This window comes from Mycobacterium sp. D16Q16 (genome assembly GCF_002013745.1).
GTDB lineage: Bacteria > Actinomycetota > Actinomycetes > Mycobacteriales > Mycobacteriaceae > Mycobacterium.
In genome coordinates this window covers 628,909-821,094 of the sequence record NZ_MAEY01000001.1, presented here as the reverse complement: position 1 = coordinate 821,094, position 192,186 = coordinate 628,909, and the positions used below count along the sequence as shown (strand labels likewise).

General features: G+C 63.7%; 194 protein-coding genes, 3 tRNA genes and 7 pseudogenes (1 of these 204 only partly in view). 109 read left to right on the top strand and 95 right to left on the bottom strand.

All coding sequences use genetic code 11. The features are described from left to right. From B4394_RS04050 to B4394_RS04040, 3 genes are all read left to right on the top strand, one after another. Positions 1–855 (top strand): hypothetical protein (locus tag B4394_RS04050; RefSeq protein ID WP_078314189.1); only part of this gene is annotated, 855 nt, incomplete at its 5' end. Positions 856–944: 89 nt separating this feature from the next. Continuing rightward, complete coding sequence (locus B4394_RS04045; protein ID WP_078310551.1) at positions 945–1,373, top strand: MarR family winged helix-turn-helix transcriptional regulator; 429 nt, start codon at positions 945–947, stop codon at positions 1,371–1,373. Next, the gene (locus B4394_RS04040) at positions 1,370–1,801 is read left to right on the top strand and encodes a hypothetical protein (protein WP_139359900.1); all 432 of its coding nucleotides are present in this window, start codon (positions 1,370–1,372) and stop codon (positions 1,799–1,801) included. The genes B4394_RS04045 and B4394_RS04040 overlap by 4 nt, the downstream gene beginning before the upstream one ends. Here the strand turns inward: B4394_RS04040 and B4394_RS04035 are convergent. Genes B4394_RS04035 through B4394_RS04020 form a run of 4 tightly spaced genes read right to left on the bottom strand, consistent with a single transcriptional unit; the run spans position 1,763 to position 4,645 of the window. Beyond that, positions 1,763–2,428: an enoyl-CoA hydratase/isomerase family protein gene (locus B4394_RS04035; RefSeq protein ID WP_078310548.1), complete on the bottom strand. Its 666-nt coding sequence runs from the start codon at positions 2,426–2,428 to the stop codon at positions 1,763–1,765. The genes B4394_RS04040 and B4394_RS04035 overlap by 39 nt on opposite strands. Positions 2,429–2,434: 6 nt before the next feature. After that, positions 2,435–2,878, bottom strand: a complete 444-nt coding sequence (locus B4394_RS04030) for an acyl-CoA thioesterase (RefSeq protein ID WP_078296816.1) — start codon at positions 2,876–2,878, stop codon at positions 2,435–2,437. Further along, entirely contained in the window at positions 2,875–3,987 is a 1,113-nt protein-coding gene (locus tag B4394_RS04025) for an alcohol dehydrogenase catalytic domain-containing protein (protein WP_078310620.1), read from the bottom strand. The genes B4394_RS04030 and B4394_RS04025 overlap by 4 nt, the downstream gene beginning before the upstream one ends. A 25-nt stretch (positions 3,988–4,012) precedes the next feature. Continuing rightward, a complete protein-coding gene (locus B4394_RS04020; RefSeq protein ID WP_078310617.1) occupies positions 4,013–4,645 on the bottom strand; it encodes a TetR/AcrR family transcriptional regulator in 633 nt (210 codons plus the stop codon). A gap of 74 nt (positions 4,646–4,719) precedes the next feature. Here B4394_RS04020 and B4394_RS04015 point away from each other — a divergent pair, with 74 nt between their 5' ends. Continuing rightward, entirely contained in the window at positions 4,720–6,228 is a 1,509-nt protein-coding gene (locus tag B4394_RS04015; protein ID WP_078314187.1) for a flavin-containing monooxygenase, read from the top strand. Positions 6,229–6,280: 52 nt separating this feature from the next. After that, positions 6,281–7,036, top strand: coding sequence for an ArsR/SmtB family transcription factor (locus tag B4394_RS04010; RefSeq protein ID WP_078314269.1), 756 nt, complete (start codon positions 6,281–6,283; stop codon positions 7,034–7,036). 40 nt (positions 7,037–7,076) lie between these two features. Here the strand turns inward: B4394_RS04010 and B4394_RS04005 are convergent, their stop codons facing one another. Beyond that, positions 7,077–7,445, bottom strand: a complete 369-nt coding sequence (locus B4394_RS04005) for a VOC family protein (RefSeq protein WP_078314185.1) — start codon at positions 7,443–7,445, stop codon at positions 7,077–7,079. A gap of 63 nt (positions 7,446–7,508) precedes the next feature. Here B4394_RS04005 and B4394_RS04000 point away from each other — a divergent pair, with 63 nt between their 5' ends. Beyond that, complete coding sequence (locus B4394_RS04000; RefSeq protein WP_078314184.1) at positions 7,509–7,967, top strand: MarR family winged helix-turn-helix transcriptional regulator; 459 nt, start codon at positions 7,509–7,511, stop codon at positions 7,965–7,967. Positions 7,968–8,014: 47 nt separating this feature from the next. Here B4394_RS04000 and B4394_RS03995 read toward each other — a convergent pair whose 3' ends face one another. Beyond that, a complete protein-coding gene (locus tag B4394_RS03995) occupies positions 8,015–10,885 on the bottom strand; it encodes an MMPL/RND family transporter (protein WP_078314182.1) in 2,871 nt (956 codons plus the stop codon). Beyond that, on the bottom strand, positions 10,882–11,325 hold the full coding sequence (locus B4394_RS03990; protein WP_078314181.1) for an MmpS family transport accessory protein: 444 nt from the start codon (positions 11,323–11,325) through the stop codon (positions 10,882–10,884). Before B4394_RS03990 ends, B4394_RS03995 begins: the two co-directional genes overlap by 4 nt. A 65-nt stretch (positions 11,326–11,390) precedes the next feature. Between B4394_RS03990 and B4394_RS03985 the strand changes: the two genes are divergently transcribed. Further along, on the top strand, positions 11,391–12,005 hold the full coding sequence (locus B4394_RS03985) for a TetR/AcrR family transcriptional regulator (RefSeq protein ID WP_078314179.1): 615 nt from the start codon (positions 11,391–11,393) through the stop codon (positions 12,003–12,005). Between the two features lie 26 nt (positions 12,006–12,031). Here B4394_RS03985 and B4394_RS03980 read toward each other — a convergent pair whose 3' ends face one another. From B4394_RS03980 to B4394_RS03970, 3 genes are all read right to left on the bottom strand, one after another. Continuing rightward, complete coding sequence (locus tag B4394_RS03980; protein WP_078314177.1) at positions 12,032–12,577, bottom strand: DUF5994 family protein; 546 nt, start codon at positions 12,575–12,577, stop codon at positions 12,032–12,034. A gap of 218 nt (positions 12,578–12,795) precedes the next feature. Then, the gene (locus B4394_RS03975) at positions 12,796–13,656 is read right to left on the bottom strand and encodes a universal stress protein (protein ID WP_078314175.1); all 861 of its coding nucleotides are present in this window, start codon (positions 13,654–13,656) and stop codon (positions 12,796–12,798) included. Beyond that, entirely contained in the window at positions 13,656–14,537 is an 882-nt protein-coding gene (locus B4394_RS03970; protein WP_078314173.1) for a slipin family protein, read from the bottom strand. Before B4394_RS03970 ends, B4394_RS03975 begins: the two co-directional genes overlap by 1 nt. 406 nt (positions 14,538–14,943) lie before the next feature. Between B4394_RS03970 and B4394_RS03965 the strand changes: the two genes are divergently transcribed. The 3 genes from B4394_RS03965 to B4394_RS25645 all read left to right on the top strand — a co-directional run bounded on the left by B4394_RS03965 (position 14,944) and on the right by B4394_RS25645 (position 16,811). Next, the gene (locus B4394_RS03965; RefSeq protein ID WP_078314171.1) at positions 14,944–15,747 is read left to right on the top strand and encodes a GAF and ANTAR domain-containing protein; all 804 of its coding nucleotides are present in this window, start codon (positions 14,944–14,946) and stop codon (positions 15,745–15,747) included. 184 nt (positions 15,748–15,931) lie between these two features. Further along, positions 15,932–16,492, top strand: a complete 561-nt coding sequence (locus tag B4394_RS03960) for a hypothetical protein (protein ID WP_078314170.1) — start codon at positions 15,932–15,934, stop codon at positions 16,490–16,492. A gap of 160 nt (positions 16,493–16,652) precedes the next feature. Continuing rightward, complete coding sequence (locus tag B4394_RS25645; RefSeq protein WP_165614030.1) at positions 16,653–16,811, top strand: DUF6307 family protein; 159 nt, start codon at positions 16,653–16,655, stop codon at positions 16,809–16,811. Positions 16,812–16,825: 14 nt separating this feature from the next. Here the strand turns inward: B4394_RS25645 and B4394_RS03955 are convergent, their stop codons facing one another. From B4394_RS03955 to B4394_RS03940, 4 genes are all read right to left on the bottom strand, one after another. Further along, positions 16,826–18,079: a fatty acid desaturase family protein gene (locus tag B4394_RS03955; RefSeq protein ID WP_078314169.1), complete on the bottom strand. Its 1,254-nt coding sequence runs from the start codon at positions 18,077–18,079 to the stop codon at positions 16,826–16,828. A gap of 149 nt (positions 18,080–18,228) precedes the next feature. Further along, a complete protein-coding gene (locus B4394_RS03950) occupies positions 18,229–18,423 on the bottom strand; it encodes a hypothetical protein (RefSeq protein WP_070950160.1) in 195 nt (64 codons plus the stop codon). 54 nt (positions 18,424–18,477) lie between these two features. Further along, a complete protein-coding gene (locus tag B4394_RS03945; RefSeq protein WP_070950159.1) occupies positions 18,478–18,657 on the bottom strand; it encodes a DUF6131 family protein in 180 nt (59 codons plus the stop codon). 86 nt (positions 18,658–18,743) lie between these two features. Continuing rightward, positions 18,744–18,917 (bottom strand): CsbD family protein, encoded by a 174-nt coding sequence (locus B4394_RS03940; RefSeq protein WP_070950158.1) that lies wholly within the window; start codon positions 18,915–18,917, stop codon positions 18,744–18,746. 389 nt (positions 18,918–19,306) lie between these two features. On the opposite strand from B4394_RS03940, the gene arsC reads away from it, so the two are divergent. Next, positions 19,307–19,648 (top strand): arsenate reductase (glutaredoxin), encoded by a 342-nt coding sequence (arsC, locus tag B4394_RS03935; RefSeq protein WP_070950157.1) that lies wholly within the window; start codon positions 19,307–19,309, stop codon positions 19,646–19,648. Positions 19,649–19,717: 69 nt separating this feature from the next. Here arsC and B4394_RS03930 read toward each other — a convergent pair whose 3' ends face one another. After that, positions 19,718–20,746 (bottom strand): FUSC family protein, encoded by a 1,029-nt coding sequence (locus B4394_RS03930; RefSeq protein WP_078314167.1) that lies wholly within the window; start codon positions 20,744–20,746, stop codon positions 19,718–19,720. A gap of 124 nt (positions 20,747–20,870) precedes the next feature. Here B4394_RS03930 and B4394_RS03925 point away from each other — a divergent pair, with 124 nt between their 5' ends. The 5 genes from B4394_RS03925 (at position 20,871) to B4394_RS03905 (ending at position 25,364) form a co-directional block, all read left to right on the top strand. After that, complete coding sequence (locus B4394_RS03925) at positions 20,871–21,761, top strand: LysR family transcriptional regulator (protein ID WP_078310527.1); 891 nt, start codon at positions 20,871–20,873, stop codon at positions 21,759–21,761. A gap of 156 nt (positions 21,762–21,917) precedes the next feature. Beyond that, positions 21,918–23,102 carry an NAD-dependent formate dehydrogenase gene (locus tag B4394_RS03920; RefSeq protein ID WP_078310524.1) on the top strand — a complete coding sequence of 395 codons (1,185 nt, stop codon included), beginning with the start codon at positions 21,918–21,920 and terminating at the stop codon, positions 23,100–23,102. Positions 23,103–23,257: 155 nt separating this feature from the next. Continuing rightward, positions 23,258–23,632 carry a DUF4345 family protein gene (locus tag B4394_RS03915; RefSeq protein WP_078314267.1) on the top strand — a complete coding sequence of 125 codons (375 nt, stop codon included), beginning with the start codon at positions 23,258–23,260 and terminating at the stop codon, positions 23,630–23,632. A 130-nt stretch (positions 23,633–23,762) separates the two neighbouring features. Continuing rightward, positions 23,763–24,005 carry a hypothetical protein gene (locus B4394_RS03910; protein WP_286141886.1) on the top strand — a complete coding sequence of 81 codons (243 nt, stop codon included), beginning with the start codon at positions 23,763–23,765 and terminating at the stop codon, positions 24,003–24,005. Between the two features lie 78 nt (positions 24,006–24,083). Then, complete coding sequence (locus B4394_RS03905; RefSeq protein ID WP_078314164.1) at positions 24,084–25,364, top strand: acetyl-CoA C-acyltransferase; 1,281 nt, start codon at positions 24,084–24,086, stop codon at positions 25,362–25,364. Between the two features lie 68 nt (positions 25,365–25,432). On the opposite strand, the gene B4394_RS03900 is transcribed toward B4394_RS03905, so the two are convergent. The 5 genes and pseudogenes from B4394_RS03900 to B4394_RS25025 form a co-directional block, all read right to left on the bottom strand. Continuing rightward, a complete protein-coding gene (locus B4394_RS03900) occupies positions 25,433–26,230 on the bottom strand; it encodes a mannan-binding family protein (protein ID WP_139359898.1) in 798 nt (265 codons plus the stop codon). An 18-nt stretch (positions 26,231–26,248) separates the two neighbouring features. Further along, the gene (locus B4394_RS03895; protein WP_078314163.1) at positions 26,249–26,926 is read right to left on the bottom strand and encodes an Rv1363c family protein; all 678 of its coding nucleotides are present in this window, start codon (positions 26,924–26,926) and stop codon (positions 26,249–26,251) included. Between the two features lie 37 nt (positions 26,927–26,963). Continuing rightward, positions 26,964–28,214: an MlaD family protein gene (locus tag B4394_RS03890; RefSeq protein WP_078314162.1), complete on the bottom strand. Its 1,251-nt coding sequence runs from the start codon at positions 28,212–28,214 to the stop codon at positions 26,964–26,966. Beyond that, positions 28,211–28,573 (bottom strand): annotated as a pseudogene (locus B4394_RS03885) (mammalian cell entry protein); the annotation flags it as partial. The gene B4394_RS03890 and the pseudogene B4394_RS03885, both read right to left, overlap by 4 nt. Then, positions 28,558–28,704 (bottom strand): annotated as a pseudogene (locus B4394_RS25025) (glycosyltransferase family 4 protein); the annotation flags it as partial. The pseudogenes B4394_RS03885 and B4394_RS25025, both read right to left, overlap by 16 nt. Positions 28,705–29,507: 803 nt before the next feature. Between B4394_RS25025 and B4394_RS03880 the strand changes: the two are divergent. Further along, positions 29,508–30,974 carry a sugar transferase gene (locus tag B4394_RS03880; RefSeq protein WP_078310465.1) on the top strand — a complete coding sequence of 489 codons (1,467 nt, stop codon included), beginning with the start codon at positions 29,508–29,510 and terminating at the stop codon, positions 30,972–30,974. Positions 30,975–31,034: 60 nt separating this feature from the next. On the opposite strand, the gene B4394_RS03875 is transcribed toward B4394_RS03880, so the two are convergent. The 6 genes from B4394_RS03875 to B4394_RS03845 form a co-directional block, all read right to left on the bottom strand. Continuing rightward, a complete protein-coding gene (locus B4394_RS03875; RefSeq protein WP_078314265.1) occupies positions 31,035–31,991 on the bottom strand; it encodes a GGDEF domain-containing protein in 957 nt (318 codons plus the stop codon). Positions 31,992–32,844: 853 nt separating this feature from the next. Further along, a complete protein-coding gene (locus B4394_RS25020; RefSeq protein WP_139359897.1) occupies positions 32,845–33,063 on the bottom strand; it encodes a hypothetical protein in 219 nt (72 codons plus the stop codon). Positions 33,064–33,084: 21 nt separating this feature from the next. Next, the gene (locus B4394_RS03860; protein ID WP_286141897.1) at positions 33,085–36,054 is read right to left on the bottom strand and encodes a YIP1 family protein; all 2,970 of its coding nucleotides are present in this window, start codon (positions 36,052–36,054) and stop codon (positions 33,085–33,087) included. A gap of 373 nt (positions 36,055–36,427) precedes the next feature. Then, on the bottom strand, positions 36,428–37,822 hold the full coding sequence (locus tag B4394_RS03855) for a hypothetical protein (RefSeq protein ID WP_078314159.1): 1,395 nt from the start codon (positions 37,820–37,822) through the stop codon (positions 36,428–36,430). Positions 37,823–38,103: 281 nt separating this feature from the next. Continuing rightward, positions 38,104–38,179, bottom strand: a tRNA-Arg gene (locus B4394_RS03850). A gap of 79 nt (positions 38,180–38,258) precedes the next feature. Beyond that, positions 38,259–39,359 carry an oxygenase MpaB family protein gene (locus tag B4394_RS03845; protein ID WP_078314157.1) on the bottom strand — a complete coding sequence of 367 codons (1,101 nt, stop codon included), beginning with the start codon at positions 39,357–39,359 and terminating at the stop codon, positions 38,259–38,261. Positions 39,360–39,446: 87 nt separating this feature from the next. Between B4394_RS03845 and B4394_RS03840 the strand changes: the two genes are divergently transcribed. Both B4394_RS03840 and B4394_RS03835 read left to right on the top strand, forming a co-directional pair. Next, positions 39,447–40,049, top strand: coding sequence for a TetR/AcrR family transcriptional regulator (locus B4394_RS03840; protein WP_078314156.1), 603 nt, complete (start codon positions 39,447–39,449; stop codon positions 40,047–40,049). A gap of 97 nt (positions 40,050–40,146) precedes the next feature. Then, positions 40,147–41,043, top strand: a complete 897-nt coding sequence (locus B4394_RS03835; RefSeq protein WP_078314154.1) for a hypothetical protein — start codon at positions 40,147–40,149, stop codon at positions 41,041–41,043. Between the two features lie 52 nt (positions 41,044–41,095). Here the strand turns inward: B4394_RS03835 and B4394_RS03830 are convergent, their stop codons facing one another. Further along, complete coding sequence (locus B4394_RS03830; RefSeq protein WP_078314153.1) at positions 41,096–42,022, bottom strand: MPT63 family protein; 927 nt, start codon at positions 42,020–42,022, stop codon at positions 41,096–41,098. Positions 42,023–42,139: 117 nt separating this feature from the next. Between B4394_RS03830 and B4394_RS03825 the strand changes: the two genes are divergently transcribed. Continuing rightward, on the top strand, positions 42,140–43,135 hold the full coding sequence (locus B4394_RS03825) for an immunity 63 family protein (protein WP_078314152.1): 996 nt from the start codon (positions 42,140–42,142) through the stop codon (positions 43,133–43,135). A 4-nt stretch (positions 43,136–43,139) separates the two neighbouring features. Here B4394_RS03825 and cynS read toward each other — a convergent pair whose 3' ends face one another. The 3 genes from cynS to B4394_RS03815 all read right to left on the bottom strand — a co-directional run bounded on the left by cynS (position 43,140) and on the right by B4394_RS03815 (position 44,341). Continuing rightward, positions 43,140–43,580, bottom strand: coding sequence for a cyanase (gene cynS / locus B4394_RS03820; RefSeq protein WP_078314151.1), 441 nt, complete (start codon positions 43,578–43,580; stop codon positions 43,140–43,142). A gap of 36 nt (positions 43,581–43,616) precedes the next feature. After that, positions 43,617–43,745, bottom strand: coding sequence for a hypothetical protein (locus tag B4394_RS25640; RefSeq protein WP_286141885.1), 129 nt, complete (start codon positions 43,743–43,745; stop codon positions 43,617–43,619). 101 nt (positions 43,746–43,846) lie between these two features. Beyond that, positions 43,847–44,341 carry a MarR family winged helix-turn-helix transcriptional regulator gene (locus B4394_RS03815; protein WP_078310429.1) on the bottom strand — a complete coding sequence of 165 codons (495 nt, stop codon included), beginning with the start codon at positions 44,339–44,341 and terminating at the stop codon, positions 43,847–43,849. 54 nt (positions 44,342–44,395) lie between these two features. Between B4394_RS03815 and B4394_RS03810 the strand changes: the two genes are divergently transcribed. Continuing rightward, complete coding sequence (locus tag B4394_RS03810; RefSeq protein ID WP_078310425.1) at positions 44,396–44,806, top strand: DUF5313 domain-containing protein; 411 nt, start codon at positions 44,396–44,398, stop codon at positions 44,804–44,806. Positions 44,807–44,860: 54 nt separating this feature from the next. Here the strand turns inward: B4394_RS03810 and B4394_RS03805 are convergent, their stop codons facing one another. From B4394_RS03805 to ku, 3 genes are all read right to left on the bottom strand, one after another. Beyond that, positions 44,861–45,052, bottom strand: coding sequence for a hypothetical protein (locus B4394_RS03805; protein ID WP_078310421.1), 192 nt, complete (start codon positions 45,050–45,052; stop codon positions 44,861–44,863). A 77-nt stretch (positions 45,053–45,129) separates the two neighbouring features. Continuing rightward, positions 45,130–46,359 carry an Nramp family divalent metal transporter gene (locus tag B4394_RS03800; RefSeq protein WP_078314150.1) on the bottom strand — a complete coding sequence of 410 codons (1,230 nt, stop codon included), beginning with the start codon at positions 46,357–46,359 and terminating at the stop codon, positions 45,130–45,132. A 102-nt stretch (positions 46,360–46,461) separates the two neighbouring features. Beyond that, a complete protein-coding gene (gene ku, locus B4394_RS03795; RefSeq protein WP_078314149.1) occupies positions 46,462–47,271 on the bottom strand; it encodes a non-homologous end joining protein Ku in 810 nt (269 codons plus the stop codon). On the opposite strand from ku, the gene B4394_RS03790 reads away from it, so the two are divergent. Then, a complete protein-coding gene (locus B4394_RS03790; RefSeq protein WP_078314148.1) occupies positions 47,261–49,576 on the top strand; it encodes an ATP-dependent DNA ligase in 2,316 nt (771 codons plus the stop codon). The two genes, ku and B4394_RS03790, sit on opposite strands and share 11 nt — an antisense overlap. On the opposite strand, the gene B4394_RS03785 is transcribed toward B4394_RS03790, so the two are convergent. Both B4394_RS03785 and B4394_RS03780 read right to left on the bottom strand, forming a co-directional pair. Beyond that, positions 49,544–49,852: a DUF4873 domain-containing protein gene (locus B4394_RS03785; protein ID WP_078310407.1), complete on the bottom strand. Its 309-nt coding sequence runs from the start codon at positions 49,850–49,852 to the stop codon at positions 49,544–49,546. The two genes, B4394_RS03790 and B4394_RS03785, sit on opposite strands and share 33 nt — an antisense overlap. After that, positions 49,849–50,751, bottom strand: a complete 903-nt coding sequence (locus tag B4394_RS03780) for an AurF N-oxygenase family protein (protein WP_078310404.1) — start codon at positions 50,749–50,751, stop codon at positions 49,849–49,851. Before B4394_RS03780 ends, B4394_RS03785 begins: the two co-directional genes overlap by 4 nt. A gap of 109 nt (positions 50,752–50,860) precedes the next feature. Between B4394_RS03780 and B4394_RS03775 the strand changes: the two genes are divergently transcribed. The 7 genes and pseudogenes from B4394_RS03775 (at position 50,861) to B4394_RS03750 (ending at position 56,619) form a co-directional block, all read left to right on the top strand. Further along, positions 50,861–51,511, top strand: coding sequence for a TetR/AcrR family transcriptional regulator (locus B4394_RS03775; protein ID WP_078310402.1), 651 nt, complete (start codon positions 50,861–50,863; stop codon positions 51,509–51,511). Positions 51,512–51,517: 6 nt separating this feature from the next. Beyond that, entirely contained in the window at positions 51,518–52,267 is a 750-nt protein-coding gene (gene cobF / locus B4394_RS03770; RefSeq protein WP_078310399.1) for a precorrin-6A synthase (deacetylating), read from the top strand. Positions 52,268–52,282: 15 nt separating this feature from the next. Then, positions 52,283–52,525: pseudogene (locus B4394_RS25635) on the top strand (DNA-formamidopyrimidine glycosylase family protein); the annotation flags it as partial. A gap of 135 nt (positions 52,526–52,660) precedes the next feature. Then, positions 52,661–53,146 carry a zinc finger domain-containing protein gene (locus B4394_RS25630; RefSeq protein WP_502688415.1) on the top strand — a complete coding sequence of 162 codons (486 nt, stop codon included), beginning with the start codon at positions 52,661–52,663 and terminating at the stop codon, positions 53,144–53,146. 9 nt (positions 53,147–53,155) lie between these two features. Further along, positions 53,156–53,905 carry an SDR family oxidoreductase gene (locus tag B4394_RS03760; RefSeq protein ID WP_078310393.1) on the top strand — a complete coding sequence of 250 codons (750 nt, stop codon included), beginning with the start codon at positions 53,156–53,158 and terminating at the stop codon, positions 53,903–53,905. Positions 53,906–53,963: 58 nt separating this feature from the next. Then, positions 53,964–54,872, top strand: a complete 909-nt coding sequence (ppk2, locus tag B4394_RS03755; RefSeq protein WP_078314146.1) for a polyphosphate kinase 2 — start codon at positions 53,964–53,966, stop codon at positions 54,870–54,872. A gap of 175 nt (positions 54,873–55,047) precedes the next feature. Next, on the top strand, positions 55,048–56,619 hold the full coding sequence (locus B4394_RS03750; RefSeq protein WP_078314145.1) for a histidine phosphatase family protein: 1,572 nt from the start codon (positions 55,048–55,050) through the stop codon (positions 56,617–56,619). A gap of 23 nt (positions 56,620–56,642) precedes the next feature. Here B4394_RS03750 and B4394_RS03745 read toward each other — a convergent pair whose 3' ends face one another. Next, positions 56,643–57,695, bottom strand: coding sequence for an NAD(P)H-dependent amine dehydrogenase family protein (locus B4394_RS03745; protein ID WP_078314144.1), 1,053 nt, complete (start codon positions 57,693–57,695; stop codon positions 56,643–56,645). 86 nt (positions 57,696–57,781) lie between these two features. On the opposite strand from B4394_RS03745, the gene B4394_RS03740 reads away from it, so the two are divergent. Both B4394_RS03740 and B4394_RS03735 read left to right on the top strand, forming a co-directional pair. Further along, the gene (locus B4394_RS03740) at positions 57,782–58,630 is read left to right on the top strand and encodes a TIGR03621 family F420-dependent LLM class oxidoreductase (RefSeq protein ID WP_286141884.1); all 849 of its coding nucleotides are present in this window, start codon (positions 57,782–57,784) and stop codon (positions 58,628–58,630) included. Between the two features lie 49 nt (positions 58,631–58,679). Beyond that, complete coding sequence (locus B4394_RS03735; RefSeq protein ID WP_078310604.1) at positions 58,680–59,114, top strand: pyridoxamine 5'-phosphate oxidase family protein; 435 nt, start codon at positions 58,680–58,682, stop codon at positions 59,112–59,114. Here B4394_RS03735 and ctaD read toward each other — a convergent pair. The 3 genes from ctaD to B4394_RS03720 all read right to left on the bottom strand — a co-directional run bounded on the left by ctaD (position 59,111) and on the right by B4394_RS03720 (position 62,226). After that, the gene (gene ctaD, locus B4394_RS03730) at positions 59,111–60,790 is read right to left on the bottom strand and encodes an aa3-type cytochrome oxidase subunit I (protein WP_078314143.1); all 1,680 of its coding nucleotides are present in this window, start codon (positions 60,788–60,790) and stop codon (positions 59,111–59,113) included. The genes B4394_RS03735 and ctaD overlap by 4 nt on opposite strands. Positions 60,791–60,862: 72 nt before the next feature. After that, positions 60,863–61,735, bottom strand: coding sequence for an NAD(P)-dependent oxidoreductase (locus B4394_RS03725; protein WP_078310376.1), 873 nt, complete (start codon positions 61,733–61,735; stop codon positions 60,863–60,865). Continuing rightward, complete coding sequence (locus B4394_RS03720; RefSeq protein ID WP_078314261.1) at positions 61,732–62,226, bottom strand: VOC family protein; 495 nt, start codon at positions 62,224–62,226, stop codon at positions 61,732–61,734. Before B4394_RS03720 ends, B4394_RS03725 begins: the two co-directional genes overlap by 4 nt. Positions 62,227–62,297: 71 nt before the next feature. Between B4394_RS03720 and B4394_RS03715 the strand changes: the two genes are divergently transcribed. Then, on the top strand, positions 62,298–62,879 hold the full coding sequence (locus B4394_RS03715; protein WP_078310371.1) for a CGNR zinc finger domain-containing protein: 582 nt from the start codon (positions 62,298–62,300) through the stop codon (positions 62,877–62,879). Between the two features lie 51 nt (positions 62,880–62,930). Here the strand turns inward: B4394_RS03715 and B4394_RS03710 are convergent, their stop codons facing one another. The 3 genes from B4394_RS03710 to B4394_RS03700 are packed head-to-tail and all read right to left on the bottom strand — an operon-like array spanning position 62,931 to position 65,765. Further along, positions 62,931–64,067: a GTP-binding protein gene (locus B4394_RS03710; protein WP_078314142.1), complete on the bottom strand. Its 1,137-nt coding sequence runs from the start codon at positions 64,065–64,067 to the stop codon at positions 62,931–62,933. A gap of 22 nt (positions 64,068–64,089) precedes the next feature. Next, positions 64,090–64,977: a dihydrodipicolinate synthase family protein gene (locus B4394_RS03705; protein ID WP_078314141.1), complete on the bottom strand. Its 888-nt coding sequence runs from the start codon at positions 64,975–64,977 to the stop codon at positions 64,090–64,092. Continuing rightward, on the bottom strand, positions 64,974–65,765 hold the full coding sequence (locus tag B4394_RS03700; protein ID WP_078310359.1) for an aldolase: 792 nt from the start codon (positions 65,763–65,765) through the stop codon (positions 64,974–64,976). Before B4394_RS03700 ends, B4394_RS03705 begins: the two co-directional genes overlap by 4 nt. Before the next feature lie 129 nt (positions 65,766–65,894). Here B4394_RS03700 and B4394_RS03695 point away from each other — a divergent pair, with 129 nt between their 5' ends. Then, complete coding sequence (locus tag B4394_RS03695) at positions 65,895–66,404, top strand: helix-turn-helix domain-containing protein (protein WP_078314140.1); 510 nt, start codon at positions 65,895–65,897, stop codon at positions 66,402–66,404. On the opposite strand, the gene pgi is transcribed toward B4394_RS03695, so the two are convergent. The 3 genes from pgi to B4394_RS03680 are packed head-to-tail and all read right to left on the bottom strand — an operon-like array spanning position 66,401 to position 69,277. Then, positions 66,401–68,038 carry a glucose-6-phosphate isomerase gene (pgi, locus tag B4394_RS03690; RefSeq protein WP_078314139.1) on the bottom strand — a complete coding sequence of 546 codons (1,638 nt, stop codon included), beginning with the start codon at positions 68,036–68,038 and terminating at the stop codon, positions 66,401–66,403. The genes B4394_RS03695 and pgi overlap by 4 nt on opposite strands. Before the next feature lie 42 nt (positions 68,039–68,080). Beyond that, positions 68,081–68,956: a hypothetical protein gene (locus tag B4394_RS03685; protein ID WP_353647398.1), complete on the bottom strand. Its 876-nt coding sequence runs from the start codon at positions 68,954–68,956 to the stop codon at positions 68,081–68,083. Positions 68,957–68,986: 30 nt separating this feature from the next. Continuing rightward, entirely contained in the window at positions 68,987–69,277 is a 291-nt protein-coding gene (locus B4394_RS03680) for a chorismate mutase (RefSeq protein ID WP_078314138.1), read from the bottom strand. Positions 69,278–69,617: 340 nt separating this feature from the next. On the opposite strand from B4394_RS03680, the gene pcrA reads away from it, so the two are divergent. Next, positions 69,618–71,993, top strand: coding sequence for a DNA helicase PcrA (pcrA, locus tag B4394_RS03675; RefSeq protein WP_078314137.1), 2,376 nt, complete (start codon positions 69,618–69,620; stop codon positions 71,991–71,993). 55 nt (positions 71,994–72,048) lie between these two features. On the opposite strand, the gene B4394_RS03670 is transcribed toward pcrA, so the two are convergent. Next, positions 72,049–73,095: a M23 family metallopeptidase gene (locus B4394_RS03670; protein WP_078314136.1), complete on the bottom strand. Its 1,047-nt coding sequence runs from the start codon at positions 73,093–73,095 to the stop codon at positions 72,049–72,051. 409 nt (positions 73,096–73,504) lie between these two features. Here B4394_RS03670 and sucC point away from each other — a divergent pair, with 409 nt between their 5' ends. From sucC to B4394_RS03655, 3 genes are all read left to right on the top strand, one after another. Continuing rightward, positions 73,505–74,668 carry an ADP-forming succinate--CoA ligase subunit beta gene (gene sucC / locus B4394_RS03665; RefSeq protein ID WP_078314135.1) on the top strand — a complete coding sequence of 388 codons (1,164 nt, stop codon included), beginning with the start codon at positions 73,505–73,507 and terminating at the stop codon, positions 74,666–74,668. Positions 74,669–74,682: 14 nt separating this feature from the next. Then, entirely contained in the window at positions 74,683–75,585 is a 903-nt protein-coding gene (gene sucD, locus B4394_RS03660) for a succinate--CoA ligase subunit alpha (protein WP_078314134.1), read from the top strand. Positions 75,586–75,821: 236 nt separating this feature from the next. Continuing rightward, the gene (locus tag B4394_RS03655; protein WP_078314133.1) at positions 75,822–76,424 is read left to right on the top strand and encodes a hypothetical protein; all 603 of its coding nucleotides are present in this window, start codon (positions 75,822–75,824) and stop codon (positions 76,422–76,424) included. On the opposite strand, the gene B4394_RS03650 is transcribed toward B4394_RS03655, so the two are convergent. Beyond that, complete coding sequence (locus B4394_RS03650; protein WP_078310337.1) at positions 76,421–77,269, bottom strand: LLM class F420-dependent oxidoreductase; 849 nt, start codon at positions 77,267–77,269, stop codon at positions 76,421–76,423. The two genes, B4394_RS03655 and B4394_RS03650, sit on opposite strands and share 4 nt — an antisense overlap. Before the next feature lie 119 nt (positions 77,270–77,388). Here B4394_RS03650 and sfnG point away from each other — a divergent pair, with 119 nt between their 5' ends. The 6 genes from sfnG to B4394_RS03620 all read left to right on the top strand — a co-directional run bounded on the left by sfnG (position 77,389) and on the right by B4394_RS03620 (position 85,099). Next, the gene (gene sfnG / locus B4394_RS03645; RefSeq protein WP_078310334.1) at positions 77,389–78,510 is read left to right on the top strand and encodes a dimethylsulfone monooxygenase SfnG; all 1,122 of its coding nucleotides are present in this window, start codon (positions 77,389–77,391) and stop codon (positions 78,508–78,510) included. Positions 78,511–78,624: 114 nt separating this feature from the next. Continuing rightward, positions 78,625–79,632, top strand: coding sequence for a DUF5336 domain-containing protein (locus B4394_RS03640; protein ID WP_078314132.1), 1,008 nt, complete (start codon positions 78,625–78,627; stop codon positions 79,630–79,632). A 26-nt stretch (positions 79,633–79,658) separates the two neighbouring features. Continuing rightward, a complete protein-coding gene (locus tag B4394_RS03635; RefSeq protein WP_078314131.1) occupies positions 79,659–80,984 on the top strand; it encodes a cell division protein PerM in 1,326 nt (441 codons plus the stop codon). Further along, positions 80,981–81,679, top strand: coding sequence for a phosphoribosylglycinamide formyltransferase (gene purN, locus B4394_RS03630; RefSeq protein WP_078310324.1), 699 nt, complete (start codon positions 80,981–80,983; stop codon positions 81,677–81,679). Before B4394_RS03635 ends, purN begins: the two co-directional genes overlap by 4 nt. Next, positions 81,649–83,229: a bifunctional phosphoribosylaminoimidazolecarboxamide formyltransferase/IMP cyclohydrolase gene (gene purH, locus B4394_RS03625; RefSeq protein WP_139359896.1), complete on the top strand. Its 1,581-nt coding sequence runs from the start codon at positions 81,649–81,651 to the stop codon at positions 83,227–83,229. Before purN ends, purH begins: the two co-directional genes overlap by 31 nt. A 22-nt stretch (positions 83,230–83,251) precedes the next feature. Next, positions 83,252–85,099 carry an ABC transporter ATP-binding protein/permease gene (locus B4394_RS03620; RefSeq protein ID WP_078314129.1) on the top strand — a complete coding sequence of 616 codons (1,848 nt, stop codon included), beginning with the start codon at positions 83,252–83,254 and terminating at the stop codon, positions 85,097–85,099. 44 nt (positions 85,100–85,143) lie between these two features. On the opposite strand, the pseudogene B4394_RS25985 reads toward B4394_RS03620, so the two are convergent. Beyond that, a pseudogene (locus tag B4394_RS25985) lies at positions 85,144–85,333 on the bottom strand (hypothetical protein). 75 nt (positions 85,334–85,408) lie between these two features. Here B4394_RS25985 and B4394_RS03610 point away from each other — a divergent pair. Beyond that, positions 85,409–86,644: a hypothetical protein gene (locus B4394_RS03610; protein ID WP_078314128.1), complete on the top strand. Its 1,236-nt coding sequence runs from the start codon at positions 85,409–85,411 to the stop codon at positions 86,642–86,644. Here B4394_RS03610 and B4394_RS03605 read toward each other — a convergent pair. The 7 genes from B4394_RS03605 to B4394_RS03575 all read right to left on the bottom strand — a co-directional run bounded on the left by B4394_RS03605 (position 86,598) and on the right by B4394_RS03575 (position 95,669). Further along, positions 86,598–87,200: a DUF1707 SHOCT-like domain-containing protein gene (locus tag B4394_RS03605; RefSeq protein WP_078314127.1), complete on the bottom strand. Its 603-nt coding sequence runs from the start codon at positions 87,198–87,200 to the stop codon at positions 86,598–86,600. The two genes, B4394_RS03610 and B4394_RS03605, sit on opposite strands and share 47 nt — an antisense overlap. An 86-nt stretch (positions 87,201–87,286) precedes the next feature. Beyond that, complete coding sequence (locus tag B4394_RS03600) at positions 87,287–88,081, bottom strand: enoyl-CoA hydratase family protein (RefSeq protein ID WP_078310304.1); 795 nt, start codon at positions 88,079–88,081, stop codon at positions 87,287–87,289. A gap of 16 nt (positions 88,082–88,097) precedes the next feature. Next, a complete protein-coding gene (locus B4394_RS03595; RefSeq protein ID WP_078314126.1) occupies positions 88,098–89,267 on the bottom strand; it encodes an acyl-CoA dehydrogenase family protein in 1,170 nt (389 codons plus the stop codon). Next, complete coding sequence (locus B4394_RS03590; protein ID WP_078314125.1) at positions 89,264–91,267, bottom strand: ATP-binding protein; 2,004 nt, start codon at positions 91,265–91,267, stop codon at positions 89,264–89,266. The genes B4394_RS03595 and B4394_RS03590 overlap by 4 nt, the downstream gene beginning before the upstream one ends. A 12-nt stretch (positions 91,268–91,279) precedes the next feature. Beyond that, complete coding sequence (locus tag B4394_RS03585) at positions 91,280–92,875, bottom strand: acyl-CoA carboxylase subunit beta (protein WP_078314124.1); 1,596 nt, start codon at positions 92,873–92,875, stop codon at positions 91,280–91,282. Then, positions 92,872–94,020 carry an acyl-CoA dehydrogenase family protein gene (locus B4394_RS03580; RefSeq protein ID WP_078310597.1) on the bottom strand — a complete coding sequence of 383 codons (1,149 nt, stop codon included), beginning with the start codon at positions 94,018–94,020 and terminating at the stop codon, positions 92,872–92,874. Before B4394_RS03580 ends, B4394_RS03585 begins: the two co-directional genes overlap by 4 nt. A 5-nt stretch (positions 94,021–94,025) precedes the next feature. After that, positions 94,026–95,669 (bottom strand): acyclic terpene utilization AtuA family protein, encoded by a 1,644-nt coding sequence (locus B4394_RS03575; RefSeq protein ID WP_502688414.1) that lies wholly within the window; start codon positions 95,667–95,669, stop codon positions 94,026–94,028. Between the two features lie 375 nt (positions 95,670–96,044). Between B4394_RS03575 and rpmF the strand changes: the two genes are divergently transcribed. From rpmF to mspA (B4394_RS03530), 9 genes and pseudogenes are all read left to right on the top strand, one after another. Next, positions 96,045–96,218: a 50S ribosomal protein L32 gene (rpmF, locus tag B4394_RS03570; RefSeq protein ID WP_078290527.1), complete on the top strand. Its 174-nt coding sequence runs from the start codon at positions 96,045–96,047 to the stop codon at positions 96,216–96,218. A gap of 67 nt (positions 96,219–96,285) precedes the next feature. Beyond that, positions 96,286–96,972: a response regulator transcription factor gene (locus B4394_RS03565; RefSeq protein WP_078290528.1), complete on the top strand. Its 687-nt coding sequence runs from the start codon at positions 96,286–96,288 to the stop codon at positions 96,970–96,972. Positions 96,973–96,992: 20 nt separating this feature from the next. After that, a complete protein-coding gene (locus B4394_RS03560) occupies positions 96,993–98,540 on the top strand; it encodes a sensor histidine kinase (RefSeq protein ID WP_078314123.1) in 1,548 nt (515 codons plus the stop codon). A 41-nt stretch (positions 98,541–98,581) separates the two neighbouring features. Further along, positions 98,582–99,892, top strand: coding sequence for a trypsin-like peptidase domain-containing protein (locus B4394_RS03555; RefSeq protein ID WP_078314122.1), 1,311 nt, complete (start codon positions 98,582–98,584; stop codon positions 99,890–99,892). Between the two features lie 35 nt (positions 99,893–99,927). Beyond that, complete coding sequence (locus B4394_RS03550; RefSeq protein WP_078310278.1) at positions 99,928–100,425, top strand: MogA/MoaB family molybdenum cofactor biosynthesis protein; 498 nt, start codon at positions 99,928–99,930, stop codon at positions 100,423–100,425. A 4-nt stretch (positions 100,426–100,429) separates the two neighbouring features. Then, a complete protein-coding gene (locus B4394_RS25900; RefSeq protein ID WP_078310274.1) occupies positions 100,430–100,633 on the top strand; it encodes a hypothetical protein in 204 nt (67 codons plus the stop codon). Between the two features lie 303 nt (positions 100,634–100,936). Continuing rightward, positions 100,937–101,608: a porin MspA gene (mspA, locus tag B4394_RS03540; RefSeq protein WP_078314121.1), complete on the top strand. Its 672-nt coding sequence runs from the start codon at positions 100,937–100,939 to the stop codon at positions 101,606–101,608. Positions 101,609–101,779: 171 nt separating this feature from the next. Next, positions 101,780–102,371 (top strand): annotated as a pseudogene (locus B4394_RS25625) (MspA family porin). Between the two features lie 285 nt (positions 102,372–102,656). Continuing rightward, a complete protein-coding gene (mspA, locus tag B4394_RS03530) occupies positions 102,657–103,286 on the top strand; it encodes a porin MspA (protein ID WP_078314259.1) in 630 nt (209 codons plus the stop codon). A gap of 26 nt (positions 103,287–103,312) precedes the next feature. Here the strand turns inward: mspA (B4394_RS03530) and mscL are convergent, their stop codons facing one another. The 4 genes from mscL to B4394_RS03510 all read right to left on the bottom strand — a co-directional run bounded on the left by mscL (position 103,313) and on the right by B4394_RS03510 (position 105,430). Next, on the bottom strand, positions 103,313–103,708 hold the full coding sequence (gene mscL / locus B4394_RS03525; protein WP_078310270.1) for a large-conductance mechanosensitive channel protein MscL: 396 nt from the start codon (positions 103,706–103,708) through the stop codon (positions 103,313–103,315). Between the two features lie 9 nt (positions 103,709–103,717). Next, entirely contained in the window at positions 103,718–104,392 is a 675-nt protein-coding gene (locus tag B4394_RS03520) for an SAF domain-containing protein (RefSeq protein WP_078310265.1), read from the bottom strand. Between the two features lie 63 nt (positions 104,393–104,455). Continuing rightward, positions 104,456–104,782 (bottom strand): FmdB family zinc ribbon protein, encoded by a 327-nt coding sequence (locus tag B4394_RS03515; protein ID WP_078314120.1) that lies wholly within the window; start codon positions 104,780–104,782, stop codon positions 104,456–104,458. Between the two features lie 90 nt (positions 104,783–104,872). Next, a complete protein-coding gene (locus tag B4394_RS03510) occupies positions 104,873–105,430 on the bottom strand; it encodes a 5-formyltetrahydrofolate cyclo-ligase (RefSeq protein ID WP_353615248.1) in 558 nt (185 codons plus the stop codon). Between the two features lie 101 nt (positions 105,431–105,531). Here B4394_RS03510 and B4394_RS03505 point away from each other — a divergent pair, with 101 nt between their 5' ends. From B4394_RS03505 to B4394_RS03495, 3 genes are read left to right on the top strand one after another with little or no spacing between them, the layout of a single operon-like run. Continuing rightward, positions 105,532–106,461: a UTP--glucose-1-phosphate uridylyltransferase gene (locus B4394_RS03505; RefSeq protein ID WP_078290537.1), complete on the top strand. Its 930-nt coding sequence runs from the start codon at positions 105,532–105,534 to the stop codon at positions 106,459–106,461. 11 nt (positions 106,462–106,472) lie between these two features. After that, a complete protein-coding gene (gene glp / locus B4394_RS03500; RefSeq protein ID WP_078310254.1) occupies positions 106,473–107,780 on the top strand; it encodes a molybdotransferase-like divisome protein Glp in 1,308 nt (435 codons plus the stop codon). Positions 107,781–107,808: 28 nt separating this feature from the next. Next, positions 107,809–108,462 (top strand): GNAT family N-acetyltransferase, encoded by a 654-nt coding sequence (locus B4394_RS03495; RefSeq protein ID WP_078310250.1) that lies wholly within the window; start codon positions 107,809–107,811, stop codon positions 108,460–108,462. A 24-nt stretch (positions 108,463–108,486) separates the two neighbouring features. Here the strand turns inward: B4394_RS03495 and B4394_RS03490 are convergent, their stop codons facing one another. Beyond that, positions 108,487–109,380, bottom strand: a complete 894-nt coding sequence (locus tag B4394_RS03490; RefSeq protein ID WP_078310595.1) for a PDDEXK-like endonuclease domain-containing protein — start codon at positions 109,378–109,380, stop codon at positions 108,487–108,489. 270 nt (positions 109,381–109,650) lie between these two features. Between B4394_RS03490 and sepX the strand changes: the two genes are divergently transcribed. Both sepX and B4394_RS03480 read left to right on the top strand, forming a co-directional pair. Continuing rightward, positions 109,651–110,649 carry a divisome protein SepX/GlpR gene (gene sepX, locus B4394_RS03485; protein ID WP_078310247.1) on the top strand — a complete coding sequence of 333 codons (999 nt, stop codon included), beginning with the start codon at positions 109,651–109,653 and terminating at the stop codon, positions 110,647–110,649. Between the two features lie 49 nt (positions 110,650–110,698). Continuing rightward, positions 110,699–110,774: transfer RNA gene (locus B4394_RS03480), tRNA-Ala, on the top strand. 13 nt (positions 110,775–110,787) lie between these two features. Here the strand turns inward: B4394_RS03480 and B4394_RS03475 are convergent. After that, positions 110,788–112,029, bottom strand: a complete 1,242-nt coding sequence (locus B4394_RS03475; RefSeq protein WP_070943062.1) for a tyrosine-type recombinase/integrase — start codon at positions 112,027–112,029, stop codon at positions 110,788–110,790. Between the two features lie 92 nt (positions 112,030–112,121). On the opposite strand from B4394_RS03475, the gene B4394_RS03470 reads away from it, so the two are divergent. The 5 genes from B4394_RS03470 to B4394_RS03455 all read left to right on the top strand — a co-directional run bounded on the left by B4394_RS03470 (position 112,122) and on the right by B4394_RS03455 (position 114,672). Beyond that, positions 112,122–113,009: a hypothetical protein gene (locus tag B4394_RS03470; RefSeq protein ID WP_128350547.1), complete on the top strand. Its 888-nt coding sequence runs from the start codon at positions 112,122–112,124 to the stop codon at positions 113,007–113,009. 63 nt (positions 113,010–113,072) lie between these two features. After that, positions 113,073–113,252 (top strand): hypothetical protein, encoded by a 180-nt coding sequence (locus B4394_RS25015; protein ID WP_128350546.1) that lies wholly within the window; start codon positions 113,073–113,075, stop codon positions 113,250–113,252. A gap of 198 nt (positions 113,253–113,450) precedes the next feature. Beyond that, positions 113,451–114,002, top strand: coding sequence for a recombinase family protein (locus B4394_RS03465; RefSeq protein WP_052544285.1), 552 nt, complete (start codon positions 113,451–113,453; stop codon positions 114,000–114,002). Then, positions 113,999–114,316, top strand: coding sequence for a hypothetical protein (locus B4394_RS03460; RefSeq protein WP_052544286.1), 318 nt, complete (start codon positions 113,999–114,001; stop codon positions 114,314–114,316). Before B4394_RS03465 ends, B4394_RS03460 begins: the two co-directional genes overlap by 4 nt. 14 nt (positions 114,317–114,330) lie before the next feature. Then, positions 114,331–114,672, top strand: a complete 342-nt coding sequence (locus B4394_RS03455; RefSeq protein WP_052544287.1) for a hypothetical protein — start codon at positions 114,331–114,333, stop codon at positions 114,670–114,672. Positions 114,673–114,675: 3 nt separating this feature from the next. Here B4394_RS03455 and B4394_RS03450 read toward each other — a convergent pair whose 3' ends face one another. The 3 genes from B4394_RS03450 to B4394_RS03440 are packed head-to-tail and all read right to left on the bottom strand — an operon-like array spanning position 114,676 to position 117,980. After that, positions 114,676–115,323: a GAD-like domain-containing protein gene (locus B4394_RS03450; RefSeq protein ID WP_074243382.1), complete on the bottom strand. Its 648-nt coding sequence runs from the start codon at positions 115,321–115,323 to the stop codon at positions 114,676–114,678. 2 nt (positions 115,324–115,325) lie between these two features. Beyond that, positions 115,326–117,662 (bottom strand): hypothetical protein, encoded by a 2,337-nt coding sequence (locus B4394_RS25325; protein WP_174479475.1) that lies wholly within the window; start codon positions 117,660–117,662, stop codon positions 115,326–115,328. Between the two features lie 15 nt (positions 117,663–117,677). Continuing rightward, on the bottom strand, positions 117,678–117,980 hold the full coding sequence (locus B4394_RS03440; RefSeq protein WP_052544289.1) for a hypothetical protein: 303 nt from the start codon (positions 117,978–117,980) through the stop codon (positions 117,678–117,680). 312 nt (positions 117,981–118,292) lie between these two features. Between B4394_RS03440 and B4394_RS03435 the strand changes: the two genes are divergently transcribed. The 6 genes from B4394_RS03435 (at position 118,293) to B4394_RS03410 (ending at position 122,298) form a co-directional block, all read left to right on the top strand. Beyond that, complete coding sequence (locus tag B4394_RS03435; RefSeq protein WP_286141882.1) at positions 118,293–118,973, top strand: chymotrypsin family serine protease; 681 nt, start codon at positions 118,293–118,295, stop codon at positions 118,971–118,973. A gap of 125 nt (positions 118,974–119,098) precedes the next feature. Beyond that, complete coding sequence (locus tag B4394_RS03430; RefSeq protein WP_052544290.1) at positions 119,099–119,572, top strand: GNAT family N-acetyltransferase; 474 nt, start codon at positions 119,099–119,101, stop codon at positions 119,570–119,572. Positions 119,573–119,581: 9 nt separating this feature from the next. Next, on the top strand, positions 119,582–119,986 hold the full coding sequence (locus B4394_RS03425; protein ID WP_052544291.1) for a hypothetical protein: 405 nt from the start codon (positions 119,582–119,584) through the stop codon (positions 119,984–119,986). A gap of 3 nt (positions 119,987–119,989) precedes the next feature. Next, a complete protein-coding gene (locus B4394_RS03420; protein ID WP_052544292.1) occupies positions 119,990–120,271 on the top strand; it encodes a hypothetical protein in 282 nt (93 codons plus the stop codon). Between the two features lie 98 nt (positions 120,272–120,369). Then, positions 120,370–121,683: a hypothetical protein gene (locus tag B4394_RS03415; RefSeq protein ID WP_139359891.1), complete on the top strand. Its 1,314-nt coding sequence runs from the start codon at positions 120,370–120,372 to the stop codon at positions 121,681–121,683. A 60-nt stretch (positions 121,684–121,743) separates the two neighbouring features. Continuing rightward, entirely contained in the window at positions 121,744–122,298 is a 555-nt protein-coding gene (locus B4394_RS03410) for a hypothetical protein (protein ID WP_052572163.1), read from the top strand. Positions 122,299–122,443: 145 nt separating this feature from the next. Here B4394_RS03410 and B4394_RS03405 read toward each other — a convergent pair whose 3' ends face one another. Together B4394_RS03405 and B4394_RS25620 are read right to left on the bottom strand one after the other, a co-directional pair. Next, positions 122,444–122,869: a hypothetical protein gene (locus tag B4394_RS03405; RefSeq protein WP_052544295.1), complete on the bottom strand. Its 426-nt coding sequence runs from the start codon at positions 122,867–122,869 to the stop codon at positions 122,444–122,446. Between the two features lie 664 nt (positions 122,870–123,533). Next, the gene (locus B4394_RS25620) at positions 123,534–123,656 is read right to left on the bottom strand and encodes a hypothetical protein (RefSeq protein WP_258544467.1); all 123 of its coding nucleotides are present in this window, start codon (positions 123,654–123,656) and stop codon (positions 123,534–123,536) included. Between the two features lie 182 nt (positions 123,657–123,838). On the opposite strand from B4394_RS25620, the gene B4394_RS03400 reads away from it, so the two are divergent. From B4394_RS03400 to B4394_RS25610, 14 genes are all read left to right on the top strand, one after another. Further along, positions 123,839–124,447: a hypothetical protein gene (locus tag B4394_RS03400; protein WP_052544296.1), complete on the top strand. Its 609-nt coding sequence runs from the start codon at positions 123,839–123,841 to the stop codon at positions 124,445–124,447. Beyond that, the gene (locus tag B4394_RS03395) at positions 124,444–126,810 is read left to right on the top strand and encodes a phage/plasmid primase, P4 family (RefSeq protein ID WP_052586099.1); all 2,367 of its coding nucleotides are present in this window, start codon (positions 124,444–124,446) and stop codon (positions 126,808–126,810) included. Before B4394_RS03400 ends, B4394_RS03395 begins: the two co-directional genes overlap by 4 nt. An 8-nt stretch (positions 126,811–126,818) precedes the next feature. Next, on the top strand, positions 126,819–127,094 hold the full coding sequence (locus tag B4394_RS03390) for a hypothetical protein (RefSeq protein ID WP_052544298.1): 276 nt from the start codon (positions 126,819–126,821) through the stop codon (positions 127,092–127,094). Positions 127,095–127,128: 34 nt separating this feature from the next. After that, complete coding sequence (locus B4394_RS03385) at positions 127,129–128,001, top strand: hypothetical protein (protein ID WP_052544299.1); 873 nt, start codon at positions 127,129–127,131, stop codon at positions 127,999–128,001. A 696-nt stretch (positions 128,002–128,697) separates the two neighbouring features. After that, positions 128,698–129,051 carry a hypothetical protein gene (locus tag B4394_RS03380; protein WP_052586096.1) on the top strand — a complete coding sequence of 118 codons (354 nt, stop codon included), beginning with the start codon at positions 128,698–128,700 and terminating at the stop codon, positions 129,049–129,051. Then, complete coding sequence (locus B4394_RS03375; protein ID WP_052544301.1) at positions 129,051–131,249, top strand: FtsK/SpoIIIE domain-containing protein; 2,199 nt, start codon at positions 129,051–129,053, stop codon at positions 131,247–131,249. Before B4394_RS03380 ends, B4394_RS03375 begins: the two co-directional genes overlap by 1 nt. A gap of 5 nt (positions 131,250–131,254) precedes the next feature. After that, entirely contained in the window at positions 131,255–131,863 is a 609-nt protein-coding gene (locus B4394_RS03370; RefSeq protein WP_052544302.1) for a hypothetical protein, read from the top strand. 8 nt (positions 131,864–131,871) lie between these two features. Then, the gene (locus tag B4394_RS03365; RefSeq protein ID WP_052544303.1) at positions 131,872–132,519 is read left to right on the top strand and encodes a hypothetical protein; all 648 of its coding nucleotides are present in this window, start codon (positions 131,872–131,874) and stop codon (positions 132,517–132,519) included. A 40-nt stretch (positions 132,520–132,559) separates the two neighbouring features. Continuing rightward, positions 132,560–133,087, top strand: a complete 528-nt coding sequence (locus B4394_RS03360) for a hypothetical protein (RefSeq protein ID WP_052544304.1) — start codon at positions 132,560–132,562, stop codon at positions 133,085–133,087. A 793-nt stretch (positions 133,088–133,880) separates the two neighbouring features. Beyond that, positions 133,881–134,276 carry a hypothetical protein gene (locus B4394_RS03355; protein ID WP_052544305.1) on the top strand — a complete coding sequence of 132 codons (396 nt, stop codon included), beginning with the start codon at positions 133,881–133,883 and terminating at the stop codon, positions 134,274–134,276. 19 nt (positions 134,277–134,295) lie between these two features. Next, entirely contained in the window at positions 134,296–134,787 is a 492-nt protein-coding gene (locus tag B4394_RS25615) for a hypothetical protein (protein ID WP_234797632.1), read from the top strand. A gap of 275 nt (positions 134,788–135,062) precedes the next feature. Next, positions 135,063–136,760 (top strand): hypothetical protein, encoded by a 1,698-nt coding sequence (locus B4394_RS03345; protein ID WP_234797631.1) that lies wholly within the window; start codon positions 135,063–135,065, stop codon positions 136,758–136,760. An 8-nt stretch (positions 136,761–136,768) separates the two neighbouring features. Continuing rightward, positions 136,769–137,044, top strand: a complete 276-nt coding sequence (locus B4394_RS03340) for a hypothetical protein (protein ID WP_052544310.1) — start codon at positions 136,769–136,771, stop codon at positions 137,042–137,044. After that, positions 137,041–137,676 carry a hypothetical protein gene (locus tag B4394_RS25610; RefSeq protein ID WP_234797630.1) on the top strand — a complete coding sequence of 212 codons (636 nt, stop codon included), beginning with the start codon at positions 137,041–137,043 and terminating at the stop codon, positions 137,674–137,676. The genes B4394_RS03340 and B4394_RS25610 overlap by 4 nt, the downstream gene beginning before the upstream one ends. Positions 137,677–138,075: 399 nt before the next feature. Here B4394_RS25610 and B4394_RS03330 read toward each other — a convergent pair whose 3' ends face one another. From B4394_RS03330 to B4394_RS03320, 3 genes are read right to left on the bottom strand one after another with little or no spacing between them, the layout of a single operon-like run. Beyond that, positions 138,076–138,300, bottom strand: coding sequence for a hypothetical protein (locus B4394_RS03330; RefSeq protein WP_078314119.1), 225 nt, complete (start codon positions 138,298–138,300; stop codon positions 138,076–138,078). Positions 138,301–138,358: 58 nt separating this feature from the next. Continuing rightward, entirely contained in the window at positions 138,359–138,634 is a 276-nt protein-coding gene (locus B4394_RS03325) for a hypothetical protein (RefSeq protein WP_078310240.1), read from the bottom strand. 16 nt (positions 138,635–138,650) lie between these two features. Continuing rightward, positions 138,651–139,406 (bottom strand): AraC family transcriptional regulator, encoded by a 756-nt coding sequence (locus tag B4394_RS03320; RefSeq protein ID WP_078314256.1) that lies wholly within the window; start codon positions 139,404–139,406, stop codon positions 138,651–138,653. 88 nt (positions 139,407–139,494) lie between these two features. Here B4394_RS03320 and B4394_RS03315 point away from each other — a divergent pair, with 88 nt between their 5' ends. The 4 genes from B4394_RS03315 to B4394_RS03300 all read left to right on the top strand — a co-directional run bounded on the left by B4394_RS03315 (position 139,495) and on the right by B4394_RS03300 (position 142,767). Continuing rightward, complete coding sequence (locus tag B4394_RS03315; RefSeq protein WP_078314258.1) at positions 139,495–140,307, top strand: sulfite exporter TauE/SafE family protein; 813 nt, start codon at positions 139,495–139,497, stop codon at positions 140,305–140,307. Positions 140,308–140,358: 51 nt separating this feature from the next. Further along, entirely contained in the window at positions 140,359–140,991 is a 633-nt protein-coding gene (locus tag B4394_RS03310) for a sensor domain-containing protein (RefSeq protein WP_139359890.1), read from the top strand. 29 nt (positions 140,992–141,020) lie between these two features. Next, positions 141,021–141,782, top strand: a complete 762-nt coding sequence (locus B4394_RS03305; RefSeq protein WP_078314118.1) for a DUF1295 domain-containing protein — start codon at positions 141,021–141,023, stop codon at positions 141,780–141,782. A 91-nt stretch (positions 141,783–141,873) separates the two neighbouring features. Then, positions 141,874–142,767: a metal-dependent hydrolase gene (locus B4394_RS03300; RefSeq protein ID WP_078310232.1), complete on the top strand. Its 894-nt coding sequence runs from the start codon at positions 141,874–141,876 to the stop codon at positions 142,765–142,767. A gap of 54 nt (positions 142,768–142,821) precedes the next feature. Here B4394_RS03300 and B4394_RS03295 read toward each other — a convergent pair whose 3' ends face one another. Beyond that, positions 142,822–143,133: a hypothetical protein gene (locus tag B4394_RS03295; RefSeq protein WP_078310227.1), complete on the bottom strand. Its 312-nt coding sequence runs from the start codon at positions 143,131–143,133 to the stop codon at positions 142,822–142,824. 270 nt (positions 143,134–143,403) lie between these two features. After that, positions 143,404–143,727 carry a hypothetical protein gene (locus B4394_RS03290; protein ID WP_078310224.1) on the bottom strand — a complete coding sequence of 108 codons (324 nt, stop codon included), beginning with the start codon at positions 143,725–143,727 and terminating at the stop codon, positions 143,404–143,406. 96 nt (positions 143,728–143,823) lie between these two features. Between B4394_RS03290 and B4394_RS03285 the strand changes: the two genes are divergently transcribed. Continuing rightward, entirely contained in the window at positions 143,824–144,510 is a 687-nt protein-coding gene (locus tag B4394_RS03285; protein WP_078314117.1) for a DUF5642 family protein, read from the top strand. Here the strand turns inward: B4394_RS03285 and B4394_RS03280 are convergent. Then, positions 144,507–145,118 carry an alpha-ketoglutarate-dependent dioxygenase AlkB family protein gene (locus tag B4394_RS03280; protein WP_078290550.1) on the bottom strand — a complete coding sequence of 204 codons (612 nt, stop codon included), beginning with the start codon at positions 145,116–145,118 and terminating at the stop codon, positions 144,507–144,509. The genes B4394_RS03285 and B4394_RS03280 overlap by 4 nt on opposite strands. Positions 145,119–145,171: 53 nt before the next feature. Here B4394_RS03280 and arcA point away from each other — a divergent pair, with 53 nt between their 5' ends. Then, positions 145,172–146,386, top strand: a complete 1,215-nt coding sequence (gene arcA / locus B4394_RS03275) for an arginine deiminase (protein ID WP_078314116.1) — start codon at positions 145,172–145,174, stop codon at positions 146,384–146,386. A 68-nt stretch (positions 146,387–146,454) separates the two neighbouring features. On the opposite strand, the gene B4394_RS03270 is transcribed toward arcA, so the two are convergent. After that, positions 146,455–147,996, bottom strand: coding sequence for a dolichyl-phosphate-mannose--protein mannosyltransferase (locus B4394_RS03270; protein WP_078310216.1), 1,542 nt, complete (start codon positions 147,994–147,996; stop codon positions 146,455–146,457). An 84-nt stretch (positions 147,997–148,080) separates the two neighbouring features. Here B4394_RS03270 and rsmI point away from each other — a divergent pair, with 84 nt between their 5' ends. Next, complete coding sequence (rsmI, locus tag B4394_RS03265) at positions 148,081–148,914, top strand: 16S rRNA (cytidine(1402)-2'-O)-methyltransferase (protein ID WP_078310210.1); 834 nt, start codon at positions 148,081–148,083, stop codon at positions 148,912–148,914. Here the strand turns inward: rsmI and B4394_RS03260 are convergent. The 5 genes from B4394_RS03260 to metG form a co-directional block, all read right to left on the bottom strand. Next, positions 148,898–150,151 (bottom strand): aminodeoxychorismate synthase component I, encoded by a 1,254-nt coding sequence (locus B4394_RS03260; RefSeq protein ID WP_078314115.1) that lies wholly within the window; start codon positions 150,149–150,151, stop codon positions 148,898–148,900. The two genes, rsmI and B4394_RS03260, sit on opposite strands and share 17 nt — an antisense overlap. Positions 150,152–150,155: 4 nt before the next feature. Then, positions 150,156–150,974 (bottom strand): GNAT family N-acetyltransferase, encoded by an 819-nt coding sequence (locus tag B4394_RS03255; protein WP_078314114.1) that lies wholly within the window; start codon positions 150,972–150,974, stop codon positions 150,156–150,158. 42 nt (positions 150,975–151,016) lie between these two features. Continuing rightward, complete coding sequence (locus B4394_RS03250; protein ID WP_078314113.1) at positions 151,017–151,922, bottom strand: RNA polymerase sigma-70 factor; 906 nt, start codon at positions 151,920–151,922, stop codon at positions 151,017–151,019. 2 nt (positions 151,923–151,924) lie between these two features. Next, the gene (locus B4394_RS03245; RefSeq protein ID WP_078314112.1) at positions 151,925–153,082 is read right to left on the bottom strand and encodes an NAD(P)/FAD-dependent oxidoreductase; all 1,158 of its coding nucleotides are present in this window, start codon (positions 153,080–153,082) and stop codon (positions 151,925–151,927) included. 87 nt (positions 153,083–153,169) lie between these two features. Next, positions 153,170–154,759 carry a methionine--tRNA ligase gene (metG, locus tag B4394_RS03240; RefSeq protein WP_078314111.1) on the bottom strand — a complete coding sequence of 530 codons (1,590 nt, stop codon included), beginning with the start codon at positions 154,757–154,759 and terminating at the stop codon, positions 153,170–153,172. Positions 154,760–154,790: 31 nt separating this feature from the next. On the opposite strand from metG, the gene B4394_RS03235 reads away from it, so the two are divergent. From B4394_RS03235 to rsmA, 3 genes are all read left to right on the top strand, one after another. Then, positions 154,791–155,666, top strand: a complete 876-nt coding sequence (locus tag B4394_RS03235; RefSeq protein ID WP_078310190.1) for a TatD family hydrolase — start codon at positions 154,791–154,793, stop codon at positions 155,664–155,666. Positions 155,667–155,739: 73 nt separating this feature from the next. Further along, a complete protein-coding gene (locus B4394_RS03230) occupies positions 155,740–156,867 on the top strand; it encodes a resuscitation-promoting factor (protein ID WP_139359889.1) in 1,128 nt (375 codons plus the stop codon). Continuing rightward, positions 156,831–157,730, top strand: coding sequence for a 16S rRNA (adenine(1518)-N(6)/adenine(1519)-N(6))-dimethyltransferase RsmA (rsmA, locus tag B4394_RS03225; RefSeq protein WP_170915052.1), 900 nt, complete (start codon positions 156,831–156,833; stop codon positions 157,728–157,730). The genes B4394_RS03230 and rsmA overlap by 37 nt, the downstream gene beginning before the upstream one ends. A gap of 3 nt (positions 157,731–157,733) precedes the next feature. Here the strand turns inward: rsmA and B4394_RS03220 are convergent, their stop codons facing one another. From B4394_RS03220 to B4394_RS03205, 4 genes and pseudogenes are all read right to left on the bottom strand, one after another. Continuing rightward, entirely contained in the window at positions 157,734–159,218 is a 1,485-nt protein-coding gene (locus B4394_RS03220; protein WP_078310181.1) for an amino acid permease, read from the bottom strand. 19 nt (positions 159,219–159,237) lie between these two features. Further along, positions 159,238–160,047 (bottom strand): serine/threonine-protein kinase, encoded by an 810-nt coding sequence (locus tag B4394_RS03215; protein ID WP_078310178.1) that lies wholly within the window; start codon positions 160,045–160,047, stop codon positions 159,238–159,240. Between the two features lie 46 nt (positions 160,048–160,093). Then, entirely contained in the window at positions 160,094–163,033 is a 2,940-nt protein-coding gene (locus B4394_RS03210) for an MMPL/RND family transporter (protein ID WP_078314110.1), read from the bottom strand. Continuing rightward, positions 163,030–163,426, bottom strand: a pseudogene (locus B4394_RS03205) (MmpS family transport accessory protein). The gene B4394_RS03210 and the pseudogene B4394_RS03205 overlap by 4 nt, the downstream one beginning before the upstream one ends. A gap of 191 nt (positions 163,427–163,617) precedes the next feature. Between B4394_RS03205 and B4394_RS03200 the strand changes: the two are divergent. Beyond that, positions 163,618–164,280: a TetR/AcrR family transcriptional regulator gene (locus tag B4394_RS03200; protein ID WP_078314109.1), complete on the top strand. Its 663-nt coding sequence runs from the start codon at positions 163,618–163,620 to the stop codon at positions 164,278–164,280. Here the strand turns inward: B4394_RS03200 and B4394_RS03195 are convergent. After that, positions 164,277–165,197 (bottom strand): bifunctional helix-turn-helix transcriptional regulator/GNAT family N-acetyltransferase, encoded by a 921-nt coding sequence (locus B4394_RS03195; RefSeq protein WP_078314108.1) that lies wholly within the window; start codon positions 165,195–165,197, stop codon positions 164,277–164,279. The two genes, B4394_RS03200 and B4394_RS03195, sit on opposite strands and share 4 nt — an antisense overlap. Positions 165,198–165,280: 83 nt before the next feature. Between B4394_RS03195 and B4394_RS03190 the strand changes: the two genes are divergently transcribed. The 3 genes from B4394_RS03190 to B4394_RS25605 all read left to right on the top strand — a co-directional run bounded on the left by B4394_RS03190 (position 165,281) and on the right by B4394_RS25605 (position 168,500). Then, complete coding sequence (locus tag B4394_RS03190; RefSeq protein WP_078314107.1) at positions 165,281–166,231, top strand: 4-(cytidine 5'-diphospho)-2-C-methyl-D-erythritol kinase; 951 nt, start codon at positions 165,281–165,283, stop codon at positions 166,229–166,231. A 231-nt stretch (positions 166,232–166,462) separates the two neighbouring features. Continuing rightward, the gene (locus B4394_RS03185; protein ID WP_078314106.1) at positions 166,463–168,112 is read left to right on the top strand and encodes a fatty acyl-AMP ligase; all 1,650 of its coding nucleotides are present in this window, start codon (positions 166,463–166,465) and stop codon (positions 168,110–168,112) included. 196 nt (positions 168,113–168,308) lie between these two features. After that, positions 168,309–168,500, top strand: a complete 192-nt coding sequence (locus B4394_RS25605) for a hypothetical protein (RefSeq protein ID WP_286141881.1) — start codon at positions 168,309–168,311, stop codon at positions 168,498–168,500. Between the two features lie 18 nt (positions 168,501–168,518). Here the strand turns inward: B4394_RS25605 and B4394_RS03175 are convergent, their stop codons facing one another. The 4 genes from B4394_RS03175 to B4394_RS03160 all read right to left on the bottom strand — a co-directional run bounded on the left by B4394_RS03175 (position 168,519) and on the right by B4394_RS03160 (position 171,882). Next, on the bottom strand, positions 168,519–169,541 hold the full coding sequence (locus B4394_RS03175; protein ID WP_078290570.1) for a beta-ketoacyl-ACP synthase III: 1,023 nt from the start codon (positions 169,539–169,541) through the stop codon (positions 168,519–168,521). Between the two features lie 30 nt (positions 169,542–169,571). Next, complete coding sequence (gene pth / locus B4394_RS03170; protein ID WP_078310581.1) at positions 169,572–170,138, bottom strand: aminoacyl-tRNA hydrolase; 567 nt, start codon at positions 170,136–170,138, stop codon at positions 169,572–169,574. Positions 170,139–170,165: 27 nt separating this feature from the next. Then, positions 170,166–170,819 carry a 50S ribosomal protein L25/general stress protein Ctc gene (locus B4394_RS03165; RefSeq protein ID WP_078310147.1) on the bottom strand — a complete coding sequence of 218 codons (654 nt, stop codon included), beginning with the start codon at positions 170,817–170,819 and terminating at the stop codon, positions 170,166–170,168. A gap of 178 nt (positions 170,820–170,997) precedes the next feature. Then, positions 170,998–171,882 carry an oxidoreductase gene (locus B4394_RS03160; protein ID WP_078310144.1) on the bottom strand — a complete coding sequence of 295 codons (885 nt, stop codon included), beginning with the start codon at positions 171,880–171,882 and terminating at the stop codon, positions 170,998–171,000. A 40-nt stretch (positions 171,883–171,922) separates the two neighbouring features. Between B4394_RS03160 and B4394_RS03155 the strand changes: the two genes are divergently transcribed. Further along, positions 171,923–173,101 carry an erythromycin esterase family protein gene (locus B4394_RS03155; protein ID WP_176138272.1) on the top strand — a complete coding sequence of 393 codons (1,179 nt, stop codon included), beginning with the start codon at positions 171,923–171,925 and terminating at the stop codon, positions 173,099–173,101. Here the strand turns inward: B4394_RS03155 and B4394_RS03150 are convergent. The 4 genes from B4394_RS03150 to B4394_RS03135 form a co-directional block, all read right to left on the bottom strand. Continuing rightward, a complete protein-coding gene (locus B4394_RS03150; protein WP_078314104.1) occupies positions 173,088–173,783 on the bottom strand; it encodes an LpqN/LpqT family lipoprotein in 696 nt (231 codons plus the stop codon). The genes B4394_RS03155 and B4394_RS03150 overlap by 14 nt on opposite strands. Continuing rightward, the gene (locus tag B4394_RS03145) at positions 173,776–174,762 is read right to left on the bottom strand and encodes a ribose-phosphate diphosphokinase (protein ID WP_078310138.1); all 987 of its coding nucleotides are present in this window, start codon (positions 174,760–174,762) and stop codon (positions 173,776–173,778) included. The genes B4394_RS03150 and B4394_RS03145 overlap by 8 nt, the downstream gene beginning before the upstream one ends. Positions 174,763–174,945: 183 nt before the next feature. Continuing rightward, entirely contained in the window at positions 174,946–176,394 is a 1,449-nt protein-coding gene (glmU, locus tag B4394_RS03140; RefSeq protein WP_078310136.1) for a bifunctional UDP-N-acetylglucosamine diphosphorylase/glucosamine-1-phosphate N-acetyltransferase GlmU, read from the bottom strand. 16 nt (positions 176,395–176,410) lie between these two features. Next, a tRNA-Gln gene (locus tag B4394_RS03135) sits at positions 176,411–176,482 on the bottom strand. Between the two features lie 151 nt (positions 176,483–176,633). Between B4394_RS03135 and B4394_RS03130 the strand changes: the two genes are divergently transcribed. The 6 genes from B4394_RS03130 (at position 176,634) to B4394_RS03105 (ending at position 179,056) form a co-directional block, all read left to right on the top strand. Continuing rightward, positions 176,634–177,227, top strand: a complete 594-nt coding sequence (locus B4394_RS03130) for a TetR/AcrR family transcriptional regulator (RefSeq protein ID WP_070936308.1) — start codon at positions 176,634–176,636, stop codon at positions 177,225–177,227. A gap of 128 nt (positions 177,228–177,355) precedes the next feature. Then, entirely contained in the window at positions 177,356–177,535 is a 180-nt protein-coding gene (locus tag B4394_RS03125; protein ID WP_078290626.1) for a hypothetical protein, read from the top strand. A 94-nt stretch (positions 177,536–177,629) separates the two neighbouring features. Continuing rightward, complete coding sequence (locus tag B4394_RS03120) at positions 177,630–177,926, top strand: hypothetical protein (RefSeq protein WP_078310577.1); 297 nt, start codon at positions 177,630–177,632, stop codon at positions 177,924–177,926. A 102-nt stretch (positions 177,927–178,028) separates the two neighbouring features. Then, positions 178,029–178,268, top strand: coding sequence for a hypothetical protein (locus B4394_RS03115; protein ID WP_078310133.1), 240 nt, complete (start codon positions 178,029–178,031; stop codon positions 178,266–178,268). A 129-nt stretch (positions 178,269–178,397) separates the two neighbouring features. Next, a complete protein-coding gene (locus B4394_RS03110) occupies positions 178,398–178,667 on the top strand; it encodes a hypothetical protein (protein WP_078314250.1) in 270 nt (89 codons plus the stop codon). Positions 178,668–178,756: 89 nt separating this feature from the next. Then, a complete protein-coding gene (locus tag B4394_RS03105; RefSeq protein WP_078314103.1) occupies positions 178,757–179,056 on the top strand; it encodes a hypothetical protein in 300 nt (99 codons plus the stop codon). A 28-nt stretch (positions 179,057–179,084) separates the two neighbouring features. Here the strand turns inward: B4394_RS03105 and lysA are convergent, their stop codons facing one another. Beyond that, on the bottom strand, positions 179,085–180,431 hold the full coding sequence (gene lysA, locus B4394_RS03100; protein ID WP_078310125.1) for a diaminopimelate decarboxylase: 1,347 nt from the start codon (positions 180,429–180,431) through the stop codon (positions 179,085–179,087). Positions 180,432–180,538: 107 nt separating this feature from the next. On the opposite strand from lysA, the gene mfd reads away from it, so the two are divergent. From mfd to efeB (B4394_RS03080), 4 genes are all read left to right on the top strand, one after another. Continuing rightward, positions 180,539–184,192 (top strand): transcription-repair coupling factor, encoded by a 3,654-nt coding sequence (gene mfd, locus B4394_RS03095; protein WP_078310122.1) that lies wholly within the window; start codon positions 180,539–180,541, stop codon positions 184,190–184,192. Further along, positions 184,189–185,172 carry a nucleoside triphosphate pyrophosphohydrolase gene (locus tag B4394_RS03090; RefSeq protein ID WP_078310119.1) on the top strand — a complete coding sequence of 328 codons (984 nt, stop codon included), beginning with the start codon at positions 184,189–184,191 and terminating at the stop codon, positions 185,170–185,172. Before mfd ends, B4394_RS03090 begins: the two co-directional genes overlap by 4 nt. Positions 185,173–185,292: 120 nt before the next feature. Beyond that, positions 185,293–187,347, top strand: a complete 2,055-nt coding sequence (gene efeU, locus B4394_RS03085) for an iron uptake transporter permease EfeU (RefSeq protein WP_078314102.1) — start codon at positions 185,293–185,295, stop codon at positions 187,345–187,347. 17 nt (positions 187,348–187,364) lie between these two features. Further along, on the top strand, positions 187,365–188,591 hold the full coding sequence (efeB, locus tag B4394_RS03080) for an iron uptake transporter deferrochelatase/peroxidase subunit (protein WP_078314101.1): 1,227 nt from the start codon (positions 187,365–187,367) through the stop codon (positions 188,589–188,591). On the opposite strand, the gene efeB (B4394_RS03075) is transcribed toward efeB (B4394_RS03080), so the two are convergent. From efeB (B4394_RS03075) to B4394_RS03065, 3 genes and pseudogenes are all read right to left on the bottom strand, one after another. Then, on the bottom strand, positions 188,588–189,859 hold the full coding sequence (gene efeB, locus B4394_RS03075; protein ID WP_078310112.1) for an iron uptake transporter deferrochelatase/peroxidase subunit: 1,272 nt from the start codon (positions 189,857–189,859) through the stop codon (positions 188,588–188,590). The two genes, efeB (B4394_RS03080) and efeB (B4394_RS03075), sit on opposite strands and share 4 nt — an antisense overlap. After that, entirely contained in the window at positions 189,840–190,994 is a 1,155-nt protein-coding gene (gene efeO / locus B4394_RS03070; RefSeq protein ID WP_078314100.1) for an iron uptake system protein EfeO, read from the bottom strand. The genes efeB (B4394_RS03075) and efeO overlap by 20 nt, the downstream gene beginning before the upstream one ends. Further along, positions 190,991–191,796 (bottom strand): annotated as a pseudogene (locus tag B4394_RS03065) (FTR1 family iron permease). Before B4394_RS03065 ends, efeO begins: the two are co-directional and overlap by 4 nt. Before the next feature lie 221 nt (positions 191,797–192,017). Here B4394_RS03065 and B4394_RS03060 point away from each other — a divergent pair. After that, a protein-coding gene (locus B4394_RS03060; protein ID WP_078314248.1) for a lytic transglycosylase domain-containing protein crosses the window boundary here: on the top strand, positions 192,018–192,186 show its 5' portion. The gene runs 551 nt beyond the window's last position; the window shows 169 of its 720 coding nt (coding positions 1–169); it begins with the start codon at positions 192,018–192,020; the stop codon falls past the right edge of the window.

Here is a 192,186-nt window from a genome sequence, read left to right as displayed (position 1 = left end):
TTCGGGTTGTTGGTCGGTCTGCCGGGCGCCTACGTGACGAACACGATCGCGGTGGTGACGGCTCTGACGCAGAATCCGGCATCGCTCCTGCCTTCGGGTCTCCTGCCCTCGGCGGCCGCGAACACCGTGGCCGCCAAGGCGCCGACATCGATTCTTTCGGCGCTGGGCAAGACGACCACGGTCGACTCGAAGACGGTTGATGCGTCGAAGGTGACGGAGTCGAAGACCACAGGTTCGAAGTCTTCTCCCGAAGCGGAGCCGACCAAGGCTGATCCTGCCAAGCCGGCGAACCCGGCCGAAGCGGCCACCCCGGTGGAGCCGGTGAAGGCGGCCACTCCTGCCGAGCCGGTGAAGGTGACGGCTCCGGCTGAGCCGGTCAAGCCCGCCACTCCTGCCGAGCCGGTCAAGGTGACGGCTCCGGCTGAGCCGGTCAAGCCGGTGGAAGCGGCCACCCCTGTCGAGGCCATCAAGCCCGCGGCCCCGGCAGAGCCGGCCAAGCCCGCGACTCCGGCTGATGCCGTCAAGCCTGCGGAGCCGAAGGTCAACGTTCCGAAGGTCAAACTGCCCACCCCGGCCACCAAGGTCGGAGAGGTCAGCGGCGGAGTTGCGCCGAAGACCGAAGACTCGGCCAAGGCAGACAAGAGCGAGAAGGCTGATTCCAAGGACACCAAGTCCGACAAGGGGTCCACGCCGAAGAAGCCTGAAAATGACTCTTCAGCTGCGAAGAAGCCCGAGAGCGCCGCGTCGGCCACCGGTAAGTCGGAGTCCGCTTCGAGCTCCTCATCGAGTGACTCGCACTCGAGCACCTCGAACGGTTCTTCGCACAGCGACTCGCACAAGGCGTCGTCGGATTAGTCCCCGGTAACAAGCTCAAAGGTCCCCGCGCCAGACATGGCGCGGGGACCTGCTTGTAAGCGGCACTGACATAAGTCAACATCATTGACATGGATATCGACGGAACCGCGACCCTGGGGTACTTGCTGACCCGCACCGCGACATCACTGCGCGGTAAGGTGGCGGCCCGGTTGGAGCCCATGGGCCTCAGCCTGCCCGAGTACATCTGCATGCACATTCTGCGGACCTACCCGGGCATGTCCAACTCCGAACTGGCTCGGCAGGCGATGGTTACCCGGCAGGCCATGAATGCGGTGTTGCACCGGCTGGAGCAGGAGGGCCTCATCAGCCGTCCGGAGAACGCGGACCACGGGCGGTCGCTGCCCGCTCGCCTGACCAGGCGCGGCACCACCCAGCTGGAGAAGGCGGCGGAGGCGGTGACCGCCAGCGAGAACGAGGTCATGGAGAAACTGACCGCTGACGAGCGCCGCGCGTTGAAGGCCATGCTGGCCAAATGCGTTCCGAGTCAACTGCCATGAGACGCGCCGGGTGGCTGATCGCGTTCACCGGTGTGGTGATCGGGTTCAGTGTCTGGCTTCCCTGGCTGCGAACCTCGGCCAGCGGCGGCGGCAGAGCCAACGCCATCGGCGGCGCCACCGGATCGGTGGTGCTGCCCCCGGGATTCGGTGCGGGCCAGATGATCTTGCTGGTTTCGGCGCTACTCGTGGTGGCCGGATGCATGGTGGGCCAGCACATTCTGCACCGCATCGCTCCGATCGCCGCGGGTGTACTGGCGCTGGCACTGTTGGGGCTGGAACTGCTGTACTACCGCACCAACGTCAAGGCCCCGATCGTGACGGGCTATGGGTTCTGGGTCGCTATCGGGGCCTCGGCTATCGCGGTCGCGCTGGCCATCGTTGCCCTGCTGTCACGACCCCAGGCCGGCGAGCAGCAGTGGCACGATTGAGCCATACATCCCGTACTTGACGGTGCCGAGCGTGTCCCGGTTCTTTCCTACCAGCGGTGACACGAAACTCGTTGCGGTAGAAAGAACCTGGTCCTCGGAGACGGCCGCGTCGATGATCTGGTAGTTCAGGGATTCGGATCCGCCGAGACGCCGGCCGCTGGGCATGGTGGCCGATGCCGCCTGGGGTGTCATCTTCCCCTGACAGAGCGCCGACATGCCGGGGGTGAACGGCATGCCGAGGTCGACCTCGGGAAGGCAGAAGAAGCCGCGATCGGTACGCATCACCCGGTAATCACATGCCAGCGCGACCATGGCTCCGGCGCCGAAGGCGTGACCGTTGACGGCGGCGACGGTGGGTGTCGGGAACACCAGGAAACGCGCCAAGATCTTCTGAACCTCGGTGATGTACCAGCTGAGCTTGTCGGGGTTGGCGCCCAGAAAGTCGACATCCAATCCGTTGGAGAAGAACTTGCCGCTGCCGGTGACCACCAGCGCGGACGGGGCGTCATCGGCGAGTACCTCGTCGAGCAGTGCGTTGATCTGCTCGATATTCGCGGTGGTGAAACGGTTCTCGTCGGTGCCAAGCTCGAGGGTGTAGATGCCTTCGGAGCGCTGTAGTGCGGGCATGTGTCGCTACCTCAACTGTTCGAGAGCTGTCGCTACTTGCTCGGGGATGGGTACGGGGGTGCGGGCGTCGGAGTCCACATAGACATGGACGAACCGGCCCAGGGCGCGCGGAGTGTCCTCGACGACGCCGTCGACAACCGTGAACACCGCGAGCTTGTAGATGACGCTGCTGCGGCCGCGATGTTCCAGGGCCAGGCCGATGGACAGCTCGTCGGGGAAGGACACCTCGGCCAGGTACTTGCAGGAGGTTTCGGCGACGACGCCGATGGCGGGCAGGTCGCGGATGTCGCATCCGGCCGCGTCCATCAGCCAGCCGTTGACGGCGGTGTCGAACCAGGCGTAGTAGACGACGTTGTTGACGTGTCCGTACACATCGTTATCGGCCCAACGGGTTTGGTGCAGGCGGTGCACCGGGAAGTCTGCCTTGGTGGGCAGCTCTGGCTTGGTCATGCGGTCACCGCGCCCGGGCGCAGGATCTGCCGAACGGCCTGGCCATCGGCGAGGGCGTCGAGTGCGATGTTGATATCGTCCAACGGCAGGTCATCGGACTTGAGCCTCTCTACCGGCAGTCTCCCGGCCCGCCACAGCGCCAGCATCGCCGGGATGTCCTGCTGCGGCTGCGCTGATCCCATGTACGAGCCCAGGATGCTGCGGCCCTCAGCGACAATACTCAACGCGGGCAGGGTAATTCGTGCATCGGGGTGCGGCAGGCCCACTGAAACGGTGCCTCCGCCACGGCCGGTGAGTGCGTAGGCCTGTTCCAGCACGGCGGCCGACCCGACTACCTCGAACACCCAATCATGACCACCGGGGGCGTCCTCCGGGGCGCAGGCCCGCGTGGCTCCGAGTTCAAGGGCCAGTTCGCGTTTTGCGGGTACCGGGTCGATGGCCAGCACCTCGCCGGCGCCCGCGGCGGCCGCCGACATCACCACCGCCAGTCCGACGCCGCCCAGTCCGAGCACCGCGACCGAGTCGCCGGGGCGCACCGAGGCGGTGTGGGTGACGGCTCCGAAGCCGGTCAACATGGCGCAGCCGAAGAGTGCGGCCGTGTCCAAGGGAACGTTCTGATCGATGACGACCACCGAATTCCGGTCCACCACAGCGTGGTCGGCGAAACCCGAGACGCCCAGATGGTGACGCACCTCGGCGCCGTCCAGATCGCGCAGGCGGGTGCCGCCGCGGATGAGGTCACCGCGGCCGTTGGCCGCCGCGGCATCCGGGCATAGCGCCGGGCGGCCCGAGGAGCAGTACCTGCAGGCGCCGCAGCTCGGCACGTACACCAACACCACGTGATCGCCGGGGGAGACGTCGCGAACGCCGGGGCCGACTTCGGCGATGACACCGGCCGCCTCGTGTCCCAGTGCCATGGGCACTGGGCGTATCCGGTTTCCGTCGACCACCGACAGATCCGAATGGCACAGCCCCGCGGCCTCGATGCGGACCAGTACCTCACCGGGCCCGGGTGGGTCGAGCTCCAATTCAACGAGTTTGAGCGGGTGGGTGTCGCGGTACGGCCGCTCGATGGGGGCCGCGTGCAGCACCGCAGCACGAATGCGCATGGACGAGCCGCTCGCGCGAAGACTCTCAGGCACTGACCCCTCCGTAGATCGCATTAAGCCAGACGTGGAGCAGCGTATCGACAACGTCGTCGTCCGCGACGGCGGGTTGCTGACCGGTGAAGGTTGCCCGCATCATCGACTGGTTGATGAGGTTGAGTGCGATGGCGATATCGCGGGCGGGGATTATGTCGGGCGCGGCGCCGCGAGTGCGTTCGGCCTCGATGCCCACCGTGGTGTTGGTGACCCAGTTTTCCGTCACCTCGGACCAGCGTTGATCCAGCTCGGCGCTGGTGCCCTGGACCCCGGACAAGGCGACGGTCAGGGACCGGTGGGAACCGAAGGCGTCGAAGTAGGCCTTGATGACGGCGCGCCAGTAGTGCGCGGGGCTCGTCATGGCGGCCGGGTCGATGCTCGCAACATTGGTGTCGGCTTCCTCGATGATCCGCTCGGTGAGCGTGAGGAGGACGGCTTCCTTGGAGGGGAAGTAGAAATAGAACGTCGGCCGCGAGATCCCTGCCCCGCGAGCCAGATCATCGACGGAGACATCGACGAGCGGGCGCTGGCCGAGTAGTTCCTCGGCCGTCGCCAGGATCGCCTGTATCCGCTCGTCGCCCGAGGGGCGCGTCCTTTTGCGGCCTGTTGTAGCCGGTTTAGCCACGTCTACCTGCACATTCTATAAAGTTCTCGACACACTGTTGACTTTCTCAACACTGCGTCGATAGCCTAGCTCTCATGACTGAACATGTCGACATTGTCATCGTGGGCGCCGGGATCTCGGGTATTGGCATGGCATGCCACATCACCCGCGACGTGCCGGGCAAGAATTTCGTGGTGCTGGAGGCGCGTGAGCGCATCGGTGGCACCTGGGACCTGTTCCGCTACCCGGGTATCCGCTCCGACTCCGACATGTTCACCCTCGGCTACAACTTCCGGCCCTGGACGAGTACCAAGGGCATCGCCGACGGAGCCTCGATCCGTGAGTACGTCACCGCCACCGCGCGTGAATTCGGTGTGGATCGGAAGATCCGTTTCGGTCACAAGGTCGTGAGCGCCGAGTGGTCTTCAGAGCGCGGGCTCTGGACGGTGTGCGCCGAGCATGACGGTGAGATCGTCGAGTTCACCACCGAGTTCTTCCTGGGCTGCACCGGGTACTACAACTACGACGAGGGCTTCACCCCCGATTTCGAGGGCATCGACGACTTCGCCGGTCAGGTAATCCACCCGCAGCATTGGCCGGAAGATCTGGACTACGCGGGCAAGAAGGTCGTTGTCGTCGGCAGTGGGGCCACTGCCATGACCCTGGTTCCCGCGATGGCGGGAACAGCCGGCCACGTGACCATGCTGCAGCGTTCGCCCACCTATGTGGTGTCACTGCCGTCCACGGATGCGCTTGCGGTGGCGCTGCAGGGCAAGGTGCCTGCCTCGATCGCGTACCCGATCGTCAAGTGGAAGAACCAGATGGTCAGCTTCATCAGCTACCAGACGAGCCGCCGCGATCCGGAGCGGATGAAGGGGATCCTGCGCGCACTGTTGAAGCGTCAGCTGCCCGATTTCGATCTGGACAAGCACTTCACCCCGAAGTACAACCCGTGGGACCAGCGGCTGTGCGTGGTGCCGGATTCAGATCTGTTCCGCGCACTACGCAAGGGCACCGCATCGGTGGTCACCGACCGGATCGCACGCTTCACCCCCAAGGGCATTCTGCTGGAGTCGGGTGAGGAGCTTGAGGCTGACATCGTTGTCACCGCAACGGGTCTGAACGTTCAGCTGGCAGCCGGCCTCAAACCGGTTGTCGATGGTGTCGAGGTTGATCCGTCGAAATGCATCACCTACAAGGGCCTGATGCTGACGGGCATCCCGAACTTCATCTTCACCTTCGGATACACCAATGCCTCCTGGACACTGCGTGCCGACCTGGTGTCTCAGTACACCTGCAGGCTTCTCAATTACATGGACAAGACGGGACAGACGGTCGTATGGCCAGTTGAGCCCGAAACATCCGAGCGGCTGCCGTTCGTGGACTTGGACTCCGGTTACATCTCGCGTGCCGCCAATGCTGTGCCGCACCAGGTGCCGACGGCCCCGTGGCGTTCGTACCAGAACTACTTCCGTGAGCTGCCCGTGCTCAAGTACGGGAAGGTTGCCGACAAGGGCGTCCGATTCAGCCGCGGAGCTGCAGGGTCGGCGACATCCGGCCGGGCGAAGGCCTCCCACGAGGCCCCTGTTGCAATAGGCAGGTAAATACCTGCATAATGGCCGGGTGCAGTCAGCACCCGGCCATTTCCATGGGGACGTGGTCTTCAAGGCTCTCGCCGACGCGACTCGGCGGGAGCTGTTGGACCGGCTGCATGAACGCAACGGCCAGACTCTGAGTCAGCTTTGCGACGGCGTTGGAATGGCGCGTCAATCGGTGACTCAGCATCTGGGCGTGCTCGAATCTGCCAACCTGATCAGCGCGGTGAAACAGGGCCGGGAGAAGCTGCACTATCTCAATCCGGTTCCGCTGCATGAGATACAGGAACGGTGGATCGACAAGTTCGAGCGCCCGCGGTTGCGGGCGCTGAGTGCGATCAAGCAGCGAGCTGAGGAGCCAAGCATGTCTCAACCGACTTTTGTGTACACCACCTATATCAACAGCACGCCCGAGAAGGTGTGGCAGGCCATCACCGACCCCGAGCTCAGCGCCCAGTACTGGGGGCACGCGAATGTGTCTGACTGGCAACAGGGTTCGCGTTGGGCGCACCAGCGGCTGGACGGCTCGGGTATCGCCGATGTGGTGGGCACGGTGGTGGAGGCGGATCCGCCACGCAAACTGGTGACCACCTGGGTCGACCCGGCCGCCGGTGCCGACGGTCCCGCATCGACCGTCACCTTCCTGATTCAGCCATATCAAGACATCGTGCGGCTGACCGTCGCGCACGCCGACCTCGCCAACCCAGCGGAGTACGCACAGGCCAGCGGTGGATGGGCGGCTGTGTTGTCAAACCTCAAGTCTTTCTTGGAGACCGGTACCCCGCTGCCTACTGAACCCTGGGCGCAGCCCGAGTAAGCGCTACCCGCCCGCTGCGATCGTCCGGTGGCGTGTGCCGTCAGGCGCGGTCGTGGAGAGTGATTTGGTAGCCGTCGGGGTCGGCGAAGGTGAATGTCCGGCCGAAGGGGCCGTCGATCGGCGCGGTAACGATGGTGTGACCGTCGGCGACGAGAGCATCGTGAGTGTCCTGGACGTCTGTGGCGTGCAGCCAAATCGCGGCACCGATGCCGGGCTGAGTAACGGATGCGAGATCGGTGCCCGGGACGAGGTCGCGGAGTGCGAAGGCGACGGGTTTCGTCTCGAAGACAACGGCGTGTGGGGGTCCGGCCTGCGAGCGGACGAGGCCGAGGTACCGCTCGTAGAACGCTTGCGAGGCGGCGAGGTCGCTTGCTTGGAGTGAGATGAAGTCCGGACCGGTGACGGGCATGAGGATGCTCCTTTCATATGTGTCAGTTTTCTGACACATATGAATCTATGTCAGAATTCTGACATGAGTCAAGACGGTGTTGGCGTCGACCTGGAAACGTCACTGGGCTACCTGCTGAAAGAGGCGTCGAGCGTCCTTCGCGCCGCGATGGAAGAGGTGCTGCGGCCGCTCGGAATGAGCGTGACGCACTACTCCTGTCTCGAGCTGCTGGCTCAACGCCCGGGCTTGTCGAACTCCGAACTCGCGCGGGGCGCGTTCGTGACACGGCAGTCAATGAACGTACTGCTCCAGGCCTTGGAACGGGAGGGTCATGTGACCAGGCCCGCGCAGGCCCCCGTCGGGAAGGTTCTTCCCACGCGCCTCACGCCTCGCGGCCGACGGAACTTGGAGAAGGCGACCGTGGCGGTCCGGTCCGTGGAAGTCAGAATGCTGGCCGGGTTAACCGATGCTGAGCAGTCTGGTGCGTTTCGGATCCTGCAGAGCATGATTCGTTGCCTGCAGGACGGTAACGACGGCGCCTAGCTCGCGCCCCACTATCCGCCGAACCCCTGGCGTAGCCCGAGTGAGCGTTATCCGCCCGCCGGGATCGGTCCGGTGACGTCATCGGCACCAACGGGTTTCGGCCCAAACGGTTTTGGTAATGGGCGGGATCGCACATTGAGGGGCCACCAGAACCAACGGCCCAGCATAGTGGCTATCGCGGGAGTCAAGAACGACCGCACCACCAGGGTGTCGAAGAGCAGCCCGAGGCCGATGGTGGTACCGATCTGGCCAAGAACACGCAGATCGCTGAAGATGAAGGAGGACATCGTCACCGCGAAGACCAGGCCGGCTGCGGTGACAACCCCGCCGGTGCCGGCAATCGCACGGATGATGCCCGTCTTCAAGCCCGCACCGGTTTCTTCTTTGAATCGGGAGATCAACAGCAGGTTGTAGTCCGCCCCGACCGCCAGCAAAATGATGACCGCCAGCGGGAAGATGACCCAGTACAGCGGAATTCCGAAGATGTACTGCCACACCACCACTGACATCCCGAAGGATGCCGCCAACGATAACGCCACCGTTCCCACGATGACCATGGCCGCCACGAGGCTGCGCGTCAGGAACATCATGATCAGCAGGATGAGTCCAAGCGAGGCCAGCGCTGCCATCATCAGATCGTATTTCTGGCCGTCGGCGATGTCCTTGTACGCCGAGGCGGTTCCGGCCACATAGATCTTGGCGTCGGCCAGGGGAGTTGCCTTGACGGCATCGAACGCTGCTTCCTTGATCGCGTCGATGTGTTCGATGCCCTCGGAGGTCTGCGGATCTCCTTGATGGGTGATGATCATGCGCGCGGCCTTGCCATCCGGAGACATGAAGAGCTTCATGCCGCGTTTGAACGCAGGGTTGTCGAACGCCTCCGGTGGCAGGTAGAAGGAGTCATCGTTCTTCGCGTCGTCGAAGGCCTTGCCCAACTCTGTTGCGGTGCGGGTCGATTCCGCATTCTGCGTGTTGGTGCCGTTGTTGATGGCGTAGTTGGACTGGGTCAAGTCGCGGTTCTTCTCCTGAATCGCGATCTGCGGCGGTATGAGATCGACGAGTTTGGGCTGTAGCGCGTCGAGCTTGGTGAGACTCCCGGTGACCGATTGCAACGCGTCGACCAGTTCATCGATGCCGTCGAGGGCATCGAAGATGGATCGCAGTGCCGCGCAGAAGGGGATGTCAAAGCAGTGCGGCTCCCAGTAGAAGTAATTGCGTATAGGCCGGAACTGGTCGTCGAAGTTGGCGATCTTATCCCGCAAGTCCTGGGCGACCGCGACGGTCTGCTGGAATCCCTGGGTTTGTTCGTGCGTGATCGCGGCGCTCTGTTTCTGAAGCGCCAGTTGGTTTTTCAGCACTGCGATGGTTTGCGTCATCTGGTCGGCCTGCTGAGACAGGTACAGGGCCTGGTTCTCCTGTTGAGACAGGTTCATCAGCTGACTGGCGCTCGATGCACTGATCTGAAAGGGAATCGAGGAGTGGGTGATGGGAGTGCCGAGGGGCCGGGTAATGGATTGGACCAGGGCCACGCCGCGGGCATGGAGAACGGACTTGGCGACCCGTTCCAGCAAGACCATGCCTGTGGGGTTGCGCATATCGAAATCGGTTTCGATCATCAGAAGCTCGGGATTGAGCCGTGCGACGGAGAAGTGGCGTTCGGCGGCGGCATACCCCACGTTGGAGGGGGTCGACGCGGGCATATAGATGCGGCCGTCGTAGGTGGTCTTGTATCCGGGCAAGGCGAGCAGTCCGATGAGTGTCACCACGCACGAGACGACGAGAATAGGGCCGGGCCAGCGCACGATGGCCGTGCCGATCCGGCGCCAACCGCGTGTGCGCATCGCGCGTTTGGGGTCCATCAGTCCGAAGCGGGTGGCGATCACCAGCACGGCCGGCGCCATGGTGAGCGCCGCGGCCAGGGTCACCAGCACCCCGAGTGCCGCGGGCACACCCAGGGTCTGGAAGTAGGGCAGTCGCGTAAACGATAGGCAGAGCAACGCGCCCGCGACAGTCAAACCCGATCCGATGATGACGTGAGCGGTGGACTTGAACATCGTCTGGTAAGCGGCCAGACGATCCTCACCGGCCGAGCGTGCTTCCTGATAGCGGCCGACGAAAAAAATCGCGTAGTCGGTACCGGCGGCTATAGCGAGCATGGTCAGAAGGTTCGTGGCGTAGGTCGACAAGCCGATGACGCCCGTATGCCCCAGTGCCGCAACAATTCCGCGTGCTGCCGATAGCTCCACCAGGACTGTCACCAGCACCAGTGCCGTGGTGGTCAGCGAGCGGTAGACGATCAGCAGCATGATGGCGATGACCGCGAAGGTGATGAGGGTGACTTGGGCAGAGCCCGCGTTACCTACTTCGAACTGGTCGGTGATGGTCGGGGCCTCACCGGAAACGTAGGCCTTGACCCCGTCCGGGGCGGGTGTGTCCGCCACAATACGGCGTACGGCGTCGACGGACTCGTTGGAGAGCGCCTCACCCTGATTTCCGGCGACGTAGACCTGCACATACGCAGCCTTGCCGTCCTTGCTTTGTGAGCCGCCCGCCGTGATCGGATCGCCCCAGTAGTCAGCGACATGCTGCACGTGTTCGCGGTCATCATTCAGCCGCTGCACCAGCGTGTTGTAGAACTCATGTGCTTGTGCGCCAAGGGGTTTGTCACCCTCGAGCACGACCATGGCCGAGCTGTCCGAGTCGAACTCGTTGAAGACCTTGCCGATATGTCTCATCGCCATGGTGGACGGTGCGTCGGCGGCATTCAGTGGGGCAGAACGTTCTTCGCCAACCACTTCCAGCTGCGGCACGGTGGCGTTGGTCACGGCCGCGATCGCCACCCAGAACAAAACAATGGGCACCGCAAGCCGGCGGATGATCCTCGCTGCCCGCGACTCTTGGGCCTGACCGGCACTCATGCGGACTTGTCCAGGCAGGTGGTGTAGCCGTTCACAATGGTGACGGTCCTTTCGTCCTTGACGATGCCGTCCACGGTGATGCGGCAGCCGGTTGCGTCACCAGTGCCCTGCGCGCGCAGGTCGGCGAACAGGGTGGGGTCGTTGGTGACGAGCTCGTGCGACCACGGCAGCGGCGCGTTGTCGATGCGGTGCGGTTGCGCCATTTCATCGAGGAAGTTGATGGTCGCAGTGCTCCCGGCCGTGCCGAAGACCTCGAGCAAGACACGCTTGGGGTTGTAGTTGGTGTTCTCCATGGCCTCAGTGCCGGGGCGGGTCAGCTCGATGTTCGAGCCGAAGACGCCGTGTAGCCGAGTAACACCGAAGGCCACCACCGCCACTACTGCGGCCGCAACCAGTACCGTCCACCACCGTTTGAGCAGATTCCAAAACCAGCCCTGCACCAGCGCCCACGCCCTCTCGATAGTCGCTGACCGACCTATGTGGAACGGTACGGTACCGTACTCCCATGGCGAGTGGTGTGTCAACGGGGTTGACTAAGGCAAACGCGAAGCGGCGGGACCCTCAGTGGTCCCCGCGGGAGGTGGAGTTGCTCGCTGTGACCCTGCGATTGCTGCAGCAGCACGGATACGACCGCCTGTCGGTCGATGAAGTCGCCGCGGAGTCGAGGGCGAGCAAGGCGACGATCTACCGGCGTTGGCCGTCGAAGGCGGAGCTGGTGCTGGCGGCCTTCATCGAGGGAATGCGTGCGCAACTGGTCCGGCCAAACACCGGCTCGCTACGCGAGGATCTGTTGCAGATCGGGATGAACGCGCTCGCAGACGTTCGGCGCAATACACCCGTCATGCGTGGTCTGCTGATCGAGATCGAGCGAAACCCCGAGTTGACCAAGGCATTTCGGACGAAGTTTGTCGATCAGCGCAAGTTGCTGCTCCACGATGTGCTGGCCGCGGCCGTCGAACGCGGTGAGATCGAAGCGGCCGCCATCAACGAGGAGCTCTGGGATCTGTTACCGGGATACTTAGTGTTCCGTTCGTTGATGCCAGTGACATCACCGACGGCCAACACTGTCCGCACACTGGTGAACGACGTCATCATGCCCAGCCTGACCCGAAAGTTCTGAAGCGCCGATGTCGAACGGTGGTGGGGTTAGGCGCTGGCAGCCGCAGCGCCGCAGTGATCGCGGTGTTCGACCATCTGTGCGCCGCCTTCAGAATCCCATTGGTTTTGCGCCGCGATCGTATCGATCCACGTGCCGGGCTCCGTTCGGTTGGCCGGTAGCAGGTGGGCGACGGTCGCTGTGTTGCCGGGAGTGGCCGCCGCCATCATGGTGGTGTGGGCGGGCAGGGCCTCCGTGTCAGGCGGGACGATCAAGAGGGTCAGATGCGCCCCATCCGCCCCTTCCGCGCTGATCGTGTTGACCGGCTGGCTAAGTGACCAATTCAGATGTGTCAGGCGATTGCGAAACAGTATCCGCCGCGAGACCGTCGACCACTCCGAGACCTGGTATGTGATCCGGTCGATCGAACCCAAGCGGACACTGAGAATCCTGAGCAGCTGCGGTAATTCGCCCATCAGATCCCTGGAGTAGGGCCACCATGCGCCATCGACGTGGCCGGTCGGTGGTGCCTTTGGCTTCAATCGAAGACGAACGGCTGGTCCGCTTCGGGGTTTGGAAAACACACGATGCGTCATCAGACGCTCCTACCCTGGGCCCCGCAACCGAGACCATTTTTCCGACGACTCAGCACCCTATCGGTGAGCGAGTATCTGGACATCGTCGTACACGCCAGTTTACTCCTATTGATGGAACGAATGAAGAAGGATCAGGTTACCGGTTTTCCCATGCGGGTACGCCAAATCCATTGTACTTCTGCAATTCTGGGCGGGTTCCGCATGATGCAGATGCCGCTTCACAACCCGCACTGAGGGCGTACGACAAGAACTGAGCAGCATTGTTCACGTGATGATCGGCAGAGCCGGACCGCCTGCCTGGCCTCCGATGCACCGATCACCGCGAGCGCAATCGGTTCGTGGCAGCGGGCGATGAAGCGGGCGATTCGGGCGCGGGTTGTCACCGGGTAGATGTGAACGTCACCGTATTGCTCATGCAGGCTGGCGACCCGGTGCTCGAGTTCATGACTCCTCCCCTCGCCGAGTTCAAGCGGCGAGGTGCTTATGGCAAGTACCGGTAGCTGACGTAGCCGCGCCTCGCGTATGGCGTGGTCAACGACATTCCGGTTGTCCTTAGAACCATTGACGCACACAGCGATCCAGTTCTGTCGGCTAGCGTTCCAGCTGCTACCGTCCGCTGCGTTTTCCAGCACCGATAGCTCTGTCGGCTGGTCCGACATCGGTGCGCGAGCGATCAGAACGGGACAATGGGCGCGCTCGGCGAGCCTGGTGGCCGTCGAGCCGAGGGCCGCGTGCGCAAATCGGCCGGCGCCGATACAGACGAGACTGGCACTTCTTGACTCGAAGACAAGCGCTTCAGCGGGCAGTCCGCGGATAAGGATGGTGTCCACTTTGACCGGCTTGCCGATCGCCTCGATCGCAGCTGCGGCTGCGCGTAAAGATGATTCGGCGAACCGTTCATCATGTCGACCTTCGGCTGCGGGTGATTTCGTGGTCACGAGCGGTCGCGTCACGTGGACAAGGCTTAGCGGCACGTCACGACTAATCGCCTCGTCAATCGCCGATTCTGCAGCGAAAAGAGCGGCCTTCGACCCGTCGATTCCGACCACCACTGGCCCGCTATGGTCAGTATTGAACATCAGAGCCTCCAGTTTTCGGGCTCCGCGGAGTCTGCTCGTCGTCCGGCGTTGGCCGCAACGCCGTTGATTTCGGCCGCAACCTGATGGGGCGGAGGCGACGACCTGGCGGCGGCCGCGCCCTCGTGTGAGAGGAACGCACCGAGCTCGGCAATGGTTGACATCAAGGGAGCGGGGAACACAACCGTGGTGTTTTTGTCGACGCCGAGCTCAACCAGGGTTTGCAGGTTGCGTAGCTGTAGTGCCAGCGGATGGGCCATCATGGTGTCCGAGGCTGCGCCGAGCGCGGCTGCTGCTAAGGATTCGCCTTCCGCAGCAATGATCTTCGCGCGCTTCTCCCGCTCCGCTTCGGCCTGGCGCGCCATCGCCCGTTTCATGCTATCGGGCAGCTGAATGTCTTTGAGCTCCACCAAGGTGACCTGGACACCCCACTCAATGGTCGTGACGTCAAGAATCCCGCGAATATCAAGGTTGATCTTCTCGGTTTCGGCCAAGATCTCATCCAGCGTGTGCTGGCCAACCACCTTGCGCAGCGTTGTCTGTGCGATCTGATTGATCGCTGCATGCACATTCTCAATTGCCACAACAGATTTCACTGCATCGATAATCTTGAAGTAGGCCACGGCAGACACATCGACGCTGACATTGTCGCGGGTGATGATGCCCTGAGACTGAATCGGCATCGTCACGATCCGCAATGAAATCCGATGCAACACATCGATAAATGGGAGAATAAACCGCAGGCCAGGTGCTCGTTGGCCGATCACTCGGCCCAGCCGAAACAGCACGCCGTTCTCATATTGCTTGACAATACGAACCGACATTGCCAGTGACAACAGGCCCAGCAGCATCAGGACGGCCGCCACGATGATCAGGGACTTCATGGCCGTGCCCTCGCTGCCTCATCAGGTCGGAAGCTGGGTGGCGCACGCCGTGACAAGCGTGGGGGAAAATTAGTCAAGTTGGGCATGGCGATCCTGACGGACAGACGATCACCGGGTATGTCAGGACTCGGAGCTCGCGCTCCTCGAGTTCTACGGCGGACAGCAGAACCTTTCTCGGACCAGCTGTAAGTCTCAGCTGCCTTCGACGCTACACCCCGGTGATTCAGCGCGCTACGTCTTTCCGTGAGCCCCCAGATACCCTCGGAAATATCCACTTTCAATGTTGGCACCCGATGTTGCTAGTCGTTCACGGCCCTGGCGGGTAGTCTCGGAATGACGAGCTTTCCGGGCGCGGCTGACGCTCAGCGCAGGGCTAGGGCCAAACTATTGAGCATGGGCAAGAGCAGTGGCTGATTTTCGCGAAGACGCACCCGATCCGGTGATTGGGCCGACGAGTTCGGACCACGTCAGTGCCGACGTTGTCGACCTGCAGAAGGCTCTCGGCGATCTGGCGGGTCTCGTGGCCGGCAGTCAAGGGTTGCCTGAGTTACTCGCGGAGGTAGCGACTTTCGCAGTGCACGCCATCCCGGGCGCCGATGGCGCCGGAGTGACGCTGTTGCGGGTAGACCATCCGGACAACATGGTCGAAGCGCTGGCAGCAAGTGCACCGTTTGTCTCTGAAATTGACCGCATTCAGTACACCGTGCTTCAGGAAGGCCCCTGCATCACCGCGGCACTGGAGCGCCGCACGGTACGTTCCGGCTCATTGGGAGGGGAGAGGATGTGGCCACGGTTCGGCCCGCGCGTAGGCAGGCTAGGTGTGCACAGCGCTCTTTCGTTACCGCTGCTGTTGCCGGGCCAGGTGGTCGGCGCGATCAATGTGTACTCCCACGGCAAGGACGTCTTCGACGAGCGGGCGGCGGAGCTAGGCGAGCTGTTCGCCAAACCGGCGGCCGTGGCGGTACATAACGCCCAACTACTTTCTCAAGCAAGAGCTTTAGCGGCGCAGTTGCATACGGCTTTGTCCACACGACCGGTAATTGACCAAGCGATCGGTCTGCTTAGAGGGCGCAGTGGACGCAGTGCCGAGGACGCGTTTACCCAATTACGTGCGATCAGCCAAGCCGAGCACCGTAAGTTGGCGGACGTCGCGCAGCGCATCGTCGATGAGGCCGTTCGCCGGGCGCGCGCCCGGCACTCGGCGCGCTGAATTCACCGCCTGTGGCCGACAGCGGCGCCGGACAGCCCAGACCCGCGTAGGGTTGAGAGTGGAGTACCGCGGCGGATACGGGCCCTGACCCGTATACCCAGGTTCTCCACGGCGCACAGCAATCGCGATGCACGGTATTGCCCGACTCGACAGCGCCCGGGAGCGCTTAGGGAGTATCCACCTCGTGAAGATCACTGCGGCCATGGCCGCTGATCTGGCGATCCTCACCCAGGCGTTGGATGCACCGGGGGTCAACGTCGCAGATAGTTTGCGCCAGTTGGCCGCCGACGCCGCTGCGGCGATACCGGCCTATGCGGGCCTGAGTGTGATTGTCTCCGAAAGTGATCCGCCAATCACCTTCACTCTCATGGCTGATGGGCCAGCGACCGTAGACGTCCGTGCCTCGCTGCGCATGATGCTGTCGGGCGGCCGGAACCGCCCTCCAGTGGCCCTCGTTCTCCATTCTGGAGCGGCGGGAGCGTTCGTCGAACTCGCTGCGGACCTGGCCTTGCTCGCCATGCAGCCACTGACCGACCTCATCTTTGACCAGGATCTCACCGTGGCGGACAGCGCGAGCGCCAACCAACTACAAGCAGCCACCGCCATCAACCAGGCCATCGGAGTTCTGATCGGCCGCGGCTACACGCCCCTACTGGCCCGGCGGCATCTTGACGCCCAGGCCGTCCGCATCAGCACCAGTCGGTACGCCATCGCGCAACTCATCCTCAACGAGGGAGACGGCTGACGCGTGGCCCGCGCGCCGACGTCCGTGACGTTTCTTGAGGTGCCCGCCGTGGCCCAGCGGTAATGGCCTGGGCCGGTCCGTGCGAGGAGTAACGTTGACAGCGTCAGGCGGAGCATCCTCGCGGCGCTCGAAACAAGCCTGACTGAATAGGACAGAGATCATGGATTCTCGGGCGACCTTCACCTCTCCTTATGAGAAACGCGTTGAATTGGTTAAGCAAGCGTTGATGTCTGCGTCATCGCTCGACAGCAGTGTCGCCGGCGAGCTCGCCGTCGAGGTTCTGCGTGCATTGAACTCAATTCCCGAAAAGGTGCGCTAGCGAAGGCATCTCGGTCATCTTCCGGTGCGTGTGCGACGTTCCCTTTGGCGCACCGCACGGATCGCGGTCTTCAACCCCTGCCTGCGGTCCGTACTTACTCGGCCGTCGGCCAAATCTGGCCCTAGCTCGGCGAACATCCGCTCGCTTCGGGTCTCCGGCGCGTCATCGGGGGTGTCACGCAGATATTTGTCGGGCAGCGAGAGCTTGGCGATGGTGCGCCATGTCTTGGCGTACTGCACCAGAAATGATCCTGTGGTGTAAGGCAAGTCGTATTTATCGCATATCTCACTGACCCGGATGGCAATCTCGTGGAGCCGGTTACTCGGCAGATCGGGGTATAGATGGTGTTCGATTTGGTAGCAGAGGTTGCCGCTCATAAGCCGCAGCGCTGGTCCCGCATTGAAGTTCGCGGCGCCAAGCAACTGGCGCAGATACCACTGCCCTCTACGCTCACCGGCCATGTCTGCCTCGGTGAATTTCTCTGCGCCATCGGGAAAGTGGCCGCAGAAGATCACAGCGTTGGCCCACACGTTGCGGATCACATTGGCGATTGCGTTGGCCGAGAAGGTCGAGTGATAGGTCGCAGCGGGCGACAGCGAGGTCAGCGCCGGGAAAGCGACGTAATCCTTGAACACCTGTCGGCCGGCCTTGATCAGGAACTCGCGGATTTGCACAAGGGCGATCTTGCGGTTCGACTGGCCTGTGAAGAACTTTTCAAGTTCCAAGGACTGCAAGCCGATTCCCCACTCGAACCCAACGGCCAGGACGGCGTTGACCAACAGGTTGCCGAGGTGCAGTGGTGACCAGCGCTGGTCGCGGGTAACCCGCAGCACTCCGTAGCCCACGTCGTCGTCAATGCCGAGGATGTTGGTGTACTTGTGATGCATGACGTTATGAGTGATTCGCCAGTGCTTGGACACTGCGCTCATATCCCACTCCCATGTCGAGGAGTGAATCTCGGGATCGTTCATCCAATCCCATTGGCCGTGCATGACGTTATGGCCGATTTCCATGTTCTCGATGATCTTGGCGATGCCGAGTGTCGCAGTGCCAGCCCACCACCCCGACCGATGTGAGCCGCCCGTCAGTAAGACTCGGCCGGCCACCTCGAGTCCGCGTTGTGCGGCAATGGTGCGGCGGATGTAGCGCGCGTCTCGACACCCTCGGGATTCTTCGACGTCCTGGCGGATAGCGTCCAGCTCAACGGCCAGGCGTTCGATGTCGGGATTCGTCAGGTGGGCGAACGCCGGAACGTCGGTAATCGCCATTGTTCCCTTGCTTTCTGCCGGACCATCGCGCTCATGTGCACCAGGCTATCGACCGAGGCGGCGGCTACGGGCTCGGTGCGGGTTGGCGGACCGTCACAGGTTCTGCGCTTCTTCGTGGACGGCGCTCTGAGTTTCACCCTCCTGCAGTGTTACCGCGTCTGGCTTTCTGCTCGGTCTTGCTGCTGGTTGAAGTGATCGTGGGTGGTGGTGGCTTGGCCACGGATGGTCCCGGTCTTGTTGTGATACTGCTGCTTTCGCATCCTTTGGGCCTGCCATGCCAGCGCGATGGAGAGCACGAACAGCCCAACCGAGACGACGGCGATAGCAATGGAGATAGTGCTCATGTGTGTTCCTTGGATAGGTCGTCCATGGTCAGCTGCGTTCGCGCATGCCGCGGGTTAGTAGTAGTGGCGCCGGCCGCCAAGTGCGTGTCCCGTCCGCCCCGCGACCATCAAGACCACGCCGACGATCAAGAGGATGACCCCTAGGACGAGAAGTATGTGGGCGAAGGCGAAGGTGGGGACAAGGCTGGGGAGAAGGAGCCCCAGGGCGATGAGGATGATGCCAAGAACGATCATGATGTTTACCTAGTTTCTCTGCGGATATTCGGCGAGATGGGACGGGATCAGACCTGGTTGCACGCCTGGTCGGTCCGGCCCGCAGCTCAATGTCTGAATGCGTCTTTGACCTTCTCTCCTGCTTGTTTTGCGTTGCCCTTGAACTGATCTACGTGCCCCTCGGCGCGCAGGCGGTTGTTGCCGGTGGTGCGGCCGAGGTATTTCTTGACGGCGCCTGCTGCCACTTGGGCTTTGTAGGTGATCTTCTTGCCGATGCTCATGTGGGGATTTCTCCGGTTCGGTGATCGTGAGCCGCGATGACGGCAGACGTGGGTCGCTAGGTGCGATGCGTAGTCGCAGGAATCGCCATGTTCTTCAACCACTTTGACGGGCGAAGGATGGTCTTGGCAGACCTCGGGCATACGCACGATCATCGGAAGCGTTGGGTTGCGGAGCGAGCGCTCCTGGAACTCCGCGGCGGACGGCGAAATCCTTCCCAGACCAGCTGAAATACCCAGCTATCTCAGATGTTACGCCAACTTGGGCCTTCTGCACAGAGAGGGATTCCGTCGATGAAGTGTTCGGAAGCTGCGGTGGGCGCATTCCGGCCGTTGGCGTCCGGCAGGCGTTTCACGGTCGAATTGTCGGTAGCGCTATGTAAGTTGAAGCTGTGGACGCAACGATTTACCACAATCCCCGGTGCACGAAGTCCCGTCAGGCGTTGGCCCGGCTCGAGGAGGCGGGGGCCACCGTCTCCGTCGTGAAGTACCTCGATGATGTGCCCACCAAGGCGCAGCTGAAGAAGCTGATTCTGGACGCGGGCCTTACCGTGCGTGAGGCAGTGCGTACCGGTGAGGCCGAGTACAAAGACCTCAGCCTGGCGGATGCGTCGGACGACATCTTGCTCGATGCGATGGTCGCGCACCCGCGTCTGATCCAGCGTCCCTTCGTGGTGACCTCGAAGGGGACCCGGATGGCACGACCCACTGAGGCTGTCGACGAGATTCTCTAGTTCTGCAGATGTCCTGATTCCGAGCAGATTTGGCACATTGCTGCAGGTTCCACCCGGCTGGCCAAGGACCTAACGGCTCTTGCCGCCTCGCCTGCCCACCAGCGCAGCGGCAGCCACCCCGGCTGCGACGCCAATCAGGGTATCGAGACCGCGGTACAGCATGAGGGTGAACGGGTCTGCCGGGTCGGCCAATTCGGTCATCAGCATCACCAACGGGGTGAAGAAGCCGACCGCTAGCGCGTAGTGGCGTGCCATGAACAGCTCGGTGGGAAACAGCAGCGCTATCACCAGTGCGCCGAGGGCGACAGGTGCAAGCCCCAGGACCAGAAGCGCTCCGGTGAGCATCAGGCCCACCAGGGTTCCCACGATGCGGTGTGCGGACCGTGCCAGCACTCGCGATACCTCGCGATTCGACGGCCGTCCGGGGTCGATGGCGGCCAGTGGAACGGCGGCGGCTGCCATCGCCCAATTGGCGTGATCGAAGCCCAGTAGCAGTCCTGCGCCTCCGGCCATCGAGACGGCTAGCGCATATCGCAGTGCATGGGTGCCCGTACCAGGCGGCAGGCGACGGTGCTGCACGCACGGAGTCGAGATCTCGCTGGGTAACCCGATGAAGCCGATCAGGACCGACAGCAATGCCGTTGCCACACACAGTCCGACGGCACTGAGCGGGGCCACGAGGTCGGCCGGAACGGTGGCGGTGGCGCCGATCGCGAAAAGGAAGAAGAACGGTCCCGTTGGCCGCAGACGTAACGCGTCGGCCACCACCGACCCTGCCGTCGCGAACGCCACCTCCACCGCGACCAGCGTCCAGGTAGTCGCATGCAGCGACGAAAGCGTCACTCCGAGGGCGACTCCCGCAGAGAGCAGGGCGCCCGCCTGGATCTGGTGGCGTGCGCGGCGCCAGCCAGATTGGGCACGGCCGTAGATCCCGGTGAAGGACCCGAAGGTGGTGTACACCAGCAGCTCGGGCCGGCCGGCGGCCAGCAGCAGCACGCCGGGGAGCGCCAGACCGGCCGCCACTCGCAGTGCGTGCCAGTGATCTCGACGGTCCGGCCGGGTACCCGGCCGGGGGCGCGTCCTCGCGGATGCGTCCACGGATGTTCTCCCAACCTCGGGTGGTGATGGTGCGGACTAGTGTCGGAGCACTGCGGCGTGCCTGTCCAAGAGACATTGCCGCTGAGGCGATAGGCAGCACCGATCACTAGTGGTAGAACGAGTTATGCAGTTCCGTCAGCTTGAGTATTTCGTGGCATTGGCGCGGGAACGACACTTCGCTCGGGCGGCGTCGGCGTGCTACGTGTCCCAGCCGGCGCTTTCGGAGGCAATCCGCAAGCTCGAGCACGAGCTGGGTGTTCCGTTGGTACTGCGTGGATCGAACTTTGAGGGCCTGACTCCGGAGGGGGAGCGCCTGGTCCTCTGGGCGCGAAGGATTCTCGCGGACCGTGACGCGCTGGAGCATGAGGTCACGGCGCTGCGCGGCGGACTCACCGGTGAACTGCGTCTGGGTGTGGTGCCCGGTGCGGCCACCCGCGTCGCACTGATGGCGGATGCATTCTGCGCCGAACACCCGCTGGTGCGAGTACGGATCGAATCCAGCTTGCGATCCGCGGAGATCCTGGACCGAATCCGCCGCTTCGAACTCGATGCCGGTGTGGTCTACGACGATGGGCTGCAGACCGAAGGGCTCGAGCTGACCCGACTGTACGAGGAGCGTTACGTGCTCGTCGCGGGTGAGGGGTTGTTGCGTGACGCCCCCGACCCGATCGATTGGCCGGAAGCGCTGAGCCTGCCGATGTGCTTGTTGCACAAGGGTATGCGTGATCGTGATCGGATCGACGAGGCGGCTGCCGAGCATGGGCTGATGGTGTCGCCTCGCCTGGAGGCCGACTCCGTCGCGACACTGCTGGCCCTCGTCGGGACGGGCCGCTGGGCGGCGATCATCGCGCGGACCTGGTTCGCCTCCGTGCCCGCACCGGCAGGCGCGCGAGTGGTGGAGCTGCGGGCGCCGACACTTGGCTCGCCGGTGGCCCTGGTGCGCACCGCGGGCGAGCCGGCGTCGCTCCTGGCACGCGCGTTGGCGAAGACGGCGGCGCCGCTCGACCAGCCCTGATCGGCTACGCCTATTGGGCGGTCGGAACTTGGTCTTGGACACCCAGCCGCTGCACGCCGGACACTGAGGATACGTCGATAAGGACGCATCGGATAGCTGAAAGGCAATCTGCATCAACAGAACTGGCGGCCCTACGACCGCCGCAGAGGAGTGGTCATGGCGAAGATTTTGTGTGTGCTCTACCCCGATCCAGTGACGGGCTATCCGCCCGTATACGCCCGGGATTCGATCCCGGTGATCGGTGAGTACCCCGACGGGCAGAGCCTGCCGACCCCGTCGGCCATCGATTTCACCCCGGGTGAGCTGCTCGGATGTGTATCCGGGGAGCTTGGCCTGCGCCGCTACCTGGAAGGGCAGGGGCACGAGCTGGTGGTCACCTCTGATAAGGATGGTCCGGACTCGGTGTTCGAGAAGGAGCTGCGCGACGCTGATGTGGTGATCTCCCAGCCCTTCTGGCCCGCATATCTCAGTGCGGAGCGGATTGCCAAGGCCCCCAAGCTGAAGCTGGCGTTGACGGCAGGTATCGGCTCGGACCACGTAGACCTGGATGCGGCCATCAAGGCGGGTATCACCGTCGCCGAGGTGACGTACTGCAACAGCATCAGTGTCGCCGAGCATGCGGTCATGCAGATCCTGGCGTTGGTGCGCAACTACCTGCCCTCGCATCAGTGGGTAGTCGATGGCGGTTGGAACATCGCCGACAGTGTTGAGCGTGCCTATGACCTCGAGGGATTCGATGTCGGCATCATCGCGGCCGGCCGCATCGGACAGGCGGTCATGCGCCGGCTCAAGCCATTTGACGTGCGGCTGCACTACTTTGACACACGCCGGCTGCCTGCCGAGGTGGAGCTGGAGCTCGGGCTCACCTATCACCCGGACGTGCAGTCTCTGGTCGGCTCCGTCGACATCGTCGACATCCACGCCCCGCTGCACCCGCAGACCTACCACCTGTTCGACGCGAACCTGATCAACTCCATGCGTCGCGGCTCGTACATCGTGAATACCGCGCGTGCCGAGATCATGGTGCGCGATGCGGTGGTCGACGCCCTGCGCAGCGGACAGCTTGCCGGTTACGCCGGCGACGTCTGGTACCCGCAGCCGCCGGCCCCCGATCACCCGTGGCGCACCATGCCGCACGAGGCGATGACGCCACACGTCTCCGGCACCACGTTGTCGGCGCAGGCCCGGTATGCGGCCGGGACCCGGGAGATCCTCGAAGACTTCTTTGAGCGGCGGCCCATCCGTGACGAATACCTGATCGTCGAGGGCGGCCAGCTGGCCGGTACCGGAGCCAAGTCCTACACCGCGGATGGCTCGGCCAGCCCCGGTGCGGGTACTTAGGCGCCGCGGAGGAAGCCATGAGGCCGCTGTCGGGGACTGGGTCCCGGGCAGCGGCCTGGCTGGCGGCGCATATCAGCAACAGTTGGCATGGATCCGGTGAGATCTGGCACCGATTGGCAGTGTCAGGACCTCCTCGTCCTGGCACCATCGCCTTCATGAGCCACAACACAACACTGCGTAAAGCGGCGGCCGGGTTCTACGCGGGAATCGGCGTCTTCGCCCTGGTGAAACCCGCATTGGTGCCACAGATGTTCGGCGGCGGCGCACCGACCAGCGAGTCACGCACCGAGATTCGCGCCGTGTACGGAGGCATCCCATTGGCCTTCGCGCTGGCCCTGGCACAGGCGAGGGACGACAGCCCGCGATCCACCGGTGTACGCGCCACGGTGCGTTATGCCAGTTATGGCATGGGGCTGACGCGATTGGTGTCGGGCGGGTTTGAACGACGGGTGCGACCGTGGCCCACAGGGCTCTTCGCGGTGCTGGAGGTGGCCGCGGGCGCGGCTCTTTCCGAGCGATCGAACGCGTGACGATATGAGTCTCAATAGAGCATTACGAGGAATCGCGGTCGGCCGTGTCGCTTCGGGAATCGTCGGTCTGGCGGCACCGCAATTGATGGCGCGGTTGAGTCGTGTGCCAGTCACCCCTGAGTTGTCGTATGTGACAAGGGTGTTTGGTGCGCGCGCAATAGCCCTGGGGGTGGGTTACCTGACATGTCCCGAGTCGGAGCGGCCACGGTGGCAGCGACTGGCCCTGATGGTCGACACCATCGACACCACTCACGGTGTCGCTCATGTGGTGCGCGGCGATCTGCCGCGACCGGCGGCGGTCTTCTGGGCGACATTCACCGGCAGCTTCATGGCGCTGGGTGCGTCCAAGCTTGCGAGGGACCTGGCGTCCTGACCGGTGGGATCGATGCAAATCTTTACGCTTGATACACCGGCGTAAACGGGCAACTGACCCGCGAGTAAGCTCGCCGCCATGACCGCTCCTGCCAAGCGCCGCGCCGTCATCGTCGCGGGCGCGCGCACTCCGTTCGTCCGGGCCTTCGGCGACTTCACCCGCATCGACACCATCGCGCTGGCCGATGAGGCCGTGCGTGGTCTGCTCGACAACACCAAGATCTCCTCCCACGAGATCGAGGCCGTTGTGTGGGGTGGTGTCATCCTGCCCGCGGGTGCGCCAAACATCGCTCGCGAGATCGCACTCGATCTCAAGCTTGGCCACGGCGTCGAGGGGCACACCGTCACCCGTGCGTGCGCGTCCGGTCTGCAGGCCATCACCACGGCGGCCGCCGCCATCGAGCGTGGCGAGTACGACGTGATGATTGCCGGTGGCTCGGATTCCACCTCCAACGCCGGAGTCAACCTGCCGCAGAAGCTCATTCACGCTGCGGCCCCGCTGGCTCTGGGTAAGCCCAAGCCGAAGGACTACCTTGACGCAGCGCTGAGTCTGGCGCCATTCACGGGCCTACTGCCGCGCCGCCCCAAGATCGAAGAGCGCACCACCGGTGAAGTGATGGGGGAGTCGGCCGACAAGATGGCCAAGATCCACGGCATCACCCGCGAGGCGCAGGACGAGTTCGCAGTGCGCTCGCACCATCGCGCGGCCGCCGCCATCAAGTCGGGACGGTTCGATCGTGAGGTGGTGCCCGTCAACGGCGTTACCCGCGACGGACTGGTCCGTGAGAACACGAGTGTGGAGAAGCTCGCGACGCTGAAACCGGTCTTCAACCGCGACGGCACGGTGACCGCCGGTAACGCCAGTCCGCTGACCGATGGGGCTGCCGCCGTGCTGCTGATGAGCGAGGAGAAGGCGCGTGCGCTCGGTCTGCGGCCGTTGGCCGCGTTCCGGTCCTGGAGCTACGTCAGCGTCGATCCCGCCGACGAGGTGCTCATCGGGCCGGCCATCTCCATGCCGCGGGCGCTGGAAAAGGCGGGATTGACCCTCGCCGACGTGGACTACATCGATATTCACGAAGCCTTTGCCGCGCAGACCCTTTCGGTGCTGGAAGCGCTCGGCTCCAAGAAGTGGGCGGCCGATCGGCTCGGGCGCTCGGAGGCCGTGGGCACGCCCGATATCGACAAGGTAAATGTGCACGGCGGCTCGGTGTCGATCGGTCACCCGTTCGGCGCCACCGGCGCCCGCATGGTCACCACCATGGCCAACGAGCTGGCGCTCAGCGGGAAAAGCACCGCGCTGCTGGGCATCTGTGCGGCCGGTGGTCACGGCGCCAGCGCCGTGCTCGAACGCGTGGAGTGATCCTCCAGAAACGGAAAATGCCCGCCTACAAGCGTTGTCGCTCGTAGGCGGGCATTTTCAACTGCGTTCTAGCCTCCGTACCCTGGCTTCAGGATCGGGGCGATGGCGCCAATCGGGATATGCGCTTCCACCGTGCCGCCGTCCATCGAGTACACCCGCTGGCCCGGGGAGTAATCGATCGGATAGTCATGGGCGACTGGATAATCCGGCATGTAGATGATCAGCTCATCCGGTGTCAGCGCCCAGGCCTTGTACGCGCCTGAATACACCTTGTCCGGAGTCCACCGGTCGGGCGTGAACGGATAGGTCTGCGGGGTATGACCCGGCGCCGCCCGGTCCAGTGCCTCGATGATGAAGGGCTCGGCGATCGGCGGGATGGCGTTCAAATCGCCGCCCTTGAGAATGTCGGCGAGCGTCAGGCGCTTACCACCGTCGTAGTTGAAGGTCCGGTACGCGTTGTTCACCTGCGGGCCATTGGCGTGGTAGTCCTCGTGAAACACGATCGAGGTGGTACTGCCGTGGTTGAAGATCTGGAAGTTCTCCTCGCCATAGCTGTCCTGAATCATGTCAGCGCCCTTGGCTTTCCAGTTGTTGTACAGATTGCGCAGGTACTCACGGATGGCGGGGTTGCTGTCCACCAACTCGGGGATGGCGACCTTGATATCGCGATCTGCCTTACGCGGTGAGGTCACCACTGTGTGGCAGTAGAGCCCGTCGAAGTTGCCACCGAGTTCGCCGCAGAAGGACTGCGCCGATGCAGACGCCAACGGCGCGTTACTGATCGCCGCGCTGATTACCAGGGCAGCGGCTGCCCCTCCCGTAACCCCTCGGGCTACCCGCCCGGTGAAGAGCTTAGAAATCCGCATGATGACCTTTCCGGCGGTTTACAGGTACTCCAGCTTGCTCGCTAGCCAACGGCCATCGATCTTTTCCATGGTGATCTTCATCCGGCTACGGTCGATCCGCGGATCGGGCCGCTGGGTGTTGGTGATGCTCTGATCGACCATCATCAGCAACACGACCTTGTCCGGAGACTTGTATTGGATAGCCGAGTTGACGACCTTGCCGTGTGCGGCGGCCTTGTTGTCGATCAGCAGCTGACGCAGCTGCACGCTGGCCTTGGTGAACTCGTTCTTGAGATCACCGGTGGATCCGTTGAGGATCTGCCGGAAGTTCTCGTCCACGCTGTTGGTGTCGATGCTGGTCAAGATCTCCGTAAAGGGGACAGCGATCTCCTGAGCCTGTTCGCCGGCCGCGTCGATCTGGTGTTGCTGCCAGACCTTCCAGCCCACGACACCCGAGAACACGAGAGCGCCCACCAGGATTGCCGCGACGGCCCCGATGACGGCGTAGCGCACCCACGTCACTGCTGATGGCGAGCCCTTCTCGTCGTCAAGGCTGGGCGCATCCGAATCAGATACAGCTGTCGATTCTGCATCGTCGGTCTCGTCGGTGTCGGTCGAGTCGGTCTCCGCGGCGGTGTCCGCGGCTTCCTTCTCGTCGACCTTGTCCGTGTCGGCGTCGCTTGTGGAGTCGACGTCTTCTTTGGTCATAGCGACCACGGTAGTAGCTCCTTGAATCTGATTCGCAGGTCAGGCGTCAACGCGGGGGTTCGATCGGCAGTGTCGGTCCACCATAGGTGGTCGGTACCTGGAACCGGCCCTTCGGTGTCGGATCGGACTTCTTCCCCATGTCGGCGCCCATGGGCGGTCCGGCGGTGTCGTCGCCTGCTGGTCGTGGCGCATTCTTGGCGCCACGGATCAGGACCGCCGGATCCTCGTCCGCGCAGTAGTTGGCGTAGAGGAACGGCTCGGGGTAGTCGGCGGCCGACAGCGGCAGCCGTGGCGTCGGGTAGTCGCACACGTAGCGCGGGTACAGATCGGCGGTGGCCCAGATGCCGCCGTCATGCATGATGCTCATCAACGCGTCGAACACCGAGGCCCGGTAGTTGGGGAACAATGCATTGAGGGCGGGAACACGCAGGTAGAGCAGCCGCGAGGCGGTCGCCAGGTTACCCAGCAGGGTCACCATGGTGTCCGAGTTGTCGGCGAACAGGTTGTCCACCGCTCCCAGGGTCTTCGGGGTCTGATCGACGAGGGTGCGGTAGCCGTTCTGCATCTTCTCGATACCGCGCAGTGTCCGGCCCAGTTCGTTCGCAGTGGACTTGATACCGGCGTTCTTGTCGGCCGCCAGGGTCAGCACCACCCGGCTGGTCTTGAGAAGGCTGGTGGTCTCCGGCAGCACCGAGTCCAGGGTGCTCAGCAGGAAGGTGCCGCCGTCGATGATCTCGGTGAGCTTGCGCGGCCCCTCCTTGCTCAGGCTCAGTTCCTTCTTGATGAGCTCGAGCTTCTTGGGGTCTATCTGTGCGAGCAGGCCGTCCGCGTCGGCGAGCAGCTTGGCCAGCGTGACGGGCACCGTGGCGCCCTCGGAGATCACGGCGCCGTCCTTGAGGAACGGGCCCTGATCCGAGACACCCTCGAAGTTGATGTACTGCTCGCCCGCGGGGGACAGTCCGGTGACGCGCACCTTGGCGGTGACGGGGATCTTGTACTTCGACTGGATCTCGGCGACCGCGTCGACACCCTGCTGGGTGATCGCCAGCGATTGCACCGTGCCGATCTTTACGCCGCGCAGCGCGACGTCCTGGTTGGGCAGCAGACCGCCCGATTCCGGAAGCTGCACCTTGACGCGGTAGGTGCCTGAGAACGGGCTGATGCGCAGGGCACCCACCGTGAGGTAGGCGATCGCGATCAACAGCACCGATGCCAGTGCGATGCCCGAGAGCACCATCTTCTTGCGGTGCCCGGCACGAATGGTGCCGACGATGCCGTTGGCGAGGGCGTTGATCACTGGCCCATCACCTCCGGCCCGGGAGCGGCACCCGGTGCGGGTATCGCGCCGGGAGCGGGAGCCGATGCGGGATTGGCCTGCCCGGGAGGCGGCGGTACCGGAGCTTCCGGGTTGGATGTCGCCGGCGGGGCGGCTCCAGGCGGCGGGCCCGGCACGCGTTCGATCACGCCCGGTTCGGTCGGGCTCGGCCGCATCGGGACGTCTTCGCCGTACACACCCTTGCCCACGACGCGTTCTTGCAGGCGCCACAGCGTGTACTTGAAGGAACCGACCAGCTGAGCCCAGTTGTAGCGCTTGGGCCCGTGCGAGCCGACGTCACCTTTGAATCCGGCATCGGGAATCGACCCCAGGACCGTCCGCCGTCGGACGGCTCCCCGAATGCGGCGGCCGACAGTTCGATGTTGTCGCGCTGGCGCAGCGCCGTGAACAGGTCGGTGAAGTAGCGATTCAGCCCGCCGGGCAGCGATGAGAACCACTCGGATCCGGTCATGTGCACTTTGATGGGCGGCATGTCAGACCTCGCCTCCACTGTTGCATTCTTTGCTCTCGACGATCGGCGCGGCACCGGGACGACGGCGCGCGTCACACACCGCCGCCCGTGCCTTCGCCACCGTGCGCGTTCTCGGTCGGGAGCTCGGCCCCCGTGTCTCATGTTTGTTCAACACTCGACCCGCGCGGCACGCGTGCACGTGATCGGCGGTCGGCTCATTATCCATCGATACTCGTATTGCCTGAGTAGGCCAAATAGCATTCGCAAGTATCGCGGTGCTATTCAAATCTGGAATTCTCGGGCGCACCGATGTTTAGATGCGCCCAGCGCTCATCGCCAGATGACCAACCCATCTCTAGCCTGCAACACATGGTGCATGGTCCGCAACCTGAGAACAGAGACGCGCCCATTCGCGGCTGGATGTGGGCGTATCTTGATTTTGCCCGCAACGATCGAGACAGTGGTGGGTGAGATAGCGCTGTACTTGGTGGAAGCTGGTGAGTTCCACGTTGCTAGGACTAGCCTGACCTGGTTATGTTATGAAAATGTTACTTGCCGGTGAGCGTTGTGTGATTGGCGTAAAAATTAGCAAAGAGCCGCCGCTGGAGATGTTTGTTAGATGATTCTTATTTCCCGGCAATAAAACCTTCATTTGTGGCCTCCGGTGTGTGAAGTAGCGTGACTGTCATCACGTGGCGTGTTTTCGGTTGTTATGGAAACCTCAACACGTAAATAGGTCGGGCTCAATTGCCGAAATCGTCCATATGAATCAGCCGATATGAACGAACGGGTCAAGTGCACTTATGGTCTTAAAGAGCGTCGTCAATGACGGAATTCAACGGAGGGTAGAAACGCGCCCTGGGGGACTCTTCTACCTGCACCGACGATGGGCGCCGGCCGCCGACCTGGTGGCCATCGCGCTCACCTCCCTGGTGTCGTACCAGCTGGCGCATCATCTTTTGTCCGGGAGACAGGACCTGGGCGGCTGGTACGTGGCGACGGATATCGGCATCGCAGTCATCTGGTTTGCTGCGCTATCGCTGCACACGGTGGGGCCCGGTAAGGCGCTGCGGGCGGTGCTGCAGCAATGGCAGACGGTCGTCAGTGTCACGTTCCAGCTGTTCACCATCGTGCTGCTCACCTACCTCATCTCGCGTATCGAGCTGCTTGACATGCGGCATCTCATTATCGAAATACCGCTGGGGCTACTCGGCATCTTCATGGCCCGATATGTGCTGCGACGTCTATGGGGTGCGGAGGGTAAGACCTCGGTGCTGCTGGCGGGTGACGACGACGCTGTCCGGGAGATGGTCGCTGTGTTCAGCCGTCACCGGGGCAGTGGTTTCGAGGTTGTCGGCGCGTGCACCCCGGGAGCTGACCGATTGCTCGGTGAATCGGCAATCGAGGTGGGCGATCACCGCGTGCCGGTCGTCGGCGACGACCGGCATGTGGTCGAGGCGGCGCAGCGGACATCTGCTCAGATTGTCGCCGTCGCGATGACGGATAGCCTGGGGCGTAAGGAGCTTTCCCGTCTGGCCTCCGAACTTGGAGATCTGGGAATTGAGCTTGCGGTCTCACCGGGGGACGTGGACGAGGCCGCCGTGACGACAGCTGATCGGGGCCTTGAGCGGGTCCACATGTTGGAGATGCTGGCTCCGGGCTACCGCCGTGCGCGTTCGATGTCCAAGGAAGCATTCGACATGGCGTTCGCCGCTGCCGCCATCATGGCCACCGCGCCGGTGATGATCGCGATTGCCGTGGCCATCAAGCTCACCAGCACCGGACCAGTGTTCTACGTGTCCGAGCGAATTGGGTTGGACGGTATGCCATTTCGGATGATTAAGTTCCGCAGCATGTACACGGGTGCCGACCGTGATACCGCGGCGATGATCGACTCGGCGGGCAGCACACCCGTCTTCTTCAAAGCGAAGGAAGACCCGCGTGTCACCCCGGTGGGGGCGTTCATCCGGAAGTACAGCCTCGATGAGCTTCCCCAGTTCTTCAACGTGCTGTTCGGTGACATGAGCGTTGTCGGCCCGCGACCTCAGGTGCAGCGAGAGGTCGACGCCTACGACGAGACCATGCGGCGGCGACTGCTCGTCAAGCCGGGTGTCACTGGGCAATGGCAGGTCAGCGGCCGTAACGACCTTTCGGTCGACGAGTCCATCCGCCATGACATCTCGTATGTCGACAACTGGTCCATGGGCCTCGACATCCGCATCATTTCTCGGACCGTCGGCGCGGTGGTGCGCAGCGAGGGCGCCTACTGACGTTCGGCGGGCCGCGGTGTGGCCGTTGATGGCCAGTAGCCGCGTGGGATATGTCCTGTATCAGGCCGTGGATCCGCGCGGTGCCCGGTCTCGCTTCGCTTCGTAGAGCCTGAAATCTGCCTCCCGGGTGAGGGATTCGAAGCTGAAGTCCTCCGCGTCGGTGGACAACCAGGCGATGCCTATGCTCATCGAGGTCTCGGGGGTGCCAGAGCGTATCGGTGCATTGCGGATTCGCGCGTTGATCGCGGCGATGTCGTCGGTGTTGTCCACGAACGCGACGACCATGAACTCGTCACCGCCGATGCGGGCGGCGATGTCGCCGCCCCGGGTGTTTGCGAACAGTGTGTCCGCGGTGGCCTGCAATGTTCTGTCGCCGGCTTCGTGGCCGTAGGTGTCGTTGAGCTCTTTGAACCTGTCCACATCGGCCACCATCACGACAACCGTCGCTGGATCCGTCCGCTTGCGCAGCTCGAACTCAAACATGGATTGCACGCCCCGGCGGTTGAGCAGGCCGGTCAGCGGGTCTCGGTTGGCGGCCCTGACAGCGGCCCGGATCGAGCGTCTACCCCCTTCGATTACCGCCTGGATGAGGATCGGCAGCAGGACCACGGTGGTGAATGCCGGGGCGTTGTAGAGGAACTGATCCAGGAAGGTCGCCGCGCCGGTGTGGATGTTCCAGAACGTGATCGAGCCGAGCACGGCTGACGCGAAGACACAGTGGACGCCAAGCACCCGCCAACCCAGCAGAAACGCGGCGAAGACGCCGACCGTGCTCATATACAGAATCGGCGCGAGTCGCATCATCGGCCCGGCGTACATCCAGGCGGATACCGCGAATGAGAGGTCTGCCCACACGACAAAGGAGATTGCCCAGCGTCTGCTTGGCCACGGGCGGACCATCCAGCACAGGCCCACCAGGAACGAGACCGCGATGAGCGATTGGTGGATGATGCGCCCGGTCCCCTGTGGGCCCAGCGGGTGCATATTGACGATGGACCCCAAGGGGAGGATGGACATACACAGCAACCCGATGGTGGCCTTCAAATGCCTCAGGTTTCGTGGGCCGAGCGCACCTGTGACGAACCGGTATTCCTGCTCGGGGCTTCGACCGCGTCGCGGCCTATGTCTTCGGTTGCTGGGCACGGGCTCATTGTGTGGCAAAGAGTCGCGCTGAGTGTTCCGGATGTGGAACTGAGTATTGCGGACACGGCAATAGTGCGGCCGCTGTGTCGGGTGACTACGTGCGATCGGTCCGCCAGTGAGCAGATGTACGGAGTTGAGTGCGCCTACGCGAATCCCTTTCAAGCAAGGGCTCGCCCCTTGAAAAACTGGTTCTACGGGGGATTGATGGGTGCATCGTGGCCGGTAGTTCGCCTGAGCGGACTTGTGAGTCCACGACTCCACCTCATCGGGTCAATCGGAAGCTACGTGCTCCGGAGCGTGCGGAGCTAGTGGCGCTCTACGAATCTGGGGTGTCGATGCTGGAGTTGTCGCGGCGGTGTGGTGCGCATCGGCATACGGTCGCTCGGCATTTGGAGCGTGCGGGGATTGAGGTTCGTGCGCAGAAGAAGATGACACCGGAGCTTCTAGATCGAGCGCGGGCGCTGTATAAGGCTGGTCATACGCTGGCGGAGCTTGGTGAACTGCTTGGGTTGGAGGCCAGCACGATTGGCAAAAGCGTTGAAGCGAGCTGGAGTTAGGCTGCGTCCACCGGTTGCTGATAAGCCCAAGGGTTATCCCTGATAGGTCCTGTTGTCTGGATCTCGATGTTCGGTGACCGCAGAGCTGATCCCAGGGATTATCTGCAGAGAGCGAAATTCGGTCGTTGTCGATGGTGACCGTGCTTCAAAAGAGGGAAGATAACCCGTTCTCAATCCGCTTCCAGAATGGTTCTAATTTTGTCACGCAATGATTTTGCTTCATCCCGCGTGATCCCCATTCGCGTATGAAACTCCCATTCCTCAATCTCTTCGAGGCTTTCACGTATCCCGCCTGCCAGAATAACTAATTCTTCGCGTGTAACTCCCACTATTATTTCATCATCGGCGACAGGGCTGTGAGTTAACGAAGCTTGATGCAGAAGTCTCATTTTTAGGCCTTAAATTTGATCTTAGTGGAGATTCAGGAAGTAATCATACCCGTCAGTTGGCCGAAATGCCGTACCTCCGTCAGGGGAATTGATGTCTCGAATAACAAGTGTCCCATTCTGCCAGAATGCTGTTCTCCCATTTGTTAGCGCCTTCATCTCACCGCTTACAACAACATCTTGAATCTTGGTAGCGAATTGCTCTGGTGTCGTAATGTCGGGGAACTCTCCCTTCTGAACAACGTGCTTGTTGAAGGCGTGCCCCTTGGAGATCTGCTGGCTTATTTGCGCGGCCTCTTCGGGACCCATGTTCGAGGGACTTTGCCCAGAGGAAGGGGGCTGTGTCGGTCCAGTAGCTACCGGCCCCTCTTGGGGTGTCAGCTCGCGCCAGGGCGGTGTCGGGTCTCCAGGTTTGGCTGTGTAGTCACGGAACCTGAGAATGGAACCTGTTTGCTGGTTGTATTGAACCTCTCCACCGAGAGGACCGAAGGTGATGCCGCGCGAGGAAAGTTGTGCATCGTATGCGGCTTTGATCGACTCTAGAGGGGCACGTCCTTCCAGATAGGCCGGATACTGCGGAGAGGGAATCGGGTTGGGCCACCCCTTGTCATAGGCCGTGATAGCAGCCTGAGCTTCCTTGCTCAACCCGAAGATTTCCATGTCAGTCATGGACTTCATCTCTTGGGTAGAAGGCACCTTGGACACACGCGGCGGAACCGGCGGCTCAGGCACATCCGGTCCCACCGGATCTGCCGGGGCCTGTTTGTAGTCCACAGCGGTCGCTACGCCCTCCGGCACCTCTCCACTCTGCAAATCCACCGACTGCACATCAGCGGGCACATCAGTTGGCACCCCCGATGTGCCCATGCTGCTGGCCGTATTGACGACACCGGAGGCCTGGGACACTCCCGAGGCGACTTGCCCGGTCAGGTTGGAGACCCGCCCACCTGCCTGGGTCATCTGCTGAATTTGTTGAGCCTGTGGTTGTAGTTGCGGGTTCACGTCGGCCACAACTTGTGCTGCCTCACCGCTATTTTCAAGCCACGTGGAAGCTATCTGACTGCCTGAGTTCACCGCATCAGCAGTGTCACTGATACCGCCGGAGACGCCTTGGGCAACCGCAACAGCGTCCATTGGGTTCACCGCGCCAGACTGTGCACTAGATGCCAGCGAAGCCCCCGCCTGGGCGGCCGAGCCGAAGTTTTGCGCTGCCGACCCGGCAGACTGTCCGAGATTCACGCTGTCTGACACCGTCTTGGCGATGTCTCCCGGCAATGACTGGCCCAGCTGTGCTCCATCTTGCGTGAGTGCCTGCGTATCAGGCCCCTGCTGCTGCTGCTGCTGCTGGTCGTTGTCCTTGCGCCGGCGAGTTGAAGCTGCACCCATCAGTAGAGCGGCCAGATCGTTGTTTCCGGATTGCTTGTCGCGGTCCTGCTGATCCCGGTCCTTCTTGTCGTCTTTGGATGGGAATCTCGGCAGCTTCTGGTTGCCGTTCTGCTTCTGCTGTCCCTGCTGCAGCTGTTTGGTCAGATCATCGATGCGCTGCCGATCTTGCGTGGACTGCTGCTGTTGCTGCTGCAACTGACGCGTCAACTCGTCCAAACGCTGCTGATCAGACTGATTCGGCTGCTCCGTGTTCTGCTGGGGCGGCTGATTCTGCGACGGCTGCTGACCAGAGTTGTTCTGTGATGGTGGCTGCTGACTGCCCTGGTTGGCAGGCGGCTGCTGTTGCGGTGCACCCTGGTTGGCTTGCCCGCCTTGCGATCCCGCATTGTTGCCCGGGTTGGTTTGTCCGCCGTTGAAATCCGGATTCGGCCTGCCCGGTCCTTGGGTATACGGCGTCGCGTTCTGATAATCCGGGACCTGAGTGCCGTGCGCGGGCTGATCCCACCCTTGCTGAGGACCTTGCTGCCCGCTGGACCCGTTGGCGCCGTTGTTGCTGATCGAGGGTGCCTGAGTGTTATAGATCGATATCGAGCCATTTTGATCCAGCGGCGGCTGATTAATACCGCCCTGATAGTCCGGCATCTGCGGCCCACCCTGGCTCGGCGGCTGAAACATCTGACCACCCCCAGGCGGGCCATCACTACCGCCCGGACCACCACAATCCGGCGGACATGCCGCCCGCGCCGCCGGCACCGTCGCTGGCGTAAACCACCCCAAACCCAGACCGCTTGCCGAAAACATCAACACCGCAACAACACCAGCGGTCGCGCCAGCCTTCTGCGAGGCGTCGGTAGCCCACTTGTACAGACCGGTCAGGCCCTTCCACCAACCCAAATTCGATCCAATCGCCACCAGCAGCACCATGGCGATAGCGCCCGCGGCGGGCAGAACCTGCGGGCCGGTGATCCACACGTACAGCCGGGGCGTGATTCCTGCAGTGAGCAGCACCAAACCGAGCCCACCACCTACCAGAGCAGCGACCAGCCCGGGATGCCACAACGACTCGTCCGGGCTCTTCTGCGGCGTATTGCGGTGTGCTCCAGCATCATCGACGCCGGTCACCACCTCACGCATCAGGCTGAACAAGTACTTGCCGCCCGTGAACAGTGCGGCCCCAGCAAGAACCGCCACGAGCATCTGCCCCACACCGAGGATCAGCGACCAGCCAGCCTCGCCGGTGACCTGCTGCCACCACGCGCCGTAGCCACCCCGGTAGCTCCACCACATCCCCAGCGCCCCGGCGATGACCGCCCCCGACGCGATCACCGCCTGAACCGGCTCGGACAACCGCTCCTTAGCTACGTCGAATGCTGCCGCGATCACGGGCCGAAGACCCCACATGATCAGCTTGATCCCGCCACCGAGCGCGGTGAACAGTCCCAACAGCAGAACACTCCAGGTGATCAGCTCACCGACTTGATCACCTGCACGGTAGAGGTGGTGCAATCCAGCCACTGAAGCAACCAGAAGGATGCCACCAACCGCAACTGCAGCCAACTGGCGAGCGCGATCCTGGTTATCTGCTTGATTGGTTGCTGCAGCAGGCATTGTATGCAGTTCAGACGTAGTCACTAGCATCCCCGACGAAGTAAGAAGCAATCTATTGCAACAGAGCCTACGCCCAAACTGCGAGAACTTTGCGTCAGGAGTGGCAAACAGTCTCGGCGGGGACCAATCGCCACTGATCAGTTAGATCGAGCCATACGGCAGGCTTGTCGGTCGAGCACCACAAGGTGCGGCCAGGCCGCATCCTGACGATCTCGCTTCGCGCCGTAACATGTCTTGGCGCCCCAACAACGGTTTGCACGCGGCGACAAGTTTCAACGAGCGGGGAGCCAATGTTGTGGTTTGGAGTGGCCTTCGGATCGTCCTCGCAACTAGCGCATCACGGTTGACGAACGATGCCCGACATCGCGTACCTCTAGGCCCGAAGAACCAGCTCCAATGCGGTTCGCATTCTGTGCAGGAAATGGGGCGGGGGTGGAGCGGGCTCGCTCGCGTTCATGCTTAGTGGTGCTTGTCGAGTCTTGAGTTCGCCGTCGTAGGACTCGTCACGGCGTGTGGTCTGCCCGCGGTAGGCGCCTTCAAGGGTCTTGCTGACGTTCTGCCACACGGGTGCTGTCAACCATCGAGTAAAGCGTCGCCTGCAGCGACCACTGCGTTTTCGGCTGCGCCACAAGAAGAACCAGGCCACGCAGGGCACGAAAATTACAGGGCCTGCCATGATGAAGGAGACGGCCATGATTCTGACCCAGTTTTCTGGTTCGTCAGATTGACTCGCATTAAGTGCCAGGATGAAGACAGCTACAAACGCTATGTAGCCGATTCGGTAGATAACTGGCCAGATGGAGAGTCTGAAGCGCCGATACTTCTTGATCCTGTTGGACCAGCGGCGCCAGGTAGAACTTCCGATAACGTAGGCAATGGCCGAAGAGTATCCCCAGATCAGGGCGGTGAATAGAAGGCCTTCCCATCCCATCGGCGGCACGATGGGTGCACCTTGTTTGATGACTGCAACGGCTTCCAGCGCGGCATAGGTGTAGAGAACGGCCAAGAAGCCAAGGGCGAGAATGCCCGCTATTAACCTTGGCACCTTACGGAACCACTTCCATATCAACCGGATGGGCTCTGCGGCAGGGATATCAACTGGCGCGCCTCGGTCTTGGATATATTCGAGCCAGTTGATGATGTTCTCGCGCTGCTCGCACGCGTCGGTAAAGTCTCTCGCCCAGTCGGTCGAGTTGAGATACTGAGCCAGGGTAATCGCCAAGAAGGCCGTCAGGCCTCCAACGAAGATGGCGCCAGCTGCTGTTCCGTAGTCCTCGGGCTTGTGGAGGCTGCCGAACTGGAGAACGCAAAACAGACCAGCCCCGCCGGCGACAACCAGCGAGCACCATTCCAGCATCCGACGCCACAGGCTGCTGATTATCTGTTCACGTCGGCTGAGCCGACCGGCCGCGGCGGCAATTGCGATGTTGATCGATGCCACAAGTGCGACCAGTGCGATATTCACGCCAAGCGCTAAACCCGGCGTAACTGCACCCTTGAAGTGTCCCCATGCTTGAGCGTATTGCTCAAACGTTGACTTGCCGGTTGGGTGCGTGATGTCAAAGAGCATGCCAACAAGCAAGATGGCGAATATCCCCATGTTGAGGAAACCGAAGATCTGAAAAAGACGCGCAAAAATATCCGAACGCAACCGTTTTATGATGTCTTGGTCTTCGCGATGCTGTTCTTTCAGCTCTTGAGCCAGTTGAGGGTCGAATGCGCGCTTGACACCTAACGTGTCGTCTAATTTGTCCAGGTGGGTTCGCACCGCCAGCTCCTAACCGTTGCCCTGAGCTGCCAACGCTCAGGGGCAGAGTGGGCTCATGTTGTCAGAGACCACTGACAAGCAGGTTTCTGGTGTTCGTGTGGCGTGCCTGCATCGTCGTTGTCTAACCGGAGCCATACTCGTGTCATGAACACCGCAGATCACGCTCTAGCTGGGTTTGCATCATGGCGGCCGAGCGCAAGGTTCGCGTGTGGTCACGGTTGTGTGTCGCATGGAACATGCCGCGCGCTAGGGCCGTTTACCTAATTTGAAACAGGCCACTTTGGTGCCCTCGGCAGGATTCGAACCTGCGACACCGGCTTTAGGAGAGCCGTGCTCTATCCCCTGAGCTACGAGGGCGGGGAGCTGTGAATAGCTGACCAAACTCTAACGGGTCAGTGCTAGACATTCGTCCCTGGACCGCCGTAGCCGCCGCCACTCACCCGAACGGGCAGGTGCCGGTGGGCTGTTCTGGAACGGCGAAGCTGTCCAGCCGGTAGCTGTGGTAGAAGTCGGCCAGGCGCTCGTTACGTCGCGTCAGGGAACGCGAGACCTTGTCGTATTTGCGCTGTGCGCTACGCGAACCGTCGAGCTGGGAGCGGGCGTCGTCGATGCGAATGTTGTTGTACAGCATGGGTTCTATGAGTAACCGCTCGGGCGTAACGCGCCATACCAGCTGCAGCAGCCGCGTGTACAAAGCGAACTCCACATTGTGGTGGGGCTTGAGCCGGAACCCGATCATCTCGCGTATCTCGGGATGCATGGCCTTGGCCGAACATACCTGAATCACCCGGCCAGCTATCGGACGAATCGCCAGCCAGAGTGGCAGCAGGGCTGGGCGTATCGCGGCGGGGAGCAGCAACGTCGGCAGCGGCAGCCGCATCAATCCGGCGAATTGCTCGCGCAGAAAGCCGTTGGACTGCAACCTGTTTTCCACCATGTCGTCGTAGTACTCGACAAAGGCAGCGTATGTCTCCGGGAATTTTCCCTTGGCGCTGGGTAGTTCGAGGTCCTTGAACAGGTGGCGTTGATATTGATACGCGGCCTCCTTTTCCGCGGGAGTCATCGTGTAACCCGTGCAGTGGGGGAAGGCCTCCATCGTGGCGTTCATCGCGCTGGCCGCGATCCATATCCACAGCTCGGGATCCAGTGCGCTGTAACGAATCCCCTCGTACTCTCCAACGCCGGTGCCCCGCACATCCCGGTGCTGCTCCTTGAGCCACTGCGCGGTGTCGGCTCGCTGCTGCCGGTTGCCGGACAACAGCGACAGCGCGCTCAGTCCGCTCCGGATGCCGCGGTCGGTGAAGTTTTCACGAAACCGTCCCGTGCGGTCGACAGAAGCCGCCACTGGCATCAGGGCCACCTCATCGAACAGCACCCCGCCGAAGACGCCGACGAGGGGACTGCCCAGGTGCTTGCGGAATGCGTCCATGACACGTGGACGGACCCCGTCCGCGCGCAGGAAGGCCAGGCCGTCCTCGTGGCCATCGCCACCGGATTCGCCGTCATGTGTGGTGTCGCGCGGCAGTACATGCGTCATTGCATCCTCCGTCGGTGTTAGTAACTGAGTTGAACACTAACATTGCAACATCGGGTTGGGAAGGACTTCTGCGTGAGAGACTGAGTTGTGTCTGCAGATCCGGATCCGACCGGCGAGCGCATCCTCGAGGCCGCGCTGCAGACCATGCTCAGCTTCGGCATCCGCCGCGCCACGGTCGACGAGATCGCAAGGCGCGCCGGTGTATCGCATATGACGGTGTATCGCCGCTGGTCCAACAAGACCGAGCTGGTGCTCGCTGTCCTCATGCGCGAGGCGCAGACGATGTTTTCCGCCATAGACCGCGAAATTGCTGCCTTGGACAGTCCCGAGGACAAGCTCGTGGCGGGCTTCACCGGCATCTTTTGGTATGTGCACACCCATCCGCTGATGCAGCGGGCGGTGGAGACCGATCCTGAGTCAGTGCTGCCGGTCATCACCAGCGGGGCGGGGCCAGCCCTGGAGATGGCGACCACGTACCTGGCTGGCCATGTGACCCGTAGTGCCGGTGACCTCGTTGACGACTCCTACGGTGTCGCAGAAGTTTTTGTGCGCCTGACGCATTCCCTCATACTGGCGCCCAGTCCCCGGCGGGAGATCGCCACCAGGGAAGACGCCGAACGGTACGCCCGTCAATACATATTGCCTATCGCGCGGGCGTTGGTGCCGGAGCCGAGCAAGGCGGTCCGCTAGCGACTGGCGATATCCGCCGCGAGTGGGCGGCGTGGCCAAGTAATCTTTGTGCATTGACCATGGCGGGGACGTAACGACGAGACATTGGGGGTAGTGGATGGACGCGGATATCGGAGCGGGCTCACCGGCGGCCGAGGATTCGTCCGACGCCGCGGACACCGCGCCGCTGCCGGTCCTGAACGCGCTTCCCGGGATGTCCGAACCTGGCCCGTTCGCTCCGGAATACGAGTTTGATCAGCCTCCGTTCATTGAGCAACCGGCATTCACGGAACCGCGCCCACCTTTTGTCGAACCGGGCAATCAGTACGTGCAGTGGCCGAGCCATGAGACCTTCAGCACCGCGCCGCCTCCCACCTCGGGACCTGTCAAGCCGACAACTCCGGTCGACTTCTCGTCCTGGGAAGACAAGCCTGAAAGAAGCAAGCGGCCGTTGGTAATCGGCGGCGCGGCGTTGGCGGCCGTGGTTGTTGTTATCGGTGGTGTGGTGGCGGTGTTCGCGGGCAGCGGTGGCGATGACGCGCCCGCCGAACCGAGCGCCGCCCCAACGACAACGGTCTCCAGTAGGGATTCTGATGCGGAGACGCGCTTGCTCTCCATGATCCCGACCGGCTACGGGGTGGCGGCCTGCAAGGCCGTCGAACCCGCGAATGAGGCTGTGGCACAAGTTAAGTGCGGACGCAGTGACGATCCGGACGGGCCAGTTGAGGCGAGCTACTCACTGGTCAAGGACAAGTCCGCGCTCGCGGCAGGGTTGAGTCGTCTGACGAAACGGAACGCGGTGGTGGTATGCCCCGGCCGGATCCAGTCGCCGGGGCCATGGCGTCGCAATGCCACGCCGGATCAGGTGAGCGGCACGGTGTTCTGCGGCAGCAATCAGGGACATCCCGTGGTGGGCTGGACCGATGAGGAACGGCTTTTGCTCAGCGAGACGCGTTCGGGTGCGACCGGTCCGACTCTCGACCAGTTGTATGCCTGGTGGTCTTCGCACTCATAACAAAAACCGCCGGCCGCGCGAGGCGGCCGGCGGTCAATGCCGAAACGATTGTCTAGCCCTCGGTGGAAACGGGAGTGCCCTGACTGCCGGCCGCGCGCTGGCCGTGCGGGGTGCTCTCTGAGGCCGGAACGGCGGGAATCGCGGCCACCGGCGGGGTGACGGTCTGCGGAGCGCCTTCGGCACCAGGCGCCGCGGGAACCGGTGAGGCAGGTGCGGGCGATGCGGGAGCCGGGGAAGCAGGCACCGCGGTGCTGTTCAGCGGCGTGCCCTCGGCACCGGGTACCGGGGTGGCAGGTGTCGGACCCGGGGTCGCGGTCACCGGTGCCACCGTCGGGGTCGGAGTCGCGGCGGGCTGCTGCCCGTCCACCGGGGTCCCCTGGCTGCCGGCGGGCAGCGGGGTGCCCTGGCTGCCGGCGGGAACAGCGGCAGGCGCCGGGGAAGTGGTGGGCGCGGCGCTGGTGGCCGGTGCGGGGTTGGTGCCGTGTGACTGGCTCGAACCACCCGAACGCGGTGCCGCGGCCACGGGAGCGGCCTTCCAGGTGAGCAGATCCTCGTCACCGGAGGTGTACGTCACCGTCTCGGGGGCGGAACCGGTCACGTCGAAGTAGATCTTGCCGCTGGTCTTCTCGCCCTGCGACAGAGTCCCCGGGTTCACGCCCTGCTCGGTGGGCACGCCGTACAGCACGCGGTAGGTCTCGCCGTCCTTGGCCTTCGCGTTGAAGTTGGCGACGATCGGGATGACGCTGCCCTGGATCGCCTCGTCGGTGGCAGTGGCTTCCCACAGCGTGCCCTTGGCCTGGTAGGGCAGCTCGTCGGCGCTAACCTTGAGGTCGCTGATGGTCCAGGCCTGGACGACGTCGCCATTGGTGAGGCGACCCTGCTGGCCGAGAGTGGTATCGGCTCCGGCGGTCGGCATCAGGGCCAGGCCGGCCGCCGCTGCGGCCGCCACGGCGGCGGTGATGGGCACATTGATCTTCACGATGGGTCTCCTTGACGTCCGGAATGCTCCCCCCAGCGGGGACGGTCTGTCGTAAAAATAACAGGTCTGGGTGCACCATCGTCGCCCGAAGTACACGATTGCCATACGGTTAAGAACATGACGGTTGATTCCACCGGTCACCAGGGGGCCGCGCCGGAGCCAGACGATTGGCCACCCGACGCACGTACGTTCACCATCCGCGCGGCGGCGGACGATGCCGCTCCGAGCCTGGCTGCTGAACTGCCGATTACCGCAACAGAACTGGGCATGTTGGACGGAGATGCCAATCACCCCGTGCAGTTCTGCAGCGTGCTACTGGAACCGCCGGTCAAACACCGGTTCGATACCTCGGATGCCGCCCGGTACGAGCGTGAGTACTGCGACCGGGACGATGATGGCGAGTTCTTCATGGTGCATGTCGCGCTGCTGGGGCCGCGCCGCCCCGGGGTTTCCCTGGCACCCGGCGCCCGCGACGTCCTCGTCGATGTCGCCTACGTGGTCGATTTGTCGCTGGAAGAAGACGGAGTGCTCAACCCTGCCAAGGTGGATTGGGCGGGTGGGGCGATCGTCGATGTCGACGGAGAGGTGCCGGCCGAGCAGGTAACTCAGGGGACAGCGGACGAGCCGGCCAACGCCGAGTCCGCATCGCCGGCCGGTCCGGCGGTGGCCGTGCCCGAGCCGGGGAGCCCGGGGAGTTCGGACTGGATCCGCGAGCAGCTCGACGTTCGTATCGCGGTGCTGAGCCGTCTGGCTGGGGAAGTCGCGATCTCCGAAGTACCGGTGCCCACCGAGCTGGCCAAAGGCGAACGGCACTCCAATACCGCTCCGCAGTATGTGCTCGACGGAGCGCAATTCTGGTACCACACGCGTGACCCGAAAACGGGTTTCGTGTGGAAGACCACGACCAACCCGAACGAGCTGATCTATTGGTGCATCGACGATGTGGCCCGCGGGTTGGCGTGGCGGTGGACGCAGCAGGCGGCCACCTACAAGACGATGCCGCCCGCCACGGCGCAGCGCACGTTGTGGGCGCCCTACTGGCAGCTGCTCATGAACGCCCTCGACACCAAATGGGGTGCCATCACGGGCCGTAACATTCGCGGCCTGCTGTGAGCGATCACCAGCGGTAGTCGAGAAACTTCCCGTCGAAGGTCAGCACCACGCGGTCGCCATCCGGGTCGGGGCGGCGGGCGATATCGACTTTGAAGTTGATGGCGCTCATGATGCCGTCGCCGAATTCCTCGTGGATGGCTTCCTTGATCGCCGGGCCGTAGACGCTCAGGGCTTCGTACAGCCGGTAGATCGTCGGGTCAGAGGGCGCGCCGCCATCCAGCGTGCCGCGATACGGCTGGCGGCGCAGCGCGGTGGTGACCTGCGGCTCCAGGTCGAGAAGTCCGGCCAGCTTCGCGGCCTTTGCTTCCGGCACCGGATGCTGGCCCTGTAGCGCGGCAATAGTCCAAATCAGCGGTGAGTCAATCGCTTCCGCGATCTGCTGCCACGTCAGGTTCTTCTCGATGCGGCGGGCGGCGATCAGTTCGGCGGCTTCGTCCTTGGTCATCACGTCAGACAAACAGACGCCTACCGCATGCGCAAACTAGCGCTGCCACATGCCTTTCTGGCTATCGCGTTGGTAGTAGTTCATCGAGTTCTCCCCGCTCGCCGTCCAGAGCATGGCGACGGTGACGAGCGTTATCGCGATGAGCATGGTTGTGTCGGTCCACATGATGACCTCCTGGTATATCGATCGGTCTACCTCTGATTGCAGCACGCGAACCGGTCGGTGTACAGGGATGTGTGGCAGACGCCACACGGCGCTCTTCCGGACTACTCGGTGTCCAGGGCGCCGGCGGCCAGTGCGGCGCTATTGATCCTGGTCAGCACCGCATGTAGGTGCTCAAGTTCGGCGAGGTCGACCCCGAGGCGTTCCACCACGGCCGCGGGGACCTTGAGTGCCTCATCGCGCAGCGCGGCGCCCTGTGCGGTGAGGGTGACGTGGGTGGTGCGTTCGTCGGCAACGCTGCGCGGACGGGTGATGAGCCCTAATGTCTCGAGCCGCTTGAGCATGGGGGAGATGGTCGCCGAATCTGTTTGCAAGAGGGCGGCTATCTGCTTGACGGACAAGGCCTCCCGAGTGTCCTCGCCCCCGCTCTTGGCGTGATCCCAGAGCGCCAACATCACCAGATACTGGGGGTGTGTGATCCCGAGCGGTGCGAGTAGCGGCCGGTAGACGGCGAGTACCGCGCGATTGGTGACGGCCAGCGCGAAGCACACCTGTCGTTCCAGGGCTAGCGGATCTACATCGGGTGAGACTGCGGTCATTCTCACTATCCTAATCATTAGTTAGTGCACTAATTATTAGTCTACAATCTAGTTATGGCCGCCGACCGTCCGAATCTTCTTCAGTACATCGCCTACTGCTACGGGCGTCGTCTGCCTGACTCGATGAAGGACTGGGTCGCCCATGATCTGGCGGGCAAGGGCGCGGTGCGGCGGCACATTCTGCGGTGCGCGATTCCGCCGCTGTTCATTCTCGCGCCGTTCTGGCTGCTGCCCGCCTCGCTCTATGTCCACATGGAGATGACGGTGCCGATCTATGTCTGGGTGCTGATCATGGCGCACGCCCTCAACAAGGTGTGGCGCCGTCACCGGCTTGTGCAGCATGATCTGGATCCGGGCCTGGTCGATGTGCTCAAACGCCAGAAGGACGCGTGGATTCACGAGGACTATGCACGGCGATTCGGACCGCGTTCGGGTGACGGCTACTCCAGCAGCGGGCCGATCTAGCGGTCCGCGCTACGAAATATCTGGCTGTTCGGTGGGTTGGTCAGCGGCGCTGACTCAGTCCCAGTCGCCGTGCTTCCAGTGGCCCTTGCCCCAACCGTTGCCATGTCCGCCGCGCCAACCGCGATCCCAGCCACGGTCCCAGTTGCCGTCCGCGCATACCGTCACTCGCGGGTAGGTGTCCACCGAGCCGCAAATGTCTGGATCGGCCTTTGCCGGGGTTGCGGAGGCGATACCGCCAACGAACAAACCACTAGCAACGACTCCAATTGCCAAGGCTGAAGGCAGGATTCGTTTCATGACCCACAGCCTACTCCCAGGCAAAACTAGTTTGCAAGGGTAAGGAAAACTAGCACCGCGTTCAGCAGCGTGATGAGTGCGGCGATGATCCAGCCGAGCGTTGTCGTCACGCGATGGTTGACATCGGTGCCCATCAGCCCTCGATCGCTGGTCAGCCGGATGAGGGGTATGAGGGCGAAGGGGATGCCGAACGACAGCACCACCTGCGATACGACGAGCGCCCGGGTGGGGTCGATGCCGACTGCGAGGATCGCCAGCGCGGGTAGCAGGGTGATGAGCCGTCGCGTCACGATGGGGATGGAGCGGCGCAAGAGTCCTTGCATGATCATCGCGCCGGCATAGGCACCGACGGAGGACGAGGCGAGCCCGGATGCCAGCAGGCCGATTGCGAACAACAGAGCCACGGTGGGGCCGAGGCTGTCGCGTACAGCGGCATGGGCCCCTTCGATGGTGTCGACGCCGTCGCGACCCTGCAGATTTGTCGCCGCCACCAGTAGCATGGCCATGTTGACGGCGCCGGCGAATAGCATTGCCAGGCTCACGTCCCAGCGGGTAACGCGCAGCATCCTGCGTCGCGGCTCGCCCTCTTCCGGATTCCCGTGCCGGTCCCGGGCCAGACCGGAGTGCAGATACACCGCGTGCGGCATGACCGTGGCGCCCAGCATCGCCGTCGCGAGCATCAGGCTTTCGGCACCCTGGAAGCGTGGAATCAGTCCCGCGGCCGTCGCGGCCAGTGGTGGCGGTTCCACCACGACACTGGCGAGGAATCCAATCGCGATGATGGCCAGCAGCGCGGAGATGACGTATTCGAAAGAGCGCTGTCCGCGCCGGTCCTGTACGGCAAGCAGCACCATCGAGACGATTCCGGTGATGACACCGCCGATGAGCAGCGGCAGGTCGAACAGCAGATACAGCGCGATGGCTCCGCCCACAACCTCGGCCAAATCCGTTGCCATGGCAACCAATTCGGCCTGCAGCCAGAACGCGATCCGGGTGGGCCGTGACATGCGATCGCCGACGGCCTCCGGCAGTGACCGCCCGGTGACGAGGCCGAGCTTTGCCGAGAGGTACTGCACCAGCCCGGCCATCACGTTGGCGGTGACGATTACCCACACCAGCAGGAAGCCGTACCTGGCGCCGGCGCTGACGTTCGAAGCGACGTTTCCGGGGTCGACATAGGCGATGGCTGCGACGAAGGCGGGCCCGAGTAGCGAGAACCCGCGCACCGGTCGCGCTTGCTTTTGCCGCTCGAGCACCCACGCCTCCTGATTTCAAGTACACCGAATAGAAAAGTTAGAGTACCCGAAACTTTGGGATGTGGCGAGGCCCCTTCGCGCGGGGTCTGCGGTGTGCGGTGGCTAGTTGGTGCTGGCCTTCTCCGCCTGACGTTTCTTCACGCTCGCCTCGAGCTTGGCCAGCAGGTCCGAGACGTCGGTAGCGTCGAGTTCGGTGGGCGCCTCTTCCTTGGTGAACGCCTCGCCACCTTCGAGCTTCGCCTCGACCATCTCCAGCAGCTGCGACTGGTACGTGTCGTTATACCGGCTCGGATCAAAATCGTCGGCCATCGACTCCACCACCTGACCCGCCATCGACAGTTCGGCCGGTTTGATCTTCACTTCCTGGTCCAGCACGGGGAAGTCGGGTTCACGAATCTCGTCGGGCCATAGCAGCGTGTGGATGATCATCACCTGACGCGTGCCGAAGTCCTTGACCCGCAAGGCCGCGAGCCGTGTCTTGTTACGCAGCGCGAAATGCACGATCGCTACCCGATCGGTCTTCGCGAGTGTCTGTGCCAGCAGCACATAAGATTTCGAAGACTTGCTATCCGGCTCCAGGTAGTAACTCTTGTCATACATCAGCGGGTCGAGTTCGGCGGCGGGAATGAACTCCAGCACCTCGATCTCGCGGCTGGACTCGGCGGGCAGGCTCGCGAGATCCTCGTCGGTGATGACGACGGTGCGGCCGTCCTCGGCCTCGTAGGCCTTGTTGATGTCCCGGAACTCGACGATCTCACCGCATTCTTCGCAGGTGCGTTTGTAGCGGATCCGGCCGTTGTCCTTGCTGTGGACCTGATGGAACTTGAGGTCGTGATCCTCGGTCGCGCTGTATACCTTGACAGGGACGTTCACCAGCCCGAAGGCGAGGGAGCCCTTCCAGATGGAACGCATATCCCAAGTATGGCCCACGCAGCCAGCTTCGGGACCTTCTGTGCGCCTTACCAACGCGGAAAAGGTGCTGTACCCGGATACCGGGACTACCAAAGCCGACATTTTCGGCTACTACACCGCCATTGCGCCCTTCATGCTGCCGCATATCGGGGGGCGTCCGGTCACCCGCAAGCGCTGGCCTAATGGAGTTGGCCAGCCATCGTTCTTCGAGAAGGACCTGGCGTCGTCGGCTCCGGATTGGCTTCCGCGGCGCCGCATCGAGCACAAATCCCGCTACGTCACCTACCCGTTGATCGACACCTCGGTGGCGCTGGCCTGGATAGCCCAGCAGGCGGCGCTGGAAGTACATGTGCCGCAATGGCGATTCGTTGGCGAAAATCCTGGTCCGGCAACGCGATTGGTGTTCGATTTGGATCCAGGCGAGGGGGTGGGCATGCCGCAGCTGGCGCAGGTCGCGCGAGCGGTGCGCGATGTACTCGAGGATATCGGTCTGACCACTTTCCCCGTGACCAGTGGCAGCAAGGGCCTTCACCTGTATGTGCCGCTGGCGCAACCGGTCAGCTCATCCGGTGCGGTGACCGTCGCCCGAAAGGTCGCGGTCCAGCTGGAGCAGTCGATGCCGGATCTGGTGACGGCAACGATGACCCGGGAGCTGCGTGCGGGCAAGGTATTCGTTGACTGGAGTCAGAACAGCGGTTCCAAAACGACGGTTGCCCCGTACTCATTGCGTGGCCGCGCCGCGCCGACCGTGGCCGCGCCGCGTACCTGGGAGGAACTCGACGATCCGGAGCTGCGTCAGCTGCGTTTCGACGAAGTGGTGGCGCGCGCAGAACGCGAGGGTGATCTGCTGGCCGGTCTTGACGATGTCGAGATCGTCGAGGACAGGCTGTCCACGTACCGCAGCATGCGCGATCCTGCGCGCACTCCCGAACCGGTGCCGGCCGTTGAACCGCAGGCAGGCCACGGCAGTTCGTTTGTCATCCAGGAGCATCACGCCACCGCACTGCACTACGACTTCCGGCTGGAGCGTGACGGCGTGCTGGTCTCGTGGGCAGTTCCCAAGAATCTGCCCATGGAACCCTCGGTCAACCATCTTGCGGTGCACACCGAGGATCACCCACTGGAGTACGGGACCTTCGAAGGCACCATTCCGAAGGGGGAGTACGGCGCGGGAGAGGTGACCATCTGGGACTCGGGCACCTACGACACCGAGAAGTTCATCGATCCACGCGACGACTCCGCGTCCGACGGCGGGGCCAAAGGAGAGGTCATTGTCACCCTGCATGGCAAGCGAATTTCGGGGCGGTATGCGCTGATCCGAACCGGTGGCAAGCAGTGGCTGGCCCACCGAATGAAGGATCAGCGATCACCCGCCACCATGCCGGCCGGCCTTGCGCCGATGTTGCCCGCCACGGGATCTGTGGCGGGCCTGGCGGCCGATGAATGGGCCTTCGAAGGAAAGTGGGACGGCTACCGCCTCATTCTCGAATGCGACCATGGCCGGATGAGGGCCTTGGCGCGCAGCGGGCGCGATGTCACCGCGGAGTTCCCGGCCTTGCGGCGGCTCGCCCACGAATTGGCCGATCACCGTGTGATTCTGGACGGTGAGGTGGTCGTACTGGATTCGAAGGGGCTGCCGAGCTTCTCGCTGCTGCAAAATCGGACGGCCGGTACGGAGACGGAGTTCTGGGCTTTCGATCTGCTCTATCTGGATGGAAAATCCTTGCTGCACACTAAGTATCGTGACCGGCGCCAACTGCTCGACGTACTCGGTTCCGGCGCCGAGACGATGACCGTGCCGGAACAGTTGAACGGCGATGGTGCTACAGCGCTGGCGCATTCGCATGACCAGGGGTGGGAGGGCGTCGTCGCCAAGAGGCTCGATTCCAGTTACGCCCCGGGCCGCACTCAGTCCTGGATCAAGGCGAAGAATTGGAGCAGCCAAGAGGTCGTCATCGGTGGGTGGCGGAAGGGGCAGGGCGGGCGCAGCAGCGGGATCGGGGCGCTGCTGATGGGAATCCCGGACGATGGCGGCCTTCGTTATGCGGGACGGGTCGGTACCGGGTTCACGGAGAAGGAATTGGCGTCACTCAAGGAGCGGTTAGAACCGTTGCACCGCGATGAATCCCCGTTTAGTGCACCGCTTTCCGCGGTCGAGGCCAAGGATGTGCAGTTTGTCGAGCCGGCGCTGGTTGGCGAAGTCCGCTACGGCGATCGGACACCCGGCGGCATCCTCAAGCATTCCAGCTGGCGTGGTCTGCGCACCGATAAGTCAGTTGGCGACGTCGAGCTCGATCTCGGGTAGCGGGTACGGCGGTGCGCCCACACCTGCCACCGAAAAGTGGCCCCATGGGGTCTGCTCGGTGATCCGCCCCGGTGCGCTGGTCTCGCCCACGGCGATAGTGACCTGGGTGCCGCCCTTGAGCTCCCCGCCCTCCGGCTTGGCGTAGATCGTTCCCTGCCAGTGGAACTTGCCGTCCAGCGGGTTGAAGAACCCGATCAGGCGTACCCGGGACTCGACGGTGAACTCGCCTGCGGTGATGACGGCGGGGCCGTCGTACAGGTCGTCGTCATCCATCATGCGACGAACTTTGCTTTGCGCCACATCCAGCGTGACGTTCCACCCATCAGGCCGATACCGGTCAGGAAGTTGTACAGCGGTGCGAAACCGAGCTGTTGCGTCTCGCGGAAGTTCTCGTTGCGGTACGCGATCCGCTGGGTTTGATATCCGGGCAGCCCGACGTTGCGGTACATCTTCGGATTCGTGAACAGGTACATGAAGATGGGCCCGCCGAAGCCGTTGACGTGCCGGACGATGAAGCGCGCGTACCACGGCAGTTTGTCAACGCGCTGACGCAGGCCGTCACGTGCGAACTGGATGTGCCGAGCTTCCTCGGTGACGTGAATTCGCATGAGCCGAGCGACCATTGGTTGCAGCTCGGGATCATCCATCATCTCGCGCTGGATCGCGTCGAAGATCTCCTCGCCGATTAGGGCGGCGACCCAGAGCATCGGGCCCTTGAGGACCAGGGGCAGGGCGTTGGCCAGCCACCGCTGGTAGAGCGGCAGCCGGTAAGGCTCGACCCCGGCTTGCGATATCGCCTTACCGAACATCGTCATGTGCCGGGTCTCGTCGCCGATCTCGGTGAGCGAATAGAAGGTCTCGCTGCTGTTCGGTCTGGCGTGCATGAGAGCGCGCAGCAGGCTCTGATTGAGGATGTTCTCGAACCAGATGCCGACCGACAGGACGTTGGCCATCTCGTGCTTGGACAGCTCAATCTGTTCGGCGCGTGACATGTTGTTCCAGATGTCGGTGCCATACAGCGAGATTGCCTTCGGGGGAAGGAAGTACTTGTCGGGATCTAACGGTGCATCCCAGTCCAGGTCGACCATCGGCTGGTACGACCTGCGCACGGAACCTTTGAGCAGCCGGTCTGAGTACTCCTCGCGAGTGGGGCCGTTATTGAGGGTTGCGGTCACCGTTGGCCATCCTTTCCGTTAGGATGTCAAACGTAAACGTTGCAGGTTGAGGCGTCAAGTGAGACGCGAAGTGCCACGTAATTTGTGTGGCGAACGAAAGTAGGCACCGATGAAAGTGAGCCGGTCGAGCCATCGTGGCCGCACCCGCGATCACGGCGAGATTCGCCGTCGAATCCTCGATGCCGCCGAGGAATGCTTGCTGGAACATGGCTACGAGGCGCGCCTGCATGCGCTGATCGCCAAGAAGGCCGGCCTGTCGCGGCCCACCGTCTACAAGCACGTGGGTGACCAGGCCGCGATCATCGAGGCGCTGTTCCATCGCGAATTTCTGCGTTTCGGAGAGATTCTGGAACCGGTCTTCGCGACGGCCAAGACGCCGCGCACCGGATTCATCGATGCCATCGTGCGCATCGTCCAGCACGGTCGCCACCATCCGTTGCTGCAGAAGGGCCTCAAGGAGAACCCCGAGCAGGTGCTGCCGTACCTGACGGTCAAGGCCCGTCCGTTCATCGACCAGACGACCGTGTTGCTGGCCCCGTACTTCCGCAAGTTGCTCACCGAGGAGCAGCTGGCCAGCATCAACGTCCGGGCCGCCGCCGAGTGGAGCTTCCGGATCGCCGCCTCGTTGTTGGTGACTCCCGGTGTTGTCGAGACTCAGAGCGACGAGCAGTTGGGCGATTTCATCGGCAACCTGCTCACCGTATCGGCGATCACCGAGGAGATCTCGGCGGTGTTGACTCCCAATTCGGCTGCTTCTTAAGTCGCTATGCGACGGATTCGCGTCATCGGGATTGGCGCCGGTCATCCCGAATACCTGACCGTGCAGGCCATCGCGGCGCTTAACGAGGTCGACGTCTTCTTCGTCGCCGACAAAGGTGACACCAAGGGCGATCTGGTCGAACTGCGTCGCCATATCTGCGAGCGCTACATCACCGACCCGGACTATCGCTTCGTTGAGTTGTCCGACCCGGTCCGCGGCAAGGGTGAGTATCGGGGCGCGGTGTCGCAGTGGCATGCCGAACGGGCTGCCTTGTGGGGCAAAGCAATTGCTTCCGAACTGCCCGAGAACGGAGTTGGCGCCTTTCTGGCCTGGGGGGATCCTTCCCTCTACGACAGCACGCTGCGGATTCTGGATGCGATCCTGGTCCACGATCCCCACGCATTCGAGTACGACGTGCTGCCGGGTATTACGGCGATTTCCGCGCTCACCGCGCGGCACCGGATTGTGCTGAACGGTATCGGGGAACCGGTGCTCATCACGACCGGGCGCCGGTTGCTGGATGAGTGGCCCCGCACAGGAACCGTGGTGGTGATGCTCGACGGTGATTGCGCGTTCCGGCAGCTGGAGCCGTCGACACAGATCTGGTGGGGTGCTTACCTGGGCACCGAACACGAGCTGTTGGTGTCGGGGGCGGTCGGCGAGGTAGGTGCCCGAATCGCCGAGGTTCGTGCCTCGGCCCGGGCCGAACATGGATGGATCATGGACACTTACCTCCTGCGGAGTGTCGGCGAGTAGAGGCAGACTGAGCACATGCCCGAACTACCGGAAGTCGAGGCACTCGCCGATTACTTGCGTCGTCACGCGGCCGGGACCACCATCGCCCGCATCGACGTCTCGGCGTTCTCGGTGCTCAAGACCTTTGATCCGCCGATCACCGCCCTGTACGGCCGGACGGTCACGGGTGCGACGCGCTGGGGTAAGTACCTTGGCCTGCAGGCTGGGGACCTGTATCTGATTGCCCACCTGTCGCGCGCCGGGTGGCTGCGCTGGTCGGGCAAGCTGGCGGCAGCGCCACTCAAGCCAGGCAAGGGGCCCATCGCACTGCGGGTGCATCTTGGAACACCTGGCGATGCACCGGGATTCGATCTCACCGAGGCCGGCACCCAAAAGCGTTTGGCCGTGTGGGTCGTGGCCGACCCGGCCTCTGTGCCGCAGATCGCCTCCTTGGGGCCCGATGCGCTCTCTCTGACCGCCGCCGGATTGGCCGATATCTTGTCCGGCACCACCGCACGTCTGAAGAACGTGATCACCGACCAGCGAGTGATCGCCGGGATTGGCAACGCATACAGCGACGAGATCCTGCATGTGGCCAAGCTGTCTCCCTTCGCCAGCGGAAAGGCACTCACCGACGGCCAGCTGGCGGCGTTGTACGAGGCGATGCAGTCGGTCCTCACCGACGCGGTGGAGCGCAGCGTGGGGCAGCAAGCGGCGACTCTCAAGGGGGAGAAGCGATCCGGATTGCGGGTGCACGCGCGAACCGGTATGCCCTGCCCGGTGTGCGGCGACGTGGTGCGGGAGGTGTCGTTCGCCGACAAGTCGTTCCAGTACTGCCCGACATGCCAGACCGGCGGCAAGGTGCTGGCCGACCGTCGGCTCTCGCGGCTCCTCAAATAAAGTGACAACGTGACGCGACAGAAGATCCTTATCACCGGGGCGAGCTCCGGCCTGGGCGCCGAGATGGCCCGTCAGTTCGCCGCGAAGGGACGTGACCTGGCGCTGTGCGCCCGGCGCACCGAGGCGCTGGAAGAACTCAAGGCTGAGCTGTTGGCCGCCAACCCGGGTATCTCGGTCGCCGTGCGGTCCCTGGACGTCACCGACCATGACTCGGTGCCGGTGGTCTTCGGTGAGCTGCGCGAGGAGCTCGGCGGCCTGGACCGCGTAGTCGTGAACGCCGGTATCGCCAAGGGCTGGCATCTGGGCGGCGGCAAGTCGTGGGCCAACATCCAAACCATCGAAACCAATCTCATTGGTGCGCTGGTGCAGATCGAAGCGGCGCTGGCGCTGTTCAAAGAGCAGGGCCACGGGCACCTGGTGCTCATCTCGTCGGTAACCGCGGCCAAGGGGCTGCCCGGCACCAAGGCGGCTTACGCGGCCAGCAAGGCTGGACTGTCCTCGCTGGGCGAGTCGCTGCGTGCCGAATACGCCACCGGCCCTATCAAAGTCAGCACCATCGAGCCCGGCTACATCCAGACCGACTTGAGCGCCAAGTCGCCGACCACCCCGATGATGGTGGACACCAAGACTGGTGTGACGGCGATGGTGGACGCCATCGAGAGGGAGCCCGGACGTGCTGCGGTGCCGCGCTGGCCGTGGGCCCCGGTGACCTTGATCATGCGCTTGATTCCACCGCGGTTGGCGGGACGCCTGGCCTGAACCGGCTAGGGGTTTCCCTCCCACGTGGGACTTTGTGCCCACGTGGGATGCTGAATCCATGGGCGAGGAAAAGAAACACAACGCTTCCGTCACGGTGGACTACGCAGCCGAACTCGATGAACTCGCGAGTCTGCGCGGTGGAATCAAACGCAACAAAGAGGGCAAGGACGCCTGGAAACAGGGCTATCCCTACGACGAGAAACTCACCCGCAAGGAATACGAGAAGGCCAAGCGCAAATTGCAGATCGAGTTGCTCAAGCTGCAGCTGTGGGTCAAGGAGAACGGCGAGAAGATCTGCATCGTCTTCGAAGGCCGCGACGCCGCCGGTAAGGGCGGGTCGATCAAGAGGTTCACCGAGCACCTCAATCCCCGCGGTGCCCGCGTGGTGGCGCTCGAGAAGCCGACACCGGTGGAACAGAGTCAGTGGTATTTCCAGCGATACACCGCGCACCTGCCCAGCGGCGGGGAGATCGTGCTGATGGATCGCTCCTGGTACAACCGGGCAGGTGTCGAGCGCGTGATGGGCTACTGCACTCCTGCGCAGTGCGCTGAATTCCTGCGCGAGGCGCCGGAATACGAACGCATGCTGGTGAATTCGGGTACACACCTGATCAAGTTGTGGTTCTCGGTGAGCCGCAAGGAACAGTTGGCGCGCTTCGCGGCCCGGCGTACCGATCCCGTTCGGCACTGGAAGCTCTCGCCGACCGACCTCGCATCCCTTGACAAGTGGGACGCGTACACCGAGGCCAAGGAGGCCATGTTCTTCTACACCGATACCGACAGTGCGCCCTGGACGGTAGTTAAGAGCAACGACAAGAAACGTGCCCGCCTGGAGGCGATGCGATACGTGCTCTCGCAATTCGACTATGACAACAAAGACGTGGAGATCGTGGGTGCCCCGGATCCGCTGATCGTCGGACCCGCCTCGGCGATCTTCGAAGAGGGAGAGAAGGCCGGTTCGCGTTAGCCGGGTGAAGCATTGAAGCACTGAATGTTCAGCCCTGCAAGGGTTTTCGCTTAATATCTCGTTCTAGATTTGGTCACATCCATATGGTCCGCTCAGCGGGATGAAACATTGCCTAACTCGGATCAGGCATCGCTAATGTGAGCGCACTCACATGACCTATGGATGGGGATTCTCAATGCGTCAATCGAAAACGCGGGCAATGTCGCGTGTCCTGACGACGGTGATCGCTGCCGTCGTCTTCTCGATAGTCACCGCGGTTGTTGCCTGGGCGGCCGATCCGATGACCATTACCTTTGTGCGACACGGTGAATCCGAGGGCAACGCATCGGGGAAGATTGACACCTCGGTCCCCGGGCCGCATCTGACGCCGACGGGGCAGCAGCAGGCGAAGGATGTCGCCGACACGCTCGGTGGAGGCTTCGATGGCATCTATGCGTCGGACATGATCCGAACCCAGGAGACCGCTAAGCCCATGGAGGACAAGCTGGGTGAAAAGGCCACGGTGCTGGGCGGCCTGCGTGAGATCGGCGCAGGCATCTTCGAGGGGCAATCGGAGAAGGACGGCATCGGCCGCATCGGATACATCGCCGCGCCCTTGTTGTGGACATTGGGCGCTCGTTTCGTGCCGGTGCCCGGCGGCGAGGATGGCAACGCATTTGACGCACGTGTCGATGACTCGGTGAAGACGATCTACGAGAACGGCGACCGCAATGCGGTGGTGTACTCCCACGGGGCCACCATCATGTTCTGGGTCATGATGAACGTCGACAATCCGGATCCCACCCTGCTGCTCTCCGATCCGCTGAGCAACACCTCGGTGGTGAAGGTGGAGGGCACACCCGAGGGTGGCTGGACACTCAAAGAGTGGAATGGCAAGCCCGTCAACCAGACTCCTTCGTTGCCGACCAAGCTGTTCGTAGACTTCCGCAACTTCTTCGTGCAGCCGCAGACAACGGCATATCGCATCCAGCAGGCGATCGCGACCGGCGATATCTCCAAGGTGGCCGATGAGGTCGCCAAGGGAGTGGTGGATGTCATCAAGTCCACGGTGCACTTCCCGGTGGCAGTGGCCCGTGACGTCATCAACGAGGTGCGCGGCGCATTACCGAAGGCGCTGGATCAATCCGTCAAGCCGGATGCCGCCATGACGGAAAACAAGTCGACTGCTGTGCGCGAATCCAAGGTCAACACCGAGACCCATGAGTCGAAGCTCGCCGACGTCAAGGTCATCGAGGCGAAGAAGACCGCCACGGTGGTCGAGGCGGTGGCGGACAAGAAGGCCGAATCCGCCAAGCCAGCCACCAAGGCCGATGAATCGGCCGCGCCAGAAGCAAAATCACCAGAAGTCAAGGTGCCAGAAGCGAATACACTGGAAACACCGGAGCCTGCCGTCAAGGCTCCGGAGGCCGCAACACCGGCCAAGGTTGTTACGTTGCCGAGTAAGCCGGTGAAGGCAAACGGCGCAACGGATCTGACCGGCGGTAACAAGTCCGAGCCGGGTAAGACCCCCAACGGTGTGCAGAGGGTGAAGGACCACCTCACGGCCACGCTTCAGAAGGCGTCTGATGCGGTCCAGAAGATCACCGGTACTCCGTCCAAGTCCGAACCTGCCGCGAGCACCGGCAACAAGAGTGAACCGGCGGGCGCGGAGTCGAAGGCCGCCACACCTGCTACCTCCAGCACATCGAAGAGCGGCGGGTCCGAGGGATCGGGAGCCAGCGGTTCATCTCATAAGGACGCCGCCTAACGAGCGCATCCCGGCTCCGTCGGTCACCGATGGAGCCGGTGATGTGCTCTGCCCGCGATGAGCGGAAGGTCAAGGTACGACTTGAGCCCCGGCTGAGCCTCACACACGTAGGGCACGGAGTTGACACAGTGCGCCGCCGTCGCGACCACGCCCTCGTTGGCGAGGAGCCCGGCCTCGACGCTGTGGGGATGAAAGCCGGTGATCGTGCACGATGACGAGGGAGTGCCGCGCACCTCGACCTCGTAGCGCGGACCGCTGGGGCCGAAGGCCCAGGCGGGTTCCAAGTATTCTTCGCCCATCAGCCAGTTTACGGCGATTCGCGCGACGGTCTCGTCCCCGATGAATGCCTCCCACGAGAATTGCTGACCGGCAACGCATCCGGGTCGGATGACGCCTATCGGAGAATCGATGTCCGCGGTGGCTACGGCGACCTTGAGATTGGGCCGGATCTCCATCTCTGCGAAGCCCATACCGTCGAGGATCATTCGTAGGGACTGTTTGAACCCGCCGCCCAACAGTTTGGGCATCGGTCCGCTGATTGCCTCTTCGGGTGTGCCGCCAAACTTCATGATGTGTCGGATGACATCCGGCGCGCCATAGGTGCGGATGTCCGAATACTCCTCGGCGCGCACATAGGTGACAGCGGAGGTCATGGACGAGAAGATCAATGGATACAGATCAGTGATACCGCCGGGATCAATTCCTGTGCCGTGCAGTGTCACTCCGGCCTGGCGGGCAGTGGCATCCAGATCACGGCCGGAACTGTCGGGATAGAACCAACCGACGGGGGTGACCACATTCTTGCCTGAGGCGAGCAATGCCGCGACCTCCGACGGGTTAGGGAGCAGCGGGCTATAGATCACACAATCGGCGTCCAGAGCGAGGATGTCGTCCAGACTGTTGGTCGTGGTGATGCCCAAGGCTGCCTGGCCGATGAGCTCGCCGACATCGACGCCGGTCTTCTGCGGTGAGTGCACCCAGCACCCCACCAGCTGTAGTTCCGGGTGTGCGATCACCGCAGCGATCGCGGCCCTGCCCACTTCACCGGTCGCCCACTGGACCACTCGATAGACCATGTCATTGCCTCCTCGCAACCAGTAACCTCAGACCTGCATAACACCAAACAAGTGCTTGGTCCAGATCTTGAGAGGTGGGAATCTCGGTGATTAGACATGGATTTCGGTTTGGGACGAATCTGATCTCTCATGGGGACATTGGTCAGATTCGCGACCAGGTGCGGCAGGCCGAGGATTGCGGTGTTGACGTCATTGTGGTTCCCGACCACCTCGGTGTCGGTGCACCCTTCCCGGTAATGCTTGCCGCCGCCAGCGTTTCGACGACGGTCCGGGTCGGAAGTTTCGTACTGACCACAGGTTTCTACTCTTCACGTCTACTTGCGCGCGATATCGCGACGGCTGACCGGCTCACCGACGGTCGTGTCGAGATCGGATTGGGGGCCGGATATGTCCAGCAGGAATACGAGGCAGCGGGAGTGCCATTCCTGAGTCCGGCCGGACGTGTGCAGCAGCTCGCCGATGCCGTCGGCGCGCTGCGCGGGCTGCTTTCCAGCCCGCATCATTGGCCACGGCCACTTCAGTCTCCCGTACCGATCATGATCGCGGGCAGGGGCGACAAGATTCTGAAACTCGCGGCACAGCAAGCCGATATCATCGCCATCTCCGATGCGAAGACGCGCGCCGATCTCGCCGAACGTGCCGCATACGTACTGGAGGCGGCCAGCCACCGCGCGGACTCGCCGGAGCTGAACCTGGGGATCTTCGATGTCGCTATCGACCGCGCACCGGACTTGGGGCTCATGCGCGTATACCGGCCACATGATTCCGATGATCAGTTACTCGCATCGCCCACGCTGTTACACGGGTCCAAGGGGGAGCTCATCGAGCGGGTCCTCGCACTTCGCGAAGAACTCGGCATCTCCTATCTGACGTATATGGGAGTAGATCCACGTGGGCTCAAAGATTTTCATTCGCTGATCGCGGCCCTCACATAGGGACCTTCGCATCTAGTGCCGGATGCGGCGATCGGCGATCATCGGCGTCATGACGCCCGATTCGCGACCCGTGACCCTGCTCGAGAAGTACGAAAGCTGGACCCTGCTGTCGAGCGCCAAGCTGGGCAGATTGGTGGTAGTGATCGATGGCAGACCCGAGATCTTCCCGATCAACTTCGTGACCCAGCGCGGCACCGTGCTGTTCCGGACGGCCGAGGGCACCAAACTTTTCGGTGCGGTCGTGAGCGACGAGGTGCTGTTCGAGGCGGACGATCACAACGATATCGGTGGCTGGAGCGTCGTCGTGCGCGGTGCGGCACAGGTGCTGAACTCGTCGGCCGACATCGACGAGGCCGACCGGGGCGGACTGTACCCGTGGATACCCACCGTGAAGCTGCATTACGTACGGATCATCCCGGCACAGATCACCGGCCGCCGTTTCGTGTTCGGGTGTGAGCCGGACGGCGGCCACGTTCCGGGCTAATGCCCGACGTGCGCCTCGGTGCGCATGCGCTCGACCATGTGCGGGTAGTGCAGCTCGAATGCCGGGCGCTCCGAACGGATTCGGGGCAGCTCGGAGAAGTTGTGCCGCGGCGGCGGGCAGCTGGTGGCCCACTCCAGGGAGTTGCCGTAGCCCCACGGATCATCGACCGTGACGACCTCGCCGTAGCGGTAGCTCTTGAACACGTTCCACACGAATGGCAGCATCGATGAACCGAGAACGAAGGCACCCACCGTCGACACGATGTTCAAGCCCGTGAAGCCATCGGTGGGCAGATAGTCGGCGTACCGGCGCGGCATGCCCTCATTGCCCAGCCAGTGCTGCACCAGGAAGGTGGAGTGGAAGCCGATGAACGTCAGCCAGAAGTGGAACTTGCCCAGACGCTCGTCGAGCAGGCGGCCCGTCATCTTCGGGAACCAGAAGTACACGCCCGCGAAGCTCGCGAACACGATGGTGCCGAACAAGGTGTAGTGGAAGTGCGCCACCACGAAGTATGAGTCGGTGACGTGGAAATCTATGGGGGGAGCTGCGAGAAGGACACCGGTCAGGCCACCGAAGAGGAAGGTGACCAGGAATCCGATCGAGAACAGCATCGGGGTCTCGAAGGTCAACTGCCCCTTCCACATGGTGCCGATCCAGTTGAAGAACTTGATACCGGTCGGAACCGCGATCAGGAAGGTCATGAAGGAGAAGAACGGCAGCAGCACCGCCCCGGTGGCGTACATGTGATGCGCCCACACCGCGATCGACAGCGCCCCGATCCCCAGGGTCGCAAAGACCAGCGTGGTATATCCGAAGATCGGCTTGCGGCTGAACACCGGGAAGATCTCCGAGACCACGCCAAAGAAGGGTAAGGCCAGCACATACACCTCGGGGTGTCCGAAGAACCAGAACAGGTGCTGCCACAGCAGAACACCGCCATTGGCGGGATCGAAGATGTGTGCACCCAGGTGCCGATCGGCCGCCAGTCCAATGGCCGCCGCGGCCAAGAGCGGGAACACGAGCAGCACCAGCACGCTGACCACCAGGATGTTCCAGGTGAAGATCGGCATCCGGAACATCACCATGCCAGGCGCGCGCATGCACACGACGGTGGTGATCATGTTGACCGCACCCAGGATCGTGCCGAGGCCTCCCACCGCGATACCCAGGATCCACAGATCGGCCCCGGCTCCGGGGGAGTGAATGGCATCGGAGAGTGGGGTGTAGGCGGTCCACCCGAAGTCCGCAGCGCCCCCCGGAGTGATGAAGCCGGCCATCGCGATGAGGGCACCAAACAGGAAGAGCCAGAACGAGAGTGCGTTCAGACGCGGGAAGGCGACGTCGGGGGCGCCAATCTGCAGTGGCAGCACCACGTTGGCGAAGCCGAACACGATGGGCGTCGCATAGAACAGCAGCATGGCGGTGCCGTGCATGGTGAACAACTGGTTGTACTGCTCGTTGGACAGGAACGCCAGCCCCGGCATGGTGAGTTCGGCGCGGATCAGCAGCGCCATCAGGCCGCCCACCATGAAGAAGGCGAAACATGTGACGAGGTACATGATTCCGATCAGCTTGTGATCGGTTGTGGAAACAAGTCGGTAGATAAGAGAGCCTTTAGGCCCTAGCCGCGGGGGAAAGGGGCGGCTTGCCGCCAGTTCGAGAGATGATGTAGCCACAGGAAACCTCCATACGGGACAGTGCGATTCGCCTGTGTACGTGAGGCATTTCCTGCGGACATCATGCCATAGTCACCCCGCGTCGCGCGCCCGCTGTAGATCGGCGATCGAGGACCAGTCGAGGTCGGCCTGCCCGTTGGCCAGCGCCTCGTCGAGAACCGTTCGCAGTACCTCGCCGAACGGCAGTCGCAGGCCGGTGTCCGCCGCAACATCGAGTGCCAGCCCAACATCCTTGCGGCCCAGGGTAGTTGTGAACCCGGCGGGTTGGTAGGTGGAGGTGGCGATGAGCTTGCCGTAGCTGCTGTACGCCGGGCCCTGGAACAGGGTGCTGGTCAGTAAGTCGACCAGCAGTTCGGAGTCCACGCCGGATCGTTCGGCCATACTCACGGCCTCACTCAACGACTGGATGGCCGATGCGATGAGGAAGTTCCCGATGATCTTGACGACGTTGGCCTGTCGCGGCGCATCGCCCAGTCGCCAGGTGCGCGCCCCGATGATGTCGAAGAACGGCTGTGCTCTGTCGATCTGGTGGGTGTCGCCCGCGGCCAGCACCTGCAGTTGCCCTGCCTGCGCCACCGGGACCCTGCCGAACACCGGTGCGGCAACGTATCCCACACCGTGCTCGGCGTGCAGGGCCGTGGCACGGTCGGCCAGCTGGGTACTTACGGTCGCGAGATTGACATGCAAAGCTCCCGATGCGGCCGCGAGAACCTCCGGGGTCAAAAAGGTTTCGTTCACGGCGCGGTCGTCGGCCAGTACGGAGAACACCACGCCGGACTCGAACGCCTGCGTGGCCGACTGAAGCGGGTGAGCGCCGGTGGCGGCGAGTTCTGCCACGGGGTCAGGAGACCGATTCCAGACGGACACCTCGTGGCCCGCTTGAACAAGATTATGCGCCACTGCCTTTCCCATGGCGCCGAGTCCGATGACGGCAATTGTGCTCATTGGTGTGCTCCTGTTTCGGTGGGCCAGTTGGTGAATATCTCGGTGTAGTCATGGCTCATCAGTTCGATGACGGTGCCCCATGGATCCGTGAGATAGGACATGGTCCACGGTCTGCCCGCAACGACCGGTCGCGGTGCCGTGATGATGCGTCCACCACTGGCGGCGGCGACGGACGTCAGTTCCTGCACATCGGTAACCGTGAGGCACAGGTGCCAGGTTCCGCGCCGGGTGTAGTCGACAGGCCGGTCCGGCGCTGGGTCGGTCACGGGACTGATGAATTCGAAGAGTTCGACACCCACGCCGTTGTCCGTCTGCAGACCGGCCATTCGGGCCCGGCCGAATCGGGCGTCCAGTCCCGGCGGCAGCTCTCCGGCCGGTCCGGGTTCGAGTGTGCGCGGACCCATGATGCATTCAAATCCGAATACCTCGCGATACCAATCTATTGCCGCTGCGATATCGGGAACGGTAATCCCGACGTGATTGACGGACATCTTTCCTCCCATGAACCGGTTCAGACGGTTCCACCGTAGATCACCGTTGACGATCTGTCGAACCGGTTAAGATGGTTCGCATGACTCAGGGTGCGTCGCGGGATGTGGGGGCGATCTTCCGGCTGGACAACGCGGTGCTGGCGTTCCGTTTCACTGCGACGGTGTTCGATCGCGCGGGGGCGGCCACCGAGCGGCTCACCGATCCGGGGCGGCTGGGGTTGTGGCTGCGGGCCAATGGGCTGGACTTCTCGGATGCGACGGTGACCGAAGCCAACCTGGCCAATGCCAAGGAGCTGCGCGAGAGCATTCACCGTGCGGGTGCCGCGATCGCGGATGGCGGCACGATCGCGTCGGCAACGGTCCGGGTGTTGAACAAGTTCTCCCGAAATGGACATGCCCACAGGTTGTTCGGGAATGGCGAGGCAATCTGGCAAGGCGCGAGCATCGCGGATGCACTGTCGGTCATCGCTGCCGATGCGATCGAGACACTGGGCGGGCCCGATCGCGATCGTGTGAAGGCGTGCTCGGATGAGCAGTGCCATGGCCTCTACGTCGATACCAGTCGCGCCAATAACAGGCGCTGGTGCAACATGAACACCTGCGGGAACAGGGCCAAAAAGGCGGCGATGAGCCGCTTGCGCGAAGAGCGTTAAACCCGATGAGCCGCTTGCGCGAAGAGCGTTAAACCCGATGACAGGCGGGCGTTAGTGGGCGTGCATGACACCCCACGCCGGTAGGGGATCGAGGTAGTCACGCCAGGCCTGCGGTCCGGCCGCTAGCTCCTCGTCGGTGAGCACTGCGGACTCCAGAAGATGCCGCACGCGCGGACGGTCCAGACGTACCCCGATGAAGACAATCTCCTGGCCCGGCGCGACCTCGGCGCCGTGCCAGAACTGGGCTGGTTCGATCGTCAGGTTCGGCCCCGCCTGCGACCAGATCGCGGCGATATCGGGACGGCTGGCGATCCAGCAGAATCCCTTGCTGCGCAATAGCCCTTGCAGTGATTCCAGCGCGGTGTTGAGGCGCTGCGGGTGAAACGGGCGGTCCGAGCGGAAGGTCATGCTGCTGATGCCGTATTCCTCGGTTTCGGGTGTGTGCCCGTCGGCGATCTCCTCGTCCCAGCCAGGTGTTTGGGCGGCCAGGTCCGGGTCGAACAATCCCGTCTGCAGCACGAGATCGAGGTCGACGGCGCCACCGGTGGATCGCACGATCGTCGCCGTTGGATTGAGGCGGCGCAGCAGCGTCTCCACCATTCCGAGGGTCCGTTCGTTCACCAGATCCACCTTGTTGAGGATCAGGACGTCCGCGAACTCCACCTGATCGGTGAGCAGATCGGCGATGGACCGGCCGTCGCCGTCGGCCGCAGCCATATCGCGGTCGGCCAGCGCCTCACCGCGCGCCAGTTCGGGCAAGAAGGTGGACGCGTCGACGACCGTCACCATGGTATCGAGCTGGGCTACTTGCCCCAGGCTGGTTCCGTCCTCGAACTCCCAGGTAAACGAGGCAGCAACTGGCATGGGCTCGGAGATACCCGTTGACTCGATGACGAGCTGGTCAAATCGGTTCTGCCGGGCCAGGTCTCCGACGGCTTCGATCAGATCCTCGCGCAAGGTGCAGCAGATACAGCCGTTGGTGAGCTCGACGAGCCGTTCCTCGGTGCGGTCCAGGTGTCCTGTGCCCGCAACGAGGGCGGCGTCGATGTTCACCTCGCTCATATCGTTGACGATCACCGCGACGCGGCGGCCCTCGGTATTGGCCAGGATGTGGTTGAGGAGGGTGGTTTTTCCCGCTCCGAGGAATCCGGAGAGCACGGTTACGGGTAAGAGCTGGGCTGGGGTCACATGATAATGATAACCATTATCATTAATAAGTCGACGCCAGGATGCCCTTCAATGTCTCGCGGCCCTGAGAATCCAGCGGGAGCAACGGGCGCCTCGGGTCGCCGACGGCACGCCCCTGTAATTCCAGTCCGGCCTTGACGGTGGTCGGTAACCCGCCCGCGACGATGAACTGCAGGAGCGGCTTGAGTCCCTTGTAGATCGACGCGGCGTCGTCGTGGCGTCCGGCGCGCACGGCCTCGTAGAGATCCAGGCACGGCTGTGTCGCCAAACATGGTGCGGCGGTGCACCATCCGGATGCGCCGGCGTTGAGTGCGTCGAGCACCAGGGGATTGCTGCCGTTGTAGAAGGGCAGCTGTCCGTCGCTGAGGCGTTGGATGCCGAGCATCCGGTTGAGGTCGCCTGTCGATTCCTTGACCATGGTGAAGTTGTCGATATCGCGGAACATCGACACCAGGAGTTCGGGTTGCATGTCTACGCCGCTGGTGGCGGGGTTGTTGTAGGCCATCACGGGAATGTCGATGGCCGCGGCCACGGAAGCGAAGTGCTGCGCGATCTCGCGGTCGCTGAGCTTCCAGTACGACACTGGCAGTACCATCACCGCGTCGGCTCCGGCCTGCTGGGCGTGACGTGCCCGTCGAATGGTGTTGGCGGTGGTGAGATCCGAGGCCCCGACGATGACGGGCACCCTCTTGTTCACGGCGGCAACGGTGGTGTCGACGACGGCGTCGAATTCGCGTTCCTCAAGATAGGCGGACTCGCCCGTGCTGCCCAGCGGCGCGATGGCGTGAACGCCATCCTCGACGAGCCGGGACACCAGTTCGGCGAGCCGATCGGTGTCCACGGTGTCGTCGGGAAGGAAGGGGGTCACGGGGTAGGCGATGATTCCACGGAACTGGGGTGTGGAGGTCATGTGGTTTTCCTCAGGGTCTCAGGGTGATTGGCGAGCGCGGTGCGCGCGTAGTACGCGAAGTTGGCGATGCTGCGCCTGGGGGTGAGCGTCCAGTCGTGAGCCTCGCGGGCCAGCCGGTCGGGCAGGGGGGCGATGGTTCCCGCCGCCATGGCGGCCAACTGCAGCTTGGCGCCGCGCTCGATCAATACCGCCAGCGAGCAGGATTCCTCGACGGAGGCGCCGGCGACGACATGGCCGTGGTGGGCGAGCAGTATCGCCTTCTTGTCTCCCAGTGCGGCCGAGATGATCTCGCCCTCTTCGTTTCCGACAGGCACCCCTGGCCAGTCGGGCAGAAAAGCGCAGTCGTCATACAAGGGGGCGATATCCATCTGCGACACCACGAGCGGCGTCTCCAGCATGGACAGCGCCGCGACATGGAACGGGTGAGTATGCACGATGCACTGCACGTCGGGGCGGGCCCGGTAGATCCAGCTGTGGAAGCGGTTGGCGGGGTTGGCCATTCCGGATCCCTCGAGAACGTTGAGGTCCTCGTCAACCAGTAGCAGGTTCTCCTCGGTAATTTCGTCGAATCCAAGTCCGAGTCGTTGGGTGTAGAAGGTGCCGGGTTCCTCGGCGCGCGCGGTGATCTGTCCGGCGAGGCCGGAATCATGTCCGCGGTCGAACAGTGCGCGGCAGGTGAGTGCGACCTTCTGTCGTGTGGTCCATTCCGAGTCGGAGAAGTGCGTCTCCATGCTGCGCTCGGCGCGATTCATCAGAGCTGACTTGGTGTCCTGAAGTGTGGTGGCCATTTTCCGTGCTCCTTTCTGATCTCGGGCTGTGCGATCACCACTGTAGGACACTCTGTGTCATATAGTCAACATTGTTGTATGTATGCCGGGATAAGTGGCCGATGGGAACCTTCGTGTCACACTGGCCTCATGACATCGCTGGTGCGCGCGCTGCGCCGGGAACGTGGCCTGACCTTGGAAGAACTGGGCAGCCGCACCGGTCTGACCAAGAGCTATCTATCGAAAGTCGAGCGCGAGCACAGCACGCCGTCGGTGTCCGTGGCGATACGTATCGCGCAGGCCCTCGAAGTCGACGTCAGCCGACTGTTCACCAACGACGCCCATGAGTCCCGGGTGGTGGTGGATCGCGGTGCGGATGACTGGGATGACAGTAAGTTTCACGCGCTGAGCACCGAGATGCTCGGCAAGATCATGACGCCGTTCCTGGCTAGCCCGTCCACGGAATTCGCCGAGCATAGGTCCTCCCACGAAGGGCAGGAGTTCGTGTTCGTGCATCGCGGGTCGATCGAGTTGCAGTGCGAAGACGTCAGTTATGTCCTCGACGAAGGGGACAGCGCGTACCTTGACGCCACCCGCACCCACCGGATCCGCCGCACGTCGAAGACGCCGGCGCTGGTGGTCATCATCGCCGCGACCTAACGCGCTCGGCCGCGTGCCTGCCGGTAGTAGCGCACCAGGGTGTCCGTGGAGCTGTCGGTCTGCTGTGCCGGTGATGCGTCGTCGGTGATGACAGGCAGCAGGGCGACGGCCTGCTTCTTGCCCAGTTCCACTCCCCACTGGTCAAAGGAGTCGATACCCCAGACCGTACCCGCGGTGAACACCTCATGCTCGTAGAGTGCGATCAGTTGACCGACCGTCGAGGGTGTCAGCTTGGTGGCGAGAATGGTTGTGCTGGGCCGGTTTCCCGGCATCACCTTGTGCGGGACGACACTTGGTGCGGTGCCCTCGGCGGCGATCTCCTCGGCGGTCTTGCCGAAGGCCAGCACCTGCGTCTGCGCGAAGAAGTTACTCATCAGCAGGTCGTGCATGCTGCCGGTGCCGTCGGCGGTGGGCAGATCATCGGTGGGCTCGCTGAAGCCGATGAAGTCCGCCGGAATCAACCGGGTGCCCTGGTGCAGCAGCTGGTAGAAGGCGTGCTGACCGTTGGTTCCGGGCTCACCCCAGTAGATGTCGCCGGTATCGACGGTCACGGGTGCGCCGTCGGCCTTCACCGACTTGCCATTGGACTCCATGGTCAGCTGCTGCAGATACGCCGCGAACCTTGCCAGGTCGTTCGAGTAGGGAAGCACCCCACGTGACTGTGCGCCAAAGAAATTCGAGTACCACAAACCGATGAGGCCCAGGAGCGCCGGCGCGTTCTCTTCCAGAGGCGCGGTGCGGAAGTGCTCGTCGACAGTGTGGAACCCGGCCAGGAATTCGCCGAATGCCTCACGCCCGATCACCGCGATCACCGAGAGGCCGATTGCCGAGTCCACCGAGTAGCGACCGCCGACCCAATCCCAGAAGCCGAACATGTTGTCGGTGTTGATTCCGAACTCCGAGACCAGCTTCGCGTTGGTGGAGACGGCGACGAAGTGCTTGGAGACGGCGTCCTCGCCGAGTGCGTCCACGAGCCAGCGCCGTGCCGCGGTCGCGTTGGTGAGTGTCTCCAGCGTCGAGAACGTTTTCGAGGCGACGATGAAAAGCGTTGTCGCCGGGTCCAGGTCGGCGAGTGTGGCCACCAGGTCCGCGGGGTCCACATTGGAGACAAATCTCGCCGAGATCCCGGCGTCGGCGTAGTGACGCAGTGCCTGGTACACCATCACCGGTCCGAGGTCGGAACCGCCGATCCCGATGTTGACGACGGCGGTGATGCGCTGCCCGGTCGCCCCGGTCCACTCTCCGCTGCGTAGCCGGTCGGTGAAGTCGCCCATGGCATCGAGCACTTGGTGTACATCGGCGACCACGTCCTGTCCGTCGACCACCAGCTGCGTGTCGCGGGGCAGGCGCAGCGCGGTGTGCAACACCGCGCGGTCCTCGGAGGTGTTGATATGCGCCCCGGCGAACATGGCGTCACGGCGCCCCTCGAGATTGGCTGCCTTGGCCAAATCGACCAGCAGCGACAGGGTTTCGCGGGTCAGACGGTGCTTGCTGTAATCGATGTACAGGTCACCGACCGTGACGGTCAGGTCGCTTCCCCGAGTCGGGTCGTCGGTGAAGAATTCTCGAAGATGTGTGGAGGCGATCTGCTTGTGATGAGTTTCCAGTGCCTGCCACGCCGCTGCGAGTGTCATGCGACCGAGCCTAGTAGCGGCGCTCGGAGGCTGCAGGGCTGCCTATTGGTTGGCGCAGGTAACCCATCGGCTGCTGATCCGGGCGAACCCGGCGATACCCGTCTTGGTCTCGGTCTTCCCGCCGGCCGATGCGGTGATTGTCACCCGCGACGAGGCGGTATCGCCATTGACGACCGACTTTTCCACCTTGTCCACGTTGATCTTCAGATCATCGGGTTGACCCTCAAGGTCCTCGTCGGTGATCGTCACGCAGGACAGCGCGTTGAGCACGTCGAGGTTCTTGGCGCCGAGTGCGGCATAAAACTCCTTGAGCACGTCCGTCAGCTCGCGCTCCTCCTCCTTGGTCGCCTCACGCGGCACCGACGAGGTGGTGGGGCCCGGCACCGAGATGCTGGTGGTGGCCGACCCCGTGCTCGGCGTCGTGGTCGAGGTGGAGCGTCCGGCACTGGTGGCCGTGCTGGAAGAGCTGTTGGTCGTCGTGGTGCTGCTGCTCGTCCTGGTCCGTGACCTTGTTGTGGTCGTCGTGGTGCTGCTCGTCGGCGCCTCTGGGTTCACAAGAGGCACGCCGAGCTTTACGGTCGGGCGCGCTTGGGGTGTGTCTTCGATCGTCCGGTTGTTCTCGACCCAGAGCCCGGCGGCCACCGCCGTCACCGCGGCCAGACAGACCGCCAGCACCCCGATGACGATCTTGGTGGCGTGCCTGGCGACGAACCTGCGCGTGGGCGTCGGTTCGGCGGCGACGGCGGCCTCCAGGTCGTAGTCCACCGACTCGTCCTCGGCGTCCTCCGGGTTGCCGTCCTTCGGTGCGGATTTGTCCGCTGCGACTTCGCCCTTGGCGGGGACGTTCTTACCCTCGGCCTTCGAGGTGTCGGCGCCCGTGGCGTCGGGCTTGTCCTCGGCCTTGTCTTGGTCGCTCAACGGATCCCTCCCTGTCGGTTCCAGCCGGGATTAGTGTCCCAATCTGCCGCGGCCCAGGCGCAGCAGCAACATGGCCAGAGTGTGGCCTTCCTGGCCCAGTTCGCTGAAGCGTTCGAGAACCTTCATCTCGCGGCTGTGCACAAGGCGCGGACCACCCGAGGCCATCCGGGCCTTACCGATTTCACGGGAGACCTCGGTGCGGCGCTTGATCGCCGCGAGGATCTCCGCGTCGAGCCGGTCGATCTCCTTGCGCAGCTCATCGATATCGGCCGCGGGCTCAGTGGCCTGGTCGATATCTTTTTGGCTGGCGTTCTCGGTCATTTGAGTAGTCATTCTGTCTCACACTTTCTCTTGGAGCGGTTCGATCCGCAATGCCGCCCCGGAATCCGGCCTCACAAGAGAGGAGCCCCGTAGTCCGGTAGCGGACTGCGGGGCTCGTGAATCGGCTAGACCACGGGCACCGTAGTCCGGTACCCGTAAAAAAATCGCTGCTGGTGGTCAAGCACATCAAAGAGTGTAGCCGACATGCGATGAACGCTTGCGGGACGTGCGTCAGGCCGAGATTGTCCCTCGTCAGCGGTAAGTTAGATCGGTCATGGCTATACCTGATTCTCTTCGCCCAAGCGGCTCATCGGCCCTTCCTGAGCCCGCGCTCTTCGACATGCCCAGCACTTCGAGTTCCCACAGCGATGCGTTGCTCGAGGGGCTGAACCCGCAGCAGCGTGCCGCCGTCGCGCACGAGGGGTCCCCACTGCTCATCGTCGCCGGCGCCGGGTCCGGCAAGACCGCGGTGTTGACCCGCCGCATCGCTTACCTGCTGGCCGAGCGGGACGTGAGCCCGGGACAGATCCTGGCCATCACCTTCACCAACAAGGCCGCCGCCGAGATGCGCGAGCGCGTCGCGAACCTCGTGGGCCGACGTGCCAACTCGATGTGGGTGTCGACGTTCCACTCCAGCTGCGTGCGCATTCTGCGGAACCAGGCCTCTCTGCTGCCCGGATTGAATTCCAACTTCTCGATCTACGACTCCGATGACTCGCGGCGGCTGCTGCAGATGATCGGCCGCGATATGGGCCTGGACATCAAGCGCTACTCGCCACGGCTGCTGGCGACCGCCGTCTCCAACCTGAAGAACGAGCTCATCTCGCCGGAGCAGGCCGTGGCCAACCTCAGCGTCGATGATGACGCCGGTGAGCTACGCCGAATCGTCGCCGATGTGTATGGCGAGTACCAGCGGCGTCTGCGTACGGCGAACGCTCTGGACTTCGACGATCTCATCGGTGAGACGGTCGCCGTACTGCAGCAGTTTCCGCAGATCGCGCAGTTCTACCGCCGCAAGTTCCGGCACATCCTGGTTGACGAGTACCAGGACACCAACCATGCCCAATACATCTTGGTCCGCGAACTGGTAGGTGCTCACGTGGACCGTACGGTCGATCCGGACAGCCCGGAACCCGCGGAGCTGTGCGTGGTGGGTGATGCCGACCAGTCCATCTACGCCTTCCGTGGCGCCACGATCCGCAACATCGAGGAATTCGAGCGCGACTATCCGAACGCGAAAACCATTCTGCTGGAACAGAATTATCGATCCACGCAGAACATCCTGTCGGCGGCCAATGCCGTCATCGCGAAGAACTCGAACCGTAGAGAAAAGCGGCTGTGGACCGATTCCGGCGAGGGCGAGCTGATCGTCGGCTACGTCGCGGACAACGAACATGATGAGGCGTCCTTCATCGCCCGGGAGATCGACGCGCTCTTCGATCGCAGCGACGCCAACTATGGCGACGTCGCGGTGTTCTACCGCACCAACAACAACTCCAGGTCACTCGAAGAGATCTTCATCCGAACCGGCATCCCGTACAAAGTCGTTGGGGGAGTGCGGTTCTACGAGCGCAAGGAAATCCGCGACATCGTCGCCTACCTGAGGGTGCTGACCAACCCGGGTGACGCGGTGAGCCTGCGGCGGATCCTCAACACCCCGCGCCGGGGCATCGGGGACCGGGCCGAGGCGTGTGTCGCCGTACACGCGGAGACCGCCGGCATCGGTTTCGGGGAGGCGCTCGCAGATGCCGCCGCGGGCAAGGTCGCGATGCTGAACTCTCGCTCCGAGAAGGCAATTGCCGCCTTCATGGACATGCTCGACGAGATCCGCGCCACGTTACGCACCGATCCGGGGGCGTTACCGGATATCGGCGATGTGGTCGACGCCGTGCTCAACCACACCGGGTATCGATACGAACTGGAGAACAGCAGCGATCCCCAGGAGCTGGCGCGTCTCGATAACCTCAATGAATTAGTCAGCGTCGCACATGAATTCAGTGCGGATGCGGCAAATGCCCAAGCGGCGGGGGATGATCTGCCGGTTGACGACGAGGATGTCGGTGCGCCTCCGGGAAGCCTAGAGGCGTTCCTGGAGCGGGTGTCGCTGGTTGCCGACGCCGACGAGCTGCCCGAATCGACGGCCGGTGTGGTCACGATGATGACTCTGCACACCGCCAAGGGGCTGGAATTCCCGGTGGTCTTCGTCACTGGCTGGGAGGACGGCATGTTCCCGCACATGCGCGCCCTCGGGGATCCGGTGGAGCTGGCCGAGGAACGCCGACTTGCCTACGTCGGGATCACGCGGGCCCGTCAGCGTCTGTACCTGAGCCGCGCCAAGGTGCGCTCGTCGTGGGGGCAGCCCATGATGAATCCGGAATCGCGCTTCCTGCAAGAGATTCCGCAAGATCTGATCGAATGGCGGCGCACGGATCCGCTGCCGGGACGGATCGCGACTGGTGCCGGAAGCTACGGCGGCGGTGGCTATGGGTCCAGTGGATCGCGCGGGGGCGGCGGCTCGTTGGGTGCTCCGTCCAAGAAGCGCACCAAGCCGCTGCTGGTGCTCGAACCCGGTGATCGGGTGAGCCACGACAAGTACGGGCTGGGCAAGGTCATGGAGGTGACTGGTGTTGGCGAGAGCGCCACAGCGCTCATCGACTTCGGCAGCGACGGACGCGTGAAGCTGATGCACAACTTCGCGCCCGTGCAGAAGCTCTAGAACAAAAACGCCGAGCGTGAGCGGCGCTGCTCACACTCGGCGTTGAAGGCTATGACTAGTCGCCGAAGCGGCTGAAGGTGATGCCCTTGTTGGCCAACCAGCCCTGCGGGTCGATGCGCTGCGATCCACCTAGCAGCACTTCGAAGTGCAGGTGCGGCCCGGTCGAGTTACCGCGGTTGCCGATGGTGGCGATGCGGTCACCCGCCATCACGCGCTGGCCCACCGATACTTCCCAGGTGTTGATGTGGCCGTACAGGGTCACGGTGCCGTCCGAGTGGCGGATCTTGACCCAGGCGCCGTAGCCGGCGGTCGGGCCCGTCGCGATGACGACGCCATCTGCCGCGGCCACGATCGGAGTGCCGATGCTGTTGGCGATGTCGATGCCGCCGTGCAGGGCACCCCAGCGGTAACCGAAGCCGGAGGTGAAGGTGCCGTTTGCGGGCATCACGAAGCGCGGAGCCAACAGACGCTTCTCGCGGTCCGCACGCTCGGAAGCGAAGGCGGTGGCCTTCGCCAGCTGCTCGTCGGTGATCGAGGTGTCGGTGGCCAGTGGCGCGGAGATCAACTGCGGCCCGTGGGCGGCCATCACCGCTGCGGAGCTGCCCAACGCGAGGCTGTGACGATCTGCGGCCGCTGCGGCATCGTGCTCGCTCAGCGCGCTATACCCGGCAGCTGCAGCTGCACCGGCGGCCATGGCTGCCAGGGCGATGCGCGTCTTGCCTACCTGACCGATCTCGCGGCGGCGGTGTGCGCCTCCGCTGCTGATCTTGGGCAGCTTGTCGGTGGGGGTGTCGCGAGGGTCTCTAGTGCGTGCGGCAGAGGCGGCGAACCAGTCCGCGGTGGCCTCGATGGAGGCGCGGATCCGGTCGGCTTCGTCGGTGTCCTCTTCCCAGTCCTGCTCGATCTGGGCGAGAGCGGCCTGGTGCTCCGTCTCGGCGTCCTCTTCCGGGGCGTCCTCGTAGACGTCGTAATCCTCAAGCTCGGGACGTTCCAGCGCATCACTCAGGCCGAACTCGTCGATCGGCACGATGTTGGTGATCTCGTTCTCACTCGGTGCCGCGCTTCGATCACCACGCGTGCGTGTCGTTCGATGCTGTGTCAAAACCTCGCCAGTCTTCCGTTCGGCGTCACGACCTAGCGTGACCAAAACGTGATCTAACCCAAGAGAAGGTAACGGTTGGGCAAGGGGAGTCGCAACTCAATGCGCCGAAACGCATATAAATGTGACTTGTGTCACGAAGGCGCTGATAGGGCTCCCAAGCCGCGGCTTCGTTGCCGAATCTCGCCGTGGCTACCTCACCACAGATCACGGCCGTATGGCGACCCCCTGTGACCGAACTGAAACCGGTTACAGACGCGTTCGAGTCCTGCCAGCGGGTAGCCAAATGATGAATTCTATGAGTGACCAGGTGGTGAATTCGGCCACTTACTCAGAAGTAGTGAGGGGCGCCGCTGTGGCCTTGGCTACAGTCCCTAGTGCAATAGTGCCGATCGAAGATGAGGGCTAGTAGATGGATCTTTTCGAGTACCAGGCCAAGGAGCTGTTCGCTAAGCACAACGTGCCGACGACGCCGGGCCGGGTTACCACCACCGCCGAGGATGCCAAGGCGATCGCCGAAGAAATCGGTAAGCCGGTGATGATCAAGGCGCAGGTCAAGGTTGGTGGACGTGGCAAGGCTGGTGGTGTGAAGTACGCCGCCACTCCCGATGACGCTTTTACACACGCACAGAACATCTTGGGCCTGGACATCAAGGGCCATGTCGTCAAGAAGATCCTCGTCGCCGAGGCCAGCGATATCGCCGAGGAGTACTACATCTCCTTCCTGCTGGATCGCGCTAACCGCACCTACCTGGCCATGTGTTCGGTCGAAGGTGGCGTGGAGATCGAGGTCACGGCCGAGGAGAACCCCGACGCGCTGGCCAAGGTGCCGGTCGACGCGGTCAAGGGCGTCGATCTGGCTCTGGCCCGTGAGATCGCCGAGAAGGGCAAGCTGCCCGCCGCAGTCCTGGATGCCGCCGCGGTAACCATCCAGAAGCTGTGGGAGGTGTTCGTCGGTGAGGACGCCACCCTGGTTGAGGTCAACCCGCTGGTGCGTACCCCCGATGATCAGATCCTGGCCCTGGACGGCAAGGTCACCCTGGACGGCAATGCCGACTTCCGCCAGCCCGGCCACGCCGAGTTCGAAGACAAGGACTCCACCGATCCGCTGGAGCTCAAGGCCAAGGAACACGACCTCAACTACGTCAAGCTTGACGGCCAGGTCGGCATCATCGGCAACGGCGCGGGTCTGGTCATGTCGACTCTCGACGTGGTCGCCTACGCCGGCGAGAACCACAACGGCGTGAAGCCCGCCAACTTCCTGGACATCGGCGGTGGCGCCTCGGCCGAGGTCATGGCCGCCGGTCTCGACGTCATCCTGGGCGATTCGCAGGTCAAGAGCGTCTTCGTGAACGTGTTCGGTGGCATCACCGCGTGTGACGCTGTCGCCAACGGCATCGTCGGCGCCCTGAAGACTCTCGGTGGCACGGCAAGCAAGCCGCTCGTGGTCCGTCTCGACGGCAACAAGGTCGACGAGGGCCGCGCGATCCTGGCCGAGTTCAACCATCCGCTGGTCATCCAGGCCGAGACCATGGACGCCGGTGCCGACAAGGCCGCCGAGCTGGCGAGCAAGTAAGGGAGCTTGAATCAATGTCTATCTTTCTGAACAAGGATTCGAAGGTCATCGTCCAGGGCATCACCGGCGGTGAGGGCACCAAGCACACCGCACTGATGCTCAAGGCCGGCACCCAGGTCGTGGGCGGCGTGAACGCCCGCAAGGCCGGAACTACGGTGTCGCACAAGGATGCAGACGGCAACGACGTCGAGCTCCCGGTCTTCGGTTCGGTGGCCGAGGCCATCAAGGAGACCGGCGCCGACGTGTCGATCGCCTTCGTGCCGCCCGCGTTCTCCAAGGACGCGATCATCGAGGCCATCGACGCCGAGATCCCGCTGCTGGTCGTGATCACCGAGGGAATCCCGGTGCAGGACAGCGCATATGCGTGGGCCTACAACCTTGAGAAGGGCAACAAGACCCGGATCATCGGGCCCAACTGCCCCGGCATCATCACCCCCGGTGAGGCGCTGGTCGGCATCACGCCGAACAACATCACCGGCACGGGTCCGGTCGGCCTGGTGTCGAAGTCCGGCACGCTGACCTACCAGATGATGTACGAGCTGCGCGATTTCGGTTTCTCGACTGCCATCGGCATTGGCGGAGACCCGGTCATCGGCACCACCCACATCGACGCCATCGAGGCGTTCGAGAAGGACCCGGAGACCAAGATCATCGTGATGATCGGTGAGATCGGTGGCGACGCCGAGGAGCGTGCGGCCGACTACATCAAGGCCAACGTGTCCAAGCCTGTCGTCGGCTACGTCGCGGGCTTCACGGCCCCCGAGGGCAAGACCATGGGTCACGCCGGTGCCATCGTGTCCGGCAGCTCGGGTACCGCTCAGGCCAAGAAGGAGGCCCTTGAGGCCGCCGGCGTGAAGGTCGGCAAGACGCCGTCCGAGACCGCCAAGCTGGCTCGCGAGATCCTGCAGAGCCTGTAACAGGTTGCTTACGCAAGGGCCCCGACCGGATTCCCGGTTGGGGTCCTTGTCGTTTCGCCCATGTTGCCGCATTCTGGCCGAAATCGCGCCTCCGGTAGCACCTTTCATCTCTCTGGAGGCGCCGGATCTACTGTCAGGCGATCTCGGGTTTCGTTCAGTGAGATTGTGTGACCTACGCATGAACAATCGGATGACGGGGCATCGTCGCCCCTGGTGACCGGCTACCTTCTCGGTTCGTGGGCCTCTCGTTCGACACATCCGGGCTGGTGCCGAGCGTTGACGGCTGGTACGACCCGGCGACCGGCGATCAGTTCTGGGTATCCGATTCGCGGGGTCCCTACCTGTCGGTGCCGCTGGAGGATCTGAGCGTGGTGCGCCGTGCGCTCGTCGAGACGGTGCTCGCTCGGCGCGCTGGAGTCATTGAGGCCTACATCGTTGGCGTCGATACCCTCCCGGGCCTGTTGTACGTGGTGAAGGTTCCGAAAGCTGATGCCCCGCAAGGGCTCACCTTCATGGCATCGATAGTCGTTCCGCGTGCGCATTCGTACGCGATGGTCTGCGGAGCGTTCGCGGAGGGGCCGGTGACCGGGGTGCGCGAGGCGACCGTGCTGGAAGAACTGCTGGCGGTTGGCGATCCGTCATCGCGCATGTGGCCCCCGCACCCGTACGCGCCTGATCTCGAACCGGGCATCCCGTACAACATCGCCGACGAAATACGTTGGGACGATAAGTTTCCCGATCATCCGCTATCGCGTCTACGTCGTTGGGTGGCGCGGGTGACGCCAACCGTTCGAGTGGAACAGAGGTTCGCGGCTCAGCCGCCGTTCTCCGTGCGTTAGGCGAATGCGGCCAGTTTTCCGGACAGCCGTTCGATGTATGCCCGCACCTCGTCCTCGGAGCGATCGGGCATCCCGAAGATCGCCTCGGTGACACCCAGCTCGCGCCACGCGGCGAGCTGCTCGGGGTCCGGCTTGCCCGCCAGCACGTAGATCAGTGGGTCGCCCGCACGGCCGGCCGCCGCCCACTCCTCTTTGAGCGCCACGATCTTGCCGGTGATGTCCTCGTCGCGTGGGGTCGACATCCAGCCGTCGGCGTTCTTCGCGATCCACTTGAAGTTCTTCTCGGTGCCGCCCGCGCCCACGATCACCGGCACATGCTTCTGCACCGTCTTGGGCCACGCCCAGCTGGGGCCGAAATTGACGAATTCGCCTGAATAGCTGGCCTCTTCGTTCTCCCAGAGCTTGCGCATCGCCTCGATGTACTCGCGTAGCATGGTGCGGCGACGGCCGGCGGGAACGTTGTGATCGGCCAGCTCGTCAGTGTTCCAGCCGTATCCGACGCCGACGGTAACCCGGCCGCCGCTCATGTGATCAAGGGTGGCAATCGATTTGGCGAGGGTAATGGGATCGTGTTCGACGGGGATCGCGACCGCGGTGGCCAGCCGGATCTTTGAGGTCACCGCACACGCGGCGCCGAGCGACACCCATGGATCCAAGGTGCGCATGTAGCGGTCGTCGGGTAGTTCCGCGCCGCCGGTCCCGGGATGCGCGGCCTCGCGCTTGATCGGGATATGCGTGTGTTCGGGAACGTAGAAGGTGCTGAACCCGCCGTCCTCGGCCGCCTTGGCGGCGATGTCCGGCGAGATGCCGCGGTCACTGGTGAACAGAACGAGCCCGTAGTCCATCCACCAATTAGAACGTGTTCCAGTTTTGTTGTCGAGGGTGGGGCCCAAACCCGCAGGGGAACGGATCACGGTGAGCGAGACGGATGACCGCTCAAAGGGTTCGCTGTTTGCATATCCCCGTGACGACCGAACGGATATCCGACCACGTCAAATTCGCGTACTGGGTCCCCAATGTCAGCGGCGGGCTGGTCACCAGCACCATCGAGCAGCGCACGGACTGGGGTTACGACTACAACGTCGCCCTGGCACGCGCGGCCGAGAACAACGGCTTCGAATACGCGCTCACCCAGGTGCGCTACGAGGCCAGTTACGGCGCCGAGTATCAACACGAATCCACCAGTTTCTCCCTGGCTCTGCTGCTGGCCACCGAGCGGCTCAAGGTGATCGCCGCGGTTCACCCGGGGCTTTGGCAGCCGGGTGTGCTCGCCAAGCTGGGCGCGACGGCTGATCACTTGTCGGGCGGTCGCTTCGCCGTCAACGTGGTGTCCGGATGGTTCAAGGACGAGTTCACGCACTTGGGCGAACCATGGTTGGAGCACGATGAGCGGTATCGGCGAAGCGGCGAATTCCTCCAGGTGTTGCGCAAGATCTGGACCGAGGATGACGTCGACTTCCGGGGCGATTTCTATCGGATCCACGACTTCACGCTGAAGCCGAAGCCGCTGCACACCCCGGAGCTGTTCCAGGGCGGCAACTCGACGGCCGCACGGCGCAACGGCGGCCTGTACTCCGACTGGTATTTCTCCAACGGGAAGGACTTCGCCGGTATCACCGACCAGATCGTGGAGGTCCGGGACCACGCCCGAACCGTCGGCCGCGAGGTCAGCGTCGGGCTCAACGGTTTCATCATCGCCAGAGATACCGAGGCCGAAGCGCGCGAGGTGCTACGGGAGATTGTCGCCAAGGCCAACCGCCCCGCCGTTGAGGGTTTCCGCGCGGCCGTTCAACAGGCTGGTTCGGCCACCGGCGATAAGAAGGGGATGTGGGCGGATTCCTCGTTCGAGGACCTCGTGCAATACAACGACGGATTCCGCACCCAGCTCATCGGTACCCCGGAACAGATCGCCGAGCGGATTGTCGCCTACCGGCGGCGGGGTGTGGACCTGATCCTGGGTGGCTTCCTGCACTTCCAGGAGGAGATCGAATACTTCGGCGCCAAGGTGCTGCCACTGGTCCGTGAGATCGAGGCGGCCGACGCTCAGGAAACCCACAGCGAATATCGCGTACCGGTTTTGAGCTAACCGATGTGCCTCGGCCGCGTCTAGCCTTGTCTGCGTCCGTACCGGCGCCGGGTGCAGTAGCGTGGAGGCGATCCACCCCGAGACCACGACCGAAACCGTGATGTAGGAGATGTAATGACGTATTCGACCGGTGGGCCCGGATACCAGCCCGCGCAGCCGTCCAACCCGTACGGCACCCCGTCCTTTGTGGCTGAGCCCAACACGGGCGCGCTGGGGGTTTACCTACCCGGTGGTGTCTTGGTGCTGAGCCTGATCGGCTTCATTGCCGGCTTCGGGCCGTTCTACACCGGGAAGGCCAGCTCGGGGACATCGGGAAGCTTCGGCGGATTCGACCTCCTGGCCTTGTCGCCGGTCTTCGGCTTCGCGCAGTTCGCTCTGCTGATCGCCGGTCTGACCGCGGGTGTCTCGCTCCTCTCCGGCAAGGATGACAAGCAGGCTCCCGTGGCAATCCTGTCGATCGTCGGATTCCTCTTCGTGCTTGGTGGACTTTTCGGCAACCCGTTCGCGGCCGCCTTCGGTGAGGTCGGCATCGGGTGGGGCCTGATCACGCTCGCCGTGGTGTCCGGCCTGCAGGCCGCGGCCGCCGTCTACGCCCTGCTCAGTGAGGTGGGCGTCGTCAAGGCCAAGACCGCCTCTCCGGCGACCAACCCGTTTGGCAGCCAGTACCAGACGCAGCAGAGCCAGTACTACACCCCGCCGCAGCAGCCACAGCAGCAGCTTCCCAAGCAGGGGCAGGGCTACGGCCAGGCCGGTGCACAGGGCTACGGCCAGCAGCAGGGCTTCGGTCAGCCGGCCGCTCAGGGTTACGGCCAGGCCGGTGCGCAGGGCTACGGCCAGCAGCAGCCCGCTCCCGCCGGGCCGCCCTCGTACGGCGGCTACGGCCAGCAGCCGCCGCAGTCGGCGCCTCCGACTCCGCCGCAGGGCTTCAGCAGCACCGGGTTCACGCCGCCGTCGGCACAGCCGGCTCAGCAGGCCGCGTCGTCGCAGCCGACCCAGCAGTACCCCACCTTTGGTGCGGCCAGCGGTCAGGCTCCCGGTGGTGAGCAGCAGGGCGGCGCCAGCGCCGGTTCGGCCGCTGCCAGCGGTGACGATCTGTTCGGCACCTCTCGTCCCTCCAACTAGACGGTGTTTACTGCCGTGATCGGCGCGTGAATCAAACCTCGCGCGCCAATCCCGCACAGGCTCGCGCACTGCTGACGGTTGCCTTTGGCCCGTCAGCAGTTGCGTTGGTCATCATTGCGGCAATCGTCCTGGTGCAGTTGGTGATTGCCAACAGCGACATGACCGGGACGTTCGGTGCGGTGGCCAGCATGTGGCTGGGCACCCACCTGGTACCGATCTCGATCGGTGGGCGAGTCATCGAGGTGCTGCCGCTATTGCCAACGGCGGCAATGGTGTGGGGTGTCGCCCGAACCGTCGCCTCGACAATCGCACCCACCGCTTCCTGGTACGTGATCCGGTGGGTGATCGCCTCGGCGCTAGCCGGCCCGCTCCTCATGACGGCGATATCGCTGGCGATCATTCATGACGCATCGACGGTGCTGACCCAGCTGCAATCACCAAATGCCTTGCGCGCATTCGGTTCTGTCCTCGGTGTTCACGCGGCCGGTGCAATTGCCGGCGTTTTACTGCGGGTCGGCAGGCGGCTCGCGGTGGTCCTAGAGCTGCCGTCATGGCCGATGGAGGCCGCCCGTGGCGCTGCCGCCGGGGTACTCGCGCTGTTCGGGCTGTCCGCGGCCGTGACGGCGGGGTCGCTGGTGGTGCACTGGGCGACGATGGATCAGCTGTACTCGGTGACCAACGATTTCGTAGGTCAGCTGAGCTTGACACTGTTGGCGCTCCTCTATGCGCCCAACGTCATTCTGGGTGCATGTGCGCTGGCGGTCGGATCCAGCGCACATGTGGGCACCGCGGCCTTCAGTGCGTTCGCCGTATTCGGCGGTCAGCTGCCCGCAGTGCCGATCCTCGCGGCCGTTCCCACACCGCCGCTCGGCCCCGCGTGGGTGGCACTGATGATCATCGGTGCGGTGTCCGGGGTGGCCGTCGGCCAGCAATGCGCACGCCGACCCGTGCCATGGCCCACCGCGATTCACAAAGTGGTCACGGCGGCGCTTCTGGCGGCAACATTCCTGGCGATCGTCGGCAAGCTCGCCGGAGGACAGCTGGGGAACTTCGGACGCCTCGGGATCGACCAGGGCACGTTCGGCCCCGGGGTGTTCTTCTGGTTCCTGGTCATCGGCCTGTTGACGGTGTTCATGCTCGGCGGAGCCACCCGCCTCCCGGCCAGGGCGCGGCCGGAACCGGTGCAGGAGCCGGAACCCGAATCCGTGCCTGAACCGGCACCCGAGCCGGCGCTGGAACCCGCGCCGGACGTTGAACCCGAGCCGGAACCGGAGTCGGAGCCGGAACCTGAATCAGATCCGGAGCCCGGCCCCGAGAGTGACTCCAGCGACCCTCCAGAATCGGCCACGTGACCAGCCCGGCTACGCTCAGCGGCGTGTCGGTGTCGGATTCTCTTCGCGCAAGCGGCTCATCGGAGCCCCAGCAGGCCGTTGAGATTGCGCCGTCTGCCCCCGCGCGCGTCGTGGTCCTGGCTTCCGGTACGGGAACCCTCCTGCGCTCCCTCTTAGACGCGGCCACGGGTGACTTCCCCGCTCGGATCGTCGCGGTGGGCACCGACCGGCAATGCGATGCCGTCGATATCGCCGCTGGCGCGCAGCTTCCCAGCTACACCGTGCGGCTCGGTGAGTACGACACCCGCGAACACTGGGACGCCGCGATCACCGAGGCCACCGCCGCGCACCGGCCCGATCTGGTGGTATCGGCCGGATTCATGAAGATTCTTGGACCACAGTTTCTTTCACAGTTCTTGGGTCGGGTCATCAACACTCATCCCGCGCTGCTGCCGTCTTTTCCCGGCGCGCACGCCGTGCCCGAAGCCCTGGCCCATGGGGTCAAGGTCACCGGCTGCACGGTGCACCTGGTCGATGCCGGGATGGATACCGGCCCGATCCTCGCGCAGCAAGCCGTCCCCGTTCACGGGGACGACGACGAGGCGAGCCTGCATGAACGCATCAAGGTGGTGGAACGGACGCTGCTGGTAGATGTGCTGGCCGCGGTCGCCACCAGAGGTTTGACATGGAACGGAAGAAGGGCCTCCATCAAGTGAGTACGCAGCGACCCGTACGGCGGGCATTGATCAGCGTCTACGACAAGACCGGACTCGAAGAGCTCGCCAGCGGGCTGCACGCCGCCGGTGTGGAACTGGTTTCCACCGGATCCACCGCGAAAACCATTGCCGCCGCGTCAATTCCGGTGACCCCCGTGGAAGAGGTCACCGGTTTTCCGGAGGTACTGGATGGCCGGGTGAAGACCTTGCATCCGCATGTGCACGCCGGTGTCTTGGCCGATACTCGCCGCGAGGAACACCTCACTCAACTCGAAGAGCTGGGCGTCAAGGGCTTCGAACTGGTGGTGGTCAACCTGTACCCGTTTGCCGCCACGGTGGCCTCGGGTGCCACCGAGGACGAATGCGTCGAACAAATCGACATCGGCGGACCCTCGATGGTGCGCGCCGCTGCCAAAAACCACCCGAGCGTGGCGGTGGTCGTCGACCCCGCCTCATACGGTGAAGCACTGGCTGCCGTCAGTGCCGGGGGGTTCACCCTGGAGGCGCGGAAGGTCCTGGCGGCCAGAGCGTTCCGTCACACCGCCGAGTATGACGTGGCCGTGGCAGGCTGGCTGTCGGCTGTCGCGGAGCCCGAGGGCGCGGAGTTGCCCGCCTGGATCGGCGGGACATGGAACCGCTCGGCGGTGCTGCGCTATGGCGAGAACCCGCATCAGCAGGCAGCCCTGTACACGGGTGCCTCCGGGCACGGATTGGCACAGGCCGAGCAGCTGCACGGAAAAGAGATGTCGTACAACAACTACACGGATGCAGACGCCGCCTGGCGTGCCGCGTGGGACCAGGACAAGGCCTGTGCGGCCATCATCAAACATGCCAACCCGTGCGGTATCGCGGTGTCGGACATATCGATTGCCGACGCCCACCTCAAGGCCCACGAATGCGATCCGTTGAGCGCTTTCGGCGGGGTGATAGCCGTCAACCGTGAGGTGAGCGTGGAGATGGCGGAGCGGGTCGCCGACATCTTCACCGAGGTGATCGTCGCGCCCGGTTACGCCGAGGGCGCGGTGGAGGTGCTGAGCCGCAAGAAAAATGTGCGTCTGCTGCGCCTGGCGCAGTCACAGTCCGGGCGCACCGAGTGGCGACACATCAGTGGTGGTCTGCTCGTACAGGAGCGCGACGCGCTGGACGCCGAGGGTGACGATCCGGCCAACTGGACACTGGTGGCCGGCGCCGCCGCGGACGAGGACACGTTGGCGGACTTGGTGTTCGCCTGGAAGGTCGGGCGGGCCGTCAAGTCCAACGCGATCGTCGTCGCCTCCGGTGGCGCCACTATCGGTGTCGGCATGGGACAGGTCAACCGCGTCGACGCCGCGCGATTGGCAGTCTCACGGGGTGGGGATCGAGTCTCCGGTGCGGTCGCGGCCTCGGATGCGTTCTTCCCCTTCCCCGACGGCCTGGAGGTGCTGACGGAGGCCGGAGTGCGCGCGATCGTGCATCCGGGCGGGTCGATGCGCGATGAGCTGGTGGCCGATGCCGCCAAGGCCGCCGGAATCACGTTGTACACCACCGGAGCACGCCACTTTGCCCACTAGGGTGCACTAAGAGGGAGAGCCAATGGTTCAGCCCAGTTTGGATTGGCCGGGCGAGCCATTGCGCTCGCTGGTGTGGACGCTGCAGGCGTGGGTGATCACCATGGTGGTCTTCCTTGCGGTGGCCTTTCTGATCGCCCGTTTCACTCAATGGGGGCAACAGTTCTGGCGGGTAAACGCCCCCTTCTTCTGGGGGAGCGACACCTGGCGCACGTGGGCGTTGGTGGCGTTCATGATGTGGCACACCGTGTACATGGCGCGCGTGACGGTCATCTTCACGTACCAGTACAAGGACCTGATGAATGCGTTGCAGGTTGGTTCGGAGGCGCTCGTCACCCATGACTCCGGACTGCTGGCGGACGCGCGTCAGGCATTTTTCACGTCCTTCGCGATCAGCGGAGTGCTGGTAGTACTCACCGTGACGTACACGGTGGTGGATCTCTTCCTGCGGAGAGTGCTCGCCATCCGGTGGCGGGTATGGCTCAACACGCGGCTCGTCGACGACTGGATGAGCAAGGATGCGTTCTACCGCAACCGTTTTCTGGATACTCCGGTAGAGAACCCGGATCAGCGAATCCAGATCGATATCGAGACGCACACCACCAAGTCGGTGGATTTGGTGCTCGGCGCGGTAAACAAAACCCTCTTGATCGTGATGTTCACCGGAGTGCTGTGGCAGCTCTCGGGTCCGTTGCTGCTGTGGGGAGTCGAGATCCCGCGCGCCATGGTGTTCATCGCCTTCGTCTTCTCGATCACCGTGACGGTCCTTGCGTTCTGGATCGGCCGGCCGTTGGTACGGCTGAATTTCTTGAACGAACGATTCAGTGCGAGTTTCCGCTATGCGTTGGTGCGCCTGCGCGACAGTGCGGAGCGGGTGGCGTTCTATCGTGGCGGCGAGCGTGAACGCGTACTGCTCCATGCGCGCTTCGCCGACATCATCGCCAACATGTGGCGGATCGTCTTCGCGCAGCTGCGACTGAACGGCTGGAATCGTGGTGTCGGCGATGTGACGACGGGAATGATCCCCTACATCGTGCAGGCGCCACGATTCTTTACCGGGCAGATCAAGGTGGGGGACCTGCTGCAGACCGTTGCGGCGTTTGGAAGTGTCTGCGGCGCAATGTCCTTCTTCCGGGACAGCTATGACGAATTCACCGTCTATCGGGCCGCACTCATGCGCATCGACCAGATGCTCGACAGCGACCACCGAGCCCGTGAACTGCCGAGGATCGACGTGACCGACGCGGACAACGCCCTGACTCTCACCGATGTCGATGTCCGAGATCTACAGGGGCTGGACATGATCGCGGACCTGAACCTCGAGCTGTCCGCGGGTGGCAGTGTCGTCGTCAAGGGCCCATCGGGATGCGGGAAGACGACCCTGCTGCGCAGCCTGGCACAGCTGTGGCCACAGGCCACGGGTGTGGTCGCGCGTCCCGACGGCTGGGCGACGCTGTTCCTGCCGCAGCTGCCGTATCTGCCGTTGGGCAACCTGCGCGAGACCGTGGTGTATCCGCTTCCGGCGGAGGAAGTTTCGGACGAGAAGTTGACGCAGGCTTTGCGTGATGTCTCCCTGGGACATTTGGCCGAGCGGTTGGAGGAAGAAGCCGACTGGGCGGCCGTGCTCTCGCTGGGCGAGCAGCAGCGGGTGTCCTTCGTGCGGGTGCTGCTGGTGCGCCCGACAGTGGTGTTCCTCGACGAGTCGACCTCGGCCCTGGATGAGGGGCTGGAGGACGCTATGTATGCGCTGGTGCGGGAACGGCTGCCCGACAGCGTCGTGTTCAGTGTGGGGCACAGGTCGACGATCGACCGCCATCACCAGTCGCGGTTGCAGCTGACGGGCAGTGGTGCGTGGGAGCTCTCGCCGGTGTGAATCGGCTAAACACGGGAACTTTTGGCTACGGCCGTACGACTGATCTAGTGACGGCGCCTGCGGGCTGGGCGTGGTCCACCGCAGTGGCTCCATGCGACGGATGCCACCACGGTGCTTCTGATGAGTTGGGCAGTTAACCGTTCAATGAAAGGAACCGCCATGCGCGATATCGCTGTTGAGATCGTTGTCGAGGACGATGAAATCGTCACCGCGACGGAAATGGTTGCCAGCCACTAAGAGTGGACGTCGGGCGTGCGTGGCCGTCCCCTAGGCCGCGCACGCCCGGACGCAAGCACGGAGGCGAAAACAGTGTTCGTCCATGACCCCCGCTGGCGCCGGTTCGTCGCGGACTGGGCCCCTCGCTATGAAGAAACGGTCTTCATTTCCGGGCTGGTGCCGGACCAGAAGGCGATCACCGATCGGATAGCGGCGGCAGTGACCTCAGCGACCGCCGCCGAAGGAAAAGGACTGCGACTGCGCGCGTTCCGGGGCAGCGAGTTCGACTTCAAGCTCACCGAGCGGCTCTCACGCAGCGCGCCCAAAGGCGCGCAGTCCTTGACCGAGTGGCTCGCCGATAACGCCGACGATCGTCCGGCATGCGTGGCCATCAACGACGCCTCCTCATGGGATCTGGGTCTTGCCGCGTTGGCCCAGGCTGTGGTGCGCAGTCTTGTCCCGGATCGAGACCTGGTGTCCGGCGCGGATATTTACACCTTCATCGCTGATGTGGAATGGACACCCTTCGGAATTCACAAGGATGACGAGCCATCGCTGATCTTCCACCTGGGTCCGGGTGTCAAGGAACTCTGGGTGTGGCCCGCGGAGGGAATGGACCAACATCAGTTATTCGAGAACCCGTCGTTGGGCAAGGTCTCATTTGACTTCGACCGACTGCTTCCCGGCGCCAGCCGCTACACCCTGTGTCCGGGTGACTTCGTGTGCATCCCCCGGGGGCGCTACCACCTTTTTCGCAACGCAGGTCCCTCGGTGTTTCTGGGGATCACACTCTTTCCGCCTAACGTCCGGAAATCATTCTCGGACTTGATGATCGATCACTTCGGTGCGCGGCTCGACGCGGCAGGCGAGCCCCGCAGCTTCGAGGATGTCGGTCAGCTGGTGATGGAGACGCTCCACGACCCCGCGGCGATGTCCGGATTGGCGACAACCATGGAACTGGCGGCGGCGAAACAGCGCACCGCCGGGTATCTGCGCGCGCCGAAGGTGGCGGCCTTGCGTACCGGCGATCCTCCCGTTGGTGCCACATTCGGCTGGGCTTATCCCGGAGTGGTGCAATCATTCATCGGCGCGGAGCGAACCCATCTGGTGGCCCGTGGTCGCGATATCGCGTTCGGCGGCGCGGTGAACCTTGACGGACTCTTAGCGCTTACCGGGGAGTTCACCCTGAATGATCTTGACGCGGTTCTTGCGGCAGAACTGGATATCGACCGGCGCCGTCAGGTTGTGAATGCGCTGTGGCGCTTCGGCGCTCTGGATCTTGTCACTGCTCTTCCAGCGACTCGCGCCGCTTGCGCCGCTTCCGCTTGACGTTCACGCCACCCCACAGCGAGAACCCCTTGACCGTCACGTGCGGGGCACCCTCTACGCCTCGGCCACTCGCCGAGTGATCGAAGCCACCCATCACCGCGACACCTTTGACGTCGACGTTGACCTCCGGCGGTAAGAGGATCGTCTGGCCGCCCATGATGGAGAAGGAGCGGATCTCCACCTCATTGGAGGTGAAGTCGGCGTAGCGCAGGTCCAGCACGCCGCCACCCCACAGCGCGAATGAAGTGAGCTTGCCGGGGACGTTCCAGCGGCCCCGTCGTTCAAATCCGCTCATGATTGCCATCAGCACCGTCGAGGGGGCTGGCTTGCTGTCTTGACCGCGAACTTGAGAAGTAGCAACTGCGGGCAGGTCCGCGCTGAGCTGATCAAGCTCACCGTATGTATTTGCCGAGTACACCTTCGTGAGGCGCTCCTCGAACTCAGAGAGCTCCAGCCGACCCTGCGCGGCAGCGTCGGATAACAGCTGTGCGACGCGCATGCGATCGGCGTCTGCGGCCCGCATCGATGCGGTAGCCCGCTCAGGGAGGTTGCTCATCACCGCCGAGCCTACGACGAACGGCGCTTAAAGGCACGCGGTTCATTAGTGTTGCTCAGCGCACTACACACGTAGTGCAGTCTGGTTCACACCTGCCACGCGGGCGGACGCTTCTGCAGGAAGGCCAACATGCCCTCCTGCGCCTCGGGAGACACGAACAAACGCGCGGAGGTTTCTGTCAACTCGACTGCACGCGCATCGAAATCGGCGAGGATCGGCGCGGTGGTGAGCCTCTTCGACTCGGCCAGCCCTTGCGGCGAACCAAGCGCGATGTCATCCACTAACGAAGTGACCGCGGCCTCGACTGCCTCGGGACTATCGACGGACTTGGTCACCAAACCGATCTCCGCGGCCACCCGCGCGTCGAACCTCTCGCCGGTGACGAAGTAGCGCCCGGCCGCCCGGCCGGTGAGCCGGGGCAGCAGCGTCAGCGAGATGATCGACGGCGCGACTCCGATGCGTGCCTCGGTCAGTGCGAAGGTGCTGTCGGGTCCTGCTACCGCGATGTCGGCGGCTCCCACCAGACCGAAACCCCCGGCCCGCACATGGCCGTTGACGGCGATGATGACGGGCAGGGGCAGCTCAAGAATGTCGCGCAGTAGCGTGGTGAGTTGGCCGGCCCGATCCTTGGCGACATCTTGGGGATCGGACGACGCCGCTGAGCTTTCCGACAGGTCGGCGCCCGCGCAGAAGGTGTTGCCGGTGTGGGTGAGCACCACGGCACGCACCGTCTTGTCGACAGCGGCCCGCTGCAGTCCCTCTCGCAGTTGCAGCACCAACCTGCTGGACAACGCATTGCGGTTGTGCGGTGAGTCGAGGGTCAGGCGAGCGGCGCGGCCTTCCACCTCGTACTGGACCAGAGTGTCAGATTCTTTCGCCATTCGGCGGACCTTTCCTTTAGTACGAGCGGGGTAGGCCGAGGGACGTCTGCGCCACGAAGTTGAGGATCATCTCCCGGCTCACCGGGGCGATACGCCCGAAGCGCGACAGATTCAGCAGGGGCGCCACGGCGTACTCGGAGGTCAATCCGTTGCCGCCCAAGGACTGCACGGCACGGTCGGCCGCGCGGCAGGCCACGTCCGCCGCGGCGTACTTGGCCATGTTGGCCGCCTCCGCGGCGCCCCAGTCATCGCCGCAGTCGTACAAGGTGGCGGCCTTCTGCATCATGAGCTTGGCCAGTTCCAGCTCGACCTTGATCTCGGCGAGCGGGTGCGCGATGGCCTGATGCGCGCCGATCGGGGTCTTCCACACCTGGCGGGTCTTGACGTAGTCGGTGGCCTTGTTCAATGCGAGCCGGGTAAGGCCAACTCCACTGGCAGCGCCCATGATTCGCTCGGGGTTCAATCCGGCGAACAGTTGCATGAGCGCGGCGTCCTCTGAGCCGACGAGCGCATTACCGGGCACCCGTACATCATCGAGGAACACCTGGAACTGCCGTTCCGGGAGCGTGAGCTCCATATCGATGGGCGTGTACTCGAACCCCTTGGTGTCGGTGGGCACCACGAACAGGGCAGGCTTGAGCTTGCCGGTCTTGGCCTCCTCGGTGCGCGCCACCACCAGCACGGCGTTGGCTTGGTCGACACCGGAGATGAAGACCTTGCGCCCATTGAGGATCCAGTCACCACCGTCGCGCTTGGCGGTGGTGATGATGTTGTGGGAGTTCGAGCCGGCGTCGGGTTCGGTGATGGCGAACGCCATGGTGAAGGTGCCATCAGCCATCGAGGGCAGCCAGTTCTTCTTCTGCTCATCGGTGCCGTAGCGGGCGATGATGGTGGCATTGATGGCGGGGGACACCACCATCATCAGCAGCGGGCACCCCGCTGCCGAGAGCTCCTCGAATACGAGCCCAAGCTCGTACATGCCGGCACCGCCGCCGCCGTATTCCTCGGGGATGTTCACTCCCAAGAAGCCGAGCTTTCCTGCCTCATCCCACAACTCGGTGAGGGGAGCATGAGTCTTGGACTTTTCCAGGTAGTACTCGTGGCCGTAGTTGCCAGTGAGCGAGGCCACCGCATGCCGCAGTGCCTTGCGCTCATCGGACTCGACATAAGGATTGGTGACGGTCATGACTCTCCTTCGTTGGCGGCCAGCTGGGCCAGTACGGTGCCCAGCTCGACCTGTTGTCCCGGTTCGACATTGAGGATCTCGATGACGCCGTCGGCGGGGGCGACGATGGTGTGCTCCATCTTCATGGCCTCCAACCAGACGATCGGCGTCCCTGCGGTGACGGTGTCTCCGACCGCCGCACCCACCCGCAGCACCACACCCGGCATCGGCGCGATGAGTGAGCCCGCCGCCAGCTCGGCGCTGGGGTCGGTAAACCGGGGCACCACAGTGAGTGCGACCGGGCCGAGCGGTGAGTCGACGTCTGCGTATTCCCCAGCGGGGGGACCGCCGTAGCGGGCGACGTCGAAGCCCCGCCGGACGCCGTCGATCACCAGTGCCACGTGATCCGGTGTCGCCGAAACTAGTTTGATGGCGGGCCAATCTCCATCGAGTTCCAGCCCCGCGCGGGTCAGGCGGTAGCGCACGCTGATGGTGCTTTCGCCCACCGCGAATTCCTTGGTCTGGTAGCCGGATGCCAGGTTGCGCCATCCGCTGGGCAGATCCGCGCAGACGATGGCATGTGCCCGGTTGGCCGCGGCATCGGCAAGTGCTGCCGCGAGCGCCGAGTACTGGTGCGCCGCTTCGTCGGCTAGGGGTTTCGAAAGGACGTCGAGGCCATGCTTGTCCAGGAAGGACGTGTCGGTGTCGCCGGCGAGGAACGCCGGATGCCGCAACACGTTGACCAGCAGGTCGCGATTGGTGGTCAGGCCATGCAGGCGAGTGCGTTCCAATGTCGACGCCAACAGCCGGGAAGCTTCGGTGCGCGTTGGTGCCACCGTGATGACCTTGGCGAGCATCGGGTCGTAGTGCACCGACACCACGCTGCCGTCGACGATGGTGGAATCCAGGCGCACCCCGTTGCGCCCCGGGTGTCCGGGCACGTGGAATTCCGCGGAGACTCCAGGGATCTGAAATGTGTGCACAGTGCCGCTTTGTGGCTGCCACCCGGCCGCGGGGTTCTCCGCGTATAAGCGCGCCTCAATCGAATGGCCATGAATGGCAGGCGGTTCGGCAGGAAGCTTGCCGCCCTCTGCCACCTGGATCTGCAATGCGACCAGGTCGAGTCCTGTGGTGCACTCGGTGACCGGATGCTCCACCTGCAGGCGTGTGTTCATTTCCAGGAAGAAGAACTCGCCGCTCTCCGTGGCCAGGAACTCCATAGTCCCCGCGCCGACATAGCCGATGGTCGACGCAGCGGTGCGTGACGCCTCGAAGAGCTGCTCCCGCATGCCGTCGATTCGGGTCACCAGAGGTGAGGGTGCCTCTTCGATGACCTTCTGGTGGCGGCGCTGGATGGAGCACTCGCGCTCACCCACAGCCCACACGGTGCCGTGGGTGTCGGCCATCATCTGTACTTCGATGTGTCGACCGGTGCCCAGGTAGCGCTCGCAGAAGACTGTCGGGTCCCCGAACGCCGATTGGGCTTCCCGTTGTGCGGCAGCGATTTCGGCGGGGAGCTTGTCGAGCTCAGAGACGATCCGCATGCCGCGGCCGCCGCCACCGGCGGATGCCTTGACGAGCACCGGGAGCTGATCGGCGGTGACGGTATCCGGGTCGAGCTGTCCCAGCACCGGAACGCCGGCGGCGTCCATGAGTTTCTTGGACTCGATCTTCGAGCCCATCGACTCGATGGCGGTGACTGGCGGACCGATCCAGGTCAGGCCGGCATCGGCCACCGCGCGAGCGAAATCGGCATTCTCGGAAAGGAATCCGTAGCCGGGGTGGATGGCGTCGGCACCGGTGGCCTTGGCCGCGGCGATGATCAGCTCACCGCGCAGGTAGGTCTCGGCGCTGGATGTGCCGGGTAGGTGGACCGCAGCATCGGCCTCGGAGACGTGCGGACTGTCGGCGTCGGCGTCGGAGTAGACGGCGACCGTGCCAAGCCCCAGCTTGCGGCAGGTAGCGAAGACGCGGCGGGCGATCTCGCCGCGGTTGGCCACCAGAACAGAGGTGATAGTCACTTAACTCTTACCTCACATCCGGAAGACGCCGAAGTTCGACGTCCCCTCGATTGGTCCATTAGCGATGGCGGACAGGCACATACCGAGCACGGCCCGGGTGTCGCGGGGATCGATGACCCCGTCGTCGTAGAGACGCCCGGACATGAACATGGGCAGCGACTCGGCTTCGATCTGCGCCTCGATGGCGGCCTTCATCGCGGCATCCGCGTCCTCGTTGACGGCCTGGCCCCGTGCCACCGCGGCGGCACGGCTCACGATGGAGATGACACCCGCCAGCTGGGTACCGCCCATGACCGCCGACTTGGCGCTGGGCCACGCGAACAGGAAACGGGGGTCGTACGCGCGCCCGCACATGCCGTAGTGACCGGCCCCGTATGAGGCGCCGACGATCAGCGACAGATGCGGCACGGTGGAGTTGGACACGGCGTTGATCATCATCGACCCGTGCTTGATCATGCCGCCCTCTTCGTACTCCTTGCCCACCATGTATCCGGTGGTGTTGTGTACGAACAGAAGTGGCGTGTTGGTCTGGTTGGCCAGCTGGATGAACTGGGTGGCCTTCTGCGCTTCCTCGCTGAACAGCACGCCACGCGCGTTGGCGAGGATGCCGATGGGGTAGCCGTGTAGACGCGCCCACCCGGTTACCAGTGACGACCCGTACTGCTCTTTGAACTCGTCAAACTCCGAACCGTCGACGATGCGTGCGATGACCTCACGCGGGTCGAACGGGATGCGGAGGTCTCCAGGCACAATGCCGATGAGCTCTTCCTGATCCGCGATCGGTTCGACGACCGACGCGGGCTTGGGGCCCTTCTTGACCCAGTTGAGGCGGGACACGATCTGACGCCCGAGCCTTACGGCGTCCTGTTCGTCCACCGCCAGGTAGTCGCCCAAACCGGAAACCCGGGAGTGCATTTCCGCGCCACCCAGAGATTCGTCATCGGATTCCTCGCCGGTCGCCATCTTGACGAGCGGGGGACCGGCCAGGAACACCTTCGAACGTTCCTTGATCATCACGACGTGATCGGACATGCCGGGGATGTAAGCGCCGCCGGCGGTCGAGTTTCCGAACACCAGGGCGATCGTCGGTATGCCGGCTGCCGAAAGCCGAGTGAGATCGCGGAACATCTGCCCGCCGGGGACAAACACTTCCTTCTGGGTGGGCAGGTCCGCGCCGCCGGACTCCACCAGTGAGATCACGGGTAGACGGTTCTTGAAGGCAATGTCGTTGGCTCGCAGCACCTTGCGCAATGTCCAGGGGTTGCTGGTGCCGCCCTTGACGGTGGGGTCGTTGGCCACGATCATGCACTCGACGCCTTCGACCACGCCGATGCCGGTGACCAGCGAGGCGCCGACGGTGAAGTCGCTACCCCATGCCGCGAGCGGGCACAGCTCCAAGAACGGGGAGTCGGGGTCGATCAAGAGCTCGATGCGCTCACGTGCCAGCAACTTGCCGCGTTCATGGTGGCGGGCAACGTATTTGTCACCACCGCCGGCGAGCGCTTTTGCCGTCTCGGCGTTGACCTCGGCAAGTTTGGTCAGCATGGCCTCGGCGGCGTCGAGGTACTCCGGTGAGTTGGTGTTGACGGTGGTGCGCAGCTGCGTCATGACTGATACCCCAGGAGCTTGGCGGCCAGCGAGGTGAGGATCTCGGTGGTGCCGCCGCCGATCCCGATGATGCGCATATCGCGGTACTGCCGTTCGATTTCGCTCTCGGTCATGTAGCCCATGCCGCCGAACAACTGGACACCCTGGTTGGCCACCCACTCGCCGGCCTCGACTGCGGTGTTCTTGGCGAAGCAGACCTCGGCGATGAGATTGGTCTCGCCCGCGATCGCGCGATCCACCAGGACGTGCGTGTACACCCGTGCGACATCGATCCTGCGCGCCATTTCGGTCAGAGTGTTTTGCACGGACTGGCGGGAGATGAGCGGACGCCCGAAGGTCTGCCGATTCCTGCACCATTCCACTGTCAGGTCAAGACAGCGTTGCGCACTCGAATATGCCTGGGCGGCAAGGCCGATACGCTCTGACACGAAGGCGCCGGCGATCTGCGCGAAGCCGGTGTTCTCACCACCCACCAGGTTCTCGGCGGGCACCCGTGCATCGGTGAACGACAGCTCGGCGGTATCCGAGGAGCGCCATCCCATCTTGTCGAGCTTGCGGGTGACGTCAAACCCCGGAGTGTCCTTGTCGATCAACAGCAACGAGACCCCCGCCGCGCCCGCTCCACCCGTACGCACCGCGGTCACCACATAGTCGGCGCGCACGCCGGAGGTGATGAAGGTCTTGGCGCCGTTGACGATGTAGTGATCGCCGTCCCGCTTGGCCGAGGTGGTCAGATGCCCCACGTCGGATCCGCCACCGGGTTCGGTGATGGCCAGCGAGCCAATGAGATCGCCCGCCAGGGTGGGCTTTACGTAGCTTTCGATGAGCCGCTGATCGCCTGAGGCGATGATGTGCGGCGTGGAGATGCCGCAGGTGAACAGGGAGGCGAACACGCCGCCGGGCACACCGGCGTAGTGCAGTTCCTCGCACACGATCACCGGGTCGATGGCATCGCCGCCACCGCCGCCGACTTCCTCGGGTGCACCGGGGCCCAGCAGGCCCAGATTGCCCGCCTTGCGGTGTAATTCACGAGGAAGCAGTCCCTCGCGTTCCCATTCGTTGACATTCGGCAGGATCTCGCGCTCGGCAAAGTCACGCACCGTCTCCCGAAGTGCCTTGCGCTCCGGAGTGTTCCAGGAATTCACGGTGGTCACTTTCCTTCCAATAGGGATTCGGGGATGTCGATCTCACGGGAACGCAGCCATTCGCCAATACCCTTGGCCTGTGGGTCAAACCGGGCCTGATAGGCCACTCCCTTGCCGAGGATGCCCTGGATGACGAAGTTCACGGCCCGCAGCTTGGGCAGCAGGTAGCGTGCCACCTCCAACTGCCTGGTTTCGGGCAGCAGTTCCCGCAGTGTGTCGATTGTCAAAGCATGGGCAAGCCAGCGGTATTCCTCATCGGTGCGTACCCATACGCCGACGTTTGCACTGCCACCCTTGTCGCCGCTACGGGCGCCCGCAAGGATGCCCAAGGGGGCTCGGCGCAGCGGCCCGGCCGGTAGCGGCTCGGGCAGTGCCGCCGCCGGGGCATCGGCGAGCGGCAGCGTCTGCGAGGCCTGCGCGATATCGATCCGGGAACCGTCGGCGAGGACCGCGACATGCGGAACCTTTTCCGCGGGGACGTATCCCGGAGTGAACACGCCGTACGGCTCGCCGTCCTTGGGGGGTGTGGTGACATGGAAGCCGGGGTAGCTCGCCAGGGCCAGCTCCACCGCGGCATTGGAGAACTGGCGGCCGACCTTGTTCGGGTCGGAGTCGCGCACCATGACGTGCAGCAGTGCGCTGGCGGCCTGCTCGGTGTCGGCGTTCGGGTGATCGGTGCGGCCTAGGGTCCACTGAATGTCCTCGGGCGCCGAGGTCATCGAAGACTCCAGCTGCTTGCGGGTCAGGTCAGCCTTGGCGTCAATGTCCAGTCCGGTGAGCACGAAGGTCATCTGATTGCGGAAGCCGCCCAAGGCGTTCAGCGACACCTTGAGGTCCGGCGGGGGCGCCTCACCCGTCACGCCCGAGACGCGCACTCGGTCCGGACCTTCCTGGGTCAGCTCGATGCTGTCGATCCGGGTGGTGACATCGGGGTTGGCGTACCGGCCCCCGGTGATCTCATAGAGCAGCTGCGCGGTCACCGTGCCCACACTGACCGCGCCGCCAGTTCCCGCGTGCTTGGTGATGACCGACGATCCGTCTTCATATACCTCGGCCAGCGGAAACCCGGCGTGCGAGAGGTCGGGGATCTCGGTGAAGAAGGCGTAGTTGCCCCCGGTGGCCTGGGTGCCGCATTCGATGATGTGCCCGGCCGCGACCGCTCCGGCGAGTTTGTCGTAGTCGTCGCGTCGCCAGCCGAAGTGCGCGGCGGCGGGACCAACGATCACCGAGGCGTCGGTGACGCGACCGGTGACGACGATGTTGGCCCCGGAGTTCAGGCATTCCACGATGCCCCAGGCGCCGAGATAAGCGTTGGCGGTGAGCGGCGATCCCAATCCGAGCTCTGCGGCGCGGGGCAGCAGATCGTCACCCTCGACATGGGCGACCTTGGCCGGGACACCCAATTTTTCTGCGAGTGCGCGGATGGCGTCTGCCAGGCCCGCGGGGTTGAGACCGCCGGCATTGGCGACGATCGTGACGCCCTTGTCCTGAGCCAGCCCGAGGCACTGCTCGAGCTGGCGCAGGAAGGTCTTGGCGTAGCCACGTTCCGGAGCCTTGGCGCGGTCGCGGCCGAGGATCAGCATCGTCAGTTCGGCCAGATAGTCGCCGGTCAGATAGTCGAGCTCACCGCCGGTGAGCATCTCGTGCATGGCCGATATTCGGTCACCGTAAAAGCCTGAACAGTTCCCAATTCTTACCGGCGCAATGGTCACGGTGGTCCTCTCGAGGTCGGCATCGACTGCTCGTGCGCTGCTAAATTACCCCACCTACTAAAACGTCAATCTGGCGGTCCAACCAAGTGGTTGGCCGAGCTGGATTGCCGCGTCGATAGGACCCGTTCAGGTGGCACGATGCGAGACGAAACCGCCACTATGCGGCGTGCCGGCCTGGATCGATTGAGGCAAATTTGCAGCTCATGTCAGCCACCGGCTATCGTGTGTTGATTGTCGCTCGCTGCGCCCCACATGCTGGCGCGGCGCGGGCGAATGACACAGAAACCTGAGAAATAAGGAGAGGGCGCGACCATGGCCGTCCCCAAGCGGAGAATGTCCCGCTCTAATACCCGTAGCCGGCGCTCGCAGTGGAAGGCCACTGCCACTGAGCTGGTCAATGTCACTGTCGGCGGACAGAACCACAAGGTTCCCCGTCGCCTGCTCAAGGCTGCCCGCCTCGGGCTCATCGATTTCGACCGTCGCTGAACCTTCCGGGACCTGATTCTCAGGCTTCCTCAGTAATATCTCAGCCGCACGGTTAACACTGGTGCCTGTGCGAATTCTTGTAGTCGATGACGATCGTGCTGTGCGTGAGTCGTTGCGACGGTCTCTGTCCTTCAATGGGTACTCGGTGGATCTCGCCGAAGACGGCGTCGATGCGCTGAACGTTATCGCCAACGATCGGCCGGACGCGTTGGTGCTCGACGTGATGATGCCCAAGCTCGACGGCCTCGAGGTGTGCCGTCGCTTGCGCAGCACGGGAGACGATTTGCCCATCCTGGTGCTTACCGCCCGGGACTCGGTCTCGGAGCGAGTGGCCGGCCTCGACGCGGGTGCGGACGATTATCTGCCTAAGCCCTTCGCGCTCGAGGAACTCCTGGCCCGGATGCGAGCGCTGCTGCGCCGGACCACCGTCGATGAATCGGCAGACGCCGCCACGCTGAGCTTCGGCGACCTCACCCTCGACCCGATCACCCGCGAGGTGTATCGAGGCACTCGGTCCATCAGCCTGACCCGCACCGAATTCGCACTGCTGGAAATGCTGATGGCCAACCCTCGCCGCGTGTTGACCCGCAGCCGCATCCTTGAAGAGGTGTGGGGATTCGACTTCCCGACATCCGGCAATGCGCTTGAGGTGTACGTGGGCTACCTGCGGCGCAAGACGGAAGCCGAGGGCGAGCTCAGGCTCATCCACACGGTCCGCGGTGTCGGCTATGTGCTGCGGGAGACCCCTCCGTAATCCCCATGGCGACACTACGAATGCCGAGGCGGATACGGGGCTCCAGCACGGCAATATTTTCCCCGCTACGGGCAACCAGCTCATCGGTATCGCTGCGCTGGCGCGTGATGCTGCTCGCGATGTCGATGGTGGCGATGGTCGTGGTGCTGATGGCCGTCGCGTCATACCTGTTGGTATCCACCGCGTTGTATCGCGATGTCGACAAACAGCTCAATGATCGCGCCAACCTGCTCATCGGCAGCGGGCTGCTGTCGGTGGATCCGCGTCGCGCCATCGAGGGCACCGCGTACTCGGCCGATGTCAATGCCAAGCTGATCTTCCCGGGGCTGATCACCTTCTCGGCGACCCAGCAGGGACAGACCATTCCCTACGGCGCACCCGAGCAGGCGGTGACCCGCGGCGAGCTGGAGCAGTCGCTGCGCACCGTCAATCACCAACGCGTGCTTGCTCTTAGGCTCGACAACGGCAGCACGCTGATCATGGCCAAATCGCTCGACCCCACCGATACTGTGTTGCGGCGACTGGGCTGGGTGTTGCTGATCGTCGGCGGCGTGGGTGTCGCGGTGGCGGCCGCGGCCGGCGCCATGGTGGCCGGTACCGGGTTGCGGCCGGTGGCCAGGCTTACCGACGCCGCCGAACGAGTGGCCCGAACCGACGACCTGCGGCCCATTGCCGTCACGGGCAGCGACGAATTGGCACGGCTCACCATCAGTTTCAATACGATGTTGCGTGCCCTCGCAGAGTCGCGAGATCGTCAGGCACGGCTGGTGACTGATGCGGGCCACGAGCTGCGCACCCCGCTGACCTCGCTGCGCACCAACACCGAGCTGCTGATGGCCGCCATGCAACCGGGTGCTCCGCGTCTCCCCGATGAGGAGATGGAGGCGCTGCAGCTCGATGTGATCGCCCAGATCGAAGAATTGTCCACACTGGTAGGCGATTTGGTTGATCTGGCCCGAGGCGACGGTGCCGACATCGTGCACGAGCCGGTCGACATGGTCGAGGTGGTGGAGGGTGCGCTGGAACGAGTTCGGCGCCGCCGCAACGACATCGAATTCGACGTCGTCATGCAGCCGTGGCAGGTCTATGGAGACGCGGCGGGGCTATCCCGAGCTGTTCTCAATCTGCTCGACAATGCCGCGAAGTGGAGCCCATCGGGCAGCACAGTGTCGGTGCGGCTGGCACAGGTCGACGCCGCGCATGCCGAGCTGGTGATCTCCGATCGCGGTCCCGGGATCCCGCCCGCCGAACGGGATCTGGTCTTCGAGCGGTTCTATCGCGCGACCCCCGCCCGGGGAATGCCGGGCTCCGGTTTGGGGTTGGCCATCGTGAAACAGGTTGTGCTGAAACATGGTGGCGCCATCAAGGTCGAGGAGACGGAGTCCGGTGCGGTGGTCGACGGGAATCCGGCCCCGGGTACGTCAATGCACGTACTGCTTCCGGGCCGGCCGGGACCAGTCAGGTCGCCGAATTTGGGCGACACGACCGGCCGCCGGAACTCTGTGCCAAACGAGAGGGAGATCTCAGTGGATTCTCAGTCCCCTCCGGCAGCGTGGCACCCGAGCTAGTCGATCGTGAACGCCTATGAAGGACGTGTGAGGAAGTTCCTATGACTAACGACCCCCACGGCAGCTGGTCCTACCGGCCGTCTGGCCCTTACTCCGGGCAACAACATGGGCATCAGGCTCCGACGCACCATGCCCAGTCGGGTCACCAGTACCAGGGACAGGCGTATGGCTACCCGTCCGCCCCGCCGAACCAGCAGCGCCCCGCTCCGAAGCAGTCGCAGGCGCCGCGGAGCAGCCGTAGTGGTGGGCTCGTGGTGGGTGCTGTCGTTCTGGCTCTGGTCTCCGGTGGTCTGGGCGGGACCGTGGGCGCGGTCGTCGCCGACCGCCAGCACCGGGCACCTGTCGTCACCAGCGGCAGTACCGGTCTGACCCCCATCTCGCCCGGGCGTTCACCTGCGGCCCAGCCGGTCGCCTCCTTGCCTGCGGGATCGGTCGAACAGGTTGCGGCCAAGGTTCTTCCGAGTGTCGTCAAGCTGGAAACGATCATGGGTCGGTCGAGCGAAGAGGGATCCGGGGTGATCCTCTCCGCCGATGGTTTGGTGCTCACCAACGCGCACGTGGTCCAGGCGGCGGGGGAGCCCGGCGCCAAGACCACCGCCACCATCGCCGGCGGCAAGAACTCGCCCTTCACCGTGGTCGGAATCGATCCGGCCACGGACATCGCCGTGATCCGGATCACCAGCGCCTCGGGCCTGACGCCCGTCGCGCTCGGGTCGTCCGCGAATCTGGTTGTGGGCCAGTCTGTCGTCGCGATCGGTTCGCCGCTGGGTCTGGACGGCACGGTGACCACCGGCATCGTCAGCTCGCTGAATCGCCCGGTGTTCACGGCGGGGCAGGCAGGCAATCAGGACACTGTGCTGGACGCGATCCAGACCGATGCCGCCATCAACCCGGGTAACTCCGGTGGCGCGCTGGTCAACCTGAGCGGCGAGTTGGTGGGAATCAACTCCGCCATCGCGACCATGGGTGGCGATTCCAGCGGCGAGACGCAGGGCGGATCAATTGGTCTGGGCTTTGCGATTCCGGTCGACCAGGCCAAGCGGGTCGCCGATCAGCTGATCACCAACGGTCACGCCACCCACGCCTCCCTGGGGGTACGGGTTGGCAACGATAAGGAGATCCAGGGCGCCAGAATCGTCGAGGTGGTCGCCGGCGGAGCGGCCGAGAAGGCCGCGATACCGAACGGTGCGGTGGTCACGAAGGTGGACAACCGCCCGGTGAACAGCGCCGACGGCCTCGTGGCGGCGGTGCGCTCCAAGGCGCCGGGAGACAAAGTGACGCTGACGTACACCGATGGCAACGGTGGACCGGAGAAGACCGCTGACGTGATCCTGGGTGAGGTCGCCCGATGACCCAGATGTCCCTGCGAGCCGTTACGGTTGCTTCCATGACAGAGCTTGAGGTGGGACCGGTGGGGCGATCTCTGGTCGTCATCGTCAACGACAGGACAGCCCACGGCGACCAGGACACCAGTGGTCCGCTGGTTACTGAGCTGCTTTCGGAGGCCGGAATCGTCGTCGATGGTGTGGTGGCAGTCGAGGGGGATCTGGCCGAGATTCAGAATGCCGTCAATATGGCGGTTATCGGCGGTGTGGACCTGGTGGTGACCGTGGGTGGCACGGGTGTCACCCCGCGCGACGTCACTCCCGAGGCCACTCAACCGCTTCTCGATCGTGAGCTGCTCGGTATCGCCGAGGCCATCCGGTCCTCGGGGCTGGCGGCCGGTGTCACGGAGGCGGGTTTGTCTCGCGGCGTGGCGGGTATTTCGGGCAGCACCCTGGTGGTCAACATCGCGGGCACGCGTGCCGCTGTGCGCGATGGCATGGCTACGGTGACACCGATGGCGATTCAGATCATCGAGCAGCTATCCAGCCTGGAGATCTGATCGGGTGCAGGCGCCAGAGGGCCGCGATTGTGACCTTCGCCACAAAAGTGGTGCAGGGGGAACAAGCGCCAGCAATGCGGATATCGACCGTATCTTCGGTCAAGCCGAGCCGTCTCTGGGTCCAGATGAACGCGATGTGAACGATTCGCGCGGCATGCACGAAAGTGATGAGTGGTTGCGCGATAACGTTCCGCCCCATCACGGCTAAGGAATTCCCGCATATCGAACGCGTAAATCCGGCAGGTCGCGAAGCCTGGATACCCATTCGGGGTGCCGGTTCCCTGCTGGTGCTCGCTCGTTTCCCAGCAAATCGTTCGTTCACCCAATTGTTAACCCGGAGATATCTTGGGTTTGGCTAACTTCCGGTTCACAAGTGCGCCCGCTGCCGGGTGAGTCGACTGCGACCAGAACGAGTGTTCAGATTGCCGCGCCGTCACCGTGCCGATATCGTCCTTCTGTCCGTCGCTTAGGAAATTCTCATGTTCGCCATGAGGGGACTGTTAGGAACAGAATGAAGCTGTTGAGCAAGGTATCGGGCTGGGCTCGCCACGGTCTGTTGGCGGTTGGCGCCCTAGTCATGACTCTTGTTGCTCTCTTTGCGACGGCGGCGACGGCGCATGCCGGTCTGGACGATGAGCTGACTCTGGTTGACGGCAAGGGACGGACACTGCGGATTCAGCAGTGGGACACCTTCTTGAACGGGGTCTTCCCGCTCGACCGCAACCGCCTGACCCGTGAGTGGTTCCATTCGGGGCGGGCTGCCTATGAGGTGACCGGTCCGGGAGCCGATGCGTTCGAGGGGACCCTGGAGCTGGGCTATCAGGTGGGATACCCCTGGTCGCTGGGTGTGGGGCTGAACTTCAACTACACGACCCCCAATACCTCAATCCTCTACGGTATTCCGAACGCCTTCGGTGGCACCCCGGAAGCCTCGTACGTGCAGACCACCAACCTGCTGCCCTCGGCGGGCATCAACGTCGACCTGGGCAACGGCCCCGGCATCCAGGAAGTCGCCACCTTCTCGGTGGCAATCGCGGGCCCCAAGGGTGCCGTCGCGGTCAGTAACGCCCACGGCACGGTCACGGGTGCCGCCGGTGGTGTGCTGCTGCGCCCCTACGCACGACTGATCAGCTCGGCGGGTGACAGCGTCACCACGTACGGCGAAACCTGGGACATGAAGTAGCGAATCCTCGCTGACATCTAGACAACAAAAGCTTCCACATAACTGTTCTGCTGCTGGATTGATGGCCGCGCAAGGGTCGGCCCGTCACCTTCCGCGGTCAGGAGAACTCTTATGCGTCGCGCTGTGCGCCGGTCGCTCGAATGCTTAGCTGCGGTGCCCACGCTTTTTGCCATGACATTCATCATCTTGGCGACGGCGCATGCAGGTTTGGACAATGAGCTAACCCTGGTCGACAGCAAGGGATGAACACTGCGGATTCCGCAGTGGGACACCTTTTGAATGGTGTGTTTCCGTTGCATCGCAAGAGGCTCACACTTGAGTGGTTCCATTCGGGCCGTGCGGTTTACGAGGTGGCGGGTCCGGGGGCGGACACATGTGCGGGCACCTGGAATTGGCTCATCAGGATGGGCTATCTGTGGTGGTGAGGTGTGCGGCTGAACGTCAACGACACGACGCCGAATGTTTCGGTGCCCTGCGGCGTACCCCATGCCTACGGTGGAAATCCGGAGGCTTCATACGTGCAAACCACCAACTTGCTGCCTTCGGCGGGCATCCGCGTTGACCTGGGCAATGGCCCTAGTGTCCAAGAGATGGCAACGTTTTAGGACGCGGTGGCCGGCGCCAACGGCGCGGTTGTGGTGTGCAATGCACAGAGGACAGTAACCGGCGCGGCCGACGGGTGCTGTTGCGTCCTTGTGCGCGCTTGATAAGCAATGTGGGAGACAGCGCCACCACGTGTGGCGAGACCTGGGATACGCGGTAGTCGCCATTACTTAATGGGTGTGCTGTCGTAGGGCACTGCGCAATATTGGACACCGCGCACAGTAATGGGCGTCGCGCGGCGTAAACAGCTGTGTATCTGCTGTGAGTTAGCCTCCCAGAAACATTCGGGAAACTCACAGAGACGATTTAGCCGTTACGTTTGGCCCGCCTGAGCAACAATGTGTTCCTGGCGAGGTAGGCATTTGCCGTGGCGTACATCCGCCCTGAGAATTGAGGGAACTAAATGAGAACAGTTGGCATCTGGCAGGTCATGCACAACACCCTCATGCGATTGATACTCGTCGTCGCTGGCGTGGTTGGCCTGGCGGTCATGGGGACGGCTACCGCGACGGCGGGTTTGGACGATGAGCTGACTCTGGTTGACGGCAAGGGGCGGACGCTGCGGATTCAGCAGTGGGACACCTTCTTGAACGGGGTCTTCCCGCTCGACCGCAACCGCCTGACCCGTGAGTGGTTCCATTCGGGGCGGGCTGCCTATGAGGTGACCGGTCCGGGAGCCGATGCGTTCGAGGGGACCCTGGAGCTGGGCTATCAGGTGGGATACCCCTGGTCGCTGGGTGTGGGGCTGAACTTCAACTACACGACCCCCAATACCTCAATCCTCTACGGTATTCCGAACGCCTTCGGTGGCACCCCGGAAGCCTCGTACGTGCAGACCACCAACCTGCTGCCCTCGGCGGGCATCAACGTCGACCTGGGCAACGGCCCCGGCATCCAGGAAGTCGCCACCTTCTCGGTGGCCATTGCGGGCCCCAAGGGTGCCGTCGCGGTCAGTAACGCCCACGGCACCGTCACCGGTGCGGCCGGTGGTGTGCTGCTGCGCCCCTACGCACGACTCATCAGCAGTGCGGGCGACAGCGTCACCACCTACGGCGAAACCTGGGACATGAAATAGCTGACCCGGCGGGCCGGGCAGAAGGGCTAGGACGCCTTCTTCTGCTCGGCCAGCAGGTCGCGAATCTCGACGAGTAGCTCTGCTTCGGTCGCCGCCGCAGGGTCCTCACCGGACTTGGCCAGGCGGCTCTTGAGCGTGTTGTACGGCAAAACCACCAGGAAGTAGACGACCGCCGCGATCAGGATGAAGTTGATCGTGGCGGTGACCAAGACATTGAAGTCCAGGTACTGTCCGCCGCCGATGCTGACTCTGAGCGCAGGGTGATCCGAATCGGGCCCGGTGCCTATGCGATTGATCAATGGCTGAATGACGGCGTCGCTGAACTTGGTGACCAGTGCGGTGAACGCCGCGCCGATGACCACGGCGACCGCGAGGTCAATGACGTTGCCGCGCAGCAGAAAATCTCTGAATCCCTTGAGCATGGTCTGACACTAACGCAAGGTCAGCGTTACCGCCTGCACTAACGCGATTGCGGCGACGCGATTTGCCTGCTGCGGCGGCAATGCGACCATTACCACCCGCTGCGTCCCAACGCCTTTGGTGACGGGTTTCGGCGACACCAACACGACCACGGCACCCGTGGCCAGCACGGCGGGCTCGGGTGCCGTGGCATCTGGTGCGCCCGGTTCGTGGTCGGCAACGGTGAGGATGTCGACGATGTCTCCGGCGCGGATCATGTCGAGGGTCGCGGCGTCGCCCAGTGGTACCGGGACGATGCGCGCGTCCCTGCCGGCTGCTGACTCGGCCAGTCGCGGGCCCAACACCCGTAGATCGGTCAGCATTTCTCCGCGACGAACCGGCCCGGCCACCGTCGCTCCCACGACGGTTCCCGTCATGGTGCGTGCGCCGTCGGGAAGAATTGTCGTGGAACGCTTTTCCAGTCGGACATCGTCGCCGGTCAGGATCGTGCCGGGCGGGAGGTCATGGACGGCTACGACCACGTCGGTGCGATCGTTGGCGGGGTCCGGGCGGAATGCCAAGACCGCCGCGAACAGCACCAAGATCGCAGCGATGACCCGCCGGGCTAGTGCCGTTCGTGCCCAATCAGGGCGAAGCGCTGTCGATACGCGCTGCAGCACAGTGGGATCGAGGGGCGAACGAGCCATGCCTCACGCTAGGACGACACGTGTCCCCGCGTCAGCAGGCAATACGCCGCTGTGGATAACTCGTTAGCTGGCGGCGGCGGACGCGGTGGCGGTGGACGTCGAGCTGGAGGAGCTCGACGTCGACGACGAGCTGCTCGCCGAGGTCTCGGACGACGAGGACTTGGATTGGCTCTTGGCGCCGGAATCACTCTTCGAGGCGGCGTCCACGCTGCCCGAGCGGCTGTCGGTGCGGTAGAAGCCGCTGCCCTTGAACACGATGCCCACCGAGTTGAACAGCTTGCGCAGCTTGCCCGAGCACTTTTGGCACACGGTCAGCGCATCGTCAGTGAACGCCTGGACGATGTCGAACTTGTCGCCACAGTCGGCACATGCGTAGGAATAGGTGGGCATGAGGGGTCCTCCAGGAACTGACAAACCATGAAACGCCATTGGCACTCTACCGTCTGGAGTGCTAGGTCCGCCACTGAGCGACCTGGGGATTCAGCTGAGTGTGACGAATCCGTCGGCGGTCAGCGCGTGAGTCACCGGCACATCGTGCGGGCCCGCTGGGATCGCATCGAGTATCTCGCCGGTGTACAGAGGCGAGATCAGGGCCACCGAGGGTGCGGCGAACCCCAAGGATCGGTCGTAGAACCCGGCGCCGCGGCCCAGCCGGTTGCCCCGTTTGTCCACCGCGAGCGCCGGAATCAACACCAGCTCGGCATCGGCAAGGGCGGCCGGACCGAACAGCGGCGGGGCCGGTTCTCGCAGACCGAAGGGGGCGCCAACCAGCTCTCCCGGTCGGTACTGGCCCCAGGTCAGCGCCGTCGGCGTGCCGGTTCCGTCGTTGCGCGCGACCGGCAGCAAAACCTGTACACCGCGGGTTGTCAGGACGTCGAGCATCTCCACCGAGCCGGGCTCGGATCCCACCGGCAAGTAGGCGGCGATCACAGAAAGCCCAGAGGCCGCCGTCGCGACATGCGCGGTGAGCGCGTCGTTCTGTATTTCGCGGTCGGCACGCGACATTGCCCGTCGTGCCTGCACAATCTGTTGCCGCAGGACGTTCTTGATGTTCTCTGGGGTGCTGTGGGGATCGCCGATTCCGTGACGGTACCGCCTTGCCCGCGCAATCCCGTGGTCAGTGGTTAGGGTGAGTGGCTATGACGGCCCCTGACGTGTCCATCCCGCGCACCGCCGTGGTGCCCGCTGCAGGTCTGGGCACGCGGTTTCTGCCCGCGACCAAGACCGTGCCCAAGGAACTGCTGCCGGTGGTCGACACTCCGGGAATCGAGCTGGTGGCCGAGGAGGCCGCCGAGGCCGGTGCGGAGCGTCTGGTGATCGTCACCTCAGAGGGCAAGGACGGCGTCGTCGCGCATTTCGTGGAGGACTTGGTGCTTGAGGGCACGCTCGAGGACCGCGGGAAGCACGCGATGCTCGAGAAGGTGCGCCGGGCGCCCGGCCTGATCAAGGTGCAATCGGTGGTTCAGGCCGAGCCGCTTGGCCTCGGCCACGCCGTGGGCTGTGTGGAGCCGGTTCTCGACGACGACGAGGACGCCATCGCGGTGCTGCTGCCCGATGACCTGGTGTGGCCGCGGGGGGTGTTGGTGACGATGGCCAAGGTCCGGGCCAAGCGTGGCGGCTCGGTGCTCTGCGCCATCGAGGTGCCGCCCGAGGAGATCAGTTCCTACGGAGCGTTTGACGTCGAGATTGTCCCTGATGCTGCCAACCCAAATGTGTTGCGCGTTAAGGGGATGGTGGAGAAGCCGAAGGTTGAGGATGCCCCGTCGAACTACGCGGCGGCGGGTCGCTACCTGCTGGATCGGGTGATTTTCGATGCGCTCAAGCGCATCCCGCGGGGTGCCGGTGGCGAGCTACAGCTCACCGATGCCATCGCGCTGTTGATCGATGAGGGACACCCGGTGCATGTCGTTGTGCACCGCGGATCCCGACACGACCTGGGAAATCCCGGCGGCTATCTCAAGGCTGCTGTTGACTTTGCGTTGGACCGCGACGATTACGGTCCGGGCTTGCGGAAGTGGCTGGTCGAACGGCTGGGTCTGGGACCGACCACGCTGCCGGATTCGGAGTAAGAAAGGCACCAGTGCGTTCGGTCGAGGAGCAGCAGGCCAAAGTGACGGCGGCTGCGGTCGCGCCGCGCCCGGTTCGGGTGGCGATCGCCGAGGCCCAGGGTTTGTTGTGCGCCGAGGAAGTGGTGACCGTTCGGCCATTGCCCGGATTCGACCAGGCGGCCATCGACGGATATGCCGTACGCAGCGTCGATGTGCAGGCCGCCGGTGGTGTGGTGCGCGTGATCAGCCCGGGTGAGGGCGGCGATCCAGACGACGAAGACGACCTAGAAGAATCCAGCGGCGAGATCGGAACGGTCGAGCTACCTGTTGTCGGCACGGTGCGGGTGGGGGAGCGCACGCCCACCCGGCTGCAACCCCGTCAGGCGGTACGCGTGCAGACCGGCGCGCCGATGCCGACCTTGGCGGATGCGGTGCTGCCGTTGCGCTGGTCCGAGGGCGGCGAGTCGCGGGTCAAGGTGCTGCGCGCGGTGCGTTCGGGTGACTATGTGCGGCGCACCGGTGATGATGTGCAACCCGGTGATGTCGCCGTGCGGGCGGGCACGATCATCGGCGCGGCCCAGGTGGGGCTGCTGGCCGCGGTGGGACGTGATCGCGTGCTGGTGCATCCGAGACCTCGGCTGTCGGTGATCAGTGTGGGTGGCGAGCTTGTCGACGTCGACCGCACGCCGGGGAATGGTCAGGTGTACGACGTGAACTCCTATGCGCTGGCTGCCGCGGCCCGCGATGCGGGCGCCGATGTGAACCGGGTGGGCATTGCCAGCGCGGACCCCGCCGCGTTTCGGGAAGTGCTCGAAGGACAGCTGAACCGGGCAGAGGTTGTCGTGGTTTCTGGGGCTGTCGGCGGTGCCGCTGCCGAGGGGATTCGCGAGGCGCTTTCGGCGCTGGGCGATATGGAGGTGGGGCGTGTCGCCATGCATCCGGGATCGGTGCAGGGCTTCGGTCAGCTGGGCCGCGATGCGGTGCCCACCTTCCTGCTGCCCGCGAACCCGGTCGGTGCCCTGGTGGTCTTCGAGGTGATGGTGCGTCCGCTGATCCGGCTGGCCCTGGGGCGCCGGCACGCGCAGCGCCGAATTGTGCGGGCGCGCACCGTGTCTCCTATTACCTCTATCGCTGGCCGCAAGGGTTTTCTGCGTGGTCAGCTGATGCGTGACCAGGACACCGGAGAGTATCTGGTGCAGATTCTGGGAGCGCCGGGCGCGTCCTCGCACCTTCTCGCGACGCTCGCGGAGGCGAATTGCCTCGTGATCGTGCCCGCCGACGTGGAACAGGTTCGTACCGGGGAGATCGTCGAGGTCGCGTTCCTGGCACAGCGCGGATGAGCGTCTGGAGCGAAGACCAGGAGCCCGCATGAGCGTCTGGCGTCAAGAGAGTGCGCACCCCGGCTGGCCGATGCCGCTCGGGAAACTGCGTGTGCCCGCAGGAGTGGTGTCGGTGCGGCCCATCCGGTTGCGGGATGGGATGGCGTGGAGCCGGGCACGGCTGGCCGACCAGACCCATCTGCAGCCGTGGGAACCGTCTTCCGAGGTCGATTGGATGGCGCGCCACGGTGTGTCGTCGTGGCCCGCGCTGTGTTCGGGTCTGCGGGCCGAGGCCCGCAAGGGGCGGATGATTCCGTGCGCGATCGAGCTGAACGGGAATTTCGTCGGGCAGCTGACGATCGGCAACATCGCGCACGGCGCGCTGCGTTCGGCGTGGATCGGGTACTGGGTAGTCAGCACGGTGACCCGGCAAGGGGTGGCGACTGCGGCACTCGCGCTGGGGCTCGATCACTGTTTCGGGCCCGTCACCCTGCACCGGGTGGAGGCAACGGTGCGGCCCGAGAACGGGGCCAGCCGTGCGGTGTTGTCGAAGGTCGGCTTTCGTGAGGAGGGGCTGCTCAAGCGGTACCTCGACGTTGATGGCGCCTGGCGCGATCACCTTTTGGTGGCGATGACGGTCGAAGAGGTGCGAGGTTCGGTGGCCGCGATGCTGGTGCGTTCCGGAAACGCCGCTTGGGTCTGAGCTCGTTCTTGCCGAGTCTGCGTCTTACGACGCTTTCGGGGGAAAAACCGTCGTGAGACGCAGACTCGCCATCTGAAGTGCTTCGTCGACGCGGCTGACGATCGTGCCGGGGCGGTGCCGAAGCAGTTCTGACGTGACCCGGATGATCGTCCAGCCTTCATCCGTGAGTGCTGCGGCACGGTCGATGTCCCGGGAACGTTGACGTGGGTCCGTCCAATGCTGCGCGCCGTCGAACTCGATTCCTACTTTCGCGTCTTCCCACCCCATGTCCACGCGTGCGACGAAGTCACCGAATCTGTCGAGCACTCGTATCTGCGTTTGAGGTTTAGGGAATCCGCTGCGGACCAGGAGCAGGCGAGTGCGGGTTTCTTGTGGTGACTCGGCTCCTGCGTCGACGAGTTCAAGCACTTCGCGTAGGCGTACGACGCCGCGGACGCCAGGATGGCCGGCCAGCACCGCGTGAACCTCCGGGGTCGTCAGGCCGGTCGCGTTCATCAGGGCATCGATTCTCTCCACGGCGTGGCCGAGGGGCAGCCGCCGCCCGAGGTCGAACGCCGTACGCGCGGGTGTCGTGGCATTCATGCCCTGGACCTCGGTGATTTCGTTGGCGAGTAACGAATCCTGATGGACTGTTAATCCGGACGGTGTCCGGTAGTTGTCAAACACGAGTTCAGCTGGCCGATCGCCGTCTATCCATTTCGCACCGTGTAGTGCGGATGCTGACAGTCCGGCGACAACGCCCTGCCGTCGCGACCAGTACCAGGCCGCGACGGCTCGTTCGGTCGCCGAGAGCTGCGCATCTCTTGGCACGAATACGCCGGGGTACAGCTGCCGATACAACCGGCGCATCCGGCGTTCGGAGATTGCACCGGATGCGAGTACGTCGGCTGAGCGGAATGGCCACGGAATATCCCCCATGGCGCGCAGCGTCCCACCGCGCCCCGACACCCCCGTAGCGAGTCTGCGTCTTACGACGCTTTCGGGGGAAAAGCCGTCATGAGGCGCAGGCCCGCCGGATATTTGTGAGACAGATGTGACTATTGGGGCCTGTGATGCTTGCCCCTGTAGAATTACAGGTGTGTAATTGGTATCGGCGCGCCTCATAGCGTGCGCAGATCGCCAACCTAGCCTTGACCTGAGGCTTAGGCGCAAGGCACACCTGACGCGCGCAGAAAGGAGCAGGCCGAGATGCCGAGCATCCCCCAATCGGTGTTGTGGATCGGACTGGTCGTTCTGTGGCTGTTTGTCCTGGTGCCGATGCTGATCAACAAGCGCGACGTGGTGAAGCGCACCAGTGACGTCGCCCTGGCGACACGGGTACTCAACGGAAAGGCCGCCAAGCTATTGCGCCGCACCGGCCCCGCCGCCGGTCACCGCAGCGACCCGGATTTCCGTCGTGAGGACATCGACGAACTCGAGGATGAGGACGACGAAGACTCGACCGGAGTGATCGCGAGTGCGCCCACCGAGGAAGACAAGGACGCCGCGCGGGCCGTCAAGGCCATGGCCGTGCGCAAGGTTCGTCCAGAGAAGATCGAGAGCGACGACCCCGTTGACGTCGATGTCGTAGATGAAGATGCGATCGCCTTGCCGGTCGGCGAGGCCGCACTGTCTGATGACCTCGAGGATCTGGAAGAGGCACCGGTCGCCGAAACCGATTCGGGCACCTACGAGTATGTCGACGACACCTCGGGTCTGGCCATTCCCGCCGAGCCGACACGCGAACGCCACCAGGCGCCCCCCATGTACAGCTCATCGCGTCGCCGCCGGTTTGACCCCGACGTCATGGCCAAGGAGAACGCGCGCAAGTTCGCCTTCCGTAAGCGTGTGCTGATCGGTCTGGTCGCGGCGATGACGATCGCCGGTGTGGTGGCCGCGACGGCAACCAGCACCGCGTGGTGGGCGTGCGGCGCGCTGGCCGTGATGGCGGTGCTCTACCTGGGCTATCTGCGTCGTCAGACTCGCATCGAGGAGCAGCTGCGCCGTCGCCGTGCGGCGCGCTACCAGCGTGCGCGGGTGGTCGGCGTGGAGAACGTGGGGGACCGCGAGCTCGATGTGGTGCCGCAGCGCCTGCGCCGTCCCGGAGCGGCCGTCCTCGAAATCGACGACGAGGACCCGGTTTTCGAGCACCTGGATTACTACGACGAGCCGCGGCAGTACCGTATGCCGCACGCTGTCGGTCAGTAGGTATCTGATTCGGTCTGACGCAGGACGGCTGGTAAGGTCTTAGCGTCTTGGGGCTATAGCGCAGTTGGTAGCGCGTCTCGTTCGCATCGAGAAGGTCAGGGGTTCGATTCCCCTTAGCTCCACCAAGAAAAACCCCCGCTAGTCGGGGGTTTTTTCATTTGCGCGAGGCTCACTTTTGGTCTGGGAATGCCGCAGAGATGCCGCAGGAGTTTCTTCCTGGTTCTTCTGAGCTGCGGTTATTGCGTCGTCCAGCGCACCCGCCACTTCATCTAGGTCGGCGTCGAAAAGGTCGGCATAGGTGTCCAGCGTCATCGACGCACGGGCATGTCCGAGCATCCGCTGTACAGCCTTCACATTGGCACCAGCGCTTATGGCCAAAGATGCCGCCGTGTGCCGCAAATCGTGAGGAGTGATTGTGGGGAAGGTCTCGTCGGCTTCTTGGCAGACCGACGCTGCGTGAGCGAACACCCTGTCCCGCCAGTTCGACACTCGGAGAACACCTCCGCGCAGATCGGTGAATACCAGGTCAGCTCGCTTCTTACCTTTCATGAGAGCCGACAGCTCATCGGCTATGGCTGACGGGAACGGTACTGAACGACGTTCCCACGTCTTCGGGGTCTTCCAGTCGAGACCACCTGACTCCGTAACAGAACGGGAGATGTTCACGCGGCGGCGTCGCATATCAAAGTCTTGGACTCTGAGCGCTGCCATTTCACCCCACCGCAGGCCCGTGTAAGCGAGGAAGCGGACCACAAGTCCGTCGCGGGAGCAAGCTTCGGACAGCGCAAGAACCTGGTTGTGAGTCAAGTACCCGCGATCAGCATGCTGTCGCTTCGGCAACTTCACGCCCTCGCAAGGGTTGCGAGGTATGCGCCCGTCTTCAACCGCCGACGCCATCACCATGCGCAAAACGTGAAACGAATTCTCGATGGTCGGAACCCCTACCTCATCTTTGACCAGTTTCGCCACCCATGCCCGTACGACGGTCGTCTTGACCTCGGAGATAGCCACTTTCGCCCAGCGGGGTTGAACATGAACTGTCCACGCAGTCTTTCGCGTTGCGGCGGTCTTCTTGGCGATGTGTCCCTGTGCGGACTCCCAGCTTCTATAAACGTCGGCAACTGTGATTTTTCCTAGGCGAGGGTCTATATGTGTGCCCGTAGTAACTTCGGAGAGGCGGTCACGGAGCCATGCTTCGGCTTCCCGCTTGACCTCGAAAACCTTGTAGCGCTCGTTAGATTCGGCGTCTACGTACCGAGCCTTCCAACGCGACTTGATGCCGTGGGCCTTTGACGGCGCTTCGGCAGTGGAACCGTCAGGCTGTTTGACCTTTTTGAACCAACGGTCTTCGACTCCACCCCTGACGCCGCGATACACCATGACGGGAGCCTAGTCACTGCGGGGAGGCGAAAAATGCTACCGAGTCTTTCGAACACTCGGTGTTTCGAGATATCCGCCACTACGTTGTGCTGGTGTCTGATGTTCCTACTTATGCTGATTCGCTCGCTACCTTGTCGAAGTCGAGACCGCTATTGGCGCAAGCGTTGGTGTTGGCGGAGCGTCGTCGCACTGAGCGCCTTGCGGCGTACCTGGATGGTGCCCGGCTTCGCGGTCTCGAACAGCTTTTTGCCTATTTGGAAGCGGCTGTTGCCGCGTACGCCGAGATCCCGTCCTTATCGGGGATTGGCTTCCTGATAGAGCGTGTGCACGCCGACTACAAGACAGCGTTGGAAGCAACACTTTCGGGCTATCAGGGTGTGGCGGCTGACGCCATGCGCGACGTGATGGAGATCGAGTGTCTGTTGATGGACTTTGCAGCTAATAGAGGTAACTCCGACGAATGGCTGCATTCCGACGAGAAGCTGCGGAAGCGGAAGTACGTGCCCGTGCGCGTTCGGGAGCGGTTGCAGGAGTGCGGGGTTGAGCCATTCTCGAACGACGACTTCGAGCCCATCGACTACAAGGCGCACAGCGAGTCTCTCCATGTGAATCCAGGGCAGAGGCTGAGTACGCGCGGACCGGACCCGCTTGATGAGCCTTTCCCGTTGTACGGGGACTTTGGTTTCATGGAGATGTTCGAGCACGGCGACCGTATCCTGCTGGCTATCGAGTTGTTGCGCATCATTGCACTGGGAGTGCCTGACGGCTATGAGCCGATAGGGCCTCGTGACAAGTTCAATGACGCGCACGCCCGTACGCACCAAAATCAGGTCATGATGTTTGGCTTCGTTGAGGGACCGTCGGTGCTGCGTGAGCGGCTAGGGCGTGAGCCGACAGCCGCCGAGCTACTTGGCTACGTCAAAGATGAAATCACGTCTAAGAGCCGTCCTTTCGGACCTAAGGCCGAAGGGTCCAATTAGCGTGCGGGGGACGTGCACACTCCCAACTTTCCCTTTGTCGCCGAGTCGCTCTAGCGTCGAGTCATGCCCGAAACACCAACCGTTCGAACTCATCTCATGGCCCTGGCCGACCTGCTCGATGAACCCAACCGTCTCGTCGGCCCCGACGCCGAACGATGCACCGCTGCCGCCGTGGGCGAACTCCGTTGGGTGTGGGCTCGTCTGGTGAACAAGTTCGTTGAGGCGGTCGAGTCCGATGCTTGATTCGGAAGCCTCATTGAGTCCCGATGAGCGACTGATGCTGGTCGGCTTGTACGCCCGTCTGAGTCAGTCCCAGAATCGTTCGGTTGCAGGACGACTCGACTCCGAGACACCGTGTTACGCCGACCTCAACATTTATCGTCCCGAAACTTTGTCCCACAAAGGGATTCCCTTATCTCGCCTCTCGGAGGGTTCTGGGACATGCTGATCGGCTACGCGCGGGTATCGACCGTCGAGCAGTCCACCGACCTCCAGCTCGACGCACTCAATGCCGCTGGCGTCGAGCAGGTGTTCACCGACGAGGGTGTGAGTGGCTCGATGTCGAGTAGGCCCGAACTCGACAAGTGCCTGGCGATGTCGCGTGCCGGTGACACGCTCGTCGTGTGGCGGCTCGACCGTCTGGCCCGCTCTCTCAGGAACCTGCTGGAGTTGGTGGAGTCCCTGTCCAACAGGGGCATTCATCTACGCAGCTTGACCGAGGCTATCGACACCAGCTCGGCCAGCGGGCGGCTCGTGCTGTCGGTGTTCGGTGCGCTGGCCGAATTCGAGCGCTCACTCATTATCGAGCGGACTCAAGCAGGTCTGTCCGCTGCTCGGTTGCGGGGAGCCAAGATTGGGCGACCGGTGGCGATGAGCGCTGGGCAAGTCGAGCATGCCCGGACGTTGGTCTCGGCTGGCCATCGGGTGGGTGATGTCGCTCGGACACTGGGAGTCGGACGGAGCACGTTGTATCGCATGTTGGGATCGTCGTGACGGAGGTGACGGCGACGGATCGGTTGCGTCACCTGCTTGTCCGTGCGTACACCGCGCACTATGTGACAGGTGGGGGCATCGTGAAGCCCAGGACCGCGAGTTCGATTCAGATCGATCGCGTTGTCGTGGATCAGCTTGCCGACTTTGCCGTCGAGTTCGGCGTCGTTGAGGGGTACAACGCCCCTGCCAGCCTTCTGGATGCGCTGCTTACTGAGGCTATCGAGCGCGGTGAGATAGTCAGGACTGAGACGGGCCAGTTGGAACACAAGCTCGACTACCAGCTGCGAGACCACTCCGCAGACCGCAAATGCTGACATTCTGGTGACTCGTGGATGAGCTGATCTCTCGCATTGACGGCCTGCTCGATGAGCCTGATGACGAGAGTCTGGACGATTGGGCTTATCCGTGGACGGATTCGATGCGGTGGGCTCCCGAGGGCGTCGAGATACACGAGGACGACGGTGCTGACGCCGAACTGGACGGCGGGTGGGACTACCACCCTGACCCGCAGGTTCACGTGATTCCCGTCGAGCAGGTGGCCGAATGGACTCGATGGCTTGGGACCCTGGGGGATGCTGAGCGATCTGAGATTGCTTGGTATGTGGTGTGTTTCAAGTGTGGGTCGGCAGGAGAACGGTCAGTGGATTGTGGGTGCGAGCGTGCCGGGTAGCGCTTAGCCGGTCACGTACCAGTCGTCTCCGATTGCCGTGCGGAGGAACGCCATGTGAACATCTATCTGGAATAGGTGCGTGCTCTCCACGGTTGATGTGCCGCCCATCCGCAGCCCCGGCGCGAACCCGTAAACCTCATCGAATTGCAACGGTCCCAGATGCTCGTATACCCGATCAAACATAGGTGCTTCATCGTTATCGAAGAACTCGAACCGCTCCTTGTCAGCAGCAGTGAAGAACGCTTCCATCGAACGCTGTAGCCCACTCGGGGTTGACTTCCTCGCTGGCGGCTTAAGAAACATGATGCCCCGCGCTGGCTCTACGCTGACCGATATGCCGTAGCCGGGAGTCCAGAACCAAACTTTCCCGAAAGCGCTGCGGATAAACGGAATGTACTGCGCCCCTTCATCCAACTTGGGGTGCCGGATTGTGTCGAGCAAGACTTCGTTGGTGGTGACCTTCCACGCATTGGGGTCTACGAGCCAAGCCGCGCCGTTGCCGAATCCGGAGAAGCCAAACTCCTGCCAGTACGAGATCAGACAGTCAGGAACGAGCCCGCTGTATGCGTGCACGTGTTCGTCAGTGCACGCCGGACCGGGGATGGAGAAGGGCAGCTCTTCGAGGAAGCACTCGAAGTATTCGTCCGGCACCTTCACTCCCTACCGAGTCTGATGTTCACGATGGCATTCGGGTCTTGGGTTTTGAGCCATGCTTTGAAGGCATCGCTCTCCTGTTTGGTCAAGTTACCAAGCGCGTTGTTGACTTGCCAGTCACCATAAGTCAGGCCATTGGTATAGCCCCCGAATTTGATGTCCGGGTTGTGGATCACTGGTTGCGGAATGAGGCCCGATCCTGCCGGGAACTGCGCATCTGCATAGTCGCGGGCGAGGCGCTTGGCGTCGGAAGCACTGTATCCCGCGTCTATTAAGTCTTCGACGCCGTAGTCATAGAGTCCTTCCCGCAGGTCGTTTCGGATTTCGGTGCTGGGTGGCCGCGCAGCTTCCATGTGGTCAAGGACTTGTTGGACGCTCTGGGTGTTGAGGCCGTGTTCCCACAGCTGGGCATGACGGTCAATCTCAGCGGAGTGGTTCGCCTCATGCTTGTCGGTATATGACGGGGAATCAACATCGTATTGGGGTGTTCGGGGTAGCTCATCGACAGACACTCCGTGATGGGTGGCGAGGTCTTGGAGGTTCTGTTCGCCTCTGTCCCAATCCATTTGATCGCGTTCGGCGCGGTGGGATTCGCGGGCTTCGTGCAGGATGTCGTCGGCGCTGCGAAGTGGTGCGCCGCCATGATCGGCCACGGGTCCGTTGGGGTGGTGATCACCGCCGACAGGACTGTGGTCACCGATGGCCGGAGCGCCACTTCCCGCGCCATCGCTCCAGGGGTGGTGCTCCGTGACGGCTGGCGGTGATGTTGGATTGTGTTCAACGGGCGCGGAATTCGTTTCAGCATGTCCAGCGCCAGGCGACGTGTGTTCAACGGGTTGCGGCGTGTGTGGTGTCGCAGGGGTCTCGGATCGTGGGGCTGGTTCGGCGGGGGTTTCGTGGTGCGGCACCGCTGGTGCCTCGGGATGTGTTGCCGTGGGAACCTCAGCGTGCGGCGCGGCTGGTGCCTCGGCGTGGGGTACGGCAGGGGTCTCGACATGCGGTACTGCGGGTGCCTCGACATGGGGTGCTGCGGGGGTTTCGGGGTGAAGGGCGTCGTTCAGGAAGCCTTTGACGGTGTGACTGACGGTGTTGTCGAGGGTGGGTATGCCCTCGTGCAGGGCGGCTCGGCCTTCGGCTCCGAGCGCACCTTCCACAATCCCACGTTCCAGTAAGCGCCCGGTGCCGCCCGTGGCGATGGCGGCGGTGGCTTCGGCGCTTTTGGCCTGCATATCGAAGAATCCCGCACCTGCCAACGACGCCGCCGAACCGCCGTGCGCCTTGGCGTACTCGGCCTTGTTGTAGGCGTCAATGGTTTGATCGAGTGCCGAGGGCGTGTCAGCACCGGGAATCGCTTGTTTGAGTGCGTCTTTGGCTGCTCCGATACCGACATCAACCCAAGCGTCCTTGGCCTTGTCCGCGCCGTGCAAACCTGTCAGATCACCGACGTGTTCAACGATCCCTTCGGCCTTCTGTTTGGCGGCGTCAACCCAGCCATCCAGGAAGCCTTTCTTGGGAGGTTCGGGCTTCGGCGGGGTTGGGGGCGTGGCGTTCTTGTTGAGGTAATCGACGGTGCCGCCGATGGTGCCCAACTTGCTGGGGTCAACGGATTTCTCTGGGGTGGGTGGCCCCAGGACGGGGGCGTTCGGATTGGCTGGGGCGGTCGCGGCAGCGGCTTCGGTGCTGGCCGGGGTGTGGGCCTTGGGGTACCAGTCCTTGTAGAAGTTGTCGTCCTGCGCTGCGGCGGCGGGAACGTCTTTGGGTTTGGTGTCTGCAACAGCCTTGTTGACGTTGAACATCGCAGCGGCCAAGTTGAATTCACCGGCCACCTTGTTTCCGGATGCGTCGGCCTGGCCTTTGAGCTTCTCCACGCCCGCCCACCACTTGGTGGCCGAGTCCTTCAACTCACGCGAAGCGTCCGCGACGATCTTGGCGTTCTTGTCCGCCGTCTCCTTGCTCATCCCCTCGGGCGGGGTGTAACTGAGCGTGCACTCGGCGTCATTGACGGTGATACCTGGTTGGCCGTGGACGTTGTTCAAGATCGCTTTGCCGTTGTTGAGCGGCGGGATGATGTCGTAGTCGATGGTGTTGAGCATCGCCCGAGCCGACTCGTCCATCGCGTCGCGGGCGTGCACGACAGTGCGCCACGCACCATCAGCTTTGTCTTGGGAAGCCGTGGCCCACAGGCCGCTCCACGTTGAGCCGCCCGGACGCTCGACGTAGCCCTTGAAGTCGTGGGTGTGGTCTTCGAGGCGCGCCATCAGCTTGGCGGCGGGGTCCAGCGCTTCCCGGTACGAGTTCACATCGGTCGCGAGCATCAGCGACGCAGTAGGCCCCACCCCAGCACCCCTTGGCTATGCCTGGCGGTGCAGGTCAGGCATGAGGCGAAACAGTGCCGCGCCGTGCTCCTCGGTGGCGATGAACCCGCGCCGACCTGCTTCCTCGACCTCGGCGAAGTTGCCCATGAACCCGGTCACGATCTTCTGCACGTTCGGCAGGGTGCGGCCCGACAGATCATGCAAAGCGGCCAGCGCCGGATCAGCGCCTGTGCTCGCACTGGGGGCGGGCGTCTCCGAGTTGATCTTGTCCACCAAGGATTCGATCTGCGGGCGCAAGCGGCCCAGAGCCTCTAAATCGAGCTTGAGCGGATCACCCACCCTAGATTCCTCCCTGTATCGGTTAGCTGATCAGGGGCAGACTACAGCCATAGTGAGGGGGACACCACTGATCGGTCGGCTGTTCCAGCAATCTGTCACACCCACGAGGACCAGCCACGTTTGTGGCATCAAGAACGTCGCTGGTAGGAGTGGTCACGCGCCTTGCCCACCCACCGCCAGAGCATCGCCGCTGCGCTGCGGTGCTCTGGCGGTGGGTGGGGGGACACCACTGGACCACAAGTGAACACTGATGTCAGAACGGTCGGATAGGCTCCCGCCAAGCTGAAATGGGAGGTCGGGGCGGTGCGAGCGGTGCGACGGGTAGTGGTCGGTGCGTTGGTGGCGGTGCTGGTCGGGATGGTTGTGCCGCCCGTTGCGCAAGCCAAGAACCTGCTGGTAGTGGGAATGCCGATTAGCTTCTCTAGCGGGACATGCTCGCTGGGATTCTTCGGATTCAACGCACGTGGCGATCGGCTGGCGGTGACTTCCGGGCATTGCGCTGGTGGGGCCGATGAGCTGGTGTATTCCAAGAACGGTGTGGAGATCGGCAGAGTCGTGGCCTGGTTGGAGGACGTTTCAGACGGTCACGGCAAGCTGGTTGGCGCACGCGGATACACGGTGTTTTCCGTCTACAAGAGATTCAGTTTGGAGCCGTACTTCACGGGCCTGGGCACCATCGACGAGGGCGATTGGGTGACGAAATACGGTGAGCGCAGCGGAAAGACGCGCGGTCGGATCACGAAAGTCAAGTACAACAGCGACCGCCCTGACCTGTCGCTCGTTTACAGCGACATGGTGCAATTGCCGGGGGATTCGGGGTGTCCGTGGGTGACCTCTGGGCCGACGCTCGTTGCGATGGGTTCTAGCGGAAACCAGGAACAGTTGGGTGGTGGTGCGGGAAGCCAGGCCCAACCCATCGGATCGGTCATACGACTCATCAAAGAACAGGCTGGGGTCTGGGGCGACGGCTTCAAGGTATGGATCGGCGATTAGCGCTAGCTGGCGGTTCGCTCCGAACGGCACATGGACCATGCAGAGCGGCGGTGCACGGCGGGGACGTTGGGTGGGGGACACCAATTTGAGCCGGCGTTGTCGGACGGCGGCGATACGCTGCGGTTATGCCTGTAGATGTGCCTGCTGATTTCGCCGAGCTGACTGGTGTTGATGAGAAGTGGCTCGTGCACGGTTGGGACACCCGTCCGGTGGAAACCTTCTCTTTTACGAAAAGGCCATCGGACCGTGGGTTGCCGGAGCATCTGGCGCGTTACCGCCTGCCTATCGAGTCGTCGTTGAAACTGCACGACATCGTGATAGACGAGCAGGATAGAGGCAAGGGGATCGGTTCGAAGCTCCTGGATGCGGTGGTGCGTTATGCCGACATCAAGGGACTTCCGGTGTGGATGTGCGTGGTGGGGGAAGGGCAGGGCACGCAGGAGGTGATGAACACGGTGCGGCTCGTGAGCTGGTACAAGCGGTACGGGTTTGAGAAAGCCGATGAGCTAGCGCAGCGAAGATTCGATATGGACCGTTGTCGTAACGAGGAGATGGTGCGGTACCCGAATGGTTGGGTGCCGAGCTTGACGGAGTTCTAGGCTGTTTGTATGGGCGTGGAGGGGCGATTGCTGATCGTTCGATTCGCCCCGTTCTCGGCTCAAGGGTGCCGTGCCAATGCGCGAAAAACCTACGACAGGCACTTGGAGCAAGGGCTTAGCGGACGTTATGGCGTGTCGGTCAGCGGCGTGATGGTGCGCCAGGGCGAATCAGATGATGAGGCAATCATCCGATTGCGCGCTGCGGTTCCTCTCAAAGGGAAAGCTATCGCCCCCGTCTGGGCCGATACGCTAGAGGAGTTGGGATTCTGCGTCGTGCCCGATATGCCGCCTGACATGCACTATCTGGTGGGTCAGGACGACATGGCTCGGATGCTTGATTGTGATGCGCTGGCGTTAGTCTGGAGTAGCACGCGACGCAAGTGCCCGACGTGGAGAAGCGGGAAGGAGGACTGACCTATGCGGCGAATTCAGATCGACATCAACTTCCGTGATCGTGACGGGCACACGCCAGCTCCCTACACCGGTCCCACGCCACGGGTCGGTGAGCGTGTTGTTGCTTTCGAGCCTGAGGATGGTGTGCGGGCGGACGCGGTGGTGTTGTCAGTGAACCCGGACCGGTGCTTTGTTGTGCTCGACGTGGACTGGGACTCGATGGACGATGACGACGTGGCACAAACACCTGTTGTGTGGGAGCTTCCGTCCGAATGTGATGCGCGTCTGTACACGGTTGTCCTCTGATGGGGTTTCTGGTTGGTCCTGACTCTGGTGAGCTGGCGGAAGACAACGGAACCTTCGCGCGAGTCGATGGGTCGCAGTTCGGTTCCCCTATTCCCGCGTTGTTCATTGATGAGTCGCAGTTCCCGAACCCCGAGGAGTTCGGATTACGGACCGGCCAGCAGAACCCTTCCGGCGAGTGGATGGTGCTGGAGACGTTGGCTGTTGATGTGTCGTCCCGCTATGAAGTCGATGTGTATGACGTACGCACGCTGACCGATCCGCAGTCTTGGGATGCGGACAAAGCAATCAAGATCGCGGGCACCGTTTTCCCGGACCCGCATCCCGACGAATGGTGGCGTGGTGTGCACGACGAAACAGGTCGGCTGTTTCTGTTCGTGGGGCCGCTCAAGCAGTACCTCCAGCCCGACAACCGCTTGGACCTGGAGTTCCTACGGCACGCACATGCGGGCATCACTCCGCTGGTGGTCCGTGGATATGACGCAGGTGTTGGCACCCGCCCACCTACCAAAGCGCCAGCGGGAGACGACACTGACGATTACCCGATAAATGTGCCGACCACACACAGATCGGACGCCGAGCGCCGCGCACTCGGACTTGACCGTCCCGAACTGGACGAGGAATGGCGTACGTTCCACACAGCACAGATGTACGAACTTGCGAATGATGTCAAAGTTGTTGCAGAGACAGCAGACTACGACGATATTCGGCTTCCTTGGCTCTCTGCTGCCGTGAAGGAAAACACTCGCCTCATCAAGATGAGTGAAATAGTGGGAGACTTTATCGACAGCCTTAACAGTGGGGTTCCGCTGACTCCAGGCATGATCTACTCCATTAGATTCCGCGCCTTTCACCAATCGGCGACGTTCGCTGCTGAACGTCACTTTTCTGAGAGGCCGTCGCGGCAGAGGTTGGATATGGAGTTGAAATCCATGTTCAGCGCACGACTTTGGATGAAGTCCCCCGCGTACTTCCTCACTCGTGACGAGATCGAGGCGGCTACTCCCGCTGACTCACCGTTGACTTCTCTAACATTGCCGAACTCGAAATGCCTTGTTTTCCACGATCACCCGCTGCCCATCGACTTCCCGATAGGTGGGGTGCCACGAAGCGTGCTGGCGTGGGTATTTGTGTCGAATGAACTCGGAACGCTAGAGGGCGTACAGATATTCACTGTCGCTGACGACAATTCAGATTCCATCATGACCAACGGCTCCATCGAATCACCTGCACTGCGAGAGTGGACGAGCAAGATCCTCCCCGTGCTGTCTGCTGGGCATTGGAGTCCATCGGAGCGGCCGAAACTTCCCGGTAAGCCGATGGACCGGACGTGGCGGCGTGCACTTGAGCGCAAGCGCGATCGGGAAGCAGCCACAGGCTCCCTTGACGGTGTTCGGTTGTTGACACCCTCGTAGCTCTGCGTGTCGGAACATCGGTTGTCGGGTCGCGGGTAGCGTCCCTTTTCTGAGTAGGACGTGGTTTTCGTTCTCGGAGTTGAGAGGGGCGATATGTCGGGTCTGGGGGAACAACCGGAGTACGACATCGTGGGTGTTACGGCGCTGACACCGGCCAGGGCTCGGTTGATGCCGGAGTGTTACGGAGGATATCCGCTGGCTTTGCTCGTGTGTCGGTCTCCTCAGTACGACCCTTCCGATGAGGGGATCAGGCAGACGCGCATCGAGGCGGGCTATCTGGTCAAGGGCGTCGTTGTTCCGTACGGAGCAGGCTACGAACTCCCCAGAGGAGTCTTGGACCCAGACTTCCCCAAGGGGGACGTAGAGATTCTGGACGTGGAGGCGCTGCCCGTCACCTTGCGGTGCGCGAAGGATGACAGACCTACGGTCATCGCCTTGGTGTTGGAGCGCAACAGCAAGGGATTTACGCGCGTGAAGCCCGGCGCTACTTGGGGTGGACACACGGTGCATTCGGTTGATGAGAGTTTTGAGGTTGATCTCGGACCGTATCGTGGGGATAGCGGCAGAACTGGTCTCCGGGGCCGCGTGGCACGGATGCGTAGGAGTGACTGGTAAGGGACTCGACATCCGCAGGTGGGGGCGTGGTTCGGGTGTACGGGTGGCTAGCGAGACCGGGCTCAGCTCAGGCAACGGATTTAGGTATGAGACGAGCGAGGTTGGCACTGTCATGCGTCACCGCGTGTCCCCGCACAATGCCTGGTTATTCGGTGCTGCTGTCCGTCTGAGCGGGCGTCACGCCCCAGGAGGCGTCCCATTCGGCTAACTCGGCCTTGTCCGTGTAGTCGCCGTATCCGGGTGCGTTGTGTCCGAACCAACCGTGTAGCACAGCGACCACTTCTTGAGGCGGTAGAAGGACATCGACCACGAAATGAGGCTTCCTGGTACCGGGGGTGACATCTTCCTCAAAGACGATCTCGGCACGGAGCCAGCCACCGGGTAGAACGGCAATGCGCTGGGCTTCAAGTTCGGTGACGGGCTCTTTGGGCTTCTCCCGCTTCTGCGGCTTGCCATCGTCGTCAAGGACTATGCGCAGTCCTTGATACCGCGCGAGGCGTTCAGCGGCTCCGGGTGCGAGGAAGATACGGGCACCCTTGGTGTAGGGGTAGGGCATCTGCGGTGTGGTCATATGTGTGAACCTAACGAGCGGTTCGCGTGTGCTCGGGGAGGCTGCGCCGTTCGTTCAGCCAACACTCCAGGCTCCGTTATCAAATTGTTACCATCGGAATCGCAGGTCATGCTCGGCTACCTGCCCCTGAAATTCGGCAAACAGGATTGTTGAGTGATGCTTTCGGGGGTGTTAATACCAGCTCAACGGTGAAGTTCACCCGGCACCTACCCCTATAGGAAAAATAAATAAAATTTTTGTCACCCTCAAAATGTTTTTTATTTTTTCTTCTAGCACTAATAGAAGCATCAACTTCACCGTTGAGCTGAAGTTAACACCTTCGTGGAATTCAGGGTGTGATCTGCGGGAATTCATAGCTGCCCGTTCTGCGGTGCACGCAAGTTGTGGTCCCGCAACATGGGCGGTTTTGCCCTGGAGTCGGGTTTCGGGGCTGTGTGGGTGCACGTCCCCTTCTCGTGGGCGGATCGCGTTGGGCTCGATCTGACTCCTCTCCCGACCGCCATCGGGCTGGTCTTCCCGTTGATGTAGCAAACATTCAGATCGTCATACTCTCCCTGTTGTTTCAAGTCGAACAGGGGGAGTGTTCGCAGTTAAAAGCTCTATTCACTGCGTGATCAACGCAGCATGCCGCGCTATCTGAAGCTAATGTGATGGCAAGTTGAAGTCACAAGCCAAGGAGCACCATGAGCGCGTTTACCGTCACCCCCGAAGGGATGCCCGACTTGGCGCTACCGAGCGCCATCGCCCAGTCGAAGGGGATCAGTTCTACTGCTGTTCGACTGGCCATCGCCACGGGGCGACTGCCTGCAATCGTTCTAAGGGGCTCCGGCGAGAAATTCATCTACGCCGTTCGGCCAGAAGACGCCGATGTCCTCTGGGGATCACCGACACCTGCATAAAGCGAAAGCCCCGGCGTGCGACCGCCGAGGCTTTCAATCCACTCACTCCCAGTAGATAAGGACAGTATATATGTTTCCCGCCGAATTCCCGCGCAACAAGAAGTTCCCGCCGATGTCCATGCGGGCCGCATTCGCACCACAATCCGCGCTCGTCCATTCTGGACTGCGGATGCACGCCCTCAACCCGGCCTTGGCTTCGGAAGCGTTGACGGACTGGGGCGCAAGCGCCTGGATCGGCCTCACCGACGAGCACGCCTGGCTCGCGCCGCTGTTCCGCGCAGCCGAAGCCGGTGATGACAACGCCGTGCGGGAGTGGGCGGACAGCCACCCTGCTGAGTGCGCCCCATCGAACTTGGAACACCTCACCCGTGAGCTGACCGAGGCGCTCTGGAGTGGCGCTGTCATCGACCGCGAGCTGGCCGACTCGGCGCAGCGTGCTTGGGAAGCAGCCGTCACCGTTTACGACCTCCAGGTGGCCGAACACCGCGACGATGCCGAGCTGTCACGCATCGGGGCGAGCATCGTCGCTTTGGAGGAGACTGCCGCCGCGTACTACGACGCTGGCCATGATGCGCTTGCGCGCGGCCTGCGTGACCTGATCCACCGCACGTGGGGGCTCAACCCCCGCACAGTCGCCGCGCTTGCCAGAGCACTCCGTCCAAGCGAGGTGGCTGCGTGAGCACCATCGAGCTTCCCGGACAGCCGCTGTCCGCCGAGCGCCGCAAATCCCTCGTGGACAGTGGGATTCGCGCCGAGTACCTGGATACGCCTGAGTCGCTCATCCGCGAAGTCGCAGGACTGGTTGATCTCGACACGATGCCCAATCAGCCTTTCGCTTGGGTCACCGACCACAACGGTGGTAACCCGCGCGGACTGCTATTCGGCTGGCGCGACGCGCCGGGCACGATTCGTTGGCAGTACCGTCCGGACACGCCACCTGTGGATGGGAAGGGAAGGCCGAAGAAGTACCTCTTCGTCAAAGACGACGCACCCCGGTACGGCATCCGTTCGGATGCTGGTGAGAAGAGTTCAGTGTGGATTGTCGAGGGCACAAAGCAATCACACGCCGTTGCAAGCTATTTGGGCGATGAGGTCACGGTCATCGGAATCCCCGGCGTGACCGCATGGTCGGGTGGCGGCGAGGACCGCTGGAACCTGCCCGGTGAGGTCATCCGTCTGTGCGCTGGACGCGATGTCTATGCGCTTCCGGACGCCGACGCTGCCGAGAACATCGCGGTGTACGAGGCGATGTTGAGGTTGAAATCCGCCATTGGTCCGGCTGCGAAATCTGTTGCGTTCCTGCCGTGCCCAGGAGGTGGGAGTCAAGGCATAGACGATTACCTCGGTGTCTTCGACACCGACGAGGAGCGCGCCGACATTCTCCGGAAACTGCCCAACGACGCCTATCACAAGCCTGCTCACAGCAAGCCACCTGCGCGCCTCCGTCGAGACGAGAAGCGCCAGCAGCGCGAGGAGCAGCAGGCGGCTCGGGCGGAATCCATCGACGCCGTGATGGAAGCGTTCGGCGAGGGCCGCGCCGCCACCGACGAGTCCGGCCAGCGCCGTGTTTCGGACGGCAGTGTGTGGCTGCGTGATGGTGGTGGACTGGCCGTGGCGGACCTCGGCACCGCGATCATGGAGTCCGAGACTCCTGTCGCCACAACACCGTCCGGCGTGGTGTCTGTGTACATCCGAAAGGGTGTGTATGTGGTCTCCGAGCGTGCACTGACAGCTGTCAGTGCGGGCATCCTCGGGAACCACTTCACGCCGTCAAACGCGAGCACATTGGGTCAGTGGCTCGACGCCACCTGCGACCAGGAGGGGCGCACCCTTCCGGTCGGTCAGACCGGAGCCCCTTACGTGAATTTCCGCAACGGCATGCTGCATCTCGACACGCTCGAACTGCATCCGCACGATCCGAAGTACATGAGCACCAGGCAGATTCCGTGTGACTGGAATCCGGAGGCGCAAGCGCCGAACTACGTTGAGTGGCTGACCGATCGCGTGGGCGAGAAGCAGGTGCCGGTGGTTGAAGAGGCTATCAGCCAGTTCTTGGACGAGAGCCGCACTCCCACCAAGGGACTCTTTCTCTTTGGTCCGAGCCGTTCGGGAAAGTCCACGATGTTGAGCATCGCCGAAGCGATGGTAGGTGACCCCGAACTGGTTGCCGCCCTATCGCTCCAACAGCTCGGCAAGGATCATTTCGCCTCGGCTGAGCTGTATGGCAAGGCCCTCAACATCGCGGCCGATATGCCGAAAGGCCATATCGAGGATCTGTCCGTGTTCAAGATGGCGCTCGGTGAAGACCCGATCACCGCCAATCGCAAGTACGGACGGATGTTCACCTTCAAGAACACCGCCATGTTCGCGATGTCGGCGAACACCGTGCCCACCGTGGGAGAGGACTCCTCTGCCTACCTGAACCGCATCGTGCCGGTCTCCTTCCCCAAGACTTACCAGGGGAAGGAAGACCCCACGGTGAAAGATGCGCTGCTGGCTGAGTTGCCCGGAATCGCGGTGAGGTGGGTTCTGGCGCGTCGAGCACACCGGGCACGCCGGTACCGCTGGCTCAAGCCTCATCCCGCCGTGTCGGCGGCGTTCGGTGCTGCATCAGACCGGGTGACCCGATTCTTGGATGCGTGCTGCACCGTCGATGGGCAGCCGCTGCCCGGCTCGCGGTTCCGGGACAAGGAAGGCTGGATCACCGGGGGATACGCGAGCATCACCGATCTGCATTCCGCGTTCGAAGCGTGGACGACTGATGAGCGCGCGGGAGGTATGGGCAAGTTCGCGTTCCGTGACCGCGTACTGGCGCAGGAAGGCGTCACTCGCGACCGGATAGATCAGATTCGGAGTGGCATGCCAGTCACGAACGTAATCATCAAGCCGCGCGAGCAGTGGGAAGCATCCGCGACAACGGCGACCGATCTGGTTGCGGCTCTCTTCCCGGATTCCGACGCAATCACGGACGACGGAAGCATCGCTGCTCTACCTCAGTCCACGCACGCCGTGCGCTCCCTCTTCCAATCCACCTACGCATAGGAGAAATCATGATCGAACACGATCCATACTCGGATCTGCCCACCCTGCCGCTAGCCGTGCAACTCATCTTCCAGGACATCGAGCCGGAGCATTTCGAACTCACGACAGAGATGCTGGAAGAGAACTACGCCGTCAACCGGGCGGTTCGCATCCTCGTCACTCGGTACACCGGGCATCTCGGTCCTGAGGTGGTGGAGCACACCCTGCACGCGGCGCTCATCGCCATCAAGCGCACCATCGAGCAGGCCATGAGGCCGGCGGGGGACGTGACACATGATGGCTAGTCAAACGTCCTCCAGCACAGGGAAAATCGGCCCCATGACGTACGTGACCCGACGCGAGATCGAGGCTGCCGAGGCGCAAGCGGTCAGCTCCACACTCAAGGCTGACCGGCGCTTCCTGTGGCTGTGGCTGACGATCAGCACCCTGCTCTCGGTAGCTGGAAACGTCGGCCACGCCTGGCTCACCGTGCCCAGTGGGACCGCCCAATACCTCGCTATCGGCTGGGCCTGCGCCCCACCCATCTTGCTCATGTTGGCCGTCCACGGTCTCCCCACACTGTCCCGCATGCTCGGTTCCGACCGCTCTGACACCCTGCTTTCCCTCGTCGTGTGGGGTGTGGTGGCGGTGACGTTTGGGTGGTCTGCGTTCGGTATCTACGGCTTCACCACCGCGCTCGGAATCCCCGCGTCACTCAGTTGGGTCGCGCCCCTCGGAATCGACTTGTCCGTGTTCGGCGCGACCAGGGGGCTTGTCTTGACTGCGCCCATCGCGGCCAGAATGAAGGTGGGCGCGCCAGCCCAGCGCGCCGCGCAACCGCAGGTCAGCAAACCGGTCGCGCCCACCCCCGCGCCGCGTCAAGCCGCCTCAACGGGCTCCAGCGCCGCGCCAGTGGCTCCGCGCCCCACCACGCCTCCCGTGACTCCGCGTCCCGCGTCGTCCAACGCGCCGCAGGGGAGCCCTGGCGCGGCCAATTCCGCGCCGGAGATCACCGCGCTGGCTGAGAGGATCGTGTCATCCGAGCGGCTTCGGACGGATGCGGCCACCGTTGCCAAGATCCTTGCCCTGGCTGAAACTGAGTCCCGCAAGAACGTGATCGAGAGGCAGCTCGGCGTCCATCATGGTGTGATCACCAAAGTGCTGGCGGCTGCTGAGCGAGAGCGTCCTCATAGCCTCGTAGCCGTGTCCTGATTCCGCTTCCGGTAAGGCTCTATTTCAGATGGTCTGTAAGACGCTCCGTAAGGTGCTCTGTAAGACGGTCCGTAAGATCCGACGTAAGATTTTCGGACACCTTGTTTTTCGTCCGGCACACCCTCGCATAGGGCGAGGTCAAAACCCGATCTACAGGCATACAAGCCCGGCTTGACGCCCCGCCCGCAGGTCCGCTTGGAACCCCGCCCGTAAGACGGCCTCTAAGGCCAATTTTCGGGCTTCACGAGAGGCGGCATGAATGCCTCATTATCGGGGTTGGGACGCCCGTTCAGTGTTCCTGGAAGATCTTTTCACTGATTCTGGAAGATTTTCTTGCACAAGGATTGTCGCTGCACGGCGAACTTTCTGTTCACCAAAAACCTTGTGAGCTGTGATATTTCAGTGTTAACACCTTGCGGTCACGCTCAGTGGAAACTCTCTGACCTGCATGAATGTCGGGTCTCTGACTTTTCTTGCACCCTCTGCACTCAACAAAACCCCAGCTCAGCATGGGTTTCTAACTCGCTGGCAAATACGACTGTTAATGTCAGAATAACAGAAATGGCTGGTAGACAACAGATTTGGTGTTGATATAGCTTGACAGGGCAAATCGACCGGTATTAAAATCCCAATTAGCTCCGGATCAGCCCGCAAGCGGTCTGCCCCGTAGAGCTAGCTCTAGGAAGGGAGGTTCGGATGAAAAAGCTTGTGCCGATGGCGATTATCCTCGGCATCCTGGGCCTCGCCAGCATGGTTTATTGGAGCGCCATCCTCGGCCTCTTGCTCTTGATCATTGCCGGAGCCCTCGGATATGCGGCCTACCAGAGCCATGCCAATGCCCAGCGCCGGATCACCCCCGCCGCGCCCGTCCAGCCCACTGAGTGGGCTGACGCCCGGTACGAAAGCCGTAACGCCATGGCCGATGCCGAGGACGCCGAGCGGCGCTTGACACGCGCCGCTGTCAAGAAAGCGGACAAGCGCGGCAAGGCGGCAGTGCAGCGCGCTACTGAGCGCGTGCAGGCCGAGCAGGCCCAGAACGGGATTTCGTGATGGCCAGCAACAAGCGCGCCTACGAGGCCCGCAAACGCGAGAAGCATGAAACGTTCATCCGGCAGAACAACGTTCGCGTCGCGAACCAGAACGCCAACATCGCCCGTGTCGATGCGCAACGCGCGCAAATCGAACGCGAGAACGTCCAGGACAAGCTGGAGGGCATCGCGCTCAAAGCCGAGACGGAACGCAACCGCAAAGTGGCTGAGTGCGACAAGGTGTGGGGCGACGAAGAGAAGCGGCTCCTCACCGCACCGCGCACCGTGCGCCGGGGCGGATCGCATGGGGCGGGGCCGATCTGGTTGATGCACTGGCGCAGCTCGCCGCCGCCGAGCCTGGCTTCCCTGCTGGGTTTGAACTCCTCCGCACCGGGGCCGGTGCTGACGCTGATGCCCGGTGGTGGAATTAGCCAGGACAACATCATCAGCGCCGTGATTCGCCGGGAGAATCCCGCGCTGGCGAGTGAGCCAGCGTTCGTTGGTTGGTCCGATCAGGTGGAGAGCCTGATTCCCGACCTGGCACGGTACGAGATGCTGGAAAAGGTCCGCGACGACAACTGGTTCTCCCGGCTTTTGGAGGCTGCTGGTGTGGCTCCGGCAGACACCCGCCCCGAGTCGATCCAGGGCGAGTACGGCATCTACGAACGCAAGTTGACGATCATCGACGTGCCTGTTTTGGTGGCAGCCACGATTGATGAGAACGGACTCATTCTGCGGTTCGCGCACCGGCCCGGCGATTCAGCCGACAAGTGGGCACGCGGTCTTGCCGCGCTGCGGTCCGGCTTCTCAGCGGCAGGCATGAACTCCGAAAACCTGCGCATCCTGGACGGTCGCGGCGGCACTGTCGAGCTGCATTTCGAGGACGCTCCTGACGTGTTCCCGAAAGCCTTGGCACCGAGCGCGCCGAGTGCTCCAGTGCGTTCGGTAGCAGAGGCAATTTCTCGCTATCACGCCGCCGAATGGGCACTCGGGGTAGATGCGCGAGGCCAATGGCTGACCTTTCCGCTCACCGACTATCCGCACGCTTTCGTCGTGGGCGGCACGGGCGGCGGTAAGTCCGTCTGGGTGCGTACTCAGATTGAAATGTTGCGTACCGGGTACCGCGATCCGCGTACCGGGCAGGATGCCGGTGGTGGCTGGCGACTGTTCGTCGCCTCCGGCAAGCCGTCTGATTTCGCAGGTTTGGAAGGGCTGCCGGGAATTCAGATGGTCGCCACGGACACCGGCCAGCTGGTGGTGATGCTGGCAGCGGTGAAAGCCGAGATGGACCGGCGCATTGCCGCAGCCGCGCAAGCCAAGCGCGAAGGTAAAGGCGGTTCGGCGTTCGACTTCCCGCCTATCGCCGTGGTGCTCGATGAGTTCGGATACCTGGGCATGGGAATCCTCAGCCAATACGGAACCAAGGGACTGAAATGGTTCCGGCTGCTCGTGGATTCCCTGCTCCGTGTGGCGCGCGAGACCCGCATTCACGTCGTGCTCTCCACGCAGACCGTGCGCAAAGAGCAGTCCGACCCGGCCAGCATTCCTGGCTCGTGGCAGGCGAACATCTCGATGGCCGTGGCACTCGGCAATCCCGATGATTCGGAGACTTTGAACAACGCTTTCGGTGCGGCTACCCGCGAGCGGGCCGCACAACTTGGTCCTCGCCTGGTCGGCCACAAGGGGCGCGGCATGACGGGTGACGAGCTGAGCAAGAAAGTCATCATCTTCCAGTCGCTGTACGGGTGGAGTCCCGGCACCACTTCGCTCGACCCCCGCGCCGACCCGAAAGTCGCTCCACCGACCGCCGAGGTGCGCGCCGAGTGGGAGCAGTGGGAGCCGGTCAGCGCATCAGTTCCGTGGCTTGCGCCGCGTCTCGGCATCCAGGCCACGTCACCCGCCTGGTCGGACGGTGAACTGGAGCAGGTCGCCCAGACCCCGGTCATCCCGCTGACCGACCGTGACGGTTCTCTGCTGCCCGGCAGGGAGAAGTGCGACCCGCTGAGTCCGCACTGGCTCGGTGCGCAGACCGCCAGCAGCATCGCCACACCAGTCCTGGATTTCACTGACGAACCCATCCCGGCACCCAAACCGGCACCACCCAAGCCTGCACCACGCACACCCGTGCGTCCTGCACCTCCCGAGAAGAAGGAAGACACCCTCGTGACAGAAACCGAGACCTCGCGGCCTGCGCTGCGCACCGACCTGGACGGGTGGTGAGTGTCATGTCCCGCAGTGTGATTGCTCTGGATGTGACGGTCACCGCCGTGTCCATCGCCCGGATCGCCGAAGGAGAGCCCGTCCCTTCGACAGGGCTCATCGTGGCACCTCCGTCCGGCAAGGATTACTCCCTCGCGGCCACCAGAACTCGCACGGAGAGCACCGCCGAGATGGTGCTCGACGCCGTGCTGACTAAAGGACTGCCAACGCTTGTGGTGATGTCCAAGCTCACGTTCGGGGATATGAACTACGACCCGAGTGGTGGCCGTCGAGCGGCGCTCTGGTGGTCCATCACGTCGAAGCTCTTGGACGCGGGAATCCCGGTCGCGGAATGTGCTCCAGCGACAGCACAGAAGTGGCTGACCGGGCGCGGCGCAATCGGCAAGCGAAGCTATGTGGACCTTGACCGGGCGGTGCACGACGTTTGGCCGGGCGTGCAGAACCGCGCTGAGCCTTACCGGATGAGCACGGTGGCACTGGCCGCTGCCGGAGCCATGGCGGCGGGAATCCCAACCTCCATGCCGGTCACGGAGACGCGGATGAAAGCTCTCGCGCCGATGGTGCTGCCCAGCGGTTGGCACTTACCAGAGACGACGAAAATCGAAGCGGTATAGGAGGAATCATGAAGGAAACATCCGAATTGAAGCGTGGCAACGCCATCGGAGGGAAGGGCGAGTGGTGTGTGTTCGGCGGTATCGGCATCTTCTTGCTCGGGCACCTCGTCGGGATTAAGAGCGGTGGGGTCATCTTCCTGTACGCGGGCATTGGAGTGATGCTGCTCGGCATTGCGCTGATGGCAGTCGCAGCCGTGGTGACGTGGAAACCCGGCTTGGCGGTGGGTGCCATGAAAATGGCTCAGCGGGCCGACCGTGATGTCGAGCTGGGCATCATTACCGGCTATCAGGCGTTGGAGCGCAAAGAGAAGGCTGTACGCCTGGCTGTGCAAGAGGGGATGGCCAGCAGCCCCGCTGAGGTGTGGTATGAGCTGGTTCCTGCTGATGCCAAGTTTGAAGTCCGGTTGGATACAGCGGAGCATTATCACCGCGTCCTGGCAGACAACCTGGCCCGCCAGGACGCGGGCGAATCGCTGAAATCCCCTGAGCCTGTGGAGGATTACCCGGACCATGACGAGCCCGATGAGTGGGACGACTACGACGAGCCGGTCACGCCGGTAGTCGCTGCACCCGAGCCCGCACCCGCACCCGCACCTCCCGTTGGGAATCTGCTGAGTTCACTGCGCCAGCAACAGCAGCAGCAGCAGGGGTCGTGAGAGAAGCATCCGAAGTTAAACACAAGGACAGGTAAGAACAGTGAAGCACTACAAGGTTATTGGAGCAGCAGCCGCGACCATCGCATTCGGTCTGTCTGCGTGCGGAACGCACGATGCGGAGCCCGTCGCGGACAGTAAAGACCTCGCCGTGACGGGCCTCACAACAAGCATCATCGGACCGTACGGCTACCTGGAGGACTGCTCGAATCCGGCTATGCCGGATGACCCGAAGAATCTGCTGATCGGGAATTGGCCAAAATTTGACGTGTGCAGTCTGATGACTGTTTCCGAGGATGAAACGCCGCTGTCGTATGTGAAGGCAAAGGCTGTCGTGTATGACGCTCGGATGAAAGCGTTGACGCAGAAGAAGGCGTTGTCGGAGCTGATTGTGGAAGGCACTCAACGGATTTCTGCCTCGCCGCCTGCGCAGCGACCGGCGCTGACTTATGAGTACCGCACCCGCATCGCTACAGCGCATGCGCAACTCATCCAAGGAGTCAACGATTCGATGTCCGCGTTTTTGGGACTGCCACCAGCGGGATTCCAGATCGACTACCTCGCGAGATAGATAAGACCACCCAGACACACGACAACAACTAGACCGGCCAATCACAGAAAGGAAATGATATGAAGCACAGGTCATTAGGAATGGCGACACTCGCGGTGACGGTCGGTCTGTTGGGAGCACCGGTGGCTACAGCTGACCCAACTCCAGGCCCGGACCCTTGGGGTCTCCTCGAAGCGCCAACAGGCTACTGGTGCACTAATGATCCGGCATTCGCGTGCGACGTGGAATCCGACAATCCACGGTGGCTGGGTCCAGGGCATTGGGAGGATTCCAGCCGCACGCACTGGTGCCCTGACACATATCCGGGAGAGCCGCCCATTGAATGCGTTCCGGTCACAAAGAGCGCCGCGCCCGGAATCCCAGCCGATCAGCCTTCCGCTAGCCCCATTTGGACGGGGCAGTGATGAAAACCGTTCTGGCTGGGGTGATCTTCTCAGTGACTTTGGCGGGTTGCGCCGGACAGCAGCAGATTCCACCTACCCCGGTGGTCCAGCCCGCCCAGACGGTCCCGGCTGCCGTGCTCTCGGATGAGTGCCCAACTGACAGGTCGCCGTGGGCTTTCGATCGGGCACCGGGTATGCCCGCCGACCCGCACGGAGTGATCGGAAAGTCGTGGCCGCAAGGAGATTCGTGCGCCCTGACAGCAGCGAGTATGAGATTCATTGCCATGGACTCTCACGGCCAGTTCAGGGTGCCGGACACGAGGGGTCGGATCTTGCACAACGCAGCTTGGGTGGGCCGGGAACTAGAAGTGGCTGCTGGAGGGTTTCTACACGTTCGGATTCCAGACGGTATGGGAGTCACCCGTCGTACGGCGATCAATGCGCTATTTGACGCGAGCCGGGCCGTGCGGGACACCAAGGAGCAGGTGGTCGGCATCGCGGCCTCCGCTGCCGCCACCGCCGATGCGCGCCAGGGCTCATTCGATGATCAGGACGCCAAGGACTTCCGCACGCGGGTACTGAAAGTTCGGGAAGCACTGGATGCCCGCCTCAGCGAGATTGGGCAGGCTGTGATGGACAAGCTTGTGCCGGGTGCGCAAGCTGGGCGAGAGAGCTACCTGGTGTGGGGACCTGACACCGGGAACGTCATGGTTCCTGTTGATCCGCAGGGTCACCAACTAGACTGGAACACCCGCAAACTCGTGCTGGGTGCACCGGTAGTGCCCATGCCACCCATTGAAACGTAAAGGGAGACTTAGCAACAAGATGTTCAGAATCATCGCCGCCACCGCATCACTGGCCGTCGCCGCCATCCTGGCCCTGTCCGGGTGCTCGACGGCCACCAGCACACCATCGAATCCGGTGGTGGATACCAGCGCTTCGGTGAGTGCCCAGGCGCTGGTGGACGTGGCTGCCGTGTGGTCGAGCCACCCCATGCCGGACTGTCCTCGTATCGTTAAGGGAAATGAGACCGCCACACCAGGTGTCGTGCTGCCCTCTGATGAGACTGTGGCGCAACAGCTTGCCGGTGTTCAGAGCCCAGCAAGTGAGGTGTGGGTACGCACCAAACTCGGATGGGTGACCAAGTGGCTGGCCCAGACTCGCGCCGACATCATCCCTGACCCGAGTACGCCCGGAGCGCGTGCAGAGGGCAAGCGGTTCGGACAGTACGTCGAGCATGTCCGTGACGAACTCGAAGCGGGCCACGATATTTCGAAGCCCGACCTTGACGGACGATTCCCGGAAGGATGCGCGTGATGACTCCGCAGCCCGACATTATCAAGCCTGCCGACCCTTACAGTCTCCTCGGATCAAGTTGGCCTAAAGAGAGTGAGAGTGCTTACCATACAGCCGAAGCGGCTGCTAGCGATGCATCAACCAGCGCGTCAGGTCAGGCGCAATCCGCAACGGATGCTGAGAGTGCGATGGCCGATGAGCACGGGAAGACAGCCCAAGCGGTGTCAGGAGGGTACGGCACTGCGGCGTCCACTTTGCGTGAGCACGCAATCACTTTCACCACCATAAGCGGGTGGATGACAGACGCGGCGGGAAAGGTCGGGAAGGCCAAAAGCCAGATGTCCGATCTGGTCAACATGGGCACAGAGGAGATTCGTAATGCTCTCTCCAGCGAGACGCAGGGCACCTCAGTCGCGCCGTCGTCCACGGAACTCACCGCCAAGTACCGCGCCGACATCTCTCAAGTGAAGTCCAAGCTGGACGGCGACCTTGCGGCCATTGGGCATTCGCTCGCAGGTGATCCGGGATCATCACGCACTCCGAGTTACGTCAGTGTCTCCCTGACACCGACACCTGAGCAGCGCAACCCTACTGACCAGATCGTGGCGTACAACCACGGGCAGAATCCCGAGGTCACTCCGCAGGTGCTTCCTGAGATGCCCCGCGCATCGAACGCCGAGACGCCCAGTGCACCAAGCACTCCGAGCAGTCCCAGTGCACCGCATCCGATGAATCCCACACTGGCGGGGCTCATCTCCCCACAGAGTGCTTCCAGCAGTGCTGGTTCTCCGTCTTCGAACGGTGCATCCTCGGGTGCGGGTGCGGGTGCGGGTACATCCGGCAGTCAGCAAGGCCACCCGGCACCTGAGCAGCAGCAAGCCAAAGCACCTGGCCTGCCGGGCATCCCCAACATTCCGCTGCCGAACGTCGGCGCAGCAGCGGAATCCATCGCCACGGTGGTCACCAGTGCGGCGGGGGGTGCTCAGCTGCCCACGGCAGTAGGCCAAGCCAGCACAGCAGCTCCTCAAGTCCCAGCGAGCACCGGTTTCACTCCGGGTTCCTCGGGCTCGGCCCCCGTGAGCCCCGGACTCGGACCCATCGGGGGTCTCAGCACCCCACCGGTTACGCAGTCCGCTCCCGCACCCACGGGGACGCCATCGGCCCCGGCACCAGGAGCCCAGACACCCCAGCAGGTCTCCACACAACCACCGCGCGGACCGGTGGCTGACGCCGCCTGGCTGCAACGGACTTATGGCCTGTCTCCAGGTCTGGACCTCCCAAAGTCCGAGACACCATCCATACCAGCATTGTTCATCGCTGGCCTTCCCGAACCCGAGGCCCACCTGCATCGCGTGCTGGCCTCGTTGCGCCAGGTCTTCGAGCAGTCCAACTGGTCCCAACCGATGGCAGTAGCCACCATCACGAGGGGACTAGAAACGCGCTGCGTGTACTCGACATCGGACGGGCTGAGCATCCATCCAGCAGGGGTTCTCTTGCCAACGGGAGTGATCCCGTTAGATGAGATGCCCAACACGCCAGCCACATCCGAACTCTCGGGCTCCCTGATGGTGCAGGACAAACTCGCCGCCTTGATCCCGCGAGGATGGACTGTCGAGCACCTCTTGAGCACTGTTCCCAGTGGAGAGAACTCCCAGTCCGCCGAGCAATTCCAGGAGTTGGTGGAAGCGGGAGAGGTGTTGCCCTGCACGGCCTCTCGCGGTGATGACAGCGTGACCGAAGAGGAAGCCGTGAGTGCCTTCGCCATGGCGGTGTTGGGCCAGGCCACCTCGGGCATCTCGGACCCCGGCACCGAGTCTGCGCGACTCAAGGCAGCCCGTTGGGTCGGCATCCAGCCCACGGGGTATCTCGATGTCCTGGCCCGCTGGTACCTGTCGGACGCCGCCGTGTCCATGAGCCGGGGCGGTTGGGGTGAGGCGGTGTACGCCATTGAGAAATTCGTGTCCATCAGGGAATCGAAAGTCAAAGCAGCATAGGAGGAATGATGAGTATTGCGACATCGGGAGACCCCATCGTCCAGGTGCACCGCGCGGTGGCCAGTGGCGCACGGGCAGCCACTACGGCCTTGCCTACGGTGGTCTCGGCGGGGATGCGGCCGGGTCATGCCGAACTGCTGGAGACCGCGCTGTCCGAGACCAAGAAGGTGTTGGGCGAGATGGCTCGTGTGGCGGATGTGGGCGCTGCCGGAGCGAGTGCGCTCAGTGAGCAGGACACCGCGAACGCTGGGAAATACGACGGCGTGAAGGACGTGACCCGATGAGCGGCAACGATTCTGAGCCCATTGAGGAGTTGGCCCGTAAGAACATGCTCAGACCGAAAGTGGTCCTCGATGCAATGCAGGATCGGGTGGACGGCCTGCCCACCCAGCAGCGTGCTGACTTGGCCACACGCTGGCTGAACAACACGCTGGCCACTAATTCGGTCGCAGATAATCCGGTCAAGAACCTTGTTCAGCTCATCGACCAATCCAGCAAGGAGAAGCCACCACCTGAGCCGCCCGCTCCGAACCCGGCGATCCTGAACGCGCACGGCTTTAGCTCCGACGATCTGCTCAAGACGGACCCGGAGGGGCTGCTTGATTTTGCGCAGAAGCTGGAGGACAAGGCCAACGAGATCGAGCAGGAATTGCCTGCCAAGCGGGCCAAGGTGGAGGAAGCATTCAGGCGGCAAGCACGGATGTACACCAAGGACAGTCGGGTGCCGCCCGTGTTCCAGCCGCTCGGCAAGAGCTTGGCCACCGCGCTCGACAAGCTGGAGCAGAACGTGCAGGGCGTGACCGCGACGCTGCGCAACGATGCCCGGTTGCTCCGTGAGCTGGTGGACAAGCACGACGAGAATGAGCGGCGTGCAGCGCAAGGCTTTGACTCGGTGGATGCACGTCCCCGAGGGTGACGCCCGCCGAGGTACGGGCGATCTGATGAGGAAGGAGGTAAGCGTGATGTCGGAGAACACGAGCCAGCAGTGTGCTGGCGGATGTGCCGAGCACCCCGTGTGGGCGGCGTTGGACAAGCTGGGAGTCGAGTATGAGCGCGTCTCAATTTGAGGTTTGCTGGAAGAAACGCTGACGAATGGATGTGCCGCAGATGTGCCGCAGGGGAGGGCGATTTCTCCGGAAATACCTGGACAGGGGTACTGCCTCATCTGGAGAAATGGCAGCTAGAGGAAGAATAGCCCCTAGTGACGCTCGTTCGCATCGAGAAGGTCGGGAGTTCGATTCTCCCTAGCTCCACCATGAACCCCCGCTTGTCGGGGGTTTTTCTTTACCGTGAGACATGCCAGACGAAGCTCAGTTCAGTCCGCGGATTCCTCGGGCGATTGGGCTTCCGTGGGACGTTTCGTTGTGCGGCCCGGGTTGCCGATGCGGCGGTTGAGCGCATACACGGGAGCTGCTGCCCGGGCCACCAACGGCGGTATCGCCTGTCGTGCCCTGCGGGTATTGAAGAGCCCAGCGTTCATGCCGATACCGATAAAGGTCATCGCCACGATCACTGCTATCCCGACGAACGTTGTCGTCATACGCCCCACAGTATCGTCAAGCGCTGACCTGTGCTTCGAGGCTGTGGCGTGGGAGATCTCATGACCGGGAGAGGCGTCGCGCCCCCAGCCAGCCAATGCCTGCCACCGCTGCCGGGACCCCGAACACTGCCAGCAACACGGGGAGTTCCTCTGCGACGCCATACCCGGCTTCGAACACGCCCACCCCCATGTTGAACACGGCAACGCCGGCCCAGGCGACCAGGAAGTGCGTGAGGGCTGCCTGTATGCCGACCTTCTTGACCAGCGCGCCGACGGCAAGAAACGCCAGTGCTGCGATGACTCCGATGAGAATGATGATCGCGGTCCGGCTCATAGCGGTGAACTCTAGGTCATCGGATCCGCGACGGGGCTATGTCGAACACGCGGCCGAAGGCGTAGGAGAAGGCAGCGGGCGTGGCGTAGCCGAGGCGCCCCGCAACCTGGGTTACCGAGTGCTGCCGCAGCAGCGGGACCGCTGCCAGCAGCCGTGCCCGGACCCGCCAGGCCGCCGGACTCATCCCGACTTCTCCTCGGAAGCGGCGAGTCAGTGAGCGCTCGCTGGTGTTCAGTCGCCGCGCCCATTGGGCATTGGATACCGAGACTTCCGGTGCCTCGAGGTAGTGCCGACACAGCTGCGCCAGATCCGGCGACTTTGGTATGTCGACATGCAAGGGTAGCGCGGTGAAGGACGCCAGCTCATGGAGTAGCAGGGCCACGAGTGCTCCGTCGCGTCCCGAGTGGTCGTAGTCGGCGGCGAGATCTGCTGCCGCGCTGAGTAGTTCGTGCATCAGCGAGCCGACGTCGACGACCACGCACGACGACGGCCACCACGGAACGGCCGACGGCTCGATGTAGAGGCTGCCGGTGCGTACGTCCAGCATTCGCACGCGATGGCGGGTGCGCGCCGGGATCATGACGGCGCGACGAGTGGGCACCGTCCAGGTTCCGGCGTCGGTGTCCACGATCATCGTTCCGGTGGTTCCGTAGAGGAACTGTGCGCGCCGATGCTCATGCCAATCCAGTAGCTGCCCGTTGGTGTAGTCGGTGGCGATCGGCAGCACATCGTGCGGCAGGTGGTCGACGTCGGCGAGCGGGACATTCCGCATCTGGTCAGGATATGGCCGAAATTCGAATGAATCGATCGAGTATTCGATTGTGTGTACGACGCGCGAGGATTGGACTGGTCGCATGAGCGTGATCGTGTTGGTGGTGATCGGAGTTCTGACGGGGTTCACCACGGTGCTGTTCGGTTTCGGCGGCGGATTTGTCACCGTCCCGGTGATCGTCTGGGCCGACGGCGCATTGGGTGGCGCGGCAACGGTGGTAGCCGTGGCGACCTCTGCGGTCGTCATGGTGGTCAACGCGGCAGCTGCCACGGCCGCGACCTCGCGAGCCACATTGGTGCACCTGCGACGTGCTGTAGCCGTCATCGCCTTGCTGGGGTGCGGGGGTGCTCTCGGTGCGGCCCTGGCCAGGCTGGCGCCTCCGCACCTCACGACATGGGGATTCGTGGTCTATCTGGTGATCACGATCGCCGACGTGCTGCTGCGCCCGGGATTCCTGCGCCACCCGACCACGATCGACGGCCCTCCACGCGACTTCGCCATCTCGCCCATGCTGGGCGTCCCCATCGGTGCGGTCGCCTCATTTCTGGGGGTGGGCGGCAGTGTGATGACGGTTCCCTTGCTGCGCCGCAGTGGCCAGCAGATGAGTATGGCTACCGCCCTCGCGAATCCGTTGACGCTGGCGATCAGCGTGCCGGCATTGGCGATCTTTCTCACCAGTACGTCGGCGGCGGTCGCGGGTGAGCCGTACTTCATCGGCGCGGTGGATTTCCGCTCTGCCGCAGCGCTTCTCATCGGGGCGCTGCCGTTGGTGATCTGGCTGCGGCGGCGCCCGCCCCGGCTTCCCGATACCGCGCATGCCTGGGCCTATGTCGGGTTGCTGATCACGTCGGCCGTTGCGATGGTGCTATCGCCGGGCATCTTGTCGCCGCATTTCACCTGATCGCCCCCAAACACCCAGGAATTTCCCAGGTTGAGAGTCCACAATTCTCAGATGGCGCGGACAGTATGGGTCGGATCGGGCCTCCTCGCACTCGTCGCAGTTGCCGGTTGCTCGCAGCCCGTGAGTCCGGTGGTGGAAACCTCCACGCCTGAGGTGACCGAGCTCAAAGTCAGTGCCGCTGCCGCGGATTCGCTATTCGCCGGGATCGATGTGGTGAAGTCGCTGGGCTTCCCGACGGCGGACACCACACATACCGACACGGCTCCGGTCTACGGGCCCGCCATCAACCCGTCGGATCCGTGTGGCGTGTTGCACGCGGCGTCACAGGGCGACTTGGGTGACGGCTGGCAGGCGTTTCGTCAACTGAATGTCGACAGCAGCGCGGACCCGCATCAGACACTGCACGAGGCCATTGCGATCTATCCCGACAAGCCCACCGCCCAAGCTGAATTCCATCGGATCACAGAGGCTTTCGATACGTGCAAGGCGCATTCGCCCGGCACGTACACGTTCGGCATGCGCAACCCGATCACGATCACCTGGGCCGACAACACCGGTGCCACGCACATCCACGCCACGGGCAACGTGGTGTACGGGGTGACCTCGTCCGGTGCCACCGACAACGCAGAAGTCGCCGGTCAGATTGCCAACCAAATGAAGACGAACATCATCGACCCTGCTTAGAACCACCGTTCACTGGGTACTGTCCCGGTGTGCTTACGGAGCTGTATCACGGTGCGATCGTCTTCCTGGTAGTCCTGGCCGTCGTCACCTTCATCAGTGGCTTCTGGTTCACCAATCCCTACGGCAGGTTCGCGAAACCGGACGAGAAGTTCACCGCCCCCGCGAAGATCGGTTGGCTGATCTTCGAATGTCCGCAGTGGTGGGCGTTCACCGTCACGTTCTGGGCCGTCGCGCATCATCACGGCGCACCAGCGCTCGTGCTGTACGGCCTGTGGCAGTGTCACTACCTGTATCGCGGACTGATCTATCCGCTGTCCCGCAGAGGTAGTGGAAAACGCTTCCCCTACAGCGGAATCGCGTTTGGCTTCGTCTTCAACGCGGTCAATGGTTTCGCGAACGGATACGCCGTCGCATTCGCCGCGCATCTGCGGAGCTCCGCCTGGTTCACCGACCCCCGCTTCATCCTCGGCGTGCTGGTCGCGATCACCGGTTGGCTCGTGAACTTCCAGGCCGACCGCATTCTCATCAATCTGCGAGCTGACGGTTTCGATGGTTATCGCATTCCGTACGGCGGCGCGTTCAGGTGGGTGTCGGCCGCCAACTATTTCGGCGAGATCATCCTCTGGGCGGGTTGGGCACTGATGGCGTGGACACTGCCCGGGCTGATTTTCGTGCTGTTCTCGATCGCCAATCTGCTGCCGAGGGCGCTCTCGATCCATCGGTGGTACCGCGAGACCTTCGCCGACGAGTACCCGCGCGAGCGCAAGGCCATCGTTCCCGGGCTGCTGTAGGGACCTAAGCCCTGACTTTTACGCACTACTTCAAAACGTAAGCGATTCGTGTAACACTGAGTTACACGATCAATGTGGAGGTGTGTGCGACATGGCTGCTCCGGTAACGGCCTCATACCCGAAGACGCGACGCATCAGATTTTGGTTTGGTGACCCCGTCCCGATGCGAAGGCACTTCGCCGACAATGACATCGCGCTGAGCCATGTGCTGGCGGGTGCCTCCGCGGTGTTCCCGCCGGGGGAGGAGTTCTTCGTCCGATCGGTGCGTCGCTACGCGGACAGGATCACCGAGCCGACGCTCAAGAAGCGCGTCGCCGGGTTCATTGGTCAGGAAGTCACCCACGGTCTGCACCATCGCGAGCTCAACGAGAAGCTCACGGAAATGGGGTACCGCAGCAAGATGGTCGAGACGATAGGTCGGCGCTCCGGCAAGGTCGAAGACCTCGTCGACAAGTACCTGCCCAACATGGACCGCCTCAAGTACGTCCGGCTGACCATGCTGGCCGCCACGGCCGCGCTCGAGCACTACACCGCGGTTCTGGCCGAGCGCCTGCTGGAAAGCGGGGAGCTGCAAGACATGGTGACCGATGACGAGGTGCGAAATCTCTTGTACTGGCACGCGATCGAGGAGCTGGAGCACAAATCGGTCGCGTTCGACGTCTACCGTGCGGTGGGCGGGCCCGAATGGCTACGACGTGCCGTGATGGCCGTCATCTGGACAGGGACGGTGCCGTTCGCCACCGCGGGCTCGTGGTTCTCCATCGCATGGAGTGATCCGGACGGCCGGCGCCAGCCCGGGCGGGTCCTTCGCGAAACGGTCGGGTTGGTTCGCGGGCCTCTGCTGAACGACGGCATGATCGGCAAGCTGGCCGTCTATATGAAGAAGGACTTCCACCCCGACGATCTAGACACCGAGGCGCTCCTGGATCAGTGGCGTGCCGAACTGTTCGGCGCCGAGGGCACGCTCGTCGATCATTTGAAGTAGAGACAACAATGCCCCGGGCTTGTGGCCCGGGGCATTGTCAGCTCACCGCTGTGTTCAGCAGCTCAGCGCGACATGCGCGACCTTGCGATCGACTGTCGGCACCGTGGTGGGGTTGTTGCGCACGTCACGTGCCGCTTGCACGTTGTTGACGGGCGATTCCTGTGTCACCGATTCGACGGTGCACTTCGTCAGGTCACCGGCGCCCGTCTTGGAGACGATCACTCGGTACCCGTTCGACTTGAGGTCATTGATGACGGCGCTAGCATCGCCCGATCCCGCTGGTCCGGCGAGCGCGACACTTGCCGATCCTAGCGATGCGCCGATGATGCCAGCTGCGGCAATACCTGCAAATAACAATTTCTTCACGATTTCACTCCTCTCGCCTCACTCCTCGTGGCCCGCGTGTTACGCGGATGTGTCCGCTTACCACACAAAGACCGAATCCCCGACTCGCTGAACCATCAACGTCCGTGAATCTGTCCAGTCCAACGCGGTAATACTCGGATTGATTCCCACTCGGGGAAATTAACGTCAAATTCATAGGCGGGTCTGCGCGCGCTCTGAGGTGGACGGCGTAACGGGAGCTTTGAGCGCGCAGCACTCAGCGAACTGGCAAATCAGGTTAGGTAAGGCTAACTAGACGTTGCAGTTAAGCGAGATGTACACCAGTTTGTGGTCAAGCACCCGCACCGGCAGCACCAGCCACTTCCCGCTGGGCATCCAGGTGCGCTGGTACTCGGTGCGATAGACATCCTGTCCGTTGCGGATGTTGGACACCGTGCACTTGTTGGTCGGGGCAGAACCGTTCCGGTCGATGATGACTTGGTAGCCCTGCGACTGATACTGGTTGATGACCGACTGTGCGTCATCGGCGAGTGCAGTCCCGGGGGTGAGGGCCATCAGCGCTCCGACGCCCACTGCCGTCAGACACGACCGACCTAGCCTAACCACCGTCTTCATCTCACACCATCCTCACAGTTTCTAACTCTTGGCCACACAGACATTGTTCCCTATAGGTGCCATCGATTTTTCGGTCCGAATCGATACAGTGGCCGGGTGTTGAAGCCGGTGACCGTCAAGAGCTGGGGAATCTGGGCCACCTGTGCGCTTGCGCTCGTCGTGCCGGGTTGCAGTCGAACCGTCCAGAATCCCGTCAATCACAACGTCAAGATCGGAAACATCGCCGCGCTGAAGAGCCAGTTCGGGCCGGAGTTCGCGATCAAGACGCTGGAACCAGCGGGGATGGACCCCAAGCTGCTCTCGCCCGCCCCGCTGCCGCCCGGGATGACGGTGGAGCCCGCGGGCTGTGCCAAGTACAGCGGCGGCAGTGCGGTGCCTGCCGGGCTCAAGGGGAACATGGCCGCGCTCACGGCCACCGGTGCGGGTAATCAGTACGTGGCGGTTGCGGTGGAAACCTCCCAGGAGGTCCCCTTCGATCCTGCCGTGCCGGAGGAATGCAAGAAGGTCGGTTTCCGCGGCAACGGAGTCGTGGGACAGACCGAGGTGGTGGATGCGCCCGCCATCGACGGTGCGCGCACGCTCGGCATGAAGCGTGACGTGCTCAGCGGCACGTCGGGCAGGGCCGTCGGCCAGGAAGTGCTGAACTACTCGGCATATCTCGGCCGCTACATGGTGGTGGTCACGGTCAGTCCGGTCGCGGTGGGGAAGGTTCCGCCCGCGCCACCCGACGGCAAGCGCGCGTCGGAGCTGTTGGTCAAAGCGGTAGCCGCCGTCCGTTCCTAACGCACGTCACGGGGCCGGTACTGCAGGCTGATTCGCGGGCCCACGGGTTTGGATGTCTTCGGGATCGCATGTTCCCAGGTCCGTTGGCAGGTGCCGCCCATCACCAAAAGATCGCCATGGCCCACATTGATGCGGATTGACTCGCCGCCGAGCCTCGGCCGCAACGCGAAAGTGCGTGTGGCGCCGATGCTTACGATCGCCACCATAGTGTCTTCGCGTAGGCCGCGACCGATGGTGTCGCCGTGCCAGGCGACGCTGTCGGTGCCGTCGCGGTACTGGCACAGGCCCACTGTGGTGAACTGCTCACCGAGCTCGGCGGTGTACTCGCCGTTGAGGCGATCGCAGATGCTCTCCAGTACCGGATGCGGTGGCGGGCCCGCGGTCAGATCATGAAAGCTGACCAGTCGGGGGACATCGAGGGTGCGGTCGTACATGCGGCGGCGCTCGGCACGCCATGGCACCTGTGCCAACAGCTGGCCCAGGAGATTGTCCGCACGTCCAAGCCATTCATGGTGCACCTCAAGCCAAGCGCCACCCGCCAATTCGCGGCGCGGGACCGGTGGTGCGCCAAACAGGGATGCCTGCACAGTGTGTGGAGAGGCTGTCACACTCCCATGATATCGCACACATGTTCGATTGCATGGCAAGCTAGCGTCATCTCATGACGGATGCTCCAGTGCTGGGTGCTAATTCAGAGGTGGGACGGCTGCGGGCGGTCGTGTTGCACCGGCCCGGCGACGAGCTCAAGCGGCTCACCCCGCGCAACAACGACCAGCTGCTGTTCGACGGACTGCCCTGGGTTGCGCGCGCTCAGGAGGAGCATGATGCCTTCGCCGGCGTGCTGCGTTCGCGGGGTGTCGAGGTGCTGCTGCTCTCCGAATTGTTGCGCGAGGCGCTGGCCAGCGGTGCCGCGCGGGTACAGGGCATATCTGCGGCGGTCAGCGCGCGCAGGCTGGGCTACGCGCTGGCGCAAGATCTTTCGGAGTACTTGCGGTCGCTGGAGGCAGCGGACCTCGCCTACGTGCTGATGTGTGGGATGACGTTCGATGAGCTGCCCGTGGGAGGCAAGGTGGCGCAGCCGTCCTTGGTGCGGACCATGCACCATGGGTCGGATTTCGTCATCGAGCCGCTGCCGAATCTGCTGTTCACCCGGGACTCGTCGTTTTGGATCGGCCGCAAATTCGCGATCACCTCACTGGCACTGCCGGCGCGGGTGCGTGAGACCTCGCTCACCGACCTGATCTATGCCCATCATCCGCGATTCTTCGGAGTGCGCCGGGCCTATGAGTCCCATTCGGCCCCTGTCGAGGGTGGTGACGTGCTGCTGCTGGGCCCCGGGGTGGTGGCGGTCGGAGTCGGGGAGCGCACCACGCCTGCCGGTGCGGAAGCCTTGGCGCGCAGCCTGTTCGACGACGATCTTGCCCATACCGTGCTCGCGGTGCCCATCGCGCAGGAACGTGCGTCCATGCACCTGGACACCGTGTGCACCATGGTCGATACCGATGCCGTCGTGATGTATCCGGCGATTCAGGATTCGTTGTCGGCATTCACCATTCGTCGCACCGACAGTGGGGTCAGCATCTCGGGTTCGGATCCATTCGTGGAAGCGGCGGCCGATGCGATGGGCATCGGCAAGCTGCGCGTCATCGATACCGGGCTGGATCCGGTCACCGCCGAACGCGAGCAGTGGGACGACGGGAACAACACCCTGGCGCTGGCTCCCGGTGTGGTCGTCGCCTATGAACGCAATGTGGAAACCAATGCGCGCCTGGAGGCTTCAGGTGTTGAGGTGCTCGCCATCTCGGCGTCGGAATTAGGTACCGGCCGGGGCGGGCCGCGCTGCATGTCCTGCCCGGTATCGCGCGATCTGCTCTAGCCCTGCCCGCCGACACGCCGCGTTATGTGCATTCCGCTGGGCGTGTCACGGCGTGTCGGCGGCATGGGTTAGCGCCAGCTGGGCAGCCACATCTCCATGTTCCACATGAACGGTGAGATCGCGGCACCGGTGAGTATCGGGTACAGCCACGCGAAGTTGGTGACCACTACCGCCAGATAGAACGTTGCAATGAACATTCGCAACGTTTTCCGCTCCGGGTTGGCCACCGGCTTACGCAGGAAATCGCCGATGATGAACGCGATCATCATCACCAGGAACGGCACCATCGGGGTGGCATAGAAGAAGTACATCTGCCGATCGATGTTGCCGAACCAGGGCAGCCATCCCGCGCAGTAGCCCACCAGTGCCACGGCGTAACGCCAGTCGCGCCGGACCACCGTCGCCCAGGTGGCCCAGAGCAGCACCGGAACCGCAAGCCACCAGATGGCCGGGGTGCCTACCAACAACACCGCGCGGACACAGGAATTGGCGCCGCAGCCGGGGATGTTCTTGTCCTCGATGGCGTAGAGCAGGGGGCGCAGCGACATCGGCCACGTCCACGGCTTGGACTCCCACGGATGGTGATTGCCGTTGGCGTTGGTCAGCGTCGAATGGAATGTGTAGACGCTGTGCGTGTAGTACCAGAGCGATCGCAGGGCATCGGGCACCCAGCCGCCGATCCCGATTTGGCGTCCCTCGGCGTGCCTGTTGATACCCGTCTCGGAGGCGAACCACGACCAATACGAGGCCATGTACACGACGAAGGGAATGACCAGCAGGGCATACAGGGCCGGGCCCAGATCGCGCACCGCGGCGCCGGCCCATGGCCGCTGCACCCCGTACGCGCGCCGTGCCGCGATGTCGAAGGCGATGCACAGCACTCCGAAGAACGCGATGAAGTACAGCCCCGACCACTTTGTGCCGCAGGCCAACCCGAGCAGGATCCCGGCGCCGAAGCGCCACCAGCGCACGCCCAGGCGCGGACCCCATACGGTCTCGCCGATCCGCCCGTCGAGGTACGCGTTGTACAGCCGTTCCCTCACCTGATCCCGATCCACGATCAGTGCGCCGAAGGCAGCCACCACGAAGAGCGCCTGATACACATCGAGCAGCGCGGTGCGTGCAGTGACGAAGCTGACCCCGTCTGCGATCAGCAGCACCCCTGCGATGGCGCCCACCATGGTGGACCGGCTGATCCGCCGGGCGATGCGGGCGACCAGCAGCACCAGGATGGTGCCCGACAGCGCCGCCGCGAACCGCCAGCCGAACGAGTTGTATCCGAAGAGCCATTCGCCGATGGCGATCATCTGTTTGCCGACGGGCGGGTGCACCACGAGCCCGTAGCCGGGGTTGTCCTCGACGCCGTTGGTGACGACCTGCCAGCCCTGCGGAACGTAGTGCTTCTCATCGAAGACGGGGGTGCCGCGATCGGTGAGTGCGCCGACATTGATGAAGCGGGTGAGCGCCGCGATTGCGGTGATGACGGCGGTCATCACCCAGCCCTGAAGCCGGTCGGTAGGCCCGAAGTCCGCGGGCGGTATCCGGGGCCCCGGCGACTGGAGATCCGACTCGGCTGCCGAGGTCGGCGGCAGGGTTGCGGGCACGGTCACACGGTCGATCGTAAGGGAGGACCCGAGACCGGCATCTTGGTGCGGCGGGCGGAAGCGGCAGCACGAGGGACTTAGTCTTGCGGGATGGGGAACTTGCTGCTGGCGGCGACACCGCTCGGGGAGCCCGGGGACGCCTCGCCCCGATTGCGTGAGGCATTGGCCAAGACATCGGTGGTGGCTGCCGAGGACACCCGCCGTGTTCGGGCGCTGGCCAAATCGCTGGATGTGCAGATCAGCGGGCAGATCATCAGTTTCTACGACCAGAACGAGGCCAGCCGTATCGAGCCGCTGCTGGCCGATCTGGAGGCGGGGTACGACGTCCTGGTGGTCACTGACGCCGGGATGCCGTCGATCAGCGACCCGGGGTATCGCTTGGTCGCCGCCTGCGTGAAACAGGGGATACCGATCAAGTGTCTGCCCGGGCCGTCGGCGGTGACGACGGCGTTGGCCGTCTCGGGGCTCCCGGTGGACCGTTTCTGTTTCGAGGGTTTCGCACCGCGTAAGCAGGGGGCGCGGCGGCGCTGGCTAGCCGAGCTGGTGGCCGAACCCCGTACCTGTGTGTTCTTCGAGTCGCCGCGACGGCTGGGGGAGACCCTGGCCGATGCGGTGGAGGTGCTGGGGCCGGAACGCCGCGCCGCGGTATGCCGTGAGCTGACCAAGACTCATGAAGAGGTGTTGCGGGGCACCCTGCGCGAGTTGGCCGTCTGGGCCGAGGGTGACGTGCTCGGGGAGATCACGGTGGTGCTCGACGGCGGTCGTCCCGCCGTCCCCGAAATCGAAACCCTGGTGGCCAGGGTGGAGGAGCTCATGGACGACGGTATGGGGCTGCGGGAGTCCTGCGCGATGGCGATCGGCGAATCCGGCGCGACGCTGTCGAGGCGCGATCTGTACGACGCGGTGGTCAAAGCGCGGGCTTGAGTGCCGCGATCGCCGTGAGGTCGACCGTGGCGGCTGCCTTGTGTAGGCACTCCTGCCACTCGGCATCGATATCGGAGTCGGCGGTGATACCGCCGCCCACGCCGAGCACGGCGGTGCCGTCGGGGGCGATCTCCACGGTGCGGATCGCGACGTTGAGTTCCAGGCCGGCCGCGGGGGAGAGCATGCCGACGGTGCCGCAGTACACCCCGCGGTGATCCGATTCCCATTGGCGCAGTAGTTGGCGTGCACGGGTTTTGGGTGTTCCGGTTACCGAGGCGGGCGGGAACGTGGCGTTCAGGAGGTCGCTGGCGGTGGCGTCCAGGGGCACCTGGGCGGCGACGGTGGACACCAGATGCCACACGCCGGGCGCCGGGTGGACGGCGAGAAGCTCGGGAACGGTGACGGTTCCGGTGATGGCGATGCGCCCCAGGTCATTGCGCACCAGGTCGGTGATCATGACGTTCTCGGCGACATCCTTGACCGAGGTCAACAGCGCCGCGGGGTCCTCGGTCCCGGCCAGGGTGCCCTTGATGGGGCTGGAGCGGACGTCGGTGCCTTTGCGCCGCAAGAACAATTCGGGTGACAACGAGGCCACGGCGCCCCAGGCGCCGGAGACGAATGCGGCGCGGTCCGGTGCGGTTCGAGTGATCGCGTCGGCGAAGAAGTCCAACGGATCGCCCGCCAGTCTGCCGCGGAACTGCGTGCACACACAGGCCTGGTACACCTCGCCTGCCGCTATGGCTTCCAGACAGCAGGTCACGGCAACGCGGTGGTGCTCACGATCGGGGGCCGTCCAGTCGATGAACCATGGCGCGGGGTCGCGGGGGTGTGTCAGTGCCTGGAGTATCCACGCCGGGCACTCCTCACCCAGAAGGCTTTCGTACCACCAGCATTCGTCATCGTCTAGCCGCAGTACCGCATCGGTCCAGCCGCCGGCGGCGGCGGGGAGCCGTCGAGCCTGGCTGCCGGAGGCCAGGTCCGGATATCCGAGGAAGCCAATCCAGCCGCCGCCCACCGCGCCTGGTGGAACAGGGTCCACATGAGAAGTCTTGCCGCTGAACGCTTGTCGTGGCAGCACTGGGTGCGCGGAGAGCGACGGGGAGATGATCGCCGGCGAATCGAACCAGGATCCGATCAAGGCCGCGGGTGCTGGACGTCCCGTCGCGCGCGTGGCGCTGGCAAGAGCTCGCAGCACGGCCGGCGGCGCACCGAGGTTGCCGAGCTGCTGGACGCGCATCGGTCTAGTTTCGCAGACCCTTCACCAGGATCGCGCGGGTGTACAGCAGTGAGAAGCCCTGGCGCTGGGTGTTCTGCTGGGACTTCGACCCGGGCTGGGTGGTCACCACCGCCAGCTCCGCGCCATCGCGGGCGGCTTCGTGAAGCCGGGTGGTCAGCAGTGCCGTTTGGATACCGCGCCGGCGGTGTGGGGCTGCGGTGGCCGCACCGTTGAGCTGGGCCACCCGGTCGAGGATGCGCATGCTTGCGCCGCCGGCGACAGCACCCGCGCGCAGAGCGATGTACCGCTGCTCGCCCTGCACCGTGGACAGTGCGGCGATCGCGCGGGAAAGCACCTCGCGCGGAAATGATTCGTGCGAGGCCACACCCTGGTCATCGGGTACCGCGAACCCGTCGACGACCACGTCGACCCAACTGGTCAGCTCATCGCTGCCGCTGTGACGCACCGTGACGTCGTCGGGAATGACCGGCGCTGGGGCATCGGCTAGGGGAAGGCCGAGGACATCCTCGAAAGACACCAGCAGGTAGCCCCGGGCGGTGAGCAGCTCGCAGATCGCGGGATCGGCGAGGCTCGCGATTTCAGCCTGCACCGGGGTATCCCGTTCGGCGAACTCCCGCTCGACGGCGTCGAGTTCGGATTCGCTTGGCACACCGCTGAACCCGAGTCCAGCGATCTTGTTCATCGGTGAATCCGGTCCGGCGTAGGACGCGATGCCCCCTGCCAGCGGTATCACCAGACCGCGGTCGCACTTCCCGGTGCCCGCGGCGATGGTGTCGGCCTCGGCACGTTCAATGCGCGCGGCGGTATCGATATCACAGAACACGCCGGTGATTGTGTCCGATGTACCGCCCGAACCGCCACCGGGTTATCTGCTGATGTGACGCGCTGTTTCGGCGGTGGCCAGCTTGTCGGGGTTGCGGATCGCGAAAACATGCGCCACCTTGCCATCCGCGATCGACACGGCCAGCACCGCGTCGAGACGTCCTTCGCTGTAGATCAGTAGGGCCGGCGTGCTGTTGTAGGTGCTTAGTTCCATGCGGACATCGGGGAACGCGGCGGCGGCCCGCGACAGACCGATGGCCACGCGTGCCACTCTGTCGGCCCCATAGACCGGACGCCGTGCGGCACTGACCTTGCCGCCGCCGTCGGATGTCCACACCGCGTCGGGGGCCAGCATTTCTACTAACGCGTCGACATCGCCCCCCGCCGCGGCCAGCAGGAATTTGGTGGTCAGTTCCTCGGCCTGCTGGTCGGTGGGGGTGAACCGGCGCCGGCGCGACTGCACATGCTCTCGGGCACGGTGCGCCATCTGACGTACCGCGGACTCCGATTTGCATACGGTGGAAGCGATTTCGGAGTAGTCGAAGCCGAAGACCTCCCGCATGACGAATACGGCCCGCTCGTCCGGTGCCAGGGTTTCCAACACGACCAGCATCGCCATCGACACCGATTCGGCCAGGACCACATCTGTCGAGGCGTCCGCCGCGTCGCCGTCGAAGGTCACTCGCACCGGCTCCGGTAGCCACGGTCCCACATACTCCTCGCGCCGACGGCTGTTGGCGCGCAAGGTGTTCAGTGATTGGCGGCTGACAATCTGTGCCAAGTAGGCCTTGGTATCGGTGACCGTGCCCAGATCCACCTGCGCCCACCGCAGATAGCTCTCCTGCAGTACGTCATCGGCCTCCGTGGCGGAGCCCAACATTTCGTACGCGATGGTGAACAGCAGCGGGCGCAGGTGGGTGAACAGCTCGGCGTGCGCGGTGTCGGACACCGCTACGCCTGCACCTTGAGGGCTTCAGAGCGCTTGGCGCCCTGCGGCCAGTAATAGGCCTTCGGATGCTTGGCGGCCTGTTTCAGGAAGTAAACCGTTCCGCGGCAGACCATTTCCTTGATCGCCGCACCGGTCCGGCCGCCGATGAACAGCTTGCGTGGTGTGTCGTCGGCGCGTGAGGTCTGGATGACGGCGGCACGACGTCCGATGCTGACGTTCTGCCCGACGAAGATCTGCCCGCCCGCTACCGGTTGCAGCCCGTCTACCAGAGCCAGCACAGTCTTGACCGCACGCGCGGCCAGCGGCCCGGCGGCCTGGCAGCTCATCCGCAGCGGCACGCCTGAGGGGCTTACCGCATCACCGGCCGCGACGATGCGGGGACGGTCGACGCTGACCAGCGTCTCATCGGTGAGCAGTCTCCCCAGCGCGTCTGTCCGCAGTCCGCTGTCGGCGGCCAGCTGCGGTACGCCAAATCCGGCGGTCCACACCGTCAGCGCACTCGGCAGTTCGCGCCCGTCGGACAGGGTCACGGTGTCCTCATCGACTCCGACGACCGTGGCGGGCGCCAGCACCTCGACGCCCAGCTCTTCCAGATGCGTGGCGGCCGCGCGCCGGGCCGGTTCGCCGATCGAGGGCAACAGTTGCTTGCCGCAGACCAGAGTCACCCGGCGGCCCGCCTCGGCGAGTTCTCCGGCCAGCTCGACACCGGTCAGGCCCGCACCGACGACCACGATCGGTGCCTCAGGTGCCAACCGCTCATACCGGGCCCGTACCTGCTGGGCGTGTTCGAACTCGTTGATGGACAACGCATGTTCGGCCACGCCGGGGATGTTGGGAGTTGTTGTGGTGCTGCCCACGGCGTAGACCAGATAGTCGTAGGGCAGCACCGCGCCCGAGGCGAGCTCCAGCTTTTGGGCGTCGGCATCGATGTGGGTGACCTTGTCGACCACGAGGCGGATGGCCGGATTGAGCAGCTGGTCGTAGTCGACCGTCGCGCCCCGGTTTCCGGCGACCAGCTGGTGCAGGCGGATCCGTTCGACGAAGTGCGGTCGCGGATTGACGAGGGTCACGGTCAGGTTCTTGTTGGCCAGCAATTGGTTGGCCGCCAGGGTTCCCGCGTAGCCCCCGCCGATCACGGTCACATGGGTGTTCTCGGTCATTTCGGTGACTTCCTTTCAGTCGCTGATGCCCTTAGGACACCGGCGCGATGAAATCTGTGACAGACCGTGACCGGGATCACGTATGACCTACTTGGGCACCTGATACTTCGGGAACACGCCCGTCGGCGCGGGCAGGCTCACGCCAGCCTTCAGCCGGGTACCGATGGCGGCGAAGTCCCGCTGATCTTCGGACTGGCCCAAGAGGTCCAGCAGCTTGGCCGCGGACTCGGGCATGACCGGCTGCGCCAGCAGCGCGACAATGCGCACCACCTCCAGCGTGGTGTACAGGACGGTGCCGAATCGCTGTTGATCGGCCGCGTCGTTACTCTTACCCAGTACCCATGGCTCCTGGGCGGAGAAGTAGCGATTACTCGCGCTCAGCACCTGCCACATCGCCTCAAGCGCGAGATGCATCGCAGGTACCTCGAAGTGTGTGCGCGCCTGTTCTAACAGGCCGTCAGCGGCCGCGAGCAGTTCGGTGTCCTCGGCGGTGTAATCGCCCGGCTCCGGCACGATTCCGCCAAGATTCTTGGCCACCATCGACAGCGAGCGTTGCGCCAGATTGCCCAGCTCGTTGGCCAGATCGGCGTTGATCCGCCCGATCAAGCCGTCCTCGGTGTAGCTGCCATCCTGGCCAAACGGAACCTCACGCAGCAGGAAGTACCGCACCTGGTCCAGCCCGAAATGATCGATCAGATCGACTGGGTTCACGACATTGCCGATCGACTTGCTCATCTTCTCGCCCTTGTTGGTGAGGAAGCCGTGCGCGAAAACCCGTTTCGGCAGCTCGATTCCGGCCGACATCAGGAATGCCGGCCAGTACACGGTGTGGAACCGGATGATGTCCTTGCCGATCATGTGCACATTGGCCGGCCAGTACCGCTGGAACAGCTCTGAATCGGTGTCGGGATAGCCGGCGCCGGTCAGATAGTTGGTGAGGGCGTCCACCCACACGTACATGACGTGGTCGGGATGGTCGGGTACCTGCACTCCCCAGTCGAAGGTGGTCCGGGAGATGGACAGATCGCGCAGACCACCGGAGACGAAGCTGACGACTTCGTTGCGCCGTACTACCGGGCCGATGAACTCCGGATGCGCCTCGTAATGCGCCAGCAGCTTGTCCTGGTACGCCGACAGCCTGAAGAAGTAGGAATGCTCCTCGGTCCACTCGACGGGGGTACCGCTCTCGGTGGCGGTGCGGGTTCCGTCGGCGGCGACCGTGGTCTCGGCGTCCGTGTAGTACGCCTCGTCGCGCACCGAGTACCACCCCGAATAGGTGTCTAAATAGATGTCGCCGTTGTCGGCCATCCGGCGCCAGATCGCCTTGGATGCCTCGTGGTGATCGGGGTCAGTGGTGCGGATGAACCGGTCGAACGAGATGTTGAGCTTGCGCTGCAATGCCTCGAAGACATCGGAATTGCGCCGTGCGAGCTGCGCCGTCGGGATTCCGGCCGCGGTGGCCGCCTGCGCCACCTTCAGACCGTGCTCGTCGGTGCCGGTGAGATACCGCACGTCGAAGCCGTCCAGCCGTTTGAAGCGGGCGACGGCGTCGGTCGCGACGTACTCGTACGCGTGCCCGATATGCGGTTCACCGTTCGGGTAGGCGATGGCGGTGGTGATGTAGAAGGGGCCAGACGCGTTTGGCCCAGAAGAGTTCGGAACAGATGATTCAGGCATGGTTTGAGCAACTTTATAGACTGGTGTTCTGATGACGCCCGGCAATAAGAGGCAAGCCCCGCCCAATCCCGAGCCGCTGGCACCCCTCATCGACGCCCACACCCATCTGGATGCGTGCGGTGCGGTCACCGGGGATGACGTACGAGCCATCGTCGACCGTGCCGAGTCCGTCGGCGTGGGGCGCGTGGTGACGGTGGCCGACGACCTCGAGTCGGCCCGATGGGCGGTGTCGGCCGCTGCCGGAGATCCACGGGTGTACGCCGCTGTCGCCTTGCACCCGACCCGCGCGGGCGATCTCACCGACAGCGCGCGCGAGGAGTTGGAAAAGCTGGCCGCGCATCCTCGGGTCGTCGCGATCGGGGAGACCGGTGTGGATCTGTATTGGCCGGGCCGATTGGAGGGCTGCGCGGAGCCGTCGGTTCAGCGCGAGGCATTTGCTTGGCACATTGAGCTGGCTAAGCGGACGGGCAAGCCGCTGATGATTCACAACCGTGACGCGGACGCCGAAGTGCTCGATGTGCTCAGGTCCGAGGGCGCGCCGTCCTCGGTTATCTTCCACTGCTTCTCATCGGACGCCGAGATGGCGAAGAAGTGTGTCGCTGAGGGCTGGATTCTGAGTTTGTCGGGGACGGTGAGTTTCAAGAACGCGCGGGCGCTGCGGGAGGCCGCTGTGCTCATTCCCGACGAACAACTGCTGGTAGAGACCGATGCGCCCTACCTAACACCCCATCCCTATCGGGGTGCACCGAATGAGTCGTACTGCCTGCCGTACACCGTCCGGGCCCTCGCTGAAATAACCGGGCAACACCCTGAGCGATTAGCGGCCGCGTCCACCGCGACCGCATTAAGGGTGTTCAAGATTGTTGATGAGTTGCCTCCGTGCGATGCTTTCGTTACCGTGTCGTGATCAGATCGCCGGGTTTCGTCACCGTTGACATCCGGTATCGACGCACCGAAACGAACGCAGGAATCTCCTACTCGTGAATGCACTGACGAAGCTCAACGCAACGCGATCGCCCTTGCTACGCGCCCTCGTGGCCGCCCTGCTGGTGGTGATCGGCGCGGGCGGTGGCTACGCCATCGCTGCGCATAAGACCCTGACTCTCAACGTCGACGGAAACGCCATGACGGTCACGACCGTCAAGTCACAGGTGTCCGAGGTCCTCGCGGACTATGGATACGCGCTGTCCGACCGTGACGATGTCGCTCCCGCCAAGCACGATTCGGTGAGCGACGGCGACACCATTGTTCTGAAGCGTTCCCGTCCGCTGGACATCTCCGTGGACGGGCAGGGCACCCAGCAGGTCTGGACCACCGCCAACACGGTGAACGACGCGCTGTCTCAGCTGTCGATGACCGACACTGCTCCGACCGCCGCCACCCGCGGCAGCCGTCTCCCGCTGGAGGGCATGTCGCTCGCGGTGGTGAGCGCCAAGACCGTTCAGCTCAACGACGGCGGCGTGATCAGCACCCCGCGTATCGCCGCTCCGACCGTGGGAGCGCTGCTGGAGGCTACCGGTAACCCGCTGCAGCAGTTCGACACCGTCGATCCCGCACCGAGTACCCCGGTGACGGCCGACATGCCGATCACCGTGACGCGCATCCGGGTCTCCAAGGTGACCGAGCAGGCCCCGTTGGCGCCGACTCCGCAGAGGATCGAAGACGCCGAGATGAACATGAGCCGCTCGGTCGTCGAAGATCCGGGCGCTCCCGGATCCCAGGACATCGTGTACTCGGTGCTGTCGGTCAATGGACGCGAGACCGGACGGATGCCGGTGTCCAACAACGTGCTGACACCCGCGCGTAACTCGGTGCTTCGGGTCGGCGCCAAGCCCGGCACCGAGGTTCCCACCGTGACTCGTGGATCGGCGTGGGATGCGCTGGCTTCGTGTGAGGCCGGTGGCAACTGGGCCATCAACACGGGTAACGGTTTCTACGGTGGTGTGCAGTTCGACTACGGAACCTGGTTGGCGCACGGTGGTGCCAAGTACGCACCGCGTGCCGATCTCGCGACGCGCGAGGAGCAGATTGCCATCGCCGAGAAGACGTTGGCCGTGCAGGGTTGGGGAGCTTGGCCAGTGTGCAGCGCGAGGGTCGGTGCCCGCTGACCATCAGGCTGCTCGGCCGTACCGAGATCCGACAACTGGCCAAGGATCTCGATTTCCGACCGACAAAGACGCTGGGCCAGAACTTCGTTCACGACGCCAACACCATTCGCCGGATTGTGTCGGCATCGGGTGTCGGTAAAAGCGATCATGTCATCGAGGTTGGGCCCGGCCTGGGCTCGCTGACACTGGGGCTACTCGACAAGGGCTGCACGGTGACGGCGGTCGAGGTGGATCCAGTGCTGGCGCGACGCCTTCCGGCCACCGTCAAGGAACACTCGCACAGCGAGTTCAACCGGTTCTCGGTGATTCACCAGGACGTACTGAAACTCACCCCCGCCGATATCTCCGGGGAACCCCCGACGGCGATGGTCGCCAATCTGCCGTACAACGTCGCGGTGCCGGCATTGCTGCGGATTCTTACCGAATTCGATTCGGTGAAGACCCTTTTGGTGATGGTCCAGTCCGAGGTTGCCGATCGGCTGACGGCTGAGCCGGGTTCCCGTATCTATGGTGTGCCGAGTGTCAAGGTGCGCTACTTCGGCAAGGTGAAGCGTCTCGGCACGGTGTCTCCCGCGGTGTTCTGGCCGATTCCGCGGGTGTACTCGGGTCTGGTGCGCATCGACAGGCATCCGGACGCGATATGGCCTTCCGATCCTGGGTTCCGCAAGGAGCTCTTCGATCTCATCGACATCTCATTCGCCCAGCGCCGCAAGACCTCTCGTAACGCATTCGCCGAATGGGCGGGCTCGGGTGACGAGTCGGCGCGCCGCCTGTTGGCTGCCAGCATCGACCCGGCGCGTCGCGGTGAGACGTTGGACGTCGCCGATTTCGCCCGCCTGCTGGAGCGTTCGGCGATCGTCTAGGTTCTACTTGTCACCGAGGTTGGGCGGGTCGTCCATCATCGGCGTCTCCGCGATCACCGGATACTGCCCGGTATAGCCGACTCGCTCACGTGCCAGCTGCATGACTCGTTCCCTGGACAGGTACCAGCCGATGGTGAGCAGCGGCGTGAAGATCGCCAGAGCCACCAGATTCCAATAGTTTTCGTAACACATGAGCGCCAGCACCAGCACCAGGAAGACCAGCGTCGCGTATCCGGTGTAGGGGGCCCCGGGCATCTGGAACTTGCCGCGCCGAAGGATGCCGCGTTGCGACCATTGGTAGAGCCGTAGCTGACAGATGACGATGGTGGCCCACGAGGCGATGATGCCGAGCGCGGCCACATCCAGGGCGGTCTCGAATGCTTTGGCCGGGATCACCATGTTCATGAAGACGCCGACCACGGTGAAGCATGCGGTGAGCGCGATGCCGGCAAAGGGAACGCCGTTGGATGTCATGCGGGACAACAGCTGTGGTGCGCTGCCGTTCATCGACATGGATCGCAGAATGCGGCCGGTGCTGTAGAGGCCAGCGTTGAGGCTCGACAGCGCGGCGGTAAGCACCACGAAGTTCATGATGTCACCGGCGTACGGCAGGCCCACCCGGGAAAAGAACGTCACGAACGGGCTCTCGCCCTCCTTGTAGAGGGTGTAGGGGAGCAGCAGCGCCAGCAGAATCAATGAGCCGACATAGAACACGGCGATGCGGACGATCACGGCGTTGATGGCCTTCGGCATGACCTTCTCGGGATTTTCCGTCTCGCCCGCTGCGGTGCCCACCAGTTCCACTGAGGCATAGGCAAAGACCACCCCGGAGGTGACCACCACAAGGGCCAGTAATCCGGTGGGGAAGAGCCCGCCGTTGTCGGCGAGTATCGAGGGTCCGGTGGTGGCGCCCTCGACGGTGAACCGCCCCGCCAGGAACACAATGCCGACAATCAGGAAGGCCACCAATGCAACGACTTTGATGAGTGCGGCCCAGAACTCCATCTCGCCGAACAGCTTGACGCTGATCATGTTCAGGGTGAGCACGATGACCAGGGCGATCAGCGCGATGGTCCACTGCGGGATGGCCTTGAAGCTGCCCCAGTAGTGCATGTAGAGGGCAATGGCGGTGACGTCCACGATCGAGGTGGCCGCCCAGTTGACGAAGTACATCCATCCGGCGACGTAAGCCGCCTTCTCCCCGAGGAATTCGCGCGCATACGACACGAAGGAACCTGAAGACGGGCGGTGCAGTACCAGCTCGCCCAGAGCGCGCAGCATGAAGAAGACGAACACGCCGCAGACGGCGTACACGAGCCACAGGCTTGGTCCGGCTTCGTGTAAACGTTTTCCGGCCCCCATGAACAGACCCGTGCCGATGGCACCGCCGATGCCGATCATCTGGACTTGGCGGTTCTTCAGACCCTTGTGATATCCCTCGTCCTCACGCGCGAGGCCCGACGTATCGTAATTAGCTGGAGATGCCATGGGGCGACGGTACCGGGGATTAGGTCATCGCGTGTGTCAAAAGTGTTATGAACTCCGTACATGTCGGATAGCGGTTTAACGGATCCTTGGCCATGGCCTTGGCGACGATGGAATCGAAAGCCCGTGGGATGTGCTTATGGCGGTACGAAATAGGCCAGGGTGTGGCGTTGAGATGCAGGTCGGCGAGCTTCATCGCGGTGCGTGCCGTGAACGGGGGTTTGCCGTCGAATAGCTCAACCGCGGTGCAGGCCAGCGCGTATTGATCGGTGGCCGCCGTCACAGGTTGCCCGCGCAGCACCTCGGGCGCGGCGTAGGGCAGCGAGGTTTGCACGACGGGCCGGCGCGGTCCGTCCGCGAAGACGAGCTCTTGGGCGATGCCGAAATCGGTGAGTACGGCGCTACCCGAGTGCCTGCGCATGATGTTGGACGGCTTCACATCGCAATGCACCACCTGGGCTTCGTGGATGTAGTCGAGCGCTCCGGCGATCTGTTGCAGGGCAGACAGTTTGATGGGCATGATCCAGCTCTGATCCGTGCCCACCAAGTCATTCGCCGAGCCGCCGGTGAGCGCCTCCATGGCCAGCCAGTCCTCACCGCGTTCGTAGACCGTGATGATGCGGGGATGTGAGAACCGTTGGGCCAATTCGAATTCTCGGTGCAATCGGTCGATGTTCTCCGGATTTCGATGCCGTGGATCCAGCACCTTCAGCGCGACCGTAACCCCGCCCTCGTCATCGTCACGGTGTGCGAGGTAGACCTGTGCCGTCCCGCCACGGCCCGCAAGGGAGTCGATGACGTAGCCGTTGAAGTCGCCACCCGGTGCAGGCATGTACCGAGGGTGTCATGAGTCGCGCAGCGTAGTGGCGGATTTCGGCTTAGTACGCGTGTCTGGGGAACTCCGAAGACGGGTCTGGTCCCGCACCGGCCGGCGCCGGGGGCGGCGGTACGTCTGTCGCCGGCTGCGGTGTTCTCGGCGGTGGCAGCGGCCGGGTGCGCACGTTCAGCGGCCACCAGAACCAGCGGCCCAGCAGGGTCGCGATGGCCGGTGTCATGAACGACCGCACCACGAGGGTGTCGAAGAGCAGGCCCAGGCCGATGGTGGTACCCACCTGGCCGATGATGGTCAGGTCGCTGATGGCCATGGCCATCATGGTGAAGGCGAAGACCAGGCCGGCGGAGGTCACCACACTGCCGGTACCGCCCATCGCCCGAATCATGCCCGTCTTCAAGCCACCCGGCAGTTCTTCCTTGAGTCGGGAGACCAGTAGCAGGTTGTAGTCGGAGCCCACGGCGAGCAGCACGATGATCGCCATCTGCATGACCATCCAGTGCAATTCCTGGCCCAGGATGTACTGCCAGATGATAACCGACAAGCCGAATGACGCGCCCAGGGAGAGCAGTACGGTGCCGACGATCACCAGCGAGGCCACGAAGCTACGCGTGATGAGCAGCATGATCAGGAAGATCAGGCACAGCGCGGAGATGCCGGCGATCATCAGGTCGTAACGGGCGCCGTCGGACATGTCCTTGAATGTCGCTGCGGTGCCGCCTAGTTCGATCTTGGCGTCCTCGAGGGGGGTGCCCTTGACGGCTTCGATCGCGGCCAGCTTGATGGGTTCGATATGCGAAAGGCCTTCGGGCGACGTGGGATCACCGCGATGCGAGATGATCATCCGCAGCGTCTTGCCGTCGGGGGACAAGAACATCTTGAGACCGCGTTTGAAATCCGGATTGTCGAAGATCTCCGGCGGCAGGTAGAACGAATCGTCGTTCTTGGCCTTGTCGAAGGCCCGTCCCATGGCGGTCGAGTCCTTGCTCGTCTCGTCCTGCAGGTCGTACATGCCCGCCATGGTGCTGTGCATCGTCAGCATCATGGTCTGCATCGATTCCATGAGCGGGATCATGTCCCGCATGTCCGCCACCATCTGGGGCATGATGACGTCCATCTTGTCCATGGAGACGACCATGCCGTCCATGTTCTCGGTGAGCTCGTCGATCTTGTCGAGCACCTCGAAGATCGATCGGAACGCCTGACAGATCGGGATATCGAAGCAGTGCTTCTCCCAGTAGAAGTAGTTCTTGATGGGGCGGAAGAAGTCGTCGAAGTTCTCGAGGCTGTCCCGCATGTCGTGGATGGTGCCCTGCAGGTGATGCATGTCGCCGATCATCTGGTGCATCACTGAGGTGAGCTCGGTCATGTTGGCCAGCATCTTTTTCATGGTGGCGACCATGACGCCCATTTGGTCGGCTTGGACCTTCATATCGGCCATCCGGTCCTTCATCAGCTTCAGGTTCTGAATCTGGCCGACGCCTTGGGCGCTGATGAGGAAGGGGATGGAGCTATGTTCGATCGGGGTGCCCTGGGGGCGGGTAATCGCTTGCACGCGTGCGATACCCGGCACCTTGTAGACGGCCTTGGCGAGCTTGTCGATGACCAGGAAGTCCGCGGAGTTCCGCATATCGTGATCGGATTCCAACACCAGCATCTCCGGGTTCATCCGGGCCGGGTCGAAGTGCCGGTCGGCGGCCTGGAAGCCCTGATTCGCGGGAATGTCCTTGGGGATGTACTTCTTGTCGTCGTAGCTGGTCTGGTAGCCGGGAAGTGCGGCCAGACCGATGATGGCGATCGCCATCGAGGCGGCCAGGATCGGTCCGGGCCAGCGCACGATCGCGGCGCCGATGCGACGCCAGGTGCGAATTCGCATGGCGCGCTTGGGTTCGAAGAGCCCAAAGCGGCTTCCGATGGTGATCAGCGCCGGTCCCAGGGTGAGGGCGACGGCCACGGCGGTCAGAACCGCGACGGCACAGGGGACGCCCATGGTCTGGAAGTACGGCATGCGCGTGAAGCTCAGGCAGTACATGGCGCCGGCGATCGTCGATCCCGTGCCCACGATGACATGCGCCGTGCCATGGAACATCTCGTAGTAGGCCGCTTCGCGATCCAGCCCATTGACGCGGGCTTCTTGATAGCGACCGATCAGGAAGATGGCGTAGTCGGTTCCCGCCGCGATGACTAGCACCACAAGGAGATTCACCGCGAAGGTGGACAGTCCGATGATGTGGTTGTCGCCGAGCACCGAGATCATTCCGCGTGCGGCACCCAACTGGACGCCCACCATAAGGAGCACCATCAACACGGTGAAGATCGACCGGTAGAAGAACAGCAGCATCACGATGATGACGATGAAGGTCAGTCCGGTGATCTTGATCATGCTGCTGTCGCCGGCATGGGCCAAGTCGGTCTGCAGCGCGGCGGGGCCGGTGACATAGACCTTGAGCCCGTCCGGCATCGGCTTCGCGTTGCCGTGCTCATCCGTCGTCAGTTTCTTGATGACGCTGCGCACGGACTCGATCGATTCGTTCGCGAGCGTCTCGCCCATATCGCCGGCGAGGTTCAGCTGAACGTAGGCGGCCTTGCCGTCAGTGCTTTGCGCACCGGACTCGGTGAGGGGATCACCCCAGAAGTCCTGGACGTGCTGGACATGTTTGGTGTCGGCGCGCAGCTGCGACACCATCTCGTCGTAGAACTTGTGCGAGCCAGGGCCCAGCGGTTGGTCGCCCTCCAGCACGATCATGGCGGCGCTGTTGGAGTCCGACTCTTGGAAGAGCCGCCCCATGTTCTTCATCGCCTTCATGGACGGCGCGTCGTTTGGGCTCAGCGAAACGGTGTTCGCTTGAGCCACCTGTTCCAGCTGGGGAGCGGAGAGAGCGAGGATGACGACAACCGCCACCCAGCCGATGACGATGGGGATCGACAGGCGCCGAATCCATTTAGCGATGAAGGTGGGCTCGCCGTTGGCGTGTGCCCCGCTCATGCGGACTTCACAAAGCAGTAGACGTAGGCGCTCACCTCGTTGGTATACCTCTCGTCTTTTACTTCGCCGTTGGCCGTGATGCGGCAGCCCAGCCCATCAGCATTGCGGGCTTGAGCCAGGATGTTTCCCGTCATCGACGGTGCCGTCGTGACGATCTCAATCGACCACGGTAGCGTCGCCCCGTTGATCTGGTGGGGCTCCCCTTCCTTTGTCGATGTAGTTGATGTCCGCGATGGTTCCGGGCGGGCCGAAGATCTCGTAGACCACATGCTTGGGCTTGGAGTTGTTTTTGTCGTCGGTCATGCTGCCGGCGTAGGTGGGCAGCTGATGAGAGCCGAAAATGCCGCGAATCCGCCATACCGCGAAGCCTGCGATGGCGAGCACCAGCACCATCACCACCGGGATCCACGCCCGCTTCAATGCGCTGAGAATCGCAGGACCCCTTCACCCGTTGCTGCCGACCAGATCGATTACCGGACACTGTATGAAGCCTTCGCGCATAACGCATAGCGTGTGCGTTACAGGCAACCTACCAGCGGGTAGGTGTGCCCGCAAGTCACACGCCGTGCGTTATCTTGAGATGGATGACACACCTGGGTTTCCGGCGCGCACGTTCTGAGGAGAACAAGCGTCAACGTGCGGCAACGATCGTGGAAGCCGCGCGTTCGTTGGCGTTGGAATCCGGTGTCGCGTCGGTCACTCTCACGGGGTTGGCCCATCGGGCGGGTGTTCATCACTCCGCGGTGCGCCGCTACTTCAGCTCCCATAAAGAGGTGCTGCTGAGGCTCTCGACGGAGGGCATGGCCGCGCTCGCCGAGTCCGTCTGCTCGGCATTGGACGGCTCGCACGAGCGGTCGCCCGCGGACGTCGGTGCCGTGCTGTCGAGTTCTCTGATCGCGGCGCCGTTGTTCTGCGATCTGCTGGGCAGTCAATATCTGCACCTTGAGCACGAGGTGGAACTCGGCCATGTTCGTGAGGCCCAGCGTGCCAACCAGGCAGCTGCGATGACAATCGTCGACGCGATTGAACGTGCGGCGCCGCAGATCGACCGCAAGGGTGCGCTCGACATCGTCACGTCGGCCTTCGCGCTCGCCGGGATGCTGTGGCAGTTCACTCATCCCCCCGAGGGTCTCGAGCACGATTTCGGCGAAGAGCCGGGCTTTCCGGAGGATTGGGACACCGATTTCGGCAGCACGCTCACGCGGCTGCTGACCGCCACGTGCATCGGGGCCGCGAAAACGCTTTAGGTGCCGAGGTGCTTCTCGAACCAGTGGTGTGCGTACTTCTCGTCGTTGAACGCGGCGACCTCGCCATAACCCGCGGAGCGGTACATCGCGATCGCCTCGGTGAGTGCCCGATTGGTGTCCAGGCGAATCGTGCGCGCGCCGTGCGTCATCGCCCGCCGCTCCAGCTCGGCGAGAATTCGCTTCCCAAGCCCCATGCCGCGGACATCGGGAGAGATCCATACCCGTTTGACCTCGGCCGCTTCGATGATCTCGTCGGCGTTCCTGAGCAGCTTCAGCCCGCCGCAGCCGACGGGCTCCTCGTGCAGGGTGGCGACGAGCAGCATTCCGGCGGGGGCGGAGAGTTCGGCATCGCCGGCGGGCAGGGCCAGCGCCGGGTCGAACCCGTTTTCGAGCCGGGCGGCAATCTCCTCAAAATAGGCACGAATGCAGTACCGGGCCTCGGGTGAGCGGGTGTCCATGATGGCGATCTGAACCTGCGAGGCCACGAAGAGCCGTTCGACCTCGGCCATGGCGTCGGCGAGCCGTTGCCGCTGGTTGATGCTGAGCGGTTCCAGGATCGACCGTGCCAGGTCATCGGAGCGGCGATCGAGCTCGGACAGTTCGGCGCGGCCGGCGCCGGTGAGGCGCGCGGTGCGCACCCGGGTATCGCCGTCCGCGGTGCTCACCTCGATCAGTCCGCCGCCTTCCAGTGCCCGCAACAATCTGCTGAGATATCCAGAGTCCAGGCTCAGGCGGGCGCGCAGCTCACGGATATCGCATCCCCCCGAAGGCCCTGAGCCCTGGGTGCCGATCTCCCACAGCACTCGCGATTGCCCCAGCGGGCGGTCTCGGGCGAGGTATTCGCTCTCGAGGACGCCTATCCGTTGCGTGACGGTTCTGTTGAAGCTGCGTAGGCCATCGACCAGGGCATCTGTCATTTACCTGACTTTAGTCAGATAAAGCCGCGATGTCCCCGTCGTTTGACGGGTAACGGCCATTCGCGCCGCCAGAACGTACCCTCATGGGCGTGTCCGAGACCGTCTCCGATTGGGTGCCCACCGGCGCGGTGACCGTTCGGGCGCCCGGCAAGGTCAACCTGTACCTCGCCGTCGGAGATCTGCGCGAGGACGGCTATCACGAGCTGACGACCGTTTTCCATGCGGTATCGCTGGCCGATGACGTCACGGTTCGGGATGCCGACGTGCTCTCCGTCGATGTCGTCGGGCAGGGCGAGGGTGTGGTGCCCACGGACGAACGCAACCTTGCCTGGCAGGCTGCCGAGCTCTTCGCCGACCACGTCGGCCGCGCCCCGGACGTCTCTATTTTCATCAACAAGGACATCCCGGTCGCGGGAGGTATGGCGGGCGGATCCGCCGATGCGGCCGCGGTGCTGGTCGCGATGAACGAGCTGTGGCGCGCCGGTGTGCCGCGCCGCGATCTGCATCACCTGGCCGCTCAGCTCGGCAGCGATGTGCCGTTCGCGCTGCACGGGGGAACCGCCCTGGGCACAGGCCGGGGCGAGCAGCTGGCCACTGTGTTGGCACGCAACGTTTTTCACTGGGTGTTCGCCTTCGCCGACGGCGGATTGTCCACGCCGGATGTATTCCGGGAGATTGACCGGCTGCGCGAGAACGGTGATCCGCCACGGCTTGACGCATCCGACGAATTGCTCGGTGCACTCGCCGCCGGCGACGCGCGGCGGCTGGCGCCGCTGCTGGGTAATGAACTGCAGGCCGCCGCGGTCAGCCTCAACCCCGGTCTGCGGCGCACGCTCCGCGCCGGGGAGTCCGCGGGTGCGCTCGCGGGGATCGTGTCTGGTTCTGGCCCTACCTGTGCATTCTTATGCACCTCGGCCGAGGATGCGGTGCAGGTGGGCGCCGAGCTGGCTGGCGCGGGTGTGTGCCGGACCGTCCGGGTGGCCAGCGGGCCCGTGCACGGTGCGCAGGTCGTTCAGGGCCGCAGCGACGGCTAGACACGCCGAGCAACGCGACACGCCGAACGGCCAGATCGCCGTAGGTTTGGCCGTCGATTAAGAAAAGCCTAAGATGCTACGGGACCAGAAGAAGGCACCCGGACTGTCACCTGAACGATATGAATCCGCTGCTAAAGACACTGCGCGCGCCTACCGCGCGTCGCGGCGGCTATGGCGGACTATCCGATAAGGACGCGTGACTCGCCCAACAGGCCTAGGCCAGGAGGAACTGTGAGCAGGTTTACCGACGAGCTGTACGCGAACGCGCTCTCCAGCGTCAAAGGCATGGTCACCGGCGAACCTGACACTCCTGTGCGGCATACCTGGAAGCAGGTGCACGAGCGCGCCAAGCAGCTGGCCGGTGGTTTGGCCGCCGCAGGCCTCGGGCCTGACGATGCGATCGGCATGTTGGTGGGCATGCCCGTCGAGATCGCCCCGGCGATCCAGGCGGTGTGGATGCGTGGCGCCTCGCTGACGATGCTGCACCAGCCGACCCCGCGCACCGACCTCGCGGTCTGGGCCGAGGACACCCTGAAGGTCGTCGACATGATCGGCGCCAAGGCCGTCATCGTGTCCGCGCCGTTCGACGCCGCGGCTCCGGTGCTCGAGGAAAAGGGCGTGATCGTCGTCCAGATCAAGGATCTGTGGGATGCCGATCCGATCGAACCCGCCGATGTCGACGAGGACGCCGTCGCGCTCATGCAATTAACGTCGGGGTCGACTGGTTCCCCGAAGGCAGTCAAGATCACCCACCGCAACCTGTACGCCAATGCGCACGGCATGTACGTCGCCTCCAAGTACAAGCCCGAGTCCGACGTGATGGTCAGCTGGCTGCCCTTGTTCCACGATATGGGCATGGTCGGCTTCCTCACAGTGCCGATGTTCTTCGGCGCGGAGCTGGTGAAGATCACCCCGCTGGACTTCATGCGCGATGTTCTGTTGTGGGGCAGGCTGATCGACAAATACAAGGGCACCATGACGGCCGCCCCGAACTTTGCCTACTCGCTGTTGGCCAAGCGGTTGCGCAACCAGGCCAAGCCGGGTGACTTCGACCTGTCGACGCTGCGGTTCGTACTCTCCGGTGCCGAGCCGGTGGACCCGGCAGTGGTCGATGACCTGTGTGATGCCGGAAAGCCGTTCGGCTTCAAGTCCTCTGCGATGGTCCCCGCCTACGGTATGGCGGAAACTGCTCTGGCCGTGTCCTTCTCGGAGGTTGAGGCCTCCGGTCTGATTGTCGACGAGGTAGATGCCGACTTGTTGGCCGCGCTGCGTCGGGCCGTTCCCGCTACCCGCGGAAATCTCCGTCACCTGGCGACGCTGGGCCCGCTGTTGCCCGGTATCGAGGCGCGTGTCATCGATGAGGACCTGAATGTGCTGCCTCCGCGCGGCGTCGGCGTCATAGAGTTGCGCGGCGAGTCGGTGACACCCGGTTACGTCACCATGGGTGGATTCCTGGCGGCGCAGGACGAAAACGGTTGGTACAACACGGGTGACCTCGGTTACCTGACGGAGCGTGGGCATGTGGTGGTCTGCGGTCGCGTCAAGGACGTCATCATCATGGCGGGCCGGAACATCTACCCGACCGATATCGAGCGTGCGGCCGGTCGCGTCGACGGTGTGCGGCCAGGTTGTGCGGTCGCCGTGCGCCTGGAGGCCGGAGTCGACCCCAAGAACCAGCGCGAGACCTTCGCGGTTGTGGTGGAGTCCAACGCATTCGAGAATGCGGACGAGGTTCGCCGGATCGAGCAGCAGGTCGCGCACGAGGTTGTTGCCGAGGTCGATGTGCGGCCACGCAATGTGGTGGTGCTCGGACCAGGCAGCATTCCGAAGACCCCGTCGGGCAAGCTGCGCCGCTCGACCTCGGTGGCCCTCGTCATCTAAGCGATGGCGTACTTTCTCGGGCAGCGGCTCGCCGAGCTCGTCCTGTTCGGCCCGATAGTCTTGCTCATCGTGTGGTTGGCGACTCGTCGCCTGCGGCGTAAACCATCTCAGCAGAATCACTGGGAGCACGCGGTGCAGACGTGCGCTGTGAACCCCGCTTTCCGCTTGGGGCAAATCGTCGAAGTGCTTTCGAGCGATGCTGAGCAAGGGGAACGCGCGCGAATCGCATGGCACGACACCGGACATCGAGCAAGAGATTTGGTTCGGAGACGCCTGGCCGCTGGAAGACGTGTGGGTGGTGGTGAGTGGCGCGAACGGAGACGGTGCCGCTGAACGTAACCCGCAGGTCTTCTACGTCTCGGAAGTTCACGACATCATCGTGTTGTGAACGCCGAAGGCGTAGCCGCTACTCGAACGGAACGGGTGGCATCCTGACCACCTGGGCGGCATAGCTCAGTCCGGCGCCGTATCCGATGAGCAGGGCCAGGTCGCCCGGCTTAGCGGCTCCGGTCGACAGCAGACCCTCCATGGCCAGCGGCACAGACGCGGCAGAGGTGTTGCCGGTGTGCTCGATGTCGTTGGCGATCACCGCATCTGAACGCAGATGCAGGTTCTTGGCCAGCAATTCGTTGATCCGGCTGTTGGCCTGGTGCGGCACGAAGACGTCGATATCCTCCGGGCCCACCTTGGCTGCCTCCAGGGCGCGTTGCCCCACCTTGCCCATTTCGAATGCGGCCCAACGGAATACCGAGGTTCCCTCGATGCGCAAATAGGGACGCGGGCCCTCCGGGTCCGGCGCCGCCGCGAAGTCCATCCAGTCGATGTCCTGACGAATAGCGTTGGCCTGACTGCCGTCGCTGCCCCATACCGTGGGGCCGATGCCCTGTTCGGCGGTCTCGCCGACGACGACCGCGCCGGCCCCGTCGCCGAAGATGAAACAGTTGCCCCGGTCGGTCATATCCAGTGCGGGGGAGAGCTTTTCCGAGCCGATGACCAGCACCTTGCTGGCGCTGCCACCGCGGATCATGTCGCCCGCCACGCCCACTGCGTATCCGAAGCCGGCGCAGCCCGCGGACAGGTCGAACGCCGGGACACCCTGGGCTCCCAGCGCGGTGGCGACGGCCGGGGCGGATGCCGGCGTCTGCAGGTAGTGGGTGCTGGTGGCGACGATGACGGCGTCGATCTCGGCGCCGGTCAGCAGGGCGTTGGCGATGGCCTTGCGTCCGGCCTCGATGGAGAGGGTTTGGGCGGATTCGTCGTCGGCAGCGAACCGGCGGGTCTTGATCCCGGTGCGGGTGTAGATCCACTCGTCCGAGGACTCGATGTGCTCGCAGATCTCTTCGTTGGTGACGACGCGTTCGGGGCGGTACGCCCCCAGGCTGAGCAGGCCGATCTTGTTGACGCCGGTGATCTCCGCGATGTCGGTCATGAGGAGACCATAGCGGGGCCATCCGGGCGTCTAAGTCCAGGCATGCACCTGATTCTGTGCTGCCTCCAGGCCCAGGCGGATCAGGAGCTCGGTGGCATCGACCCCCTGCTCACACAGGAGGGGAACCTGTTCGGTCTCCGCCTTGGCGAAATTCTCCAATACGAACGTGGCCGGATCCTTGCGGCCGGGGGGACGCCCGACACCCAGGCGGACCCGCAGATAGTCCTTGGTGCCCAGCGACTGGGACACCGAGCGCAGCCCATTGTGGCCCCCCTCGCCGCCGCCGCGCTTGAGTCGCACCGTGCCGAAATCGAGATCCAGTTCATCGTGCATCACGATGACGTTGCCCGGGGGAACCGAAAAGAAGTGGGCCAGCGCGGCCACCTGTGGGCCGGAGGTATTCATGAACGTGCGCGGCTTGGCCAGATTCACGGCCCGGCCGCCGAGGCGAATCGTCGTCGCCTCGGCGCCGGACTTCTTGTGCGGCTTGAATGTCGCGCCGTCCTTGGCCGCCAACAGGTCGGCAACCATGAATCCGAGGTTGTGCCGGGTCTTGGCGTAGGTCGGCCCGGGGTTGCCCAGGCCGACCACCAGCACGGCATCGTCGGATACGTCGGGCACGTCTTACTCCTCGGAGGAGCCCTCGGCGGCCTCGTCCGCGGCGGGAGCCTCGGCAGCACCTTCGCCGCCGCCACCCTCGGCGTCCATCTCATCGGCGGTCGGGGCCGCGACGACGTTGATGACCAGGGTCTCGGGATCGGAGATCAGGGTCGAGCCCTTGGGCAGCTCGATCGATCCGGCGGTGATCTGGGTGCCCGCGGCAAGGCCCTCAACCGACACGGTGAGGAACTCGGGGATCGACAGCGCCTCGGCCTCGATCTCCAGGGTGTTGGCGTCCTGGGTGACCAGGGTGCCGCTCTCGGCGTCGCCCTCGATGTGGACGTTCACCTCAACGGTGACCTTCTCGCCCTTGCGCACGACCAGCAGGTCCGCGTGCACCAGGTTGCGGCGGATGGGGTGAATCTCGATGGTCTTGGTGAGGGCCAGCTGCTCGCGCCCCTCGATGTCCAGGGTCAGGATGGCGTTGGTGCCGGTGTGGCGCAGCACGGCCGCGAAATCGCGGGCCGGCAGGTTCAGGTGCTCGGGGGTGGTGCCGTGGCCGTACAGGACCGCGGGAACCAGGCCGTCACGGCGCGCGCGGCGCGAGGCGCCCTTGCCGGTGTCCGTGCGGACGGTGACGGTGAGGTTATTGCTGGTGGGGGTGTTCTTCTTGGACATTTGGTCTACTCCTTGCGTTTCGTTAGGCACGGCGCAGGGAGGACATCCGGGGCGGAGGCCCCGATGAGTACAAGATTCCCGTCGATAACGGTGGGAAGACCCACCCTCGCCGTGACAGCCCGCTCAGAGTAGCCGAGCACGCGCCCGAAAGGCCAATCAGCTCGGGTGTCAGTGCTGGTCAAAGGGCAAAGGAAACCCCGGTGAGCTGCTCGGACAGGTCCCACAGGCCCTTCGCGCTCTCGGCGTCCTGTGCTCTGCGGCTGCGGCCCACCGGCTTGGGGTAGCCCTTGGCCTCGAACGGCCCGTCCGGCCCGATGTATGTGTCACCCGGCAAGTCCTGGGATGCGGCGTACAGCGCCGGGAGGGCGCCATGTGCGGCGTCCTGTGCGAAGAGGTTGCCGGTCTTCAGCGCGATCTCGAAGAGCGGATTCCCGCTGTGCGACTGCAGCTCGGTGGCGGCCACACCCGGATGGACGGTCAGCGCGCGGACCGCTGATCCGGCCGCGCTCAGGCGGCGCTGCAATTCCTTCGTGAACAGCAGGTTGGCGAGCTTGGATGCGCCGTACGCCCCCGCGCGGGTGTACCCGCGGCGCTCGTAGTTGAGGTCGGCCAGGTTGATCTTCCCGGCACGGTGGGCGACGGATGCCACCGCGATCACCCGGTCGGTGATCTTGGGCAGCAGCAGGTTCGTGAGCGCGAAGGCGCCGAGATGGTTTGTGCCAATCTGGCTTTCGAAGCCATCGGCGGTCTTGGCCTGCGGCACCATCATGATGCCGGCGTTGTTCACCAGGATGTCGACGGCTTCGACGGTATCGGCGAAGGCGCGCACCGAAGCCAGGTTGGCCACGTCGACCTGTCGAACCTCGGTGCTTCCGGTGATGGTTGCTTGGGCGGCCTTGCCCTTCTCGGTGTTGCGCACGGCCATCACGACATGGGCACCCACCCGGGCCAGCTCGCGTGCGGTCTCCAGGCCGAGTCCACTGTTGGCTCCGGTGATGATGACGGTGCGGCCCTCGAATGACGGCAGTTCTGCAGCGGTCCATGTGGTCGTCGACTTGGTCACGGGAGCTGACCCTAATGGCCAAGGCCGATACCGTCGAGGTGTGACTTTTGAGGTAGACATCGACGCCTTCCTTTCGGGGCTGAGCACCCCGCCCCGCCTGCTCGGCATCGGCGAACCCACCCACGGACCGCAGGAGTTCGGGCATCTGCGCAATCGGCTGCTTCGTCACCTGGTGGCCGAGCGCGGTTTCCGGTCGGTCGCGGTGGAGAGTGACGCTGTGGCGGGGTTCGCCGTCAACCGGTATGTGACGACAGGGGAGGGGACTCTCGAGGACGTGCTCGACGCCGGGTTCAGCCACGGCTTCGGCGCCTACGCGGCCAGCCGCGAGCTGGTCGAGTGGCTGCGCGACTGGAACGTCGGCCGAGAACCCGGCGAGCAGGTGCGGTTCTACGGTTTCGACGCCACCACCGAGATGATGGCCTCACCGAGCCCGCGCGACACCCTTCTTGCGGTGCACAGGTATCTGTCAACCGGTGGTGCCGTCCTGCCATATTCGGAGGACGTGATCACCGATCTGGTGGGCGACGATGCCGCCTGGTCTCACCCGGACGCCATGATCGATGCCGCGGTTTCCATCGGGCGATCGGCTCCGGCACGCCAATTGCGGCTGATTGCCGATGAACTCGTGGTCGCATTGGAGAGGTACGCCCCGGCATTGCGTGCCTCAACCTCGCCAGAGCAGTTCTGGCAGATGTGCGCTGTCGCCCGTGCGGCGGTCGGCCTGCTGCGGGCGCATTTCGCGATGGCCGACCCGGGCCCGTCCCGGATGTCCACCATGCTGGGTGTCCGGGATGCGCTCATGGCCGAGAATCTGGAGGCGATCGCCGACGCCGAGATACACAGCGGCCCAACGCTGGTGTTCGCCCACAACGGGCATCTGCAGCGACATCAGACCACGGTGTCCATGGGCTCCGTGCAGTCCAGCTGGTGGTGTGCCGGAGCGCTGGTCGCCTCGGCGGGCCGCGTCCCGTATGCGGTCATCGCGGGCGATTTCGGCACCCATGAGTCCGCGGACATCGGTGTGCCGCATGCCGACACCCTGCATGGATGGATGTGGAGCTGGGGCCCCGACCGGATGCTCTTCCCTGTCACCGAGATTCCCGGCGGATTGTCGCCCCGGCAGGACGTGCCGCCGCAGTCCGGCTGCTACCCGGTCGATCCCGCTGGCGTAGAGGGCGTGGACGCCATCGCGTTCATTCGGAGTCTTACCGCTTGGTGATCTTGAGGCCCTCGGTGAGGGTGGCGACATCCTTGGACAGTGCCGCGGACTGCGCCTCGGTGGTGGTCACGGTGAGCTGCACGAGGTAGTTCAGCGACCCGTCCGGCACGATGACGTCCCGGTTCCACGAGTGCACCCGCACGTTCTGGTTGTCGTAGATGCTCTCGATAGCGGCCGACGGATATCCCTGGAAGTCGTCCAGGGATGAGGTGATCTTCTGAAAGTTCTGGGTGTTCTCCGCATCGGAGAACCCGTGTTCGGTGATTGCCTTGCGGGCGTCCAGGGGGCCGTCCAGCTGGATGAGGTAGATCACCGCACTCGGTGTCCGGCCCTGATCGGCTCCGCTGGGTTTGTCGCTGATCAGGTAGGCGGGATCGAGCGAGCCCAGGTTCTCCCAGCCCTCGGGCAGCGGGATCTCGACGCGCACGTTCGCCGGACTCGCCGGGGACACCGGGACGACCGTGACGCCAACGCTTTGCAGGTAGTCGTTCATCGACAGCGGCGTGGCGGTAGGAGGGGCCGAGCTGGCCGATGCCGTGCTGCTCGATGGCGAGCTGCTTGGTGTGGTGCTGCCTGACGTCGGGCTAGGTGATGAAACGGCTTGTGGTTCGGGTTGTTTCGAGTCGCATCCGGCCGTCGCGAGCGCCATCAGGCACCCGGCGACCAGCGCGGCGCTACGCATTCCCGTCGAAAAGTCCTGTTACCGAACCGTTTTCGAAAACCTCGCGGATGGTGCTGGCCAGCAGCGGCGCGATCGACAGCACCGTCAGCTGCGGGAAGCGCTTCTCCTCGCCGATGGGCAGTGTGTTGGTGACGAGCACCTCGCGGGCGCCGCAGTTGGCCAGACGCTCGGCGGCGGGGTCGGACAGCACGCCGTGGGTGGCGGCGATCACGACGTCCTTGGCTCCCGCCTCGTGGAGCAGCCCGACCGCTCCGGCGATGGTGCCACCGGTGTCGATCATGTCGTCAGTGATGACGCAGGTCTTGCCGGTGACGTCACCGACGACGCGGTTGGCCTTGACCTGGTTGGGCACTCGCGGGTCACGCGTCTTGTGAATGAAGGCCAGTGGCACACCGCCGAGCGAGTCGGCCCACTTCTCGGCGACGCGCACGCGCCCGGAGTCGGGGGAAACCACCACGACGTCCTCGCCGTTGCTCACGTAGTGCTCGGCGATGTATCCGCACAGCAGCGACTGGGCCCGCATGTGATCCACCGGTCCGTCGAAGAAGCCCTGGATCTGATCGGTGTGCAGGTCCACTGTGACGATGCGATCGGCGCCGGCGGTCTTGTACAGGTCGGCTACCAGGCGGGCCGAGATCGGTTCGCGGCCGCGGTGCTTCTTGTCTTGGCGCGCATAGGGGTAGAACGGCAGGATCGCGGTGATCCGCTTGGCGCTGCCGCGCTTGAGCGCATCGATCATGATCAGCTGTTCCATCAGCCAGGTGTTCAGCGGTGCCGGATGCGATTGCAGGACAAACGCGTCGCAGCCGCGCACTGACTCCTCGAACCGCACGAAGATCTCGCCGTTGGCGAAATCGCGGGCGGTCTGAGCGGTCACCTCGACATCGAGTTCCTTGGCGACCTGTTCGGCCAGTTCAGGGTGCGCGCGACCCGAGAACAGCATCAGATTCTTGCGGTTATCCGTCCAGTCGGTGCTCACGGCGCAGCTAGTCCTCTTGGGTTGGCAATTTTGGGCTTTGCAACGACGGGGCCGGGTTCCGTCCCGTCGGGGTAATCGTACGGACCTTTCCCTGGTGACTGGGAGCGGGTTGCCGGAATTTGAACGCGAGATGGCCAAACCCGGCATTCGCCGGGCGTGAGCAGCGGTGTTCCCACCCGGCGATCAGGAATCCCTGGACGCTTCCTCGGCGGCCTTGGCGGCGTCGCTTCCCGGGCGCTTCTGCGCCACCCAGCCTTCGATGTTGCGTTGCGGACCGGCCGACACCGCCAGCGCTCCCGGCGGCACATCCTCGCGGATTACCGTGCCGGCGCCGGTGTACGCCCCGTCTCCGACGGTCACCGGGGCCACGAACATGGTGTCCGAACCGGTCTTCACGTGCGAGCCAATCACGGTGCGCCGCTTGGTTTCTCCGTCATAGTTGACGAATACGCTGGATGCTCCGATGTTGCTGTGCTCGCCGATGTCGGCATCGCCCACATAGGTCAGATGCGGCACCTTGGTGCCGCGGCCCACGGTGGAATTCTTGACCTCCACAAACGCGCCCAGCTTGGCGCTCTCGCCCGTCACTGTGCCCGGCCGCAGGTACGTGAACGGCCCGATGACCGATCGCGCGCCGATGGTGGACCCCTGGCCATGGGTGCGGATGACTGTCGCCGAGTCGCCGACCGTGACGTCGATGAGCGTGGTGTCGGGGCCGATGTGGCAGTGGCTGCCGATGACGGTCTGCGAGTGCAGTTGGGTGCCGGGCGCGATGGTCGCGTCTTGACCGATTCGGACATCGACGTCGATCCAGGTGCTGGAGGGGTCGACGATGGTGACCCCGGCGCGCTGGTGGAAGCGGATGATTCGCCGATTCAGCTCGGCGCCCAGTTCGGAGAGCTGTACGCGATCGTTGACGCCGGCCACCAGTGCGCTGTCGTCAACATGGTTGGCGTGCACCACTTTTCCGCTCTGGCGGATGATCGACACGGCATCGGTGAGATACAGCTCGTGTTGTGCGTTGTTGGAGCGCAGCTGAGACAGCGCGGCATGCAGCGGCCCGATGTCGAAGGCGTAGACCCCGGCGTTGACCTCACCGATGGCGCGTTGGCTGTCGGTGGCATCGGTCTGTTCGACGATCGCGATGACCTCGCGGTCCTGTGTGCGCAGGATGCGTCCGTAGCCGGTGGGATCGGCCAGGGTGGTGGTCAGCAGGGTGGCGGCGGCCGGTTCGGATGTGTGCCGGCTGATCAGTCCCGCGAGGGTGTCGCCGTCGAGCAGCGGGATATCGCCGGACGTGACGACGACGGTGCCGGTGAAGTCCGCGGGTAGCGCCTGCAGGCCGCACGCCACGGCGTGCCCGGTGCCGAGCTGCTGCTCCTGCACGGCGACGCCGATCGTGCGGTGCAGCGACTCGGCGAGGATTTCGACGGCGGTGGCAATGCGTTCACGATCGTGTCCCAGCACGATCACCAAGTGGTCGGGATTGACGCTGGCCGCGGCATGCACCGAGTGCGCCAGCATCGAGCGGCCGCCGAGGGTATGCAGCACCTTGGGGATGTCCGAACACATACGAGTACCGGCACCCGCGGCCAGCACGATTACTGCGGTCCCAGCGGAATTGCCTGGCATTTCCTACTCCCTACTGCTCCGTCGCCAGGACTCGAACCTGAACTATCTGAACCAAAATCAGAGGTGCTGCCGATTACACCACGACGGACTGTTACAGAATGAAGACTGTAGTCGACCAAGGAGCGAGGCTTGCCCGAGCGACATTAGGTCCACAAGCTCGGTTATGCGACCGAGGAAAGTGATGGCACATGGCGGTACCTAGTAGGCCGGATGGCCCCGGGCGGACTCCTCGCGTCCGGATGGCCGGCACTGAGCGCCGCCGCCAGCTGATCGATGTCGCGCGGTCGTTGTTCGCCGAACGCGGGTATGAGGCCACCTCTATTGAGGAGATCGCGCAACGCGCCGGGGTGTCCAAACCGGTCGTCTACGAGCATTTCGGTGGCAAGGAGGGCCTTTACGCCGTTGTGGTGGATCGTGAGATGTCGGTGCTGCTCGACGGCATCACGTCGTCGTTGACGAGTTATCGCTCACGGGTGCGGCTGGAGCAGGTGGCGCTGGCCCTGTTGAGCTACATCGAGGACCGCACCGACGGGTTCCGGATCCTGATCCGGGACTCACCGCCCGGGGTGAGCTCGGGGACGTATTCGAGTCTGCTCAACGACGCGGTCAGCCAGGTGTCGAGCATCCTGGCGGGCGATTTCCAGCGCCGTGGCCTGGACGCCGAGATGGCACCGCTCTACGCGCAGGCGCTGGTGGGTCAGGTGTCGATGACGGCCCAGTGGTGGCTCGATGCCCGGGAGCCCAAGAAGGAAGTGGTGGCGGCGCACATCGTCAACCTGTGCTGGCATGGCTTGAAGCATCTGGAAGCAGATCCGCAGCTACATGAGGAATGACCCGTCAGGCAGGAACATCTGCGCGCTCCGCACCGTTTGACCTAACGAGTGGTTCGGATGGGAGGTGGTCGGTCGTGACAGCGATTCGCCTCGTTCTTGGCGTCGCGGCCGCGCTCGCGGTTGCCGTCATGGGTGCTCCCACTGCGGCCGCGGACAACTGCAGCGGCCCCCTGACCGCACGGGTGTGTGTGAAGCCGGGCAACGCCGAGTTGCATTCCACGCCGAACCGGGAGTTCATCCCGGACGTTCCGCAGGCATCGCCGTGGCTCGTCGTCGGGGGTACCGGCTCGGGCATCTGGATCCCGTGACAGAACCGGCGGGCAGGGCCGAACCAGTGCGTGACATGCGTCGATCACCTAGAATTTAACTTGTTGGGGTTGACCACAGGATGAGGTGTTTGTCATGACGTCAGTAGTTGTGCGATGGGCAGTGATCGGTGCTGCCGCGGCCGCGTTGGGCGCCTTGCCTGTGTCGCTGGCCTCCGTTGCCGCGGCCGATCCGCAGTGTGCGGACCCGGCCATGTGTCAATCCGAGCCGCCTAACCCCGAGAATTGCAATGGCGGACCCGACGACATGGTGTGCACCCGTGCGGGAGACGCGGAACTGCACTCGTCGCCGAACCCGGCAGACATCCCACCGGTACCGCAGGCCGAGACTCCGCCCTGGATGGTTTTCGGTAACCCCGGTATGGGTCACTAGCAGGTCGGTACCGGGACAACACCCCTTGGTAATTGCTTTCGGATCCTAACGAGTCTAACGTTGACTTGTTAGCGAATCTAAGCATTAAAGGGGTGTTGTTCCGTGCCTGGGCTTCGATACGCCGTGGCGGTGGCAGCGACGGGTCTACTTGCGGCGGTTCCTGTTGGCATTGAGGCGACCAGTCCGGCGGGTGTGGCCCTTGGCGGCCATGGGCACTGCGCGCAGCCCCGGACGGGTTCCGAGGTGTGCATAACGCCTGGTGACGCCGAGCTACGATCGTGGCCGGATCCGGCCGACCTGCCGACTCCGCCCGACGTCCCGGTGCGTCCCGACAACCTCTGAATGGCTGCCCGGGAACGCGCGTGCGTAATTCTGGCCGATAGGTTCGGAAAAGCTGTGAACTAGCTGTATGACGTGCGAAAAGCGCCTAAAGTCAAACCCTGGGGTTGATGGATAGGCGAGGTGCTTGTCATGACGTCAATACTGATGCGATGGGTGGTGGCAGCCGCGGCGGCGGCAGCGCTGGTCGTCATGCCCGCGGTACTGGCCCCGGCGGCGGGGGCAGAGCAGCCGTGCGCGGATCCGGCCATGTGTCAGGCGCCGACTCCCGCGGCTCCGGTGCGCGAGGACGCCGAATTGCACTCGAAGCCAAATCCGGCGGACATCCCGCAGGCTCCCCAAAGCGGCATGCCGCCCTGGCAGATGATCAATGCTCCCGGAGAGGCGCGCAATCACCCCTGAGTCATGGCGTGGTTGGCAGTTAGCTGTGAACTGACTGGGAAAATGCCGGTCCGATGGCGACGTGAGGCAGGCGGACCTATCGTCTTCTCATGATGTTTGTGCTGGTACGGCGTGCGGCGCTGCTGGTGGCGGCGGGTGTCACCATCGGTACGCCGTTGGCTTTGGGCGTATCTCACGCCGATCCCCCGTGCGCGCCGGGTGCGGCCGCCTGCGCGCTGCCCACCGCGGTTGTTCCGCCGGCCGGAGCGCACGAAAAGTGCAGTGCGCCAAAACCGGGTGAGGAGGTCTGCTCCGAGCCCGGTGACGCCGAGCTCCACTCAACCCCTACGGCCCACATCCCAGCGCCGCCCCTGACGGTTGCCCCGACCAAGGGCGGCGCCGCGCTGTAGACGAACGAGCGTGAGGGCCGTTGTTGCCCTACTGCGCGCCGCAGTCTCGTGACAGCAGATCGGCGATGGTCTCGCGGCGTACCAGCTCGCGCACCCGTCCATCGCGGACCGCGAGCACCGGGGGACGTCCGACCAGGTTGTAGGACGAGGCCATGCTGTGGTTGTACGCACCGGTGCAGGCCACGGCCAGCACGTCGCCGGGGCGTACATCCGAGGGCAGACTGACATCGCGGGCGATCTCGTCGCCGGATTCGCAGTGCCGCCCGGCCACGGTCACCAGCTGCGGTGGCGCAGACGGATGCCGATTGGCCAGAGCCACACTGTATTTCGCGTCGTACAGCGAAACGCGGGGGTTGTCGCTCATGCCGCCGTCGACGGCCACGAAGGTGCGTCCGCCGGGCTGGGTCTTGACCGACACCACCCGGTACAGCGTCACTCCCGCGCGCGCGGAGATGGCGCGACCGGGCTCCACCACGATGCGCGGGCGCGGGAAACGCTCAGCCGCGCAGGCGGCGTCGAGGGCGTCGTCGATGAAATCGGCCAGTTCGGCCAGGTCGAGTTCGGGATCACCCGAGCGGTAGGGCACACCGTGGCCGCCACCGATATTGAGTTCACTCAAGATCACGCCATGTTTGGCGCGGATATCGGCCATCGCTGCGATCATGCGGCGGATGGTCTCGCCGTAGAGCGCGCAGTCGGTGACCTGTGAGCCGATATGGCAGTGCAGGCCCACCAGGTTCAACAGGGGTTGGTCAAGAACGCGGCGGGCGGCTTCGGTGGCATGCCCGCCGTGCAGCGGAAACCCGAACTTCTGGTCGGTGACGCCCGTCGTCACCGCGGCATGGCCGTGGATGTCGATATCGGGGGTCACGCGCACCAGCACTCGCTGGCGCTTGGACAGCCGGGTCGCCAGGAACATGATCTCGGTATAGGAGTCCACCACGATCCGGCCCACACCCACTGCGGCTGCGTCACTGAGTTCATCAGGGGTCTTGGCGTTGCCGTGCATGATGATTCGTTCCGGATCGAAACCGCCCGCGAGTGCGGTCGCCAGCTCACCGGAGGAGCAGACATCCAGCGACAGGCCCTCCTGCGCCACCCAACGCGCGACATCGGCGGTCAGCAGTGCCTTGCTGGCATAGGCGACCTCGATCTCGCGCAGGGTGCTGCGATAGCGACGGGCGCGGTAGCGGAAGTCCTCCTCGTCAAGTACGTACGCGGGGGTGCGGAATTGGTCGGCGATTTCCGAGAGCGCCGTCTCTCCGACGCACATCCGGCCCTGCTCGTCCAGGTGTGTGGTGACCGGCCATACGGCTGGGTCGACGCGTGGGCGCGCCACGTTATGTAAGGACGGCAGGAGGTCCAGAAGTGTCATGCATCCACCGTGCGCCTGTGGCGATCGCATGCGGAGTTTCTTGACGTGGCCTTGACGGAGATGGGCCGGATATTGGCGAGATCTGGGCGCCGTAGAATGAGCAGACCATGACTGTGACTGCCCCGCCTCTCGCCGGGGTGATCCGGACAGCCTTGCGGGATCCCGCATTCGATGTTCTTGCCCCGGCCATCGCCGCCAAGACCGGCCTTGATCTGACGGCACCGTCGTGTGCCCGCGCATTCGTCGTGACTGGTATCGCCGACGCGAGCAATGCACCCGTCTTGGTTGTGACGGCCACCACCCGGGAGGCGCAAGACCTCGCCGCCGAGCTGCGCGACGTATACGGCGATGCGGTGACGCTGCTCCCGTCCTGGGAGACGCTTCCGCATGAGCGGTTATCGCCCGGTGTCGACACCGTGGGTGCGCGGCTGCAGGTGCTGCACCGGCTCGCGCATCCGGAGGATGCCCGGATGGGGCCACCGCTGCGGGTCGTGGTCACCACGATTCGTTCGCTGCTGCAGCCGATGTCTCCCGGTTTGTTCGATCTTGAGCCCGTGGAGCTCACGGTCGGCGCCGAATCGGATTTCGACGGATTGATCGCCCGCCTGGTCGAGCTCGCCTACACCCGGGTGGACATGGTGGCGGGCCGTGGTGAGTTCGCGGTGCGCGGCGGCATTCTCGACGTCTTCAGTCCCACCGCAGACCATCCGGTGCGCGTCGAGTTCTGGGGCGACGAGGTCAGCGAGATGCGCTATTTCTCGGTCGCCGACCAGCGATCGATCCCCGAGCTGGAGGTCACCTCCGTGCTCGCGATGCCCTGTCGCGAACTGCTACTCACCGCGCAGGTGCGTGCCCGTGCCGCTGAACTCGCCGCGGTGGCAAGTGCCTCCGCAGAGGTGCCCGATGAGCACCGGATCGGGACCGGAGTGGGGGAGATGCTGGCCAAGCTGGCGGACGGCATCTGCGTCGACGGGATGGAATCACTGCTGCCCGTGCTGCATTCAGGTGAGCTCACCATGCTGGTCGACCATCTGCCCGATAGCGCTCCCGTGTTGGTCTGTGATCCCGAGAAGGTCCGCACTCGGTCGGCCGACCTGGAGCGCACCGGCCGTGAGTTCCTGGAGGCCTCCTGGTCGGTTGCTGCGATAGGTGCAGATGCGCCGATCGATATTGCCGCACTGGCCGATTCGGGGTTCAGGGAGCTTGATGACGTCAAGCACACCGCCGATGAGGCCGGACATCCGTGGTGGTCGCTGAGCCCGCTGAGTATGGGTGACGACAAGTCCATCGAGCTCGCGGTACGCCAGTCGCCATCCTCGCGCGGTCACAAGGAGGGCGCCGCGGAGATTTTCGCGATGCTGCGCGCTCATGTGATGACGGGTGGACGGGCGGCCGTGGTAGCCGCCGGTGCGGGCACCACCCACCGGATTATCGAGCAGCTGGCCGAAACGGAAACGCCTGCGACACTGCTGGAGCCGGGAGCCGAGCCCGCCGAGGGAGTGGTCGGAGTCCTGCGCGGTCACCTCACCGATGGCGCGGTGCTTCCGGGGGCCAATATCGTCATCGTCACCGAGACTGACCTCACCGGCAGTCGCGTGGCGGCCACCGATGGCAAGCGGCTACCAGCCAAGCGCCGCAACCAGGTTGACCCGCTCGCCCTCAGCGCCGGCGATCTGGTGGTTCACGATCAGCACGGCATCGGGCGATTCGTCGAGATGGTGGAACGCACCGTCGGCGGAGCCCGCCGGGAGTATCTGGTGCTGGAGTACGCGTCGAGCAAGCGCGGAGCCGCCGCCGGTGGGCAGAGCGATCGCCTGTATGTACCGATGGATTCCCTTGATCAGCTGTCCCGGTATGTGGGTGGTGAATCGCCCGGCCTCAGTCGCCTCGGGGGTAGCGACTGGACTAACACGAAGACCAAGGCGCGTAAGGCTGTTCGCGAGATCGCCGGTGAGCTCGTCGCGCTGTACGCCGCTCGCCAGGCCGCACCCGGGCATGCCTTCGCGCCGGACACTCCGTGGCAGCGGGAGATGGAAGACGCCTTCGGCTTCGTCGAGACCGTCGATCAGCTGACCGCCATCACCGAGGTGAAATCTGATATGGAGAAACCGGTCCCGATGGACCGGGTGGTGTGCGGCGACGTGGGCTACGGCAAGACCGAGATCGCGGTGCGGGCGGCGTTCAAGGCCGTCCAGGACGGTAAGCAGGTCGCGGTGCTGGTGCCCACGACACTGTTGGCCGACCAGCACCTGCAGACCTTCACCGATCGCACCGCGGGATTCCCGGTGAAGGTGGCGGGCCTGTCCCGATTCACCGATCCGGCCACCTCGAAGCTGGTCATCGAGGGAATGGCCGACGGCTCAGTCGATATCGTGATTGGCACCCATCGTCTGCTGCAGACGGCTGTGCGGTGGAAGGACCTCGGTCTGGTGATCGTCGACGAGGAGCAGCGCTTCGGCGTCGAACACAAGGAACACATCAAGGCGCTGCGCACCCATGTGGACGTTCTCACCATGAGCGCCACCCCGATCCCGCGCACACTGGAGATGAGCCTGGCCGGCATCCGGGAGATGTCGACCATCCTCACGCCACCGGAGGAGCGGTACCCGGTCCTGACGTACGTGGGCCCGCACGACGACAAGCAGGTGGCGGCGGCATTGCGCCGTGAGCTGTTGCGCGACGGGCAGGCGTTCTACGTACACAACCGGGTGAGCACCATCGACAGGGCCGCGGCCCGACTGCGCGAGCTGGTACCGGAAGCCAGAGTTGTTGTGGCGCATGGTCAAATGCCCGAGGAATTACTGGAGCGAACCGTCGAGGGGTTCTGGAACCGGGAGTACGACATCCTGGTGTGCACCACCATCATCGAGACCGGGCTGGACATCTCCAACGCCAACACACTGATCGTGGAACGGGCCGATATCTTCGGACTGTCGCAACTGCATCAGCTGCGTGGTCGCGTCGGCCGCAGCCGGGAACGTGGGTATGCGTACTTCTTGTATTCGCCCGAGGTGCCGCTGACGGAGACCGCGTACGACAGGCTCTCGACCATCGCGCAGAACAACGATCTGGGTGCCGGTATGGCCGTGGCCATGAAGGATCTGGAAATTCGTGGCGCGGGCAACGTGCTCGGCGTCGAGCAATCCGGTCACGTCGCCGGGGTGGGTTTCGATCTCTACGTCCGGCTTGTCGGCGAGGCTGTCGAGGCATACCGCGCGGCCGCCGACGGGAAGACGGTGCAGACCGCGGAGGAGCCCAAGGAGGTGCGTATCGATCTTCCGGTCGACGCGCATCTGCCGACGGACTACATCGGCAGCGATCGGTTGCGCCTCGAGGCATACCGCAGGCTGGCGGCGGCCGGGGACGCCGCGCAGATCAATGCGGCCGTGGAAGAGCTGATCGACCGTTACGGGCCGCTGCCGCTTCCGGTGCAGCGACTGGTTGCCGTGGCCTCGCTGCGGTTGCTGTGTCGCGAGATGGAAATCACCGATCTTTCGGTGGCCGGCACCAATATCCGGATACAGCCGCTACCACTGCTGGATTCGGCGCAATTGAGGCTCAAACGTTTACACCCGGCGGCTCAATATCGCGCGACGACTTCCGTTGTCCAGGTTCCCATCCCGCGCGCCGGCGACGGGGGTGTGGGATCGGAGCGGATCCGTGACCTGGAGCTCGTGCATATGATTGTTGATCTGCTGCTGGCATTGTCGGGGCGTCCCGCGGGCAGTGTTGATATAACACGAGTGGAGGTGAGCAAATGACCGTCATCCTTGTGGACCCACGCCATCCGTCGATGGTTCCGGTCGAGGCGGTTGGTTTGCTCGCCGGTGATCTGCAGTACACCGAGGAGCTCCCGGTCCGGCTGGCGTGGTCGCTGTCGACCGCGCGTCCGGTGTACATCGGAGAGGATGCCCCCGCGCTGTTGTCCTCGGACCGCGATCATCCGGAGGTGAAGGCGCGGATCGGGGCAGGGGCCAAGGTCATCGCGCCGCCGGTGCGTCAGGGCGAGAAGCTCATCGACGCGGTGGCGGTGATGGACCGGCTGCGGACGAACGGCCCGTGGGAGAGCACTCAGACCCACGATTCCCTGCGCCGGTACTTACTCGAAGAGACCTACGAGCTGTTCGATGCCGTGCGCACCGGTGATGTGGACGAGCTCCGCGAAGAGCTGGGAGACGTACTGCTGCAGGTGCTCTTCCATGCCCGCATCGCGGAAGACGCCCCGGAGCATCCATTCAACATCGACGATGTCGCCGAGGCGCTACTGAACAAGTTGGGTAACCGCATTCCGGTAATACTCGGCGCTGGTGGGGATTCCAGCTCGATCTCGCTGGAAGAGCAACTGGCGCAATGGGAAGAGCGCAAGGCGCAGGAGAAGGATCGCGACTCGTGCCTGGACGGTGTGTCCAGTAGCCAGCCCGCGCTCGCACTTACTCAGAAGGTGCTGGGCAGGGTGACGGCTGCGGGGCTGCCCAAGGAGTTGATCCCGGCGCAGCTGCTGTCGGTGACCATTGAACTCGAGGGCGACGCCGAGAACCAGTTGCGTGCAGATGTTTTGGAGTTCATGGACACCGTGCGCCGCGCCGAGAGAGCCATTCTGGCCGGGCGGCGCGGTGAGGATGTCGCCGCAGGGTTGGCCAGCACGGACCTGCGCGGTGTGGACGGCGAGGAGTGGCGCGAACATTGGCTGCGTAATCCGGTTGAGGCGTCTGCCGACGACGCCGATGCAGAGTCGGTGTAGACCCAGACGGTAGCTACGTCCGCGCCGGACGGGCCTTTGTGCCCGGCTTCGCGGGACTATGGTCCGCACAGCATTTGCACAGCATTTGCACAGCATTTAGGTACGCCATACCTTATCTAGGTGGTCTTATCGGATGCGGTTCCCAATCTGCTTATAGGCCTGAGGGAGGGCCTGGAGGCGGGGCTCGTGGTGAGCATTCTGCTTGCCGCTGTCCATCGTTCACCGCTGGCGGCCGAGGGGCGCCGGGCCACCGCCCCGGTATGGCTGGGCGTGCTCGGTGCACTCTCCGTGTCGGCCAGCTTCGCGGCGGTGCTCAACTCCACGACCAGCTCGCTCGGTGCACATGGCCAGGACGTGGTGGGCGGCGTACTCAGCATCCTCGCCGTCGGATTGGTCACCGCGATGATCTTCTGGATGTCGCGCACCGCCGCCAGCCTGTCTGGCGAGCTGTCCGGGAAGGTTGAGCACGCCCTCATCCTCGGTGCGGGTGCGCTGGCGCTGACGGCGTTTTTGGCTGTAGCCCGCGAGGGACTGGAGACAACGCTGTTCTTCTGGACCGCGGCCAAGGCGGCGGGGGAGACCACCGGACCGGTGATCGGCGGTGCGATCGGGCTGGCGATCGCGGTGGCGCTGTGCTGGCTGCTGTATCGCCGCGCGGTCAAGCTCAACCTCAGGGTGTTCTTCACGCGTACGGCCGTGGTGCTCATCGTGATCGCCGCGGGCATCCTTGCGTATGGCATCGGCGACCTGCAGACCGCGGGGTGGCTGCCCGGGCGGGCCTGGTACGCATTCGATCTGAGCCAACACATTTCAGCGGACTCCTGGTGGGTCACCATTGTCACGGGTATCACTCAGCTCACCCCGCGGATGACCGTGCTGCAGGTGGTGGCGTGGGCTGGGTACCTGATATTGGTGATACCTCCGTTCTTACGGGTGTCACGCCAAAACCATTCGCCCACGGGCGCGCCGGAAACGGACGGGGAACCGTCGGCCTTCGCCCGGCTGATCGGGCAGCGTCCGCTCGCGGTTGCCGCGGCCATCGTGGTGGTGCCGGTGATCACCGCGGCCGCGGTGATCGCGATTCTGCCGTCCGCCGATCGCGACGTCGGTACGCAGGTGACCGTGACTGCCACGGGGTGCGCGGAGGACTGGAAGTCCGCTGGCACTGGAGTGCAGACATTCTCCGTCGTGAACAAGTCGGGTAAGACCGGTGAGATCAACCTGGTGGATGGCAACAACGGCGTGGTGGCCGAGATCGAAACTCTCGGGCCGTCGACTAGCTCCACGATCACCGCAACGCTCTCTGACGGGACGTACACGTTCGCGTGTCTGATGGCCGGAGAGCCGGTCAGGTACTCCGCGGCCCGGCAGGTCAGCGGGAACGCCGTCCCTGGTGCGCCCCGGCCTGTCGTCAGGGTGACCGAGGACGACCTCGAGCCGCCGATGGAGGCCTACCAGCGTTACGCCGATAACCTCTTGGCTGCACTGGGCGCCCAGGCGCGGGCACTTCGTACCGACCTTGCCGCGGGAAACGTCGAAGCGGCTAAGAAGGATTGGGTGCCGGCGATTCTGACCTGGAATCGGATCGGTGCGGCGTATGGCAGTTTCAAGGACTATGGGGACGCCATCGCCGGGCTGCCGCACGGGCTCGCAGAGGGAGTGCACGATCCCGACTTCAAAGGCTTGCGCCGCCTGGAGTACGGGCTGTGGCATGGGCAGCCCGCGTCCACGTTGGTGCCGGTGGCAGAGGAATTGGTGTCCACTATCGACACGCTGCGTGCGCATCTGGCGGACGTGATGACCGAACCGGCCGATCAGACGAAGCGCCCACACGAAATCCTCGAGGACACCTTGCGATTCCAGCTGATGGGTTACACGAACCAGGGGGCGGGCACCGAGTATCCGGAGGCGGCGGCCGCGGTCGAGGCCACCCGGGCGGTACTGGGTCAGTTCTCCGCGCTGATCAATGCGCGTGATCCAAAACTGTTGGGAGAAATCAATTCCCAGCTAGAGATTCTTGACGCAGCACTCAGGGCAACGCAGCAAGGGGGTCGCTGGCGACCGCTTGTCCAGGTGCCGCTGGCCGGCCGCCAGGCGGTGGATGCCGCGCTAGGGCAAGTGCTTGAGACGCTTGCCTCGGTACCGCTGCTTATCGAACTCCCGCCGAGCCGTTGACCAAGGAGTCGCGCAATATGGATGTCAACCGCAGGAATTTCCTACGCGGCGCTGCCATCGGCGCCGCCGGCACCGCGGTAACGGGTGCGGTGATCGTCAAGGGTGCCGAAGTCGACGCGAACGCGGCGGCCGTAGCCGTACCGCCGAGTCGATACCCCTTCCACGGGGCCAGGCAATCGGGAATCCTCACCCCGGTTCCCGCCGAGAAGCAGAATTTCGCCTGCCACGTGGCTTTCGACGTGATGTCGAAGAACAGGGATGCGCTGGCTGCGGCCCTCAGGAAGCTGACCGAGCGGGCGCGGTTCCTGTGTACCGGTGGCACCCCGCCCGAGCTGGGTGTGGGGCAACCGCCCGCGGACAGCGAGGTGGTCGGGCCTGTGGTCGAGCCCGATGGGCTGACGGTAACGGTGGCCGTCGGGCCGAGCCTGTTCGATACCAGATTCGGGCTGACCGACCGTAAGCCTGCCAAGCTCAAACCAATGACGGTGTTCCCCAATGATTTTCCCGAGGCGGCGTGGTCACACGGCGATCTGTTGGTTCAGCTGTGTGCCCACAATCCCGATACGGTGCATCACGCGCTGCGTGACATCACCCGTGCGGTGCGCGGCGATCTGCAGATGCGTTGGCGGATTGAGGGGTACAACTCGCCGCCGCGTCCGTCGGGAACGGGCCGCAATCTGTTGGGCTTCAAGGACGGCACCGCCAACCCGGTGTCCGACGATGCCGAGAAGCTGATCTGGGTGGGCCAGGGTGAGCCGGCCTGGACCGCGGATGGCACCTACATGGTGGTGCGCCTCATCCGGATGCTCGTGGAGTTCTGGGACCGTGTCTCCATCAATGAACAGGAGCGGATGTTCGGCCGCCGGCGCGATAGCGGCGCACCGCTGGACGGCAACAACGAGTTCGACACCCCCAACTACGCGACTGATCCCGAAGGTCAGACCATTCCTCTCGATGCGCATATCCGGCTGGCTAATCCGCGCACCACGGAGACAGACAGTCAGCGGTTGGTGCGGCGCTCCTATAACTACGACCTGGGCGTGGATCTGAACGGGAACATGCAGTCGGGCCATGTGTTCGTCTGCTTCCAGCAAGATCTGGAGCGCCAGTTCGAAACCGTGCAGAACCGGTTGAACGACGAGCCTCTCGTCGACTACGTACAGCCGTTCGGTGGCGGGTACTTCTTCGCGCTGCCCGGTGTTACCGATGAGAACGACTGGTACGGAAGGGCCTTGCTCAGTTAGCCGAAGAGTGCCTGACCCCAGTACTCCTTGGGGCCCAGCCCCGGCGGGCAGGCGAAGAGGGCCGAGCCGGTATGCAGGATGTATTCGTTGAGGGCGTCCTCGGTGGCCAGCTTGCGCTGCATCGGGATGAACTGGGTCTGCGGATTGCGCACGAAGGCGATGAAGAACAGTCCCGCGTCCAGATGTCCGAAGCCGTCCGATCCGTCGGTGAAGTTGTAACCGCGACGCAAGATCTCGATACCGCCCAATTCCTCGGCGGAAGCCAGCCGCACGTGCGCGTCCACGTCGAGCAGCGGTTCCCCGTCGGACTTCTTACCGCTGAAGTCGATGGCCGCGAACTCGTCGGCCTGCCCGATGGGCGCGCCGGATCCCTTGGCGCGCCCGATGACTCGTTCCTGCTCGTTGAGTACGGTGCGGTCCCAGCTCTCGATCAGCATCCGGATGCGCCGTGCCACCAGGTAGGTGCCGCCCGTCATCCATTCGGGGTTGTCGCCCTTGGCCACCCAGACACTGGTGTCGACCTTCCCGGTGTCTTCGGCCTTGATATTGCGGGTTCCGTCCTTGAACCCGAACAGGTTTCGCGGTGTCACCTGCGACCGGCTGGTCGAGGAGGTGCGGCCGAATCCGAGCTGCGACCACTTGACCGCGACGGTTCCGAAGCCCACCCGCGCCAGGTTACGGATGGCATGCACCGCGACTTGAGGGTCGTCGGCGCAGGCCTGAATACAGATATCGCCGCCACAGCGGGCGGGGTCCAGCTTCTCGTTACGGAACTTCGGCAGCTCCTGCAACGGAGGCGGCAGCTTGTCGGCGATGCCGAACCGGTCCACCCCGTCCTTGCGGAAGAATGAGGGCCCGAACCCGATCGTCAGGGTCAGCGCAGAGGAGGCCAGGTCCAGCGCCTCGCCCGTATCCGTTGGTGGGGCATAGGGATTGCCGTCTACCGCACCACCGGGTGTGGTCTCCTGCCCCTGGGACATCCGCTCGGCCATGTCGGTCCACTGGCGCAGCATCGCCTGCACCTCGCCGCGAGTGGCGTTGGGCATCACGTCGAAGGCGCAGAAATGCATCCGGTCCTGTGCCGGGGTGGTGATCCCGGCCTGGTGATCGCCCCGGAACGGGACCTTGACGTTGACCGGCCCGGTGCTGGCCGCGCTCGCCCGACCGCCCAGCACTCCCGCGCCCGCGGCCCCGGCGACGGCGGCGGTGACCCCCGCCGCGCCCAGCAGCTTGCGGCGGTTGAAACCACTACCGTCCGGCGATGACACCTTGGACCTCGCTGACCTCCTTGGACAACGCGTCGATGGCGTGTGCCAGCTCGATGCGCTGATCCTGGGGCACGGTGTCGTACAAGACGAATCCGTCACCCTTGCGGTACTTGCCCAGTAGCGTGTCGACTTCCTTGAACCGCTTGTCGATCGCCTGCCCCAGTTCGGGCTTGCGCTCATCGAGGATCGGCCGCACGGTAGCGATCGCGTTCTGCGAGCCGTCGACGTTGGCCTGGAAGTCCCACAGGTCGGTGTGGCTGAACGTCTCTTCCTCACCGGAGATCTTCGTCCTGGCCACCTCGTCGAGTAGAGTCTGCGCTCCGCCCGCGATCTTGGTGGTGTTGATGTCGAAGTCCTTGGCGCGCACGCCGTCCGAGAGCTCCTTGATGTCCTTGAGCAGCTGATCGGCGATGGCGTCGGTGTCCGGCTGGAGGCCCGTCACCCACAGATCCTTCTCCAGCCGGTGATAGCCGGTCCACTTCTCGCCGGGTTGAAGATCGGCCTCGCGCAAGTCGATTCGCGGGTCCAGGTCATTGGGGAAGGCCTCGGCGACCGGCTCGATCCGCTCGTAGTACACCCGGCTGGTCGGATACTGCGCCTTGGCGGAGGCGATGTCCTTAGCCTTGACCGCGTCGACGAACTTGGTGGCGGATTCACTGAGGGCGTCCACCTGGCTGATCACGTAGCCGCGGTAGCGGTCGGTGGCATCCTTGAACTTGCCCTCGGCGTCCAGCTTCACCGCGGCCCCGGTGATCTTGAAGTCGCCGCGGATGCCGTCACCGATCATGCCCGGCTTGCACGCGGTCTGATACGTACCCGGCTCGGTGAACTGCACGATGAGCTTGCGGTTGATGCCCGAGCCGATGTTCTCGACCTCACCGAGCGCGCGATCGCCCTTGTCGTAGACGTAGAACTCGGTGACCTTCGACCCGTTGTTGGTTACCTGGAAAGTGACTGGGCCCGTGGTGGCCTCGGTTTTGGAGGCCTCGCAGCTGGTATCGGTGGCGGTCACGGTGATCTCCTGACCGGCACCGGCAGCACCGCCCTGCGCGGGCTCCTTAGGGGTGCAGGCCGCCAGGGTTGTACCGGTGGCCACCGCAAGTGCGGTGGACGCAAAGGCGAGCGACAGTCTCATCCAGCGGTCCTCTCGGGTTGGGGTTCAGTGGTGTTGATTTCTTGGGGCTTTTCTTTGGGCGGCAAGGCGACCGGGCGCAGGAAGAGACCGAGCACGATCACCAGGTAGATGATCCAGCCCGTGAGTTGTAGCACCGTCGGGGTCGGTGTCACGTTGAAGATCCCGCGCAGCAGTTCGCCGTACCAGGCGCTCCAGTCGAACCAGCCGGTGATGTCAAAGGCTTTGTGGGACAGACCCGGAAGCCATCCGACCGTCTGCAGGGCGCCGATGCCATAGGACAGGATGCCACGGCGACCCCGGTAACGAGTCCGGCTAGGGGCCAGGCGGTTCCGGCCTTGGCGTACCCGACCATGAACAGTGCGGTCTCGACACCCTCACGGCCGACCGACAGGAAGGCGACGGTCAGGATCGCCAATGAGCCCGTTTCCAGTGCCTGGGCCATACCGTGGCGCAATTCGCCGGCGATGCTGGCCGCTGCGGTGCGCATCCACAGCACCATGGTCGTCACGATGGCCACCGCGACCAGCGAGGCCACCCCGGCGATCGCCTCGGCGCCCAGGTCGCTGATGGTGTTACTGCCGAAATGGATCGTCACGAAGATGAGCAACGTCATCGCGATGGCGCCGGCGACGCCCAGCCACACCCACCGCAGCGCATCGCGGCGGTTCGACTTCACCAGGAACGCCACCAGGATCATCACGACGATCCCGCATTCGAGGCCTTCGCGCAGACCGATGAGGCCGCTGCTGAAGTATTGCGAGAAGCTTGTCGGCCCGTCGGCTAGGACGCCGATACTGCCCATGTCCAGGGTCCTTTTCCGTCATGTGACTTTGGCTAGCCAACGCTTGCCAAGGTGCGGCTGACCTTACCTGAACCGGGTGCTCGGAGGCGATGGCACGGCATCGGCTGCATTCGTGTGTGTCCAGGTCGTGCAACGATGGAGGGCAATCCATCGCACCGTCTAGGAGTTCCGTCGTGTCGTCCCTCGCCGTGCGCTCCCTGTCGGCGCGCTTAGTGCGAATTGTGCTCGTCGTCTCCACTTCGATGTTTCTGCTGGCAGCAGGCTGTTCCTGGCAGTTGGGCGGGCGCTCGCCGCTACCTCAGGGGGTGCCGCCGCCGACCGGAGATCCGGTTCCCGACATCGCAACGCCGCCCGCGCACATCCAGGGCCGCCCCGCCGACCAGCTCCGTG

Bases quoted from the DNA above. Each gene is read 5' to 3' on its own strand.
- ppk2 (WP_078314146.1), top strand. From the start codon at position 53,964: ATGGGCGAGGAAAAGAAACACAACGCTTCCGTCACGGTGGACTACGCA.
- B4394_RS03215 (WP_078310178.1), bottom strand. From the start codon at position 160,047: ATGCCTGCACCGGGTGGCGACTTCAACGGCTACGTCATCGACTCCCTT.
- B4394_RS03120 (WP_078310577.1), top strand. From the start codon at position 177,630: ATGACGTCAGTAGTTGTGCGATGGGCAGTGATCGGTGCTGCCGCGGCC.
- B4394_RS03260 (WP_078314115.1), bottom strand. From the start codon at position 150,151: ATGCGCGTCCAGCAGCTCGGCAACCTCGGTGCGCCGCCGGCCGTGCTG.
- B4394_RS03175 (WP_078290570.1), bottom strand. From the start codon at position 169,541: ATGACCGACATCGCGGAGATCACCGGCGTCAACAAGATCGGCCTGCTC.
- B4394_RS03220 (WP_078310181.1), bottom strand. From the start codon at position 159,218: ATGGCATCTCCAGCTAATTACGATACGTCGGGCCTCGCGCGTGAGGAC.
- B4394_RS25020 (WP_139359897.1), bottom strand. From the start codon at position 33,063: ATGAGACTTCTGCATCAAGCTTCGTTAACTCACAGCCCTGTCGCCGAT.
- arcA (WP_078314116.1), top strand. From the start codon at position 145,172: ATGACGGATGCTCCAGTGCTGGGTGCTAATTCAGAGGTGGGACGGCTG.
- B4394_RS03495 (WP_078310250.1), top strand. From the start codon at position 107,809: ATGAGCGTCTGGCGTCAAGAGAGTGCGCACCCCGGCTGGCCGATGCCG.
- B4394_RS25015 (WP_128350546.1), top strand. From the start codon at position 113,073: ATGCCCGAAACACCAACCGTTCGAACTCATCTCATGGCCCTGGCCGAC.
- metG (WP_078314111.1), bottom strand. From the start codon at position 154,759: ATGCCTGAATCATCTGTTCCGAACTCTTCTGGGCCAAACGCGTCTGGC.
- B4394_RS03715 (WP_078310371.1), top strand. From the start codon at position 62,298: ATGGTTCGCATGACTCAGGGTGCGTCGCGGGATGTGGGGGCGATCTTC.
- B4394_RS04005 (WP_078314185.1), bottom strand. From the start codon at position 7,445: ATGCCCGTCACCGGTCCGGACTTCATCTCACTCCAAGCAAGCGACCTC.
- B4394_RS03345 (WP_234797631.1), top strand. From the start codon at position 135,063: ATGACAGACGCGGCGGGAAAGGTCGGGAAGGCCAAAAGCCAGATGTCC.
- B4394_RS03325 (WP_078310240.1), bottom strand. From the start codon at position 138,634: ATGAGCCGGACCGCGATCATCATTCTCATCGGAGTCATCGCAGCACTG.
- B4394_RS03105 (WP_078314103.1), top strand. From the start codon at position 178,757: ATGATGTTTGTGCTGGTACGGCGTGCGGCGCTGCTGGTGGCGGCGGGT.
- B4394_RS03405 (WP_052544295.1), bottom strand. From the start codon at position 122,869: ATGACCACACCGCAGATGCCCTACCCCTACACCAAGGGTGCCCGTATC.
- B4394_RS03465 (WP_052544285.1), top strand. From the start codon at position 113,451: ATGCTGATCGGCTACGCGCGGGTATCGACCGTCGAGCAGTCCACCGAC.
- B4394_RS03680 (WP_078314138.1), bottom strand. From the start codon at position 69,277: ATGACCGAGAACGCCAGCCAAAAAGATATCGACCAGGCCACTGAGCCC.
- B4394_RS03150 (WP_078314104.1), bottom strand. From the start codon at position 173,783: ATGCGTAGCGCCGCGCTGGTCGCCGGGTGCCTGATGGCGCTCGCGACG.
- B4394_RS03700 (WP_078310359.1), bottom strand. From the start codon at position 65,765: ATGGCCACCACACTTCAGGACACCAAGTCAGCTCTGATGAATCGCGCC.
- B4394_RS03835 (WP_078314154.1), top strand. From the start codon at position 40,147: ATGGACGCGGATATCGGAGCGGGCTCACCGGCGGCCGAGGATTCGTCC.
- lysA (WP_078310125.1), bottom strand. From the start codon at position 180,431: ATGACACTTCTGGACCTCCTGCCGTCCTTACATAACGTGGCGCGCCCA.
- sucC (WP_078314135.1), top strand. From the start codon at position 73,505: ATGGATCTTTTCGAGTACCAGGCCAAGGAGCTGTTCGCTAAGCACAAC.
- B4394_RS03620 (WP_078314129.1), top strand. From the start codon at position 83,252: ATGGTTCAGCCCAGTTTGGATTGGCCGGGCGAGCCATTGCGCTCGCTG.
- B4394_RS04000 (WP_078314184.1), top strand. From the start codon at position 7,509: ATGAGTCAAGACGGTGTTGGCGTCGACCTGGAAACGTCACTGGGCTAC.
- B4394_RS03750 (WP_078314145.1), top strand. From the start codon at position 55,048: ATGCGTCAATCGAAAACGCGGGCAATGTCGCGTGTCCTGACGACGGTG.
- B4394_RS04030 (WP_078296816.1), bottom strand. From the start codon at position 2,878: ATGACCAAGCCAGAGCTGCCCACCAAGGCAGACTTCCCGGTGCACCGC.
- efeB (WP_078314101.1), top strand. From the start codon at position 187,365: ATGGATGTCAACCGCAGGAATTTCCTACGCGGCGCTGCCATCGGCGCC.
- B4394_RS25645 (WP_165614030.1), top strand. From the start codon at position 16,653: ATGGATTCTCGGGCGACCTTCACCTCTCCTTATGAGAAACGCGTTGAA.
- B4394_RS03330 (WP_078314119.1), bottom strand. From the start codon at position 138,300: ATGACGACAACGTTCGTCGGGATAGCAGTGATCGTGGCGATGACCTTT.
- B4394_RS03430 (WP_052544290.1), top strand. From the start codon at position 119,099: ATGCCTGTAGATGTGCCTGCTGATTTCGCCGAGCTGACTGGTGTTGAT.
- B4394_RS03290 (WP_078310224.1), bottom strand. From the start codon at position 143,727: ATGAAGACGGTGGTTAGGCTAGGTCGGTCGTGTCTGACGGCAGTGGGC.
- B4394_RS03900 (WP_139359898.1), bottom strand. From the start codon at position 26,230: ATGCGGATTTCTAAGCTCTTCACCGGGCGGGTAGCCCGAGGGGTTACG.
- purH (WP_139359896.1), top strand. From the start codon at position 81,649: ATGGAACGGAAGAAGGGCCTCCATCAAGTGAGTACGCAGCGACCCGTA.
- B4394_RS03235 (WP_078310190.1), top strand. From the start codon at position 154,791: ATGACGCCCGGCAATAAGAGGCAAGCCCCGCCCAATCCCGAGCCGCTG.
- sepX (WP_078310247.1), top strand. From the start codon at position 109,651: ATGCCGAGCATCCCCCAATCGGTGTTGTGGATCGGACTGGTCGTTCTG.
- B4394_RS03995 (WP_078314182.1), bottom strand. From the start codon at position 10,885: ATGAGTGCCGGTCAGGCCCAAGAGTCGCGGGCAGCGAGGATCATCCGC.
- B4394_RS03320 (WP_078314256.1), bottom strand. From the start codon at position 139,406: ATGCGGAATGTCCCGCTCGCCGACGTCGACCACCTGCCGCACGATGTG.
- B4394_RS03390 (WP_052544298.1), top strand. From the start codon at position 126,819: ATGATCGAACACGATCCATACTCGGATCTGCCCACCCTGCCGCTAGCC.
- B4394_RS03860 (WP_286141897.1), bottom strand. From the start codon at position 36,054: ATGCCTGCTGCAGCAACCAATCAAGCAGATAACCAGGATCGCGCTCGC.
- B4394_RS04040 (WP_139359900.1), top strand. From the start codon at position 1,370: ATGAGACGCGCCGGGTGGCTGATCGCGTTCACCGGTGTGGTGATCGGG.
- B4394_RS03210 (WP_078314110.1), bottom strand. From the start codon at position 163,033: ATGAGCGGGGCACACGCCAACGGCGAGCCCACCTTCATCGCTAAATGG.
- B4394_RS25610 (WP_234797630.1), top strand. From the start codon at position 137,041: ATGAGCGGCAACGATTCTGAGCCCATTGAGGAGTTGGCCCGTAAGAAC.
- B4394_RS03940 (WP_070950158.1), bottom strand. From the start codon at position 18,917: ATGAGCATCGGCAAGAAGATCACCTACAAAGCCCAAGTGGCAGCAGGC.
- B4394_RS03815 (WP_078310429.1), bottom strand. From the start codon at position 44,341: ATGACCGCAGTCTCACCCGATGTAGATCCGCTAGCCCTGGAACGACAG.
- B4394_RS03745 (WP_078314144.1), bottom strand. From the start codon at position 57,695: ATGGTCTATCGAGTGGTCCAGTGGGCGACCGGTGAAGTGGGCAGGGCC.
- B4394_RS03790 (WP_078314148.1), top strand. From the start codon at position 47,261: ATGGAACGCATATCCCAAGTATGGCCCACGCAGCCAGCTTCGGGACCT.
- cobF (WP_078310399.1), top strand. From the start codon at position 51,518: ATGCGACGGATTCGCGTCATCGGGATTGGCGCCGGTCATCCCGAATAC.
- B4394_RS03595 (WP_078314126.1), bottom strand. From the start codon at position 89,267: ATGACCGTCACCAATCCTTATGTCGAGTCCGATGAGCGCAAGGCACTG.
- B4394_RS03980 (WP_078314177.1), bottom strand. From the start codon at position 12,577: ATGACGCATCGTGTGTTTTCCAAACCCCGAAGCGGACCAGCCGTTCGT.
- B4394_RS03245 (WP_078314112.1), bottom strand. From the start codon at position 153,082: ATGACCGAGAACACCCATGTGACCGTGATCGGCGGGGGCTACGCGGGA.
- B4394_RS04035 (WP_078310548.1), bottom strand. From the start codon at position 2,428: ATGCCCGCACTACAGCGCTCCGAAGGCATCTACACCCTCGAGCTTGGC.
- B4394_RS03920 (WP_078310524.1), top strand. From the start codon at position 21,918: ATGGCGAAGATTTTGTGTGTGCTCTACCCCGATCCAGTGACGGGCTAT.
- cynS (WP_078314151.1), bottom strand. From the start codon at position 43,580: ATGACCAAGGACGAAGCCGCCGAACTGATCGCCGCCCGCCGCATCGAG.
- B4394_RS03925 (WP_078310527.1), top strand. From the start codon at position 20,871: ATGCAGTTCCGTCAGCTTGAGTATTTCGTGGCATTGGCGCGGGAACGA.
- pgi (WP_078314139.1), bottom strand. From the start codon at position 68,038: ATGACACTCGCAGCGGCGTGGCAGGCACTGGAAACTCATCACAAGCAG.
- pcrA (WP_078314137.1), top strand. From the start codon at position 69,618: ATGCCCAGCACTTCGAGTTCCCACAGCGATGCGTTGCTCGAGGGGCTG.
- B4394_RS03365 (WP_052544303.1), top strand. From the start codon at position 131,872: ATGAAGGAAACATCCGAATTGAAGCGTGGCAACGCCATCGGAGGGAAG.
- B4394_RS03650 (WP_078310337.1), bottom strand. From the start codon at position 77,269: ATGGACTACGGGCTCGTTCTGTTCACCAGTGACCGCGGCATCTCGCCG.
- B4394_RS03585 (WP_078314124.1), bottom strand. From the start codon at position 92,875: ATGACGCAGCTGCGCACCACCGTCAACACCAACTCACCGGAGTACCTC.
- B4394_RS04045 (WP_078310551.1), top strand. From the start codon at position 945: ATGGATATCGACGGAACCGCGACCCTGGGGTACTTGCTGACCCGCACC.
- B4394_RS03375 (WP_052544301.1), top strand. From the start codon at position 129,051: ATGGCCAGCAACAAGCGCGCCTACGAGGCCCGCAAACGCGAGAAGCAT.
- B4394_RS03735 (WP_078310604.1), top strand. From the start codon at position 58,680: ATGACGCCCGATTCGCGACCCGTGACCCTGCTCGAGAAGTACGAAAGC.
- B4394_RS03355 (WP_052544305.1), top strand. From the start codon at position 133,881: ATGGGAGTCACCCGTCGTACGGCGATCAATGCGCTATTTGACGCGAGC.
- B4394_RS03200 (WP_078314109.1), top strand. From the start codon at position 163,618: ATGACACACCTGGGTTTCCGGCGCGCACGTTCTGAGGAGAACAAGCGT.
- B4394_RS03955 (WP_078314169.1), bottom strand. From the start codon at position 18,079: ATGGCGATTACCGACGTTCCGGCGTTCGCCCACCTGACGAATCCCGAC.
- B4394_RS03420 (WP_052544292.1), top strand. From the start codon at position 119,990: ATGCGGCGAATTCAGATCGACATCAACTTCCGTGATCGTGACGGGCAC.
- B4394_RS03640 (WP_078314132.1), top strand. From the start codon at position 78,625: ATGACGTATTCGACCGGTGGGCCCGGATACCAGCCCGCGCAGCCGTCC.
- B4394_RS03605 (WP_078314127.1), bottom strand. From the start codon at position 87,200: ATGAGCAACCTCCCTGAGCGGGCTACCGCATCGATGCGGGCCGCAGAC.
- B4394_RS03905 (WP_078314164.1), top strand. From the start codon at position 24,084: ATGACCGCTCCTGCCAAGCGCCGCGCCGTCATCGTCGCGGGCGCGCGC.
- B4394_RS03310 (WP_139359890.1), top strand. From the start codon at position 140,359: ATGGCGCGGACAGTATGGGTCGGATCGGGCCTCCTCGCACTCGTCGCA.
- B4394_RS03950 (WP_070950160.1), bottom strand. From the start codon at position 18,423: ATGAGCACTATCTCCATTGCTATCGCCGTCGTCTCGGTTGGGCTGTTC.
- B4394_RS25615 (WP_234797632.1), top strand. From the start codon at position 134,296: ATGTTCAGAATCATCGCCGCCACCGCATCACTGGCCGTCGCCGCCATC.
- B4394_RS03190 (WP_078314107.1), top strand. From the start codon at position 165,281: ATGGGCGTGTCCGAGACCGTCTCCGATTGGGTGCCCACCGGCGCGGTG.
- B4394_RS03975 (WP_078314175.1), bottom strand. From the start codon at position 13,656: ATGTTCAATACTGACCATAGCGGGCCAGTGGTGGTCGGAATCGACGGG.
- B4394_RS03875 (WP_078314265.1), bottom strand. From the start codon at position 31,991: ATGTCCATCCTCCCCTTGGGGTCCATCGTCAATATGCACCCGCTGGGC.
- B4394_RS03825 (WP_078314152.1), top strand. From the start codon at position 42,140: ATGACGGTTGATTCCACCGGTCACCAGGGGGCCGCGCCGGAGCCAGAC.
- B4394_RS04025 (WP_078310620.1), bottom strand. From the start codon at position 3,987: ATGCGCATTCGTGCTGCGGTGCTGCACGCGGCCCCCATCGAGCGGCCG.
- B4394_RS03520 (WP_078310265.1), bottom strand. From the start codon at position 104,392: ATGGCTCGTTCGCCCCTCGATCCCACTGTGCTGCAGCGCGTATCGACA.
- B4394_RS03340 (WP_052544310.1), top strand. From the start codon at position 136,769: ATGAGTATTGCGACATCGGGAGACCCCATCGTCCAGGTGCACCGCGCG.
- B4394_RS03090 (WP_078310119.1), top strand. From the start codon at position 184,189: ATGACCGTCATCCTTGTGGACCCACGCCATCCGTCGATGGTTCCGGTC.
- B4394_RS03600 (WP_078310304.1), bottom strand. From the start codon at position 88,081: ATGGCGAAAGAATCTGACACTCTGGTCCAGTACGAGGTGGAAGGCCGC.
- B4394_RS03425 (WP_052544291.1), top strand. From the start codon at position 119,582: ATGGGCGTGGAGGGGCGATTGCTGATCGTTCGATTCGCCCCGTTCTCG.
- B4394_RS25620 (WP_258544467.1), bottom strand. From the start codon at position 123,656: ATGGCCAGTCGAACAGCAGTAGAACTGATCCCCTTCGACTGGGCGATG.
- B4394_RS03880 (WP_078310465.1), top strand. From the start codon at position 29,508: ATGGTCTTAAAGAGCGTCGTCAATGACGGAATTCAACGGAGGGTAGAA.
- B4394_RS03515 (WP_078314120.1), bottom strand. From the start codon at position 104,782: ATGCCCACCTATTCCTACGCATGTGCCGACTGTGGCGACAAGTTCGAC.
- B4394_RS03725 (WP_078310376.1), bottom strand. From the start codon at position 61,735: ATGAGCACAATTGCCGTCATCGGACTCGGCGCCATGGGAAAGGCAGTG.
- B4394_RS03705 (WP_078314141.1), bottom strand. From the start codon at position 64,977: ATGACCTCCACACCCCAGTTCCGTGGAATCATCGCCTACCCCGTGACC.
- rpmF (WP_078290527.1), top strand. From the start codon at position 96,045: ATGGCCGTCCCCAAGCGGAGAATGTCCCGCTCTAATACCCGTAGCCGG.
- B4394_RS03300 (WP_078310232.1), top strand. From the start codon at position 141,874: ATGGCTGCTCCGGTAACGGCCTCATACCCGAAGACGCGACGCATCAGA.
- B4394_RS03560 (WP_078314123.1), top strand. From the start codon at position 96,993: ATGCCGAGGCGGATACGGGGCTCCAGCACGGCAATATTTTCCCCGCTA.
- B4394_RS03845 (WP_078314157.1), bottom strand. From the start codon at position 39,359: ATGACGCATGTACTGCCGCGCGACACCACACATGACGGCGAATCCGGT.
- B4394_RS03125 (WP_078290626.1), top strand. From the start codon at position 177,356: ATGGGTGCTCCCACTGCGGCCGCGGACAACTGCAGCGGCCCCCTGACC.
- B4394_RS03720 (WP_078314261.1), bottom strand. From the start codon at position 62,226: ATGTCCGTCAATCACGTCGGGATTACCGTTCCCGATATCGCAGCGGCA.
- B4394_RS25605 (WP_286141881.1), top strand. From the start codon at position 168,309: ATGCTGAGCAAGGGGAACGCGCGCGAATCGCATGGCACGACACCGGAC.
- B4394_RS03505 (WP_078290537.1), top strand. From the start codon at position 105,532: ATGACGGCCCCTGACGTGTCCATCCCGCGCACCGCCGTGGTGCCCGCT.
- B4394_RS03165 (WP_078310147.1), bottom strand. From the start codon at position 170,819: ATGTCCAAGAAGAACACCCCCACCAGCAATAACCTCACCGTCACCGTC.
- mspA (WP_078314259.1), top strand. From the start codon at position 102,657: ATGCGATTGATACTCGTCGTCGCTGGCGTGGTTGGCCTGGCGGTCATG.
- B4394_RS03490 (WP_078310595.1), bottom strand. From the start codon at position 109,380: ATGGGGGATATTCCGTGGCCATTCCGCTCAGCCGACGTACTCGCATCC.
- B4394_RS03110 (WP_078314250.1), top strand. From the start codon at position 178,398: ATGACGTCAATACTGATGCGATGGGTGGTGGCAGCCGCGGCGGCGGCA.
- B4394_RS03785 (WP_078310407.1), bottom strand. From the start codon at position 49,852: ATGATGGATGACGACGACCTGTACGACGGCCCCGCCGTCATCACCGCA.
- efeO (WP_078314100.1), bottom strand. From the start codon at position 190,994: ATGAGACTGTCGCTCGCCTTTGCGTCCACCGCACTTGCGGTGGCCACC.
- B4394_RS03575 (WP_502688414.1), bottom strand. From the start codon at position 95,669: ATGCACGAGATGCTCACCGGCGGTGAGCTCGACTATCTGACCGGCGAC.
- B4394_RS03385 (WP_052544299.1), top strand. From the start codon at position 127,129: ATGACGTACGTGACCCGACGCGAGATCGAGGCTGCCGAGGCGCAAGCG.
- B4394_RS03985 (WP_078314179.1), top strand. From the start codon at position 11,391: ATGGCGAGTGGTGTGTCAACGGGGTTGACTAAGGCAAACGCGAAGCGG.
- B4394_RS04015 (WP_078314187.1), top strand. From the start codon at position 4,720: ATGACTGAACATGTCGACATTGTCATCGTGGGCGCCGGGATCTCGGGT.
- B4394_RS03695 (WP_078314140.1), top strand. From the start codon at position 65,895: ATGACATCGCTGGTGCGCGCGCTGCGCCGGGAACGTGGCCTGACCTTG.
- B4394_RS03915 (WP_078314267.1), top strand. From the start codon at position 23,258: ATGAGCCACAACACAACACTGCGTAAAGCGGCGGCCGGGTTCTACGCG.
- B4394_RS03970 (WP_078314173.1), bottom strand. From the start codon at position 14,537: ATGAAGTCCCTGATCATCGTGGCGGCCGTCCTGATGCTGCTGGGCCTG.
- mfd (WP_078310122.1), top strand. From the start codon at position 180,539: ATGACTGTGACTGCCCCGCCTCTCGCCGGGGTGATCCGGACAGCCTTG.
- B4394_RS03550 (WP_078310278.1), top strand. From the start codon at position 99,928: ATGACAGAGCTTGAGGTGGGACCGGTGGGGCGATCTCTGGTCGTCATC.
- rsmI (WP_078310210.1), top strand. From the start codon at position 148,081: ATGGGGAACTTGCTGCTGGCGGCGACACCGCTCGGGGAGCCCGGGGAC.
- B4394_RS03555 (WP_078314122.1), top strand. From the start codon at position 98,582: ATGACTAACGACCCCCACGGCAGCTGGTCCTACCGGCCGTCTGGCCCT.
- B4394_RS03130 (WP_070936308.1), top strand. From the start codon at position 176,634: ATGGCCGGCACTGAGCGCCGCCGCCAGCTGATCGATGTCGCGCGGTCG.
- mspA (WP_078314121.1), top strand. From the start codon at position 100,937: ATGAAGCTGTTGAGCAAGGTATCGGGCTGGGCTCGCCACGGTCTGTTG.
- B4394_RS03775 (WP_078310402.1), top strand. From the start codon at position 50,861: ATGAAAGTGAGCCGGTCGAGCCATCGTGGCCGCACCCGCGATCACGGC.
- B4394_RS03810 (WP_078310425.1), top strand. From the start codon at position 44,396: ATGGCCGCCGACCGTCCGAATCTTCTTCAGTACATCGCCTACTGCTAC.
- sucD (WP_078314134.1), top strand. From the start codon at position 74,683: ATGTCTATCTTTCTGAACAAGGATTCGAAGGTCATCGTCCAGGGCATC.
- mscL (WP_078310270.1), bottom strand. From the start codon at position 103,708: ATGCTCAAGGGATTCAGAGATTTTCTGCTGCGCGGCAACGTCATTGAC.
- B4394_RS03475 (WP_070943062.1), bottom strand. From the start codon at position 112,029: ATGGTGTATCGCGGCGTCAGGGGTGGAGTCGAAGACCGTTGGTTCAAA.
- B4394_RS03945 (WP_070950159.1), bottom strand. From the start codon at position 18,657: ATGATCGTTCTTGGCATCATCCTCATCGCCCTGGGGCTCCTTCTCCCC.
- B4394_RS03195 (WP_078314108.1), bottom strand. From the start codon at position 165,197: ATGACAGATGCCCTGGTCGATGGCCTACGCAGCTTCAACAGAACCGTC.
- B4394_RS03380 (WP_052586096.1), top strand. From the start codon at position 128,698: ATGAAAAAGCTTGTGCCGATGGCGATTATCCTCGGCATCCTGGGCCTC.
- B4394_RS25640 (WP_286141885.1), bottom strand. From the start codon at position 43,745: ATGTGGACCGACACAACCATGCTCATCGCGATAACGCTCGTCACCGTC.
- B4394_RS03370 (WP_052544302.1), top strand. From the start codon at position 131,255: ATGTCCCGCAGTGTGATTGCTCTGGATGTGACGGTCACCGCCGTGTCC.
- ku (WP_078314149.1), bottom strand. From the start codon at position 47,271: ATGCGTTCCATCTGGAAGGGCTCCCTCGCCTTCGGGCTGGTGAACGTC.
- glmU (WP_078310136.1), bottom strand. From the start codon at position 176,394: ATGCCAGGCAATTCCGCTGGGACCGCAGTAATCGTGCTGGCCGCGGGT.
- B4394_RS03400 (WP_052544296.1), top strand. From the start codon at position 123,839: ATGTTTCCCGCCGAATTCCCGCGCAACAAGAAGTTCCCGCCGATGTCC.